Annotated in this window: 230 protein-coding genes, 1 tRNA gene, 4 pseudogenes, 5 riboswitches and 3 other annotated features (2 of these 243 cut by a window edge); of the genes and pseudogenes, 58 read left to right on the forward strand and 177 right to left on the reverse strand. The window is 45.4% G+C overall.

The genetic code is table 11. From position 1 onward, the window contains the following. Window positions 1-153: the 3' portion of a LysE/ArgO family amino acid transporter gene (locus tag K3F53_RS15245; RefSeq protein WP_057897797.1), read on the forward strand. 462 nt of this gene lie to the left of the window's left edge; only the last 153 of its 615 coding nucleotides appear in the window; its start codon lies off the left edge, out of view; its stop codon occupies window positions 151-153. On the opposite strand, the gene K3F53_RS15250 is transcribed toward K3F53_RS15245, so the two are convergent. From K3F53_RS15250 to K3F53_RS15270, 5 genes are all read right to left on the reverse strand, one after another. After that, window positions 143-1,525, reverse strand: coding sequence for a glycosyltransferase family 4 protein (locus K3F53_RS15250; protein WP_091260938.1), 1,383 nt, complete (start codon window positions 1,523-1,525; stop codon window positions 143-145). The genes K3F53_RS15245 and K3F53_RS15250 overlap by 11 nt on opposite strands. Before the next feature lie 135 nt (window positions 1,526-1,660). Further along, on the reverse strand, window positions 1,661-2,956 hold the full coding sequence (locus K3F53_RS15255; protein ID WP_057897795.1) for a nucleotide sugar dehydrogenase: 1,296 nt from the start codon (window positions 2,954-2,956) through the stop codon (window positions 1,661-1,663). 264 nt (window positions 2,957-3,220) lie between these two features. Further along, the gene (locus K3F53_RS15260) at window positions 3,221-3,628 is read right to left on the reverse strand and encodes a DUF350 domain-containing protein (RefSeq protein WP_057897794.1); all 408 of its coding nucleotides are present in this window, start codon (window positions 3,626-3,628) and stop codon (window positions 3,221-3,223) included. A gap of 100 nt (window positions 3,629-3,728) precedes the next feature. Further along, a complete protein-coding gene (locus tag K3F53_RS15265; protein ID WP_057897793.1) occupies window positions 3,729-6,089 on the reverse strand; it encodes an endonuclease MutS2 in 2,361 nt (786 codons plus the stop codon). Between the two features lie 102 nt (window positions 6,090-6,191). Beyond that, complete coding sequence (locus K3F53_RS15270) at window positions 6,192-7,499, reverse strand: amino acid permease (protein ID WP_057897792.1); 1,308 nt, start codon at window positions 7,497-7,499, stop codon at window positions 6,192-6,194. 129 nt (window positions 7,500-7,628) lie between these two features. Here K3F53_RS15270 and K3F53_RS15275 point away from each other — a divergent pair, with 129 nt between their 5' ends. Then, window positions 7,629-8,531 (forward strand): LysR family transcriptional regulator, encoded by a 903-nt coding sequence (locus K3F53_RS15275; protein WP_091260945.1) that lies wholly within the window; start codon window positions 7,629-7,631, stop codon window positions 8,529-8,531. Between the two features lie 115 nt (window positions 8,532-8,646). On the opposite strand, the gene K3F53_RS15280 is transcribed toward K3F53_RS15275, so the two are convergent. From K3F53_RS15280 to pheS, 4 genes are all read right to left on the reverse strand, one after another. Further along, window positions 8,647-9,216 (reverse strand): CvpA family protein, encoded by a 570-nt coding sequence (locus K3F53_RS15280; protein ID WP_057897790.1) that lies wholly within the window; start codon window positions 9,214-9,216, stop codon window positions 8,647-8,649. An 8-nt stretch (window positions 9,217-9,224) separates the two neighbouring features. Next, window positions 9,225-9,548 carry a cell division protein ZapA gene (gene zapA / locus K3F53_RS15285; RefSeq protein WP_057897789.1) on the reverse strand — a complete coding sequence of 108 codons (324 nt, stop codon included), beginning with the start codon at window positions 9,546-9,548 and terminating at the stop codon, window positions 9,225-9,227. Window positions 9,549-9,707: 159 nt separating this feature from the next. Further along, a complete protein-coding gene (pheT, locus tag K3F53_RS15290; protein WP_220559094.1) occupies window positions 9,708-12,134 on the reverse strand; it encodes a phenylalanine--tRNA ligase subunit beta in 2,427 nt (808 codons plus the stop codon). A 15-nt stretch (window positions 12,135-12,149) separates the two neighbouring features. Continuing rightward, window positions 12,150-13,184: a phenylalanine--tRNA ligase subunit alpha gene (gene pheS, locus K3F53_RS15295; protein WP_057897787.1), complete on the reverse strand. Its 1,035-nt coding sequence runs from the start codon at window positions 13,182-13,184 to the stop codon at window positions 12,150-12,152. A gap of 487 nt (window positions 13,185-13,671) precedes the next feature. Here pheS and K3F53_RS15300 point away from each other — a divergent pair, with 487 nt between their 5' ends. Then, window positions 13,672-14,388, forward strand: coding sequence for a DUF2225 domain-containing protein (locus K3F53_RS15300; protein ID WP_057897786.1), 717 nt, complete (start codon window positions 13,672-13,674; stop codon window positions 14,386-14,388). A 15-nt stretch (window positions 14,389-14,403) separates the two neighbouring features. Here the strand turns inward: K3F53_RS15300 and K3F53_RS15305 are convergent, their stop codons facing one another. Continuing rightward, complete coding sequence (locus K3F53_RS15305; RefSeq protein WP_057897785.1) at window positions 14,404-15,192, reverse strand: TrmH family RNA methyltransferase; 789 nt, start codon at window positions 15,190-15,192, stop codon at window positions 14,404-14,406. Window positions 15,193-15,209: 17 nt separating this feature from the next. Beyond that, window positions 15,210-15,866 (reverse strand): potassium channel family protein, encoded by a 657-nt coding sequence (locus K3F53_RS15310; RefSeq protein ID WP_057900233.1) that lies wholly within the window; start codon window positions 15,864-15,866, stop codon window positions 15,210-15,212. A gap of 135 nt (window positions 15,867-16,001) precedes the next feature. Here K3F53_RS15310 and sspI point away from each other — a divergent pair, with 135 nt between their 5' ends. Beyond that, the gene (gene sspI / locus K3F53_RS15315) at window positions 16,002-16,217 is read left to right on the forward strand and encodes a small acid-soluble spore protein SspI (RefSeq protein WP_057897784.1); all 216 of its coding nucleotides are present in this window, start codon (window positions 16,002-16,004) and stop codon (window positions 16,215-16,217) included. A gap of 131 nt (window positions 16,218-16,348) precedes the next feature. On the opposite strand, the gene K3F53_RS15320 is transcribed toward sspI, so the two are convergent. Further along, window positions 16,349-17,428 (reverse strand): M42 family metallopeptidase, encoded by a 1,080-nt coding sequence (locus K3F53_RS15320; RefSeq protein WP_408863254.1) that lies wholly within the window; start codon window positions 17,426-17,428, stop codon window positions 16,349-16,351. Between the two features lie 108 nt (window positions 17,429-17,536). Here K3F53_RS15320 and K3F53_RS15325 point away from each other — a divergent pair, with 108 nt between their 5' ends. The 4 genes from K3F53_RS15325 to K3F53_RS15340 all read left to right on the forward strand — a co-directional run bounded on the left by K3F53_RS15325 (window position 17,537) and on the right by K3F53_RS15340 (window position 19,943). Further along, entirely contained in the window at window positions 17,537-17,914 is a 378-nt protein-coding gene (locus K3F53_RS15325) for a DUF2512 family protein (RefSeq protein WP_057897782.1), read from the forward strand. A 161-nt stretch (window positions 17,915-18,075) separates the two neighbouring features. Then, window positions 18,076-18,282 carry a DUF378 domain-containing protein gene (locus tag K3F53_RS15330; protein ID WP_057897781.1) on the forward strand — a complete coding sequence of 69 codons (207 nt, stop codon included), beginning with the start codon at window positions 18,076-18,078 and terminating at the stop codon, window positions 18,280-18,282. Between the two features lie 175 nt (window positions 18,283-18,457). After that, a complete protein-coding gene (locus K3F53_RS15335; RefSeq protein WP_057897780.1) occupies window positions 18,458-19,051 on the forward strand; it encodes an RNA polymerase sigma factor in 594 nt (197 codons plus the stop codon). Further along, entirely contained in the window at window positions 19,008-19,943 is a 936-nt protein-coding gene (locus tag K3F53_RS15340; protein WP_057897779.1) for a DUF4367 domain-containing protein, read from the forward strand. Before K3F53_RS15335 ends, K3F53_RS15340 begins: the two co-directional genes overlap by 44 nt. A gap of 269 nt (window positions 19,944-20,212) precedes the next feature. On the opposite strand, the gene K3F53_RS15345 is transcribed toward K3F53_RS15340, so the two are convergent. Continuing rightward, on the reverse strand, window positions 20,213-21,982 hold the full coding sequence (locus K3F53_RS15345) for a B12-binding domain-containing radical SAM protein (RefSeq protein WP_091260951.1): 1,770 nt from the start codon (window positions 21,980-21,982) through the stop codon (window positions 20,213-20,215). A gap of 122 nt (window positions 21,983-22,104) precedes the next feature. Between K3F53_RS15345 and K3F53_RS15350 the strand changes: the two genes are divergently transcribed. Then, window positions 22,105-22,479, forward strand: a complete 375-nt coding sequence (locus K3F53_RS15350; protein ID WP_057897777.1) for a hypothetical protein — start codon at window positions 22,105-22,107, stop codon at window positions 22,477-22,479. Window positions 22,480-22,645: 166 nt separating this feature from the next. Here K3F53_RS15350 and leuB read toward each other — a convergent pair whose 3' ends face one another. From leuB to K3F53_RS15390, 8 genes are all read right to left on the reverse strand, one after another. Beyond that, window positions 22,646-23,740 carry a 3-isopropylmalate dehydrogenase gene (leuB, locus tag K3F53_RS15355; protein WP_057897776.1) on the reverse strand — a complete coding sequence of 365 codons (1,095 nt, stop codon included), beginning with the start codon at window positions 23,738-23,740 and terminating at the stop codon, window positions 22,646-22,648. An 18-nt stretch (window positions 23,741-23,758) separates the two neighbouring features. Beyond that, window positions 23,759-25,291 carry a 2-isopropylmalate synthase gene (locus tag K3F53_RS15360; RefSeq protein ID WP_057897775.1) on the reverse strand — a complete coding sequence of 511 codons (1,533 nt, stop codon included), beginning with the start codon at window positions 25,289-25,291 and terminating at the stop codon, window positions 23,759-23,761. 33 nt (window positions 25,292-25,324) lie between these two features. Beyond that, window positions 25,325-26,314, reverse strand: coding sequence for a ketol-acid reductoisomerase (gene ilvC, locus K3F53_RS15365; RefSeq protein WP_057897774.1), 990 nt, complete (start codon window positions 26,312-26,314; stop codon window positions 25,325-25,327). A gap of 61 nt (window positions 26,315-26,375) precedes the next feature. Continuing rightward, window positions 26,376-26,873: an acetolactate synthase small subunit gene (ilvN, locus tag K3F53_RS15370; protein ID WP_057897773.1), complete on the reverse strand. Its 498-nt coding sequence runs from the start codon at window positions 26,871-26,873 to the stop codon at window positions 26,376-26,378. Window position 26,874: 1 nt separating this feature from the next. Further along, the gene (gene ilvB / locus K3F53_RS15375) at window positions 26,875-28,602 is read right to left on the reverse strand and encodes a biosynthetic-type acetolactate synthase large subunit (RefSeq protein WP_408863348.1); all 1,728 of its coding nucleotides are present in this window, start codon (window positions 28,600-28,602) and stop codon (window positions 26,875-26,877) included. A 171-nt stretch (window positions 28,603-28,773) separates the two neighbouring features. Further along, window positions 28,774-29,025: a binding site (T-box leader), on the reverse strand. A gap of 127 nt (window positions 29,026-29,152) precedes the next feature. Further along, the gene (locus K3F53_RS15380; RefSeq protein ID WP_082705877.1) at window positions 29,153-30,478 is read right to left on the reverse strand and encodes a nucleobase:cation symporter-2 family protein; all 1,326 of its coding nucleotides are present in this window, start codon (window positions 30,476-30,478) and stop codon (window positions 29,153-29,155) included. Between the two features lie 58 nt (window positions 30,479-30,536). Further along, window positions 30,537-31,130, reverse strand: a complete 594-nt coding sequence (locus K3F53_RS15385; protein WP_057897771.1) for a xanthine phosphoribosyltransferase — start codon at window positions 31,128-31,130, stop codon at window positions 30,537-30,539. A gap of 127 nt (window positions 31,131-31,257) precedes the next feature. Next, window positions 31,258-31,359: riboswitch (purine riboswitch) on the reverse strand. Window positions 31,360-31,490: 131 nt separating this feature from the next. Then, a complete protein-coding gene (locus tag K3F53_RS15390; RefSeq protein ID WP_057897770.1) occupies window positions 31,491-32,999 on the reverse strand; it encodes a leucyl aminopeptidase in 1,509 nt (502 codons plus the stop codon). 152 nt (window positions 33,000-33,151) lie between these two features. Here K3F53_RS15390 and K3F53_RS15395 point away from each other — a divergent pair, with 152 nt between their 5' ends. After that, window positions 33,152-33,634: a divergent PAP2 family protein gene (locus K3F53_RS15395; RefSeq protein WP_057897769.1), complete on the forward strand. Its 483-nt coding sequence runs from the start codon at window positions 33,152-33,154 to the stop codon at window positions 33,632-33,634. 86 nt (window positions 33,635-33,720) lie between these two features. On the opposite strand, the gene K3F53_RS15400 is transcribed toward K3F53_RS15395, so the two are convergent. Then, the gene (locus tag K3F53_RS15400) at window positions 33,721-34,380 is read right to left on the reverse strand and encodes a 3D domain-containing protein (protein ID WP_091260728.1); all 660 of its coding nucleotides are present in this window, start codon (window positions 34,378-34,380) and stop codon (window positions 33,721-33,723) included. A gap of 377 nt (window positions 34,381-34,757) precedes the next feature. Here K3F53_RS15400 and K3F53_RS15405 point away from each other — a divergent pair, with 377 nt between their 5' ends. Next, the gene (locus K3F53_RS15405; RefSeq protein WP_057897768.1) at window positions 34,758-35,096 is read left to right on the forward strand and encodes a hypothetical protein; all 339 of its coding nucleotides are present in this window, start codon (window positions 34,758-34,760) and stop codon (window positions 35,094-35,096) included. Between the two features lie 202 nt (window positions 35,097-35,298). Here K3F53_RS15405 and K3F53_RS15410 read toward each other — a convergent pair whose 3' ends face one another. From K3F53_RS15410 to K3F53_RS15425, 4 genes are all read right to left on the reverse strand, one after another. Continuing rightward, complete coding sequence (locus K3F53_RS15410; RefSeq protein WP_057897767.1) at window positions 35,299-35,568, reverse strand: YuiB family protein; 270 nt, start codon at window positions 35,566-35,568, stop codon at window positions 35,299-35,301. Between the two features lie 92 nt (window positions 35,569-35,660). Beyond that, window positions 35,661-35,819 (reverse strand): YuiA family protein, encoded by a 159-nt coding sequence (locus tag K3F53_RS15415; protein ID WP_162264996.1) that lies wholly within the window; start codon window positions 35,817-35,819, stop codon window positions 35,661-35,663. Window positions 35,820-35,936: 117 nt separating this feature from the next. Beyond that, window positions 35,937-36,191: a hypothetical protein gene (locus K3F53_RS15420; protein ID WP_057897766.1), complete on the reverse strand. Its 255-nt coding sequence runs from the start codon at window positions 36,189-36,191 to the stop codon at window positions 35,937-35,939. 13 nt (window positions 36,192-36,204) lie between these two features. Beyond that, window positions 36,205-37,395 carry an NAD(P)/FAD-dependent oxidoreductase gene (locus K3F53_RS15425; protein WP_057900231.1) on the reverse strand — a complete coding sequence of 397 codons (1,191 nt, stop codon included), beginning with the start codon at window positions 37,393-37,395 and terminating at the stop codon, window positions 36,205-36,207. Window positions 37,396-37,738: 343 nt separating this feature from the next. Between K3F53_RS15425 and K3F53_RS15430 the strand changes: the two genes are divergently transcribed. The 3 genes from K3F53_RS15430 (at window position 37,739) to K3F53_RS15440 (ending at window position 39,366) form a co-directional block, all read left to right on the forward strand. Beyond that, entirely contained in the window at window positions 37,739-38,734 is a 996-nt protein-coding gene (locus K3F53_RS15430) for an NAD(P)/FAD-dependent oxidoreductase (RefSeq protein WP_057897765.1), read from the forward strand. 176 nt (window positions 38,735-38,910) lie between these two features. Beyond that, window positions 38,911-39,096, forward strand: coding sequence for a hypothetical protein (locus K3F53_RS15435; RefSeq protein ID WP_139184964.1), 186 nt, complete (start codon window positions 38,911-38,913; stop codon window positions 39,094-39,096). A gap of 18 nt (window positions 39,097-39,114) precedes the next feature. Beyond that, a complete protein-coding gene (locus tag K3F53_RS15440) occupies window positions 39,115-39,366 on the forward strand; it encodes a hypothetical protein (RefSeq protein WP_057897763.1) in 252 nt (83 codons plus the stop codon). Between the two features lie 123 nt (window positions 39,367-39,489). Here K3F53_RS15440 and K3F53_RS15445 read toward each other — a convergent pair. Then, window positions 39,490-40,101: pseudogene (locus K3F53_RS15445) on the reverse strand (superoxide dismutase); the annotation flags it as partial. A 613-nt stretch (window positions 40,102-40,714) separates the two neighbouring features. After that, the gene (locus tag K3F53_RS15450; protein ID WP_057897761.1) at window positions 40,715-41,068 is read right to left on the reverse strand and encodes a HesB/IscA family protein; all 354 of its coding nucleotides are present in this window, start codon (window positions 41,066-41,068) and stop codon (window positions 40,715-40,717) included. A 361-nt stretch (window positions 41,069-41,429) separates the two neighbouring features. Between K3F53_RS15450 and mqnE the strand changes: the two genes are divergently transcribed. Then, window positions 41,430-42,536 carry an aminofutalosine synthase MqnE gene (gene mqnE / locus K3F53_RS15455; protein ID WP_057897760.1) on the forward strand — a complete coding sequence of 369 codons (1,107 nt, stop codon included), beginning with the start codon at window positions 41,430-41,432 and terminating at the stop codon, window positions 42,534-42,536. Between the two features lie 88 nt (window positions 42,537-42,624). On the opposite strand, the gene K3F53_RS15460 is transcribed toward mqnE, so the two are convergent. The 5 genes from K3F53_RS15460 to cysK form a co-directional block, all read right to left on the reverse strand. Beyond that, complete coding sequence (locus tag K3F53_RS15460; RefSeq protein WP_057897759.1) at window positions 42,625-43,143, reverse strand: DoxX family membrane protein; 519 nt, start codon at window positions 43,141-43,143, stop codon at window positions 42,625-42,627. Between the two features lie 209 nt (window positions 43,144-43,352). Continuing rightward, on the reverse strand, window positions 43,353-43,616 hold the full coding sequence (locus K3F53_RS15465; RefSeq protein WP_057897758.1) for a YuzB family protein: 264 nt from the start codon (window positions 43,614-43,616) through the stop codon (window positions 43,353-43,355). 6 nt (window positions 43,617-43,622) lie between these two features. After that, the gene (locus tag K3F53_RS15470; RefSeq protein WP_057897757.1) at window positions 43,623-43,922 is read right to left on the reverse strand and encodes a YuzD family protein; all 300 of its coding nucleotides are present in this window, start codon (window positions 43,920-43,922) and stop codon (window positions 43,623-43,625) included. 10 nt (window positions 43,923-43,932) lie between these two features. Continuing rightward, window positions 43,933-45,066, reverse strand: coding sequence for a bifunctional cystathionine gamma-lyase/homocysteine desulfhydrase (locus K3F53_RS15475; protein WP_057897756.1), 1,134 nt, complete (start codon window positions 45,064-45,066; stop codon window positions 43,933-43,935). 3 nt (window positions 45,067-45,069) lie between these two features. Beyond that, window positions 45,070-45,993, reverse strand: a complete 924-nt coding sequence (cysK, locus tag K3F53_RS15480; RefSeq protein WP_057897755.1) for a cysteine synthase A — start codon at window positions 45,991-45,993, stop codon at window positions 45,070-45,072. Between the two features lie 176 nt (window positions 45,994-46,169). On the opposite strand from cysK, the gene K3F53_RS15485 reads away from it, so the two are divergent. Then, window positions 46,170-46,433: a NifU family protein gene (locus tag K3F53_RS15485; protein ID WP_302846666.1), complete on the forward strand. Its 264-nt coding sequence runs from the start codon at window positions 46,170-46,172 to the stop codon at window positions 46,431-46,433. 36 nt (window positions 46,434-46,469) lie between these two features. Here the strand turns inward: K3F53_RS15485 and K3F53_RS15490 are convergent, their stop codons facing one another. Further along, on the reverse strand, window positions 46,470-47,345 hold the full coding sequence (locus K3F53_RS15490) for a LysR family transcriptional regulator (protein ID WP_057897753.1): 876 nt from the start codon (window positions 47,343-47,345) through the stop codon (window positions 46,470-46,472). Window positions 47,346-47,460: 115 nt separating this feature from the next. Here K3F53_RS15490 and K3F53_RS15495 point away from each other — a divergent pair, with 115 nt between their 5' ends. Further along, complete coding sequence (locus K3F53_RS15495) at window positions 47,461-48,723, forward strand: MFS transporter (RefSeq protein WP_057897752.1); 1,263 nt, start codon at window positions 47,461-47,463, stop codon at window positions 48,721-48,723. Here the strand turns inward: K3F53_RS15495 and K3F53_RS15500 are convergent. Continuing rightward, window positions 48,672-49,193: an NUDIX domain-containing protein gene (locus K3F53_RS15500; RefSeq protein WP_057897751.1), complete on the reverse strand. Its 522-nt coding sequence runs from the start codon at window positions 49,191-49,193 to the stop codon at window positions 48,672-48,674. The genes K3F53_RS15495 and K3F53_RS15500 overlap by 52 nt on opposite strands. A gap of 65 nt (window positions 49,194-49,258) precedes the next feature. Between K3F53_RS15500 and K3F53_RS15505 the strand changes: the two genes are divergently transcribed. After that, on the forward strand, window positions 49,259-50,044 hold the full coding sequence (locus K3F53_RS15505) for an SDR family oxidoreductase (protein WP_057897750.1): 786 nt from the start codon (window positions 49,259-49,261) through the stop codon (window positions 50,042-50,044). Window positions 50,045-50,092: 48 nt separating this feature from the next. Then, a complete protein-coding gene (locus K3F53_RS15510; protein WP_057897749.1) occupies window positions 50,093-50,608 on the forward strand; it encodes a phosphatidylglycerophosphatase A family protein in 516 nt (171 codons plus the stop codon). Window positions 50,609-50,648: 40 nt separating this feature from the next. Here K3F53_RS15510 and K3F53_RS15515 read toward each other — a convergent pair whose 3' ends face one another. Beyond that, window positions 50,649-51,443 (reverse strand): TIGR01457 family HAD-type hydrolase, encoded by a 795-nt coding sequence (locus K3F53_RS15515; RefSeq protein ID WP_220559095.1) that lies wholly within the window; start codon window positions 51,441-51,443, stop codon window positions 50,649-50,651. A gap of 282 nt (window positions 51,444-51,725) precedes the next feature. Between K3F53_RS15515 and mtnK the strand changes: the two genes are divergently transcribed. After that, window positions 51,726-52,937: an S-methyl-5-thioribose kinase gene (gene mtnK, locus K3F53_RS15520; protein ID WP_057897747.1), complete on the forward strand. Its 1,212-nt coding sequence runs from the start codon at window positions 51,726-51,728 to the stop codon at window positions 52,935-52,937. A 296-nt stretch (window positions 52,938-53,233) separates the two neighbouring features. Next, complete coding sequence (yhfH, locus tag K3F53_RS15525) at window positions 53,234-53,365, forward strand: protein YhfH (RefSeq protein ID WP_082705875.1); 132 nt, start codon at window positions 53,234-53,236, stop codon at window positions 53,363-53,365. A gap of 82 nt (window positions 53,366-53,447) precedes the next feature. Here yhfH and K3F53_RS15530 read toward each other — a convergent pair whose 3' ends face one another. Further along, window positions 53,448-54,101, reverse strand: coding sequence for a helix-turn-helix transcriptional regulator (locus tag K3F53_RS15530; RefSeq protein ID WP_057897746.1), 654 nt, complete (start codon window positions 54,099-54,101; stop codon window positions 53,448-53,450). Between the two features lie 101 nt (window positions 54,102-54,202). Beyond that, a complete protein-coding gene (gene hepT / locus K3F53_RS15535; protein ID WP_057897745.1) occupies window positions 54,203-54,631 on the reverse strand; it encodes a type VII toxin-antitoxin system HepT family RNase toxin in 429 nt (142 codons plus the stop codon). A gap of 282 nt (window positions 54,632-54,913) precedes the next feature. On the opposite strand from hepT, the gene K3F53_RS15540 reads away from it, so the two are divergent. Both K3F53_RS15540 and K3F53_RS15545 read left to right on the forward strand, forming a co-directional pair. Then, window positions 54,914-55,189 (forward strand): DUF3055 domain-containing protein, encoded by a 276-nt coding sequence (locus K3F53_RS15540; protein ID WP_057897744.1) that lies wholly within the window; start codon window positions 54,914-54,916, stop codon window positions 55,187-55,189. Between the two features lie 74 nt (window positions 55,190-55,263). After that, complete coding sequence (locus K3F53_RS15545; RefSeq protein ID WP_236781960.1) at window positions 55,264-55,557, forward strand: hypothetical protein; 294 nt, start codon at window positions 55,264-55,266, stop codon at window positions 55,555-55,557. A gap of 108 nt (window positions 55,558-55,665) precedes the next feature. Here the strand turns inward: K3F53_RS15545 and K3F53_RS15550 are convergent, their stop codons facing one another. Next, complete coding sequence (locus K3F53_RS15550) at window positions 55,666-56,112, reverse strand: YutD family protein (protein WP_082705874.1); 447 nt, start codon at window positions 56,110-56,112, stop codon at window positions 55,666-55,668. Between the two features lie 142 nt (window positions 56,113-56,254). On the opposite strand from K3F53_RS15550, the gene K3F53_RS15555 reads away from it, so the two are divergent. Further along, on the forward strand, window positions 56,255-57,223 hold the full coding sequence (locus K3F53_RS15555; RefSeq protein ID WP_057897743.1) for a YhcN/YlaJ family sporulation lipoprotein: 969 nt from the start codon (window positions 56,255-56,257) through the stop codon (window positions 57,221-57,223). Window positions 57,224-57,277: 54 nt separating this feature from the next. Here K3F53_RS15555 and lipA read toward each other — a convergent pair whose 3' ends face one another. After that, window positions 57,278-58,144, reverse strand: coding sequence for a lipoyl synthase (gene lipA / locus K3F53_RS15560; RefSeq protein WP_057897742.1), 867 nt, complete (start codon window positions 58,142-58,144; stop codon window positions 57,278-57,280). A gap of 188 nt (window positions 58,145-58,332) precedes the next feature. On the opposite strand from lipA, the gene K3F53_RS15565 reads away from it, so the two are divergent. Beyond that, window positions 58,333-59,358, forward strand: a complete 1,026-nt coding sequence (locus K3F53_RS15565; protein WP_091260734.1) for a M23 family metallopeptidase — start codon at window positions 58,333-58,335, stop codon at window positions 59,356-59,358. 21 nt (window positions 59,359-59,379) lie between these two features. Beyond that, complete coding sequence (locus K3F53_RS15570; RefSeq protein ID WP_057897740.1) at window positions 59,380-59,856, forward strand: L,D-transpeptidase; 477 nt, start codon at window positions 59,380-59,382, stop codon at window positions 59,854-59,856. A gap of 49 nt (window positions 59,857-59,905) precedes the next feature. Here K3F53_RS15570 and K3F53_RS15575 read toward each other — a convergent pair whose 3' ends face one another. From K3F53_RS15575 to K3F53_RS15615, 9 genes are all read right to left on the reverse strand, one after another. After that, on the reverse strand, window positions 59,906-60,454 hold the full coding sequence (locus tag K3F53_RS15575; protein ID WP_220559096.1) for a class I SAM-dependent methyltransferase: 549 nt from the start codon (window positions 60,452-60,454) through the stop codon (window positions 59,906-59,908). A gap of 67 nt (window positions 60,455-60,521) precedes the next feature. Then, window positions 60,522-62,042: a carboxypeptidase M32 gene (locus K3F53_RS15580; RefSeq protein WP_220559097.1), complete on the reverse strand. Its 1,521-nt coding sequence runs from the start codon at window positions 62,040-62,042 to the stop codon at window positions 60,522-60,524. A gap of 87 nt (window positions 62,043-62,129) precedes the next feature. After that, entirely contained in the window at window positions 62,130-64,088 is a 1,959-nt protein-coding gene (locus K3F53_RS15585) for a methyl-accepting chemotaxis protein (RefSeq protein WP_091260739.1), read from the reverse strand. A 253-nt stretch (window positions 64,089-64,341) separates the two neighbouring features. Beyond that, window positions 64,342-65,655, reverse strand: a complete 1,314-nt coding sequence (locus tag K3F53_RS15590; RefSeq protein WP_057897736.1) for a phytoene desaturase family protein — start codon at window positions 65,653-65,655, stop codon at window positions 64,342-64,344. Window positions 65,656-65,881: 226 nt separating this feature from the next. After that, window positions 65,882-67,186, reverse strand: coding sequence for a pyrimidine-nucleoside phosphorylase (locus tag K3F53_RS15595; protein ID WP_057897735.1), 1,305 nt, complete (start codon window positions 67,184-67,186; stop codon window positions 65,882-65,884). Between the two features lie 25 nt (window positions 67,187-67,211). Beyond that, entirely contained in the window at window positions 67,212-68,441 is a 1,230-nt protein-coding gene (locus K3F53_RS15600) for a NupC/NupG family nucleoside CNT transporter (protein WP_057897734.1), read from the reverse strand. 398 nt (window positions 68,442-68,839) lie between these two features. Beyond that, on the reverse strand, window positions 68,840-69,583 hold the full coding sequence (yunB, locus tag K3F53_RS15605; protein ID WP_057897733.1) for a sporulation protein YunB: 744 nt from the start codon (window positions 69,581-69,583) through the stop codon (window positions 68,840-68,842). A 190-nt stretch (window positions 69,584-69,773) separates the two neighbouring features. Continuing rightward, the gene (locus K3F53_RS15610) at window positions 69,774-70,394 is read right to left on the reverse strand and encodes an S-layer homology domain-containing protein (RefSeq protein WP_057897732.1); all 621 of its coding nucleotides are present in this window, start codon (window positions 70,392-70,394) and stop codon (window positions 69,774-69,776) included. A 280-nt stretch (window positions 70,395-70,674) separates the two neighbouring features. Next, window positions 70,675-71,139 carry a C40 family peptidase gene (locus K3F53_RS15615; RefSeq protein ID WP_057897731.1) on the reverse strand — a complete coding sequence of 155 codons (465 nt, stop codon included), beginning with the start codon at window positions 71,137-71,139 and terminating at the stop codon, window positions 70,675-70,677. Window positions 71,140-71,146: 7 nt separating this feature from the next. Next, window positions 71,147-71,278: riboswitch (cyclic di-AMP (ydaO/yuaA leader) on the reverse strand. Between the two features lie 484 nt (window positions 71,279-71,762). Here K3F53_RS15615 and K3F53_RS15620 point away from each other — a divergent pair. Then, entirely contained in the window at window positions 71,763-72,956 is a 1,194-nt protein-coding gene (locus tag K3F53_RS15620; RefSeq protein ID WP_220559098.1) for an MFS transporter, read from the forward strand. A gap of 277 nt (window positions 72,957-73,233) precedes the next feature. Here the strand turns inward: K3F53_RS15620 and K3F53_RS15625 are convergent, their stop codons facing one another. The 10 genes and pseudogenes from K3F53_RS15625 to K3F53_RS15670 all read right to left on the reverse strand — a co-directional run bounded on the left by K3F53_RS15625 (window position 73,234) and on the right by K3F53_RS15670 (window position 81,433). Next, window positions 73,234-74,631, reverse strand: coding sequence for an FAD-dependent thymidylate synthase (locus K3F53_RS15625; RefSeq protein ID WP_220559099.1), 1,398 nt, complete (start codon window positions 74,629-74,631; stop codon window positions 73,234-73,236). A 24-nt stretch (window positions 74,632-74,655) separates the two neighbouring features. After that, on the reverse strand, window positions 74,656-75,747 hold the full coding sequence (locus tag K3F53_RS15630) for an HD-GYP domain-containing protein (RefSeq protein WP_057897728.1): 1,092 nt from the start codon (window positions 75,745-75,747) through the stop codon (window positions 74,656-74,658). 112 nt (window positions 75,748-75,859) lie between these two features. Next, window positions 75,860-76,162 carry a YunC family protein gene (locus K3F53_RS15635; RefSeq protein WP_057897727.1) on the reverse strand — a complete coding sequence of 101 codons (303 nt, stop codon included), beginning with the start codon at window positions 76,160-76,162 and terminating at the stop codon, window positions 75,860-75,862. Between the two features lie 73 nt (window positions 76,163-76,235). Continuing rightward, a complete protein-coding gene (locus K3F53_RS15640; RefSeq protein ID WP_057897726.1) occupies window positions 76,236-76,493 on the reverse strand; it encodes a DUF6154 family protein in 258 nt (85 codons plus the stop codon). A 156-nt stretch (window positions 76,494-76,649) separates the two neighbouring features. After that, window positions 76,650-78,092: a bifunctional metallophosphatase/5'-nucleotidase gene (locus K3F53_RS15645; RefSeq protein WP_057897725.1), complete on the reverse strand. Its 1,443-nt coding sequence runs from the start codon at window positions 78,090-78,092 to the stop codon at window positions 76,650-76,652. An 11-nt stretch (window positions 78,093-78,103) separates the two neighbouring features. Then, window positions 78,104-78,919 (reverse strand): sulfite exporter TauE/SafE family protein, encoded by an 816-nt coding sequence (locus K3F53_RS15650; RefSeq protein ID WP_057897724.1) that lies wholly within the window; start codon window positions 78,917-78,919, stop codon window positions 78,104-78,106. A gap of 385 nt (window positions 78,920-79,304) precedes the next feature. Further along, window positions 79,305-79,697: a hypothetical protein gene (locus K3F53_RS15655; protein ID WP_057897723.1), complete on the reverse strand. Its 393-nt coding sequence runs from the start codon at window positions 79,695-79,697 to the stop codon at window positions 79,305-79,307. A gap of 381 nt (window positions 79,698-80,078) precedes the next feature. After that, window positions 80,079-80,233 (reverse strand): annotated as a pseudogene (locus K3F53_RS15660) (small, acid-soluble spore protein, alpha/beta type). A gap of 318 nt (window positions 80,234-80,551) precedes the next feature. Then, window positions 80,552-80,848: a hypothetical protein gene (locus K3F53_RS15665; RefSeq protein ID WP_246615647.1), complete on the reverse strand. Its 297-nt coding sequence runs from the start codon at window positions 80,846-80,848 to the stop codon at window positions 80,552-80,554. 252 nt (window positions 80,849-81,100) lie between these two features. Continuing rightward, window positions 81,101-81,433, reverse strand: a complete 333-nt coding sequence (locus K3F53_RS15670) for a hypothetical protein (RefSeq protein WP_057897721.1) — start codon at window positions 81,431-81,433, stop codon at window positions 81,101-81,103. A 238-nt stretch (window positions 81,434-81,671) separates the two neighbouring features. Between K3F53_RS15670 and K3F53_RS15675 the strand changes: the two genes are divergently transcribed. Continuing rightward, a complete protein-coding gene (locus tag K3F53_RS15675; RefSeq protein WP_281423700.1) occupies window positions 81,672-82,136 on the forward strand; it encodes a LysR family transcriptional regulator substrate-binding protein in 465 nt (154 codons plus the stop codon). A 106-nt stretch (window positions 82,137-82,242) separates the two neighbouring features. Here K3F53_RS15675 and K3F53_RS15680 read toward each other — a convergent pair whose 3' ends face one another. The 4 genes from K3F53_RS15680 to mobL (K3F53_RS15695) form a co-directional block, all read right to left on the reverse strand. After that, window positions 82,243-83,439 (reverse strand): MFS transporter, encoded by a 1,197-nt coding sequence (locus K3F53_RS15680; protein WP_220559101.1) that lies wholly within the window; start codon window positions 83,437-83,439, stop codon window positions 82,243-82,245. Between the two features lie 14 nt (window positions 83,440-83,453). Beyond that, on the reverse strand, window positions 83,454-83,918 hold the full coding sequence (locus tag K3F53_RS15685; RefSeq protein ID WP_057897718.1) for a MarR family transcriptional regulator: 465 nt from the start codon (window positions 83,916-83,918) through the stop codon (window positions 83,454-83,456). Window positions 83,919-84,220: 302 nt separating this feature from the next. After that, window positions 84,221-84,622 (reverse strand): DUF7695 domain-containing protein, encoded by a 402-nt coding sequence (locus tag K3F53_RS19475; protein ID WP_246615648.1) that lies wholly within the window; start codon window positions 84,620-84,622, stop codon window positions 84,221-84,223. 11 nt (window positions 84,623-84,633) lie between these two features. Then, a complete protein-coding gene (gene mobL / locus K3F53_RS15695; RefSeq protein ID WP_220561057.1) occupies window positions 84,634-85,242 on the reverse strand; it encodes a relaxase MobL in 609 nt (202 codons plus the stop codon). 62 nt (window positions 85,243-85,304) lie between these two features. Here mobL (K3F53_RS15695) and K3F53_RS15700 point away from each other — a divergent pair, with 62 nt between their 5' ends. Next, window positions 85,305-86,609, forward strand: a complete 1,305-nt coding sequence (locus K3F53_RS15700; RefSeq protein ID WP_220561059.1) for an IS110 family RNA-guided transposase — start codon at window positions 85,305-85,307, stop codon at window positions 86,607-86,609. A gap of 446 nt (window positions 86,610-87,055) precedes the next feature. On the opposite strand, the gene mobL (K3F53_RS15705) is transcribed toward K3F53_RS15700, so the two are convergent. The 8 genes and pseudogenes from mobL (K3F53_RS15705) to K3F53_RS15740 all read right to left on the reverse strand — a co-directional run bounded on the left by mobL (K3F53_RS15705) (window position 87,056) and on the right by K3F53_RS15740 (window position 93,818). Next, window positions 87,056-87,448, reverse strand: coding sequence for a relaxase MobL (gene mobL, locus K3F53_RS15705; protein ID WP_322787669.1), 393 nt, complete (start codon window positions 87,446-87,448; stop codon window positions 87,056-87,058). 90 nt (window positions 87,449-87,538) lie between these two features. Beyond that, a pseudogene (locus K3F53_RS19480) lies at window positions 87,539-87,838 on the reverse strand (AAA family ATPase); the annotation flags it as partial. 70 nt (window positions 87,839-87,908) lie between these two features. Further along, window positions 87,909-89,309 carry a Fe-S cluster assembly protein SufB gene (sufB, locus tag K3F53_RS15715; protein WP_057897713.1) on the reverse strand — a complete coding sequence of 467 codons (1,401 nt, stop codon included), beginning with the start codon at window positions 89,307-89,309 and terminating at the stop codon, window positions 87,909-87,911. 38 nt (window positions 89,310-89,347) lie between these two features. Further along, a complete protein-coding gene (sufU, locus tag K3F53_RS15720; RefSeq protein ID WP_220559102.1) occupies window positions 89,348-89,788 on the reverse strand; it encodes a Fe-S cluster assembly sulfur transfer protein SufU in 441 nt (146 codons plus the stop codon). Next, complete coding sequence (locus K3F53_RS15725) at window positions 89,772-90,998, reverse strand: cysteine desulfurase (RefSeq protein WP_057897711.1); 1,227 nt, start codon at window positions 90,996-90,998, stop codon at window positions 89,772-89,774. Before K3F53_RS15725 ends, sufU begins: the two co-directional genes overlap by 17 nt. Then, window positions 90,995-92,284 (reverse strand): Fe-S cluster assembly protein SufD, encoded by a 1,290-nt coding sequence (gene sufD, locus K3F53_RS15730; protein ID WP_057897710.1) that lies wholly within the window; start codon window positions 92,282-92,284, stop codon window positions 90,995-90,997. The genes K3F53_RS15725 and sufD overlap by 4 nt, the downstream gene beginning before the upstream one ends. A gap of 19 nt (window positions 92,285-92,303) precedes the next feature. Beyond that, window positions 92,304-93,092 (reverse strand): Fe-S cluster assembly ATPase SufC, encoded by a 789-nt coding sequence (gene sufC, locus K3F53_RS15735; RefSeq protein WP_057897709.1) that lies wholly within the window; start codon window positions 93,090-93,092, stop codon window positions 92,304-92,306. A 273-nt stretch (window positions 93,093-93,365) separates the two neighbouring features. Then, on the reverse strand, window positions 93,366-93,818 hold the full coding sequence (locus K3F53_RS15740; protein ID WP_057897708.1) for a hypothetical protein: 453 nt from the start codon (window positions 93,816-93,818) through the stop codon (window positions 93,366-93,368). Window positions 93,819-94,031: 213 nt separating this feature from the next. Between K3F53_RS15740 and K3F53_RS15745 the strand changes: the two genes are divergently transcribed. Then, window positions 94,032-94,310, forward strand: a complete 279-nt coding sequence (locus tag K3F53_RS15745; protein WP_139184975.1) for a hypothetical protein — start codon at window positions 94,032-94,034, stop codon at window positions 94,308-94,310. A gap of 80 nt (window positions 94,311-94,390) precedes the next feature. Here K3F53_RS15745 and K3F53_RS15750 read toward each other — a convergent pair whose 3' ends face one another. The 4 genes from K3F53_RS15750 to K3F53_RS15765 form a co-directional block, all read right to left on the reverse strand. Beyond that, complete coding sequence (locus K3F53_RS15750; RefSeq protein ID WP_220559103.1) at window positions 94,391-95,683, reverse strand: anti-sigma factor domain-containing protein; 1,293 nt, start codon at window positions 95,681-95,683, stop codon at window positions 94,391-94,393. Continuing rightward, window positions 95,607-96,476 (reverse strand): RNA polymerase sigma-I factor, encoded by an 870-nt coding sequence (sigI, locus tag K3F53_RS15755; protein WP_057897706.1) that lies wholly within the window; start codon window positions 96,474-96,476, stop codon window positions 95,607-95,609. The genes K3F53_RS15750 and sigI overlap by 77 nt, the downstream gene beginning before the upstream one ends. A 179-nt stretch (window positions 96,477-96,655) precedes the next feature. Then, entirely contained in the window at window positions 96,656-97,081 is a 426-nt protein-coding gene (locus K3F53_RS15760; protein ID WP_057897705.1) for a hypothetical protein, read from the reverse strand. A 387-nt stretch (window positions 97,082-97,468) separates the two neighbouring features. Further along, window positions 97,469-97,711, reverse strand: coding sequence for a DUF2553 family protein (locus tag K3F53_RS15765; protein ID WP_057897704.1), 243 nt, complete (start codon window positions 97,709-97,711; stop codon window positions 97,469-97,471). Window positions 97,712-98,066: 355 nt separating this feature from the next. Between K3F53_RS15765 and K3F53_RS15770 the strand changes: the two are divergent. After that, window positions 98,067-98,672 (forward strand): annotated as a pseudogene (locus K3F53_RS15770) (MBL fold metallo-hydrolase); the annotation flags it as partial. 208 nt (window positions 98,673-98,880) lie between these two features. On the opposite strand, the gene gcvH reads toward K3F53_RS15770, so the two are convergent. The 16 genes from gcvH to K3F53_RS15850 all read right to left on the reverse strand — a co-directional run bounded on the left by gcvH (window position 98,881) and on the right by K3F53_RS15850 (window position 113,628). After that, a complete protein-coding gene (gene gcvH, locus K3F53_RS15775) occupies window positions 98,881-99,261 on the reverse strand; it encodes a glycine cleavage system protein GcvH (protein ID WP_220559104.1) in 381 nt (126 codons plus the stop codon). A 33-nt stretch (window positions 99,262-99,294) separates the two neighbouring features. Beyond that, window positions 99,295-99,750, reverse strand: a complete 456-nt coding sequence (locus K3F53_RS15780; RefSeq protein WP_057897702.1) for a redoxin domain-containing protein — start codon at window positions 99,748-99,750, stop codon at window positions 99,295-99,297. Between the two features lie 140 nt (window positions 99,751-99,890). Beyond that, the gene (locus tag K3F53_RS15785; RefSeq protein WP_057897701.1) at window positions 99,891-100,439 is read right to left on the reverse strand and encodes a peroxiredoxin; all 549 of its coding nucleotides are present in this window, start codon (window positions 100,437-100,439) and stop codon (window positions 99,891-99,893) included. Between the two features lie 192 nt (window positions 100,440-100,631). Then, window positions 100,632-101,825: an LL-diaminopimelate aminotransferase gene (locus tag K3F53_RS15790; RefSeq protein ID WP_057897700.1), complete on the reverse strand. Its 1,194-nt coding sequence runs from the start codon at window positions 101,823-101,825 to the stop codon at window positions 100,632-100,634. Window positions 101,826-101,836: 11 nt separating this feature from the next. After that, the gene (locus K3F53_RS15795; RefSeq protein ID WP_057897699.1) at window positions 101,837-102,196 is read right to left on the reverse strand and encodes an arsenate reductase family protein; all 360 of its coding nucleotides are present in this window, start codon (window positions 102,194-102,196) and stop codon (window positions 101,837-101,839) included. 72 nt (window positions 102,197-102,268) lie between these two features. Then, the gene (locus K3F53_RS15800; protein ID WP_220561063.1) at window positions 102,269-103,045 is read right to left on the reverse strand and encodes an ABC transporter ATP-binding protein; all 777 of its coding nucleotides are present in this window, start codon (window positions 103,043-103,045) and stop codon (window positions 102,269-102,271) included. A 27-nt stretch (window positions 103,046-103,072) separates the two neighbouring features. Then, on the reverse strand, window positions 103,073-104,056 hold the full coding sequence (locus K3F53_RS15805) for a FecCD family ABC transporter permease (RefSeq protein ID WP_246615720.1): 984 nt from the start codon (window positions 104,054-104,056) through the stop codon (window positions 103,073-103,075). Between the two features lie 90 nt (window positions 104,057-104,146). Next, the gene (locus K3F53_RS15810) at window positions 104,147-105,100 is read right to left on the reverse strand and encodes an ABC transporter substrate-binding protein (RefSeq protein ID WP_057897697.1); all 954 of its coding nucleotides are present in this window, start codon (window positions 105,098-105,100) and stop codon (window positions 104,147-104,149) included. Between the two features lie 112 nt (window positions 105,101-105,212). Beyond that, window positions 105,213-106,436: a sensor domain-containing diguanylate cyclase gene (locus K3F53_RS15815; RefSeq protein ID WP_220559105.1), complete on the reverse strand. Its 1,224-nt coding sequence runs from the start codon at window positions 106,434-106,436 to the stop codon at window positions 105,213-105,215. Between the two features lie 102 nt (window positions 106,437-106,538). After that, window positions 106,539-107,330, reverse strand: coding sequence for a DUF2797 domain-containing protein (locus K3F53_RS15820; protein ID WP_057897695.1), 792 nt, complete (start codon window positions 107,328-107,330; stop codon window positions 106,539-106,541). Window positions 107,331-107,349: 19 nt separating this feature from the next. Then, a complete protein-coding gene (locus K3F53_RS15825) occupies window positions 107,350-108,096 on the reverse strand; it encodes an amino acid ABC transporter ATP-binding protein (RefSeq protein ID WP_091260838.1) in 747 nt (248 codons plus the stop codon). A gap of 54 nt (window positions 108,097-108,150) precedes the next feature. Then, window positions 108,151-109,344, reverse strand: a complete 1,194-nt coding sequence (locus tag K3F53_RS15830; protein WP_236781958.1) for an MFS transporter — start codon at window positions 109,342-109,344, stop codon at window positions 108,151-108,153. Between the two features lie 113 nt (window positions 109,345-109,457). Continuing rightward, window positions 109,458-110,576 (reverse strand): GerAB/ArcD/ProY family transporter, encoded by a 1,119-nt coding sequence (locus K3F53_RS15835; protein WP_057897693.1) that lies wholly within the window; start codon window positions 110,574-110,576, stop codon window positions 109,458-109,460. Between the two features lie 15 nt (window positions 110,577-110,591). After that, the gene (locus K3F53_RS15840) at window positions 110,592-110,834 is read right to left on the reverse strand and encodes a hypothetical protein (RefSeq protein WP_057897692.1); all 243 of its coding nucleotides are present in this window, start codon (window positions 110,832-110,834) and stop codon (window positions 110,592-110,594) included. Beyond that, the gene (locus K3F53_RS15845; RefSeq protein WP_057897691.1) at window positions 110,831-112,030 is read right to left on the reverse strand and encodes a Ger(x)C family spore germination protein; all 1,200 of its coding nucleotides are present in this window, start codon (window positions 112,028-112,030) and stop codon (window positions 110,831-110,833) included. The genes K3F53_RS15840 and K3F53_RS15845 overlap by 4 nt, the downstream gene beginning before the upstream one ends. Then, window positions 112,027-113,628 (reverse strand): spore germination protein, encoded by a 1,602-nt coding sequence (locus K3F53_RS15850; RefSeq protein ID WP_220559106.1) that lies wholly within the window; start codon window positions 113,626-113,628, stop codon window positions 112,027-112,029. The genes K3F53_RS15845 and K3F53_RS15850 overlap by 4 nt, the downstream gene beginning before the upstream one ends. 143 nt (window positions 113,629-113,771) lie before the next feature. Next, window positions 113,772-113,996: a binding site (T-box leader), on the forward strand. Window positions 113,997-114,094: 98 nt separating this feature from the next. Between K3F53_RS15850 and proB the strand changes: the two genes are divergently transcribed. From proB to K3F53_RS15885, 7 genes are all read left to right on the forward strand, one after another. After that, on the forward strand, window positions 114,095-115,252 hold the full coding sequence (gene proB / locus K3F53_RS15855; protein ID WP_220559107.1) for a glutamate 5-kinase: 1,158 nt from the start codon (window positions 114,095-114,097) through the stop codon (window positions 115,250-115,252). Further along, the gene (locus tag K3F53_RS15860) at window positions 115,249-116,496 is read left to right on the forward strand and encodes a glutamate-5-semialdehyde dehydrogenase (RefSeq protein ID WP_091260845.1); all 1,248 of its coding nucleotides are present in this window, start codon (window positions 115,249-115,251) and stop codon (window positions 116,494-116,496) included. The genes proB and K3F53_RS15860 overlap by 4 nt, the downstream gene beginning before the upstream one ends. Window positions 116,497-116,509: 13 nt before the next feature. Further along, on the forward strand, window positions 116,510-117,346 hold the full coding sequence (gene proC, locus K3F53_RS15865; RefSeq protein WP_057897687.1) for a pyrroline-5-carboxylate reductase: 837 nt from the start codon (window positions 116,510-116,512) through the stop codon (window positions 117,344-117,346). A 35-nt stretch (window positions 117,347-117,381) separates the two neighbouring features. Then, a complete protein-coding gene (locus tag K3F53_RS15870) occupies window positions 117,382-118,194 on the forward strand; it encodes an isopentenyl transferase family protein (RefSeq protein ID WP_057897686.1) in 813 nt (270 codons plus the stop codon). Between the two features lie 110 nt (window positions 118,195-118,304). Further along, the gene (locus K3F53_RS15875) at window positions 118,305-118,553 is read left to right on the forward strand and encodes a hypothetical protein (RefSeq protein ID WP_246615651.1); all 249 of its coding nucleotides are present in this window, start codon (window positions 118,305-118,307) and stop codon (window positions 118,551-118,553) included. A 12-nt stretch (window positions 118,554-118,565) separates the two neighbouring features. Then, window positions 118,566-118,916 (forward strand): spore coat protein, encoded by a 351-nt coding sequence (locus K3F53_RS15880; RefSeq protein ID WP_091260846.1) that lies wholly within the window; start codon window positions 118,566-118,568, stop codon window positions 118,914-118,916. 172 nt (window positions 118,917-119,088) lie between these two features. Beyond that, window positions 119,089-119,427, forward strand: coding sequence for a YfhH family protein (locus K3F53_RS15885; protein ID WP_057897684.1), 339 nt, complete (start codon window positions 119,089-119,091; stop codon window positions 119,425-119,427). Here the strand turns inward: K3F53_RS15885 and K3F53_RS15890 are convergent. Further along, window positions 119,424-119,969 carry a GNAT family N-acetyltransferase gene (locus K3F53_RS15890; RefSeq protein ID WP_057897683.1) on the reverse strand — a complete coding sequence of 182 codons (546 nt, stop codon included), beginning with the start codon at window positions 119,967-119,969 and terminating at the stop codon, window positions 119,424-119,426. The two genes, K3F53_RS15885 and K3F53_RS15890, sit on opposite strands and share 4 nt — an antisense overlap. 126 nt (window positions 119,970-120,095) lie before the next feature. Between K3F53_RS15890 and K3F53_RS15895 the strand changes: the two genes are divergently transcribed. Next, on the forward strand, window positions 120,096-120,554 hold the full coding sequence (locus K3F53_RS15895) for a cupredoxin domain-containing protein (RefSeq protein WP_220559108.1): 459 nt from the start codon (window positions 120,096-120,098) through the stop codon (window positions 120,552-120,554). Between the two features lie 80 nt (window positions 120,555-120,634). Here K3F53_RS15895 and K3F53_RS15900 read toward each other — a convergent pair whose 3' ends face one another. The 5 genes from K3F53_RS15900 to K3F53_RS15920 all read right to left on the reverse strand — a co-directional run bounded on the left by K3F53_RS15900 (window position 120,635) and on the right by K3F53_RS15920 (window position 123,571). Further along, window positions 120,635-121,003: a hypothetical protein gene (locus K3F53_RS15900; RefSeq protein ID WP_057897681.1), complete on the reverse strand. Its 369-nt coding sequence runs from the start codon at window positions 121,001-121,003 to the stop codon at window positions 120,635-120,637. Between the two features lie 233 nt (window positions 121,004-121,236). Next, on the reverse strand, window positions 121,237-122,175 hold the full coding sequence (locus tag K3F53_RS15905) for a 4-hydroxy-3-methylbut-2-enyl diphosphate reductase (protein WP_057897680.1): 939 nt from the start codon (window positions 122,173-122,175) through the stop codon (window positions 121,237-121,239). A gap of 59 nt (window positions 122,176-122,234) precedes the next feature. Further along, window positions 122,235-122,507 carry a YciI family protein gene (locus tag K3F53_RS15910; RefSeq protein WP_057897679.1) on the reverse strand — a complete coding sequence of 91 codons (273 nt, stop codon included), beginning with the start codon at window positions 122,505-122,507 and terminating at the stop codon, window positions 122,235-122,237. Window positions 122,508-122,600: 93 nt separating this feature from the next. Then, the gene (locus tag K3F53_RS15915; protein WP_236781957.1) at window positions 122,601-122,768 is read right to left on the reverse strand and encodes a DUF2759 domain-containing protein; all 168 of its coding nucleotides are present in this window, start codon (window positions 122,766-122,768) and stop codon (window positions 122,601-122,603) included. A gap of 140 nt (window positions 122,769-122,908) precedes the next feature. Beyond that, a complete protein-coding gene (locus K3F53_RS15920) occupies window positions 122,909-123,571 on the reverse strand; it encodes a YigZ family protein (protein ID WP_057897678.1) in 663 nt (220 codons plus the stop codon). 151 nt (window positions 123,572-123,722) lie between these two features. Here K3F53_RS15920 and cls point away from each other — a divergent pair, with 151 nt between their 5' ends. After that, entirely contained in the window at window positions 123,723-125,249 is a 1,527-nt protein-coding gene (gene cls, locus K3F53_RS15925) for a cardiolipin synthase (RefSeq protein WP_082705864.1), read from the forward strand. Window positions 125,250-125,293: 44 nt separating this feature from the next. Here the strand turns inward: cls and K3F53_RS15930 are convergent, their stop codons facing one another. The 17 genes from K3F53_RS15930 to pruA all read right to left on the reverse strand — a co-directional run bounded on the left by K3F53_RS15930 (window position 125,294) and on the right by pruA (window position 141,694). Then, complete coding sequence (locus K3F53_RS15930; RefSeq protein ID WP_057897677.1) at window positions 125,294-125,605, reverse strand: helix-turn-helix domain-containing protein; 312 nt, start codon at window positions 125,603-125,605, stop codon at window positions 125,294-125,296. A gap of 209 nt (window positions 125,606-125,814) precedes the next feature. Beyond that, window positions 125,815-126,552 (reverse strand): DUF4230 domain-containing protein, encoded by a 738-nt coding sequence (locus K3F53_RS15935; RefSeq protein WP_220559109.1) that lies wholly within the window; start codon window positions 126,550-126,552, stop codon window positions 125,815-125,817. Window positions 126,553-126,872: 320 nt separating this feature from the next. After that, window positions 126,873-127,841, reverse strand: coding sequence for an adenosylcobinamide-phosphate synthase CbiB (gene cbiB, locus K3F53_RS15940; protein WP_408863349.1), 969 nt, complete (start codon window positions 127,839-127,841; stop codon window positions 126,873-126,875). Between the two features lie 2 nt (window positions 127,842-127,843). Beyond that, complete coding sequence (locus tag K3F53_RS15945) at window positions 127,844-128,551, reverse strand: adenosylcobinamide amidohydrolase (RefSeq protein WP_057897674.1); 708 nt, start codon at window positions 128,549-128,551, stop codon at window positions 127,844-127,846. Then, entirely contained in the window at window positions 128,548-129,417 is an 870-nt protein-coding gene (locus K3F53_RS15950; protein WP_057897673.1) for a GHMP family kinase ATP-binding protein, read from the reverse strand. The genes K3F53_RS15945 and K3F53_RS15950 overlap by 4 nt, the downstream gene beginning before the upstream one ends. Window positions 129,418-129,462: 45 nt before the next feature. Further along, on the reverse strand, window positions 129,463-130,050 hold the full coding sequence (locus K3F53_RS15955; protein ID WP_057897672.1) for a histidine phosphatase family protein: 588 nt from the start codon (window positions 130,048-130,050) through the stop codon (window positions 129,463-129,465). Then, window positions 130,047-130,790 (reverse strand): adenosylcobinamide-GDP ribazoletransferase, encoded by a 744-nt coding sequence (gene cobS, locus K3F53_RS15960; RefSeq protein WP_220559111.1) that lies wholly within the window; start codon window positions 130,788-130,790, stop codon window positions 130,047-130,049. Before cobS ends, K3F53_RS15955 begins: the two co-directional genes overlap by 4 nt. After that, window positions 130,787-131,335 carry a bifunctional adenosylcobinamide kinase/adenosylcobinamide-phosphate guanylyltransferase gene (gene cobU / locus K3F53_RS15965; RefSeq protein ID WP_220559112.1) on the reverse strand — a complete coding sequence of 183 codons (549 nt, stop codon included), beginning with the start codon at window positions 131,333-131,335 and terminating at the stop codon, window positions 130,787-130,789. The genes cobS and cobU overlap by 4 nt, the downstream gene beginning before the upstream one ends. Continuing rightward, a complete protein-coding gene (gene cobD / locus K3F53_RS15970; RefSeq protein WP_220561067.1) occupies window positions 131,332-132,438 on the reverse strand; it encodes a threonine-phosphate decarboxylase CobD in 1,107 nt (368 codons plus the stop codon). The genes cobU and cobD overlap by 4 nt, the downstream gene beginning before the upstream one ends. Then, complete coding sequence (gene cobO / locus K3F53_RS15975; RefSeq protein WP_057897668.1) at window positions 132,438-132,986, reverse strand: cob(I)yrinic acid a,c-diamide adenosyltransferase; 549 nt, start codon at window positions 132,984-132,986, stop codon at window positions 132,438-132,440. The genes cobD and cobO overlap by 1 nt, the downstream gene beginning before the upstream one ends. Continuing rightward, on the reverse strand, window positions 132,986-133,627 hold the full coding sequence (gene bluB / locus K3F53_RS15980; protein WP_057897667.1) for a 5,6-dimethylbenzimidazole synthase: 642 nt from the start codon (window positions 133,625-133,627) through the stop codon (window positions 132,986-132,988). Before bluB ends, cobO begins: the two co-directional genes overlap by 1 nt. 21 nt (window positions 133,628-133,648) lie before the next feature. Beyond that, window positions 133,649-134,296, reverse strand: a complete 648-nt coding sequence (locus tag K3F53_RS15985) for a precorrin-2 dehydrogenase/sirohydrochlorin ferrochelatase family protein (RefSeq protein ID WP_057897666.1) — start codon at window positions 134,294-134,296, stop codon at window positions 133,649-133,651. Window positions 134,297-134,318: 22 nt separating this feature from the next. After that, on the reverse strand, window positions 134,319-135,830 hold the full coding sequence (locus K3F53_RS15990; protein WP_220559113.1) for a cobyric acid synthase: 1,512 nt from the start codon (window positions 135,828-135,830) through the stop codon (window positions 134,319-134,321). A gap of 13 nt (window positions 135,831-135,843) precedes the next feature. After that, entirely contained in the window at window positions 135,844-137,325 is a 1,482-nt protein-coding gene (locus K3F53_RS15995) for an MDR family MFS transporter (RefSeq protein WP_057897664.1), read from the reverse strand. A gap of 164 nt (window positions 137,326-137,489) precedes the next feature. After that, entirely contained in the window at window positions 137,490-138,557 is a 1,068-nt protein-coding gene (cobT, locus tag K3F53_RS16000; protein ID WP_246615652.1) for a nicotinate-nucleotide--dimethylbenzimidazole phosphoribosyltransferase, read from the reverse strand. 147 nt (window positions 138,558-138,704) lie between these two features. Further along, window positions 138,705-138,879, reverse strand: a riboswitch (cobalamin riboswitch). Window positions 138,880-138,905: 26 nt separating this feature from the next. Further along, a complete protein-coding gene (locus K3F53_RS16005; RefSeq protein ID WP_057900223.1) occupies window positions 138,906-140,099 on the reverse strand; it encodes an ornithine--oxo-acid transaminase in 1,194 nt (397 codons plus the stop codon). Between the two features lie 44 nt (window positions 140,100-140,143). Continuing rightward, on the reverse strand, window positions 140,144-141,694 hold the full coding sequence (gene pruA / locus K3F53_RS16010) for an L-glutamate gamma-semialdehyde dehydrogenase (RefSeq protein WP_057897662.1): 1,551 nt from the start codon (window positions 141,692-141,694) through the stop codon (window positions 140,144-140,146). Between the two features lie 277 nt (window positions 141,695-141,971). Between pruA and K3F53_RS16015 the strand changes: the two genes are divergently transcribed. After that, window positions 141,972-142,451 carry a GAF domain-containing protein gene (locus K3F53_RS16015; protein WP_220559114.1) on the forward strand — a complete coding sequence of 160 codons (480 nt, stop codon included), beginning with the start codon at window positions 141,972-141,974 and terminating at the stop codon, window positions 142,449-142,451. A 37-nt stretch (window positions 142,452-142,488) separates the two neighbouring features. Here the strand turns inward: K3F53_RS16015 and K3F53_RS16020 are convergent, their stop codons facing one another. Further along, entirely contained in the window at window positions 142,489-142,761 is a 273-nt protein-coding gene (locus tag K3F53_RS16020) for a hypothetical protein (RefSeq protein ID WP_057897660.1), read from the reverse strand. Window positions 142,762-142,831: 70 nt separating this feature from the next. Continuing rightward, window positions 142,832-143,179 carry a carboxymuconolactone decarboxylase family protein gene (locus tag K3F53_RS16025; protein WP_057897659.1) on the reverse strand — a complete coding sequence of 116 codons (348 nt, stop codon included), beginning with the start codon at window positions 143,177-143,179 and terminating at the stop codon, window positions 142,832-142,834. A 371-nt stretch (window positions 143,180-143,550) separates the two neighbouring features. Between K3F53_RS16025 and nhaC the strand changes: the two genes are divergently transcribed. After that, the gene (gene nhaC, locus K3F53_RS16030) at window positions 143,551-144,981 is read left to right on the forward strand and encodes a Na+/H+ antiporter NhaC (RefSeq protein WP_057900222.1); all 1,431 of its coding nucleotides are present in this window, start codon (window positions 143,551-143,553) and stop codon (window positions 144,979-144,981) included. 119 nt (window positions 144,982-145,100) lie between these two features. Here the strand turns inward: nhaC and lldP are convergent, their stop codons facing one another. From lldP to K3F53_RS16055, 5 genes are all read right to left on the reverse strand, one after another. Next, window positions 145,101-146,762, reverse strand: coding sequence for an L-lactate permease (gene lldP, locus K3F53_RS16035; protein WP_057897658.1), 1,662 nt, complete (start codon window positions 146,760-146,762; stop codon window positions 145,101-145,103). A gap of 155 nt (window positions 146,763-146,917) precedes the next feature. Further along, window positions 146,918-147,610 (reverse strand): FadR/GntR family transcriptional regulator, encoded by a 693-nt coding sequence (locus K3F53_RS16040; RefSeq protein ID WP_057897657.1) that lies wholly within the window; start codon window positions 147,608-147,610, stop codon window positions 146,918-146,920. Window positions 147,611-147,785: 175 nt separating this feature from the next. Further along, window positions 147,786-149,222 (reverse strand): amino acid permease, encoded by a 1,437-nt coding sequence (locus K3F53_RS16045; RefSeq protein ID WP_220559115.1) that lies wholly within the window; start codon window positions 149,220-149,222, stop codon window positions 147,786-147,788. 466 nt (window positions 149,223-149,688) lie between these two features. Then, the gene (locus K3F53_RS16050) at window positions 149,689-150,165 is read right to left on the reverse strand and encodes a CcdC family protein (protein ID WP_236781954.1); all 477 of its coding nucleotides are present in this window, start codon (window positions 150,163-150,165) and stop codon (window positions 149,689-149,691) included. A 162-nt stretch (window positions 150,166-150,327) separates the two neighbouring features. Continuing rightward, window positions 150,328-150,519 carry a hypothetical protein gene (locus tag K3F53_RS16055; RefSeq protein WP_057897654.1) on the reverse strand — a complete coding sequence of 64 codons (192 nt, stop codon included), beginning with the start codon at window positions 150,517-150,519 and terminating at the stop codon, window positions 150,328-150,330. Window positions 150,520-150,669: 150 nt separating this feature from the next. Between K3F53_RS16055 and acnA (K3F53_RS16060) the strand changes: the two genes are divergently transcribed. Continuing rightward, window positions 150,670-153,411: an aconitate hydratase AcnA gene (gene acnA, locus K3F53_RS16060; protein WP_220559116.1), complete on the forward strand. Its 2,742-nt coding sequence runs from the start codon at window positions 150,670-150,672 to the stop codon at window positions 153,409-153,411. Window positions 153,412-153,457: 46 nt separating this feature from the next. Here acnA (K3F53_RS16060) and K3F53_RS19710 read toward each other — a convergent pair whose 3' ends face one another. The 3 genes from K3F53_RS19710 to K3F53_RS19715 all read right to left on the reverse strand — a co-directional run bounded on the left by K3F53_RS19710 (window position 153,458) and on the right by K3F53_RS19715 (window position 155,836). Further along, window positions 153,458-153,679, reverse strand: coding sequence for a Uma2 family endonuclease (locus K3F53_RS19710; protein WP_082706146.1), 222 nt, complete (start codon window positions 153,677-153,679; stop codon window positions 153,458-153,460). A 139-nt stretch (window positions 153,680-153,818) separates the two neighbouring features. Continuing rightward, on the reverse strand, window positions 153,819-154,928 hold the full coding sequence (gene mnmA, locus K3F53_RS16070) for a tRNA 2-thiouridine(34) synthase MnmA (protein ID WP_057897652.1): 1,110 nt from the start codon (window positions 154,926-154,928) through the stop codon (window positions 153,819-153,821). Between the two features lie 107 nt (window positions 154,929-155,035). Beyond that, window positions 155,036-155,836 carry an N-acetylmuramoyl-L-alanine amidase gene (locus K3F53_RS19715; RefSeq protein WP_091260797.1) on the reverse strand — a complete coding sequence of 267 codons (801 nt, stop codon included), beginning with the start codon at window positions 155,834-155,836 and terminating at the stop codon, window positions 155,036-155,038. Window positions 155,837-156,424: 588 nt separating this feature from the next. Between K3F53_RS19715 and ytvI the strand changes: the two genes are divergently transcribed. Continuing rightward, a complete protein-coding gene (ytvI, locus tag K3F53_RS16080; RefSeq protein ID WP_057897651.1) occupies window positions 156,425-157,459 on the forward strand; it encodes a sporulation integral membrane protein YtvI in 1,035 nt (344 codons plus the stop codon). Between the two features lie 46 nt (window positions 157,460-157,505). On the opposite strand, the gene K3F53_RS16085 is transcribed toward ytvI, so the two are convergent. From K3F53_RS16085 to K3F53_RS16095, 3 genes are all read right to left on the reverse strand, one after another. Further along, window positions 157,506-158,558 carry an ABC transporter substrate-binding protein gene (locus K3F53_RS16085; protein WP_057897650.1) on the reverse strand — a complete coding sequence of 351 codons (1,053 nt, stop codon included), beginning with the start codon at window positions 158,556-158,558 and terminating at the stop codon, window positions 157,506-157,508. A gap of 69 nt (window positions 158,559-158,627) precedes the next feature. Continuing rightward, window positions 158,628-159,992 (reverse strand): FAD-binding oxidoreductase, encoded by a 1,365-nt coding sequence (locus tag K3F53_RS16090; RefSeq protein ID WP_057897649.1) that lies wholly within the window; start codon window positions 159,990-159,992, stop codon window positions 158,628-158,630. A 23-nt stretch (window positions 159,993-160,015) separates the two neighbouring features. After that, a complete protein-coding gene (locus tag K3F53_RS16095) occupies window positions 160,016-160,792 on the reverse strand; it encodes an ABC transporter ATP-binding protein (RefSeq protein ID WP_220559117.1) in 777 nt (258 codons plus the stop codon). Window positions 160,793-161,171: 379 nt separating this feature from the next. Here K3F53_RS16095 and K3F53_RS16100 point away from each other — a divergent pair, with 379 nt between their 5' ends. Beyond that, complete coding sequence (locus K3F53_RS16100) at window positions 161,172-161,759, forward strand: DUF502 domain-containing protein (RefSeq protein ID WP_220559118.1); 588 nt, start codon at window positions 161,172-161,174, stop codon at window positions 161,757-161,759. A gap of 33 nt (window positions 161,760-161,792) precedes the next feature. Here the strand turns inward: K3F53_RS16100 and K3F53_RS16105 are convergent, their stop codons facing one another. Next, window positions 161,793-161,936, reverse strand: a complete 144-nt coding sequence (locus K3F53_RS16105) for a hypothetical protein (protein WP_175493617.1) — start codon at window positions 161,934-161,936, stop codon at window positions 161,793-161,795. Between the two features lie 216 nt (window positions 161,937-162,152). On the opposite strand from K3F53_RS16105, the gene K3F53_RS16110 reads away from it, so the two are divergent. Next, window positions 162,153-162,470 (forward strand): hypothetical protein, encoded by a 318-nt coding sequence (locus K3F53_RS16110; RefSeq protein WP_139184973.1) that lies wholly within the window; start codon window positions 162,153-162,155, stop codon window positions 162,468-162,470. A gap of 117 nt (window positions 162,471-162,587) precedes the next feature. Here the strand turns inward: K3F53_RS16110 and K3F53_RS16115 are convergent, their stop codons facing one another. Continuing rightward, entirely contained in the window at window positions 162,588-163,244 is a 657-nt protein-coding gene (locus K3F53_RS16115; protein WP_057897646.1) for a class I SAM-dependent methyltransferase, read from the reverse strand. Between the two features lie 423 nt (window positions 163,245-163,667). Here K3F53_RS16115 and K3F53_RS19720 point away from each other — a divergent pair, with 423 nt between their 5' ends. Further along, window positions 163,668-163,880, forward strand: a complete 213-nt coding sequence (locus K3F53_RS19720; RefSeq protein WP_408863351.1) for an alpha/beta-type small acid-soluble spore protein — start codon at window positions 163,668-163,670, stop codon at window positions 163,878-163,880. 197 nt (window positions 163,881-164,077) lie between these two features. Here the strand turns inward: K3F53_RS19720 and K3F53_RS16125 are convergent. The 11 genes from K3F53_RS16125 to K3F53_RS16175 form a co-directional block, all read right to left on the reverse strand. Continuing rightward, window positions 164,078-164,148, reverse strand: a tRNA-Thr gene (locus K3F53_RS16125). A 194-nt stretch (window positions 164,149-164,342) separates the two neighbouring features. Next, entirely contained in the window at window positions 164,343-165,476 is a 1,134-nt protein-coding gene (gene ald, locus K3F53_RS16130) for an alanine dehydrogenase (protein WP_220559119.1), read from the reverse strand. Between the two features lie 244 nt (window positions 165,477-165,720). Then, complete coding sequence (locus tag K3F53_RS16135; protein WP_057897643.1) at window positions 165,721-166,968, reverse strand: PucR family transcriptional regulator; 1,248 nt, start codon at window positions 166,966-166,968, stop codon at window positions 165,721-165,723. Window positions 166,969-167,196: 228 nt separating this feature from the next. Beyond that, entirely contained in the window at window positions 167,197-167,805 is a 609-nt protein-coding gene (locus K3F53_RS16140; RefSeq protein WP_057897642.1) for an SCO family protein, read from the reverse strand. A gap of 141 nt (window positions 167,806-167,946) precedes the next feature. Then, window positions 167,947-168,573 (reverse strand): hypothetical protein, encoded by a 627-nt coding sequence (locus K3F53_RS16145; protein ID WP_057897641.1) that lies wholly within the window; start codon window positions 168,571-168,573, stop codon window positions 167,947-167,949. Between the two features lie 36 nt (window positions 168,574-168,609). Then, complete coding sequence (gene cyoE, locus K3F53_RS16150; RefSeq protein ID WP_220559120.1) at window positions 168,610-169,545, reverse strand: heme o synthase; 936 nt, start codon at window positions 169,543-169,545, stop codon at window positions 168,610-168,612. A 38-nt stretch (window positions 169,546-169,583) separates the two neighbouring features. Continuing rightward, on the reverse strand, window positions 169,584-170,528 hold the full coding sequence (locus K3F53_RS16155; protein WP_057897639.1) for a COX15/CtaA family protein: 945 nt from the start codon (window positions 170,526-170,528) through the stop codon (window positions 169,584-169,586). An 18-nt stretch (window positions 170,529-170,546) separates the two neighbouring features. Next, window positions 170,547-172,187: a cytochrome c oxidase subunit I gene (gene ctaD / locus K3F53_RS16160; protein WP_057897638.1), complete on the reverse strand. Its 1,641-nt coding sequence runs from the start codon at window positions 172,185-172,187 to the stop codon at window positions 170,547-170,549. 15 nt (window positions 172,188-172,202) lie between these two features. Further along, complete coding sequence (gene coxB, locus K3F53_RS16165) at window positions 172,203-173,138, reverse strand: cytochrome c oxidase subunit II (protein ID WP_057897637.1); 936 nt, start codon at window positions 173,136-173,138, stop codon at window positions 172,203-172,205. A gap of 339 nt (window positions 173,139-173,477) precedes the next feature. Next, window positions 173,478-174,089, reverse strand: a complete 612-nt coding sequence (locus K3F53_RS16170; protein WP_057897636.1) for an NUDIX hydrolase — start codon at window positions 174,087-174,089, stop codon at window positions 173,478-173,480. A gap of 28 nt (window positions 174,090-174,117) precedes the next feature. Beyond that, entirely contained in the window at window positions 174,118-174,459 is a 342-nt protein-coding gene (locus K3F53_RS16175; protein ID WP_220559121.1) for a toprim domain-containing protein, read from the reverse strand. Between the two features lie 287 nt (window positions 174,460-174,746). On the opposite strand from K3F53_RS16175, the gene K3F53_RS16180 reads away from it, so the two are divergent. Beyond that, window positions 174,747-176,123: a dipeptidase gene (locus K3F53_RS16180; RefSeq protein WP_057897634.1), complete on the forward strand. Its 1,377-nt coding sequence runs from the start codon at window positions 174,747-174,749 to the stop codon at window positions 176,121-176,123. A 118-nt stretch (window positions 176,124-176,241) separates the two neighbouring features. Here K3F53_RS16180 and trpS read toward each other — a convergent pair whose 3' ends face one another. The 21 genes from trpS to K3F53_RS16285 form a co-directional block, all read right to left on the reverse strand. Continuing rightward, window positions 176,242-177,237 carry a tryptophan--tRNA ligase gene (trpS, locus tag K3F53_RS16185; protein ID WP_057897633.1) on the reverse strand — a complete coding sequence of 332 codons (996 nt, stop codon included), beginning with the start codon at window positions 177,235-177,237 and terminating at the stop codon, window positions 176,242-176,244. 52 nt (window positions 177,238-177,289) lie between these two features. Beyond that, window positions 177,290-177,542: a binding site (T-box leader), on the reverse strand. Between the two features lie 701 nt (window positions 177,543-178,243). Next, entirely contained in the window at window positions 178,244-178,471 is a 228-nt protein-coding gene (locus tag K3F53_RS16190) for a hypothetical protein (RefSeq protein ID WP_220559122.1), read from the reverse strand. A gap of 365 nt (window positions 178,472-178,836) precedes the next feature. Continuing rightward, the gene (locus K3F53_RS16195) at window positions 178,837-179,580 is read right to left on the reverse strand and encodes a nucleotidyltransferase domain-containing protein (protein ID WP_220559123.1); all 744 of its coding nucleotides are present in this window, start codon (window positions 179,578-179,580) and stop codon (window positions 178,837-178,839) included. Window positions 179,581-179,969: 389 nt separating this feature from the next. Continuing rightward, on the reverse strand, window positions 179,970-180,497 hold the full coding sequence (locus K3F53_RS16200; RefSeq protein ID WP_057897630.1) for a DUF5381 family protein: 528 nt from the start codon (window positions 180,495-180,497) through the stop codon (window positions 179,970-179,972). A gap of 41 nt (window positions 180,498-180,538) precedes the next feature. Next, window positions 180,539-181,339 carry a hypothetical protein gene (locus tag K3F53_RS16205; protein ID WP_057897629.1) on the reverse strand — a complete coding sequence of 267 codons (801 nt, stop codon included), beginning with the start codon at window positions 181,337-181,339 and terminating at the stop codon, window positions 180,539-180,541. Window positions 181,340-181,352: 13 nt separating this feature from the next. After that, a complete protein-coding gene (locus K3F53_RS16210) occupies window positions 181,353-182,573 on the reverse strand; it encodes a glycine zipper domain-containing protein (protein ID WP_057897628.1) in 1,221 nt (406 codons plus the stop codon). A gap of 31 nt (window positions 182,574-182,604) precedes the next feature. Then, window positions 182,605-182,883 carry a WXG100 family type VII secretion target gene (locus K3F53_RS16215; protein WP_057897627.1) on the reverse strand — a complete coding sequence of 93 codons (279 nt, stop codon included), beginning with the start codon at window positions 182,881-182,883 and terminating at the stop codon, window positions 182,605-182,607. A gap of 16 nt (window positions 182,884-182,899) precedes the next feature. Continuing rightward, window positions 182,900-184,888, reverse strand: a complete 1,989-nt coding sequence (locus tag K3F53_RS16220) for a hypothetical protein (RefSeq protein ID WP_057897626.1) — start codon at window positions 184,886-184,888, stop codon at window positions 182,900-182,902. Between the two features lie 26 nt (window positions 184,889-184,914). Next, window positions 184,915-187,572 carry a tetratricopeptide repeat protein gene (locus tag K3F53_RS16225; protein WP_220559124.1) on the reverse strand — a complete coding sequence of 886 codons (2,658 nt, stop codon included), beginning with the start codon at window positions 187,570-187,572 and terminating at the stop codon, window positions 184,915-184,917. Between the two features lie 103 nt (window positions 187,573-187,675). Next, window positions 187,676-187,948 (reverse strand): WXG100 family type VII secretion target, encoded by a 273-nt coding sequence (locus K3F53_RS16230; protein ID WP_057897624.1) that lies wholly within the window; start codon window positions 187,946-187,948, stop codon window positions 187,676-187,678. Between the two features lie 145 nt (window positions 187,949-188,093). Then, window positions 188,094-192,068 (reverse strand): type VII secretion protein EssC, encoded by a 3,975-nt coding sequence (essC, locus tag K3F53_RS16235; protein WP_057897623.1) that lies wholly within the window; start codon window positions 192,066-192,068, stop codon window positions 188,094-188,096. Window positions 192,069-192,094: 26 nt separating this feature from the next. Next, window positions 192,095-192,463 (reverse strand): ubiquitin family protein, encoded by a 369-nt coding sequence (locus K3F53_RS16240; RefSeq protein WP_057897622.1) that lies wholly within the window; start codon window positions 192,461-192,463, stop codon window positions 192,095-192,097. Window positions 192,464-192,480: 17 nt separating this feature from the next. Then, the gene (locus K3F53_RS16245) at window positions 192,481-193,281 is read right to left on the reverse strand and encodes a hypothetical protein (protein WP_057897621.1); all 801 of its coding nucleotides are present in this window, start codon (window positions 193,279-193,281) and stop codon (window positions 192,481-192,483) included. Between the two features lie 16 nt (window positions 193,282-193,297). After that, window positions 193,298-194,062, reverse strand: a complete 765-nt coding sequence (locus tag K3F53_RS16250) for a vWA domain-containing protein (protein ID WP_220559125.1) — start codon at window positions 194,060-194,062, stop codon at window positions 193,298-193,300. Between the two features lie 273 nt (window positions 194,063-194,335). After that, window positions 194,336-196,198, reverse strand: coding sequence for a bifunctional homocysteine S-methyltransferase/methylenetetrahydrofolate reductase (locus tag K3F53_RS16255; protein WP_220559126.1), 1,863 nt, complete (start codon window positions 196,196-196,198; stop codon window positions 194,336-194,338). A gap of 19 nt (window positions 196,199-196,217) precedes the next feature. Then, window positions 196,218-199,679 (reverse strand): methionine synthase, encoded by a 3,462-nt coding sequence (metH, locus tag K3F53_RS16260; protein ID WP_156424117.1) that lies wholly within the window; start codon window positions 199,677-199,679, stop codon window positions 196,218-196,220. 99 nt (window positions 199,680-199,778) lie between these two features. Beyond that, window positions 199,779-199,884, reverse strand: a riboswitch (SAM riboswitch). Between the two features lie 97 nt (window positions 199,885-199,981). Next, entirely contained in the window at window positions 199,982-201,064 is a 1,083-nt protein-coding gene (locus K3F53_RS16265) for a cyclic di-GMP phosphodiesterase (RefSeq protein ID WP_057897618.1), read from the reverse strand. Between the two features lie 357 nt (window positions 201,065-201,421). After that, entirely contained in the window at window positions 201,422-202,363 is a 942-nt protein-coding gene (locus K3F53_RS16270; protein ID WP_057897617.1) for an SPFH domain-containing protein, read from the reverse strand. 24 nt (window positions 202,364-202,387) lie between these two features. Then, window positions 202,388-202,840 carry an NfeD family protein gene (locus K3F53_RS16275; protein ID WP_057897616.1) on the reverse strand — a complete coding sequence of 151 codons (453 nt, stop codon included), beginning with the start codon at window positions 202,838-202,840 and terminating at the stop codon, window positions 202,388-202,390. Window positions 202,841-203,071: 231 nt separating this feature from the next. After that, window positions 203,072-203,386 (reverse strand): hypothetical protein, encoded by a 315-nt coding sequence (locus tag K3F53_RS16280; protein WP_057897615.1) that lies wholly within the window; start codon window positions 203,384-203,386, stop codon window positions 203,072-203,074. A 39-nt stretch (window positions 203,387-203,425) separates the two neighbouring features. Continuing rightward, on the reverse strand, window positions 203,426-204,175 hold the full coding sequence (locus K3F53_RS16285) for an IclR family transcriptional regulator (RefSeq protein ID WP_057897614.1): 750 nt from the start codon (window positions 204,173-204,175) through the stop codon (window positions 203,426-203,428). Window positions 204,176-204,397: 222 nt separating this feature from the next. On the opposite strand from K3F53_RS16285, the gene acnA (K3F53_RS16290) reads away from it, so the two are divergent. Then, entirely contained in the window at window positions 204,398-207,124 is a 2,727-nt protein-coding gene (gene acnA, locus K3F53_RS16290; protein ID WP_057897613.1) for an aconitate hydratase AcnA, read from the forward strand. A gap of 166 nt (window positions 207,125-207,290) precedes the next feature. Beyond that, the gene (locus K3F53_RS16295; RefSeq protein WP_175493626.1) at window positions 207,291-208,286 is read left to right on the forward strand and encodes a class I SAM-dependent methyltransferase; all 996 of its coding nucleotides are present in this window, start codon (window positions 207,291-207,293) and stop codon (window positions 208,284-208,286) included. Between the two features lie 104 nt (window positions 208,287-208,390). On the opposite strand, the gene K3F53_RS16300 is transcribed toward K3F53_RS16295, so the two are convergent. Then, the gene (locus tag K3F53_RS16300; RefSeq protein WP_057897612.1) at window positions 208,391-208,876 is read right to left on the reverse strand and encodes a hypothetical protein; all 486 of its coding nucleotides are present in this window, start codon (window positions 208,874-208,876) and stop codon (window positions 208,391-208,393) included. A gap of 95 nt (window positions 208,877-208,971) precedes the next feature. Here K3F53_RS16300 and K3F53_RS16305 point away from each other — a divergent pair, with 95 nt between their 5' ends. Beyond that, the gene (locus K3F53_RS16305; RefSeq protein WP_220559127.1) at window positions 208,972-209,952 is read left to right on the forward strand and encodes an NAD(P)H-quinone oxidoreductase; all 981 of its coding nucleotides are present in this window, start codon (window positions 208,972-208,974) and stop codon (window positions 209,950-209,952) included. Between the two features lie 84 nt (window positions 209,953-210,036). On the opposite strand, the gene K3F53_RS16310 is transcribed toward K3F53_RS16305, so the two are convergent. Beyond that, window positions 210,037-211,473: an NAD-dependent malic enzyme gene (locus K3F53_RS16310; RefSeq protein WP_057897610.1), complete on the reverse strand. Its 1,437-nt coding sequence runs from the start codon at window positions 211,471-211,473 to the stop codon at window positions 210,037-210,039. A 129-nt stretch (window positions 211,474-211,602) separates the two neighbouring features. Beyond that, complete coding sequence (locus K3F53_RS16315) at window positions 211,603-211,815, reverse strand: hypothetical protein (RefSeq protein WP_057897609.1); 213 nt, start codon at window positions 211,813-211,815, stop codon at window positions 211,603-211,605. 313 nt (window positions 211,816-212,128) lie between these two features. Between K3F53_RS16315 and dapD the strand changes: the two genes are divergently transcribed. The 4 genes from dapD (at window position 212,129) to K3F53_RS16335 (ending at window position 215,302) form a co-directional block, all read left to right on the forward strand. Continuing rightward, a complete protein-coding gene (dapD, locus tag K3F53_RS16320) occupies window positions 212,129-212,839 on the forward strand; it encodes a 2,3,4,5-tetrahydropyridine-2,6-dicarboxylate N-acetyltransferase (RefSeq protein ID WP_057900219.1) in 711 nt (236 codons plus the stop codon). Window positions 212,840-212,881: 42 nt separating this feature from the next. Continuing rightward, entirely contained in the window at window positions 212,882-214,006 is a 1,125-nt protein-coding gene (locus tag K3F53_RS16325; protein WP_091260875.1) for an N-acetyldiaminopimelate deacetylase, read from the forward strand. A 142-nt stretch (window positions 214,007-214,148) separates the two neighbouring features. Continuing rightward, complete coding sequence (locus K3F53_RS16330; RefSeq protein WP_057897607.1) at window positions 214,149-214,793, forward strand: nitroreductase family protein; 645 nt, start codon at window positions 214,149-214,151, stop codon at window positions 214,791-214,793. 98 nt (window positions 214,794-214,891) lie between these two features. Continuing rightward, complete coding sequence (locus K3F53_RS16335; RefSeq protein WP_057897606.1) at window positions 214,892-215,302, forward strand: thiol-disulfide oxidoreductase DCC family protein; 411 nt, start codon at window positions 214,892-214,894, stop codon at window positions 215,300-215,302. 60 nt (window positions 215,303-215,362) lie between these two features. Here the strand turns inward: K3F53_RS16335 and K3F53_RS16340 are convergent, their stop codons facing one another. The 8 genes from K3F53_RS16340 to modA form a co-directional block, all read right to left on the reverse strand. Further along, window positions 215,363-216,322 carry a sporulation protein gene (locus K3F53_RS16340; RefSeq protein ID WP_057897605.1) on the reverse strand — a complete coding sequence of 320 codons (960 nt, stop codon included), beginning with the start codon at window positions 216,320-216,322 and terminating at the stop codon, window positions 215,363-215,365. Between the two features lie 148 nt (window positions 216,323-216,470). Next, on the reverse strand, window positions 216,471-217,043 hold the full coding sequence (locus tag K3F53_RS16345) for a thermonuclease family protein (protein ID WP_057897604.1): 573 nt from the start codon (window positions 217,041-217,043) through the stop codon (window positions 216,471-216,473). Between the two features lie 146 nt (window positions 217,044-217,189). Beyond that, window positions 217,190-217,714, reverse strand: coding sequence for a C40 family peptidase (locus K3F53_RS16350; protein WP_057897603.1), 525 nt, complete (start codon window positions 217,712-217,714; stop codon window positions 217,190-217,192). A gap of 1 nt (window position 217,715) precedes the next feature. After that, window positions 217,716-217,854, reverse strand: a riboswitch (cyclic di-AMP (ydaO/yuaA leader). Between the two features lie 212 nt (window positions 217,855-218,066). Then, entirely contained in the window at window positions 218,067-218,258 is a 192-nt protein-coding gene (locus K3F53_RS16355) for a hypothetical protein (RefSeq protein WP_091260879.1), read from the reverse strand. 249 nt (window positions 218,259-218,507) lie between these two features. Beyond that, window positions 218,508-219,137 (reverse strand): YitT family protein, encoded by a 630-nt coding sequence (locus tag K3F53_RS16360; RefSeq protein WP_057897602.1) that lies wholly within the window; start codon window positions 219,135-219,137, stop codon window positions 218,508-218,510. A gap of 340 nt (window positions 219,138-219,477) precedes the next feature. Then, a complete protein-coding gene (locus K3F53_RS16365) occupies window positions 219,478-220,110 on the reverse strand; it encodes an ATP-binding cassette domain-containing protein (protein WP_057897601.1) in 633 nt (210 codons plus the stop codon). A 3-nt stretch (window positions 220,111-220,113) separates the two neighbouring features. Beyond that, window positions 220,114-220,809 carry a molybdate ABC transporter permease subunit gene (gene modB, locus K3F53_RS16370; protein ID WP_057897600.1) on the reverse strand — a complete coding sequence of 232 codons (696 nt, stop codon included), beginning with the start codon at window positions 220,807-220,809 and terminating at the stop codon, window positions 220,114-220,116. Window positions 220,810-220,825: 16 nt separating this feature from the next. Continuing rightward, entirely contained in the window at window positions 220,826-221,623 is a 798-nt protein-coding gene (gene modA, locus K3F53_RS16375) for a molybdate ABC transporter substrate-binding protein (RefSeq protein ID WP_220561069.1), read from the reverse strand. A 189-nt stretch (window positions 221,624-221,812) separates the two neighbouring features. Between modA and K3F53_RS16380 the strand changes: the two genes are divergently transcribed. Next, complete coding sequence (locus K3F53_RS16380; RefSeq protein ID WP_057897598.1) at window positions 221,813-222,772, forward strand: substrate-binding domain-containing protein; 960 nt, start codon at window positions 221,813-221,815, stop codon at window positions 222,770-222,772. Window positions 222,773-222,890: 118 nt separating this feature from the next. On the opposite strand, the gene K3F53_RS16385 is transcribed toward K3F53_RS16380, so the two are convergent. Further along, window positions 222,891-223,841: an ABC transporter substrate-binding protein gene (locus K3F53_RS16385; protein WP_057897597.1), complete on the reverse strand. Its 951-nt coding sequence runs from the start codon at window positions 223,839-223,841 to the stop codon at window positions 222,891-222,893. A gap of 123 nt (window positions 223,842-223,964) precedes the next feature. Here K3F53_RS16385 and K3F53_RS16390 point away from each other — a divergent pair, with 123 nt between their 5' ends. Beyond that, entirely contained in the window at window positions 223,965-224,972 is a 1,008-nt protein-coding gene (locus K3F53_RS16390) for a FecCD family ABC transporter permease (RefSeq protein WP_236781952.1), read from the forward strand. Beyond that, complete coding sequence (locus tag K3F53_RS16395) at window positions 224,969-226,003, forward strand: FecCD family ABC transporter permease (RefSeq protein WP_057897595.1); 1,035 nt, start codon at window positions 224,969-224,971, stop codon at window positions 226,001-226,003. The genes K3F53_RS16390 and K3F53_RS16395 overlap by 4 nt, the downstream gene beginning before the upstream one ends. A gap of 305 nt (window positions 226,004-226,308) precedes the next feature. Here K3F53_RS16395 and K3F53_RS16400 read toward each other — a convergent pair whose 3' ends face one another. The 4 genes from K3F53_RS16400 to K3F53_RS16415 form a co-directional block, all read right to left on the reverse strand. Beyond that, window positions 226,309-227,403 carry an RNA-guided endonuclease InsQ/TnpB family protein gene (locus K3F53_RS16400; protein WP_220559128.1) on the reverse strand — a complete coding sequence of 365 codons (1,095 nt, stop codon included), beginning with the start codon at window positions 227,401-227,403 and terminating at the stop codon, window positions 226,309-226,311. Beyond that, complete coding sequence (tnpA, locus tag K3F53_RS16405; protein WP_082705853.1) at window positions 227,403-227,819, reverse strand: IS200/IS605 family transposase; 417 nt, start codon at window positions 227,817-227,819, stop codon at window positions 227,403-227,405. Before tnpA ends, K3F53_RS16400 begins: the two co-directional genes overlap by 1 nt. Window positions 227,820-228,003: 184 nt before the next feature. Next, window positions 228,004-229,860, reverse strand: a complete 1,857-nt coding sequence (locus K3F53_RS16410) for an IucA/IucC family protein (protein ID WP_057897593.1) — start codon at window positions 229,858-229,860, stop codon at window positions 228,004-228,006. After that, window positions 229,857-230,686: the 3' end of an IucA/IucC family protein gene (locus tag K3F53_RS16415; RefSeq protein ID WP_057897592.1), read on the reverse strand. 1,000 nt of this gene lie beyond the right edge of the window; only the last 830 of its 1,830 coding nucleotides appear in the window; the start codon falls outside the window, past its right edge; it ends in the stop codon at window positions 229,857-229,859. Before K3F53_RS16415 ends, K3F53_RS16410 begins: the two co-directional genes overlap by 4 nt.

Consider the following 230,686-nt stretch of genomic DNA (forward strand, 5'->3'; position numbering starts at 1 on the left):
TCTTACCTCTGGTTTTTCAGCCTAGCCATCGCTGGCCGTATTCTCGGAACGTTTGATAAAACAGGGCGCTGGATGAAAGCGGTAAACCGCATATCCGCGTTGCTCATCTGGGGTGTTGCCTGCTATATGGCTATACAATTGCTTACCATTTAGCCGCAAGCAGCTCTTCCATCAGTTCGCCCAGCATCCGCGCTTGTACTTGACGGTTGTAAATCGCCAGATCCCCGTCTTCGGCGCGCCGCAGAATCTCGCCAGCCCGATCCGCCTGGCAACCAGGGTTTTCTTTCCATTGTTCATACATACGCAAAAACGCCTGCTTAATCTCATCTTTATTGAGCGGGTTTACCACTTCGCCTAAATGAAACTTGCGGATAATCTTCGTCGATTCGCCTTCGACGGACAGCGCCAAAATTGGGTGCCCGATGGCCATGTATTCGTATAGCTTGCCCGGAATGTATACACCGGAACCGGGAGCGGTATCCCCGATCAGCATGAGCACATCGGCCCCTTTCATCATTTCCAGCGCTTTTTTATGCGGAAGATTTCCTTGGATGTCCACGATGTCCTCCAGGCCGAGCCGCCGCACACAATCAATATTATCGCTGTACCCCGGATAATCGAACACCCCGGCAAAGCGCAGCACAATGCTGGCACGATCCACTTTCCCCTCCTGAATAAGTTCAGCAACCGCCTGCAATAAAAGGCGTGGATTCCGCTCTTTATAGAAGATGCCGGGGTATGCAAGCGTAAATTTCCCGTCTTCAGGCGGCGTAGCAATATCCAGGTAATCATTAGGATCGAATCCGTTATGAATAACCTCCATACGCTTGATTTCCTTACCAAACTTCTTCATAAAGTTCTCGGCGAATCCGTGTGTCACTGTCGTAATCGCATCCGCTTCTGCCATAACGCTACGCTCCATCCTTTCTTCCCATGCTTCGCGCCACGCCACCCCGGAACGATGCATGTTCTGTGTCCACGGATCGCGGAAATCAGCAATCCACACAACGCCTGTCTTTCGCTTCAAGCTGCGACCTACCAGATGATTTGTGTACGGCCCGGATGTGGAAAACATGATCGGAATATTATGTTTTTTGATCACTTCTTCCCCCAGCTTCACCGCAAACGGCATCCAGCCAATCATATCATCAGGAATCATTAACGTGTTTTTAATTTTTTTCAGCATCGGCACAACTTTCTGCCTTACCGCCTGCCTCAGTCCTTCGCCCGTTTTAACCGCCGCTGCTTCCTGACTCCTATCGCGTTTTGGAGATTCTTTCTGCGGCGGGCGCATCTTTTGCACCGGATTCCACTCTTGCGCTCGATGTATGATAACGTTCTCCGGAAGCTGACGCAAAAGGGAATCATCCCGTGTTGCATAGTATGTATCATCCACGGTCAGCACGTGTACTTCCCAGCCATCCTCGGCCAGGTATTTTGCCATTTTGAGGGCACGGGGCACTCCGCCGCCGCCAATGGGCGGAAAGAGATACGCCACCAGCAACATTTTTCTGCTCGCCTTCATTCCGAAACATCCTTTCATATAGGAAAAACTCGCGGGCGTTGCCGCTCGTCCTTTTTCCTCAAAAAAGTACGGGCGGGCACGCTCTGCGAGTTTTTTCAGTCAAAATAAAGGAAACCGTGTCTTATACCCCATTTCCTAAATACGAACTAGCACCGCTTTTTCCGCTACGCCGCGTGGCACGCGGTTCTTACTATCTAGAATCACCGGATTATCGTTCATCCACCCGATAAGTTGGTTCCAATCAATGTCGAGAAATTCCTTCTGCGCAGTAACATAAATGAGCGCATCCGCACCCTCTACCGCTTCCTTCAGGCTGGATGCTTTATAATCATACGTTGCTGGTACGGCTGGATCGTACGCCACCACATCCGCACCCGCTTCTTTAAGCAATTGAACGAGGTGGTGCGGCGGGCTAATCCGGTCATCATTCGAAAAATCTTTCATTGCAAGACCCAGCACGGTGATTTTACTTGCGGCCAGCGTTTTGCCTTGCTTGTTCAATTCGGCTTCCGCCATGTCCACCAGAACTTGCGGTACGCTGTCATTAATCTGGCGCGCCATTTCAAGCAGTTTAAGGTCAACCCCCAACTCTTTCGCCTTCGGCAATAGATAATATAAAGCATTCGGCAGGCAGTAGCCGCCGACGCCCGGGCCCGGTGTCAGCAGATTTACGCGGGTATGCGTATTGGCCACACGGATTAATTCAAACGTATCGATACCCGCTTTTTCCGCAAAACGGGCAAACTGCTGCACCATCGCAATATTAACATCACGTTGGACGTTTTCGATTACTTTGGACGTTTCCACAACCTTAATGTCAGAAATCGTAATTTCCGCTTCCGTCACAAACGCCAATACTTCGCGGGCGCGCTGCGTGCTCGCCTCATTCACGCCGCCTAGCGCAAGCGGCATATGGATAAATTCTTCGAATGCCCGCCCTTCCGCAATCCGCTCCGATGCATATGCGAGATAAAAATCCTCACCGGCTACAAGCCCGCTCTTTTCAAGCAACGGCTTGACAACTTCCTCCGTCGTACCCGGAATAACCGTACTGCGGAGAATAACTGTATCCCCTTTTTTCAACACTGCTGCCAGCGATTCGCACGCAGATATCAGGTAATGCATCTGCGGATCGCCATTTTTTACCGGGATACCAACAGTAATGATGTAGTTATTTACTCTAGCAGCCGCTTCTTCATAGCTGGTTGTCGCGATAAATCTTCCAGCCGCAAGCTGATCCTGAAGAATTTGCGCCAGCGATTTACCTTCGAAGTATTCCTGATGGTGGGATTTCCCTCTATTAATTTCTTGCACAAGCACTTCGCTTATATCAATACCTACTACATTCGCCCCTTTGCGGGCATAGCTTAATGACAACGGCAGGCCGATAAAACCTAGGCCGACAACCGCAATATCCAAAGATTTTCCCATGATAATCTCCTCCGACCTCTCGCTATCCAAACATAAACGTAATTATTTTATCACAAACATAAGAAAAGAGCGATCGTTACCTCTCGCCTTTACATCTTCGCTTTATTTATTATTGAAACACCGCAAAATATAGAATGCCGAAAAAAATAAAAAGTAACGCACATAAAGACAAAATCTTGGCCAATCTATCCAGCATCCCGATCCCTCCTACGGCATCGTGTTTGTGTCCACAGACACCCTGCCGTTATATATAGGCAAATTGTCTCATCGCATAATACTTGCACCGATAACATAGGATACGCCTATGGAAATTACCATAGACAATAAGCCAACGGCGCGATTATCAGCTGCAATTTCCTCATCAACTTTGAACATCGGCGTCAAAAACTCAAATACGAAATACGCAACAAGCAACAGCAACGAACCATATGAACTCCATAAAAGCGTATGGCCAATGCCTTCCTTATGCTCAATCGAATACCTAATAATGTTACAGATTCCAAAAATTTTTCCCCCCGTCGCCATAGCGACTGAAACATTGCCGCGTTTAATCTCGTCCCAATCTTTATATTTGGTGACCATCTCAAATACAGCCAAAAAAATAATAACTGCAAGCAAGGCGGCAGCGAAATAAGCGGCAGTCAACACGTAAGAATTAGAGAAAATAACCAACCCTTTCCCTCCTCCACTGTTAAAAGAATAGTGTCTATTCCTTATTATTTATATATCATACGAAAAAAAAAAGCGGCAGTTTCAGCCGCCGCTCTCTCCGCTATTTCAATTCCACAATCGTGGCGCCAAGCCCACCTTCGCCCTGCCCGCCCCAACGGAACGATTTCACAAGCCGATGGTTACGCAAATATTTCTGCACGCCGAGCCCCAGAGCGCCTGTTCCTTTGCCATGAATAATGGACACTTGATTCAATCCGCTGAGCACTGCCTCATCCAGATACTTGTCAATCCGGATAATGGCTTCTTCTACCGTATGGCCGCGCACATCAAGCTCCATGCGTACCGGTTCGCGCGCAGATGTAATGCGCGTAATCTGCTGGGTCGCTTGCGGCCTTGCCGATTTAAGCTTTTCCAAATTATCGGCTTTGACATTCATTTTAACAATACCAATTTGTACCTGGAACTCGTTGTCGCTCACCTTGCCAACAATCTCACCTTTCTGGTTGAACGACAGCACGCGCACTTCATCTCCCACTTCCAACGGCTGCTGATTAAGCGGCACATTCTTCGGCTTCTGCTTTTTCCTTTTGCGCAGCGTGGGCACCGCCTCTTCCAGTCGCTTGCGCGCTTCAATTAGCTTGTGCTCCTTAATATTGGCGTGCTCTTCTCTCGCGAGCCTCCGCAGGTCAAAAATAATCTGCTCTGCTTCTTTGCGCGCTTTCTCCACAGCGGCACGCGCCTCTTCTTCCGCCTGCCGGTATAACTGTTCCTTTTTCTCCTCCAAAATGGCTAACTCGCGGGCAAGCTCCTCGCGCGCAAGCTCCAATTCCGCGCGCAGATGTTCGACCGTGCGCCGTTCCGCCTCCGCTTTACGCTGATTTTCCTCCAGTGAAGCAATCATCGTATCAATTTCAGTTTCTTCCGTTTTCACGAAATCGCGCGCCTGCTGTAAGATTTTTTCCGGCAGGCCAAGCCGAGAGGCGATGGCAAACGCATTGGAACGGCCTGGGATGCCGACAAGCAAACGGTACGTTGGACGCAACGTTACTTCATCAAACTCCACGCTCGCGTTCACAATCTGCGGACGATCATAGGCATACGCTTTCAGTTCGCTGTAATGCGTCGTTGCCACGAGACGGGCGCCGCGCTGATGTACATAATCAATAATCGCCATCGCGAGCGCCGCGCCTTCCGTCGGGTCCGTTCCCGCGCCCAACTCATCGAACAACACGAGGCTGCGATTATTCACATGTTGAAGAATATGCGAAATATTGGTCATATGGCTCGAGAACGTACTTAAGCTTTGCTCAATGCTCTGCTCGTCCCCAATATCAGCATAAACCCCTTCAAAAATCGTCATCTCAGTGCCTTCTTCAGCCGGAATATGAAGTCCCGCCATCGCCATAAGCGAAAACAGGCCGACGGTCTTGAGCGAAACGGTCTTCCCCCCCGTATTCGGGCCGGTAACAACGATGGCTGTATAGCTCTTGCCCAGTTCAATGTCGATCGGAACAACCTGCTCGGCTGGAATAAGCGGATGACGACCTTTCTTAATGCGGAGATAACCTTTATCATTCATCACCGGCTGTATCGCCTTTAGCGCTTGTGCATATGAAGCCTTAGCGAAAATAAAGTCGGCTTCTGCCAAGCATTCCATATTATGCAGCAACACCTCGGCTACTTCCGCTACTTTCGCCGAAAGCGCGCTCAAAATCTTCTCCACTTCACGCGCTTCTTTTAGCTTTAACTCACGCAATTCATTGCTGATATTGACGACAACCTGCGGCTCAATAAACAGTGTCGCACCCGATGAAGATTGGTCGTGAACAATGCCGCCGAACACATGACGGTATTCCTGTTTAACTGGAATAACAAAACGGTCATTACGAATCGTAACGATCGGATCCTGCAACATTTTTTGCGTATTGCTGTTACGGATCATCTGCTCAAGACGCTCACGGATACGTTTTTCGGCGCCGCGAATTTGCCCCCGTATTTGCGAAAGAGCTGAACTCGCCGAATCAACAACTACACCGTTTTCATCGATCGCGCGGTTAATTTCATTTTCCAGGCCTGACAGCCGTTCGACCTGACTTACCAATTCTTTCAAAAGCGGAAGAGATTCTTCTTCTGTAATCGAGGCGATAAATGTTTTTAGGCGTCCGCCACCGTACAGCGTAGACGCGATGTCAAGCAATTCAGTCGTATTAAGCACTCCACCCATGCTCGCTCGTTTACACGCCGAGCGGATATCGCGAATACCGCCGAACGGCACACTTCCACGCAGCCGCAGAACAGTCGTCCCCTCACGTGTCGCTTGTTGGCGACGTTCCACCTCTTCTAGCTCCGCCACAGGAGTTAATTGCTCTATTTTTTCTCTTCCCAGCGAGGAAGAAGCGTAATCCGCAAGCTGCACAATAATTTTATCAAATTCAAGCGTTGACAACGTACGTGCTTCCAACAGAAAACCCCTCTCTACTATAAGTGTGAATAGGGGAGCCTCTTCTTTCTCTCATCCTCTATTCGCAATATGGTGGCTACTTTTCGCCCCTTTGCTATTATATCATTGGCTGCAAGAAGATTTCTCGCTATTACGCTTATCTTCCGGCTTTACTTGTATTTTTTTCTGAAAATGCCAGGACAACCAGCAAAAAACGGCGATTGTCAAAGGATAAAGCATGGACCAGCCCGTAAACGGAAAGACCGCCGCTGTTAGTAAAAAGGAAAGCCAACTAATGCCCATACCTAATCGGCTGTCCCGCAGCAAGCGGATACCGGCCGCGCAACCGCCTAAATAAGTCAGAATAAAGGTTGCGTTCGGCAATTGGATTAATGTCTTCAAAGATATGATTTCTGTGCTATATAATGTCAGCACAAGCGCAAAACATGCGGCTAGAAACAACAGTCCACCCACCGGAGTGCCCTGCCGCGCTGAAAGGCGACTAAACCATTCCGGCGCCATCCCTTCTTTCGCCAGCGCATAAGCGAGGCGGGAAGCCGCTCCTATATACGCGATAATCGTCGCTGTACAAATAAATATTCCTGTAATTCCCACTACAATAGCTCCGCTCGTTCCAAACAATCGTTCAATAATCAGCACCAGTGAAACAGAAGAAGCGAAGGCACCGTAGCTCCCGGTGCCAACGGTAGCGAACGCGGTAAAAAAATAAAGCAAGCCAACAATCACCGCAGCGACCGATACGCCTTTCACTGCTTCGCGCTGCGGATCCACAAACTCTTCCGATAAATGCGAGACCGCTTCCCAACCGATGAAACACCAAAATAAAAGCGCAGCCGCTTGCCCGACACTTGCCCAGCCATGCGGCATAAACGGCACAAAGTGAGCTTTCTCAATAGAAGGAACGGCACCCACGACAGCAGTCAACAGTACGGAAGCAATTGCCGCCACAACCGCCACCTGTACCATACCTGCCACTTTCATGCCAAGGAAATTGACCAGCAGCGCACACCCCAGCATGATAGCAGCAGTAGCAATCACCGCACCCCGGCTTAGCCCAAATGCCGCCGCCATATATCCGGCGCCTGTCAGAGCAGCTACCGGGGCGCCGATCGGCACCGCCATCAAGAAAAACCATCCGATGAGCGAACCGGTTTTCGGATGAAATGCGCGGCTGACAAAGTACGCGACCCCGCCCGCGTTCGGAAAACGGGCAGACAGCAAGCCCATCACCAGCGCCATCGGCAACACTAACACCGCCATGATTGCCCAGGCTAGCAAAGATGCCGGTCCAGCTATTTCTGCTGCAAGTCCCGGTACCAGTAAAACGCCAGAACCGAGAACCGCTCCGATATAAAGTGCCACCGCTTGCGGCAAGCCAATTGATTTTTTTAACTTTCCTGTCGTTTCCATTTCCTGTTATCTCCTTTTTTCATCATATATCTTGCTTTCTTTACCATCGTAACTGATAATAATATCATCGGTAAAACAGATGATTCCGATGAAAATCTATCAATAAAACCGATGAAAAAAGGAGGAACAATGGAACTCCGTAATCTACATACATTCAAGGTTGTCGCCGAGGTAAAAGGATTTACAAAGGCGGCGGAACTGTTGTCGTACGCGCAATCAAGCGTAACCGCCCAGATTCAATCGCTTGAAGAAGAACTGAAGACCCGTCTGTTCGATCGTCTCGGAAAAAAAGTCATACTAACCACCGCCGGAGAGAAACTTCTTTCCTACGCAACCCAAATCCTTGAACTGCATGACGCTGCCATACAAGCAATTACATCTGACTCCGTCCCGGCTGGAACACTGATCATCGGCGCACCGGAATCGCTCGCCGCTTTTCGGTTGCCGGCCATTATCCGCGAATACACAACCCTTTATCCACAGGTAAAAATTATTCTTAGACCCGGAGTCTGTTGGGAACTGCGGAGCCTAGCGCGCAACGGCGAGCTTGACGTGGTATTCTTGCTGGAGCCGGAAGCGCAGGAAGCCGATCTCTATATTGAGACGCTTGCAACCGAAAAAATGGTAATTATTGCACCGCCGGAACATCCATTGGCTACAGGTAAGAATATTAAAACACCGGAACTAAAAAACGAAACATTTCTGCATACGGAGCCCGGGTGCAGCTATCGCACACTATTTGAAGCACATCTTAACAGTTGTGGCGTGTTTCCCGGTTCTGACCTTGAGTTTTGGAGCATTGAAGCGATTAAGAACTGCGTTATGTCAGGACTCGGTCTCTCATTTCTCCCTTTGATTACAGTCGAAAAAGAAATCATGGAAGGAAAAATAGCTGCGCTCGACTGGGACGACAGCGCCTGCCGCGTAGCCACACAAATGGCGTATCATAAGAAAAAATGGCTGTCTCCCGCATTAAAAGAATTTCTATCGCTTGTAGGTCAGCATGCAAAACGCTGGCGGCAACAAACATAAATGAGCGAACTCAAAATCCGTATTGCCAAACCCCCTGTTTTTTCGTCTAAAAAATAATTCTAAAAAAAGCCGCTGCGAAATGATGTGCCGCAGCGGCTTCCCGTTCTTCTGTTCATTATAATAAATTGGAGGATCGACCCGTAGACAGTGGACTTTGTATCATTTCTTTTATCCATTGGAACAAATCAGAGGAATACGATGTAGCGTATGAAGCGAGCAAAGACCCGTTTATCGTTTCTTGCACAGCCTCTACAGGCAACAGAGAGGCGACGATAAGAAGCACAAACAAAATAAGCCCATTTTTAACAAGGCCGATCACCCCGCCTGCCAGGTTATTAACAACAGAAAGTCCCGGCAGCCGCGCCGCACTATCCAAAAAGCCACCCACAAACCGAACCGCAAGCCCTGTAGCAAGCGCAAGCAAAACAAAGGCCGCAACATTATAAATGGCCTGTTGAATAAATGGGAATCCGGCCACTTCAGAAAATGTACCGTTCACCTCCGCTTTAGCAAACGGAAACCACTCCGCGAGTCGTACTGCAACCGGACGATAACACAAAAATGCGACAAGAAACGAAGCAATCATGCTGACGATGCGTACCAGTTGTCCTACGAGTCCTTGTCTGTACCCTCGCCATCCGCTAAATAACAATACCACGATCAGGACAATATCAAGAATGTTCATGCTGAATCTTACTCCTCGTTCATTTCGTTCTTCTCTTCCCCGTCTCTGTTCTCCCCTTCCTCTTCTTCTGTCTCTTTCGCCGTTTTCTCCAAAAGTTTAATCAGTTCCTCATATTCCATGCGCAAGCGAAAATATTCATCCGCCATATTCAGCGCGGCGAGTACCGCCAGTTTATTCGTATCAAGCCGGGGATTCGCTTCCGAAATCTTCCGCATCTTGTCGTCCACATACCCGGCGATCATCCGCATATGGGAAGAGCTGCTATCTCCTTTCATCGTGTAGTATTGTCCGTATATTTCAACTACCACTCTTTCTTTGTTCTGTCCTGACACAATACGTCCTCCTCACGTCCTTTTCCATAACTATATTCTACACAATAACACAAATAAGGAAAGCTCGGAAAATGAAAAGGGCCACAAAAATGAGAACAAAAAAAGGAGGCAATCGCCTCATGCGTTCCTCCTTTTTATAAATATACAACCGTTCATTGTCTACCCGCGCAATTCGGCGCCGCACTCCTCCGCGAGCGCTCTGACCACTTTGTCATGCACAGCCTGTACTTCCTCATCCGTAAGCGTCTTTTCCGGATCGCGATACGTGCAGGACAGCGCCACGCTTTTCTTATTCACGCCCAGTTTGTCATCCACGTACACGTCGAAGATACGCACAGATTCCAGCCATTCCCCGGCTGTTTCCTCAATGATATTTTGCAGCGTGCCCGCGCTTACATTACGGTCCACAACAACCGCAATATCACGGCTAATAGCCGGGTATTTGGGCAGCGGCATCATGCCCTGGTGCATGGTTGCAAGCTCCATCAGCAAATCAGCATCCAGTTGGAAGACGTACGTTTCTCCTACATCGTACTTCTGCTCCGCTACCGGATGCACTTGGCCAAGATATCCCGCCGTTTTTCCCTGCAAAACAACATACGCTGTTCTGCCCGGATGCATGCCAGCCAAATCTTTCGCCGGACGATACTCGATTCCGGTAATGCCGAGACGATTGAAAAGAACATCTAGAATGCCTTTTACCAAATAAAAATCAACCGGTTCAGCTTTTTGCTGCCAGTGCGGCCCGACCCAGTTGCCAGTCAGCAAGCCGGCAAGCGCCAGCTTTTCTTCAGGCAGCTTTGTCAATGTTTCTTCATCAGTCAAAAACACTTTGCCAAGTTCAAACAACGCCAAATCACGCTGTTTACGGTTCATATTATACGCAGCTGTCTCCAGCAAATGCGGCAACAAATTCGTACGCAATACGCTTCGTTCTTCACTCATCGGTATCGCCAGCGGAATTGGCTTCGTTTCCCGATATACAGTCGCAAAGTCGAAAGCGATATCCGGATGGGTAAAAGAATATGTGTTAACTTCATCCAATCCCGCACCGTTAAGGACTTGGCGAATGGTTCGGCGCAGCATCTGCTCACGGGTAAGCAATCCTTGCGTATTGTCACCGTACGGCATCGTAGTCGGAATATGGTCGTATCCGTACAAACGGGCCACCTCTTCAATCAAATCCACTTCGCGCGTAATATCCTGACGGCGTGTCGGAACAGTCACAGTAATCACTTCGCCTTCCGTCTTATACGTGAACGCCAAACGTTCAAAAATCGACGTTACATCCTCCAGGGAGAGGCTGGTACCGAGCAAATCGTTTAGACGAGACAAACGCAATACGATTTTTTTGTCTTCTGGCGCCTCGATGATCTGATCAGACACGCCTCGTGCAACTTGACCGCCTGCCAGTTCCACCATCAAAGCGGCAGCACGATTCAGTGCATATTCCACGCCTTTCGGATCGACTTCTTTTTCGAAGCGCAGGCTCGCTTCGGAGCGAAGGCCAAGTTTACGCGCGGTTTTGCGAATGGAAGAGGCAGCAAAATGGGCGGACTCTAACAAAATTGTGTCCGTTTTGTCCGTCACCTCTGAGTTGGCGCCACCCATTACGCCCGCAATACCGAGCGGTTTAACACCGTCCGTAATCAGCAGCATTTCCTCATCCAGCGTACGTTCTACATCATCTAGCGTTACGATTCCTTCGCCTGGCTTAGCAAGACGAACCACGACGCGCCCGTTCTCCACTTTCGAGTAATCAAATGCATGCAACGGTTGCCCTGTTTCTAGCATAACGTAATTTGTAATGTCTACCACATTGTTAATGGGACGCACTCCAGCTGCCATCAGCCGATTCTGCATCCAGATCGGGGACGGGCCGAGCTTAACACCGGAAACCAAACGCGCCATGTAACGACGGCAATGATCCGGCGCTGTAATTTCTACTTCTACTTTGCCATCAATTGGCTCTCCTGTCTCAGCAACAGCTATGTCCGGAAGTTTTACCTTTCGGCCAAGAATAGCGGCCACTTCGTATGCTACGCCGATCATGCTTAAGCAATCCGAACGGTTCGGCGTCAGGCCAAGTTCCAGAACTACATCATCAAGACCAAGAACCGGTTCTATCGGTTGACCAACTTCCAAATCTTCCGGCAGCACAAGAATCCCTTCCTGGATTTCCTTCGGCATCAGCTTATCATTGATGCCAAGCTCTTTTGCTGAACAAATCATGCCATTTGATTCTACGCCACGCAGCTTCGCTTTTTTAATTTTGAAGTCTCCCGGCAGTTTGGCGCCCACCAAAGCGACAGGTACTTTCTGGCCGGCCGCCACGTTTTTGGCGCCGCAGACGATTTGCAATCGTTCGCCGTCCCCTACGTCCACCTGGCATACGTTCAGCTTATCTGCATCCGGGTGCTTTTCTTTTTCGGCCACGTAACCGACCACCACTTTGCTTACGCCCTTATTTACATATTCGACCGCTTCGACTTCGATGCCGCTGCGGGTTAACTTCTCTGCCAGCTCCTCCGGGGTAACGCCGGAGAGGTCAACATATTGCGCTAACCAATTATACGAAACCTTCATCGTTTTCCATCCTCCTTATACCCGGTTGAATTGCTTCAAGAAGCGTACATCGTTCGTGTAGAAATGACGAATATCGTCAATACCGTACTTTAAAAGCGCGATCCGATCGATTCCCATCCCGAAAGCAAAACCTGTGTATTTCTCGGAGTCGTATCCTGCCATTTCCAGCACGCGCGGATGCACCATGCCCGATCCTAAAATTTCAATCCAGCCCGTATGTTTACATGTCCGGCACCCTTTGCCGCCGCACATGCTACAAGATACATCAACTTCCGCGCTAGGTTCCGTAAACGGGAAAAAACTCGGACGCAGGCGAATTTGCGTATTTTCCCCAAACATCTGACGCGCAAAGCTGAGCAATACTCCTTTTAGATCACTCATGCGCACGTTTTCGCCCACCATTAATCCTTCTACCTGATTAAATACATGGGAGTGGGTCGCATCATCGTCATCACGACGATATACGCGGCCGGGACAAATAATCTTAACCGGAACCTTACCTTTCATTTTTTCCATTGTGCGAACCTGAACCGGCGAGGTATGAGTACGAAGTAATATTTCTTCCGTAATATAGAACGAATCCTGCATATCACGCGCTGGATGGTCTTTCGGTAAATTCAGAGTTTCAAAGTTATAGTAATCGGTTTCGACTTCCGGACCTTCGGCTACTGTAAAGCCCATGCCTAAAAAAATATCCTCGATTTGCTCTGTTACAAGCGTAAGTGGGTGGCGGTTGCCAATATGAACGGTACGCCCTGGCAGTGTTACGTCAATCGTTTCACTTGCCAGCTTCGCTTCCACTTCCGCCCGCTCGGCCGCCTCTCTTTTCTCTTCCAGCTTGCTTTCAATCGCTGCACGTACTTCATTGCCTAACTGTCCGATCACCGGTCGTTCTTCCGGGGATAATTTGCCCATACCACGCAAAATTTCGGTTAACAAACCTTTTTTGCCAAGATATTTTACCCGCAATTCCTGCACCTGCGCGGTTCGCTCGATTTGTTCCAGCTCTTTTAGCGCTTCAGCTTTCAAAGCTTCCAGTCTTTCGCGCACAATATATCCCTCCTTAAAATACACACTGTTTATACGAAAATAAAAAAACTCTCACCCGGTAAGGGGCGAGAGGTCGCGGTACCACCCTTGTTCAAGAACAGGCCAAATCCTGCTCTTATCTCATTGCGCTGATAACGGACAGCTTCCGGCATTCCCCCTACTTTACCATTCAGGGGCCGACTCGGGAGTGAATTCGGTGAATGGCCAATCTCAAGAATGCTTCCAGTCGCGGCATTCTCTCCCTGGGAGCGCCTCTTTCACGTACTTGTCTCCGTCATTGCCTTTCTCAATGATATTTGCTGTAAGAACTATTTTAGGACTGATTATATAGTATGTCCGGCAAATAAGCAAGGGTGCAAAAATTACACTCATGATTTTTTTCCTATCTTAATAGTGATTTTTGTCATATACTATATATATATCTTTTTTAAAAAAAGTATTTATGTATCAGTAAAAGATAGGAAATTTGGAGGGAAGGGAGAAGCACATGAACCGACTAGAAACAATCCTTTATGACAAAAAATTCTCGTGTGCCCACTGCGGACATAACTTTACCAGCAAGAAAACGCGTCTGCGCCGCAGCCATCCTTACAAGCGCGATCCCGACTTCTGCGAATACTATGAAGAGCAGTCGGAAAATCCTATTCTATATCATGTTGTTGTCTGTCCGCGCTGCGGCTACTCATTCAACGACCAGTTCCGCAAAAAAGTGCCACAACAAATCGCACAGCTTATCGAAGAAAAAATCACCGCTAACTGGACGCAGAAAGATTATACAGGCATTCGCACGATTCCGGAGGCGATCGTCACTTACAAACTTGCGATTTTCACAGCCAATGTCTGCAAAGAGCCACATTGTGTTATCGCTGGACTCTGTCTGCGTCTCGCCTGGCTATACCGTTATCTGAAGCATACAGAAAACGAACGCCGCTTCCTCAAGCTTGCCCTAAGCGAGTATGAGGCTTCCTATGAGCGGGGAGACTACGTGAGTACAAGCCTATCCGAAATCCGCTTAACATACCTGATTGGCGAACTACACCGTCAGCTCGACAATTACGCTAAAGCGCTTTACTATTTTTCCAAAGTTGTCGAACATCCGCTTCGGGCAAATGAACCGCAAACGGTACGCATGGCCCGTGATCAGTGGCAAAATATGCGGGAAAAGATGAAGCAGCAGGAAAAAAAAGTAAACAATAAAACGTAAAGAAAGGGGACGCTTCTATTGCCTACGTTGCCTCACTGCCTCATACATAAGAACCGAGCCTGCGATAGCAGCATTTAATGATTCAGCCTTTCCGTAAATCGGAATGATCACGTTCTGATCCGCCAATGCGAGCACCTCATCCGAAACCCCGCTTCCCTCGTTTCCTATAACTAAAATGGCCGCTCCCCTATAAGATACATCAGTGTACGGCTTCGCCTCCCGCAGGCTTGTTCCAATAATCCGCAATTCTGGCTGTTGCTGCTTTGCTCGTTCTATGAACTGCGGCAAAGACTCCCGCCATACTGGAAGATGGAACAGCGAACCCATCGTTGCACGGAGCGTTTTGCTATTATACAGATCGGCGCTTCCCTCTCCGAGAATAACGCCATTAAAACCGGCGGCGTCCGCCGTACGGATAAGCGTGCCGACATTTCCCGGATCCTGCAGCTTGTCCAACGCAAGCCACAATCCGCCATTCTGAAGCATATCAGGTTTGTTCTCCCTTATCTTCGCCACAGCTATAATACCCTGCGGCGTTTTTGTTTCCGCCACCTTTTCCAATACCGGACGCGTGACATAGGTAAGGGAAAGCTGTCTGGCGCGCTGAAAGATAGCAAGCCATTCCGGGATATCCAGCCCTTCTTCAAGCAATATCGCCTCCAGCTGCGCACCCGCAAGGCAAGCTTCCTCCACAAGATGCAAACCTTCCAGCAAAAAAAGGCCTGTTTTTTCCCTTTCTTTGCGCGTATGTAATTTCGCCCACTGCTTTATACGTGGGTTTTGTACCGATGAAATGACTTCCATTTATGAACTCCTATCCATTAGGACTCTTCCTCAAACTTTTTCAAATCGTCGTTATGTCCGATCACGATTAAAACATCGCCCTCTTTAATAGTGTCGGACGCGCTCGGGGCAATGTTAAACGAATTGCCGCTCTTGATTGCCATAACGTTCACACCGAACTTCGCGCGAATATCTAGCTCCTGCAAGCTTTTGCCGTCCATCTTTTCAGGGGCTGCCACTTCAGCGATACTATAATCTTCTGCCAGTTCCACAAAATCAAGTACGTTCGGCGAAACTAAGTTGTGAGCCAACCGTAACCCCATATCTCGTTCCGGGAATACGACGCGGTCTGCGCCTACTTTGTACAACACCTGTCCATGGCGCTCATTCTGAGCTTTAGCTACGATCATTTTAACGCCCATCTCTTTGAGAATAAGCGTGGTTAAAATACTCGCCTGAATGTCCGCTCCAATCGCCACTACAACAACATCAAAGTTGCGGATACCGACTTCACGCAGCGCCTGCTCGTCCGTTGAATCGGCCTGAACCGCATGCGTCGCAATATTAATGTGATCTTGAATGCGCTCCTCGTTTTCGTCAATGACCATGACGTCATATCCCATGTTGTAGAGCGCTTGGGCCACACTGGCGCCAAATCGCCCCATCCCAATTACCGCGTAAGATTGACCCGCCATAAATTCCACCCTTTCTCTAATTCGTCCTTTATTATAACATTCTCCTTCTATTGTTTTCGAGAGGGATGAAAATAAAACATTCCGGTGAAACTACAAAACGAATCTATTTTTATCTCGGTAGGGAGTGTGAATAACATGAATATTTCCGACCTTGATTTGCGTGCAGCGATTATGCATAATATGCATGGTTCTTCTAAGGAGGACGTGCGGCACACGATCGTGGACGCTATCAGCAGCCGTGAGGAAAAGACGCTGCCGGGATTGGGCGTTCTTTTTGAACTGGTATGGCAGCAAGCGAACGAGCAAGAAAAAGAAAAAATGATTGAAGCGATTTACCAACAGGTGCAATGAGAAAAAAGGGGTGTCCCAAGTGATGGGGCACCCTTTCGCGTTAACACATATACGCATAGAAAAGCAATAAGCAATCTATATATTGTATTCTGTTTGGGATTAATCCCCCTTTTGAAACCGCCTCGTTTTGCTTAATATTCCTGACGTTTAATTTTTTCAACAGTGTCTTGATCAAGTTTTTTGATGACTTCAACAATAAGTTTGACCGCATTATCGATATCATCGCGGTGCAGGATAGCAGCATGGCTGTGAATGTAGCGGGTAGCAATACCAATCACGACCGAAGGTACGCCTCTGCCGTTCAAATGCATGCGACCGGCATCTGTGCCACCGCGTGCCATGGCATCATATTGAAACGGGATATTGTGCTCTTCCGCTGTCTCTACAACCAGCTTGCGCAGGCTCGGGTGTCCGATCATAGAGGCATCGTATAGCAAAATCTGTGGCCCTTCACCAATTTTGGACATCGCTTCAGATTCTTTTACTCCTGGCGTATCTCCCGCAATGCCAACATCAACCGCAAACGCGATATCCGGATTTACTGCATAAACGGATGTTTGAGCGCCGCGTAAACCGACTTCTTCTTGAACTGTTCCCACGCCATATACTGTGTTCGGATGATCAACTCCTTGTAGCTGCTGTAGCGTCTGAATCGCCATAGCGATACCAACGCGGTTATCCCATGCTTTTGCCATCATTAACTTCGGATTTTTCATAACGGTGAACGGACAAATCGGAACGACCGTATCACCTGGACGGACGCCGAATTCTTCGGCTTCTTCTTTGCTGGAAGCGCCAATATCAATGAACATATCCTTGATTTCCACTGGTTTTTTGCGCGCTTCCGGCGGCAAAATATGGGGTGGAATCGAGCCAATAACACCTTCAATTATGCCGTTGCGCGTTTGCACAGCAACCCGCTGAGCCAGCATCACCTGTTCCCACCAGCCCCCGAGCGGTTGAAACTTCAGAAATCCTTTGTCCGTTATCATCGTAACCATAAAGCCGACTTCATCCAGGTGTCCGGCTACCATAATCTTTGGCCCCTTGTTTCCTTTACGCGCCAATAAACTTCCCAAGTTATCCGTTGTTACTTCATCCGCATACGTCTCTATATATTTGCGCATCACTTCGCGCACCGCGCGCTCATGACCCGGCACACCCGGTGTTTCAGTCAATTCTTTATACATCGCTAACATTTTGTCTTCCATAATCATTCCTCCATTCCTTCGTTTGCGCATACAATCCAAGCTTTCCCTTTCTTCATCCATATTATCGCACAATTTCAACACATACTAAAAGATAAAGGAGGAATGAAATTGGCAAAACGTGTGTTTTTTAACTTTTTGTATAAAGTTGTGTTATTTCCGGGCGTTCTTTATCTCTTGTCTGTCACTTTTCCTTCTCAGTTAATGTTCGAAAACATCAATCACTGGCTGGACGTTAGCCTGCTGCTGCTTGTCATTGGGCTGATAGCGGATGAAGTTGTGCTCGGCATATACGGTATCTACAAAGCAACACTGCAAGGTACTTTAGCGATAGCAGTTATCGTCTATCTATCCGGTTGGCTATTCCCGCAGAGCAAAATTACGCTACTCGGAGGCGTTATAGCTGGAATTTCCCTCGGAACGGTAGAGCTTATTATGCATAGGTATATCCGCGTCAACCAGAAAAAACATAAACGCAAAAACTCCTAACATCCAGCCTTCTTCTTTCGACAGAACACACAAAAATTTTTCTGCAAAAGAACGAATAATTTAACAAAATTCTGATAGTTATTTAATATACAGAGTTCTCATCTTTCAATTCCTACGCAGAAACGTTCACTGCCAAAAATCAAACGGAAAGAGGGATTGGTATGAACACTCTGTTAAAAATTGCTCTTGTTCTGGTGATTATTGGCGCGCTTAACTGGGGACTCGTAGGCTTTTTTCAATTCGACTTGATAGCTGCAATCTTCGGCGGACAGGGTACAATCATTTCCCGTATCATTTACTCCCTGATAGGACTAAGCGGACTATATACCATTACACTCTTGTTTACGTCTGAAAAAGCGAGGATGTAGATAAACCGCATTGAAATTTCCCCCGTATTTCAAAGGGGCTGTACCAAAAGTCATGAAAAATGACTAATTGGGACAGCCCCTTTGTTGCATTGCTGACGTACTAGTAATTATTTTGTTTCTACTGTCACATTTTAGCATATGTGATTCGTTATATAGGGTGAAGGGGGTGAGCGGTTTGGATGACAATACTCTACGTCAGATTATCGCTGACATATTGGAGGGGAATACCGAAAAGTTCGAGAAAATCATGCAATTATACCAAAAACCGATTTTTCTTTATTGTTATCATATGCTAGGCAATTATGCTGAAGCCGAGGACAGCGGACAAGAAGTATTTTTGAATGCATTTCGCTCTTTGAATAAGTACAACCCGGCTATACCGTTCGGCACTTGGTTGTATAAAATTGCCTATAATCAATGTATTGATGTGATTCGTAAGCGAAAACTTGCAAAATATCTCCCCTTTTTTTATCAGGATGAGAAGGAGAATAAACATGTAGATTTACAGATTGAAGCCAATTATTTTGATGAATACATACAACAGGCGATGTCAAAATTATCGGCAGAAGAGCGGAACTTGTTAATTTTACGTTGTGTTGAGGATAAAAGTTATGAAGAAATTAGCCTTATTCTTAATCAAAACAACGCTACTCTTCGAAAAAAATACGAGCGTTCAGCTGCAAAATTCCGTAAACACTATGCTCAAGTGAAGGGAGTGAAACCGTATGACATTGGACAAGGATCAGGATTTAAGAGAACTTTTTCATGACCTACAGCTTCCCGATGTTGACTTGACTGGAAAAGTGATGGAGAAGTTGTATGCTGAGCAGAAAAAAAAGGAGCGATTTTTTGTGAAATATAAAGTGAGTGTAATGGTAGTGGCAGGAATGCTTTTGACGGTATCTTCAGCTTTTGCTTTTAGCTATCAGACATTGACCAACAAGCAAGGTAAAGTTGTTTTTGAGGAGAAAACACTGGAAGAGGCAAACTATACCTCGCCTTCATTGGATGAACAACTCCGCGCGCTAAAAGCTAGAGATTTTGCGAACAAGGTGTTAAAAGCGGGGACAGCCGGTGTCTTTTATGTCGTCTCGAACATTCCAGATATGAAAACGTACACCTTAGACAAACCTCTAACCTTTACCGACGTGTCCGCACTCCGCACCAAAATGAAAGGGCAATCGGTCAAAATTTTTGACAGTTTGCCAGGAAAGCACAACTTCGAACATGCAACGGTCTTCTTTACCCCAATTACTGACGTGAATCCTCCTACCCCGAAAGAACAGACGGCTATAGCAGAAAAGCTGCGGAAACAGGCAGAGGAATCGAAACAAGAATATGCGATGCTGCCTGTGGAGATGTCGAAAGATCATTGGCGGATCCTTAGCACATATAAAAAAGGCGGGAGTGCTATACAAGTTGCAATGTCCAGAACAAGTGGAAAAGAGACTTTTCTCGTTCATAAAGAGTGGGGCTCAAAGCGGGAAAAATTTGTTGTAAAGGGAGTAGAAATGATATATACAGACTTCGGTACAGGACACAATATCCAATGGATTTATGACGTTCCAAACAGTACGCATACGATTCGATACCATATCGAAACAGGAAAACAAATAAACAAAAAAGACTTGATTAAAATCGCCGAATCGTATCTGGATTAATCGATTGATGCATACGAAAAGGACCGCTCTGCTATGAACTTAAAAAAGTTAGCTACCTGTCTCTGGAAGTCAGGTGGAACGAAGCGTAAGTTTCCTATTTTTTCTTTGTTTTTTCATCAAAAAGTACAAAAACTCCCTTAGCAGTGTAATTTGCAAGGGAGTTTGTCTTCAGTCTGAGACCTGCCGCTCTTTTTGGCAGGTCTTTTTTACGGTCGTTTCCATGTGGAAAAAGGCGGGCGGCAACGCCCGCGAGATTTTCATACTGTCATTTATTTAACAGATCCCATGTTTACTTCTCGCATCGGAACATAGTAAGTGTCGGGGCGCTCGCGCTCTTCCGGATTGTAATAAACGATTAGCAACGTTTCCTCTTCTTTGATTTCACCTGTTTGCAAATATGTGTTCATATTGAACGGTAAAATCTCCAGCATCGTATGTTTATGAAGCAATTTCTCGTCAAGCCCGCGCACCACAAACGCTTCTCCGGCAAGTTCTGGACGCTGGGCGAGCAACTTCATCAAGCGGGAATGTTCCGATTTCCCGACTTCGTATTTCCACCATGTTTTACGTGGTTTATACTTATAATTCATAAAGAAATCGTACTTCATCAAACCTTCGATTATCGGCAGTTTTTCTGTGCCGCGCTCACGCAAAAACATGTGCAAACGAGTGAATAAATCCTCAAGCTGATGCCCAATACGCGCCCAACCTTTTGATTCCCAAAAATTACCGAATTCTTGAAAGAAATCAAACGGCGAAGCAAACTCCCGTTCAATAAGATACAGTAACGTGCGATCCATGCGGTGCGCGTTCCAATATTTTTCTAATACATCTTCTACCCGTTTAATCCGGACAATGTCGGAAAACGGCAGAATACGGTTCTCCAAAATTTCATAAGGCGCATGATCCATATACTTGTATTCATACTTATCCGCATTTAACCGCATTCCCGTGCCGCGCAACATCTTCAAAAACCCAAGCTGCAATTCTTCCGGACGCAACGCAAACACATCATTGAACGTTTTACGGAATGACAGGTAATCTTCTTCCGGCAAACCTGCAATTAAATCAAGGTGCTGAGCAATTTTGCCACTTTCTCGAATCTTGGTCACGGTACGCGCTAACTTGGTGAAATTTTGCCGACGTTTTACAATTTCATTCGTTACGTCATTAGTCGATTGAACACCGATTTCAAAGCGAAAGATACCGGGCGGCGCCTGTTCGGCCAAATAATCGAGCACTTCCGGACGCATGATATCGGCGGTGATTTCAAACTGGAATACACAGCCGCCATGATTTTCAATTAAAAACTGAAAAATTTCCATCGCGTAGTCACGCTTGATGTTAAACGTCCGGTCAACAAATTTAATCAGCTTTGCGCCGTTTTTAATTAAATGCAGCAAATCTCGTTTTGTCCGCTCAATATCAAAATAGCGCACACCTACTTCAATGCTTGACAGGCAAAATTGGCAAGAAAACGGACATCCCCGGCTTGTTTCAAAATACGTGACACGGTTTTTAAGATTCGGAATGTCTTCTTCAAAATAAAACGGAGACGGAATCCGATTCAAATCGAGCTTTGGACGCGGCGGGTTGATAATAACTTCCTGACCTTTGCGGTATGCAAGCCCATATACGAAATGGTATTTTTGCTCTCCCTGAATTTCTGAAAGCAGGTGGTGGAACGTTTCTTCCCCCTCGCCAACAACAATAAAATCAACTTCCTGTAAGCGATTCATCCAATAGTCGACATCATACGATACTTCCGGTCCGCCAAGCACAATTTTTACATCTGGCATGATCTTTCTCAGCATAGAAATAACTTTAATCGTCTCTTCGATGTTCCAGATATAACAGGAAAAGCCAATTACATCCGGCTGGCGCTGGAATAAATCAGACACGATGTTCATTGCCGGGTCTTTGATCGTATATTCAACGAGCTCCACTTTAAAGTCGTTCTGACAAAATGCCTTCAAATAGCGAAGTGCCAACGAGGTATGGATATATTTCGCGTTCAATGTTGTTATAAGCACATTCATGAATAAGCTCCCTCATCATTCATAAATTTCTGTGTGATAGTATAGCATTTTTTTGCATCCTTTTTCTAATCAATCCGTATAAAAAAGTGAATGGATACTTTTGCAAGAAGAGAGGGACTTGCATGTTACGATTATTGTTGCTGCTAGCCATTATTGCGTTCATTGTCTGGTGGTTTCAATATATATTCAATCCAAAACGCAAACTGGAAAGTGCGCTGGAAAAAAAGCGGACATTTTTTCTGGATGACAGGAACAACGTACGCCGTAACTTCTTGTTAACATATAAAGGAGTTTTATTTGAAGGGGAAAAATATTTAGGAAATACGGAAGATAAGTTTACGGTAACAAAGATTTCTATCTGGTCCAGGCAGCCGGAGCGGCTGCACGGTTTGACGCGGAACGATTTTTTCGAGATCGCAGAGATTATCGCCGAAAGCTATCCGGATGCCGAAATCGAGTGGAAAACACCCATTAAAGAGTTTTTACATGATGAATAAACTTGCTTATTTTTGGCGTGTTGATTAATCAGTTTTAGGAAGACTATAATCACCATAAGGAGGACTTAACAAAAATGATCATTTTTGATCAAACATGGCTTATAAAGATAGCTGCAAAAAAGCGAGAGTATTAGCTGTAACGCTAACCTCTCGCTTTTTTATGCCTCTAAGCCTGCACGTATACTTCGTGCATAGCGGCGATAATTTTATCAGCCATTTCTTTCGTGCTGACGGCTTCTTCTTTACTCTTAGCGATATCGGCCGTGCGCACGCCGGAATTCAGCACCTTGTGCACGGCTTTCTCAACTGCATTCGCCGCCCGCTCCATACCAAACGAATATTTAAGCATCATTGCCGCAGAGAGAATCGTGGCAGTCGGGTTTGCTATTCCTTTTCCGGCGATATCAGGCGCCGAACCGTGCACCGGTTCATACAAGCCGAAGTTACCGTCCGCCAACGAAGCGGATGGCAGCATGCCGATAGAGCCTGTCAGCATGGACGCTTCATCGCTCAAAATATCACCGAACATATTTTCCGTCACAATCGTATCAAACTGCTTCGGCCAGCGGAGCAGTTCCATCGCGCAGGAATCGACGAGCTGATGGCGCAACTCAACATCCGGATAATCGTGCGCAACCCGATCCACCACTTTGCGCCACAGACGGGAAGATTCCAGTACATTCGCTTTATCTACAGACGTAAGCTTTTTACCCCGCAAGCGCGCCACTTCAAACGCACGGCGCACAATCCGTTCGATTTCATATTCGTGGTAGATCAATTCATCGGATGCTACTTCTCCATTCTCCGTTTTATAGCGCTTCTTCTCACCGAAATAGAGTCCGCCGGTCAATTCACGAATCACCATCAAATCAACGCCCCTGACCACTTCTTCTTTCAATGCCGACACTTCCACCATGCAGTCGAGCATGAAAGCCGGACGCAGATTCGCGTACAGGCCAAGCGCCTTGCGAATACCGAGCAGGCCTGTTTCCGGCCGGAGATGCGCCGGGTTGTTATCCCATTTTGGACCGCCTACCGCGCCAAGCAATACAGCGTCAGAACGGCGCGCTTTCTCCAGCGTCTCCTCCGGCAACGGCGTGCCATCTTCATCAATAGCACAACCGCCCAAGCGTGCGTATTCAAACGTAAACGTAACATCTTCCAGCTTTTCTACAGCTTTTAACACATGTATCGCTTGCTCGATAACTTCCGGCCCGATCCCATCGCCAGGCAACACAGTAATAGTAAACGTTTGGCTCATGCTTCGTTCCTTCCTCTCTTACATTACGACTTCCACGGCGTCACCGCGGCGTACAATCAATTTATTCAACGCGCGTAGATACGCTTTGGCGCTCGCTTCCAGCACATCTGTGCTTACACCGCGTCCCTGTACTGTGCAATCCCCCTGGGAAAGGCGTACGTACACTTCGCCAAGCGCATCTTTTCCTTGAGTAATGGATAAAATCTTGTAGTCTTCTAATACTACTTCTTCATTCGTTACGCGATCAATCGCCTTATAAATGGAATCGACGGAGCCGTTGCCGCACGCAGCTTCTTCAAGTACCCGCCCATCTGCGGTACGTACGCGCACACTAGCGGTCGGAACGGAATGGTTGCCGTACGAAAGTTGAATGTTTTCAAGAATATATGTTTCTGGAATATTGGTAATTTTTGCATCTACCAGCGCGATGATATCTTCATCACTGATATCTTTCTTTCGATCGCACAATTCTTTAAAGCGGAAAAATGCGTCATCCAGCTCTTTTTGCGTTAAATGATAACCCAGTTCCTGCAATTTATCTTTGAAAGCATGGCGGCCAGACAGCTTACCAAGCACAAGACGGTTGGATTTGACACCGACACGTTCCGGACGGATAATTTCATAAGTCGTTACTTCTTTCAATACACCGTCCTGGTGAATGCCAGACTCATGCGCAAACGCGTTGGCCCCCACTACCGCTTTGTTGCCCGGTACAATCATACCGGTTAAGCGGCTGACCAGTTTACTTGTGCGCGCGATTTCTTCCAGTTTCAAATTTGTGATCGCCTGATAGAAATCTTTGCGCGTATCAAGCGCCAGCGCCACCTCTTCCAACGCAACGTTCCCCGCGCGTTCACCGATCCCGTTAATCGTGCCTTCCACCTGGGTGGCTCCGGCCTGGATGGCAGCCAGTGTATTGGCAACCGCCATGCCAAGATCGTCATGGCAGTGACAGCTTAACTTCACGTTCTCAATACCGTGTACATTGTTTAATATCTGGGTAAAGATATTGGCATATTCCGCAGGCATCGTGTATCCTACCGTGTCCGGAAGATTGATAATTGTTGCACCTGCATCCACGACCGCCTGCACCACTTCAATCAGGAATGGAATCTCGGTACGAGAAGCGTCTTCGCAGGAAAACTCAACCATATCAAAATATTTCTTTCCATACTTTACCGCTGCCACCGCACGCTCAACAATCTGTTCCTTCGTCATGTTCAATTTATACTTGCGATGAATCGGAGACGTAGCAATAAATGTATGCAAGCATGCGGATTCGGCATCACGCAATGCCTCCCACGCTTTGTCAATATCTTTCTCCGACGCGCGGGACAAGCTAACAATCGTCGAGTTCTTCACCCGTTTGGCAATTTCACGAATAGCCTGTAAATCTCCTGGGGAGGCAGCGGCAAACCCTGCCTCAATCCGGCTTACCCCCAGGCGCTCCAGTTGCAAAGCAATTTCCAGTTTTTCTGCGGCGCTTAAGTTGACCCCTGGGGACTGTTCACCGTCCCGCAGGGTGGTATCAAAAACTTCGATTGTACGCATGCCCTATGGCCACCTCCACAATTTTTATTGAGCTTATTTCTTAATCCAAGCCATCATTTCGCGCAGCTGTTTGCCAACCTGCTCGATTTGATGCTCTTTCTCAATGCGGCGACGTGCGCTGAATGCGGCGCGGCCAGACTGGTTCTCCAGAATCCAGTTTTTCGCAAACGTACCGTTTTGAATTTCTTTCAATACTTTCTTCATTTCTTTCTTCGTTTCTTCCGTAATAATGCGCTGACCTACGCTGTAATCGCCGAACTCAGCTGTATCGCTGATTGAGTAGCGCATGTATTCCAGACCACCCTCGTACATAAGGTCAACGATAAGTTTGAGTTCATGCAAACACTCGAAGTATGCGATTTCCGGGGCATATCCTGCTTCCACGAGCGTTTCAAATCCCGCTTTTACAAGTTCGGCTGTACCTCCACAAAGCACCGCTTGCTCGCCGAACAGGTCTGTTTCTGTCTCTTCACGGAATGTTGTCTCTATAACCCCGGCACGCGTGCAGCCGATACCGCTCGCATACGCAAGACCAAGCTCTTTCGCTTTACCTGTACCGTCTTGATATACTGCCAGAAGTCCCGGAACGCCGAATCCTTCCATGTATACCCGGCGAACCATGTGGCCCGGGCTCTTCGGAGCTACCATTACTACATCCACACCGGCTGGAGCGACGATTTGCTGGAAGTGGATATTAAAGCCATGCGAGAAAAAGAGTGCGGCACCTTCTTTCAAATTTGGCTCAATTTGCTCTTTATATACTTTTGCCTGCATTTCGTCCGGCAGAAGAATCATAATCAAATCGGCGCGGGAAGCCGCTTCATCAACAGTGTAAACCTCAAAGCCATCGTTCTCCGCTTGTTCCCAAGAACGGCCTTTGCGAAGACCGATCATAACTTTCATGCCGCTGTCGCGCAGGTTTTGCGCTTGCGCGTGTCCCTGGCTTCCATATCCGATAATGGCAATCGTTTTGCCTTTCAAAATTTCTTGATTTGCGTCTTTTTCATAATACATCTTAATCATCGAATCTTCCTCCCAAATTATGTGTAATATTTTTATATATAAATAGATTGATAGCGATCCATTATGCTTTTGCCAAGATAGCTCCGCGGCTAATCGCAGTAATTCCGGTGCGGGACAACTCTTTAATTCCGTACGGTGTTAACAGATCAATTAACGCATCAACCTTTTCAGAACTACCCGTTACCTCAATCACAAGGGACGATACCCCCACATCGACAATATTTGCGCGAAACGGCTCAATAATACCATTAATCTCAGAACGCGTGGCCGCTGTCGTCCCCACTTTAATCAGCGCAAGCTCGCGAGCTACCATAGGGCCACTACTCAGATGCTGCACTTTTAAGACGTCAATTAATTTATGAAATTGCTTCATAATCTGTTCGATTGTTTTTTCATCACCGCGCGTTACGATAATCATGCGTGACAGGCCCGGTTCTTCCGATTGGCCAACCGTAATGCTGTCGATATTGAAGCCGCGCTGACCCATTAAACTGGCTACCCGGGTCAAAACCCCCGGCTGGTCGTTTACGAGAATTGAGATCGTATGTTTCTGTTCCATGTTACTCTTCATCTCCCAGCACCATTTGATCAAGTGTGTTTCCGGCTGCTACCATCGGATAGACGTTTTCTTCCGGCTCTACCACAAATTCCACAAGAACAGGCCCTTTTGTATTCATGGCTTCCTGCCACACCCGCTCCGCTTCTTCTTCCGTTGACGCTCGCAAGCCTTTAATGCCGTACGCGTCAGCCAACTTCACAAAATCAACGCTCGTGCTCAAATCAATCTGGCTGTAACGATGCTCATAGAACAGCTCCTGCCATTGACGTACCATGCCAAGGCATTTGTTATTGATGATGACAATTTTGATCGGCAAATTATGGTTTGCAACAACCGCCAGTTCTTGCTGGTTCATCTGAAAGCCACCGTCGCCGCTTACCGAAATAACCGTCTTATTCGGATGGGCGAACTGCGCACCGATGGCCGCCGGGAATCCGAATCCCATCGTGCCAAGTCCTCCAGAAGAGATAATCGAGCGCTGGCCGCTGAACTTGAAAAACTGAGCCACCCACATCTGATGCTGCCCAACGTCAGTCGTTACAATCGCGTCGCCGCCTGTGGATTCGTACATAATTTCGATGGCTCGTTGCGGTTTCAACATCCCTGTCGGACTTGGTTTATACGAGTACGGATGTTGCGCGTTCCAAGCATGAATCTGTTCCACCCAGGCATCGCTGTCGGCCCGCTCTACCTTCGGAAGAGCAGCAAGCAACACATTTTTCACGTCACCAACAATCGGGATATACGTTTCAACGTTTTTGCCGATTTCCGCCGGGTCAATGTCCACGTGAACAATTTTGGCATTAGGTGCGAATTCCTTCGTCCGTCCCATCGTAATCCGATCATCGAAACGCGCGCCTAGGTTAATCAATAAATCCGTGTTAAGCAATGCCATATTGGAAGCGTAAGAACCGTGCATCCCCGGCATGCCCGGACAGAGACGGTGCGTTCCTGGGAAGCCGGCCAGCCCCATAAAAGTTGGAATAACCGGAATATTAGCTTTTTCTGCGAATTCTAATAATTCTTTTTCCGCCCCAGCGGCAATGATACCTCCGCCAGCCAGAATCACCGGTTTTTTCGCTTCAGAAATGGCATGGAGCATGCGCTCGATCTGTAAACTGTTCGGTTTAACAGTAGGATTATAGGTGCGAAGCTTTACCGTTTCCGGATAATAGAACGGAGCCTTCGCATTGCTTACATCTTTTGGAATATCAATGAGTACAGGGCCCGGACGTCCAGTAGTCGCGATATGGAACGCTTCTTTCACAATGCGCGGCAAGTCTTTGACATCTCGAACAAAGTAGTTATGCTTCGTAATCGGAAGTGTAATGCCCGTGATGTTCGCCTCCTGAAACGCGTCTGTGCCGATAAGATGCTGGGCAACGTTTCCCGTAATGCAAACGAGCGGTACCGAGTCCATATACGCGGTGGCGATTCCCGTTACCAGATTGGTAGCTCCCGGACCGGAAGTAGCGATGACGACACCCGGCTTTCCGGTTGCACGCGCATAGCCATCAGCCGCGTGAATAGCTCCCTGCTCATGGCGCGTCAAAATATGTTTCAGGTGACTCGAATAGAGCGAATCGTAAATCGGAAGGACAGCGCCGCCCGGGTATCCAAAAACATACTTCACACCTTCCAACAGAAGACAGCGCAGTAACATATCGGAACCCGTCATTACTTCTCCCATTTCGATAGGCGGCAACGAAGCTTTTTGATTCTCAATCATCGCCGTATCTGTGCTCATGATAGTTCCTCCTTTAAGACTTTCTCTCTCCATTGTTAAAATAATCTAAAAATTTATGCTGGACAGAGTACAACTTTATGCCTCCGCCCGTCATACCAGAAAAAAGAGTAAAAAAGAAAACCCTTTCACCCCCCTGACTCTCCTTGAGCGTCAGTCTGGGGCGAAAGAGTTTCGCGGTACCACCCAAAATTCATTGCCGCCTCACGGTCGGCAACCTCGGCGAGTCAGCGTTCGTCCGCCGACTCTAACACGTAACGCGTGTTCCACGGCCCATCCCTACTGGAATCGCTTCGTTCAGGATAGCAACTCAGGGGTGAGATATATACAGCATTCTTATCCGGCTTCCACCATCCCGGACTCTCTAGGAAGAAGAGGCCATATACGTGTCCCCGTCAACGTTATTCTTCATTATTCTTTCAATTTTCAATCTGAAGAACTATTAATCATTTATGATATTACATGCAATTATAGACAGGGATGAAAAATGTGTCAAGCCAAAAATTTAAGAAACTTTATAAACTTTTTTAAACGACTAAACTGCTGATTCCATGGAATGTTCGGCTTTTAGAATTTTACCTTCCGTCTCCTGTCTGCCCATTCCGTTTAAAATAATATTCAACACGATAGCGGTAAGACTTCCCGTTACAATCCCACTTTCCATTACCAAGCGCACGCTTTCCGGAAGCTGGGAAAATATCGCTGGCGAAATAGATACCCCCAGGCCAAGGCCTACAGATGTGGCAATAATAAACATATTCTCGATCCGCTGGAAATTTACGCGCGACAACTGACGAACGCCAGAAGCCATTACCATCCCAAACATCGGAATCATGGCTCCTCCAAGAACAGGGTTAGGAATCACTGTCGTCAGCGCCGCTACTTTCGGTAGAAGACCAAGAATCATAATAATGATGCAGGCAGCGATCACTACGCTTCTCGCTTTTACTCCGGTCAAAGCAACCAGTCCTACGTTTTGTGAATAGGTTGTATACGGAAACGCTTGAAAGATACCGCCGATAACCTGAGTGATTCCTTCTGCCCGTAACCCGCGTTTAATGTCATTCCCGTCAATTTTCTTGTCGCATACTTCAGCAAGCGCAAAGAAAACGCCCGTCGATTCAATCATACTCACAATTCCTACCAGAACCATACTGATAATAGCGGATACATGGAAAGTAGGCATACCAAAACGGAAAGGTTCAACCATGTGGAACCAGTCGGCTTTTTTTACGGTTGAAAAATCTACAAGACCCATAAACGAAGCGACTGACGTACCGATCACTAACGAAAGCAATACGGAAATTGACTTTAAATATCCTGTGAAAAAGCGATTCATCAACACGATAGATAAAAGCGTGATACCCGCCAAAAACAGGTTGGTTAAGCTGGCGAACTCCGGTGTGTTCGGTTGTCCGACAATGTTGCCCATAGCTGCCCCAATCAGCGATGCTCCAATGATAATCACCACAGACCCCGTTACCACAGGCGGAAAAAATTTGATGATTTTATCCATAAACTGAGCCAGAATCATAACGATTACGCCAGCGGCGATAATGGCCCCGTATATAGCCGTAATTCCCTGCAATTTACCGATAGCGATCATCGGTCCTACTGCCTGAAAAGCACACCCCATCATAATAGGAAGCTTAATTCCAAAATATTTTCCGCCAACAACCTGGAACAGAGAAGCAATCCCACAAGCAAACAAATCAATAGAAATAAGATATGCGATTTGTTCGGGCGTCATACCAATCGCCGGTCCGACAATTAGCGGAACGACAACCGCTCCTGCATACATGGCTAGTACATGCTGAAAACCAAGCGTTCCTATCTCCCAAAGCCCTAACTTTTTCTCCAAGAGAATTCCTCCTAAAAATCGCAAGTATGAAAAAACCTTTAAACACTTGAACCGTTCCTCAGCTTTGATGCTTTACGCATTCCTCAGCAAACTGCACTTCCCCGCCTGCAAACGTGGCGATACGGGCCAGCGATTCGACACGGAATCCGCTCTCACGCAGACGCTTTCCGCCGTCCTGGAACGCTTTCTCAATCACAATGCCGATCCCTACAACTTCGCTGCCAGCCTGTTCTACGATGCGGGCAAGTCCCATGGCCGCCTCCCCGTTTGCAAGAAAATCGTCGATGATTAGAATTTTTTCACCTGCTCCAAGAAACTTTTTCAGCACGGTTACCTCGTTTGTTTCGTTCTTCGTAAAAGAATGAACTTGCGTCACATACGCTTCTTCATTCATTAACGCCGACTTTTTCTTGCGAGCGAATACCACCTTCACATTCAGCTTCAACGCTGCGGTCAGCGCGGCCGCAATCCCTGAAGATTCGATAGTAAGAACCTTGGTCACCCCTGTATCCGCGAACCGACGGGCGAATTCTTCCCCGATTGCCATCATAAGCTCCGGGTCAATCTGGTGGTTCAAAAATGAATCAACCTTAAGCACTTTGTCGTTCAGTACATGTCCCTCTTGACGGATTTTCTCTTTGAGCAACTCCATGTGTATCCTCCCTTGCGTCATGCGTAAAAAAAATCGGAGGTCTGTTTTCGCTCGCAGGGAGCGAAAACAGACCTCCGGATCCTAAAATTGCCTGATCACCTGATCAGACCACAATCCATCTCATAAGATCAGTCATGCTTTCACCCGTAGTCAGATTGTTTACGGCAATCTGGTAGAGACTTGCGAGCCATATTCCCGCGATTATACGAGCGTCGTTAATGTTCGTTTTTTGCTGACGGAGTCATTATACATAATCCGCATGAAAAAATAAAGTCCGGATTTACAAAAAATCCGAACTTTTTTTTAGATATTTATTGAATCATTCGCTTTCTTTTCTTATTTTACCGCAAAAATCAGAACTTACTGCGATTTTGCAGATTCCGCGCGGCGCAGCGCCAGGATCGCCAGTGTGCGCACCATAGCTCCTGTGCCGCCCGCAGGGGACAAGTCGCTTGCCTTATCCGCCCATGCAGTACCCGCAATATCAAGGTGCACCCATGGCGTATCTTCCGCAAATTCACCAACAAACAGCCCTGCCGTGATCGTACCAGCATTGCGTCCACCCGTATTCTTCAAATCAGCAATCTCGCTTTTGATTTGTTCTTTGTACGGCTTATAGCCAGGAAGTCTCCAGAGCCGTTCACCAGCTTCGCCAGCCGCTTCCATTACTTCTTCCATCAACGCTTCGTCATTCGTCAGTGCGGCCGTCGTACACGTGCCAAGCGCAATAAGAGCCGCTCCCGTTAGTGTAGCAAGATCAATCAAATAATCCGCACCCATTTTTCGTGCATAGCTCATACCATCGGCAAGAATGAGCCGACCTTCCGCATCCGTGTTGAGAATTTCCACCGTTTTACCGCTCATTGTCGTAATAACATCACCTGGCTTTAACGCGGAACCGCTGGGCATGTTCTCTGTCGTCGGAATCACAGCAGCGATATTGATGGCTGGTTTTAGCGTACCAATGGCTTCCATTGCACCAAGCACAGAAGCCGCTCCCCCCATGTCACCTTTCATTTCTTCCATGCCTTGTCCCGGCTTCAAGGAAATACCGCCGGAATCGAACGTGATTCCTTTGCCGACAAGTCCCAGCACATTCTCCCACTTTTCCGTTCCGCGATACTTAATGGCAATTAACTTCGGCGGTTCAACCGAACCTTGGCTTACGCCCAGCAACCCGCCCATGCCATATACCTCCATGTCGGCTTTATCGAGGATTTCCACTTCCATACCATGGCGCTCAGCGATTTCTTTTGCTTTTTCCGCAAGCACAGTGGGCGTCAAATAATTGCCGGGCATATTCACAAGATCGCGCGCCAGGTTCGTGCCGCGTGCCAGCGCTTCGGCAATATACGCCCCTTCCTTAGCATCGTCAATGTTCTCTTCCGGGCACAGCACAGTCATTTCTTCAAGGGAGGGCCTGTCTTCCGCTTCTTTGTGATAGCCAGGAAAACGGTAATTGGCAAGTAGTGCTCCCTCCACAATCGCATGTGTCGCGTCATATGCGCCAAGCATCTGTGCCTCACCATCCAGCACAAATACAATCCTGGTTACTTGTGCTTTCAGCGCCTCCTTTACGGCGCGCGCCGCAACTTCACGCAAATCTTCAAACGTCAATTCGTCTTTCTTTCCAAGACCGATGGTCATAATGCGGCGTATGCCCAGCTTTCCAAACGTATGTATGAACTGTACGCTTTTTTGCTTGCCGTTGATTTCCCCGTCCACAAACAATGCAGACAGCGCTCCTCCCATTTTTTCATCAGCTTCTTTTAAAGAGACAGGTAGCACGGTTTGACCTTCAAAAATCCCGACGATAGCACATTGAGCAGAAAAATCTTGCAACTTTCCACTTTTCACTTCTATTTTCATCGCTTTGCACCTCCAATGAAAATTTTATCAATAAATGTAGCAAAAGAAAACGAACGAACAAAGTCACCTGAAGAATTTTTCTCCATAGCAAATGATTTATTCCTCTATTCGTTATAAAATAATAAAAGAGCTTTGAGGAAAGGAAGAAGCCAATGTCCGATTTATTATCCAATTTTCCGCTTTGGTCCGCCCTGCTTGCCATTGGCATCGCGCAGGGAATCAAAGTGCCGATTACCTACTTTGCTATCCGCAAATGGGATTGGAAACTATTGTTTAGCACAGGGGGAATGCCCAGTTCCCATTCGGCGGCCGTCACCGCGCTCACAACCGCCGTAGGATTAATCGAAGGGTTCGGCTCTACATTATTTGCGATTTCTGTTATTTTTTCCATCATTATCATGTTCGATGCAGCTGGCGTGCGCCGACACGCAGGCACCCATGCCGCCGTTCTCAATATTCTGGTCGAGGATTTCAATCAGTTGATCGAGGAACTAAAAACCATGCGTGTGAAGCCCCGCCGCGAACGCGCAAAAAAATTAAAAGAGCTGCTGGGTCATCAACCAAGCGAAGTGCTGGTAGGAGGCTGGCTCGGTATTGTGCAATCTACCCTTTTGTATTACTTGCTTGACTTGTGAAGCGCGGCCTTCTAAGACCATGTATAACACGAAAGACAGGCCGCGCTTGGCCTGTCCTTTTTATGGTATAGGTAAAGATGTTTTTCTCATTGTTTTTTCGCTTCATTTTTGCTCATTTGATTGAGCCTCGCAAACACTTCCTCATCCACTTTGCCGTTTCCACGCTCGATTACATATACGTCCAGTTGCTTTTTCCCCCACTTTTTATATACATCTTCTTTGCTGTCAAAATACAGATCAATTTTGTTTCCTTTAATGGCGGAGCCAATATCCGCAACTACACCGTAGCCATAGCCCGGTATATAAAGGATCGTTCCGAGCGGAAATACGTTTAAATCAGCAGCAATCGTTGAGAATATGTCGCGCCGTGCTTTTACGCCGGAATATGTAATCCCATACGCAGGATGGCCAACATCCTTACCGGTCGATTCAGGGCCGGGAGAATATCCGGTTGCTACTACATTAACCTTCGGGTACTTTGAAAGCATAGCCAGCGTTTCGACCGTTTCCCCCCGATGCACGAACGGAAAACGTTCAACTTCCTGCGGCTTCTCTGCGCGTTTCTCCAAGGATGTGTTTTGCTTCAGCGGTGCTGCTTCTTGATGCGCCTTTGTTCCTTCCACGGCCGGAACAACAGGTTTCGGCTCTGTTTCTCCCAGCAAAATGTACAGGCCGAGAATGATACAAACAAGCGCGATGAAAAGGTAGGTTAGAGAGCCTTTCACGCTTTTAACGATAATATCCATGAATTACTAGCCTCCTCTTCTACTCATCATCTCCCGACCATCCCCGACTTATACATCCAGACAAGAACAAACAGAGCTTGAATTTTCCTGCTAAAATTCGGGAAAACCTTCGTTCTTCACATAAGAAAAACCGGGCATGCGCCCGGTCCTTTTTACTTCTTAACATCTTCAAGCCTATAAAAATGTCTAAATAGGTATGTAAATTTTTTTAACAAATACCGATATATAACATGTATATATTTTACAATAAACAAAAGAAAGGAGTTAAATAACTCTAATAAAGACGAAATCAGTGACTGGATGAAAAAATAATTAAAGAATTAACCAATACTTTAATCAAAAAAATAGAGGAAAATAAAAAGAAGAAGGAGGAATCCATGTCTATTAGTATTGGAGAAAATCGAGCAGCATTTGCTGCCTATACGAAGTTAACACTTGTTTCTCGCTTCCAGAACCAAATAAACGGCATTCAGCCTAACACTCAGTCCAAAACATCTATGGGATTCCCTGAGTTTATGGAGCGTCTACGAAAGAATGAAGTCGTTAACGAAAAATATGCTCGTACAATCCTTAATAAACAGCGAGAAGATAGTCTTATTAATAGTCGTTATAACGGGAATCCCCAATTCGAAAGCGAAAAATTATCCTTTATTGAGAAAGCCTATAATTTAGGTATTGTAGATGAATACGGTACTTTAATCAATACAAGGTTATAAAAATGATGCATTAAGAAAAAGCGAGTGCGAACGCGGCACTCGCTTTTTCCCTAGACCCTTCATGCGTTCCAGCTCCACGGCGCGTCCGCACCTTTCGGAACAGCCAGAAGCCTGCGGGTTAGAAGTACAAACGAGTACCAGGGAAACAGAACTTCTATGAAGGAGTCAAAGCTACAGGGGGGAGAAAGAGTTTCCCTTTCTCTCAGAACATGCGGTATCCTTTCATCCGCAGCGTTTTAATCGTCCAGCCGCTGGCAATAGCACCTACTAGTCCAGAAGTCAACATCACATAGTCTACCATATGCGGGGTGCGATCATTCATAATCAAATACACCAGCACGCCGATTGCAATGCCCGAATAAAGAAATGCTGGCATCCATGTAGTCTTTATCAGCATGTTTAAAATAAACCCTATTCCAAAAAGCAATACGATAAAAAGTGGTATCCCAATAATAAATTGTGCAATATTCATCCAATCTCACCCCTATCCTTGTTCCTGGATTTAAGTGTACTTGATTCGGACAAGGAGGGTCAATCTTCTGTCACGCTTCATTACATCTGATTTTATTTTGTCTTTGTTGCCACTCTGGCCTGAGGTTCTCTTGTTTCTCTCCATTTCCCTCCGCCACATGCTGGACAATCAATTGTACCGCCTGTAGCCAATTGAAAGTATCCGACTCCTTCACAATATATACAATGCTCCTGGCATACTTTTTTGCTCATGCATATTCCTCCAAACACATATTTTCTAAATATCTATATTTTCGGAATATTATAACCAAACTCTTCTCTTCTGTAAAGAAAAAAAGCCTTCATAACGAAGGCTTCCCAGTTCTCATCCTACAGCTGTTCTTCATCATTTTTGGCACGCGTCACAATCGGATCGAGATATTCTCGGTTACCGCGCTGACGTCCTTTTTCCTGAAGCCGCTCAATAGCGGGCTCAATCAGAATTTCCAGCTCGCGCTGAATCGTGTAAGCTAAGTCGTGCCGATTTTGCGATTCAAGGTATTTGCCCACTTCGAATAATTTTTCATAGCGCAAACGTTCTTCTTCCGTCAGCAACGCGCGCACCTGCACGCTTGCGTGTCTCACGGTCGCACACCTCTTACAGTTTCACTTTCTTTAGCACAAGCGATAATCCACCCAGAATGTAGAGAGAGCGGTTGTCAATAATTTTCTTCATTAGCGCAGCTGTGCTGCCATACAATTTCTTATCCCCTACAAGTCCGATAGCTTCGCCTTTACCAAGGGAAGCAACTGTACCTTTAATATGCGGCACGAATGGTTTCATTTGACCACCGCGTACAAGGGCCAGCAGGTTTTGTGCCAAGTTCTCCCCTTGCTGAATCGCGATTTGTGCAGTCGGTGGATACGGACGGTTCGTTTCTTCGTTAATAATTAAAGCTCCGTCTCCCACGATGAATACTTCGTCATGTCCCGGCGCACGGAGATACGGATCGACTTTTACGCGGCCACGCATCGTTTCGAACCCTGCTTTTTCAATGATGGAATTACCGCGTACACCACCTGTCCATACAACCGTACTTGACTTAATCTCTTCTCCGTCAGCAAGCACAACACCTTCCGGAGTACATTCTTTAATCGGTGTATTGATTTTGAATGTAACACCTTTACGAGACAGCACTTCCATCGCATAATTTACCAGTTCAGGATCAAAACCTGGAAGCACAGTCGGTGCCGCTTCAATGTTGTAAATTTTAACAAGCGACGGATCTACGTCGAATTCTTTGCACAGTTCAGGGACGCGGTCGGACAATTCACCAACGAACTCAATGCCTGTAAAACCCGCACCGCCGACGATGAATGTCAGCAATTCTGGACGTTTTTCCATTTTGTATTTCGCAAAACAATATTCAATATGTTCGCGAATCTGGCGCACGCTATTAATGCTGCGAATGCTGAACGCGTGCTCTTTTAACCCTTGGATGCCAAACGTTTCCGGTTCGCTTCCTAAGCCAATAACGAGATAATCATAAGCCAGTTCTTCCCCGGACTCGAGCAGAACTTTCTTTTCGTCCTTTTTAATCTCAGTCACGGTGCCTTTTTTGAATCGAACTTTACGAGTATCAAGCAAATCTTCGATGCCTATGCGGCATTGATCCGGATCTTTCGTTCCGGCTGCCGGCTCATGAAGCCATGTGGTAAAATAGTGATAGTCATGCTTATTCACCAGCAAAACGTCAGCTTCGTTGTAATTCATTTGCTTTTGCAGACGAACGGCCGTCATTAACCCGCCATATCCTGCGCCCAGAATTAAAATTTTTGGTGTGCTCATTTTTTTCACTTCCACTTTCCTTATTAGTAGTTATACTCCATAAAACATTGTGCTTTTTTTCACTATATTGCCCTATAAAAAAGGGCACATGCGTGTCATTCGCCATCTTAATTTTATTCACATTTTTATCATAAATCGGTTTTTACCTTTTTTCAAGTGAAAATATGCACAATAGGTGCTTGCTTACGTTTTTCATTTTAAAACGAATATTTACACTTAATCAACCATAAATTATTCGTATTTTTCACTTTGCGTCAGCATTCTTTTTCTTTTCATTATTTTCTGTCGCCGTTATAATAGAGAAGAATTTATATGGCTTCTAAAATTTCCGGAGGTGTAGAAAATGGGTCTCACAAGGGATGAAAAGGTATACGATATTACAGTGGTTGGCGGGGGGCCAGCAGGCTTGTTTACGGCTTTTTATGCAGGCATGCGGCAGTGCAGCTGCAAAATCATCGAAAGCATGCCTCAGTTAGGCGGGCAACTTTCCGCTCTATATCCCGAAAAATTCATCTATGACGTAGCCGGCTTCCCTAAAATCCGGGCTCAGGAATTAATTGATCGCTTGAAAGAGCAGGTAGCACATTTCGAAACAGAAGTTTGCCTTGAAGAAAAAGTAATCAATGTAGAGAAGAAAGAAAACATCTTTGAAATTACGACTGAAAAAGGTCTTCACTATTCGCGCACCGTAATTATTACCGCAGGCGTCGGCGCGTTCGAACCGCGCAAATTAGAACTTCCAAACGCAGATAAATTTGAAAAAGCGAACCTTCATTACTTTGTCGACGATTTAAATAAATTCGCCGGGCAAAACGTAATTGTGTTCGGCGGTGGAGACTCCGCCGTAGACTGGGCGCTCATGCTTGAGCCAATCGCCAAAAAAGTAACGATTGTCCACCGCCGTGATAAGTTCCGCGCCCACGAACACAGCGTGGAAAATCTAATGAAATCGAAAGTGAATGTCATGACCCCTTATGAGCCGTACGCGCTCGAAGGCGAAGACAAGATCGAAAAAGTTGTGCTCCGTAATAACCAAACAGAAGAGCTGATTACGGAAGAAGTGGACGCTGTTATCGTGAATTTCGGTTTCATCTCTTCGCTCGGCCCAATTAAAAATTGGGGACTGGAATTGGACAGAGGCTCCATCGTCGTTAACTCTAAAATGGAAACAAATATTCCCGGCATTTATGCGGCAGGGGATGTTACAACATACCCAGGTAAAATTAAACTGATTGCCGTGGGCTTCGGCGAAGCACCAACCGCGGTAAACAACGCAAAATCATACATGGATCCGGACGCGAAAGTACAGCCGATGCACAGTTCCAGCATGAAAATGTAATGTATCATTCATCATGACCATGAGAAAAACTCGCAGGCGTTGCCGCTTATCCTTTTCCCACACAGAAAAAGGAAATCTTTGGCACACACTTCGCGAGTTTTTCGTCTTATTGACTCCTTTTTCTATGCATAGATAGCCACACACCCGTAAAACTTAATCAAAAAAGGGATGTGAGCATGATGACGCGCAGTGCCATTTATACGGTTTATATGTTGCTGCTTATCGCTGTTACCATCGGAATTCCTTTTATGCTGTATTACGGAAGCAACGACCCCATAGCCGGGTTCATCGCCGCCATCCTTTCATTTGGCGTCTTAGCCAGTTACGCTATTTACGGTCACTTGCTCAACCGCAGAAACTAGCAAAAGGAGGAAGCCTCCATGTCTATGTGTCCAATTTGCAACGGAATGGAACACCCGCAATATTCCTGTCCTTCCTGTGACCATCAAATGGAGGACGCGGGTAAGCTTGAATCGTTCTACGGCCCATACAGCCCTTACCAAGAGTGGGGAGATGTGGCGATGACGAACGGCTACCTGGATCAAATGGCGGAAGAATGTATGCATATTTTTAGCTGTTCGCATTGCGGCTTACAAACCACAAAAGCGATCAAGGAAATTGCACCCCTCTGACACTTCTGGCCTCAGTACGTTGACAATCTCACCTTTTCTTTACACTTCCGTTAATTTTGTATCCAAGAGCTGCGGTCGTAAAGCATAAGCCCGGATATATCTTCCAGGCTTATGCTTCTTTCCCTATTTTTTTACCGCCTCTTTATATCGCTTGCTTACATCATCCCAATTTACAACATTCCACCAGGCTTTGATATATTCCGCTCGCTTATTGTTATACTTTAGATAGTATGCGTGCTCCCATACATCCAACACGAGCAGCGGAATCACGCCTTGCTGGGTTAAATTTTGATGTTTTTCCGCCTGCAAAATTTCGAGCCTTCCAGCCTCTGGGCTCCATACCAGCAGGGCCCAGCCGGAACCTTCCACCTTTTCTGCGGCTGCCGAAAAATGAGCCTTAAATTTTTCAAAACTACCGAATGTCTTATTTATCTCTTCCGCCAACTCCCCTTTTGGCACCCCACCCCCCTTTGGCTTCATATTGTTCCAAAAGATCGTATGAAGATAATGACCTGAGCCGTTGAATGCAGCTTCGCGCTCCCAATGTTTAATAAGCGCGTAGTCTCCTGTCTCACGCGCTTTCTGCATTTCTTTTTCCGCCTTGTTTAGCCCGTCCACATACGATTTATGGTGGATGTCATGGTGCAGCCGCATCGTTTTTTCGTCAATATACGGTTCCAGTGCATTGTATGCGTAGGGAAGCGGCGGCAGCTTATGTTCACCGATAGGCACCGTTTTTGTTGCCATTTGCTCAGACACCGGCACAGTCGACGATTGGGCATTTGTGGTCGCATACGCGATTCCGGTGAGAAGTACCGCCCCGGCGACTGTACCATATAAAATTTTTCGCATGATTGCTTTATCCCTCCAATCTTGCTTGTCCATTCTCTTCAATCTGCTTTTGTATATGCAGTCCTTGATATTTCGACAGCCATTCTACGATGCGAAAATAAAAGTCATTATAGTATGTCGATATATCAAGTAAGATATATATAGTATGGGTATGGCGTAAAAAGTTATACGCCAAAATTTCTATAAAATATAAATCACAACTTGATATATATATTGTTTCGTTATCCCTCTTTTCCTTTCCATTATATACAAAAATATCCACAAAGAAGACGTTTGCGAATTTATTATACAGAATATTTAGATAACTATACATATAATCATGGTAGTAAAAGTGCAGGAGGGAGAAAACACATAAGAAAAACGCCCCCAACATACCCGAAAATACGTCAAGAGGCGCCATATATATACGTCTTTTATTCTAATATAGAGGTAAGTACGTAACCTCCACGCCATAAATAAACGTGCATCGTCTGACTGGCTAACGTGCCGAAAAGCATTAACATTCGCTTGGGCTTCCCGCTTCGTCTCGCGTGCGGAACGAAGAACCGCAACCGCAGGAAGCAACCGCATTCGGGTTATCGATCGTGAACCCGCCGCCCATCATCGATTCTTTGTAGTCAATCGTCACACCATCCAAGAAACGAAGATTGTCTTTGTTCACAACAACTTTTACACCATGTGCTTCAAAGAATACATCGCCTTCCTGCTCTTCATCATCGAGACCCATACCATAAGAAAAACCGCTACAGCCACCGGGCCTTACACCGAGGCGCAGAAACAGTTTATCGTTATTTTCATCAGCAATCATTTCTTTAATTTTTCTGCCTGCATTTTCCGTAAGGTTAATCATTATGATCCCTCCTTATGGGTATCGTAGCGTATCGCATCATACCCTCTGTATTTACAGTATACTAGAAATTACCGCTTGGCTCAAGGATAGTAACATTATTATATAAAAATGTTTACTAACCTAAAATAAGTTCTCTGGAACCCTCTTATCTTGTTAAATTACCGAATCCGCTCTATAATGAAAGAATGGTTTTGGATTAACATGCTTATGAAGAACATCATTCACGCGGCCGATTCCACTTCGGCCCACATGACGCCTTTATCAATATGAATGAAGAAGATAGGCCGTATTCCAGTAAAACATGATACACTGTATTATGTTTCGCACGTGTTTGATTAGTTTTACCTGAGGGGGAAAAATTATGACTATACTTACAAAAAACTTCGTCCAGGATGAAGCACTGCTGCCGATTATGGAAAAAGTGGAAGCAGGAGAACGGCTGACGCTTGAAGACGGAATGACGTTGTATCGTTCCAACGATTTGCTGACCATCGGACAGATGGCCAATCAGGTAAATCTTCGCAAAAATGACAATAAAGTATATTTTATCGAAAACATGTACATCAACCCGACTAACGTTTGTGAAGCGCACTGTAAATTCTGTGCCTTTCGTCGGGATCCGGGCGAAGAAGGCGCCTACACAATGAACGAGGAAGAACTGCTTGCATACGTAGAAAAACGTTACACACCTACAATGCGCGAATTCCATATCGTCGGCGGACACAATCACACCGTACCGTTCGAGTATTATTTGGACACGGTTCGTACGCTGAAGAAACATTATCCGAACGTGACCATCAAAGCATACACGGCAGCGGAAATTGTATTTTTTGCAAAAATCTCAGGTCTAACAGAAGAAGAAGTGCTAAAAGAGCTCATGAAAGCCGGATTGGATACGATGCCAGGCGGCGGTGCAGAAATCCTCACAGAAGAATACCGACTAAAAATGAGTCCGGAAAAAGCAAGTACCGACGAATGGTTAAATGTGCACCGCATCGCGCACAACCTGGGACTAAAAACGCATGCTACCATGCTGTACGGTTCTATCGAGAAATTGGAGGAACGCCTTATTCATATGATTCGCGTGCGCGAACTACAGGATGAAACAAAAGGATTCATGGTATTCATCCCATTGGCCGTGCAACCGAAAAAAGCGACCGCTTCTATCAAGCGCCGCACGTCCGCATTTGACGATATGAAAACGATGGCTATCAGCCGCCTGATGCTGGACAATTTTCCGCATATTAAAGCTTATTTCATTAACATTGGAACCCAATTAACCCAGATGGCACTAAACTTCGGCTCTTCCGATGTTCACGGCACGCTTGTGGAGGAACGCATCAGCCATGCAGCTGGCGCATTGACACAAACAGGATTGACGCGCGATGAATTGATTTGGCTCGTTAAAGGCGCAGGCAAGCAGCCGGTTGAACGCGATACGTTTTACAATATTATTAAGGAGTATTAAGCATAAGAAAAACACCAGCAAATCTGAAATAGTTGCTGGTGTTTTTTTGGAACTCATTCTCTCTCCCGTATCAAACATTCTGCTATTATTAAAATTTATCTATTCTATCTTTATAAGACGCCAATTGTTGTTCTCTGCCCATCCATCTATCCAACAACGGCAATACGTAAGTATCTAAACCGTAGTGGCCTGCATTCCGCCCGGCTACCAGGATAAATGTAGTAAAAAGAACCATTTGCGGATTAATGCTAGTTGTGCCGCTGAACAAAAACGCAAAGTTCATAATGATTCCCATCAGTCCGGCGAAAGTAGTAAACAACCCAAGCAGTAAAGCAACACCTACAAGAAATTCCCCCCAGGGAATAAGGAAGTCGAACAGCCCAGAATTCGGTAAAGCAACCGATTTGATAAAACTTGCCCACCATCCTTGCACCGCAGGATGCTCACCCGTTGCTTTAGCAACAGCCCCCTTCAAAAAGCCTGCGCTCTGAAAGCCTCCGGTAATTTTCTCCCAGCCGCTCACCAGCCATGTATAACCTAACCATATGCGCAGTAACAGCATCGCGCCTGCCGCAACTCTACTTTCCCTAAGCCATTGGACTACCATAACTTTCTCTCTCCTTTTCGGTATGGCCTAATGTGTATATTTTTTCAATGTCTCTGTTTAGTTCATTTTTATTATACATAATTTACTATCTCTATGCACCTTTATTATGTAAAATTTCATATTTATGTCATAAAAAAGTATGACTTTCTTAACTAATAAAAAAGACTGAATATAACAAAAGTCCTTTTTGTCATATTCAGCCTTAGCAATTAAAATCCAAGTTTTTTCCAGGCTTCGTCTTCTTCCTGCAACTTCTTAATATGGTCTTTAATCGCCGCAAGCAATTCCTGTGCGTCTTTGCCTGCAATCAATTTTCCATTTACAAGCGCATACGGCTGGACAAAGCACTGGCCACAGTTACCGAGACAGCCATATTCCAACACATCCACTTCATTTTCCTCTTCCAGAACTTTTTTCACCGTCTCAGAACCAAGGGATAAATTGCTTACGCAAAACTCGACCATAGGTCTCATGATGAATCATCCTACCTTCATATTTTCAATGGCCTGTTGAATATCTTTTAACTTTGGATTCCCTTCACCTATGACTTTACCGTTCAATACAACGAGCGGATACCAAAATTCTTCAGCATGAATACGCGCGGCAAACTCCGCTTCCATCCCTTCCAGCGGCTGGTCGATATCGACATAACGCACTCTGACTTCGTTCCCGTATTTGCGTTCAAGGGCGGCCTGCAACCACTCAGCCGTATCTTTCGCCGAAGGCAAATTCACACAACTGGCACACAACTGCTCCGCTCCAAAAACAAGAATTTCCATAAGCTTCTCCTTACGCTAGGGCGTGTTCTAGATCTTCAATTAAGTCTTCCACATCTTCGATACCGACGGAAATGCGGATTAAGCCGTCCGTAATGCCAAGTTCAGCGCGACGCTCCGCTGGAATGGAAGCGTGCGTCATTTGTGCGGGTACAGAAATTAGACTTTCCACTGCACCAAGACTTTCTGCCAGCGTAAAGATTTTCACCCGAGACAATACCTGGTTGGCGCGTTCCAAACTGCCTACATCAAATGACATCATGCCGCCGAAGCCGCGCGCCTGCTTCACTGCGATATCATGGCCTGGATGATCTTTTAAACCCGGATAGTACACTTTTTTGATGTCTCCACGCTGAGTCAGCCATTCTGCAATGCGTCTTGCGTTCGCTTCATGTTCTTCCATACGCACGCCCAGCGTTTTCATGCCACGCAACAAAATATAAGAATCCTGAGGCCCAAGCACGGCACCGACAGAATTTTGTACAAAATGCAGACGTTCACCTAATTTTTCGTCTTTCACAACCGCAAGACCTGCGACAACGTCGCTATGTCCGCCAAGATATTTTGTCGCACTGTGGAATACAATATCCGCGCCAAGTGCAAGCGGATTCTGCCAATACGGTGTCATGAACGTGTTATCCACGATCAAAAGCAACCCGTTTTCTTTTGTGATTTCGGCTACCGCCGCGATATCGGTTACTTTCAGAAGCGGGTTGCTTGGCGATTCTAGCATGACCGCTCTCGTATTCGGCTTTATCGCCGCTTTCACGGCTTCCACATCGCTTGTATCCACAAATGTGGTCTCTACACCAAAGCGGTTAAACACTTTGCTTAGTACGCGATACGTTCCACCGTATACGTCATCTCCTACAATGAAATGATCGCCCGCGTCAAACAACATCACAATCGAAGAAAGTGTCGCCATGCCGGAAGCAAACGCGAAGCCGCGTACACCGCCTTCAATATCGGCAATATACTTCTCCACCGCATAGCGGGTTGGATTGCCTGTACGCGAATATTCATATCCTTTGTGTTTGCCGACACCTTCCTGTTTATACGTACTAACCTGGTAAATCGGAACGTTAACTGCCCCGGTTAAAGGATCGCCGTCTACGCCGCCGTGGATCAACTTTGTTTTCATTCTCATCGTCTACATCCCTCCCTGATAAATCTTCTGACTCAAATAACGCTCACTGCTGTCAGCAAAAATGGTAACAATGTTTGTTCCCGGTTTCGCCTGCTCCGCTTCTTTCAGGGCAGCATGCATTGCTGCTCCTGCCGAACTGCCCACGAGCATTCCCTCTTTTGCGGCCAATTCTTTAACCCGACGGAATGCATCTACATCGTCAACCGTGTGAATAGCATCAAAATAACTTGTGTCCATAAACTCCGGCAAAAATTCCATACCGATTCCTTCCGTCTTGTGCGGTCCCGGCTTGCCGCCGTTTAGAATCGAGCCTTCCGGTTCCACAATCACCGTCTTAATATCCGGATTTTTTTCTTTCAAATAACGGGCCGTTCCCATAAACGTACCACCGGAACCAGCTCCCGCCACAAAGACATTCACCTTGCCATCCATCTGGCGCCAAATTTCCGGCCCGGTTGTTTTATAGTGAGCTGCGGGATTAGCGGGATTGCCAAACTGTTGCGGACAGAAAGCGCCCGCAATTTCCTGCTCAAGCTGCTTCGCTTTTTCGATTGCACCCTTCATTCCTTTTTCTGTTGGTGTATTGATCACTTCTGCACCGAGAGCCCGCATCAGTTCCTGCTTCTCCAAAGAAAATTTTTCCGGCACAACAAAAATCACGCGGTAGCCTGTACCTACTGCGGCCAGCGCCAGACCAATCCCCGTATTGCCGGCCGTCGGCTCGATAATCGTGCCGCCTGGTTTCAGTGCGCCTCGCTCTTCCGCGTCACGGATTAATTCAACGCCAAGCCGGTCTTTTACGCTGCCACCGGGATTGAAGTACTCCAGCTTCGCGAATAGGCGCACACCTTCCGGCAAATCAAACGAAGTAATTTCCACAATCGGAGTGTTACCGATAAGTTCTTTTATATTACGGTAAACCTGCATAAGTTTCTTCCTTTCAAAGCAAAATGATGATGTCTTATAAGCTATCATATTATAACATATTTTATAGGTTCTCTATAACCAAGTAAACAACTATGCTTTATGAATTATAAACGGTGATCATACACATCTTGGGAAAAACCATAGATTTCTTAACAAAAGGGTAATATAATATTAATATGTTGGAAAGGAGTGATTGCTTCATGACGGATACAAGCAAATTCGAACAAGTTCAAGAAGTTTTAGATAAACTGCGTCCGTTCTTGCAGCGTGACGGCGGTGACTGCGAACTGGTTGATGTAACAGAAGACGGCGTAGTTCAGCTTCGTCTGCATGGCGCGTGCGGCAGCTGCCCAAGCTCAACCATCACGCTGAAAGCAGGCATCGAACGTGCGTTAATCGAAGAAGTGGAAGGGATTACAGAAGTGCAACAAGTATTCTAATCGTGTAGAAACCGGAAGCCAGGCGCTTCCGGTTTTTTACGCCTTAATTCGGCTCATAAGAAAAGACAAAAACGCCTGATTGGCCTTGGAAAGGTAAGCGTTTTTGTTCCAGGCAATGCCCAGGTTTAAAAATACAGGCGGATCTAGCGAGACCGGCACCAAATGCGGATCATCAACAATCACCATACGCAAGAATAAAGTAATGCCAAGCTGCTTTGCCACTAAAGACTTGATAAGCGGAATTTGGTTTGTCTCAAACGTTACATTAAGCGGCGAGCCGGACATCCGGCCAGCCCGAGCAATAATTTCTCGCTGAAAATACCCCTCCTTGAACAAAACGAGCGGTTCATGGGCCAATTCCTCATACGTTACGGAAAGCCTGCGAGCAAACGGATGGGAAGCGGGCACGCACGCGACCATCTCCTCCTTTAAGAACGGAAGCACTTCAAGCTCGTCCGCGCTCATATCTTCAAGTACCACCCCCATATCTATCTCACCTTGTGTGATCATTTGCTGGATTTTGACCGTTCCTTGTTCATATACCGTAATCTGCAAATCAGGATACTGTTTTTTAAAATCAATGATCAATCCCGGAAAATAATATGAACCGACCATTGACGGTAGACCGACGCGCACCTCTCCCTTTTTAAGGCCACGCATTTCTTCCATTTCTGCTTTTGCGCGCGTCATCTGCTCAAGAATAAGTTCAGCATGCTTTAAAAATGCCTCACCTTCCGCAGTCAGCGATACTTTACGTTCGGCACGGTTAAACAAAAGCAAACCAAGTTCTTCTTCCAACTTTTTTATGCTTTTGCTTATGGCAGGCTGAGCTACCAGCAATTCTTCCGCCGCTCTCGTAAAACTTCTATGCTTTGCTACCTCCACAAAAAATTCCAATTGCCGTATTTCCATGGTTCACTCCATAACTAAAAGTTATCAATATGATAAAAATAATATATTTTATTTATTTTTAATCGCATGCTACCATCATGTCAAGAAAACTTTTTGTGAAAGAAGATGATGAACGATGATCAAAGCGGGAACAAAACCATTCTGGCGGGCGTCAGCAGCGCTCAGCATCGCTTCTTTTCTCGTGTTCGCCAATATTTATTTTCCACAACCTCTTCTCCCGCTATTTACTAAGGAATTTCATATCTCTCCGCTCATGTCGAGCCTGTCGGTATCGCTGACGATCTTCGCGCTGGCTATCTCGTTATTGTTCTATGGCCCACTTTCCGACGCAATTGGCAGAAAAAATATTATGTTCGTTACCATGCTCTGCGTAACGATCATTACGCTGCTCACCGCGTTCATGCCAAACTTTAAAACACTGCTTTGGCTCCGTATACTCCAAGGCTTTTTCCTAGCGGGACTTCCGGCAATTGCCGTTGCCTACATCGGAGAAGAATTTGATCAAAAAGCGCTCGCCGTCGCCATCGGTATTTACATTAGCGGAAACACCGTGGGCGGCCTGTCCGGCCGCTTAATCAGCGGTTTTATCACCGACTGGGCCGGGTGGCAATGGGCGTTCATTGTTATGAGTATTATCAGCCTTATCTGCTTGCTTGCGTTCGGTTGGCTTCTGCCCCGTTCGCAGCATTTTCAACCGAAACCACTCGCCTGGAAAAACGCGCTGCATGATTTGGGCCACCATTTAAAAAACCGCATGTTGCGTTACGCATATCTTATCGGTGGCCTGCATTTCCTCATTTTTATGGGGGAATATACTTACATTACCTATCTGCTTAGCGGCGCTCCATATTATTTGCCCGCCTCCGTTCTCGGCATGTTGTTCCTAACCTATCTCGCGGGCACAGTCAGTTCCACACTATCCGGCAAAGCGGCGCGCATCATTCCACAATCGCTATGTATCGGAATCGGGATCACCTGCATGGCGCTCGGCATTGCACTCACACTTCTGCACAGCTTATGGATGATTGCATGCGGACTTCTTTTAAACAGTTTCGGATTTTTCTTTGCTCACTCGGCGTCCAGTTCCTGGGTAAGCCGCCATGCAACGTTTGCCAAAGCAAGCGCAGCCAGCCTGTATTTGCTAGCATACTATTTCGGTGGAAGCCTCGGCGGCTTCTATCTCGGCTTTTTCTATAGATGGTTAGGCTGGAGCGGTGTCGTGCTTGGTGCTATTCTGGTTCTGCTGCTTACCGGTTGGTACATGTGGCAAATGTATCGCATCGAACACCGGAAACAACTGAGGAAGCATATTGTTCGTAGGCTATTTTATTTTTGCTTCTCCAAATACGCCCGGCACAACGGAAAAATGTTATCCTGAATAAACGGGCTCATATCTTTTTGAAACGGCATCAGCGACAACGGAAACACGGAACGCTCCAACGTTTCGAAGCCTTCCGGAATTTCGCCCCATTCCTTTACCATGCCTGTGTAAATGTTTTTCACCGCCTTTTTCGCTCCCGGGCCGCTGTCGATTATGTATTGTCCAATCCAATGCAGACTCTCCGCTTCCACCCCAGTTTCCTCCAATAGCTCACGACGGGCGGCCTCTTCCGGCTTTTCCCCTGGCTCCACTTTTCCTCCCGGCATTTCCCAGCCGCGGCATTTATGGCGGGTCAATACAATTTCCTGTCTATCCTCACCAGCAAACGCCAAAACAAGCACATGCCCCGCATTCGGCACAAAGCACTCCTGTTCAAACGTAAGAGAAATAAACTGGCCGCTTCGATCATAAAAATAATACATCATCATCTCCACCACACTTTCCGGCTTTCTACCACTTTCTTTCATTAATAACCTTAATATACAATGAAATAGAGGCTAATAAAACATTCCAAGCAGGAAGGGATGGTTTTTTGAAACGCAATCGTACGGCCCTTATCACTGGAAGCGCTAAAGGTCTTGGTGTCCGCATCGCCCATGAACTCGCTGCGGAAGGCATGGATATCGCACTTAACTATCGCACAAGTGCAGAAGAGGCAAACAAGCTACGGGAAGAGCTCATACAACGATACGATGTCAATACGCTGTTAATTCAAGGAGACGTCAGCCGGTCCGAAGATGCTGAGCAAATGGTAAAAACAGTCATAGAAGCATGGAACCGCCTTGATATTCTCGTTCTCAACGCCGGCCCATACATAAAGGAACGCAAAAAACTCGCCGACTATAAAATCGGAGAATGGGACCAGATGATTCACGGAAACCTGTCAAGCGCATTTTATTTATGTCGAGCCGCCATTCCACATATGCGCCGCAACAGGTGGGGACGGATTATCACCATCGGATTTGAAAAAGCGCAAACCGCTCCGGGCTGGATGTACCGCTCGGCGTTCGCCGCGGCAAAAACCGGGCTCGTATCGCTGACGCGCACGATTGCACTTGAAGAAGCAGAGTACGGAATTACAGCCAATATGGTATGCCCGGGTGACATCGTGGGCGAAGCCAAAGAAAAATACATCACCGATGTGCGCGGTCTGAGCGATCCAGGCACGCCGGTCGGACGCCCCGGAACCGGCGAAGACATTGCACGGGCTATCACGTTTTTCTGCAGTGAATATTCCGATTTTATTACTGGAACTGTGCTGGAAGTTACTGGAGGTAAAGATGTGCTTAATAAATACAAATTGGAGCGGGAAAAGTAAATAAGCACCAGTTTTTCAACCAGCCCCCTTAATAAGGATGTGAAGCAAATGAGCAATATGGAACATGCCGTTCATGATAAAAAAGTGCGGGAAACTGCCTATCGTTTGCTAAAAGAGCGCGGAGTAACAATGGAGCATCTTGTAGAACTAGTTATGTTCTTGCAGAAAGACTACTTTTCAGACTTAACAACTGAAATGTGCGAATACAACATTAGGAAAGTGCTAGAAAAACGGGAAATCCAGAACGCGATTATCACCGGTATCCAGCTCGACATTCTTGCAGAAAAAGGACTGCTTATGGAACCGCTACAGGAAATGCTCGCCCATGATGAAGGGCTGTACGGCATCGACGAAATTCTGGCCCTTTCCATCGTGAATGTTTACGGAAGTATTGGATTTACCAATTATGGGTACGTAGACAAAGTGAAACCCGGCATTCTTAAAAAATTAAACAAAACAGAAAAAGAAAAAGGAGAGGTGCATACATTTCTGGACGATATTGTCGGGGCAATTGCCGCCGCAGCATCCAGTCGACTTGCACACAGCCGCTTCGGCACAAAATAAAAAAAACTTGCGAGGCATTTGCCTGCAAGCTTTTCTCAACTTATATTATTTTCCAGTCAGCCAGCGTATGCGCTGTATACGTTGGCTTCACTGCCGCATGCTCTACGTCTACCTCCTGACTGAACCCGCTGTATACAAGCAGCGTGTCGACACCACTTTTCGCTCCAGCGGCGATATCAGTCTCCAGATTATCACCTATAAGCAACGCTTCATCCGCGCGTAATCCCAGCTTTTCAAGCGCCAGCCGGATTATCGTCTCTTCCGGTTTGCCAACGTATATCGGCTCTGTCTGTGTCGCGTACGCAATGGATGCGGTTAACGCTCCATTACCAGGTACAAATTCTTCTTCCGTCGGGATCGCCCGGTCACAGTTGGTGGACAAAAAGCGGGCGCCGTTATAAATGGCCAACGTAGCCTGCTTCATTTTTTCATAAGTAAACTTCCGGTCGATGCCAACAACAACATATGAAGCAGGAGCTTTCTCTACGATTTCATAGCCTGCCTCCGCAAGCGCCGTCTTAAGTCCTGTCTCACCGATCGCCAGCACCGTAACGTTTTTTTCTGTTTCGGATTCGCGTGCCATTTGTCTGATGATTGCCGCCACCGCCATACTCGAAGTAAAAAAGTCCTCCGGAGAAGCTTCAACCCCCATGTTTTGCAAGCGCTCTGTCAACTGTTCCGGTGTTAGTGACGAATTATTCGTTACGTAAAGATAAGGAATCCGTTTTTCTTTTAATGTCCGGATAAAAGAAACAGCTTCAGGAATCACTGTACCGCCCCGATAAACCGTTCCATCCAAATCAAGCAAATAGCCCTTGTAATTTCGCCTGTTCATCCTGTCTCTCCCCACTTTCTCTTCCTTCGTCAAATGCTTTATCTTTTTATCGATCATATCACAAAACAGGAGCAGAAAAAGCGGGTACCAGATTGTTTATGCTTTTCATCGTTATGCTTCAAGAGAAAAAACAGTTGCACAAATGCTGGTTGAGGATATAATTATTGATATTCATTCATGTCTACTCACATCTGCACTTCCGAGCAGTTACTAGCTCGCGACTTTCGCCGCGAGTCATTGACAGCTGTAAAGGAGAAAATATTAAGGGGGGAATTGCTTGTCATGTCTGGCTATCGTACACTTACTGAACAAGAAGCTGTTGAATACGCGCGTAACATCCCGAATTTATTTCCAGAAGACGCCAGGCTCGTAAGCCGGGAAATCGGCGACGGCAACTTAAACTATGTGTTTCACATCAAAGATGAAAGACCTTCCGGCAAAAGCGTTATTTTCAAACAAGCGCTTCCGTATGTTCGGGTTATCGGTGATTCCTGGCCGCTCACGCTCGAACGAGCGCGCATCGAAAGCGAAGCGCTTATTTTGGAAGATCAGCTTTGCCCGAGTTCCGTGCCAAAAGTATACCATCATGATACCGAACTCGCCCTGATTGTAATGGAAGACCTTTCTGTCTATCAAATCATGCGGAAAGGATTGGTGGAAAAAAAGCGGTACCCGAACTTTCCGAAGCAAATCGGAACCTTCTTGGCACGTACGCTGTTCCTGACTTCTGACCTGGCGATGTCACCGCTTGAAAAAAAGCAAAAAGCGGCTTCTTTCACTAACCCCGAACTGTGTAATATCACAGAAAATTTCGTATTTACGTATCCGTTCCATGATCATCCTTCCAATGCCTACAATCCGCTGATTGCAAACGTGGTGCAACGCATTTGGAACAACAATGAGCTAAAGCTTGAAATTGCGAAATTAAAAGAAGGATTTATGACGCGCGGACAAGCTCTCTTGCACGGCGATTTGCATACCGGCAGCATTATGGTAACGGAAGAAGATACCAAGGTCATCGACCCAGAATTCGCCTACTACGGCCCAATGGGCTTCGATATCGGCGCGGTAATCGCTAACCTGCTGCTTAACTACGCGGCACATGAGGGTCATACACCGGACCTACAGGAACGTGAATCTTATCAAACGTATCTGCTGGAAACCATCATGGAGATCTGGAACGTATTTGAAAACGAATTCCGCGCGCTCTGGAATGAGAAAGCACAAGAACCATACGCGAAAGTTCCGGGCTATCAGGATAGCTACCTGCAAAATATACTGCAAGATACAGCGGGTTACGCGGGATGCAAGATGATGCGCCGCGTGATTGGACTTGCACATGTGTCCGATCTTGAGAGCATCACCGATCCAAAGCTGCGCGCCAAAGGAGAAACACTGGCGCTTACTATCGGTCAGGAACTCGTACTCCAACGCAAAACAATGACCAGCATCAAAGACATAGTAAACGTTGTAGTCGCTGCTACACAGAACTAAATGAAAAAGCGAGACGCAAGCCGCCTTCTGTATCGCTCTATCGAAAGGTACAGAAGGCGGCTTTGTTGTCTCGTATCTTTTTGCTTTGGTTGGTGTGGATCATTTCTCTACAAAAAATCAACCAAGCACAATAAAGAAGAGGCGTATCTATTAACAAACTGAGCAGCTTACATTCAAATGATTACAGAAAAAAATCACAAATAATTATATAACACGTATTGACAATGATTGTTCTGTTATAATACAATAAAACCAAGAATAAATTCAGAATAGAAAAATAAATGGAGGGATAAAAAATGACAAGAGATCTTGAATTTTACAAAAATTTACCGCAAAAACAGTGCCGTGAATGTGGTGAAGTAATTGAAGAGCAAGCAGAATCTTACATCTATGAGTGTGAGCGTTGTTTTAGTCATAAACATGAATAAAAAGGTGATTGAATGGAGCTAGAAGACGTGAAATACCCTGCTTATTCTTGTTTTCAGAAATAAGCAGGGTATTGTCGTTCTATTATGATTCAGCTTTGTCTTCTTTTTTGGAAATGATATACACACAATTATCTCCGCCAGTCGCTATACATTCTTCCTGCTTGACTTCGGCGTTTAGCACATTCTCAAATAACATTTTTTCGCAATTACACGCGTATGTGTACTCCTTGGCAACAGATGAAATCGGACAATTCGATTCGACAAAGATGTATTTTCCTGTTTTTTCGTCCTTTTTCAATTCCACCATGTATCCTTTTTCATCCTGCATTTTCGCCAATGCTTCCAGCTTCTTCTCAAAATCGCTGTCGGAAGGTACGATGTCACGGTACAAATTCTCCTGACGCTGCTGGCGGAGCTTAAATAAAGCCTCAACCATTCCCGCACCCTGAAGTTCCTTGATATCATTCAGGAATTCTAGCGCCAAATCCTGATAGTTCTTTGGGAACATGTTATCGGCTTCTTCTGACAGGGAGTATACGTTTGTCGGACGTCCCATCGCCTGGCGAAGCAGGCGCGACTCAATCAGGTTATCACGTTCCAACGTATTCAAATGACGGCGCACGGCCATTTCGGTAATGCCCAATTCCTGAGCCATATCCCCTACTGTCATCGATCCTTTAATTTTCAACATATGCAAAATCTGGTTGCGGGTAGAAGAGGATTTGTCTTTGTTCATATTCTTTCACCTTCCTCCCCTATATTGTACCCGATTTAATGAAACAAGTAAATTTCTATACAATATAATATAAAAACTATACTAATAATGCTATTAAACTATTACAATTCACGTGCCAAGTAATCGCGTACACGCGCCGGAAATTGCTGAAGCTGGGGGGAATGGGTACGCAAAAGGGTGTACACCTCTTGACGATCCACTGTCGTATAGTGAGTAATCAACTTCTTGCGCATATTAACCACCGATTTCAACGCAGCCGCCATCTCACTGTCAATCACCTTTTCATCTTCAAGAATGTCAACAATGTCTTCATAGCTACCGGGATCACGCATGATAAAACCATCGATCAAATAGTTTCCTACGTCAGCTATCGTCTCCAAGGCAACATGAAGCGCACGTTCCAACGCTAGGTTGGTCAGCATGTCCTCAGCGGCGCTTTCCTCATGCTTGAGCACAGGTATAACTTTTTCAAGAACCCGTTCCAAATAGGATAAATGCTCCTCGATTTTTTCCACGTTAACCTGGTACATATTTATGCTCCACTCCTCATTGTTTTTTCTTCTTGTTCTTTATCTTTGAGGTAATAATCGTAATTGCAAACGTAAGGACAAGCAGGGTAAAAATGACAACCCCCTGCATGATATTTTCCATTTCCATTCCTGTCACCTCTTGCTTCCTCAGCTCTCTTGTTACAGTATACCATGACTTAGGAAAGATACACATATGGGGTATGATAAAAAACAAATAGCAAAACAACAAAAGATATGTATATAATATCCAAGAAAGTTTTTATTAAGATGGGAGGCAAAAATATGTCACAACATGGAGATTGGACTTTTCTTTATGACCATAAGGAAGAGACTACGACACGATATGTAAGCTTTATCGGGGAAGAAGGGCGCTACGATATCGCAATTATTAAAACGAAAAACTTCTACGGCAAAAGCCTGGTATTAAATATTCTTACTCACCGGATGGCCATTCTCGGTCAAAAAGATCTAGACGAGCCAGGTTATCTGGAAGAAGCCTTCAATATGACAGAAGAGGAAGCCAACGAGCTGCGGGAATTTTTGCGTTTAAGCATCTAATTTTCCTAGAATAAATTATGAGACGTTGGCATGATACTACCTTTATCCTTTATTTTATGAAGGAGGGGGTTTTCTTGTCTGCCAAAGAACCACTATCTGAGAAAAAAGAAGAAATGTTTGAACCTCTAAAAACGGAAGCGAGCGTGATCCATACACATTACCCGGAGGAATTCCCGGAAGGATCTTATGGCACCGCCGCGTTCTCCCATCCTTTCCTCGGTAAAGAATCCTGGGACACCGGCGAAAAAGCTGAATCTGCGTTCACATACGAAAACCGTTCCTTCCACGAAGGCATTCCGCGCCAAGATCCGGGCGCGCACCCGACGCATGATAATCCGGGCGAGAATGAAGAGCCGATGCTCGAGTAAAAACAAATAAAAAAACTCACGGGCGTTTCCGCCCGTCCTTTTTTGCAACGGAGAAACGGCTAACAAAAAAGCGGAGCGCCGCATCGACGATCCGCTTGTTCCTTATTCTTATTGTACTGTCATTTTTTCCTTGCCTTCCTTTAGTTTGCGGCGAGAGCGCGCACGACGTCTTGCTTCGCGTCGCTTCCCTTCTTTGCCTTTGGTCGTTTTTCCTTCCAGCCTCTCTGCCGATTCTTCCCCTTCCGGATCATCAATTTCTTCCACTTCTGGCAGATGATCTGCTTGCTTTACTTTTTTCAGCAGAAAATACGCGCATCCAAAATTGCAATACTCCATAATATACTCGTCGAAAAAGCTAATTCGCGCGTCAAAGGGCGCTTTACGGTTTGTGTCTTCAAAAAAACCTTTCAACCGAAGCTGACCGTATCCCCAGTCGCCCACGATGTAGTCGAACTTACTTAAAATGTCACTATACCGTTCTCTGAACGCTTCCTGGTTGAACCCGTTTTTATTTTCCTCAATTAGCTCGTAGACCTGATCCTGGACCCGTATCACTTCAGTTGCCTCCTCTCGGGCCATCAGTAATATGCATGGTGGCGCGCGTCTCCTATTTTACCACAATTTTTGGCGTTGCACACAAAATTCCCACGAAAACTCCCCAATCCGGCGGGCAACCTACAGGATAGGAGGTGGTACAATGAAAAAAATCTTATCCGTACTTTCTGTAGTAGGTCTTGCTGTTTCGCTGGCCGCTTGCTCTCCGGCAGCGGATAATACGCGCACAAACCAATACCGCCCACTAAGCGTTGGCCCTAACAACCCGCCCGGTACGATCTACCGTTACCACAATGTAGGGGACGGCCGCTACGATACGTACCGTAACGGTATCATTAAAGATCAAACAAATTACCGCCCGGGTGTACTGCGCGATTCAAGGGACAGAATGCTTCGCACACAAGGCCTGAATGATATGGGAATTAATAACAATGGGCAGCGCGTATACAGTACGGGTAAATACGGTACGAATACCATTGTAGGTAACAATGCATATCCGTATTCCATTTACAGACCAGACACGAAAAACTATAACGTGGGAACCCGTAGCAACCAGCCGACCATCGGCTTCGTCCACCTCGGCGACAACCAAGCCGGTAATGGCCGTACGTATAACGGTATGGGCGTGCAAAATTACAACGCACCAAACGGTAATACCTTGTATCAGGGTATACAAGCTAACTATGATACAGCTACACCAAACGTATACGTTGACCGCCAAATGCTGGCTTCCGCCGTCGCCAAGGTCGCCAAACAAATACCCGGTGTAAAGCGAGCGACTGTGCTTACGACTGATAACCAAATTTTTGTGGGCTGCGATACATCCGGTCTAAGTCCATCTGCTGCGCAAACAATACTGGAAAAAGTACAAAAAGGTTGCGAAAACGTATCTCCACGTTATTATAAAGTGTACACAACGAACGATCAAAACACCATCGACAAAGTATACAAAAACGCGATGCAAATGGGCACAAAAACCGATCAGGAGTTCGAACAAATGATTGGTCATAAAGCCAATTCCATGCATAACCTCTCCACAAATACCGAAAGCAATAAATCCAGCAGCAGCAAATCTGGAAAACCAATGCGTACGCATCATATGAAGAAATAACGCAACATAAGCCCTTCCGCATCCTGCGGCAGGGCTTGTTACATTGCTTCCGATTCACAATGCTTTAGCAGCCGACTCTACCTGTTCGTGCGCATGGTATGAACTGCGTACCAATGGGCCGGACTCTACATGCTTGAAACCTCGCTTCATTCCTTCGTCTTTTAACTGTGCAAACTCGTCCGGATGATAAAACTTCTTCACTGGCAGATGTTTCGGCGTCGGCTGAAGATATTGTCCGATAGTCAATATATCTACATCCACACGTCGCAAATCGTCCATCGTTTTCAGAATTTCCTCCATTGTTTCCCCAACACCGATCATAATGCTTGACTTTGTTGGAATATCCGGTTGGAACTCTTTTGCCTTAGCCAGAAGTTCCAGCGTGCGGTTATATTTCGCTTTCGAGCGAACACGATCTGATAGACGTTCTACCGTTTCAATATTATGGTTTAAAATATCCGGTCTGGCATCCATAACAACTTTCAATGCATCCCAATTGCCAAGAAAGTCTGGAATCAACACTTCCACACTGCAGAGTGGCATACGTTTTCGGATCGCTTTAATCGTCTCAGCAAAAATAGACGCTCCGCCATCTTTCAAGTCATCGCGGGCTACAGACGTGACGACCACATGTCTCAACCCCATCTGTTCTGTCGCTTCCGCCACGCGTTCCGGCTCAGCCAAATCAAGCTCCGTCGGAAGCCCCGTTTTTACGGCGCAAAACCGACAAGCACGAGTACACAAATCACCAAGGATCATAAACGTTGCGGTCCGATTGGCCCAACATTCATATATATTCGGACAGCGCGCTTCTTCACAAACTGTATGCAACGTTTTGCCGCGCATCATTCGTTTGAGCTCTTTGAAGTTTTCACCCGTATTTAGTTTAATTTTTAGCCATTCTGGCTTTCGTTCTGACATGAAGCGCTCATCTCCATTCTCTTATCAAGTTCCTCTTCCCTATTGTAAAAAAGCCCAAGCACTAAAGCAATCCAAACCTGCTTCCAATGGGTTTTATTGTCATATTCTTCCCGTTCCTCCCGTTATAAAATCAGTGCCTTTGCACACACTAAGGCCAAGATATAAACACGTTATCACGGGAGGGCCATATGTGGTGTAAAAGAGCATTTCTACTTATTATCGTCTGCATCCTTTGCCTTATTCCTGCCCCCGTATGGGCTGCTTCTCACGGTTCTGCGGAGGCAGAAGCACGTGAAAGGCAACTGCTGTTTGAGCATATGCAAGCCATCACCGGCGTGCCTTGGTATTATCTGGCCGCCGTCGACCAATATGAGCGCAGTATTCACAAACATGTGAAAAAGAAGGGAAAAAATGTCTCACCTGAAGCAAAGCAGCGTAAACTCGGCATCGTTTTTTCTCCTGAAATCTGGAGCGGTTTTCTGAATCCAAATCCGGAGGATACATCTCCGTCGACCATCTCATTTTTCGGCGGTCTTGGCAAAGACGGAGACGGAGATGGCAAAGCAGACCGAAACAATGATCTTGATGTCGCATATACCATGGCCAGTTACCTAACGGAGTTCGGCTTCACAGAGGATGATATTCGCATCGCACTTTGGCAATATTACACACGCGACAAAAACGTCGAGATCATTTCCAATCTCGCCACTATCTACCAGTACTACAACACACTGCATCTGACCGGCAGCGCTTTTCCAGTGCCGCTTCATTATAATTACAGCTACCGTAGCACCTGGGGTGATCCGCGCGGTTGGGGCGGACGGCGCATCCACGAAGGAACCGATATTTTCGCTGGGTACGGTACCCCCGTACGCGCTACCAAGCACGGTATTATCGAAACAATGGGCTGGAATCCATACGGAGGCTGGCGCATAGGAATAAGGGATGTGGACGCCCTTTACCATTATTACGCCCATCTCAATGGCTTTAACAAAAAATTCAAAGTAGGTGATGTGGTCAAACCGGGAGACGTTATCGGTTATGTCGGCAGTTCAGGATACGGCAAGCCCGGTACATCCGGCAAGTTCCCGCCGCATTTGCATTACGGTGTCTACCGGGATAATGGCAAAACCGAATATTCTTACGATCCATATCCAATGCTAAAACGCTGGGAGAAGGAAGAATACAAAAACAAAAAGAAAAAGAAAAAATAAAGGGAAAAGGAGGAAGTGACGATGCGCAAATATTTTCCACTATGGTTCCTCTTTTCCCTATTATTTTACACAATCCTTATCTGTCCTGCTTCTGCCTTAGAAGATGAAGTGCATATCGAAATTAACAAAACAACCAACCGCCTGACCATTTTTCTGAACGATGTACCAGTGTATGTGTTTTCAGTCGCGACGGGCAAAAACAAAAATTTAACACCTGAAGGCGAATTCAAAATCGTGACAAAAGTAGAAAACCCGTGGTATCTGCCAAAGAACGTGCCTGGCGGCAGTCCACAAAACCCGTTGGGTACAAGATGGCTCGGGCTCAACATACAAAACACCGGCGGGTATAAATACGGGATTCATGGGACGAATAATCCTGCTAGCATCGGCCATCATGTCAGTCAAGGCTGCATCCGCATGCAAAATAAGGATGTCGAATGGCTGTACAGCAACATTCCAATCGGAACCCGAGTCATTATCAAAAGTAATACGCCCTAGCCAAACTCCGAAAAAAATCTGCCCTGCCAGTAAACGCAGGGCAGATTTTTTACTGTTTGCGGCAGAAATATACAAAGGCTGGGAGAAAATTTAATGGTACATATTGAATGGAAATATGATTAAACTTTCGTTTTAAATGCTTTCGCATCTGCAACGAAAACTGGAACATGATGAAATCGCCGCCTGGCTTTAGATGGCTGTGAACCATATCCAGCAACTGTTCGATTTGTTGAGCCGAAAACCAAGAAACAGGCAAGGCCGATACAATACAATCAAGGTGCTCTATGTTTCGTTCCTGCATTACTTCAGGAAGATTAAAGGCATCCGTGTATATCCGCAGATGTGGAAATTGCTCCTGTAAATGCCGATTCAGGTTTTCCTCGTTTTCAAATACGAGCAGCGATTCAATGGACGGACATTTTCCATCCAGCGCCTTTGTCAGCACCCCTGTACCCGCGCCTAGTTCTGCAACGATCCGCGGCTTCCTTTCATTAATATAGCTCGTAATATGTTTCACGAGGAACGGGGAACTCGGAATAATGCTGGCCACTTGGAGAGGGGAGCGCAGAAAGCTTTTAAGAAAAAGAACTTTATCCATATTCTTTCTTCATCCTTTGCCCCAAATTTATTTATATCATAATGTAACAAAACGAAAAAAAGTTGAATTATGCAAGCTCATAGACATCTGTATACTTTTTCTCCAAATAAGCGATTAAATAAGTGGCATTGATTCCTTCGCCGGTCGCTTCTCTGATTATTTTTGCCGGAAGCAACATTTTACCGTGGCGGTGCACTTTCTCCTTCATCCAGCGCGTAATGATGCCAAACTCACCCTGGCGCACTGCTTCCCTGTAATCTGGAATATCCCGGGAAAGCGCTGCTTCCAATTGTGCCGCGTAAATATTGCCCAGTGAATAGGTAGGAAAATATCCGAAATCTCCCCCTGACCAGTGTACATCCTGTAGCACGCCTTGTGCGTCATTAGGAGGCGTAATGCCTAGGTAGTCGCTCATTTTTTCCGCCCATGCTCCAGGCAAGTCAGCCACCCGTAAATCACCGGTAATCAGCGCCTTCTCCAGTTCATAACGCAGCATAATATGTAAATTGTATGTCAACTCGTCGGCTTCAATCCGTATAAGCGACGGTTGTACCTGATTGACCGCTCGGTATACCGCATTCACAGAAACGCCGGCGAATGGCCCCGGGAACATGGCGGCCGCTTCCGAATAAAAGCAACTCCAAAACGCTTCGCTGCGCCCTATTATATTTTCCCAAAAACGGGATTGCGATTCATGGATACCCATGGATGCACCTTCCCAAAGCAATGTCCCGGCCAATTCAGGCGCAATGTTCTGCTCGTATATCGCATGTCCGACCTCGTGGATAGAACTATACAACGCCATTTGCAAGTCATGCTCGTAGATCTTCGTCGTGATCCGCACATCCCCAAGATTAAGTCCGGTCGAGAATGGATGGGCGCTTTCATCGAGCCGTCCAGCAGTAAAATCGTAACCGATTTTTTGCAATACAAACTTGCTGAACTCACGCTGAGCCTGGGCCGGGTAATGCTTCCGCAAGAAGGAAGTATCCGAAGGCTTGCCGTTCGCCTGAATTCTTTCCAACAATTCCACCGATTTTTTTCGCAAATCAGCAAACAACGGATCGATCATTTCAACTGTAACTCCCGGTTCATAACGATCCAGAAGCGTATTGTACCGATGACCTTCATATCCCCAAATATCAATGAATTGGTTTAGATGATCAATGATCTGCTCCAGATACGGCTGAAACGCCACAAAATCGTTGTTTCGCTTTGCTTCTTCCCAGATAACCTGCGCCTTCGCCGTCAGCACCGTATACGCTTGAAACAAATCCGCCGGAATGCTTTTATTTTTGTCGTATTCCTTTTTTAGCTCTCGCACCATTGCCTGTGTTACCGGGTCCAATGCTTCATACGTATCTGTATCGGAAAGGTTATCCAGCATCTCGCCCATTTCCGGAGCAATGCCAAGTTTAAAAAGCTCTGTGGACAGCATCCCGATAACTTCCGCCCGTTGTTCTTTACCGCGCACAGGAGCGCACGTCATTACATCCCAACTCAATACTGCGACCGCTTCTTTATAGTCAGCCATCTTTCGCACATACGTGCGAAACTTGTTCGTCATCTCCGCCTTGTTCTGCGCCATAGTTGTCCATTCCTCCCTGCCTGTTTTCTACTTATCATTATAGTAGGAAAAAGCCGTCAATCATATGACTGACGGCGTAAAAAACGGCTACAAAATAAATTTGCGAACCAGTCCATGCAATTCATCCGCCATTTTCGCCAATGAAGTAGAAGAAGCAGAAATCTCCTGCATAAACGCCAGCTGTTCTTCTGTTGCCGCGAACACGGTCTGAATGTCACCAGAGTTTGCGTCAATAATGCGTGACATCATTTCTACCGTAGCCGCAACCTCTTTGGTGCCGTTCGCCACTTCTTCCACCGCCGCCAGTACTTTCTGAAATTCGGTGGCCGATTCCGCAACAGACTTCTGGATTTGCGCAAATAATTGGCCAGCTTCATCTACAACCCGCATTCCATGTTCTACTTCTTGAGTGCCGGTGGTCATCGATTGGACAGCAGCTGCTGTTTCCTGTTGGATGGAATGAATAAGGGATGCAATTTTGCCGGCTGATTCCGTGGACTGCTCAGCCAATTTACGCACTTCATCAGCTACCACCGCAAATCCGCGGCCATGCTCACCAGCACGCGCCGCTTCAATGGCGGCATTCAACGCAAGCAAATTCGTTTGGTTTGAAAGCGTTGTAATCACTTCTATAATTTTCCCAATTTCTTGTGAACGCTGACTAAGTCCCTGCACCATTCCGGCTAAGCCCCGTACTGTCGCATCGATGGACTGCATCTGGCCCACTACCTGCTGAATCACCTGATTTCCTTTTATTGACATATCGTTTGCCTGAAGCGCCACAGCATTTACCGCTTGCACACGAGAAGCCATTTCCCGGGCATTCACAGACATTTCGTTAATCGTTCGTGCAGTTTTCTCTATCCCTTCCACCTGACGTTCTGAGCCGGCGGCTACTTCTTGCATCACCGAAGTAATTTGTTCGGTCGCCTGATTTGTCTGATCAGCGCTTGCGTTTAGTTGTTGGGATGAAGCGGCGAGCTGTTCTGATTTCTCGTGCGCTTCGCGGATCATTGCGGACAACGAATCCGCCATATAATTGAAGCTTTCGCCTAATTCGCCGAATTCATCGTTTGTATGTACCTGAATCCGTTCACGCAAATCCCCTTCGCTAATCCGATGAGCGATTTCTTTTATACTTCTCAGCGGTACCATAATAGAACGAATAACAAAGTAGCTTCGTAAAATTCCGTATAGTAGTGCAGCAATCAACACAATAAGCATAACAACGAAAATTGGGCTCGCTTCACTCTTCGCTTCATCCACACTTATCACACCGGCAAGTTTCCAACCTGTTAATTGATTCGTCGTAAAAAAGACATGGCTTTCCTGACCTTCCACCTCGTATTCAAAATCCCCGGAATGTGAAGCAAAAATAGGTTCAACCCCAGCAAAGTCAGCCTTTTCACCCGCTTTGTGTACCGGATGAGAAACAACTTTTTTCGCCTGATCCAGAATAAATGCGTAACCCTCTCTACCAATTTTAATCTGTTTAATATTGTCAGATAACGCTTTCAAATTTACATCTAGACCCACTACACCTCCTCCCTGTTGCAATGCAACAGAAATAGTGACGACGATATCCTTTGTTCCTGTATCTACATACGGTTCTGTAATAAACACTTTCCCGGGACTGTTCATTGCTTGCTTATACCAAATGCTGGTGCGGGGATCATATCCATCTGGAAGATCAAAAGGTGTAACTAGCATTTGTCCGTTTTTTAAGCCTACAAACGTGTGCAACATCTCAGGATGGAGCGACTGAAATGTGTTAATATTCTGCAACATTTGCGCTTGGTTTTCTCCAGATGTTCTCTCAAGCGTGGCGGCCAGATACTCAGCCTCCTTTATCGCAGGCTCTATCGTTCGGGTAATAAATTTATCCATTAATTCTATATTTTCTTTTGCACTGCGTACAATTTGTTCATTTACTTTCCGTTCTGCTGTCTTATAAGCGGTTATGCCAAGGACAAGCGTTGGAAGAAGCAAAAGGACGGCAAAAGCATAGATTAATTTGTTTTTAATTGTTTTTCGCACTTTTTTCATCACACTCTCCCCTATCTTCTATTTGGTAAATTCGTTTCATAATTTTATTTTTATCTAGGAATTAAGTTATCGGATTTTTTGTCTATAAATTTAGTCTTTTATAAGTTTTTTCTAACAAAGAAAAAAAGCCGCCTAAATAAGGCGGCAAAGAAAAAGGGGGAGAATATAGGGAGACACTTATTCCTATAACTACTTTTTATTCTTCCCCTTTTTACCCAGTTATAAACCTACCCCATTACGCTTTTTCGTTTTTTCATACGTAAGAATATTTTTGCAAGATGAGTTTGCTCGATTCATACGCACTGTGAAACGACAGTTCTGACAATTGCCCTTTGCCTTCGCACCAATCGCCCGCAAAGAATACATTTCGGTAATCCGGCAAATAAAGCGGCATCGGTTTCTGGGTCATCGTCCACTTAATCTCCTGCGCAGCGGCGCGCTTGGATACGCGTGGCACCACCAGCTGTTCACGCCAGCCGGCGAAGTGTTTATCATAAAGCGCTTCGATTTTTTCGTGATATTCCTGAATTTTTTCTTTATCTTTCAGATCTTCTTCTGTTAGGTATGCAATAGCCTGTAGTAATTGGCCGCCTTCCGGCACACATGTTTCGTCATAGTGTGAAATGTCGGTGATAAACATTTTATTCTTCTTATCGTAAATGTACGTGTATGGCACATCGATCCGCTTTGCTAAACCGACATCGTACACATATACATAACTCGGCTCATAGCTTGAGTATTGCTTAATAAAATGTTCGATTTTTGTACCTACTACAATTTTCTCCAGCTCTTTCGGCGGAATGCAAAACAGGAACTCATGGCCTCTGAACATCCCTTGTGTTGTCTGTACAGCTATCACGCGATCATTCTCTGCCTCCACCGCTTCCGCCTTTGCCTTCGTAATAATGGTACCACCATTTTCTTCGATAACGCGAACAAACTCATTAATAAGCGCTTGCCAGCCGCCGCCAATGTATGCAACTGGCTTGTTGGTTGTAAACAGGCGCTGATAATAATTAAAGAATACATCGGACGGAATTCGTTCCGGTTCCCGGGTAAAGAAGTTAGAGGAAGCAAGAGTTAACATCATATCCTTGACGTCAGGACTAATTTCTTTTTCCTCCATCCACTTTGCAATGGAGAGGTGCGGATGTCCTTTCTCCATATGCAGCATCGTTTTGAAAATTTCAAACGTGAATTTGATTTTACCCATGCTGTTCAATACGCAAGTGCTGAACAAACCTTGAATATTGGCAGGCACATCCGTTAATCTGTCACCGATGTCATATTTCGCCTTGTTGGGCTGAAAATCTCTCCAGTCGATGTGAATAGCTAACTCTTTCTCAAATTTGCGGAGCACGGAAGTATCGCGGCCATAAATCGCATGTGCACCAAAGTTAAACGCGAAGCCTTTAATTTTTAGCGTGACGGCCCTTCCACCAAGGTTACCGCGTTCTAATACAACAACTTTCTTTCCCTTCTTGGACAAATAAGCTGCGGCCGATAAGCCGGCCAATCCACCGCCTACAATAACAGCATCATAGTAGGTTGTTTCATGTGCTTCCATGTTGTTAACATCTCCCACTGTATGAGTTGATTTTACCCTAGATTGGTGTTGTTTTTATATTACCACCCAAGTACGTCATTTTACCTTCTTCAGATTAATTAGACAATAGCCTTTATATTATCAAATATGCTTTCGATGAAATAAAAAGCTGGAAATGTAAACACCCCAAAACCCGGTGGGCCCACAAAGAAGTCCTACGGTCTTTCCGCAGGACTTTTCCATATTTTTATGCACGGATTTCGTCGTAAATGAGCGGAGGAGCACTAACTGCATCTGGTGTAATTCTGTACGCATCCTCAATCATTCTCTTTACGTCGGCTATGTCTTCGCGATTGCTGTGAATCGCCACAAGCGGTTCACCTTTCTGTACGGTGTCGCCAACCTTTTTCCGCAGCACGGCGCCAACCGCCAAATCAATAGCTGAATCTTTGGTTGTACGACCTGCGCCGAGCAACATTGCTGCTGTGCCGATCCGGTCCGCCTGAATGGAAGCGATATAACCCTCTGCCGGCGCTGCCACTTCGAATACATATTTTGCTGTCGGCAATCTGGATGGATCATCGATAACTGAAGCATCTCCACCTTGAGCAGACAAAAATGTTTTAAACTTTTCAAGTGCCTGACCGTTCGCGATCGCTTCTTTTAATCTCTCTCTCGCTTCTTCCGGGCTTTGCGCTTTTCCTCCAAGATATACCATATAGCTGCCCAGCGTCAGGCAAAGCTCTTCCAAATCTTTTGGTCCATGGCCACGCAACGTATCAATTGCCTCTTTTACTTCCAGGGCATTGCCCACCGCATAACCTAACGGCTGGCTCATATCCGAAATGATCGCCATCGTCTGACGACCCACACGATTCCCGATATCCACCATCGCCCGCGCAAGTTCGCGCGCCTGTTCTAGCTCTTTCATAAGCGCACCGCTACCCGTCTTTACATCAAGGACGATAGCATCAGCGCCAGACGCGATTTTTTTGCTCATAATAGAACTTGCGATAAGCGAGAGCGAATTTACCGTCGCGGTAACATCACGCAATGCGTATAATTTTTTGTCCGCAGGAGTTAAGTTGCCGCTCTGTCCCACAACAGCGACTTTATTTTTGTTGACAAGCTCATTAAACTGTTGATTATCAATTTCTACATGAAATCCCGGAACTGATTCCAGCTTATCAATGGTGCCGCCAGTATGACCAAGACCACGCCCGGACATTTTGGCCACCGGCACGCCAAGCGAAGCTACCAGCGGGGCAAGAACAAGCGTCGTTGTATCCCCTACGCCGCCGGTGCTATGCTTATCCACCTTGATCCCCTCGATCGCTGACAAATCAATCTGATCGCCCGATTCCACCATCGCCATTGTTAAATGCGCTCGCTCCTCTTGTGTCATATCACGGAAGAAAATCACCATCGCTAGGGCAGACATCTGGTAATCAGGAATGTCGCCTTTCGTATAACCTTGAATAATAAAATCAATTTCCGCTTTGCTTAATTCTTTTCCGTCCCGCTTCTTTTCGATTAAATCAACCATCCTCATACGACAGACCTCCCTTTACTTTTCTTTACACAAGCATACCAGCCATTGCCGCACTTAACAGTGAAGCGAGCATACCGGCCGCCACGGCCCGCAGCCCGAGACGCGCAATATCCTGCCTCCGGTTCGGCGCTAAGCTTCCGAGCCCGCCCAAAAGGATCGCCATGGAGGACAGATTGGCAAAGCCGCAGAGCGCAAAGCTGACAATCGCTACCGTTTTCGGTGTAAGATTCTTAATTTGCGGAGCGAAATCAGTATAGGCTACAAACTCGTTTAATACAAGCTTCTCACCAATAAAGCCTCCGGCCATGATCGCCTCAGACCATGGCACACCGACCGCAAATGCAAGAGGGGCAAAAATAAATCCGAGAATCTTCTGCAAAGATAATCCTTCGTAATGAAACCAGCCACCGATAATGCCCAATCCCCCGTTAATGAGAGCGATAAGCGCAATAAAAGCAAGCAGCATAGCTCCAATATTAAGCGCAAGGTGCAAACCGACGCTTGCGCCGCGCGCAGCAGCGTCAATAACGTTAACCGATTCCGAGTCCTCATCCATTTTGAACTCCAATTTGCTTCCCGGAGCGGTTTCCGGTATTTTCGTCTCCGGCACGAAAATTTTTGCAATCACAAGGCCGGCCGGTGCCGCCATAAAGCTGGCTGCCAGTAAATATTCCAATGGCACGCCAAGCAGCGAGTAGCCCACAAGCACAGAACCCGCCACCGAGGCCAGTCCACCGGTCATCACCGCAAACAATTCCGAATTGGTCATTGTCGCGATGTAGGGACGAACAACAAGCGGTGCCTCCGTCTGTCCGACAAAAATGTTTGCGGCAGCGGACATTGATTCCGCTTTACTCGTTCCAAGCAGCCACGACAACGCACCTCCGATAATTCGAATAATCAATTGCATAATGCCGAGATAATAAAGCACGGAAATCAGAGCGGAAAAAAAGATAACAACGGTTAATACCTGGAATGCAAATACGAAAGTAATTCCGGATTGGGGCGTATATAAACCGCCAAATAAGAATTTAACTCCTTCATTTGCGTAACCCGTAATTTCTGTAACGATCATCGTTAATTTTTCCAGCCACTTTTTCCCTGTTTCCCATTTCAGGACGATAAATGCAAATACTAGTTGAATCGCCAAACCACCCAGCACGGGCCTCAGTTTAATCGACTTTTTGTTATTAGAAAATAAGAATGCGATCCCGAGCACAACAAGAATCCCCAAGAGTCCCCATAACATGTTCACGCTATCCCACCTCTTCATTTATGTAATTTTATTGAATGAGCATTCATTCTTCTCAACATACTACATATGCTTTCTTTTGCCTAGTTTTCTATGCCAGCCTTGCCGCTTTCTCTTTATCCTTCCTTTTTATGCTGTCTGTTTATTCATCTTCTATTTCCACTCTTACAACCAGCTGTGAAATCGCTTACATCCTTCTTTTCTATTTTACAATATATCACAATACTTTGTTCGATAGAATTATCTTAATTACCCATTTTATTCCTAATCATAAAGACAAAAAAAAATCCACTGCCGTTCTTGCAGTGGAAAAATAAGGGGGAGAAAGAGAGAGAGAAAAATTTTTAAAGCTAATAATTATATTATTCCCAAAAATGATTTTGGCTAAACCTATGCATCCACTATTTCTGAATTTCTATGCTATTGGTTTGTACAGGAGGCACGATACTGGGTGGTTGTACGCCCGGAATTTCGCTTCCTGTCGGCCGTCCTTTGCCGTCATAGTAAAATTGGGGCACATTTCCGACGATAAGCGCGTTTGAAACTGGGATTTCCATTTTTACAATCGCCGGCTGCGTTGCAAAAGGAATCACAATTTTTACCTTTGTCTGGATAATAATAACAACTGTAATCAATACCATGTTAATGCCTGCTTCTTTCATTCTCGGTTCCAATTCGACATGCACGCTTCCGAATGGTACAAGCGTAAGTGGCAAGTCGGGGCCTAGTTGTGCCAACAAATTGCTCTTCAGCGCCTGACCTAGCGGAAGTGTCTGCGGCACCTCTTCTAAGTTTTTCAACGCATGGGTCACATTTTCCATCGTGTCCAACGCAATACGCGTATATTCATTATGGTTAAAAATGGCGGCCTGGATTTTTCCCTCTTTATCTTCCTTTAGCTGCACAAGTTCTTTAAAGTTAACATCTTTAATTATTTTTTGACCGATAGCATCATGAATCACTTTGGTCGCTAGTTGCTCCGTCCGGATGCGGGCGATTTCACGAATGGCCGGCTCTATATTTTTCTCTATATAGTAGAATGTTTGAAAAGTAAGACCCAAAAAAATCAGGAGGGAAATTAAAAACATATATTTCGAAGGGATCGGGGAACGAACGTTTCTTCCGCGCCATCTCTTCCTTCCCATGTTTCCACCCCCTTGCTGCAATATATGCCCAAAGCCGGCAGTCTAGGACTAAAAGACATTCTATCCAGCACCGCTTTTACCAAAGTGGAGCGAACAGAATAGCTTCTTTGTGGAAAGCGGGAGCAAACAAAAAGCCTGAAAGCACCGCTTTCAGGCCGGAAGAAGTATAACGCCACAAAATATACCAATATTACTTTAGTTTACCATAGAGATATGCGCGCGCTTGTTCAATCAACACAGCCGCTTCTGCGCGTGTAATATATTTAGCTCCACGGAAGGTGTTATCCGTATATCCTTTCATCACTTTCTTGTCTACCAGAGCAGAGACGCTGCCGACCGCCCACACCGGTATTTGATTAAAATCATCAAGCTTTTGCGCGGTGTCGACTTTTGTCACATCCAGTTCTAGCAGACGTGCCATCATAACTGCCGCCTCAAAACGTGTAATGGGCTTATTCGGTGCAAACTTGCCCTGATATCCGGTGACATAACCTGCTTGATAAGCGGAAGCAACTTGCTGATAGAACCATTGATACTTATGCACATCGCTAAAATCAACAATTGCATTTTCATTGAACTTGCCAAACGCCTTGTTGGCCATTGTTACAAATTCTGCGCGGGACACTTGTTTGCCTGGTCTAAACGTTCCGTCTTTATAACCGGACACAATCCCTTCTGCTACTAATTTATCCACTGCGGGTTTCGCCCAGTAAAAGTTGTCGAAGTCTTTGAAGTTGGCCGCGGAAGCTACAGAAACCACACTTAGTGACAAACCCATAGCCAACGCTAGCTTGGTAAATTTTCGTTTCATGATGAAAACCCACCTTTCCCTTACTATTTTCATATAAATAAAGCCTGCTTACGCCGCTTTATTTCTACCAGTAATTTTTTATGTTATCACCATCCAATCTAACGTATCCTGATGGCCTTCGGAAGTTAGCAAACCAGTAAATATATGGTTCCCACTTAATTATTTTCTTCGAGCTAAATAACGTGTTTATGGGGGGCATCCGTAAAAAATTAAAAAACCCCCAACCGTCCTTATGGCAGTTAGGAGTTAATAGCAAGATGTATGTAAATAAATACTCCGCTTATTTCAAGATGCGCTTCGCGCCTACATAACGTTTTCCCCAGTAATATTTATCATTAATATCATTAATAGCAACACCACGGCCGCTGGAAGAATGAATAAATTTCCCGTCTCCAATATACATACCCGCATGTGTTACAGGAGCACGACGGGACGTCTTGAAAAATACCAAATCACCCGTACGTAACTGAGAACGAGAAACCGGTGTTCCTCTCTGATACATAGCAGCTGCCGTACGCGGCAAAGAAATCTTTTCTCTTTTGAAGAGATAATTCAAAAATCCGGAACAGTCAAAACCACTTTTGGTGGTTCCCCCCCACTTATAAGGCGTTCCTATTAAACTTTTTGCTATCTCCACAAGAGAATTTTCGGCTGCGGAAGCTGTACGGGTACCTATAGGCGCAAACAAAGCGCTAAGAGCGATTGTCCCAGAAATCGCAAATATCATAATTTTCTTTTTTTTCATAGCCTAGTTTTACTCCCTTCATGCCTACGAGGTTAGTTGACGGGTTAAGAGGAGAAGGTCTCTTTCCGCTTGCACGGATCCACCCCAAAAATAAATTGTCCCCCGTTCCACGTTACTGTGGATTCGGCAAGTAAAATTTTCTATATAATAGGCCACCTCTTATAATTAAGGAAATCTTTTTCTTTCTATCTCTTTCCACTAACAACGTTTACAGTTTATCGAATTATATCGAAAAAGAGAAGAATTAGAAGAAAAAGTTCACAATTTAGACACATTTTGTTGAATTTTTTTGCAACCTATCGAAATATATCTGTATATTAAGCTGATGTTTACTCGATATGAAAGGAAACGGGGCAAGCAACACGCTGCCACGGTCTATCCGGTATGCCTATCATGTTTGCGCCGTCTCTAGCATAGCAAAATGCGAAGGCTTTCTCTTCATGTTTTCCCCTCCCTTTCCCTCTCGCTCCTGCTCTTTCGATTCACTTTACGCAAACAAAAACCCCTGCTTCCTCTTGGTTAGAAGACACGTTTTCTGACAAAACCATATATATAATGAAAGGACATTCTATCGAGATTATCGTAAAATTACGGTAAAGCATTCTCAAAAAGGAGATGAGCATATGAAAGCTCCCTCGCGAACTGACGTTTCTCCCGCCCTTTGGACCCGGGATTTTATATTGACAACCCTATCGAACCTATTTCTGTTTACCAGCTTTCAAATGTTAATCCCAACGCTTCCTGTATATGTGGAGCAAAGCGGCGGCAACGAATTCTCTATTGGGCTTGTTATCGGGATTTTTACCGTATTCGCTCTGCTTGCTCGCCCGTTCGCCGGAAAAGCACTTGACACGCTCGGCAGGAGAAAAGTAATGGCTATCGGTCTGCTTATTTTCATTCTTTCGGTGGCAGGTTACTACTGGACAACAACCGTATTTCTTATTTTAAGTCTGCGAGTCATTCATGGCATCGGATGGGGAATTGCTACCACCTCCTTCGGAACGGTCGTCTCTGACATTATTCCGGCGCAACGACGTGGAGAAGGCATGGGATACTATGGCCTTTCTTCTACGCTGGCGATGGCGCTTGCACCGCTGTTTGGCATCTGGCTTGTAGAAAAAACCGGCTTCGGAATGCTGTTTTTTGTTTCTACATTGCTTGCTGTGATAAGCTTTCTGCTTTCCCAGATCATTCGCTATCCAGATGTTTCTGTTTTCGTTCCTTCTCCGGAGCCAAAACATCGTAACCGACTCGATGAATGGTTAGAGGTAAAGGCGCTATTTCCTTCATTTCTTGCAATAATGCTCGGGCTTACATATGGCGGGATTGTTACCTTTATTACGCTGTTCGGCAAAGAAGCAGGAATTACAAACGTAGGATGGTTCTTTCTGACTCACGCTCTCATGGTTATGATCGTCCGTCCTGTGGCGGGCAAACTGTTTGATCGGCGTGGACACGTATGGATCCTGCTGCCAGGGGCATTCTTCACAGCTGTAGGATTGCTGTTTTTATCTTATTCCAATAATTTGTTGTCACTTATTCTTGCTTCTGTATTCTACGGCATCGGGTTTGGCGCTATTCAGCCGACCTTACAGGCGTGGACGATTAACAGGGTGGCACCCAACCGGCGTGGCGCCGCCAACGGCACGTTCTTCTCCGGATTTGATCTGGGAATCGGCGCGGGTGCTATGCTGCTCGGCACCATAGCAACGGCAACCAGCTACGCGGTCATGTATCGTATTTCGATTGTATTCATGGGACTGTATCTTATAACATATTCGCTTTATCTGGCTAAGAGTGCAAAAAAAAGCGCCTAGGTTCTCATGTTAAGCAACTTATCCATTCACCTCTTCTTCCCGGGCTTGATTGATTTTTTGCGCGATTTTTCCTTTTGTACTGCAACAAAGCCGTTAAAAAGTGGAAAAGAGCACACAACTATCTTGTGTCTTAAGCGACCAAGATGTTTTGTGTGCTCCGCTTAGAGAACAGCTTTGCGATCGAGTTTACTTTTTAAGCAATTAAGCAACAGAAAGAAGGGAAAGTTCGTGAATAGCGAACGGACAAAACATGTAGCCCAACGCCCTAAGCGCTTTTTTATTTCTTCAAATGCCGATCCATCTCAAATCCAGGCAAAGAATGTTCCATATCATGGAAAATGCGTTCAAGTTGAAAGGCCACGCTGCGAATTTCATCCTGTGCGTATTCTTCCTTACGCAGCGTCACGAAATGGGCCAGTCCGTACATGTTTGCATAAAACGGCAATCGGCGCGCGTTAGCGTTCAAGACAACATATGGCGCGATGCCAATTAAGCCGTTCTCCACCAATTCATTGTACAATCGGTGCGACTCTGCCCGCATAGTCAGCAATGTATTGATGATGCGCTCCGCTTCTGGCGTGCCGGATGCTTCCACTGCTTCTTGTGGAAGAATCAAGCCGTAACGCGTATCCGGAAGTTGAAGTGAAAAGTCGAACGCACGATGCCGGATAATCTGGTGATGACAGCCTTCGGAGCATGTCACCGCCACACGCTTACCAAATGCGCGCATGATGGCGGGAAGTTCGCTGAATCGGTTCATCTTTGCCAGATCGCCCAGCACCATATCATCCGAGCGTGTAAACGCAAGCGCTGCGGCGTCTTTCGTCACTTCCACAAACGGGCCGTTATACACCGGCAATGTTTCCGGTTCCTGCACACGACGCTGATAAAACTCTGCCATATAAGAGCAAAGATACGGCGTCGCTTCCGTATGGCTGATAAGCGAAGGCAGCACTTCGGTCGTATGCTTGCGAATTTTCTGCGCTATCTCCACCACTTCGCTGCTATACCCTTCATGTGATAGCATTTCCGCAATCGCGTCGGAAATGGCACGAGCATTGCCGGTGACAGCTACGTTTGATTTAGTGGCCAGAGGCAGCACATTGCGCGCATTTTCATACGCAAGCTTTTCTACAGCACTGTCTTTCATGCCAGGGTGTTTTGCTTTAATCAAGGCAAAGAAAAGCGGAACAAGCTCTTCATATTTCCGAAAGCATTCTTTGCCAAAGGTGATATAGTGTTCCTTTAATTCTGGATGCTGATCCAATTCCCGCGGAACAACGAAGTCCTGCGGCTTCTGGTAGCGAAGGCTAAATTCCGTAAAAGATAGCCATTTCGCCGCCTGCACCGTTTCTAGAATTTCTGTAAACCAGCGAGATACACCTTCAATGCAGAATTGGGCAAAAGCATGCTCTTTAATGCTGGAATGACCGTAATCAACCCCCCACTTCTTCATGAAACCACCAGCATGTGCCGCCGATTCTTTAAACATCGAAATCATGTCAACATCCGGCAAATGCAGCATATCTTCTTTAATTAAATCGTACAAATTATCACGGAAGCTGCGCGGACTGCGGCTTACTTTCGCAAAAACAGTGCCGACAACTTCGGTCGGCACATTCTTAATCGCGTATACGTTATCTTCCGTACTTGTGACATAGTTCTCTAACTTCATATTTTGTTTCACCTCATCCTATAGCTACAAAATTGTATCACATTGCACAATCATCAGCGTTGATTCCCTAGCAAGATCAATCTCGTAGTATGGCTCCGCGCTGCTTCCATCCGGATTTTTAAGAATTCGTACAACCGGACGCCCCGGCAAATCCCGGTTATAATCTACCACAACGCCTGTAGCTCCGTTGCTCAGCGTCACTGCAAGCCCAACTGGGTAAATCGCTACTGTTTTGTGGAATGCTTCAACAACCTTCTTCTCGAACTGGGTTCCAGAACCTGTGTAAATTATCTCCATAGCCTTATGAGGAAGCATCGCACTGCGGTAGACTCTGTTGGCTGTCAAAGCGTCAAACACATCACATACGGCCAACAAGCGGGCATATTTATGAATGTTGTCCCCTTTTAACCCGCGCGGATAGCCTGTTCCATCCATCCGCTCATGATGCTGGTACGCGCAATGCGCGCTCAATAGCGGAATTCCCTGCTGATGGCGCAAATATTCAAATCCATATTCCGCATGTTTTTTCACCTGAAAAAATTCCTGATCCGTAAGCTTACCCGGTTTATACAAAATTTCGCGCGGAACCATTAGCTTTCCGATATCATGCAGCATTGCTCCCATACCGAGTTCGAGTAATTCTTTATCATTATAACCTAATTCTAACCCAACAGCAGTAGCGTAAATGGTTACATTTAAAGAATGGGCATAAACATAATGATCCTGTATGTACATATGACTCAAAAGTCCCATCGCCCTATGGTTATGCTTCAAATCACTAAGAATCGCTTCAAATGCGGTACGAAATGCGGCAAGTGTGCCGGGGGACAGGCGCGCCTTCCACTTCTGTTCCGCATGAATAATCTCATTAAATCCGCGATAAATCATTTTCGCCGCTATTTGCCTCGTTTCAGCCGAAACCGCTTCGTTCCTTTCAACATCCGCAGTTGCTTCATCGTGTATGTATAATGCATAAATTCCTTTTTGTTCTAACCTTTGAATCATACTGCCTGTCAGTATCATGTCGGTATTGAGCAATATAGTTCCCTGATCTGTGCAAATCGGCTGCGCCAATCTCATGCCTGGCCGGCAATGACGAATCGAGATTAATCTCATACTTCTTAACTCCCTATTACTATCTAGTCTCTTTTTCTCATTATACCTATCCAAAGGTAGGAAATATATTGTATAAATGACCTAAAAAAAGCTTTCCTATAGGAAAGCTTTTTTACATCATTGCAAGTATCGCGTCTTTTCCTTTCATTCCCGGAACAATTCCCTGTTCAGCCGCCGCCGTAGTCACCGATTCAAGGGGCGCCTCTAACAATTGCTCAATAGTCCTCACGTCCAGCGCGCGGCCCGCAATAATTCCCCTGCTTGCCAGTCGTTCATTCAACAGGGCAATATCAAGTGCGCCACACATAATATATCCTTTTTCTGTCGTTATGATTAACAAATTCGTTTTCGGAAGCTGGACGGAGACCGCTGTGACCTGATGGCCATTCAACAGCAAAGGCCTCATCTCAATCATAACATTTTTTTCCTCCTTGTGCCTTTTCCTTTCCCTTAATACAATATGTCATCAGCCCAAGGAGAGTGACTCATTAATGATATCTTTGCTGTCTCAACGGTTCTGGACGAACGTCTCCTACACCTTCCTCGGCCATTTTCATTCGCAGCATTTCCATTAAATAAAGGCCAAGCATCTGATAAATTTCTGTTTCCTGCATCTCCTGAATCCACTGCAACAATTCTTCTTTGCTCTGCCCGTGAAGAAGACTCATTACAATAGCCGGAACGTCTTCTTCCTCTCCTACCAGTTTGTCGCGATAAAGGTTGTAGATATTATCGACTAACTTCATGAATGAAACTACCCCTTTCCTATCTGTCCGCCGGTACAGGCAGTTCTTTTTCTATATGCACATGACTTCGTACTTGATAAACTGATACACTTTTGCCGTTCATTGTCGTAGTATAAATATGGAAACATCAAACAAGATGTATATAGTATTCCCTGTTTACTCAGCATACCAATGCCTGTTCAACGATTTTTCCAGCGCTTCTTTCGTACGTAATTGCTTCTCCAGAACATCGCGCAAAAACTCAGGGAGATAAAATTTCGTTCCCAATCCTTTTTGGAAAGTAGGAAAAACAATCCCAAAAGTAAACATATCAATTGTTCCAACAGAATACAACTGTTTTTTCCGTAACGGGCGTCCTTGTACCTCTACTCGAACGATTCTTCGGCCTACCGGTGCCAAAGGATTGTAGTAAATATCGGCCCCATCCACACACAAACATCCAAGCACTTTGCCTCGGAATCCAAATCCCTGGATTTGTTTTTTTATAATTTCCTCATTTAGGGACTCTTCCAATATGTCCAGCAATTGCTCGCCTGTCAGTTTCATCCGGCAAGGATTAATCGGATGCGGACAAAGTGAAAGAATATCCTTACGGGTTATATTTCCCTTCTCAAGGGAAAACAAAAGTGTACCTGAATTGACAATTCCGATTTCTGCATCGACCCAAGAACGCAGTCCAGCCGCAAGCAAATTCCCCAGCGGTGATTCTTCTTCCCATGATACAGGAAGATCGTATTCTAAACGAGCAACGACCTCTCCCATAACCTGCTCAGCATGCCTTCTGTGCCTATCAACAATCCGTTCCACTTTCCCGTCCGGTTTGTATAGGTGAGTGGGTAAACAACGGGCCTCAAGTTTACAAATCGTTTTTTTTAGCTTGTCATATGTAATCGTGACATGTCCTATATTCTGCCCGAACTTACCTGTCTGGCAAACAAGCGTATGGTTTATCCGTTCCCCTTCTGCAAGGTACGTATGTGTGTGGGCGCCCAGAATAACATCGATTCCATCAATATTACGGGCCATTTCCACGTCCCATTGATAGCCGACATGAGACAGCACAATAATGATATCAACATAAGGCCGAATGCTAGCCACCTGTTCGGCGACGACACGCGTGGGATCAAGCGTGATAAATCCTAATAGCTTATACACTTCGGGAAAAGAAGCGGTAACTCCAATCCAGCCAACCGTAAAATCACCGTACTTTGTAATCGTATAGGATCGTAAAAAAGGTGGAGGCTGTTTCGTTTTTGCATCCAGCAGGTTAGCACAGATGACAGAAAAAGCCGCGTTCCGATACAATTCATTAAACTTCGGTCTCGGAAATGTAAGTCCTTCATTGTTGCCGATGGTAACAAAATCATACCTGGTCTCATTCAATACGTCCACATTGACCTGTCCCCAGGTGGCTTCTGTTTGTAGCCGCATCCTGTCCATGTGGTCGCCCAAATCTACCGTAACGACGGGGTACCCTTGCTTTTGTAGTTCAAGCCGGAGCTGTTTCAAGCCTGTTGCGATGCGTGCCATCTCTTCAAAATGGCTGTGCAAATCATTCGTGTGCAATATATGCAAGGTGTTTTTTTTGTTTAGCCCCATACACTTCCCCCTTACACCAGTCCTTGCCAAAGCATGCGAACAGCGATCAGCAACAATACAAAACGAAGAATACGCTCAAGCCATTTTCCAGAAAGCTTGCGCGACAAGCGGCTTCCGAGATTTCCGCCAAGCCAGGCGCCAGGTGCGGTGGCAATAACTGCGCTCCATACAATATGTCCAAGCGTAATATGCGTTACGCTACCTACAAGCGAAGAAAGCAAAATGACAAACATGGATGTCGCCGCAGCCACATGAGGCGGAAAACGGAACAGCACAAGTAAAAACGGCACAAGCAATGCTCCCCCACCAATGCCAAATACACTGGATAGAATGCCGACCAAAAAAGCGATACCGATAGCAAGAGGTTTAGAATATCCATATGTATATACATGACCACTTATATCCGTGTATGTTCTTGTTGTTTTCCAGTGCCCATTTTTGGGCCGCAGTTTCGAACGGTACGTTAAGATGAACAACATCAACAACATGAACAGTCCATAATATATGTTAAAAGATTCTTTATCAAAAAAAGCGGATAACCAGGCTCCAATAACAGCGCCAGGCGCGCTTCCGAAAAAAAACAAAAGAGCGCTTGAAAAATCAATCAGCTTCTGTTTAGCGTAGCTGATGCTGGAAGATAAAGCTGTAATAATAATTAGTATCAGCGAAGTGCCGATCGCTAGTTGCGGCGTAATCTCGGGTGCCCCCGGAACAAGTTCCGACAAATAAAACAATGCCGGTACAAGAATAATTCCTCCGCCAAGCCCAAGCAAACTTCCGAACGTACCCGCTACCACCCCGACTAGCGTCAAGACTAACCATCCCATTTCTCAATCCACTCCACTCTTCATTACCTTCTTCTACGTCTGTGCTTTTTATTATCATATCACATAAAAAACTCCCAAACGAATCGTTTGGGAGTTTTTCTTCACAACACTCACGCCGATTAACCGATCGAGCCTTCCATTTCGAATGGGATGCCACAAACCCGTATACTTCCGCTCCTGGAATCCCTTCTTTCAACGCATGAGCGGCTGCCTCCTGTCATCATAACGCATTCAGTTTCAATAATAAACTAACCGACACGCAGCCAGGCATCGCTGTTTCAAGGAACTATTTGCTCTAACATTTCATGTAATACACACGCTTCCCTTTTGTTACATATTAACATGTAGCAAGGATGGTAAAAAATATTTCTATTTCATTAAGAAATCACATTTTATAGAATCTATAACCAGGAAGTTTGGTATCCTTAGTATGGTAGACATAATCGGGGTTAACTTCAATGGTAAAACCTTCTCTCAAACTGCCTGTAATTGTTCCCTCAGTGATATATTTACCGATTGACCCTCCCGATTGTGGATATCCTGAAACTACAATCCAATCGCCACAATTTTTGCATTTAAAGAATGTACCTGTGAATATATAGTCTCCAGTATTCTCATCTTTAACAACTGCTGTTCCTTTGGCTGCCATTCTATGAATACCATCACCATATGGGCAATCTCCCTCCTCAGCATGAGCATGATAACCTTGCCCTAACAAAAACACAGAAAATATCACAGAAAAAACAAAGGTAGACAATAGAATTTTTTTCAATTTCATAATTATCACTTTCCTTCCTTTGAATTTTTAACATATAACTAATGGAAAGCTACGTAGCTATTCAATCTTAAATCAGGTACCTATCTATAAATTTAATATATTAAGAAAATAAGATCAAATATATTTTTACATATGATACAAAAAATGATCAATTTATAATAAATTGTAAATCTTTTATGTAAATACTATAAAAAAATCCACGTCACCCAAACAAACAGCAAGGTTCATAGCTATTTGCATGCTATTGTTTGTTTCCAGCTTCTTTTCTTTCAGATAAATAAAAAACCTCCCGGATTTTCCGAGAGGCTTATGACAAGTCCCCATACCTTGCGTATCACATACTATGCAATGTGGAGAGTTTTATTGTAGGTTTCTTCCATTTCATTGTTGCTCTGCCATTTGTACAAGACGCTTCGTAATCTCCCCACCTACAGAACCGTTTTGATGTGATGTTGTATCCGTCCCTAATACCACACCAAATTCAGCAGCGATTCATATTTCATTTGGTCTAGGGCGGCTCTTGCCTGTGGAGCCAGTAATTGTACGTGATGATTAAAAACGACGCATTAGCGCTGATGATTTCAATTTATCAAACACGATCATTAACGCTCAAACCACTCATAGAATATGACAATTACACATTTCATTCATCAAATAAAATCATAGAAAGTCAGTTCATTTAGGCACAAATTAGGCATAAGACTTCTTTGAAATCTAATTGTTTAAGTTAACGTTTTCTTATTTTAACTATCCAACTTAGTGTAGCCTATCCACCAATCTGTATTTTAAAAAAGAAAGAGGCTTTTAAAGAGACTCTTCCTTTTTCTAAGAACGTCGAAGGCATTTATATATTTTTAAACCATAGTCGGAAAAATATTCTTAAATGCAAAAAATACAATTAATGTAACTGCTACCTGTCCCATAATAAAAGTTGCATACATTGCTCTTTTTTTCTTATCACTATTTTTTTCTTTATTTTCAAAATACTTTGTTAATAAATATTCAGTTGCAAAACAAGTAAAGTTAGCTATAAATAAAAATAATAAAGTAATATATAAACTATTTTCGTAATTTTTAAAAGAAGTTGAAAATAGTATAATAGTTATCCCCAAAAACACATAAGAAAAAGAAAATTTTTTAAAGAAATTCACTATACCACTCCTTTATTAACAGAGTAAACTTGCTAAGTAATATACAGTAGCAATAATGAACGGGATACCAGCAGATAATCCGCCACTAATACCAAGTAAAGCATCTGTAGCTGCATAAGCTGCATAAGAGCCACTGTAAATTAATCCAATAGCACCTAATACATCACTACAAGAAATTGCTTTAGTTGATATTACATTTGGATCAGGATATTTTCAAGATTGTATATCTTCATATTGACCTTTCACTTCATTTTAAAAATCATTCATTACACCTTCGTCATTCTCATTAACCATTATATCATTATAGTTATCAATATTTTTCTGAAATTCATCAATATCCAATGGATAGTCCAATTCTTTAAGACCTTTATCTAACTTTTCAGGAGCAACTATTTCCATTAGTATATTACCGTTTTCATCTTCATCAGTTTTCAAGTAATCAATCGCGAGTACAGCCACTTGAAAATCTTTTTCATTCCATAATTCACCTACTTCTTTTGCGTGGACAGATACTTGTCCATTAATAGAAAGTGTGAAAACGAAAGCCATTAATAATAATCCAATTTTCTTAAAGTATTTTATCATGTTCTGGTTCTCTTTTTTTCGTATTGTCCCTTGTCAAAATAATTGAACAAACTAAAAATCAAATTCAAAACTTTTAAAATATCTTATAAGAAGCACTTCTTGAATAGAAGATAGCATACAATTTTTGGATAGTCTATATAAAATCTATAAAAAATTTAATTTTATTAAAAATTCTTAATATTAAATTTTAAATGTTAATTTTAAAGTTGTATCCATTCCCTAATTTATCTACCAATTTTTGCAGGAAGATAGGATGGATGCAATCCTAGTAGATACTGAATACAATGGAAAATACTTGAAAAAATTTGAATTATTTTCAGAAAGTTATTATGCAGTGTTTCCTTTGAATCACAGATTTAATAATCAAAAAACAGTGAGGCTTGAAGAACTATGTAAAGAGCCACTCATTATTCATCAAAGTCCTTGTGACACGAGGAAACATATTATTAAACAAATGGATTCCTTAGGTCAAAAACCAAACATTTTAAATGAATTAGATTTCAGTGACTTTATTCTCGGGTCTGTTTCATCTGGAATGGGGGTAACCATAGTACCTGAACTAATTGCCAACAATATCGGACATTTGAATTTATCAGCTTTACCAATCACTAATTTTGGGAGAAACAGAACTATATCACTACTTTCTAAAAATGAACGATTAGGTTTAAAGTTGCATCAAACCTTAACTAAAAATTACAATTAAGAACAAGAAAAGGGTTATATGGCTTTTTAACGGCACAGCATAACCCTCATATTATTATTTATTTGTGAGCGATTATAATTCATCCTACATATACAAATCCTATTGTCTATTCAGAACCTTCTTTAATTTTAACATTTTGGTTTTGATTAAGCACTAGTGAAAATGCTAAAAATAGGATTCCAAGAACAATGAATAAAGAAGTTGAATTTAGGAAATTAACTCCTACAATACCAGCCCCTATTGCCATGCCACAATATCGAACGAAATTAAATAAACCTAACGCTAATCCTCTTTCGTTTGTATATTGATTACTAATCATAGTTGAAAATAATGGTGATGAAAATCCTAATAAAACTCCATAAATAAATAAAACGATACTAAGTATAATGATATTTTTTTCAAGAATAATACCAAATAAAATAATAAGAATTGGCATTAGAAACAAAGTTACATGATATAATTTTTCTAAATCGAATTTTCTCTGTAACTTTTTAAATAGAACACTACCTAAGATCATACTTACCGTTAAAGGTAAATATAATAATCCAATAATCTGTAAAGAGACTTGATAATGGTCATGCAATAAAACAGGTAAATATGTCAGTATTGAAAAATAAATCAGGAAAGTCAAAAAACCAACTCCAATGACATTTATTCCTTTTTTATTTGACCACAAAATTTTATATCTTTGATACATATGACGTTCTTTTCTATCATCAACTGTTTGTTGACCATTCAGTGTTGGAAGTTGATACCCTAGAAAAATCAATAATATCATCGAAATAATGAATAAAAATAAGAATACACCCGAGTAACCATAGTATTGCCCGATGAAACCTCCTAATATTGGTGCAAGTGCTGGGGCTAACGTTAATAGGATTTGGTATGTTCCCATTGCATCCCCTCGTTCTTCCCCTTCAAATAAAATCGCAATCACATTCACTGCGATTAACGGGATCATCGCTGTACCAATCGCTTGAAACATTCGTGCGATAAAAAATACAACGAAATTTGTTGTGAATGCACAGAATAAAATAGAGATACTTGTTAATATGAGACTAAACACTAGTAGTTTCTTCTGGTTTTTTGTATCAATGAACGTTCCTAAAATTACTTGCATGATTGCAGTAATAAAAATAAAACCACTAACCGTTAAATTCACCCAAAAAATTGTAGTTTCGAAAGTGTCTCGGATGAGAGGTATCATGGGTGAATAAATGTTTTGGTTTAAGGAAGCAAAAAAAGCAGAGATACTTAATAAAAGAAGAATAATTTTATTTTTTCGTTGATTACTCTCACTCAATTTCCTCTCTCCTCCTACTTAAGAACTTCATCTTTCAAATGACTTGTAAGAGTATTTAAAAAGATAATAATTGTCTCAAGTTGTTCTTTCGTAAAAGAATTTAGAAGCGACAAGTATTGATCTTCAGCTTCTTTATGCAATCTATCATGAATTGAAGCCATTATTTCTCCTTTTTCAGTTAAAACATAAAAAATTTCCTTTTTGTTTCCCTCATTTTGTCTTTCATCAATAATACGATGCTCCAATAGTTTTTTGATTGCCTTAGTAACCGCTGGTTTAGATACATTAAGTTCCTTAGCTAAATTTGTATTATTCATTCCGTGTTCTTTAAGAAGTGCAACGATATGAAATTGCGTGAGTGTCCAAGAAACGCCAAACAATACATTTCTCTTATTGCTTGATTCAGCCTTTCTAATAGATTCCCTTGTAGTGATTAATTCTTGTAATGCTTTTAAAACTTTCTTTTTAGTACTTTCCATTTATACATCTCTCCTTTGTTAACTGGTTAACAATATCATAAAGGAGTTTTTTATTGATGTCAAGAAATCTAAAAAGGCTTCTGTATTATTCAGTTTTTATAATACAGATACTAATTTGACTATACCGAAGCATAAATCAGACAAAAAAAATTGTCACAAAAGTTGTTGTGACAAGGATGTAAGTCAATTATCGGATTTAACCTCCTACTTCTAGTTGATACACTATATAAAAAAACTATAAAGCTTCGTAAATACAAGTAAATTAGATACTGTAACAATTAAGCAAGAGAGCAAGGTATATTTTACTCGCTTTCTTGCTTGAGTTCTTTTTTCAACAAAACTAATTCTGATAAATGACCTTTTAACTTTTCTTCAAAAAAAATAGCTTTATACAAATCTCCGCCATTTTTGATTTTTGATATTCCTTCAATAACTTCTTCTATTACTTCCATAACACCTTGCAACTCAAATTCTCGTTCTGAATATACATCAAATACCGACAGACTTGTATCAATATAATCATCTATCGTTAAATTCTTTTCACCTTTACGATCTGCTCCCCAACCCATACGCTGATATTCCGTACCACCATCTACAAAAATTGCACCGCATTGACAACTTTTAAAATCATGCGTATATTTTGATGAAATCACATCGTCACATATTTTACAGCGAATTCGATTGACGATTACTTTAGCTACCATTTCTTTCCCTCCTACATCTCATGATTATATCCTTCTAACATTCTATCAAACTCTGCAATATGACGCTCATTTTGATAGTCATGATATGTCTTTCGCATTGTCTTGCTTAAAAGAAACATTGCTTGTCGTAGCTCACTCCCTTTTGTAAGTGGATTAAAATAATAATAATACTTTCCATTTCTGATTCCACTTGTTCTTTTTTTAGGACGCTCCACTTCTTTTTGATACTCTCTCATTTGTGTAAGCACTGCATTTCCCATACGCTCATAAAGTTCATCCAGCTTATTTTCTTTATAGGAAGAATCACTACCTTCGCCGTATAAACGCTTATTTACTGCTACTTGTTCGTCTAATAACGTTTCTAGTTCCTCCATCTCTTCCGCATGATATGTTTCCAAATACAGTGTAGAGAGTTGGTCAATATAAGGACGTGCCTTATTGACGGACTGGTAGCCATAAAACCATTCTTTCCTATCATTTGGCAATTTATCTATCGCTTTTAAAAATAAGTCTTGCATTTGTTTATGTTGACGTAAATCAAACACTTTTAATTCCTTTGCATTATCACGAATTAGTCCGTCAATCTTTTTAAAAGAAGCATTCCTGTAATGAATGAAAATGCGCTTGGATAAAAAAAGTACCTCCTGTTAACATACAGAGTGTCACCGGCCGTGACCTCGAAATAGCAGAGGAGGTACTCAATTATAGCCAAAACCAACGCATTTCTCAAATTACAGAATCGACCTTGATTGTAGGCGTAGATATCGCGAAGCACAAACACGTAGCACGCGCACAAAATGACCGTGGGCTTATGTACGGGAAAGCTTTTTCCTTTTTAAGCACGCGCCAGGGATTTGAAGCATTTTGTCACTGGATGAAAAGCTTGATGACAGAACACGAAAAAACAGAGGTCATTGTGGGAATGGAGCCAACGGGACATTATTGGATGACCTTAGCGGCTTTCTTACGAAGCCGCAGGATTCCGGTTGTGGTCGTCAATCCGATGCATGTGAAAAAGTCAAAAGAGCTGGATGATAATTCACCGACCAAGAACGATCCAAAAGATGCACGCGTGATTGCACAGCTCGTCAAAGATGGACGGTACTCTGCACCTTATTTCCCGACCGGTGTCTATGCCGAGCTACGGGAAGCTGTCAAAATACGAGACCACCTCTCAAACGAGCTTCAACGTATTCAAGCCAAGGTGCATAACTGGCTGGATCGCTATTTTCCAGAATTCTTAACGGTGTTTACAAGCTGGGAAGGCAAAGCGGCATTGGAGACGCTCAAACGTTTTCCACTGCCTCAAGATATCATCCAGATAGGCACATCCGGCATTTTGACCACATGGCAGGAAAGCATCGCAAGAGGCTTACGCCCGAGACGAGCCCACGAGCTTGTAGAACAGGCGAGACATTCTGTTGGCCTGCGTGAAGGCACAAAGATGGCAAGGCTCGAACTGCGAACATTGCTTACAACCTACGAAGTAACGCAACAACAGCTTGAACAAGTGATGAAGGAAATCGAAGATTTACTAAACGACATTCCCGGTGTACAGCACATTCTTACGATTCCGGGTATGGGAATCGCCACGGTTGCCGGCTTTTTCGCAGAGGTTGGCGACTTGTCCAGATACCAGCACCCTCGTCAACTTCAAAAGCTGGCTGGTCTGAACCTTAAAGAAAACCGCTCAGGAAAGCACCGAGGGAAAACCCGAATTACCAAACGAGGACGACCACAGCTTCGCGCACTTCTCTACAAAGTGATCCGACCCTTGGTCGCCAAAAACCAGGCATTCAAGGCGCTGCATGTGTATGATACGACCCGACAGCAGAATCCGCTCCGCAAGCAGCAGTCGTTGATTGCCCTGTGCTGTCGTCTGCTTCGGATTATGTTTGTGCTGGCACGTAAAGAAGTCGATTTTGACATGAACAAGATAATGAAAGCTACGCCTTTATGTAGTCAGATCTTGCCTCTCACTGCATAAATCTTTTAGTTGTTTCTTTTTGGCATACGTTCTTATTCAATACCTTGATTAAAAACGAAGCACGGAGAAGCCGGAATGATTTTTACCATGCGGGCACTGACCCTGAAAAGGAGCATCTCTGGCCTCCACCTCATGGACAGGTTGAACGAAGGAAAGTATGGACAGCAGATCCTGAGAGACATGGGAGGGTACACCACCATGAGTCTTGTGGAGATCCAATGTGCAACCATATTTTTCAAAAAGGCGATAGATCTCTGATAGGCTACGTCCTCCACTTCCAACATTTTTAAAAGTTTCAAATGTCTAACTGAGACTTCGTTTATAAAAATCAAGATATCATGAGAATACGTGAGTATTCGTAAGAAAAACTTTAATTCATAGAGGGAGGTGTACGATCTAAAATTTGATTCGCAACAGTTGAACGCATCGCTTTTAAACTGCTTTTTTTACGCTTTCCACGATATTGTAAAAGATGCAGTCCACACTGGAGAACGCATCTCCTCTTTTTCAATCATTGCAGCCATCGCTTTACGTACCACATCTTTCATTTTCACTTCATTTAACCAATGCGTTTTTGAATCATATAGCCCTTGTTCTTCTAACCAATCATTGTCAAAGCTAACTACATCTTGCCACATTGGAGAACCTTTTTGTTCGGCTTCACTATACAACTTCGCAATCTCTTTCTTACGATCCGTTGAAATATAATCATTGAATTCATCGAAAAGTTGTCCGTTCTTCTCTTCATCTCCCATGTAGTCCATGTAACGAAAATATACTCCTTCTTTTTTATTTTCCATTGATGATTTCTCTTTTATTTTTGCATCTTCACTGTTAATGACATACTATATTGTCCATAACTTGACGGCGTTTGTTGTCCGAGCTTTGACGGAAATCTTGTCCAAATCTTATTTGAAAGAAAGGGAGAATCATGACAATTCTCCCTCAACCACCCGTTTGACCATATGGTCATCTATGATGCGATGCCCGTTCTGTACTCCATAAAGTAAACAGTGCGTGCACAGCTTGTTAATCAGCCTTGCGGCTCCTCCAGAAAAACGATGTATTTCATCGATCGCTCCATCAGAGAATATTTGCTGACTAACTCCGGCATATTGAAGATGCTTTGTTACATACTCGCCTACCTGCACACGATCAAAGTGGCCCAGCCTGCATTGGATATCGATCCTCTGCCGAATTGCGGTAAAAGACTGTAAACGAAGGCGATCCACAAATCGACGAATCGTGGTTGTTTTGCCTGTACCACAATCACCTGTTAATACCGCAAACAAATAATGGTTACCCGATACTACCTTCCATTTCAAACTGGATAAGACGGTTCATTTCTACCGCATATTCCATCGGCAGCTCTTTTGTGAACGGTTCAATGAAGCCCATGATGATCATCTGGGTTGCTTCGTCTTCTTTCAAACCACGGCTCATCAGATAGAAGAGTTGCTCTTCGCTCACTTTGGAAACGGTCGCTTCATGCTCTAACGTAATATTATTATTTAAAATTTCGTTGTACGGAATCGTATCAGAAGTGGAAAGTTTATCGAGAATGATCGTGTCACACTTTACGTTTGATTTAGAACCTTCGGATTTGCGTCCAAAGCTTGCAAGACCACGGTATGTGACTTTACCTCCCTGCTTGCTGATACTCTTCGATACAATTGTCGAACTGCACTCTGGCGCCAAGTGAATCATCTTTGCGCCTGCATCCTGATGCTGCCCTTTACCCGCTACCGCAATAGAAATCACAACGCCTTTGGCACGCGGCCCTTTCATCACAACAGCCGGGTATTTCATTGTCAGCTTGCTTCCAATATTGCCATCAATCCACTCCATTGTTGCATCTTCTTCCGCAACCGCGCGCTTCGTAACGAGATTGTATACGTTATTGGACCAGTTCTGAATCGTTGTATAACGGCAACGTGCACCTTTCTTAACAATGATTTCAACGACTGCGCTATGCAACGAGTCGGTGCTGTAAATCGGTGCCGTACAGCCTTCCACATAGTGAACAAAGCTACCTTCATCCGCAATAATTAACGTACGCTCAAACTGACCCATGTTTTCGGAGTTAATGCGGAAGTACGCTTGCAGCGGTGTTTCACATTTTACGCCTTTTGGAACATAAATGAAGCTTCCGCCTGACCATACCGCGCTGTTCAGTGCCGCAAATTTATTGTCCGTCGGTGGAATCACCGTGCTAAAGTATTCTTTGACAATTTCCGGATATTCCCGCACAGCTGTATCCATATCACAGAAAATAACACCCATTTCTTCGAGCTCTTTCTGCATATTATGGTATACCACTTCAGATTCGTATTGTGCGGATACGCCAGCCAAAAATTTCTGTTCAGCTTCCGGGATACCAAGGCGATCGAATGTATTCTTGATTTCTTCCGGCACTTCGCTCCAGTCACGCCCTTTTTTCTCGGACGGCTTGACGTAATAGGTGATACTGTTAAAGTCGAGTTCCGTCAAATCTCCGCCCCACATCGGCATCGGCATACTTTCGAAGATTTCCAGAGCTTTCAAACGGAAATCCAGCATCCATTTCTCTTCACCTTTAATACGAGAAATCTCCTCAACGATTTCTCTTGTCAAACCTTTTTTTGCACGGAAAACTGAAATATCTTTATCATGAAACCCATATTTATATTCTGAGGACAGCTCAGGTGCTTTTTTACTCATTTCCATCTCCTCCTTGCTAAGACGTGTTACGCCTGCTTTTAATTTGGTTGCTCACGGAGTCCTTTTTCCATCGCTTTCCATGCAAGAGTCGCACACTTAATACGGGCTGGAAACTTGCTTACGCCTTGCAACGCTTCAATATCGCCTAAATCCGCGTCTTCGATCTCTTCTTCTGTAGCCTCACCTTTCATCATACGGAAGAAAAGGTCGGCCATTTTTAACGCTTCTTCGACTGTCAAACCTTTGATGGCTTCCGTCATCATCGAAGCGGAAGACATACTAATCGAACAACCTTCCCCGGTAAACCGGGCGTCAGTCACTTTTCCATCTTCTATTTTCATCTGCAATTGAATGCGGTCGCCGCAGGTCGGATTGTTCATATTAACCGTCAATGCACCATCTTCAAACTCACCACGGTTACGCGGTTTTTGGTAATGATCCATGATGACTCTACGGTACAAATCATCCAGAGAAGACATTGCCGAAATACTCCTTTGTTTTAATAAGTCCTTGTACCAATGCGTCTATATCCTCTTCCGTGTTGTAAAGGTAAAAGCTAGCACGCGCCGTGGACGAAACATTCAACCATTTCATAAGCGGCTGACAGCAATGGTGCCCCGCGCGAATCGCGATACCTTCCGCATCCAATACAGTAGCGATATCGTGCGGATGAGCCTCTTCCATCGTAAACGTAACAAGGCCGCTCCGCTGTTTCGGACCATAAATCTTCAACCCTTTAATTTCGCTTAACCGCTCCATCGCATAGTCCACCAGTTTTTTCTCGTGCTCACGAATTTCGTCTATTCCAATCGACTCAATGAAGTCAATCGCCGCGCCAAGACCAATGGCGCCTGCAATAATCGGTGTGCCGCCTTCGAATTTCCAAGGAAGTTCTTTCCATGTAGAATCATATAATTCTACAAAGTCGATCATTTCGCCGCCGTATTCTATCGGCTCCATTTTTTCTAAGAGATAACGCTTACCGTACAGAACACCAATGCCTGTCGCACCCGCCATCTTATGACCGGAGAAAGCAAAGAAGTCACAATCCAAATCCTGTACGTCAACTTTCAAGTGTGGTGCCGCCTGTGCGCCGTCTACTACCATAACCCCGCCGTAACGATGCACGATTTTAGCGACTTCTTTTATTGGATTAATAGAACCAAGCACATTGGACACATATCCCATCGCTACAAGCTTCGTCTTTGGCGTAATCGTTTGTTCTGCGGCCTCCACGGTAATGGAGCCATCTTCCGCCAATGGAATAAACTTCAAGGTCGCACCGGTCTTCTTAGCTATTTGCTGCCACGGGATAAAATTACTGTGATGCTCTGCTTGCGTAATCACAATTTCATCGCCTTCACCGATAAAATTGCGGGCGTATCCCTGAGCAACAAAGTTTAAAGATGTGGTGGTGCCGCGTGTGAAAATAACTTCTGCTGTTTCTTTAGCATTAATAAATTTGCGTACTTTCTCGCGCGCTCCTTCGTATTTGTCCGTTGCAAGCGTTCCGAGGGTATGAACGCCGCGGTGAACGTTGGAGTTGTATTCGCGGTAATAGCGGTCAATCGCCTCAATAACTTGAATTGGCTTCTGTGAAGTCGCTGCACTATCAAGGTACACAAGTCGATGGCCGTTTACCTTTTGGTTGAGGATTGGAAAGAGCTTGCGAATTTCTTTCGCGTTCATGATGACAGCTTCCCTTCAATCATTGCACTTAAGCGTTTTTGCATACCCTCGATTGGCAAATGATCCAGTACCGGAGCTAGGAACCCGTTAATAATTAAGCGTTCTGCTTCCTGGCGCTTCACCCCGCGCGACATCATATAATATACCTGAAGCGGGCTTACCGGCCCAACAGATGCAGCGTGTCCCGCCATGACATCATCTTCATCGATCAACAAAATCGGATTTGCGTCTCCGCGCGCACGTTCACCGACCATCAGGATATTTTCCGCCTGTTCACCGTTTGCCTTCTGTGCGCCTTTCTTTATTTCCGTAATGCCGTTGAAAATCGCTGTCGCTTCATCCAACATAACTCCACGCGCAAGAATATTGCTTTCCGTATGAGTACCGACATGCACTACGCGGGATACAAAGTTTTCTTTCTGACCGCCGCTCGCCATCGCCACGGATTTTATGTCTGTAGAAGAACCGTTGCCTTTCAAAATCGTTGTCGTGTTGGCCACGGTATTTCCGTGATTCATATCTCCCAGCAACCATTCGATCCGCGCATCGTTCGCCGTAATTCCGCGGCGGTGTGTATAATCTGTTACCTGCTCTGCCAAAGAACGCAGAGAAGCATACTGTACTTTTGCGCCACCTTCCGCGAAGATTTCCACCATGCCATTGACAACAACCGGGCGGGTATAGTTTGCCCCTATTACGTTTTCAACAACCGTAACCTTGCTATTTACGTCAGCCACGATCAATGTATGTGGTAAAAGGGCTACATCTTCATCCGTACCCCACACAATAAGCTGTAGCGGTTCGTTAACTTCCACATTTTTCGGCACGTATACAAAAAATCCGCCACCCCACAGCGCCTGATGCAGCGCGGTTACTTTGTGCCTCTCAATGCCGCTCTGGAATAAGTATTTTTTCACGAGCTCACCATGTTGACGAGCAGCTTGCTCCAGTGGCATGAACAACACGCCCTGCTCTTTTAACGCAGCGCTCAGCTCCACATATACGACGCTGGAGTGCTTCTGCACCATGACATTCCCGTTGTCTGGCGCCAGTGCGTCTTTTGCTTCCTGCGGCAATTCATCTAGCGAAGCAAGTGCCGCTTCTTCTTTATAAGGAACGAACTCATCCATATTCCATTTGTCAATTTTCGTTTTCTCTAGCTTGGGCAGAGGCAATTGCTGATAACCATTAATCCCTTCCTGGCGAAGCCGCGTCAGCCATTCTGGCTCGCCCTGAAAACGAGCAATCGCTTCCTGGTCGAATCGCACATTCGTTTGTACGCTCATTACTATGCTTCCTCCTAACCTACGCTTCTGCGCCTACTGTTTCGTCCTTAATGCCAAGCTCCTCTTTAATCCAATCATATCCTTTTTCTTCAAGCTTGAGAGCCAATTCCGGTCCACCGGACTTCACAATCCGTCCCTGCATCATTACGTGAACGAAATCCGGTTTAATGTAATTCAGCAAACGCTGGTAGTGCGTAATCATCAATACGCCCATTTCCGATCCACGCAGTTCATTCACACCGCGAGCAACAATTTTCAGCGCGTCAATATCAAGGCCGGAGTCGATTTCGTCAAGAATAGCAATGCTCGGCTTCAGCATCATCATCTGAAGGATCTCGTTACGCTTCTTCTCACCGCCAGAAAAGCCTTCATTTACATAACGATGGGAGAAGGACTGATCCATCTCTAAAATTTCCATTTGCTTTTCCATTTGACGAATGAATTTAATGAGCGAAATTTCTTTACCTTCTTCCTGGCGCGCATTTAAAGCGCTACGCAAGAAGTCAGCGTTTGTTACACCGCTGATTTCACTCGGATACTGCATCGCGAGGAACAGCCCTTTACGTGCACGCTCATCAACCTCCATCTCCAGCACGTCTTCGCCATTCAATGTAATGGAACCACCAGTAACTTCGTACTTGGGATGTCCCATAATCGCGGAAGCTAGCGTCGATTTACCCGTACCGTTCGGGCCCATAATCGCGTGCACTTCACCGCCCTTAATTTCCAGGTTTAAGCCCTTTAGAATCTGTTTATCTTCGATTGCAACAGATAGATCTTTTATTTGCAAATGCGGTGTTCCTGCCATGAATTTTTCCCTCCAATTAGCTCTTATCGACTTCAAACATGACGTAAAATAGTCGCGTATAATAAACGATTTGTCTTCAATCTTCTTATATAATATAGTATATCATAGTTGGAAATCAAGGAAAGACCTATATGCATACTTTTTAAACAAATTTGTTTAAAAAGTACCTTTATCTCTATTCCATTAGAGTATCCAATTTCCAAAGAATTTATTGGAAAAAAGAAAGCAACCCCACGATTTGCTGTATCGTTCTTTTTTCATTTTTTACAATTCTCAGGAGAAAAGGCCGGCTTTCCTAGCGCGTGAGGCAATAAATTCCGCTTTACGCGCGAATTGAAGTAACGGTTTTTCTCCAGCTCCTTTTATCGTTACATAAGCAGACTGCCCATTTCCCTCTTTTACCTGAATGGACACACTATGACGCTGATAATGCACCTTGATAATATCGCCTGCATGAATGCTAACAAACGGAAATCCTTGCGAAGCAAACCCTATAAAAATGCTTTTGCTGTACACAATGATATCCATTTCTGTGGCGTGCACGTTATCATTATGGATAACTTCCTTTACTTTTCCTCGCCAGATAGGTACATCAAAATATTCCGGACCAATGACAGCCAGATCACTTTTATTTTCCTTTTTGCCTATTAGCGCATAAAACGCTAGGATAAACAGCAAAAAAGAAATTGACATCGCGGCGCTAATATAGAATAGAATCTCTTTCATACCCATTTCTTCCCTTCATAAAAGAACCTAAGAGCCTTCGCCTACAAGTGATATATTTCCAATCTTATCACTTTTCTTGCTTTCCACCATACGCGAACATGATTTTGAAACTTTCCTTTTGCTCCCTATAGCCATCTCCTGAAAATCCAGTGTTATTCATCAAAATTTTTTGTATAATATTAGTAACTAAAATCGTGAAAACGGGGTGATATAATGGAGTTTTTCTGCCCTCCATGTCGGAAAGTTATCGATGATTCCCATCCCCTTTGCGATCAGGCACAAGCATGGTTTTACGAAGCGAGCGGCAAAAGATTGTGGCGCATTCGCCGGTTAAATGAATACGCGTATCAGTACGTGACAGATGAAGAATATAGTCGTCTATGCGCCGAGAGGCCAATCATTCTTTCTGAGGCACGAAGTTGGGAGGACTTTGATTGCAGTTCTTATACGGGAATCGATTCACGCGGCGAACGTACCTCTATTTTTGATTGAATGACTAAAATGCATAGCGTTAAAAAAGAACCGGTGCCATGCGACACCGGTTCTTTGCCCAAATTTTTTGTTGTTTAACGCTAATCATTTTCCTCCGCTTTTTTTCCGGACGACGGCTTCTTATTTTCTTCCGATTCGTTAATTGGAGGACGCGAAAAGTTTTGCTTGTTCTTTTGCTTTTCGCGTTCTTCTTTATATTTTTCGTTTCGTTCTTTTTCTTCCTCTTTAATTGCGCGTCCTCCCTGCTGATATTGCTGTTGTAGTTGACCGTATTCAGAATAGTAGCGTTCATCTTCTTTCGTCCGATTTGCTTCTCTTTTCGTTTGCTGTTCGGCTTTCCGCTTCGTTTCGGCCGCAATGATTTTTGGCACGCCTTTTGTCTTATCCCTTTTTTCTTCTTCAGTCAATATATGCTGGCGTTTTCCAGCAGACGATTCTTCTTCCCGCTGAACGACTGTCGTCTCATGTTTTTTCTTTTCTTCTTTGGTGGCGTTAGCTTTATGGTTCGTCGCCATCCGTTGTTTTACATTTGAAGCAACGGGTTTGGTTACTTGAGCTGGTCGCCGCGCTTCCGGTTTTGCCGCCATTTTTTCCTTCGAATACTGAATGATGTTTGGAATATTTTCAAAGCCTCCGATAGCGGAAGATACTTCGCTAATGCTCAACGTCTGAATTTCCTTTTCACTAATCTTTTTATTTACTCGCTTCATGGAATCATAGAGCGTGTATTTTCCCGGGGAAATACCCAGCTTTTGCGCCTGCTTGCGCATTTCTTTCGTACTTTCCATTAAAGTGATGGTAAGCTCTCCCGCGCTGTTGCTGACAAGATGCGGTATTTCTTTTTTCATAAGCTGCAATAATTCCCGCGAAGCCTCCGGATTTTTCAACCCTACAGGTACAATAAGCACATCGTGGTTATTTTTTAAAAACCCGTGTACGCGCGCGTCCGTGAGAATATCTTTCGTTACTTCCAATAAAGGACGCTTTTCCCATTTAATATTCTTCAATATGCTTTCCGCATCCTGATTAAGTGCTGTAACGCTCGTTACTACATAGTTTTTATCAATTTCAAGTTCAAAGCTTGGATTAATATCAATGGAAACGGCCGCGTAAGCAGAAGCAAAAACCATATTCCATAACGGCAGTGCAGTAATGAATAAAAGCAAACAAGCCGCCGCTACATATGTCCAGCCCTTCCAGCTGCGCTTGGCCCGTTGCGATGCTTTTTCTGCTTTGACCGTGCGTGTAAATTCCACCTCATCCCCTTCTGTAAGAGGTTTGTCCACAGGAGGGATTTTACAAAACTCCCCGTCGGACGTCATGACAATAAGATACTGATTCTGTATCTCCAGTACGATGCCCTTCCTTTTCACGCGCAAGCTTCTCCTTTCCCTCTGTATCATCCACCTGAATGTAGGAGCGCAAATATTGATAGTTCTCAATAAAAATGAGTGTAATCGCCACAATATAATTTCGATTTCTTTCTACCGTCTTGCGTGAGAAAGAAATAAACTGCAGAAGATATTTGACAGGAATTTTCTTTTTCTCCAAAAATGCTTCGCGCAGCTTCTTGTTATCCGCGATCATCCGGGCGATGTGAATCATATTTTTTCGGGCATCTGCATGCCTTGGAGTGTATTCAGGAAGCTCTTCCAGCTCAATGTCGAATTCACGCAAACGTTCGCGATAATGCAAAATTTCTTCTCGCCGCATCTCCGCGTCCTGCTTTGCTTGATGCTGTTCAATCGCCGCCTGCACATCCCAGACATTATACTCGGGTGATTCGGGGTCTGCTGTCTCATCTAACGAAACAAATAAAGCCCGTTGCTTGTTTTTACGAATAAAATCTATGACACGCCTGCGTATCACAAGATCAGCAAACGAGAGAAAGCTGCTTCCTTTATCGCTTGAATACTGTGATATCGCTTCGTTAAACGCTTCAAGTCCAACGCTGAATTCTTCATCATGGGTTTGGTGAATATATCGCTTGCACACTTTTGATACCGTCGTTCCGATAAAAGGACGGTACTGCTGAAGCAATTCATTGCGCAACGCATCTTCGCCCTGGTGTATTCTTTCAATCATTTGATGAAGGTGTTCAGTCTCTTGCACCTGCAACAACTTTTCTCTTCGGCGCCACTTTCCTAGGAAAAGTGTAAGTAACAAAGACATTCACCTCGCTTCATATGTATTCGCGCCTTCTTGCTATTTTCAGGGGGGACGCACCCGTATTTATAAACTTATGACATATATAAACAAAAGAAAAGCCGCCTGTTTCTCTATTACAGCAGAGATTCTCCGGCGACCGAACATAAAATACTCTTTTTTTCAATCTCTAGCTTGAGCTAAGGCAGCGTTTTGTTGCTTTGTGCTTCCCAACGGATCAGGCGTTTGCTTAGTTTATTTAAACGACGCTTCAATTCATTGCTCCATTCTTCATCATCCAATTGTTTGGCAACAGACATCAAATCAAGCGCATTATCAATCTGACTGCGAAGAATATAAGAGATGTTGCCGTCGTCGATCGAAACGCAATTCTCAAAAATTCTCTCTACATGCTCTCCGGTCACATATTCGCGAAAGTCGACTTCGGGAGCTAAATCGGCCTGGGCGTATTCAGACAATATATCATACTCTTCCTCGATCTCAGGGTGAACATCAATACGATTGCATACAGGGCAGTACAAAATCGGGACGTTATGAATTTGCGTCTTAACATGACGCAAACTACCAAGTGCTCCAATCATACTGGCTCCACAACAAAAGCTCATCCGGACTCCTCCTTTATCATCTATAGCAGCTACGCAACAACGTACAACTTCTATTGTAATGGTGTATATTTTGTTTTCCCATGCGTAAAATAATGGAACTTCCCTGAAAAAACTGCCTGCATTGCAATGGCTGAATTTTCTCACCTTTTTTCTATTATTCTACCACAAAACCCTCTAACCTTACATGAGAAAAACTTGTAGGCGTTATCGATCCTTCTCTCTCTCCCCATGCCACATGCTCTACATGAGACGGGCAACGTTTGGCACACGCCTTGCCAGTGTTTCCTCGTTTACAAATGAAAAGATTCCTCATAAAAAGTAGATATGTCTGAAAGACTATAAAAAAAGGGGAGCGGAAATTTCCGCTCCGAGCTTAAACGCTTTCGCTTAACACCATCCCATGTCACAATTATCAACATAGCTGGAAGGATGGACAGTGTCCGCCGAGTCAATGCGAAAAATTCTTTGCTGCTCTACCATGTATCCGGCATTCATCGTACAGGAGGCCGCGTCAAACGGAATGTGTCCGATTTCTCGGCCATTCAGTGTCAGGACAATGCAATCCTCCGTCACTTCGCCACGCACTTGCTTCGTAACATCAATACGATTTACATCTGGCTGCTGTGACATCACAATCCCTCCCGATTTACACAAGGATACTTATAGTATGCCTAAGGAAGATATTTTTTACTCGTTTCTCAAACATAAGAAAAACTTGTGGGCGTTAACCGCTCGTTCTCCGTTCCATACGCTCCACAAGTTTTCGCAATGAATGGTTTGCTTTTTCAAAGCCCTCTAATTTTATACAAAAACATCCTTCTTCTTGTGCTCCTTTTGTACAGTGACAATGTCGTTTAAAAATTGAACGATTCAAGTTATATATCCCTCTAGTTTCCATTTCATGTATAATAAACAGGAAATTTCGATATTCGTTTATTTAAAATTCGGACAGTGTAGTCAAACGAACTGAAGTAAAAGTAGCATGAATGAATTAACCTTAGTTGATACAGGCTATACCAATTTTTTGCCTTTAATTGAAAAGGAGATTTTAAAAATTGGATATGACATGAAGAATTTAAAGAATATCATTATTACACACTGTGATGATGATCACATCGGTTCTTTATACGATTTCAAGGAAAAATATCCTTCAGTTACTATTATAGCTAGTGAAGTGGAAGCGAAATTCATTAGTGGTGAAGCGAAATCTGAGAGATTAGTTCAAGCTGAGGAAATGCTAAATAATATGCCTGAGGAAGAAAAAGAGTTTGGAAATTGGTTTATACAGCAATTAAAAATTTTAAGACATGTTTCAGTTGATGAAACAGTCCATGATGGCCAATGGATTTTACATAATAAATGCAAAATTGTTGCAACACCAGGGCATACATCAGGCCATATTTCATTATATTTTCCTGAATTAAGCAGTGTCATTACAGGAGATGCAGCAGTTAGAGAGGGGAATGAATTAGTGATAGCGAATCCACATTTTTGTTTAGATATTGAGAAAGCAAATCAGTCTTTGAATCGTTTAAAAAACCTTAAGGCTAAAGATTATTATTGCTATCATGGTGGAAAATTAACATTATAATTGGGAAGCTATTATTCATTTTTCCACTTTCAAACTTAAACAACTTTATTCGTTCATTTTTGAAGCAATCATTCTTCCAAAACTTCACTTTTAAATAACTTTAAAAGCCTTCCGAACATTTGATGCTGGAAGGCTCCTGTATTTTAAAGATGAAGATGAAATGACTGTATTGTTTCTTTACACCTTTGACTTTCGACTCGGCAATTCTTTATTCCTTCACCATTTCTTCATAAGCCGCCGCATCCATCAGCTTATTCAACTCGCTTGTATTGGACATCTCAACAACAATCATCCACGCTTTTTCATACGGTGATTCATTCACGAGTTCCGGAGAATCTTCCAGTTCACCATTCACTTCTACCACTTTTCCGCTTACTGGCGCATACAGTTCAGATACAGTTTTTACGGACTCTACGCTGCCGAACGGCTCATCCTGTTTCACTTCATCGCCTACAGACGGAAGTTCGACAAACACGATATCTCCCAGTTCGGATTGCGCAAAATCAGTAATTCCTACGTACGCCTTATTTCCCTCGACGCGTACCCATTCATGCTCTTCGCTATACTTTAAATTCATCGGCAAATTCATCTCGATCGAATCCTCCCTGTTATTCTTTCCGGACTATTTCTCCGTTTCTTCTGGAGTGAGCACACGGTCCAAGCGCTTTTCAAGCATTTTTAGCCCTTTTTCGCCCGCCTGATAATGGCGCAACTTCAAATCTGCATCAAACAAATAGTACGCCGGCACATACTGATTTTTGTAGGCGTCAACCAGCTTATAGCTGTTATCAATCGCGACAGGATGTGTTAGCTGGTACTTCTTAATCGCTTCCTTCACAGGCTCAATTTCCATATCCTTTTCCGAACGTGGCATGTGGATACTAACGACGCGCAAGCCCTGTTCTGCGTAGCGATCACGCCATTCGTTCAATTGTGGTAATGCTTCCTTGCATGTATGGCAGCTAATCGACCAATAATGAACAAGCACTGGCGCTCCTTTCAGGTCTTCCTTTTTCACTTCGCCATTAACCCATTCGGTAATCCCTTCAAATTCAGGCATTTCCTCACGCAGTTTCATGCAACGCGCCTCCTTAATATAATAATTTCTTCCACTTCTACCCCCCGTCCGGTCAATATGCGCGAAACGGAGAAAATTGTAAAAAAAGGACCTAACACTTTTGCAAAAGTTAGGTCCTTTTCCGTACAAGCGAACAACGATTACTTCGCTTCCAAGTGAGCTTGACCCGGACGCCAGTTTGCAGGGCACAAACCACCAGATTGGAAAGCTTGCAGCACGCGGAGTGTTTCGTCTACGCTGCGTCCAACATCCAAGTTATGAATTGCGGAATACATCAATGTGCCTTCCGGATCGATGATGAATAGACCGCGCAACGCAACACCCTTCTCTTCAATAAGCACACCATAGTCACGGGATACTTTATGAGTAATATCGGAAGCGATCGGGAAGTTCAGTTTGCCCAGACCGTTTTCTTCACGCGGCGTGTTAATCCATGCACGGTGAGAGAACTTGCTGTCTGTGCTGACTGCCAGCAGTTCCGTATCCAGTTCTTTGAATTGCTCATATGCGTCGCTCATTGCAGTGATTTCCGTCGGGCATACAAAAGTAAAGTCCAGCGGATAGAAGAACATTACCAGCCATTTGCCTTTGTAGTCAGACAGCTTTGCAGTCCCGAAGTTCTCACCGTCACCCAGAGCTGTTTCCATTTCAAAATCTGGAGCTGGTAAACCTACTAAGCGTTCTGCCATATGTAACTACCTCCTAATATTTATTCTAATCCGGGCAAGCCCGGAATAGTAAATGTTACCTTATCTCTTTACATAATAGCAAGCCAAATGATAATAGTCAATACAAGATTGTAATTATTCTAATTAAGATAGTTCAACTTTTTTCAAAATGAGCCTTATGATGGTCAGCACACATCATATAACATACACCGTTTAGGAAGAAAGTATTCCTGATTTCTTAATACGCAGAATCACTTCCTTTAAAACGTCAACAGGTTTTACCAGCGCAATGCGAACATACCCTTCCCCTTCAGCACCGAACGCATTGCCAGGAATCACCACGACCCCCGCCTTTTCCAACAAGGCAAAAGCAAACGTCTCGGAAGTCCATCCGTCAGGAACACGCGCCCAGACAAACATGGTCGCCTGCGGCTTCGGTATTGTCCATCCGTTGTCCCGAAGTCCGTCCAGCAGCACATCACGCCGTTTCTTATAAATGGCAGCATTGTAGTTTTTTCCTGGATTTGCAATATCGTACTCCATCGCCGCTACTGCCGCTTCCTGTACGGCGAGAAACACCCCATAATCAATATTGGACTTAATGATGGCAAGCGGGCGAATAATATCCCTGTTACCTACAAGATAACCAACACGGCAACCAGCCATATTAAAGCTTTTGGACAGGGAGTTAAATTCGACTCCCACCTCTTTCGCTCCCGGCGTCATTAGGAAGCTCGGTGGACGGTATCCGTCAAACGCAAGCTCCGAATACGCCAAATCGTGCGCAACGATTAACTGGTTTTCCTTAGCAAACGAAACGACTTCTGCAAAAAATCCATCTTTTGCGATAGCGGTCACCGGATTGTTCGGATAATTGAGCACCATCAGTTTAGCGCGCTTTTTCACATCATCCGGAATTTTCGAAAAATCAGGTAGAAAATCGTTCTCTTCACGCAATGGCATCGGATAAATCTCGCCGCCCGCAAGCGCTACACTTGCAAAATAAATCGGATAGCCTGGGTCCGGAACCAATACGATATCTCCTGGGTCGACCCATGCCTGAGCCAAATGAGCCAGCCCATCCTGTGAGCCCATAAGCGATAGCACTTCATGTTCAGGGTCCAATTCTACGCTGAAACGATGCTGATACCAACGCACAACCGTTTTCCGAAATGCAGGTGAGCCCTCCGAAGTCGGATAACCATAATTCCCCACATTCTGTACCGCGTGGGTTAACGCTTCGATAACAAAGGGAGGTGGCGGCTGATCGGGACTGCCAATACCAAGGTCAATAACCCGAACACCGCGCGCCTCTACCTCTTTTTTGCGCCGGTTCATTTCCGTGAAGATAGCCGACGTCAGCCCCTGAAGACGGCGCGAAGGCCGAATAGTAAGCAACCTTTCCATACGCGCCTCCCTTATTTCCACGCTTGCTCCATTTCGTCTTCTTTAAATCCGACCGTCACTTTACCATTTCCAATGATAAGCGGACGCTTGATAAGCTTCCCATCAGAGGCGAGCAAATCCAGCATTTCTTCTTCTGACATATCCTTTAATCGGTCTTTTAGGCCCCGTTCACGATAAGATTGCCCGCTTGTATTAAAGAATTTCCTGAGATCGAGTCCGCTCTGCTGCCAATATGTACGAAGCTGCTCCTTGGTCGGTGGCTCATCCACAATCGGAATTTCGCGGTATGTGATCCCGTTTTCGTCCATCCATTTTTTCGCTTTACGGCATGTGCCACATTTATTATATAAGTAAGCTGTAACTTCCGTCATCCTGATCCTCCTTTTTCTATAGCATAGCATAAGAAAAACCATGTGCGGAAGGTGCTAGAAACAAATTGCAGGTCAACTGGATCTTTCCAGCAAAATCTGAGGAAGGTGCAAATTCGGGTGAGTAATAACCAATGGTTTCACGCCATATACACCTGCCAGCAAATTGGCTTCTATTATCTCTTCCACACCGCCATATTGCGTAATTTTTCCGTTCTCCATAAGCAGCAGGCAGTCACAGTACTGGGCGGCCAAATTTAAATCGTGCAGCACAAGCACCGCGGTGCCTCCCGTTTCTTGCCGCCATTCGCGTACCACATCCAAAATTCCAATCTGATAGCCAATATCAAGATACGTCGTCGGCTCATCCAAAAGCAAAACTTCTGGCTCTTGCGCCAGCGCGCAGGCAATAGCGGCGCGCTGGCGTTCTCCGCCGCTCAACTTTTCAAGCGGCTGATCAGCCAGCCCCGTAAGTCCTGTTCGCATGAGCGCACGCTGTATAGCTTCCGCATCTCGTGCTACATTGCTCCGGAACAAGCGATGATACGGGTATCTTCCCATCGCGACCGCTTCCCTGACGGTAATCGGCAGCGGGGCAAATCCTTCCTGGCTTACGACCGCCATTTTGCGTGCCAGCATCTTAGGAGAGTAGGCGGAGATCTCCCTGCCATCCACTGTTACCATTCCTGAAGAGGGGACAAGCAGGCGCGATATTACTTTTATCAACGTCGATTTGCCCGAGCCGTTCGGCCCGATAATGCCCAATATTTTACCTTTCTCAACACAGAAATGAATATCGTGCAAAATTTCGTGCTGTCCGATCCGCAGGCTTATATCGCACACTTCGATCATGTTCACCTATGCTTGCCTCCTTGTGCTTCATTCATGATACCACAAACCACGCCGTCGCTTACGCAACAAATACCCGAAGAAAGGCGCGCCCAAAAATGCGGTAATAACACCGATCGGAAGCTCTTGCGGCTCCATAATCGTCCGCGCCGCCGTATCGGCAATCGTTAATAAAATCGCGCCCGCAATCGCTGATACCGGCAAAAGCACCCGATGATCCGAACCAACGAGCGATCGCATAATGTGCGGCACTACCAATCCAACAAAACCAATAACGCCGGAAACCGCTACCGCCGCTCCTGCGGTAAGGGAGGCCGCAAGCAATACGATAAGACGTGTTCGCTCTACATTCATCCCCAAATGGTGCGCTTTTTGTTCACCGAGCGTCAGTAAATTCAACTCTCTCGCAAAAAGGAAAATTACGAGCGCCCCGCCTAGGACATACGGAACAATCACCATGCCAGAAGACCAATCGCTTAATGTCAAGCTTCCCATTAACCAGTACAAAATTGTTTGCATCTTTTCTCCAGACATCGACATAACTAGAGATAGACCTGCGCCAAGAAACGCCTGCACCACCACGCCCGCTAGCAGAAGTGTTTCCGGTTGGACTTTTCCACCGATATAAGCAAGACGATACACTACCAACAATGTACCCACACCGCAAATAAAGGCAATAAGCGGCAGTGTCCACCGGCCGGCAAACAAAAGCTCCTGCCCGAATAAAATAAAAGAAGCTGCTCCGAGCGAAGCGCCGGAAGACACTCCCAGCACATAAGGATCGGCAAGCGGATTGCGCAAAACACCTTGGTAAGCAACACCGGATACTGCAAGCGCCGCCCCGACCAAAACGCCCACCAAAATGCGGGGCATCCGAATATTCCATACGATAATCTCCGCCGAATTTGACCACTCTTTTGTAAATTCCGGCATAAACGGTACGTGCGAAAGAATAATTTTCCAAACCGTGCTGAAAGATAATCTAGCGCTGCCTAGCGAAACGCTGGCCACCATCACAACAAGAAGCACAAGAAGAAGGGGAAGCAGCCACAATCCTAGCTTCTTCCCCCAGCCCAATTGACCTTCTTTCAATTGCATCATTCCTTATTTATGAAATAGTTCCGGGTGCAAATATTGCGCAATCTCTTTTAGCCCTTGCGTAATACGTGGTGCCGGTCGATTTACTACGTCCGAATCAAGCGAATACACCTGGCCGTTTCGTACCGCTTTTACTTGCTGCCATTTCGGCCGTTGCTTGATTTTAACGGACGCGTCCTTGTTATAGTAACCGTATGTGTTTAGAATTACATCCGGGTTACGCTGTAGCACTTTCTCCTCCGATAGTTGCTTCCAGCCATCCAAATCAGCCGCAATATTGTTGCCCCCGGCCATCGTCACCATATCGTGCATAAATGTGCCTTTTCCTGCCGTAAATAAAGAAGGATCAACCTCAATCCAGACATTCGGGCGCTTGTCTACGGGAATGTTTTTTACTTTTTCCTGAACTTCCCGCACATCATCTTTCATGCGCTTAATGACCTCAGCTGCTTTCACCTCATTGCCGGTGACTTTTCCTATCATTTCAATGGAATCATAAATCTCGTCAAATGTTTTCGCCCCCATTACTACGACTGGAAGACCGGTTTTGCGAAGCGCCTCAATCGCTTCCCCATTTCCTGTATCTGCCAGGATAAGATCTGGCTCCAGCGATACGACTTTCTCAATGTTGACTTTCAGGTCTCCAACTTTTTCTTTTGTCTTTACTTCTTCCGGATAATTATCATAATTAGATACACCTACCACTTTATCGCCCGCGCCTACGGCATAAGCGATTTCGGTAGCGCTCGGCATAACGGACACAATCCGTTCCGGTTTCTTTTCTAGTTTGACTTCCGTCCCTGTTTTGTCTGTAATACTCAGTGGAAACGCTCCCGCCTGCGCTTGCTGTTTCTTCTGTCCGGCAGAATCATTGCCTGAACTGTCGGACGCATTGTTACCACATGCGGCCAGCACAACCAGCAACATAATAGCTATCATGATCGATACACATTTTTTCATCTGCTTCTCCGCACCCCTTTCTGTACATCTATCCCTATTTATTTGTTCCTTACCATAGGTGATTATAGGCGGTTGTATCCCTTTTTACAAGGTGGTCGATATTCTCTCCGGATTACCGCTCATATAGCGTAACCGCATTTCGCAGCTTCTTGGATACATATAATGCCTGATCGGCGTGTTTCTTCAATTCTTCCGCATTTTTGGCAGACACAGGGTATGTATCAATACCAATACTAAGCGAAGCAGGTATCTTCATCTTGTTAATAACAGGAGGATACAGCCGTAAATGCTGCTGCATGGCCTTCGCTTTTTTCCGCGCTGTTTCTCCGTCTGCGCCTAACGCCAGCACAATAAATTCATCTCCTGCATACCGATATGCTTCTTCGCGTGGACCAAGACAATAGTTGATGGATTCAGCTACACGATGCAACAGCAAATCCCCAGCATGGTGACCGTACGTATCATTTATTTCTTTCAAATTATCTGAATCAATCATTAGCAGGGAAAGCGGCTCACCGCGCAGATTCGCCTGACGAATTTTATCATGCAAATCAACCTGAAACGCGCGACGGTTTTTTAAGCCGGTAAGTTCATCCTTAATAGCAAGCTCCATCATTCGTTCATATAATTCTGTATTTTCAATCGCACTGGCCACCTGTGTACCAATAATACGCAAAAGCTCCTCATGTTCTTTTTTATAAGCGAACTCGCGATAGCTTTGCGCCGTAATGACCCCTTTCATCTTTCCTCGCAAAACCATCGGCACAAAAATGAGGGTTTTTGTATCCTGAGCGGGATTTCCCCAACAAATTTCCTCCTTTCTCTCCTGTTTTGCCCCTGCATGAATATGAATAGAACGGCCCGTTTTCAGCACTTCGGAAACAATCCCCTGACCGAACGGAATCGTCCAACTTTCATAGCGAATACCGTTATCGATAGCAAACGGAATGTAAATATTTTCTTCCCCCTTGCGGTAAAAAGCGATGAAGAATGCGTCCACATCCATTACGCGAGATACCAGCTCAAACGCTTTTTGATAAATTCTCTCTTTGTCAAACATCTGGGTAAATGTCTGTTGCAAATCATGTAGAATTTTTAGATGCTCTGACATCCAGCTTAAATTTTCAAGCTTTCCCTGTACCCTGGCCAACCGCTCAATCATCCTGTAGTGTAACTCTTTCACCTCTTCCGGCACATTCGCGTCTTCAACCTTTCCCTTCATTCTAGAAAAATCTGCATGAGTCACTGTTTCTTCCTGCAACCATTGTAAAAGTTCGGCGTAATCATCAAGCATCCGCACATGAAACAAAAGCGCACGCTGCTTTTCTTCTTCCATGGTTCTCTCCCCACTATCTCCTAGATTAAGCATGCTAGACAAACAAAGAAAGAAGCAGACGGCTTTTCTATCTGCCTCCTGCTCCTCCTTCTTATCTCAAGACTATCCGCTTATTTCCACCTGATATCCATAGTATTTACGTATATTTAACACACCATTCTCAAAAAGCAAATACTGTCCTTTCATTCCAATTAGCCGATCTTCGATTACAGGTTGCTTGTCTAGGTTATATGGTTTTACCTTCTGGACCTGTTCCAAAATTGGATATATAAAGTTCATCCATTCATCTTCTTCAATCATGTACTGTTTGTACTCTTCCGGAAAATATTCATATATTTTCTCGCGCAACCCAATCAGATCAACCGGCTCCACTTCACCTTTCAGCATTTTGCGCCAATCGGTTTTATCTGCCAGATACTGTGTAAGATATGCTTCCAATTCGCCTGCGATTTTCCGCGTAGGCACCTCAGCGATTGCGATCGCCTGCACCGCTCCCTGATCTACCCAACGTTTCTTTTCATTATTTTTTCTGGTCAATCCTACTTTAACGCCGCTGCTCACAGCCAGATAGACGTAATGGGGAACCATGCAGTGCGCCACTCCCCACTCAGAATCTCGGCACGTTCCCAAGTGGTAATGGCACTCATGCGGTTTTACGATACACAAATCATTTTCCGGCAACTTGACAAAGCAGGGATAGCAATATCCGTTATTGTACGTCTTCTTTATGCTTCGTCCGCAATGTACACACTTTATATTGTCCAGAAACTCAACACGGATGCTTCTGCCGATCCATCCGTTCATCAGCACTTTCGCTTCATTAAGCTTCAATATATACTGTACTGGATTTTCATATTTGTGAACAAATCCTTGCAAAAAACCTGTATGTTTCACAATATTTGTCTGTTCGATATTAATGTGCCTCCTCGGAAATATCGATGACTTTGCGCAGAAACGCACGCGTGCGTTCATTCTTCGGATTCGTAAATACGTCTTCCGGCTTGCCCTCTTCTATAATAACACCCTGATCCATAAAGATGACACGATCGCACACATCGCGTGCAAACCCCATTTCATGGGTAACCACTACCATCGTCATCCCTTCTTGGGCCAGCTCTTTCATAACCGCCAGCACCTCGCCTACCAATTCAGGGTCAAGTGCCGAAGTCGGCTCATCAAACAACATCACTTTTGGATTCATCGCCAGTGCCCTTGCAATCGCTACACGCTGCATTTGCCCCCCTGACAATTTCTCCGGATAAACCTCTGCTTTGTCACGCAGGCCGACTTTTTCAAGAAGATGCAACGCTTTTTCACGCGCTTTGTCAGGATTTTCTTTCAACACTTTCAACGGGGCAAGCATCACATTTTCCAGTACAGTTTTATGCGGAAACAGGTTAAAGCGTTGGAATACCATGCCCACTTCTATGCGCACCCGGTTCATATCAACTTTCGGATCGGACAAATCATGCCCGTTAACGATAATCTGGCCGCTCGTTAATTCTTCCAATCCGTTCAAGCAGCGCAAAAACGTACTTTTCCCCGAACCGGACGGGCCAATCACGCTGACGACTTCCTTCTCATTAATGACGCAGTCGACGCCTTTCAATACTTCCAATGAACCATAATATTTATGCAAATCTTTAACTTGAATAATCATGCTCCCGTCCCCTTTCCAACTGCCCTCCATCCTTTTTATTTTAAGAAAAAAAGGCTAATTTGTAAAACGGATTAACGATGTTTTTTCTTCCTGTTTGGTTCTCTGGAAAAAGAATCCTAAACCTATGAAAAGCAAAAACATACTACCAAGAAAATAAAACATGCTGCCCGGAGACACATATTGAATGCCGAGCCCGCCCAGATTCGGGCCAATAATGCTTCCTACGCTAAAATTAATGGAAGCGATGACGTTGGCTGCTGGCAGATACGCTTTCGGCACAAGGTCAGCCACATAAGCAAGGCCGAGGGAATAAAATGAACCGACCAGACCTCCTGCCGCAATAAACGCAAACAATATGCCCCATACATTATTGCCGAATAGCGGAACAGACAAAAAGGCCAGCCCACCTGCGAATCCGGCCAGCATAAGCACTTGCTTTCGCCCTTTGCGGTCGCTCCATAATCCGAGCGGAATCTGCAAAATCAAGCTTCCAATACCGAAAGCAGGCAAAAGCACTGACACCCAGCTTTCGCTGATCCCCATCCGCAGCCCATACACCGGAAAGTTGCTGTTCATGGACGATTCCATATACCCATAAAGAAGAGCCGGAAAAAGCGCGAACCAAGCGATTCGTATTGCCCCGATATAACGGCTTTTGGCAGGTGCATTCTTTTCTTCCCGTACCGGATATTCGTGCGGCATCTTGAGCAAAAGCAAAAGCGCAAGACCAAAACAGCCGCCGATCACAGCGAAAGGCACCCACACACCGAATGACATCAGATTGATGCCCAAAGGTCCGATACTAAATCCAATCGCATACGCCATTCCGTAAATAGAAATATTGCGCCCTCGTTTCTCAGCCGGGCTTGTAGATGTAATCCACAGCTGTGACGAATAATGCAGCGCACTGTCTCCCATTCCGACCAACATACGCAACGCAAACCAAAAGACAAGATTTTTCCAGAGGGGAAATAATAGCGTCGCCGCCATAACAAGCATAATTCCCAGTATGATGACCCTTTTATAGCCGAATTTACGCACTGGCTTTTCAATAACCAGCATGATAAGGAACATCCCGATATACAAGGCAACGGCATTCAAACCGTTCATGCCGGATGATACTCCTGATTTTTCCAAAAGAATCGTTAGGAGTGGAAGCAGTAACCCTTGGCTCAAGCCAGCAATGAGCACTACAAAGATTAAAAGCAAAAAACGGTATGATGACGAAGCGGTTCGCACTTTCTTCACTCCCCTTCCTAAAAATAATAATGCTTGTCGGCAAACGGCTCCATGCGCATTTGTACCAACAAGCTTACAATCCAACATCTATTGTACTGTACAAAAAGAAAAAAGGCGACGAATTAATTCGACGCCTTTCCTTCTTCCAAACTATCCACATGATTAGCAGGCCCCTGCTTTCGTCGACGCAACCAGCTAACGACAAGGAGCAATGCAGGCAAAAGCAACATAAAAATAGGGGCAGTCACCACGCGAATATCATTATGATACAAAGTAACATCATTTACATCATTAATAAAAATTTGTGATAGGCCAATAATCAGAAAACAGAGTGGCAACACAAGCGGATTGACACTTTTCGCTCCGGTAAGATGTGCCACTCCATGGACGAGCGTATAGAAAATAACGATAAATCTCATCAATATCATCATGATAAAGATTCCAAGGAGCAAAATATCAATCCGCTCGATAAACTCCCCAATCTTAACAAAGCGAATCGCTGTAATGTACGGATATGTGTTAGCCTGCGCTGTTCCCGGTCCAAGCACCCCAACGGTGATAATGATCTTATAGGCAATGTAGAGACCGCCCAGCACAAGCGCAATGACCGGAGAAAAAAATCGCTTATTCGATCTTTTCGTGTAAGGAAGAATACTCATGAAAAAAATAATCTCTCCAAGCGGAAGAACGTAATGCAGATACGATGCATACAAAATCTCGCCCGGTGGATGATCCAAAAACGGTAGCACATTCTCCAGCCTAAACTGACCGATCAGCAGCATATTGATAAAAACAAGCAAGATGAAATAAAAAGGAAACGCCATCTCTACGAATCGGCCAATTCCTTCTATTCCTTGGTATACCGCATACGCTGCTACGATAACCATGCTAATAATGTATACACCAACCGGCAATTCAGGAGTTAATGTCGATACGACGAATTCGGCGACACTTCGAGACAGAATGGAGCAAACTTCCACTGCAAAACAGATATACAACAAACTTACCAATTTTCCCGGCCATTTCCCGAGGATGTCTTCCGCGTATTCAAACAGTATCTTTCCAGGATGCCGCTTTTGCAGTTGTGCAAGCAAATAAAAGGTAAGGATGCTGGGCAAAATGGCAAACAAACTGGCAATTGCCCCATCCTGGCCCGCCATTATGGGGTTCTCCGAGCTTGTCATATAAATGACAATCAGGATAAACAATTGACTGGAAGAAATTCGACCTTTTTCATACATATTTTTCACCGCCTTTTACATCTCAATGCCAAAAATTGCAGGGAACACTCTGTGAGCAATCGGTCCAGTGATACTGTGTAAATAGCGGATAGGATAGCCAACGCCCCAGTTGAACATAAAGACTAACACAAAATAACTAGCTATAACGCTGAGCACCACAAAAACAAACAAATCTTTCCATTCTTTATCTTTGCTGAACTGCCTTACTTTAACCACGAAATATACGACAAACAAAAGACAAGCCAGAATCAAGATCATGACTGTTCACCTTTTTTTACCTGATTAATTAGCCCGGTACGGAACGTATTCCATGTAATGGATACATGAACAGGAATATTCGGATAAATAGTATCCCACTCCTTTCGATGCTCATGCCAGTACCGTTTATGCTGACGGTGAATCAAACTATTAAATTCAAAAATGTCGACCTTTTTCTCTTTCTGCATTTTATGAAGCAGAGTGCGAATGTCACGTTGTATTCTTTCTTCCAATCGTTTTTTCAGCTTGGCCACCGTCACCTCCTTGTTAAAATCGGGTGAAGCGCCCGACTCTAAAACGGTAGCATCCAAGCTTAATTGCACATCAATTTTGGGAACTCCATTTGTTATGCTGCTTTTTTTCCTGTCTTTTATCTTAATCTGTACCGCGGTACTTCGTCTGTTGCTCCCCGCTTCGTTTAGCGGAACAGAAAAGACTATTTCCGGCTCCTGCTGTATCGTTTTGTTAAGAAAATGAAGCGTCCGAACCTCCTCTCTGGATAAATCCGTTACCAGTGTTTGATTACGAATTACGGAAGCGCCGGTAATCGCTATAATTTGTTTTTCCTTATCTTTGGAAAGATACTTGTGAACACGACCGGTGACAAATCCTTCGTACGGACTCGCATAGCTGTTAATGAGTTCACGTAGCATCACAACTGCCGTTCGGCCCCATTCCGCCTGATTGTTAATAATTCCGACCAGTTCCTCTCCCATTGTACTCTCGCCATTTGGCTCTGCTGTTACGATATCCTCCGCCGTTCCATTGGCGACAAGAATCCAGCTGGAATAACGAATTTCCCGATTTCGCGCAAAGAAATCCACCACTTCTTTCAGTACTTTCTGTTTTACTAACGTCTCCCCTAATATGATGACCTTACTGTGAAACCAGACAAGCTTTCCGGATGTTTGAGCACGCAAGTTTTTTGAAGCTTCCATAATGGTGTCTCCTGTTGCTCTTGCCGTATATGCGCTCTCTGGCGAAATGGCGACATTTTTTTCCTTCGCCGGTTTAAGAGACTGGATAGACAGAATAAATTTTTTATGCTTCGGATCATAATCTACCCCCGTGATCATTACGACATTTAACTGGTTTAATTCCCGGACAGCAATGCCGCCCGCTACTGTGCCACATCCCTGAAGAAAGGGGACGAACAAAAGGAAAAAGAAAGCAAATGAAAGCAGTTTTTTCTTCATTCATGCGTTCCCCCTTCCTGCTCCGGAGGATTAGAAGCTACATCCATTCTCTTCAGGTCCTTTTTCTGCAAATAATTTGGCCGCGATTTTCGTAGTGAAAATGGCAAAACGAACAGTTCGCTTATCCATGACCTAGGATGCGCCGGGGCAACCGGGGACATATACGGTACGCCAAACGTACGCAGCGAACACATGTGAATACCGAGCGCGACAAGCGCAATCGAAATGCCGTATATCCCCAGGCTCGCTGCAACAATCATCATCGGGAAACGCAGCAGGCGGGTAACCATAGCCAGATTAAAAGCAGGAATAGTAAAAGAAGCAATCCCTGTAAAAGCTACGACAATGACCATTGCCTGTGAAATGATCCCCGCTTCTACGGCCGCCTGCCCTACAACAAGCGCGCCTACTATACTGACCGCCGAACCGACCGGACGCGGCAGGCGCACACCCGCTTCCCGCAGTATCTCGAACGAAATCTCCATAATTAACGCTTCAATTAACGCCGGAAACGGCACACCGACTCTAGCTGAAATAACCGTTAATAAAAGCGGGGTGGGGATAAGCTCCTGATGAAATGTAGTAATAGCAACATAAAGGGACGGGCCTAGTAGCGCGGTAAGAAACGTAATGATCCGCAATAGACGAACCGCGCTGGGAAAGTAAAAACGCTGATAGTAATCCTCGCTAGCCTGCAAGAAATCATAGAAAACAGCCGGTATCAGCAACACAAATGGCGTACCATCAACAATGACGGCTACCCGTCCTTCCGCCAGTCCCGATACTACTTTATCCGGTCGTTCAGTGGAAAGAATTTGTGGAAACGGCGAGTAGACACTATCCTGAATTAACTCTTCGAGCTCGGCGCTCTCCAGAAGAACATCCAGATCGATTTCTTTCAATCGTTTCCGCAACGTATTAAGGACATCTTCTTCTACAAGATCGCAAATATACATAAAGCAGACCACTGTTCGGCTACGATGGCCGATTTTAATCACTTCCGACTTCAAATCCGGCGTGCGTAACCGCTTGCGAATCAACCCTGTATTATCCTGTAGCTTCTCGGTAAAACCTTCGCGCGGGCCCCGCACCAGCTGTTCAGCCTCTGGTTCGGAAACAGAACGGGTTGGGAGGTTCGGCGTAACCACCGCGACCGCATACGGCATATAATCGACATGAACGACAGCACAGCCGGCGGTAATCATCTCAATCATCGTTTTTAAATTATCAACCGGCATCAATTTTTTTGCCGTAATCACCTGATCTTCCACATGACCGAGAAACGACTCCGGGCCCATTTCTAACAATGGCCGGATCACATGCTGGTCAAGAATCATTTCATTGACCAAGTCATCCAGAAAAAATACTGCCCCTTCCGGCATTCTTGCGTCATTTTTTGCGTTTGGAAATGTTAATAGATGCGTGACAAACACGTCCACATCTTTAAATATCGCTTGCAGCCGCGCGGCATTCACCGCTGTCATCGGATCAATGCCAATCTCTTCGAGCCTCTTCTGTTCTTTCACATCTTCTTTTGCCTGTCCCTGCGCAATTTCTTCTAACGTTTTTGCTTTTTTCGGCTTTTTAAATTTCCCCATTTTTGTCACCCGTTTCTTTGCAGAATCTTTAGGTAGGTTGTGTAGAAACAGGGAAAATATACAGTCTGCATTTTTTTTCATATCACTTGACAATTGTGTAAAGGGTCTGCGATAATAAATTTCAAATCCAATGGTATAAAGATACGAACGTGTTGATGGGGATTAGTAGGGCATACGCCTGCGTTCAGAGAGCAAATCATACCGCTGCAAGATTTGCCGTACGGCCTGCCTGAACCCACCCCGGAGCGCCAGGGATGAACCTGGCCAGGGTCCTCTCCCTGTTACCAAAGAGGTAAGCGGGCATGCGGCCAATGCCGCATCGCCAATAAAGGTGGTACCGCGGAAGCAATTTGCCTTTCGTCCTTTTGCAAAGGAACGAAAGGCATTTTTTTGTTAGATGGTCATGCAATGTCTGCGTGTTTTTCTTGTGATGAAGTATTTCTGAGAATAAAGGTGGAGTACAAGGATGGATGCCAAAAGAAAACATCGTGTTGTTGTGAAAATCGGAAGCAGCTCACTGACAAACCCGACAGGCGGATTGTCCCGTCAAAAGCTGGAAGAGCATGTCTCCGCACTAGCGGCGCTGCGCCGGGCGGGTCACGAGGTCATTCTCGTATCGTCCGGAGCTGTTGCGACCGGATTTACGCAGCTTGGGTATCCATCACGACCTGTTACGCTGGAAGGCAAACAGGCGGCTGCAGCGGTCGGCCAGGGACTATTAATCCAGGCATATAATGATTCATTGCGGACATACGGGCTTTCAGGGGCGCAAATTTTGCTTACGCGCGACGATTTTTCCAAACGTCATCGCTACCAAAACGCCCATAATGCATTGAACGAGTTACTGAAACGAGGGATTCTCCCGATTATTAATGAAAATGACTGCGTAGCCGTCGATGAGCTTACATTCGGGGACAATGATATGCTTTCCGCGCTTGTGGCCGGCTTTTTGCGAGCGGATGATTTAATCATTTTGACTGATACGGACGGATTGTATGACGCTGACCCGCGCACAAATCCGCAGGCGAAAAAATTTACGCTCATTGAAGAGATTACTTCCGAGATTGAGGCCATTGCCGGAGGAGCCGGCAGCCGCGTCGGCACCGGAGGCATGCGTTCGAAAATTAACGCTGCGAAATTTGCGCTTTCGCTAGGTATCCATGTTTTTATCGGTACAGGCAAAGGCGCAGGCAAACTGCTTGACATCTTGGCAGGAAAAGGGGAAGGCACATATTTTCGCAACGACATGAGAGCGCCTCTTAAAGCGCGTAAACAATGGATCGCTTTTCACGCAGAAAGCGATGGACGCATCGTAATTGATAAGGGAGCAGCCCGGGCGTTGCTCTACGAAGGAAAAAGCCTGCTACCTTCCGGAATTGTTAGGGTATGCGGGGATTTTTCAGCCGGCCAAGTCGTGGAAGTAACCGATTTATCCGGCCGCTTGCTCGGGAAAGGGGAAGTCAACTACTCTGCGGCACAACTTGAACAGGTAAAAGGTGAATCCACTGCTGTTTGTCGCGAACAACTGGGCGTTCTCCGCGTAGAAGCAGTACACCGGGATAACTGGGTGACGTTATATATCAATGAGAATAAAGAGGAACATAAGGAGGAGATTATGCAATGACACTGCTCGACAAGGCAAAACTGGCAAAACAGGCGGCAGCGCAAATGGTTACGCTGACCACCGAAGAAAAAAATCAGGCGTTGCTCGCAATGGCAGACGCGCTTGAAAACAACATGGCGCGCATTCTTGCAGCGAATGAAAAAGATATAGCGTCCGCCAAAGAAGCAGGCGTAACAGGCGCACTTATCGATCGCCTAATGTTGACGGAAATCCGCGTCCACGACATGGCAGAAGGACTGCGTCAAGTTGTCGAGTTGCCAGATCCTATCGGCGAAGTGATGGATTCGTGGGAAAGGCCGAATGGTTTGCGTATTACTAAAGTGCGCGTGCCGCTCGGTGTCATTGGCATGATTTATGAAGCACGTCCGAATGTAACCGTGGACGCAACCGGACTTTGCCTGAAATCCGGCAATGCGGTCATTCTGCGGGGCAGTTCTTCCGCACTTCATTCTAATCGGATACTCGTCACCATCCTGCGTGAAGCACTCCTGAGCACTCGCGTTCCGCAAGAGGCGGTACAATTGCTTGAAGAAGGCACACGCGAAGAAGTGAATCAGATGCTGAAAATGAACGATTATCTCGATGTTCTCATTCCGCGCGGTGGCGCGGGCCTTATCCGCTCGGTCGTAGAAAACGCCTCGGTTCCGGTGCTGGAAACAGGCGCAGGCAACTGTCATATATACGTTGACGAATCGGCAAAACCCGATATGACGCATGCCATCGTAATAAATGCAAAAACGCAGCGCCCGGCCGTATGCAACGCCGCCGAAACGCTGCTTGTTCACGAAGCTTGGGCCAAGAAACACCTCCCGGCTTTGTTGAGCGCACTAAAAGAGAAAAACGTCGAGCTCCGCGGCTGCGAACGCGTACGCGAATTGGCAAAGAATGTGGAGATCATTCCAGCAACGGAAGAAGATTGGCGCACGGAATATCTGGATTACACGATGGCAATCACCGTGGTTGAATCGGTCGACAGCGCCATTGAACATATTAACCGATACAGCACAAAGCACTCGGAAGCAATTATAACCGAATCGGAAGCAAGCGCGCGTAAGTTCCTCACTCGTGTGGATTCCGCCGCGGTTTACCATAATGCCTCCACCCGTTTTACAGATGGATTTGAGTTCGGCTTCGGGGCGGAAATCGGCATCAGCACACAGAAACTGCATGCACGCGGACCAATGGGCCTGCCGGCTCTTACTTCTTCCAAGTATGTCATCTATGGCACGGGACAAATTCGATAAAGGGGAGAATGCAATGTCTAGCCTTAAGGATAAAACCATTTGCTTTCTCGGCGCTGGATCTATGGCGGAAGCAATGATTTCAGGATTGGTAAACAAAAATCTCCTTCCTTCCAAGCAGATCTGTGCACTAAACCGCAGCAATAGCACCCGCATCCGGGAATTAGCGACGCGCTATGGAATTTCTATATTAAGAAAAGAAGAAGCGATTAGAACAGCGGATATTATCATCCTCGCTGTCAAACCGAAAGATATTGACGCAGCGATCGCAGAGATTCAATCATTCACCCGGCCGAAACAACTTTTTATTTCTGTACTGGCCGGCATCTCCACGGATTATATTTCGCACCTGCTTGGCCACCAAGCCCCGGTTATCCGAACAATGCCAAATACTTCAGCGGCGGTCGGTTTGTCCGCTACAGCGATCGCTTCCGGCGCGTTCGCTACGGAAAAGGATATGGAACTTGCCATGCAAATTTTTCAAGCGATCGGTATTGTAGAAACAGTAAAAGAAAAAGACCTGCACGCCGTAACCGGTCTTTCCGGAAGCGGTCCAGCTTATGTATACTATTTGGTAGAAGCAATGGAAGCGGCCGGACGTGAAATCGGCCTTGCACCGGAAGTAGCCCGCCGCCTGATTCTGCAGACGATCATCGGCGCAGCGCATATGCTCCGCGACCGCCAAGAAGAACCGGCACTGTTACGCAAACAAGTGACCAGTCCGAATGGTACGACCGCAGCAGGGATTGCCGTGCTCGAAGAACGCGGCTTCCAGGAAGCGATGCTTGCCTGCATCAAACGCGCGGCCGAACGATCAGCTGAAATGGGAAAACAATCAGTGTCTGCCTCCTAACAGTTGCTTCGAATTCGGCAAAGGAGACACGTAGTATGGATGTTTACGCATTGTACGGCCCAAGCGGAACAGGAAAAAGCTCAAGCGCCCTCGAGCTGGCGCATAAACATAAAATCAGTGCCATTATTGATGATGGCCTGCTTATTTATAAAGGGCGCAAAGTTGCAGGCACATCTGCCAAATACGAGCGCACAACGGTGCAGGCCGTCAAACGAGCGATTTTTTTCTATAAAGACCACGCGCAGGAAGTGCGAAAAGCGATCCATGAATACGAAATCGAGCGGATTCTCTTGCTCGGCACCTCACGCAAAATGGTAAACCGAATCGCGGACGCGCTTGAACTAGGGCCAATTTCCAAATATATCGCCATTGAAGATATCCGCTCTTCCAGCGAAATTAAGGCAGCGCTTTATACCCGGCGCACCGCCGGCAAACACGTCATCCCAATTCCTTACATTCAGGTGGAACAAGATTTCTTCCGCCGCCTGATCGCGCGCGGTAAAAAATTTTTTTCCGCCAAAAAAGAAGTAATAGGAGAAACGACAATCGTACAGCCGGATTTCGGTGGTGGACGCGTCCATGTCACGGAACATGTTTTGCGTAAGCTGATCACATTAAGTTGCCGCGATATGCAGGAAGTAACAAACATGACCAAAATTCATGTCATGCTAAACGATCTGCCTTTCGTCTCACTGGAAGTTCACCTAAACGTGCCGCGCGGAACTCCCTTAAGACAGGTGGCGCAGGAAATACACCACCGCATCTATGATGCTTACGTCCGGCATCTGAACCTCGAACTTGACACCATCAATATCACGATTGGCAAACTTACAATGCCCGACGCGTGAATGCGTCGGTTTTTTTTGTGCAAAATATGCATGTATAAATCCATATAATGAAAGGAGTTTATTCCGTGCAACAACAGCAACAAACACCCGGACAAATGCAGCAGGCAATAATGATGACACCGCCAGCAGTCATGACGACAAAAGACGTACTCTATGTCAAAGATCAAATGAGCTGGCTGCTTGTCGCTATGAAAAAGTGTAGTCACTATGCGCAAGAATGTGCCGATCCACAAATCAAGCAAATCATTGACCGCGCAGGCCAAATGCATCAACGCCATTACAATACGCTGCTTCAGCACTGCCAGAACAACAATAATAGCGCTATGGGCAATATACCGACCAATATGTCTGCACAATGATTAAGGAGGGATATTATGCAAAATAACCAAATCGCAAATCCGACCGCACCATTGCAAGGCGGCCAAATACAGCAAAGCCCGCAAATGACTGACCGCGACCGTCTAAACGATATCCTTGCAACTCAAAAATATCTGACCGACAATTTTAACATTGCGGTGCGCGAAGCAAGCCATGATGCACTGCACCGCGATATACTGACTTGCCTGACTGAAACGCACCAGTGCGCGCGTGATATTTTCAACCTGATGTTCCAGCAAGGTTGGTATAAGCTTGAAGCGGAAGAGCAACAGAAACTGGATCAGACATACCAACAGTTTAACGGTTATACCTCCCAATTCCCGTACACAGGACAAACTCAATGAGAAAAAGCTCGCGGGCTTATCCCCGCGAGCTTTTCTTTTCCAGATAAGCGGTTAACGATCCGAGTCTTACCTGCCAATACAGGTTTCAAACTTTTTATTAAGGGACTTGTGATATACTACTAATCAAGTATAAAAAACAGGTGAACCATAGGTAGAAAGAGGTTATAAACGCATGAAACGTTACAGCGAAATGACAAGAGAGGAATTGCAGGCGGAAATGCAGCGCCTGCGCGCGGAAAGTATGCGAAAATACCAGGCCGGATACATTTCTGAAGCATCGGTGCTCGAATCTAAATTTTTCATGGCCCGCTCTTATCTGCTTAACCCGGATCATTTTATGAGCGGACAGGAGTATGGGGTTATCGGATACGATGAACCGTTTTTTGTACGCTACTTAAACGGTGTAATGGCATGGGGGCATTTCCGCTCATCCACCGAAGAGCGTGCGTTCCCAATCGGCCGTCTCGAAGAATTAACACCGTTCTGCGGAAGCGGAAGCTGCGGTTGTTAATCCCGTCGCCATTCGTTTTTTAACAGGCTATAAATATAGTGATCAACATAACGGTTATACAGCCACTCTCCCTGGCGGATTCTGCCTTCTCTTATAAAGCCGAGCCGCTCCGGTATGGCGCGGCTCTTCCGATTTTCCACCGCACAACGAATTTCCACCCGATTTAATCCCAATTCGTCAAATGCGTATGTAATTAATCTTTTCACAGCAGCGGTCATAATGCCCTGACCTTCCATCCCTTCCGCAAGCCAGTACCCGATGCTTGTATGATGATTCATCCAATCAATGTGGTGCAGATTGATGACACCGATAATTCTGCCCTCGTATCGAATCATATAAGTCACACCATTTTTCATTTGCTGGAGTTGCCTGCTTGCCGCAATAAAAGCCTCTGTGTCAGACACGCTTTGATTTGCGTCTACCCAGCCGAGAAACCTTCGCAAATGTTCCCGATTGGCATCTACCAGCGCGTATAATTCGGCCGCGTCCTTATGTTCAATTTCCCTCAGTGTAATACGCTCATTCACCTTTAGTTCCATCATCCATCTACCTCCCCTTTATTTTAAAGCAAGTATATCCTATTTTTCCAATGGTTTCATGAAGGAAATGTTACCATTCTCCCCATACTATTGTTAGCTGTCCATCTTCCTTTATAAGGAGAAAATATTATGCATCGATATATGTTTCATATGATTTGCACACTTCTAACGCTGACGTTCATCATTCATGCATTTCTTTCCATCCCGAACGTAAAAACACAAAGCCGATCAACAATCGAACAAATGCTGACACCTGCCAATCTTCCCGCAACAACCGGTCATAAAAAGCATCCAGACGGTAAGATAAATCCGCGTGGGACGCAAACGATCATTATTAGTAAAAATGGCTTTGTACCTAACCGGATTGTATGTAAGCAAGGCGATACTGTTTCTTTTATCATCTATAACCTAGATGATAAAACGCATAATATTGTGTTGGCAAATTATCATATCTTCTCTCCTGATTTACGCAAAGGGGAGACAGCCAAAATCGAGTTTACTGCCGTCAAAAAAGGCACGTTTGCTTTCATCTCAAACGTGCCCGGTTATCCGGAAATAGGATATAGAGGCATACTGGAAGTCAAATGAAGAAACCTCGCAGAGCTGTTGATGAACGAAAATTTAGGATGGTTCACTTCAATAATAAAGTGAAAAGCGATATCTTCTCCTCAATCATTTACTATTGCAACTCTTTCCACAGCCCAGATACCGGTCGATCCCTGGCGCACAGGCTGGTACAATTCAATCAGAAACAGACAAGGCCCGTGCTGTGCCTGTACAAGTGCATAATTCAATCCTAAACTGTAATCCATATAATATCTCTGGAAACGAAAAACATCTGTGGGAGCAAACCCTAGCTTCTCAATTCCTATCTGGCGCGCCGTTTGTACCGGGTTCAAGCGCCAAGGGTTCTCTCCGTTATCGGCTAACTGTTGAATCATAAGAAGGTCTTCTGAAATTGATACCTGCCCTTGCTTCACTCCCATACACGGATCCTGCTGCTGTTGCCGCCTTCCAAACAAACGTATCTTTCTCATTCCTACATCACCTTTTTTGACCAGTGTATGCGGAAAAAGCGGCAGAGTGTGTATCACGCTCCATTTCCAAACCGGGTCCGGATTTTCACTTTACAACTAAAACAAGCCGCTGATGCACATCGGTTCCCGCTTCAATAAAGCTCTCTTCATCCGTTCCAATTCCTTTCCGCGAATTTCATAAAAAATAGAGAAGGCAAACCTACACAGGTTTGCCTCACAGATTTGCCTCTTCATTATCGTTTGTACGCCGGCAGGATTTTCTTCATATTAACCGTCCGCTTTTTCTCCCATGTTTCCGGCTTTGTTTCATCATACTGCTCCAAAAACGCGATGACTTCCTTGGTTAGCGGCGTCGGTGTAGAAGCACCTGACGTCACTGCTACCTTCTTCTTGCCTTTGAGCCATTCAAGGTTAAGTTCGCCCAAATCAGCGATACGGTATGCGGGCACACCCGCAATCTCTTCTGCTACCTGCGCCAGCCGATTCGAATTATTGCTGCGCGGATCACCAACAACAATAAGCAAATCAGCTTCACCCGCCTGTTCAGCTACCGCTTCCTGACGTACCTGTGTCGCCAAGCAAATCTCGTTATGAACTTCACAGTGCGGATACTTTTGAATGACTTTGTTCATGATATGCTTAATATCCCACTGACTCATCGTCGTCTGATTGGTAACAATTAACTTCTCAGACGGCACGTCAAGCTTGTCGATATCTTCTTCTCTCTCGATTAGATGAACACGGCCAGGCGCAACACCCAATGCTCCTTCCGGCTCTGGGTGTCCTTTCTTACCGATATAAATAACATGGTAACCTTGTGCGACTTTTTCCCGGATTAAATCGTGCGTCTTCGTCACATCCGGGCAGGTCGCGTCCACCACGGTTAACCCTTTTTCTCGGGCGCGCTCCTTCACTTGAGGCGATACACCGTGTGCGGTGAAAATTACCGTACCTTTATCTATTCTCTCAAGCATCTCCATCCGGTTTGGACCGTCCAAAGTGATGATGCCTTGCTCTTCAAACGCCTTCACCACATGGCTGTTATGCACGATCATGCCAAGAATATAAATCGGTCTTGGAAAATCAAAGTTTTGCGCCGTTTTCTGCGCCAGTACCATGGCATCCACGACGCCGTAGCAATAGCCGCGGGGCGAGATTTTGATAACTTCCATGTTGTGTTGCCTCCCCACTCTCGATTCAGGTAGCTTCCTATAATAGCTGCCGTCTTTTATTATAACTCAAGCGGCAGCGCCAGCGCACCCCATTCCCGCAATTCCAGCGAGCGAGCACCTTCGACGACAACCGGATCATTCTTCGCAAGTTCCATCGCTTCTTCGTATGTATCCGCAATATAAATCACCATGCCGCCCTTCCCATCAGTAAACGGGCCTGCGGCCATTATTTTCCCTTCATGGTACAATTTATTGATATACGCGAGGTGGGCCGGACGGTATTGAGCATTCTTTTCCTGATCGATAATGGGCAAAAATGCGACATATTTCATTTTGATTATCCCCTTTTCCTCATAAAATTCCATGCAAAAAAGGGGCGTCCGCTCGTCCAACCCCTTTTTCAAGCTTGTCTTTAAGCTTACATCTTAAGGCACCGCAAATCCAGTCGCCACAATTAAAACGTCGGCAAAAATGCAAACTGCCAACGCGATCGCCGTAAATACCATCCCAAACTTATTTTTCTGCTTCGTTACGTTCCGAAGACCCCACGCAACAAAAAATGTAAAGATGAACATAAGAATGTTCATCAACATGCCCCTCAACTCCTCCCATATAAAGCTGAAGTTATTATTCCCCAAACACTTTTTATTTTACCAAAGTTAAACAATGACTGGCAAATAAAGTTTTCGTATTTTCACTCAATTCTTCCGGAGAAAGCGGGCAAGAAGCGCCGCTATTCGTCGTCTTCTTCAGGTTCTGTTTCCTGATCGATTTCAATATACACAAGATCGCCTGGCTTCCATTCCGCCTGGCCGTTTGTAAGGTTTGTGATCAATTGTTTGAGCGGTTCTTCTTCCCCTTCCTCTTCACCTACCGTCACTATCACTTTATCAAGATACTGAATGCCGACGATTTGAAAACCGCGCGCATTCAATTCATTTTCCACTTTGCCAAGAAACGTATAATCAAATGAAAAGTGATGCTCACGCGTTAAAATACGCTCCACGACACCAGCCGCATGCACGCCAGCGCTTGCCGATTTACCATATGCGCGGATAAGTCCTCCAGCACCGAGCTTAATGCCGCCGAAGTATCGAGTCACAACAATAGCTGTATCCTTCAGCCCTTTTTTCTTAATCACTTCCAAAATCGGTTTGCCTGCCGTGCCGCTTGGTTCCCCATCATCATCCATTTTCTGATGCTGGTCATGCTCACCCACAATATATGCCGAGCAATTATGCGTAGCATCCCAGTGTTTTTTCTTGATTTCCTGAATAAAAGCAATCGCTTCTTCCTGCGTCTCTACCCGCCGTACGTAGCTAATAAAGCGGGAACGGTTTATCTCAATCTCAGTCTGGCCGCCTTCCGGCTTTACCGTTAAATACCGCTGCAACATCCAACTACAACTTCCTTTCCGGTTTATCCATTTTCTATCCGTAGGACGGTATATTTTTGGTAAAGAAGAATCGGGTCAAACATAGACCCATTTTGATTTTAGAGGATATAATAAGATAAATACATAATATCACAGATAAGGTTGGTGTACGATGACGTGGATTTTGTTTAGCGCCGTAATACCGGCACCTCTTCTGCTTGTCGCTGCCCCAGAAGAAGCGGGAGTTTCTTTCTGGCGGACGATTGAGCCTTATCTTACCTTTTTATTTTCATTGTCCGTATTCTTAATTGCATGCGTAATCGTGCTGGAAAACCGCAATCCTTCCCGCACCGTGGCTTGGCTTATTGTTTTGAACTTTCTTCCAGTTGTCGGTTTTATTTTTTATATTTTACTGGGCAGGAACGTACGCAAGCGCAAATTATTCCGTAATAAGTTCATTAGCAACGCGGAAGTCCTCAAAAAACTGGAAACCGTCCCAGCAGGTATGCTGGATGAAAACGATTTCTGGGACTATCCGCACCTTGCTTCCAAACGTCGGCTCCTTAATTTAATGATGAATGTCGCCGAATCACCATTTACATTAAATAACCGAAGCAAGATTCTTACCAATGGCGATGAGACGTTCCGCCAGATGATTCAGGATATGTCTGAGGCGAAAGACCATATTCATTTCCAATTTTATATTATCCGGCATGATACAACAGGTCAGCAATTCAAACAAGTACTTATAGACAAGGCGCGTGAAGGGGTCAAGGTAAGAGTCATTTATGACGGGGTCGGCAGCGTGCACTTGGATAAAAAATATATCGCCGAACTCAGGGAAGCAGGCGTGGAAGTCGTCACGTTCTTCCCGGTTATCCTGCCCTTTCTCAGCAACAAGCTCAACTACCGTAACCACCGTAAAATTATCGTGATCGACGGAAAAATTGGATTTGTAGGCGGCCTGAACATCGGGGACGAATATCTCGGTAAAGATACCCGTTTTGGCTTCTGGCGCGATTCTCACGTACGCCTTGAAGGAGAATCGGTGTATCTGCTACAAAACATCTTCCTGAAAGATTGGTTCTTTGTCACGAATGAAAATATTAACGACGACCGCTATTTTCCACCGCTTACGGAATCACCGGGCGAAGAGTTGATCCAGATCGCCGCGAGTGGCCCCGATTCAGACTGGGAGTCAATCTGGCAGATGTATTTTTCCATTATCGCAACAGCACAAGAAAAAATCTACATTACATCGCCCTATTTTATCCCGGACGATTCTATTAGTATGGCGCTTAAAACAGCAGCGTTAAGCGGTCTTGATGTTCGCATTCTCCTGCCGAGTCGACCGGATCATCATACGGTATTTTGGGCTTCACGCTCGTATTTCCAGGAACTTTTGGAAGCGGGAGTGCGTTTCTACTTGTACCAGCCCGGGTTTGTACATGCCAAAATCCTGCTCGTCGATGGCGTAGTCGCTTCCATCGGAACGGCAAATATGGATATTCGCAGTTTTCAGCATAATTTTGAAGTTAATGCTATCATTTATAATAGCAATTCCGTCTATAAGCTGGAGGAAGACTTCCTTAGAGATCTGGTGGACAGCAAAGAGCTTACGCTCGCAGAATACAACCAACGCCCCTGGCACCACCGTGTGCTTGAATCGGTGGCGCGGCTTCTGTCGCCACTTTTATAAACACGGAAAAGAGCGGGTGATTTGCCCGCTCTTTTTTGCGCTTTTTATCGTGCAAGCGAATAGTCGCCCATCTTATCCTGCTGTATATTTTCTATTGGCAAAATTTCGTACCGATTCTTATTCTGGTATTTATGAATTTTAATAAGCTTCTTTTCTTCTAAACTCTTAATTTTTCTTTCTACCGTGTTCTTGTTCATATTGCACATCGCGGCAATTTTACGGATGGACGGCATCCATTTGCCTTCACTTCGCTGTACGATTTGCAACAGGAACACATAAATCATAAACTCAAACGGATCAAGGCCCAACGAGAATAAATCATTTGGCGAATGAAACATCTCATTTATTATATCCATCGTTCCACCTCTCTTTACCCGCATTTGCTATCTTTATTATTTCTGATTTGTATTCGTGATTTCAAGTTTTTTAATATTTCTATATACATTTTCTTGCTTCTTCACTCTTCCCTCAAACCACAAAAGATAGCAATATATCAGGCTATATTTATATATAAAGTGCCAGAGAGACGTATTCTTCAACAATCTATGATTTATGAAACATACCTTTATTTAAACGCTACATTCACCTGATAGCCCACCGGCTTGTAAATCTGCTGCAACACGCGCACCGCTCTGTCTTCTGCCGTTCGCAGCACGCCGCTACCTACCGCCTCCTGACGAAGTTTATCCTGTGCCCGAATCAAGAATTCCCGCTGCTCTTCGGGCGTCATCTTTTCCCGGAAAATCCCTTCATCCGTAAATACTTTCACCTTATTGATGTCAATATTTGGAGCCTGTAGAAAATCCGCCCGCGGCAAAGTGATCGTAATCTGTTTGTTCGTCTCGTCAATTCTGATGTCGGACGGTGTAACCTTTTTCAAATCGATGCCAACCAATATCTTAGCCGGGACGTCAATGTGGAAAAAGCGCTTTGTACCCGGAAGTTCTATGTTATAAAACCGATAAACGTCCTCTCCTTCCAGGGTCGTCATCATCACCACTTCCGCCGTAGTTAAATATGATAGCTCCTGAATTTCCTGCACTACCGTTTGGCTAGTAACCCGCGAAGCGCCAAACATCCCGCTTCCCGCCCAAATGCCGCTTCCGATAATTATACAACCGAGAACAAAAAAAGCTACGATCTTCTTCCACTTATTCAGCCACTGCAACAAAGGGAACTTCAGACGGAAGCGCCCCTTTTGCTCAGGCTCTTTCTCCGCATATGGCAACCGATAGACAGTTGCCCCCCCACGCTCATTGACTGAATCGCGCGTCCGCTGTAAAATTTCGTCCTTGTTGTTCACCGCTTCTTCCTCCCAATATAGATACAACTTATGATAGAGTCTACACCAAACTCAATGCTTAACTTGAAAAGTAAAACAAGAGTATCCGCATCTTGATTCCCCCATGCGCACAATATAATCAATCTTGTCAAGGATATGTTTTAGTGTTGGGCTGAATGCCAAAAGCGATGTATATAAAACCTCTTCTATAAATAATTGGACGTCAAAACAACGAAAAAGTCGCTGAATAAAACAGGCGACTTTTTGTGTATGATCATAGTACGAATAAATTGTCATATGGTTTCTATAATACTATACATCGTCGAAAAAAGAAGGGGCTGCTATATACTATACAACAACGCGACGAACAGTATGCTACCCAGACAAGCAAGCAAAAAGAAAAACGCTGTCCAATGCATGATGGCGACCGTTTCTTTTATATCTTCCGGAGCAATCGGACGTTCAGGATCACCCATTTTCGCCCGATGCGAAGGAACACCCTGGTAATAGTTTGTTCCTCCGAGCTGAATGCCGAGCGCACCGGCAACACCCGCTTCCGTAAAACCGCTATTCAAACTCGGGTGGAGCCTCGCATCACGCAAAATGACGACCGCGCACTTCCGCCAGTTCAGGCGCAGCACCCAACTAACCAATATAAGCGTAAGAGCTGCGAGCCGGGCCGGGATATAATTGGCGATATCGTCGAAACGAGCCGACGCCCACCCGAGATTGTAGTATTTTTCGTTTTTATATCCAACCATCGAATCAAGTGTATTGGCCGCACGGTACGCCATGGCGAGCTGTGCTCCTCCAATAGCAGCGTAAAATAACGGGGACAAAATGGCGTCCACAATATTTTCAGCCACTGTTTCCACCGCTCCTCGCGAAATCTCCCGCTCGTTTAAGGAATGTGTGTCCCGTCCTACCACCATTGCAAGCGCCTTTCGCGCTTCCTTGATTTTATCTTCTTTCAGCAAGCGATAAATTCCCATTCCTGCTTCCGCCAGCCCTTTGGTGGCGATCGTCGTCGAAATCAACCATGCCTCCACCGCCCACGCCAGCCATGGATGAACCAAGCGTAGCAATTCAAGCAGCATCCAGATGAGCAAAAAGCTACCGCCGACAAGCACAACCGGAAACAAAACACCCGCCTGCTTCAACTGTTCTTCCCGTGGAAACAGACGACGGATATAATTTTCCAGCCAAACAATTACGCGGCCCATATATACGACCGGATGAGTCAACCAACGCGGATCGCCAACAATGCGGTCGATAATATAGGCGGCAAGCAGAACTAACGCACGCGCCAGCATCAAGGTTCCTCCTGTGTTGCAATCGCTTCGTATACAGCCTGATACACAAGCCGACCCACGGTATTACCTATCGTTGTCGCCGTACCGGCAAACTGATGCGGCGCCCCGTACCGTATATTCTGACTTACAGCAAACACGACCGAATCGGTCGTTGTTCCGGTCGCAATATTCCCTTGCTCATCGATTATACCCAAATCCTGCAAAGCGGCTGCTTTGGCTTCCGTAGCCGTAATAATGCTGTTTACCATGGCGGCAGACGTCAAATGCGCGTCCAACAGTAAAAAAATATTAATCGTGCCGCACTGATAGGCGGAAAACGTGCGGCGTGCTTTCCCCGCACGCGCACCGTTACTTGTTCCTGCCGTAGCACAGCAAATCATCCGGAAACGGTCTCCTTCTTCTTCCGTCACCGCGGCATGGGTCAACTTGGCTGCGGTCTGCAAGCCGATTGTCGATTCCGGGGGATACCCCCACGCCACCAATTGGTTCTGCGTCATCTGCGCCGGATCTTCACAGCGGTATGTAAGCGGTACTTTCCAGTTTACAAAATGGGTGGCCTTTGACAGCCCTCCCCCCCAGAGCGCACTGCTCAGCACAGTGAGCGGTTCAAAAGATCGCAAAAGAATATGATCTTCCTTATATTCAAGCGAAATATCAGTCCATATGGAAGATACGTACGATACGGAAGAACGAAACGGCTGGCTCATACCACAATCCCCTTCTGGCTTCTTGCGACGGAAAACGTATAAACGGTACGGGGCCAGCCTTTCATTTTCTTCTGCAACATATCTACCTTTCTTTCACACGAGGAAGAACTCGCATCCAGCAGAATTCCAGCAAGTGTTCCGCTGTGTGCCACCACTACGCCAAGGCCGCCCGCTTCACGGCAAAGCGCTTTCAATTCTTCAAAGTCCGGATGCGCGAGACGTTTTTGGTGCATTTCTGCGCTGCGCGTCGCCACATATCCGATAAGCTCGCTATCCCCCTCACGAAAAGCTTCCTGAAGTTTCTGCAAAAGCCTATCATATTCTTTTTCTTCCTGGCACGTATATACAGCCAAGCGCTTGTTAAACGATACAGTATCCACCTTCCCACCGCGGTCCACGCCAATAATCCGCAGCGGAGGAAGATATCCCAAGCTCGTAATCACCCGGCCATGATGATGTTGATAGGCAACCACTTCGTCGTACATAATCCCATCAGTCGGTTCAATTTGCACAAGTAATGAAGAAATATGCTGAGGCAAAAGACACAGCTTATATGCTTTGGATACCGCCCGACAAGCCGCTACCATATCAGCCGTACTTGTGGCGAATCCTTTGCTCTCAGGCAGCGTTTTCTCCAATAACAATGTTCCATGAAGCGAAATCTTGCATTCATTCATCAAGCGCCGCAAAACGCGATATACTTTGACTTTTTGCGGCGAAGTCATCAACTCACCTGAAGTAGCCGGATAAAATGTTGCGTTTACATAGCTTTCAATCGGCAAGGAAACGAGAAAAGGGACGCCTTCTCTCTGTCCCTGCAGCAACTCGCCAAATGTGTGACATGCTGTGCCTGTAATAGCTTTCATGATTTTCTCCTCTTTTCCCATCCGTCTATCTTTTCTGTTTTCTTTCTATAATGATCGTGCAATCCAGGTTTGTCCACACTTCTCAGCGATAAAAAATTCGCCGGGGCCGAGATTTTTCACAGACCAGAAACAAGCCGGGGTTTCCATGATCCAAGTGGCAAGAAACCAGCGAATCGGACCACCATGGCTTACCAGCACCGCGATTTCCCTCGGATGCATCCGCTCTTGTAAGGCTAACAGCCAGCGATCTACCCGTTTTCCGAGCTCCTGTAAACTTTCACCTTCAGGAGGTGTAATAGTATACGGATCATTATACCATTCTTTAGCCAATTGTTTATCCCTTTGCATAATCTCTTCGTACGTCTTCCGATCCCACTTTCCAAAATCTAATTCGCGCAATTCTTTAGCAACAAATGGATAGAGACCGTGAACGCGCGCGATAACCTCGGCCGTTTCCCGGCACCGCAGCAAATCGCTCGTATAAATAAAATCAATTCGTTCCCCGCTGAGCCTCTCGGCCACAACTTCCGCCTGCCTTCGTCCGCGCGCGGTCAGCGGAGCATCGTAATGGCCAAGATAACGACGCTCCCGATTTTCCTGCGTTTCGCCATGCCGTACCCAAATCCATCTCATGCGCAAAACCTCCCGGCGATGACAATGCATACGAGAGTCACCGCTTCCGCCCATTCCACCTGGGCTCCGTAGCAATCGCCCGTAAGACCTCCAAGCCTTCGCGCCACCATGCGCAAAAACAGCCAGTCACATACTGCCACAACAAAAGACACGAGCAATCCGGCTATGCCATACAACGCGAAAGCAAAACCGACAGCCAGTAGAAAACCAGCGGCGACCCGCCATTCGGTAAGCCCGCCGCGCAGGCCTGTACCCAATCCTTTTTCAGTTATGTACGGCCAGAACCAAATGGCGGCCGTAAGCCCAGTACGCGCCAACAACGGCGGAAGAATCAACCAGACAAGTAACCCCGAAGCGATAATCTCATAAAGCGCCGCCACCTTCACCATAAATAAAAGAATCGCGGCTGTCACTCCCATCGCACCGACGCGGCTGTCTTTCATAATAGCAAAAACCCTTTCTCTGTCACGGTAACTACCTAACCCGTCCGCCAAATCCATCCATCCGTCCAAATGCAAAGCGCCTGTGCTATAGACCCAGCCGGCCAATACGATGACAGCGGCCACCGGGACGGGCAATAGCCAGAAAGCAACAAACGCCGCTCCGCACAACAATATTCCCAAAAGCAAGCCAACCGCCGGATAAAACGCGACGCTACGCTGCCAATCTTTCATATCATCCGTCAGTCTCGGAACCGGAATGCGCGTCAAAAAAGCGACTGCATGAAAAAAAGCGTTCATATCCGCTCCCCCTTAATCTTGCACGGAATACCGGATATAACAGCGTATACCTCGTCCGCTTCCGCAGCAATCCGCTGATTGGCCCAACCCAGCATATCTTGAAACCACCGGCCTAACCGCGACATTGCCACACCTCCCAGACCGGCTTCACTCGAGACAACGATCATCGTTCCCTGGTATTGACGCACACCAGAAAGCCAGCGCTCAATCTTCCCTTTGATTTCTTCTGTCGCAGCCCCATCACGCCAGCGCCCCTCCGGAAACGTAAGCAGCAAATTGCTGAGCCATGTGGATACACAATCGAAAAGCACGACCTCATAACCGCTATACTCAGAAACAAAAGCATCGGCGTCATACGGACGTTCGGCCACTTCCCATGAAGCAGGTCGACGTTCACGGTGCAAGGCAATCCGCTGTTCCATTTCTTTGTCGGTGGCAACGCCTGTCGCAACGTATAGTACGGACACATCCTTCTCTTTAGCCAGCTGCTCCGCGAACGCACTTTTGCCAGAGCGAACGCCTCCGGTAACAAACACGATGCTCAAAATCCTCTCCCCCTTTTATCCAGAACTTCTGTAAGTGCCGCAAGCAACCGAGCATTGTCTTTGCGATCACGCACGGCAACTCGGAAATCATGCGGCGTCAGTCCCGGATACATCGCACAGCTGCGAATGAGGATGCCGCGCTGGCCCAACTTTTGCTGCAATACCTGCGCCGTCATCGTTTCAGGCAAACGAACCAACAGAAAATTTGCTTGCCCTGGCCACACATAAAAACCAAACCGCTTCGCAAGATTTTCGCTTAGATACTGGCGCTCTCTAGCAATAAGCGCGCGCGTTTCACTTTCATATGCGCCTGTCCGACAGCACGCTTCACCCGCAGCTAGCGCCAAACGGTTCACGCTCCAAGGAACTTGCTTCTCCCGCATCCGCTGAATAACCGCAGGATGGGCAACTGCAAATCCCAGGCGCAAACCAGGAATCGCGTAAAACTTGGTCAGCGACCGCAGCAAGATGACATGCGGATACGCCTGTAGTTCCGGGAGAAGCGTGGGTTGGGCCCCTTCAGGCAAGAAGTCAATAAACGCTTCATCGATCGCCAGATAGGTTCCACTTTCTTCTGCCCAGATCGCTAACTGATGCAGCTCTTCTTTTCCATACATCAGTCCTGTCGGATTGTTTGGATGCCCGATAAATAGCACATCCACCGCCTTCAGCAACGAACGTAAATCCTCCAGTGAAGGCAAAAAACCCTGTTCCTCCCTGCCAGTGCAACCGATAACCGAAGCGCCAAACCGGCGGGCCAACTGCTCATACTCAACAAACGAAGGATAAATCACACCGACCGTCTTCGGTGCAAGCGAAAGCAGCAGAAGCGCCATGCATTCGGCTGCCCCATTGCCTGCGAGCAACATTTCTTCCGTCACTTGATACTTTTCCGCAAGCGCTCGCATGAACAAGCGATGCGCCGGATCAGGATAATGAACAATATTTTGCATCTCACGCTCCACTGCTTCCAATACGACGGGCGGGGGGCCAAGCGGGTTAATATTGGCACTAAAGTCCAGCAACTTCTCCGGAGTTACTCCAAACAAAGCGGAGGCTGTCAGCAAATCGCCGCCGTGCCCAAACTGTTCAAGGTACGCCATCAAAACTCAATCCCCTGTACGGCCGGAATCCCTTCATCATAGTAATGCTTGATCGGCTTCATTTCAGTGACTAAATCGGCTTTGTCTAGCACTTCTGGTTTCGCGTTCCGGCCGGTAATCACCATGTGCATGCCGTACGGCCGCTTCTCCATAAGTTCCAGAACTTCTGCAAGCGGCAATACATCATCAATAGGAAACGTATGAATAGCGAGCGCGTTATTTAACTCGTCCAAGATCACGACATCATATTTGCCGTTCATCACTTTTTCTTTCGTGAACGCCCAGGCTGATTTTAACGCTTCCCGGTGTTCTTCAGGTGTCTTTAGCCACGTAAAGCCAACGCCTTTCTGATACATCTCAATACCGAGCTTGTCAAATATAATTTTCTCGCCATATGTTCGCTCCGGCGATTTGATAAACTGAATCACCAGTACCCGTTTGCCGCGTCCCGCCGCCCGAACCGCCAAGCCGAGCGCCGCTGTTGTCTTCCCTTTCCCATCTCCCGTATAAACAAGCACAAGTCCGCGTTTTTTATCCGGTTGAGCCATTACGTATTCCCCCATTGATTGTGATAGATTAACGTATCAAGATCTAGTCTTTTCTCCCATTTCTCTGTTTCCAAAATGGGAGCTTCCGGATACTGTTCTGTATAGCCCAGCGATAGAAGTGCCACCGGTTCTATGTGCGGTGGAATGCCAAGAATATCACGAACATCATTTTTTTTGTAGAAGCTTACCCAGCCCATTGCGATCCCTTCGGCGCATGAAGCAAGCCACATGTTCTGAATGGCACACGCCGTGGACATGATGTCCGTCTCCGGAATGGAATTGCGACCAAGTACATGGGAGCCACCTCGCGTCGGATCACACGTAACACAGATGGTAAGCGGCGCTTCCTGTAACCCCTCCACTTTCAGCTTAAGAAATTTCTCAGCCCGCTCCCCTTCATAATGAATAGCAAGGGCTTTCCGTTCTTTTTCCACCGCCCAAGCCAGACGCGCTTTCACTGTGGGAGACGTAATCAGGATATAATTCCACGGCTGCATAAAGCCAACGGACGGCCCGTGGTGCGCCGCCTCCAAAATTCGTCGCACCGCGTCTTCCGGTAAAGGATCCGGTAGAAACGAGCGAACGTCACGGCGTGTTTCGATCACTTTATATACGGCCTTTTTCTCCTGCTCTGTAAACATACTCTCTCCCCTTCCCTTTCTTCAAACCTTCCGACTTTCTATTGCCATAATTTCTTTAAATCTACGCCAGAGAGCAGCCGCATCTCCTTCCCTTGCATCGCGCAGGAATTGTTCATCCAAAAGCCGTTTGAACAATCGCTGACGCACGGACGGTTGCTCTACTTGTTGCAAAATAACCGCACGGCTCTCAGCAAGAAAATCGGTATACAGTTCATACGCTTCATCGTATGTTTCCGTCAACTCCCCAATGATTTTGGACGCGAGCCCTGGACTTGCCCCTTCTGTAGCTGCGGCCAGAAGTAAACGTCCACGCCTTAGCTGCGCCGGTACAGTAAACATGCTCAAATCAGGTCTGTCTGCGATCGTAATCAGCTGTCCCGGCCCCAGCGCCCTATATACAGCCAGATTAATCTCCGGCTGGTTTGTCGCGGCGAATACAAGGAATGCACCCGCAATATCAGAAGGCTCAAATGTTTTCGCACACCAGACAATGCGCCCGGATTCCGCCAGCTCTTTTAGGGTCCAAGTTACTGTAGGACTTACCACCGTTACGGCAGCGGCCGCCTCAAGCAGAGCCAGCACTTTGCGCTCCGCTACGTTGCCGCCGCCCACAATAACGCACGGTTTGTCCTTTAGTTTCAATAATACAGGATATGAACGGTCGGCCATCCGCCACACCTCCTTGTTCCACTTATTTGACCGGAAGCGAAAGATTCATGATTTCGTACAATTTTTTCATATCCAGATGTTGACGCACAAGCGCAGCCAGCGCCGCATAGCTCCCCTCCCTTCGCTCCGATTCGGTTTGCACTTCGGTGTCGACCAGCTTCATGCCTTTGCGCATCCGAATGTCGTTAAGCCATGCCCTTGTAAACGCGCGGTTGTGAAACACACCGTGTAAATATGTCCCCCACACCCTTTCGTCATCGCTAATCGCACCATCCATATGCCCGTCCGCAATTTGCAACAAAGGCCGTCCTCCCGCTTCCCTTTCTGTCCGACCGAGATGGATTTCATATCCTTCTACCGTCTGACCGGAGGCGAAAGATGCGCCTGCAACGTTTCCATGAACACGTACCGTTCGTTTTCCCGCGCGGAATGTCGTATGAATCGGCAAAAGCCCAAGCCCTTCGCTTTCCAGATGGTTCGACTCCACTCGGTCCGGATCAAACAGCTTTTTGCCAAGCATTTGATACCCGCCGCAAATTCCGACTACATGGGTTCCGCTTTGTGCTGCTTCGCAGATTAAATCAGCAAGTCCTGTTTGCTTAAGCCAGAGCAAGTCATCCGTCGTATTTTTTGTTCCTGGCAAAATCACAATGTCCGGGTGATTCCATTCCGCCGCTGAACCAATCAAACGCACTCTCACTCCCGGTTCATCATATAGCGGATCAAGATCTGTGAAATTAGAAATGCGCGGCAAACGGATAAATGCCACATCAAGCGATTCGCCGGTTTCATCCCGCTTTTTCAGCTTTAAATTCGACAGCGCAAGCGAATCTTCCGCTTCAATACCTGTATCGGCGTACGGAATCACGCCAAGCACCGGAATACCCGTATATTCCTCCAGCCAATCCAATCCAGGTTTCAATAGAGAGAATTTTCCGCGAAATTTATTGATGATAAACCCTTTTACCCGCGCCCGTTCCGATTCATCCAGTAGCGAAAGCGTGCCGACCAGCGAAGCGAACACACCGCCCCGATCGATATCCGCCACCAACAAAACCGGCGCATCGGCCAGTTCCGCTACTTTCATATTGGCAATATCTCGATCTTTCAAATTAATTTCCGCCGGGCTGCCTGCACCTTCGATAACAAGCACCTCATATTCCGCTGCAAGCCGGTCAAGCGATTCGCGCAGAATAGGCAGCGCCCTGGGCACATAATCTTCCCGATACGCAGCTGCGCCCATGTCCGCGTAGTGCTCGCCCCGCACGATCACTTCGGCAATCATGTCTTTCTTGGGCTTCAGAAGAATCGGATTCATGTCAGCCGTCGCTTCGATCCGGCACGCTTCCGCCTGCACGCCCTGCGCCCGTCCAATCTCTTTGCCATCGCGCGTAATGTAAGAATTTAAAGCCATATTTTGTGATTTAAAAGGCGCCACTTTCCAGCCGTCCTCATAAAAGATGCGGCAAAGCGCGGTGCATAACACGCTTTTGCCAACATCAGATGAAGTTCCCTGCAGCATGATCGCTTTCATCTACGATTCCTCCTTATGATTGCGTACGAACAGAGTCAGGTTCAGGATTTTTGCGCGGCAACCAGAACCCGACAAGCAAGGAAGCCACCGCTAATACACACAACACAACAAACACATGGTGCAGCCCATACGCCAACCCTTCCCGCATGATGTCAAGCATCTGCGCCGGAATCATCTGCACTGCTTCCGGATTAAACAATTGGTTCATATCCGTCCCGGCCGCTAACCCGTGCCCTTTCGTATAGCGATCCAGCGCCGCATTAAACAATGTGCCGAACACCGCGATGCCAAACGTTTGTCCGAGCGTGCGGACGAACGAATTGGAGGCAGTGGCCGCACCACGTAAACTCCAATTCACTGAAGATTGAACAACAACGGTAAACACGGTAACCGAAAGGCCAAATCCAAGTCCTGCAAAAAACATAATCGCGATAAGCGCAAACTGTGACGTATCCATCCCGACGGACGCAAGCCAGAGCGAAGCAAAGATAAGGATGGCAAGTCCCAGCAATGACGTATTGCGTGTACCGATACGAAGCATCAAACGTCCGCTCAAGATCGCACCCAGCGGCCAACCGATGGACATCGGAGTTAATGCCAATCCTGAACTGGTTGCTCCTTCTCCATATACACCTTGAATCCACATCGGTAAATAGGCGTTTATCGCAATCAACACGGCGCTAATAATGAAAGAGACCAGATTGGAAACGGAAATACTGCGGATGGTCAACAGTTGCAGCGGCAGCATCGGTTCCGGCGACCTGATCTCAATCCACACGAATACAGCCAGGAACAAGGCCGCGGTCATAAATAGAACAAAAATAACCGAAGACGTCCAGGCATACTGCTGCCCGCCGGTCAAGAATGCGTACAACAACGCTGACATCCCGATGGTAAACGTAACTGCGCCCGCATAGTCGATATGTTGTTTCTTTTTCTCGAACGATTCATGCAAATATAGCCACAACATAATAACAGCCACAATGCCAAACGGCACATTAATAAAGAAAATCCAGTGCCACGATAAAACATCAACGAAAAATCCGCCCACCAGCGGCCCAACAATGCCGGAAATTCCCCAAATTGAGCTAAACCATCCCTGAATTTTGGCTCGCTCTTCAAATGAATAAATATCACCGATAATCGTGAACGTCACCGGCAGTACCGCCCCGGCTCCAATCCCCTGAATAGCGCGGAATAAAATCAGTTGCTCCATCGACTGCGCCAATCCACATAGCATCGAACCAAGTAAAAAGAAGGCGGTACCAATCGTAAAAATAACTTTGCGCCCGAATAAATCTGCCAGCTTGCCGTAAATCGGAGTTGTAACGGACGTTGTCAGCAAATATACCGCAAACACCCAACTCGTAAGCGTAATCCCCCCTAAATCACTTACGATTCTAGGTATCGCAGTACTGACGATCGTCACTTCAATAGCGGCCAGAAATGTTGCAACCAACATTGCGATTGTTACATTTCTTCTGTTTGTTTTCATATGTTCTCTCCTTCACCTTTGCTTTTACCCCCGCTATTGAAGGCGAGGGATTCTGCCTAGGTAGTATAAAGCTTCCAGCATAAAAGTCAATCGTCCGACTTACTGATACGTTCATTCTCCTGGATAAAACCCCCGCTGTGGAGGACAGCGGGGGTTGTTGATTCTTATAAGCCTAAATCAGCAAACGTTGCCATTTCATTCAACATAGCAAGCGATGCTTCCAGCAATGGGAACAAAAGCACTGCACCTGAGCCTTCGCCTAAACGCATGCGCAAATATAACGCTGGAGTCAGTTCCAAATATTCAAGCGCCGCCCGATGGGCTGGTTCTTCTGATAGATGCGATGCGAATAGATACGGGAGCACAGCCGGGCATATTTCATACGCAATCAGTGCGGCTGCGCCCGCGATCACCCCATCGACAAGAACAGCCATTCGATTGGCTGCAGCCCCTAAAGTCAATCCCACCAATCCGGCAATTTCCAGCCCGCCGACCCGCGCCAGCACATCAATCGGCTCCAGTTTGGCACGCCAATTCTTTTCAATTCCATTTATATGAAGTGCCCGCTCAATAATAGCCTCCTTGACCTTCCGCTTCTCTTCATCAATGCCTGTCCCTTTGCCTGTCAGCTCAGTTACAGAACGGCCGGTTACGGCAGCTGTCAAAGCAGTGCTCGGGGTTGTATTTCCGATTCCCATATCGCCTAAGGCCACCGCCTGATACCCCTCTCTGGCCAGTTCCACAGCGATCCGGATGCCGACTTCAATGGCGGCTACGGCTTCCTCCCGGCTCATTGCTGCCCCCTGCGCCATGTTGTTCGTGCCTGCCCTTACTTTTTCTGCTCTCACGCCCGGAGATGTTTTCGCCTTGCTTCCAACATCGACGACGATCACCTCCGCTCCCATCCGGCGCGAGAACACATTAATCGCAGCACCTCCCCGCGCAAAGTTATCCATCATCAATCCGGTTACCTCCGGCGGAAACGCGCTCACTCCTTCTTCGACCACACCATGATCGCCGCACATGACTACCACCGCTTTTTTACGCAACGTCGGCGCTTCTGTCCGTTGAATGCCAGCCAAGCGGATCACCATTTCCTCCAAGACTCCCAAACTTCCTGGCGGTTTGGTTAAGTTATCCACTTTTTTTTGCACCGCTCCCATCATCTTTTCATCCGGCTGGACGATACGACTCAATATGTCCGCGAGCGTAATCTTGGTTGTTTGTTTCACCTTCTCATCCCCATCCTTTTCTCTACCGTTTCAAGAAAATGGTAAGGACGCAGGAAAACAAAGCGCTGGTCACCATGATGAATAAAAAAGCCCAGGTCAAAGAAGACCTGGACTTGCCACATCCGGTTCAATGCTACCTGTTCCTCGAGTAGTCCGCTGCAATAGGCAGGTCTCCTGGCTCCCGGATCAATACCATGTGCCAACAGCCTTCCCAGACGAATCGCCCAGTGACTGTCAGCGGCTCCCCGGCTACAGTGGCGGGCCCGCGTGTTTTCTTCCCTATTCTCCCCGAAAATGGGGCACCTATTGCGTCCTATACACATTTACAAACAGCATACACCGGTTTGTTTATTTTTTCAATACTTGATAGATTCTCGCGATTGCCCAATCCAAATCCTCTTTAGAAATAATGAGCGGAGGCGCAAAGCGAATCGTTGTTTCATGCGTTTCTTTACACAGCAGACCAAGATCTTTCAACGCTTCGCAATATGGACGGGCTTTCTCTGTCAGCTCTACGCCAATAAACAGACCACGGCCGCGTACTTCTTTGATGATTGGATTTTCAATTTGCAATAATTTCTCTTTAAAGTATTCGCCCATTTCCAGCGAACGCTGCACAAGGTTTTCTTCTTCCAATACTTCAAGCGCTGCGATGGCCACGGCGCAGCCCAGCGGATTTCCGCCAAACGTGGAGCCGTGAGAACCCGGTTCGAAGACGCCGAGAATTTCTTTATCCGCAGCCACAGCAGAAATCGGGAACACACCGCCGCCAAGCGCTTTCCCCATAATATACATGTCCGGCTTTACATCTTCCCATTCGCAAGCGAACAGTTTACCTGTACGACCAAATCCGGTTTGAATTTCGTCTGCTACAAAAAGTACGTTATTTTGCTTACAAATTTCACGTGCTTGCTTTAGGAAACCTTCTGGCGGCATCACGATACCCGCTTCGCCTTGAATCGGCTCCGTAAGGAATGCGGCCGTATTAGGCGTAATCGCTTGTTTTAATGCCTCGATGTCACCGTACGGAATGATTTTGAAGCCTGGCGTAAACGGCCCGAATCCACGCTTATAGCTTTCATCGGAAGAGAAAGACGTAATGGTCGTCGTACGACCATGGAAGTTGCCTTCACATACAATAATTTCCGCCTTGTTTTCCGGGATTTTCTTTACATCGTATGCCCAGCGGCGCACTGCTTTAATTGCTGTTTCTACCGCTTCCGCGCCTGTATTCATCGGCAGAATCATGTCTTTTCCGGTCAGCTTGGAAAGCTTTTCGTAGAACTCGCCCAGTTTGTCATTATGAAATGCACGGGAAGTAAGCGTAACTTTATCCGCCTGTTCCTTGAGCGCCTGAATAATTTTCGGATGACGATGGCCTTGGTTGAGCGCCGAATAAGCGCTCAACATATCCATATATTTGTTGCCTTCCGGATCTTCTACCCATACGCCTTCCGCTTTAGAAATAACGATCGGTAGCGGATGATAGTTATTAGCACCGTATTTCTCGGTTTTTTCGATAATGCTTTGTGTTTTGCTCATAGAAGTCGCACCGTTCATGGTTATTCTCCCCTCTATAATAAAAATTACAATACTTCAGAAATAAGCTTCGGCTGCGTGAACTGCAACAGGTAGTCCGGGCCGCCCGCCTTGGAATCCGTACCGGACATATTGAAGCCACCGAACGGATGCACGCCAACGATCGCGCCTGTGCATTTACGGTTAATGTACAGGTTGCCCACATGGAACTCAGCACGCGCCCGCGCCATATGTTCACGGTTGCGGGTGAACACCGAACCCGTCAGACCGTATTCCGTATTGTTCGCCACTTCCAGCGCATGGTCGAAGTCGCGCACTTTTGTGAACGCCACAAACGGGCCGAAAATTTCTTCCTGCATGATCCGCGCGTTCGGAGCCACATCCGCGAAGATGGTCGGCTCGATGAAGTACCCTTCATCCCCCGCCGGCTTGCCGCCCAGCACCAGCCGGCCTTCTTGCTTGCCAATTTCCACGTATTCCATCACTTTGTTGAACGCTTTCTCATCGATCACCGGGCCCGTGTAATTGGATGCATCGCGGACATCGCCCACCTTCAGACCTTTCGTGATTTCCACCACACGGTTTAACACGGTCTCATATACATCCTCATGCACAATCGCACGCGAGCATGCGGAACACTTCTGGCCAGAAAAACCAAATGCAGACGCCACAATGTTTTGTGCCGCCAGCTCCAGGTCGGCGTCTTTGTCGACGATGATGGCGTCTTTTCCGCCCATTTCGGCAACAAGGCGCTTCATCCAGATTTGACCCGGCTTCACTTTAGACGAACGTTCATGAATGCGCAGGCCCACCGCGCGAGAACCCGTAAAGCTAATGAAGCGTGTTTTCGGGTGGTCAACCAGGTAATCACCAATCACTTCCGGACGGCCTGGCAGGAAGTTGACCACGCCCGCCGGAAGACCGGCTTCCACCAGCAGTTCATAAAACTTATAAGCAATCACAGGCGTTTGGCTGGCCGGCTTCAGGATCACGGTATTTCCTGTTACAATCGCGGACGTTGTCATTCCTACCACAATCGCCAGCGCAAAGTTCCACGGCGGAATAATAAAGCCAACGCCAAGCGGAATGTAGTCCAGATGGTTGTCTTCGCCCGGAAGATGGACGAGCGTCTGACGGCCACGGTCTTGCAGTTCGATCATTTGTCGGCCATAGTATTCCATAAAATCGATCGCTTCCGCTGTATCAGCGTCCGCCTCCGCGCGGCTTTTGCCGGCTTCGAGCATCAACCAGGCGGAGAATTCATGCTTTCTGCGGCGCAGGATGGCTGCGGCTTTGAAAAGATACCCCGCACGTTCTTCGGCCGGAACGCGAGACCATGTTTTGAACGTTTCCCATGCTGCGTTCATCGCTTTATCGGCCAGCGCCTGATCGGCAGCGGCTACGCGGCCAATTACCTCATGTTTGGCGGACGGGTTTATCGATACGATTTTGTCTTCGGTCATGATTTCCTCGCCGCCGATCACGAGCGGATAGTCGCGGCCAAGCTCAGCCGATACTTTCTCCAGCGCTTTGTTAATCGCTTTCATATTCTGTTCATCAGCGAAATTGGTAAACGGTTCAGGACGATATGGAATCATCGGAACAACCTCCTGTTAACATTCATTTTCTATATCATTAATTACGTATTTATGCAATTTACATGCCAAATTCATGAAAGCGTAGTTCCACTCATTTTGTAATAAAATCCTATCAGCCATTATTAAAAATATTTTGCAGCAAAATAAATTAGCACTATATACGCAAAATATTTTTGCGATTTTATTTATCTTCATCAATTTGAATTTGTCAAAAAACTACCTGTCATGTATCATGAAAAAACAAAACCATCATAAATGTAAAGAAAGGGCGAAAGAGATGTTTAAAGCAGGAAAGTATGAAGCATCCCGCGAACAAAATTACGAGCTAGTCGGCAAGCAACTTAAAGCGCTCATCGAAAATGAACCCAACCGTATCGCTAATCTGGCGAACGCGGCCGCCCTATTGAATCAGTTTCTCAAGCGTATTAACTGGGTCGGTTTTTATTTATATGAGGAAAATGAACTTGTGTTAGGGCCTTTTCAAGGGCTGCCGGCCTGCGTACGCATCCCGCTCGGCAAAGGCGTATGCGGCACAGCCGCCAGCGAACGCCAAACGCTATGCGTAGAAGACGTAAATAAATTTCCGGGTCACATCGCTTGCGACGCCGCCTCCCAGTCTGAAATTGTTGTACCAATGATCAAGGACGGCCAATTAATCGGCGTTCTCGATATCGACAGTCCGGAGAAAAACCGCTTTGACGAAATCGATCAACGAGGACTCGAAGCGTTTGTTCGAATTCTTTGCGAACATCTGTAATAAAAATAGCCGCCGGATGTAACCCGGACGGCTGTTTTTATTTTTCCTCTCTCTCGGCAATACACCGTTTCATCCATTCGATATTTTGTTGAAGAGATGCTATACGCTCGTCCTTTGTCCTTTCTTCTTCGCCATCCGGAGTCTTCGCTTTATCCGCTTCGTACAATCCCGGCATTTCCGCGCCCCGACCCAAGCGACGCTGCGCTTCATACGATTCAGCAATTTGTGGAGTATCAAGCGGATCCCACGCTTTTACATCCCCCAGCGTTCCTTCTTTCTTTATTTCTTCCCCTTTATTATCCTGAGCCATATGCCGTGCCTCCTTCATCGCTTCTCTGATTATCCTTTACCATCTATCTCCAGATCATAAAAAAGTTTTCTTACTGCATTTGATCTTTAAACACCGCGAGCGCACGTCGCACAAGAGAAAGCTGGGAAAACGCCGCCCCTCCCCTTAGCGCAGCGGTTACCTGAAGCGCCTCGTAAATTTCCTGTTCCGTCGCGCCTTTATGCAGTGCCTCCATTGTATGATACAAAATACAATATTCATCTTGAGAAGCTAGGCTAACCCCTAGCGCAATCAATTGCTTCTCCTTCTGTGAAAGGCTTCCTTCCGCAAACGACACCCCTGTGAATTCATTATAAGCTTGCGTAAACTCCGGGCTCATCTGCTGAAAAACGCCAACGCTTTCCTTATAATCACGAATCGCCTGCAAGCACTGATTCATTTCGCTTCACTCCATCCGTCTGTTTTTCATCAAACACCCCATAGTATGCTCCAATTAGATTTTTCTTATTGCGAATATGCATACAACCAACTTTCCTTTCCATTTAATAACAAAAAGCAAAATTTTCAACAAATTCATATGATATTTTTTGCAATTGCAAAATTAATTAGCACTATCTATATATCTGACTTGATGGTTTACGATTTATTTTGCGGTAAGAAAAAAGGAAGCGGAGATAAGAAAAAAGAAGATGACAAAACAAAAAGAAAAATATAAAAGGGCATCTATAATATGGCACTAATTTTGCAACAATAGAATAAATAAACAACAAAATGAAAAGTTAAACAAAGGGGGGCTTCAATTTGAACAATATTCAACAACGGGACATTCCATTCGGACTAGCTATTATTCCTCTGCTCGTTATGATTGGCTCTATGGCTGTAACCATTATCAAGTTTGAAGGCAGTCCTCATATTCCGCTTATTTTGGGTGCTGTTGTATCCGCTTTTATCGCATGGCGTCTTGGACATAAATGGGAAGAAATTGAAAGCGGTATCTATCACGGTATTCGTCTTGCACTTCCTGCAATCGTTATTATCATAATGGTAGGTGTCATTATCGGCGCATGGATTGGCGGTGGCGTGGTGGCAACTATGGTATATTACGGACTAAAATTAATTACACCGTCCTTCTTCCTTGTGTCTATTACACTCATTACGGCGATCGTTTCTTTAGCTATCGGAAGTTCCTGGTCTACGATGGGAACGATCGGGGTTGCAGGCATGGGAATTGGTATTAGCATGGGGATTCCGGCCCCAATGGTGGCGGGTGCTATTATCTCAGGCTCTTATTTCGGCGATAAAATGTCGCCACTGTCGGATACTACGAACCTCGCATCCGGTATTTCCGGTTCCAACTTGTTCGAACATATTCGCCATATGCTCTATTCGACGATTCCTGGCTTACTTATCGCACTTATCGCTTACTGGTTTCTAGGGCGCCAGTTTGCTTCCACTTCTATGAACAGTCAGGAAATTATAAGCATCATGTCTGAACTACAAAACCAGTTCGTCATTAGCCCATGGCTGCTTTTCATCCCACTGGTCGTTATTCTGCTCGTCGCCCGCAGAGTCCCGGCGCTTCCAGCCCTTATCGTCGGCATCATTCTCGGTTTCTTTGCCCACATTTTCGTGCAGGGTGGTAGCGTTAACGAAGCGGTTAACACACTGTATAAAGGATTTACCATTAAGTCTGAAAATAAATTAATCAACGAACTGTTCAACCGCGGCGGCATCGAAGCGATGATGTACACCGTATCACTTACGATCGTGGCCATGATGTTTGGTGGCGTACTCGAAAAAACAGGCATGCTAAAATCAATTGTCGACAAAATTCTACTTATCGCGAAAACAGGAAAACAATTGGTCGTAACCACCGTTCTTTCTTCTTTCTTCACGAACATAGTAGCGGCAGAACAGTATATTTCGCTTGTCGTGCCAGGCCGTATGTATGCGAAAGTATACCGTGAGAAAAAGCTGCATCCGAAAAACCTGTCGCGCGCGCTCGAAGACGGTGGTACGCTGACATCACCCTTTGTACCATGGAATACATGTGGAGTATTTATCCTTTCCACATTAGGCGTTCACTCGTTCGCTTACGCTCCATATGCAATTATTAACTATGTAGTTCCGATTATTTCTATAATTTTTGCAATAACTGGCTTTACCATCGTAAAATTAACCGACACCGAAGCCAAAAAAATGGAGCGGTTTGAACAGGAAGAACAGGTCGAAAACGTGTAAACAAAACATAAAAAACGGGTTAGACTGGGAGGGAGCCCCGGTCTAACCCTAGACTATTGACAAATGCATTTCCTTCGTCCCCTCTATATATGCGCATCAAAAGAAGACATACCTGATGATTACGGAAGCATCCAGGTCAGATAGTAGGCTTGGACATAAGTAATCACTCCTATAATCACGACAAACAACAAACTATGTTTAACCGTAAAGCGGAACAAATCAGACTCTTTCCCAACTAATCCTACCGCGGCGCATGCGACCGCGATCGACTGCGGTGAAATCATCTTTCCTGTTACACCGCCCGTTGTATTCGCCGCCACCAAAAGCGTCTCATTCACGCCGATTTGCTGTGCGGTTACATTCTGCAAACTACAGAATAACGCATTACTGGACGTGTCAGAACCAGTAAGGAATACTCCAAGCCAGCCAAGAAATGGCGAAAAGAACGGGAACACGCTGCCCGTGGTCGCCAATACGAGGGCAAGCGTGGAAGAGAGCCCGGAATAATTGGCAACAAATGCAAATGCTAGCACCATACCAATAGAGAAAATCGGCTTTTTTAACTCGGACAGTGTTTCTTTAAACGTGGCCCATCCTTCGCTCGGCTTCATCCTCAGCACAAACATTGTAATCAGGGCTGCAAATAAAATGGATGTGCCGGTTGCCGACAAAATATCGAATTTGAACACCGCTTCATATGGTACCGACTTCGTTACAATCGGTTCAGCCTTAATGACCAACTTATCTAAATAAGGTACGTTTATTTTGAATACTAAAGCTTCCAACGGGCCGCCTTTGCCGAATAAATCTTTAAACGGTTTTAAACTCCAGACGGTTACCATAATCGTCAAAATAATGAACGGGGACCACGCTTTAAATATTTGACCGGATGTGTACCCCTTTTCAACACTCGTCGCCGCAAATTCGTCAGCAGCTATGCCTGCTTTATCAAAACGAAAAACACGTTTGGGCTGCCATACTTTTAAAAACAGCGAAAGCGATACAAGGCTCACCAGAGCGGAAGTGATGTCCGGAAGTTCCGGACCGATAAAATTTGCCGTGAAATATTGAGTAATTGCAAATGAACCTCCCGCCACAAGTATGGCTGGCCACGTTTCACGCACACCACGCAAACCATCCATAATGATAACGATCCAAAACGGAACAATAACAGATAAGAACGGTAACTGCCGGCCCGCTACCTGACCGATTTGAAAAGCGTCAATACTCGTCACCTGGCCGGCAACTGTAATCGGAATCCCCATCGCGCCAAACGCTACTGGCGCCGTATTGGCAATCAAGCATAATCCTGCGGCATACAAGGGATTAAACCCAAGCCCAACGAGCAACGCAGCGGTAATTGCTACAGGCGCTCCAAATCCAGCCGCCCCTTCCAAAAATGCGCCGAACGAAAACCCGACAAGCAACATTTGTAAGCGCTGGTCTTTCGTAATTGAAAGAACCGATGCCCGAATGATATCAAATTGTCCGGTCTTTACGGTTAATTTGTACAAAAAGACAGCGGTTACAATTATCCATGCGATAGGCCATAACCCGTAAGCAAAACCATATCCTGCGGCAGCCAACGCCATAGAAACTGGCATCTTGTAAACCACAATTGCAATAACAAGGGAAATCAGCACGGTAAGCACGCCCACAGTATGTCCCTTCATGCGGAAGACAGACAATGCAAGGAAGAAAAATACGATCGGAATAACTGCCACGACCGCTGACAATCCGAGACTTCCCAGCGGCGCATACACTTGTGTCCATGTCTGCATTCGTTACACCTCTTCTACCCTTAATTTTGTTTTTATATGGTCAGCCTTGGCGGCTTGTACCTATTTATATATCTTTCTATATTAATCAGGTGATCTGATAGGTAAGGGTGAAAAATACATCATATCATCTGACTTTATTCTTTAGAAGAAAAGAGCTATTCCAGCATCTTTTCCTCCACTCCTCGCAGATGATACAGCATCACTTCGGCCGCCTCAGCACTGTTTTGCGCCCGTATCGCTTCATAAATTCTTGCGTGTTCCTTGTATAGCTTTTCTGGAACACCGTTGGTGCGATACAATTCCAAACGACTTGCGTACAGCGAACGCTCTATCGCCTCAGAAATCGACATCATGATAGTAGAAAGCGTCTGATTGTGCGAGGCCTGAACTACCGCATAGTGAAACTTCCAATCCGCAGCATCTCCGAGTATTCCCTGCGCGAGCGCCTGCTCCATCTCAGCTAGCGCTTCCTCGATTCGCTTAAGATCTTCCTTCGTCCGACGTTCCGCTGCCAGCCGCGCAGTACCGCTCTCGATGATTTTACGCACTTCTAAAAGTTCAATAATTTCCTGCTTTGTCGCCGGTCTCAGCGCTTCAAACGCAGAGATAACTTCTTCGGGATCATGACGGGTAACGAATGTTCCTTCACCCTGCTTCATTGTAATTAAGCCAAGGGTCTTGAGCGAACTCAGGGCTTCTCTTACTGTGGATTGCCCAACACCGAGCGTTTCCCCCAGCTCCCTGAGCGATGGGAGTTTGGCCCCCGGTTCATACTTACCAGAGATAATTTGTTCTTTAAGATAGTCAGCAACCTCTTCATACGTTTTACGTACTTTAAATTTTGACAACGCTTACAAGCCACACCCTTTCCCATCAGGTCATCTGATATGTGATAACAATCAAATCGTACTATACTTTTCAGTCTTTTGTCAATATTCGATTTAGAACATAAAAAGGAAGCAGGGGCAAATTCGTTTCTGCTTCCTAATTCTTAGTATTGATTATCAAAAATGCTTCCAATGTTTACATGGAAACCACATCTTTATCTTCATACACTTTCATATCCACATCATTTTTCTGCAGTTTTTTCTTTACGCATAGATTGTAATAAAGATAGCAAAGGAGCATAAAAGGAATACCGCAATATAACGCCATACGCTGTTCAGGAATAAAAATAAGACTAAGCAGCGCAATCGCATTAAGAGAAAACGCCAAGATAGGAACTATCGGATAAAGTGGCGTTCGAAATTTCAGATCGCGAATATCCCCGCCAGCTTGAAGAAAACGCTTTCTGAAGATGAACTGTGAAGCAGCGATTGCCATCCAAGCCAGAATGGCCGTCATTCCGGAAATAGAAAGAAGCCAGTTATACACAGTTCCTTCCGCGAATACGCTTGTCAAAAGCGACAAGCCCGCAACCCCTAAGCTTATGATCAGCGCGTTCAACGGAATTCCTTTAGCTGTCACTCTTGCTAACGCCGGACTTGCCATACCGTTCCGCGACAAAGCCCAAAGCATCCGCGTCGTCGTATACAATCCAGAATTCGCTACAGACAACAAGGCTGTTAAAACGACAAAATTCATCAGATCAGCCGCATACGGAATTCCGATCTTGTCAAAAACAACCACGAATGGACTTTCAACAACGCCCGCCTCTTTCCATGGAATAATCCCCGCAAGTACAACGATTGCCGCTACGAAGAAAACAATCGTACGCCATACCGTATTTCTAATCGCTTTTGGAATCGTTTTATCTGGACTTTCACTTTCGCCGGAGGCAATCCCGATTAATTCTGTTCCCTGAAACGAGAAGTTGACAGTTACCATGGTTAACAATACAGCTAATACCCCGTGCGGAAACAGTCCACCGTCACTAAAGAAGTTGCTAAACATAGGAGCCGTTTCGCTTCCTTTCATATCAATCAAACCAAACATAGCGGCTCCACCAAGAATGATAAACATGAGAATCGCTACCACTTTAATACCGGCAAACCAAAATTCCGTTTCCGCAAAACTCCGTGCAGAAAACGCATTCAATAAAAACAACATCGTACCAAATACTACACACCAGACCCATACTGAAACATCCGGAAACCACCTTTTCATCAAAATGCCTGAGGACGTAAGCTCAAGTCCAACTGTTGTCGCCCAGCCCAGCCAATACATCCATCCGATCGTGAACCCGGTTCCAGGCCCAATAAAACGAGTAGCATAATCCTGGAACGAACCCGCTACAGGCATTGCTACCGCAAGTTCTCCTAAACATAACATAACCAAATACATAACAAAACCGCCAACCAGATAAGCCAACACGGCTCCCCCCGGTCCTGCCTGGTTAAGGGTAAAACCTGAGCCGAGAAACAATCCCGTTCCGATAACGCCGCCAAGGGCTATCATAAATAAATGTCTGCTTTTCATTGAACGCTGTAATTGATTGTTTTCGTGATTAAAGCTCGCCATACTGCTCCTCGCTTTCTTTGTTGCTTACCTTTTATATGGCCCATATAAAAAGCAAAAGACATACCACTTTTTTTCGCCCTTTCTCTATCTAAACAGAAAATGACTTAAAAACAAATCCAACTGAATAACTATTCACAATAAAAATTAAGAAAAAATATTTTCGGAAAATACAAAATTATATTATACTTATTACTTCTTTGCTTTTTCAAAATGAAGCTCACAAATGATACCGATGGAATTTTTATGTTATTCACAAATTATTCATTTTCTATTTTTATCCAAATGTTTTTTCTCTGAAAATGGGTATGAACCGTGCGCAAAAATATTTTTCATTTTGTGCAAAATATTTTCAAAGTCGAAAAATTATTTTGCATGTCCATGTCGATTTATCAAGTCAACTGTGATGGTTAATCAACACCCTTGCTTTTCTCCAACATAAAAAACCGCTTACGAATCAAGCGGCTTTTTATGTTAAGATACTATCTTCATCCAATGTCCGTTGTAACCTCAAATATTCAAAGCACATTGCGATACGCCACGGAACAATCATACCGAATGCTAGAATGAAGAATAGGCCGGCTGTTTCCGTTACACTTATATACATACCAACATATGACTTCAGCGCCAGCCGCAGCGCAACCAACCCGAAAAGAATAAAAATAAACGCTTTGGAACGCTTCAGATAAATGTCATTACCAACTACCTCAAATCGTGATGTCATAATTAACGGGTATGACAACAGCGTTCCCACGAAAAACGCAAGCAACGCATAGCTTATATGCACATGCATGGGCGGATACAAAAACATTGTGAAACCTGTGCTCATAAAAAAGGGCGGTAAAATGATTTTCCTAAGCGAAGCCGGCTTTTTCGACACTCTCATACGAATCATAAACACCACCGTTGCCATAAGCAATCCTATAGCTGTACTTATAATCGTCATACTCACAGGTATCATCCCTTTCCAAGTAATTCCTCACCCACTGCATAGTATATTGCTTACCTTTTTTTATTATACAAAACTAATTAGGTAAATTAAATGTTATATTTACCTAATCATAAAGCAAGCTGCAACCTTCCAGATTGCAGCTTTTCTTCCTGCCTTCTATTCATAGCTCTGTTCGTTCTGTTCAGATTGGTCAACATCGACCAAATTATTGCGCTGAACTGGCGTTTCGAACGTCAATGTTTCATCCACGACTCCGCCACCTTCATCCATCATACGATCCATACCTTCAGCTACGTCCTCCAGAAACGACATGTCCTTTTTCTCGCGCGGATCGATATGTTGCTTCATTTTACATCCTCCTCAAAGAAGTTTATCCTACAGTTTTTAGGATAGAAAAATCGATCCTGTTTATACATCTCCTTGTCCCTCATATCTCAAAGTGAATGGCGCATACTAAAAGAAGCGTAAAAATCTGGATAAAAAAGGAGGACGCTGCTTATGACTACCAGCCAGACGCTGCGCGAAATGTGCCGCGCACGCCTTGACAGCGGCCAGTACTATTATCGTTTACAAACGCTTGAAGAAAAAGGAATAGGAAATGTTTCAGCGCTGCCATTTTCCATCAAAGTTCTGCTGGAATCAGCGCTCCGCACAATGGACAACAGGGCCATTACAGAAGAACACATAAGACGTATCGCCAATTGGAATCCTGCGCCCAAACCGGAAGAAATGTTTGAAATTCCTTTTATACCAGCGCGCGTCATTCTACAAGACTTCACAGGCGTTCCTGCTGTAGTGGACTTAGCTTCCATGAGAGATGCGGTCTCCCGTCTAGGGCTTGCTCCGGAAAAAATCAATCCGCTCATCCCTGTTGACCTCGTAATTGACCACTCTGTGCAAGTGGATCAGGCAGGCTCCAATACTGCGCTCAATTTCAATATGCAAAAAGAATTCGAGCGCAACCATGAGCGCTACAAATTCCTGCGCTGGGCTACCCAAGCATTTACGAACTTCCGGGCTGTCCCCCCGTCTGTCGGCATCGTTCATCAGGTAAATCTGGAATATCTAGCTTCCGTTGTCACGCAGAAAGAAAAGGAAAACGGCGTGGAAGCATTCCCGGACTCACTGGTGGGAACCGACTCACACACCACAATGATTAACGGGCTTGGGGTTCTTGGCTGGGGTGTCGGAGGCATCGAAGCAGAAGCGGCAATGCTCGGCCAACCGCTTTACTTCCTTCTGCCTCAGGTTGTCGGCTTCGAGCTAACAGGAAAACTGCCGGAAGGAGCAACCGCTACCGACCTAGCGCTTACCGTAACCAACATCCTCCGCAAAAAAGGAGTTGTCGGTAAATTCGTCGAGTTTTTTGGTAGCGGCTTAAGCTCCATGACGCTGGAAGACAGGGCAACGATCGCTAACATGGCTCCAGAATACGGAGCTACGGTGGGTTACTTCCCGATCGACGAGCAGACGCTGCAATATCTGCGCACAACCGGACGTTCCGAGGAACAAATCACTTTAGTGGAGAACTATACGAAAGCCCAGGGACTATTTCGGACAAATAACATGCAAAACCCAACCTATTCAGAAGTGATCTCGCTCGATTTAAGCACTGTAGTGCCTACGCTGGCCGGGCCAAAACGCCCGCAAGATCGTATTGATCTAACGAATATGAAAGAAGAATTTCACAAAGTGCTACGCCAGCCTATTAAAGAAGGCGGTTTCGGCCTGTCCAACGAAAAAATCGAACAAGAAGTCATGGTTACGTATCCGGATGGTACCAAAGCTCCGCTCCGAACCGGTTCCGTTGTTATCGCAGCCATTACGAGCTGTACCAACACGTCCAATCCTTCCGTGATGATCGGCGCTGGACTTCTAGCAAAGAAAGCGGTGGAAAAAGGATTGCGCCGCAATCCGAATGTCAAAGCCAGCCTCGCTCCTGGTTCGCGTGTCGTAACCCAGTATCTCGACGATGCTGGGCTCACTCCATATCTTGACCAGCTTGGCTTCAATACGGTCGGCTACGGATGCACCACCTGCATCGGCAACAGTGGTCCGCTCATTCCAGAGGTGGCCAAAGCCATTGCCGAAAACGACATGACTGTTACATCCGTACTTAGCGGAAACCGGAATTTTGAAGGCCGGATTCATCCGCTCGTTAAAGCAAACTATCTGGCCTCACCTCCGCTTGTCGTCGCCTATGCGTTGGCCGGCACATTCGACATTGATTTATATAACGATCCGATTGGACATAACGACAGCGGGGAGCCTGTATACTTGCGCGATATTTGGCCAAGTGAAGAAGAAGTACGACAAATTATGTCTTCCATTATCACGCCGGAGATGTACCGTGAAAAATATAACAACGTGCATGCGTTCAACAAGCAATGGAACGAAATCCCCGTCTCTACCGATCAGATTTATAACTGGGACAAAGACTCTACGTACATCCAGTCACCGCCTTTCTTTACAGACTTCTCGCTTGAAGTCCCCGATATTAAACCGATTGCGGGCGCTCGCCTGCTGGCGCTGCTTGGAGACTCAGTGACAACCGACCATATTTCTCCAGCCGGTGCCATCAAGCCAGATAGCCCGGCAGGACAATACCTGCAAGAAAAAGGCGTGGAAGTACGTGATTTCAACTCGTACGGCTCACGGCGCGGAAATCATGAGGTAATGATGCGGGGAACGTTCGCCAACATCCGCATCCGCAACCAGCTCGCTCCGGGAACCGAAGGCGGAGTTACTACGTACTTCCCGACAGGTGAAGTGATGTCCATTTATGACGCAGCGATGAAATACCAAGCCGATGGCACGCCGCTTATAATTATCGCAGGCCAAGAATACGGAACAGGAAGTTCACGAGACTGGGCTGCCAAAGGTACGCTGTTGCTCGGCGTGAAAGCTGTCATCGCTGAAAGCTTTGAGCGGATTCACCGCACCAACCTCGTTTGTATGGGCGTACTACCGCTTCAATTCCCGGAAGGTAAGGGAGCAAGCGAATTGGGCATTACCGGAGAAGAAACGTTTGCGATTCCGAACCTGAATAATAACATCAAACCAAGACAGACAATTGAAATACAAGCGACCCGCCCGGACGGCAGCACATTTACGTTTAGCTGTATGATGCGTCTTGATACGGAAGTGGAAATTGATTATTATAAGCATCATGGTATTCTCCAGATGGTGTTGCGCAAGCTGATTGGCGGCACGGAAGACACTGTGCCTTCCCCATCTTGAGGATCGCTTATTAACATCGTCCTAACAAAAACAATTTCCAAATCTACTAGCTAAAAAAACGAGTGCGAACGCTGCACTCGTTTTTCTCTGCTGACTTATCACGTAAATAGTTCCCAAACTCCACAAGCAACTCACGTGATATCCACTGATGTTTTGTCAAAGGTGCTAGACTCATCGCATAAGGTACACCATCAATTAACTCCCACTTTTTATCATCCGACCAATTCAAATAATCATGATAGGTGTATTTATGTTCTAGATCATGCATCGGCAAACTTATATTCGCTCACCTGCCACTACTTTTCTTTTATTGTAACATATTGGAATTTACTGTGAAAAATCTTCGAGTCAAACGCAAAGAAGCTGTACGGCATTTCGCGCTGTACAGCTTCTTTTTTCTACCTATGTTATACTTCGTTATTTCTAATCACTTTATCGATCGTCGCGCCGCCCAGGCAAGTATCCCCATCATAGAAGACAACCGCCTGTCCCGGCGTAATCGCACGCTGCGGCTCATCAAAAATAACTTCACAGCAATTGTTCGGCTTCAGGTGCACAGTTACGCCTTGATCTGGCTGACGATAGCGGAATTTCGCCGTGCAGCGGAACGTTTCCGGCTTCTGGCGGTCACTCACCCAGTGAACGTCTGTCGCTTCCAGACCGTCGCTGTACAGCATTTCGTGGTCGCCGCCCTGTGCTACGTACAAAATATTGTTCTTTACGTCCTTATCCACGACAAACCAGGGTTCCCCCGTTCCAGAGCCTCCACCGATGCCTAACCCCTGACGTTGGCCAAGCGTATAATACATCAGCCCGTCGTGATAGCCTTTCAGCTCACCGTCCACGGAACGAATTTCACCCGGATTTGCTGGAAGATAGGAACTAAGGAACTCTTTAAAATTACGCTCGCCGATAAAGCAAATACCTGTGCTGTCCTTCTTCTTCGCCGTCACCAGTCCCGCTTTTAGAGCAATTTCACGTACTTCCGTTTTATGCATAGCCCCAAGCGGAAACATCGTTTTCGACAACTGAGCCTGTCCAAGCTGATTCAGAAAATAGGTCTGGTCTTTCTTCGGATCCACACCGCGCAGCAAACGGTACTCCCCGTCATGATAGTCCACACGTGCATAGTGGCCGGTCGCCACATAATCCGCACCTAAGTCCATCGCGTGCTCAAGAAATGCTTTGAATTTAATTTCTTTGTTGCACATTACGTCCGGGTTCGGCGTACGGCCTTTTTTGTACTCATCTAGAAAATACGTGAAAACCTTATCCCAGTATTCTTTCTCAAAATTTACAGTGTAGTACGGAATACCGATTTGCCCGCAAACCCGGCGCACGTCTTCATAGTCCTCTTCTGCTGTGCAATAACCGAATTCATCGGTATCGTCCCAGTTTTTCATGAAGATGCCAATGACATCATATCCCTGCTGTTTAAGCAGCAAGGCGGCGACAGAAGAATCTACGCCACCTGACATCCCCACAACAACCCTGGTGTTTTCAGGTGATTTGTTCATCTATGATCAACTTCCTTATCATTTTGATTCATAAGCAAAAAGATCGTTTGCTCCAGTGTCTATTATGATAACAAATTCACCTTTCCAAAAACAACACAAAGAAAAAGTTACCTACCCAGTTGCTTCAATACATATTCTATCGCATGATTCAACGCGACCGCCGCTTCAAGCCTCGTCATTTTATCAAATGGACGAAAATTTCCCTGGCCATCTCCACGCATAATGCCGCGTTCAAACAGCTTATCGACGCTGGCCGCAGCCCACTCCATGCCAGGCGTAATGTCTTTATAGTACTTGCTGATCACCTGCGGTTGATTAGGGGACGGATTGTCAACGAGCGGTGATGAGAAAATCCCCATTGCCTTGGCCGCGCCGCGCGCAATCGCTTCCGCTATGCTGTCAATAAAAGTTCGGTTCCTTAATAACGTCGCGTCTTCATCCCGGTCGATAAACCCACATTCCAGAAGAATCGCCGGCATATTGGTAAGACGCAACACGGCAAAATTGGCCGTTTTCTTTCCTCTGTCTGGCAGACCTGCTTTTTCAAACGCTTCCGCCACTTCACGGTGCATGATATTTTGGCGCCTTCCTGCTTCTTCGTCAGCCATCCCCGTCATCACATAGCTTTCAAACCCGGAACCGCCACCCGCATTAATATGAATCGAAACAAAATAGGCTGCCTGTGCGTTATTAGCAAACTCGGCCCGCGCGTTTAGATCAGCGTGTTTATCCGTGCTAAACGTTCTGTCTCCGGCTCTGGTAAGCCGCACATCGGCTCCGTACTGGCGAAGAAAATAAGATGCGCGCTGTGCGATAGCCAGCGTTACATCTTTTTCTTGCAACCCGTTTCCAACTGCCCCTGGATCCAGTCCTCCATGCCCCGGATCAATCACAATCACTTTGGCCATATAATTCCCCTTTCTTTACTGTCTTCGCTCCTTATCGCCTCACCTTTTATGGTTCAAGGAACGAACTATACCATTTTTTAAAAGCTAAAATCCTTCTCCATATATAGTATGTGGATAAACTATAAACGAAATAGGTATATAAACAACCTTTTACTTAAACAACGGGCTATGGAGACCCTCTATTTCCAATTCAAAAGAAAGCTTCATGCAAAAATGTCTTCCTATTTCTTTATCCTATCCTGTAAAGGCTTTCAGGGAATAGCAATTATAACAGCATTCCAACTTTTTGCCTTCACTGTTTTTAGGATCTAAAAACGATACGCGTACTTTACGCCCTTTAAACAATTGGATAGAATTGCTACAATTATTATGGAATTCCGTATACTTAGCACGGTTTCGCTTCCCGCTCTCGGCAACATAAGATTTGACGCCTCTGCTCTTTTTTGAGAAAGTTGATGACAGCAAGTCTCTGTTTGAGGGACAAACTGTTAACAATACGGAACTTTCCAATGCCAGACTAAGCATGATTGAAGATAAAGGAGCCGAAAATTGCAAGCCTAAAAAATTACATGAAGTGGAGTAGAAAAGATGGCGACCATTCGCAAAACTTTTTTCTGGATTTTGATTCTTGCTATCGCAGTGTTTCTGATTCCTTACGCGCTACCATTCATCCTCGCGCTATTCACCGCGATTTTTCTAGAACCAATTGTTAAGTTTTTTATGCGTTCGCTAAACGCAAATCGACTGATTGCCGTTACACTGACGTTTCTGTTGTTTTTTGCGATATTCGGACTGGGTGGATACCGTCTGGGCTCCATCCTTGTGGTACAAACCGTAGAATTGGCGGGGAAACTTCCTGAGCTCTCCTCTAAAGTGATGGAATTTCTGGAGCATTATATGTGGAAATGGGAAGCATATGCTATCTCCCTTCCGTTTGATACCACTAATACCATTCAGGATGTGATACAGGCGCTAAAAACGTCGGCGACAAATGCCGCAACTGCCATCACAAAAGTGGTGCTGAGCGGCGTGGCTGCCATTCCCGGCTTTTTCATCGTGGCCATTATTTATCTCGTGGCACTGTTTTTAATCAGTCTTGACCTTCCTCGCCTGCACCGCAATTTCTTGAATTTATTTACCGACTCGGCACGAGAAAAAGTCGAGCTGGTGATGAACCAGTTATTCCGCGCAACGGTCGGCTTTTTGCGCGCACAGGTCATTTTAAGCCTGCTCACATACATACTCGCGCTTATCGGATTAATGATTCTGGGCGTAAAATACGCGCTCCTGCTTTCGCTTATTATTGTCATCGTGGATCTTTTGCCGATCCTCGGTACCGGTTCTTTCTTAGTACCATGGGCGATATACAGCTTTGCAGTCGGCAATTCGCGCCTTGCCATCGGCCTGGTTATTCTGTTCGTGGCCATTACGATCATCCGCCGGATCATCGAGCCAAAAGTTCTGGGTTCAAGTCTAGGTATCAGCGCCTTGGCGGCGCTTATCAGCCTATACGTCGGATTCCAACTGCTTGGCTTCATCGGGCTCATCCTCGGCCCCGCCCTCATCATTGTCTTTGAATCGCTGCGCAAAGCCGGGTTCCTTAAGTTTAAAATCGATTTTTAAAAAGCAAAAGCGCCTGCCGGACACAGGCGCCTTTGCTTTCTTTTTATTACTTCTCCGTTTTTTCAAAATAAACAGGATTATACTTCTCGATAATCGGCTTGATTTTTTCAAGATCGATACCTTCGTTGGCCGCCGCTTCTTTATTGATGCCAAGCTTCAATTCTTTCGGGAAACCGACAGGCAAATCGCCCGCTTTGGCTTCACCTTTCAATACTTTCACCGCCATCAAACCCGTTTGGTAACCAAGGTCTTTATAATCGGCGCCGAAGCCGGCAAATCCGCCATTGCGCACGGAATCCATTTCACCGGTAAATAGCGGAATTTTATGCTTCTCGGCTACCTGGACAATCGTTTTTAACGCGGCGACCGCCGTATTGTCTTTCGGCACATAAATAACGTCCGCTTTGCCAACCAGCGATTCTGCCGCCTGTTTTACTTCCGTCGTATTGCTCGCATTTACTTCCACAGCCTGCATTCCATTTTTCGTTAGCGCTTTTTTTGCATTCTCCACGTTTACAACGGAGTTAGCCTCGCCAGAATTATAAATAATGCCTACTTTTTTAGCATCCGGCTTCAGTTCCTTAATAAGTTGGATAAGTTTATGAATCGTCTCGGGATGCGTATCGGAATAGCCAGTTATGTTTTTGCCCGGCTTCTCCAAACTATCCACCAATTTGGCGCTTAGCGGATCAGTAATGGCCGTGAAAAATACCGGGATGTCCGTGCCCTGCGTCGCTTTGACCATTGCCTGTGCGCTCGGTGTAGAAATCGCCAGAATAGCATCTTTTTTATCGGCCGCAAACTTCTGCGCAATGGAGGCTACGGTGCTCGGATCGCCCTGCGCGGATTGATAATCAATGTCCGCATCCGCAAACCCGTTTTCTTTCAATGCTTTAATGAATCCTTCCCGCGCCGCATCCAGCGCCGGATGCTCAATCACCTGGGTAATCCCAATTTTGACCTTTTCTTTTGCCGGGCTGGCTGTCTCTCCACCGGATTCAGACTGCTGCTTATCCGACGACGCCGGTGCGCCACACGCGGCCAATGCGAAACATACAAGTAGCATCCATACTCCCAGCGCGTGTACTCTCTGTTTCATACCTAGGCTCCCCCTTTTTGATTTTTTTATATTTTTAGATAATTTATTATACACTAACTCTGTATTACTTTAAAATACGAAAATCTTGCCTGGATTTAAAATGTTATTCGGGTCAAGTGCACGCTTTACCGCATACATAACATCCAGCGCATTTCCGTGCTCCATTCGCTGATATTTCGCCTTGCCAAGTCCTACGCCGTGCTCGCCTGTGCAGGTACCACCGCGACTTAGTGCATAGCGCACAATCTCGGCGTTAACCGCTTCCGCCTGCTGCATTTCCTCTGGTTGATCCGGATCTATCATTAGCAAGGAATGAAAATTTCCGTCGCCTACATGGCCGACAATACCGCCTACCATCCCTGTTTTCTCCAGCAACCCGCGCGCGTGTTCAATCGCGCCCGCCAGTTCGGATAGGGGCAGACATACATCCGTTGTTATCGCCTTTTTACCCGGATATCCATGAAGAAACGCATATGCGAGATGATGACGCGCTTCCCAGAGCGCTGCCTGCCTGAGCGAATCCGTCTCAAACACAAAGCCCCCGCACCCATTTTCCTCCGCCAATTCTCTTGCAAACGCCAGATCGTGTTTCAATCCAGCCTCATTACCATGAAATTCAAAGAAAAGCGTCGCGCATTCCGGATAGTCGGTTCCTTTGTACATGTTCACCTGCCGCACCGATTGTCCGTCCACTAACTCCATACGCGCCACAGGAATCGCCGCTCCCATGATGGCGCACGCTGTCCTCACCGCGTCGCCGACGGTTGGAAAACTGGCCCTCGCCGTCACCGACATTTCCGGAATACCATATAGACGAAGCGTAATCTCTGTGAATACGCCCAATGTTCCTTCAGAACCAACAAACAGCCCATTCAAATGGTAACCGGAAGACGATTTAGCAGCCATGCTACCGGTACGTATCATTGTGCCATCAGCCAGCACTACTTCCATATCGCGCACTTGATCTCTCATAATACCGTATCGTACCGCTGTTGTTCCGCTTGCGTTGGTAGCGGCCATGCCGCCGATCGTCGCATCCGCCCCCGGGTCAACAGAAAAGAACAGCCCGTATTTCTTCAGTTCCTTATTTAACTGCATCCTAGTTACCCCCGGTTGTACGCGAACGAGAAAATCTTGTGGCCGTACTTCAACAATCTTATTCATCATTTGAAAACTAAGCGAAATCCCACCCTGCTGTGGAATAACCTGCCCTTCTAATCCCGAACCGATCCCGAACGGCACGACCGGTACCCGGTTCTCATTGGCCCATTTCAAAATGCGGCTTACTTCTTCTGTCGTCTTCGGAAAAATCACCGCGTCAGGCAACTTGGGCGTATGATAGGATTCATCCTTGCTATGCTGCGCGAGCATCGTCGGATTGGCAGTGACTCTCTCCGGCTCTACTATCTCTTTTAACGCTTCTACAATATTCACTTCATTCTCTCCTTTTTTCTAGTTTACGCCATCTGCATCCAGGCTCTCTCGTTGCGCCATGTCACATCAACTTTCGTGCCAAAGAAACGGGATAAGTTTTCAGACGTCATCAAACTTTCGGTTCTGCCCGCTCCATATACTTGTCCTTCTTTCAATAACAGCACATGCTGGAACACCGGAACAATTTCTTCGATATGATGAGAAACATAAATCATCGTTGGTCCCCCCGGTCGGCTGCCCATTTCCTGTACCCGATCCAATAATTGCTCACGCGCAAAAATATCCAGTCCCGTGGCAGGTTCATCAAGAATCAACAGATCCGGAGATGCCATCAGCGCCCGCGCGATTAACACGCGCTGCTTCTCCCCTTGAGATAAACTCTCGTACACGCGTTTCTCCATACCACGGCACCCCATCTGTTCGAGCAAATGATACGCCTTCTCATAGTCTTCTTCTTGTGGCTTTTCATATAAAAGCCCCATAGAAGCTACTTTACCACTCAATACGATATTTTCTACCGTTTCGTTTTTATATAACTTTTCCTGCATAGAAGAGCTGACCCAGCCAATCAACTGACGAAGTTTACGCAAATCGTATTCACCAAACTTTTTGCCGAGCACGCGAATCTCGCCTTTAGTCGGCCACATGTAGCCGTTGATAATGTTCAGCAAAGAAGTCTTTCCGGAACCGTTTAATCCCATGATGACCCAATGCTCTCCAGGTTTTACCGACCATGTAATATCTCTCAATATGTATTTATTTTCCCGCTTCCAACTCACATTTTTAATCTCGATAACCATTTCTTGTCTCCTTTCTGTATACATCACTTTTGCTTTTTTGGATCTTCTTTTGTGTCACTTATCATCATCTCATCATCTATTATAACTAAACAATAGCCCCAAATGGTGAGAATTGTCGGAATTCAAATGCACATTTTATTTCACGGTAAAACATGATATGCTAAGGCAAAAATAGAAAAAAAAGGGGGGGGAGACGTGTGTCTGACCAACCAGACCAACCAGCACGGCTGAAGTGTTCTGTCTGCGGATTTTCACTGCAATGGTGGCTCGGCAAGTGGAAATGTATAAATTGCGGACAATGGAATGGCTGTTGAGGAAACCCAGCCAGCAAGCCCGCAGGTCTGTGGAAAGAAGAATCATAAAAAGGAGCGTACCCCATATGAAACAAATCATCAAATGGTTCTTAAATGGACTGCTTATCGTGGCGCCAATCGGCGTGACGCTTTATCTTCTAGTTTATCTTTTCAAATTGGTAGACAGCCTGGGGAAGCGGATTCTGCTTTCCATGAATTTGCCTTCGATTACCGGATTAGGAATTACTATTACGCTTGTCCTTATTGTGCTTATCGGATGTTTAAGCCAGCTCTGGTTAAGCCGTAAGCTACTTGCATGGACAGAACGATTGATCACGCGTTTTCCAGGGCTGAAGACAATATACAGCATGGTTAAAGATACAATAGAATCTCTCATCGGGGAAAAACGTTCTTTTTCGCAGGTTGTGCTCATCACACACGAAGACGGCGGAAAGCGAATCGGATTCCTTACCGCCGAAAACGTAACTGCTTTTCATTTACATACATCTTATGTGGCGGTATATGTGCCGCACGCCCTCCAAATAAGCGGCGAACTCCGACTCTACCCGCGCGATCGAATCGAATGTATAGATACTTCGGTGGAAGAAGCCATGCGCTTCTGCCTAACTGCCGGCGTCACTGCAAAAAAAGAGGGAGGAAAGCTTCGCGATTAAACCCGCGCACCTTTTCTTCCTTTTTCTTTTTGGTCAGTGTGTTTCAATACTCTGCTCTGCCGTAGGGCCTTTTCGTTCTTTGTCCGTGCTGCTGAAGCTGTTGACCGCCAGATTGACAGCGATAAACAAGATAATAACAAGCCAGAACCACCAACGTCTCCAAAAAGGCTTCACCACCGAATGTCACCTCTCACGAAAAATTCAATCATCTATAGCCTAACAAATTTTTTAGAAAAAACAAAATAGAAGTAAACTCCTGTTCAATGATAAAAAATGTAAGACTCTTCACCTATCCTCCTTTTCAAGAAAACACTACGTAAAACCGTTTTATGTTACTGCGAAAAAAGGTAATGTAAAAATAAAAACACATATTATAAAAGGGGGAAAAATGTTATGTCTCGTGTGGATCGTATAGAAAGAAAAGTATCCGCAAGAACATCTATCAGCCTTAGCTTGTTTTTTTGCTCTTTGGTTTTATCACTTGTCTCATTTTTTTCTTCTTTTACCTCATATATTAAGCTGCTGGTGATTTTGCAATGGCTCACCACGCTCACCGGACTAACGCTGGCCGCGACAACGGTCAGACCCGCCAAAAAACATCTGGCGCATAATTCGTTTTTCCTACAACTATCAATTACGACCATTATGCTTGGGTGCTTCGACCTTCTCTGGATTAGCTTTATGTCTTATATCCTGTCTATTCTGAGATGAGAAGAAAAAACTCGCGGGCAAACACCTCGCGAGCTTTTCCTCTCCACTAAAACAAATTCCCCTTAACAGGAGGAAATTTCAGTCTATTAACAAATATACCTCTTCCTCAGCAGAGGGTTATTTTTTTCCTATCATCAACCAAACATATCGGTTCAACTGCCGAGCAGAAAAACGTAAACCTACATCTTCAAAAGCTTCCTTTACCGTGGATAACAACGGATAATATTCTGTTTGCAAATCATTCAATAACGTAAGCGCTCCTTGACTTCTTACTCGTTCATGAATAGCGTCTCTAGCCTCTTCATCCGCATATGCCGTATCCGCAAATACAATCATACCTTTCTCTGTCAAGCGATCGGCTAGTTCTTGGATCGCCCGCGCTTTTTGAGCATCCGTCAAATGATGGAACGCATATGTACTGACAATACCATCTACCTTTCCGATCTCTTCCGGAATGGAAAGAAAATGGCCGTCAGCAACGGTAAAATGCGGCAGCTTTCGCGCTGCAATCCTTCGCATATCCGGCGAAGGATCTACTCCATACACATCCCACTCTTTTTCGAGAAGATGTGCCGTTAAATTCCCTGTTCCGACTCCGATTTCCAGTACGCGACTTCCAGCCGGAAGGTTAAGTTCCTCGACCACTGTCCGCAAAATCTGCTCATATCCTTGAAAGACCTCAGCATATTCATCCTTTTTTTCAAATACCGTTTTGTCATACTGATCTGCCCATTGTTCAAACACATGGTTGAACTGTACTTCACACTCTTTCATCGCTTCCGACTCCCTTTTTTAATTTACTATATGCTTCATTAAGCAAAAAGTCAATTATTCCAATTAATTTAATCTATTTAATTCATCATTTTTAAATAAGGAAGAGCCTGTTTAGCTAAAACTTCCCTATTTCTTTTCCCTTTCCTTAACACATGCCCTCTTAGCCGATATCCCTATCTTTCTGTTCCCACATACCCATTCATGTATGTTCTCCCAGTACCGCTGTAATTTAAAACGTATATATCGCTTTAAATCAATAAAGCAACATATATTTTCCTTCTGAAGTGCAAGCAGGAAAAATTACCGATGTGCTAATCGCATAATATCACTTCGATGCGGAATTTTAAGACTAGGAATCACCAAAATTAACCTCAGGAGGCGATACATATGCAAAAAACTCAAGTAGCACCGGAAGCTCCTTTCATCACAAGAGCCCAAAAAAGCGACAATACGAATCAGCCGGTTGCTCCGCAAGCCAGAGCGGCGCTGGAACAGATGAAGCATGAAATCGTCGCCAAGCTTGGTATCACGCTTGGACCAGATGCTACTGCCCGCCAAAATGGCTACGTCGGTGGAGAAATTACCAAGCGTCTTGTGCGGATAGCGGAGCAACAGCTTAGCAAGGGCATCCATTAAACGTTCACATAAGTGAAAGTTACGCGATTCTTTGCTTGGAGCCGGATCTCATCTCTTCGCTAAAATAAAGAAGCGTTCTCACTTTGTTGGAGTAACATACGAAGGCACACTATTGGCACACAAGCACAAAAAAAGACTGTCCTTTTGGACAGTCTTTATCTTTTGCAACCCCAGTAACATCGAGGGTTTCAAATTGATGCCCCCACGCGGAATCGAACCACGAACTGACCATTACGAGTGGCCTGTTATACCGTTTAACTATAGGGGCAAATTCACTTTCTTCTATGCATGCAACCTTTATTGGCTGAGCATATCAACAAAGCTTTATTAAATTATCAACACAAATCATTTTATAAAAAAGGCATCCAGCAGTCAAGCATTTTTTATCAAAATTAGCAGTAAAGGAAGCAAACAGAAAAAGGGCAACCACCCGGTTGCCTTTTTCATGTTTGCTTTTTTTGATTAAACGGCTACGGTTCCGTTGTTCAGTACTTCATTTACATCCACATACGTATAACCAAGCGCTTCAGCTACCGCTTTGTATGTTACTTTGCCGTCCACCACATTAATGCCGCGAGCAAGGGCGCAGTTTTCCAATGCCGCTTTCACATATCCTTTATCCGCGATTTGCAGCGCATACGGTACCGTTACGTTAGTCAGCGCCATCGTGGAAGTTCGTGCTACAGCACCAGGCATATTCGCTACTGCGTAATGTACCACTCCATGCTTTACATATGTCGGATCGCTGTGTGTTGTCACACGATCGATGGTTTCGATAGACCCACCTTGGTCGATCGCTACGTCAACGATTACAGATCCCGGTTCCATCGCTTTCACCATGTCTTCCGTTACCAGACGCGGAGCGCGTGCGCCCGGAATAAGAACCGCGCCAATAAGCAAGTCCGCTTCTTTTACCGCTTTTGCAATATTATAACGGTTGGACATTAGCGTCTGCACACGCCCCTGGAAAATTTCATCCAGATAACGCAGACGATCCGCATTAATGTCTAGCAATGTTACTTTCGCACCCATACCAAGGGCAATTTTCGCCGCATTCGTGCCTACAGTACCGCCGCCAACAATCGTTACGCGTCCGGCCTCCACACCTGGTACACCTGCCAGCAGTACGCCTTTGCCACCGTGGGATTTCTCTAGGAATTGCGCCCCAATTTGCACAGCCATACGTCCGGCCACTTCGCTCATCGGCGTCAGCAAAGGCAGCGCGCCATTATCCAGTTGAATGGTTTCGTATGCAATTGCCGTTACTTTCTTTTCAACCAGCGCCTTGGTCAGCTCCGGCTCCGGGGCAAGGTGTAAATAAGTGAAAAGTACAAGGCCTTCGCGGAAATACGGATACTCTTCCGGCAGCGGCTCCTTTACTTTCATAACCATGTCAGCGGCCCACGCTTCTTTAGCGGTCGCAACAATTTTCGCACCTTCTTTTACATATTCCTCGTCTGTGAAACCGCTACCAAGACCGGCATTCTTTTCAATTAGCACTTCATGTCCCGCGTGCACAAACGCTGCCACCCCGGCAGGAGTAATAGCTACCCTGTTCTCGTTATTTTTTATCTCTTTTGGTACGCCAATAATCATGTTGATAAACCTCCTCTTTATTGGTAAAAAAACGGCTACCTATGCTTTTAGGCTATGTGTTCGTGCATGTTTATCTGTTTCTTTCATTTTATGCTTTTTTTATGAATTTTTCTTTGTCTTAAAGCTTAAAATCATTCGTTTTTATTTGTGGATTTCCACAAATGATTTTTCATTAACGTGAATCCCCTTATTTATAGACTATCCAGCTATCAAAAAAGAATCCCTCAAAATTGAAGGATTCTTTTTAGGGATTATACTTTCTAAGCTTTACATCAAGAAATAGCATAATATGATCGTTTGGATCGTCTAAGTCAATGCCACCCACCTCACCAATCCGTTTCAGCCGGTATCCGAGCGTGTTAGGATGAATGTGCAATTGGTTAGCCGTCTGATTTACTTTCCCTGAATTATCAAGAAACGCTTCCAATGTCTCCAGAAGATTGCTCTGATTTTCCTGATCGTATTTAAGCAGACGCTCCAGCTTCGGGTTTCGGTACTTCATCTCCCGGTTCCACTGCTTTAGCTTGGGAAACAAACGGTATATACCGAGTTCATGATATCCTTCCACCGCCTCTAACTCGTCGGGTAAGGCTTTTTTTATCTGCATCACTTCAAGCGCCTGCTGATAGCTAATCCATATTTCTCCCGGGTCTTTCACCGGCTCGCCATAAGCTGCGATCATATTTTCGCCACCGAAACGGCGCGTTAATCTTTTTCGCAGTTGATGAATAAATGCTTTGCTTGCGTTTTCCGCCTGATCCTGCTCCCATTCGTCCAATCCGGCCAATACAATTAACTGGCGGCCATCAAATGTCCATAGCGGCAAATAACGGAATGAAAAAAAATCCCTCAGATTAGCAAGCAAATATGCCAGTTCTTTTTGCACATCGCTCCATACTTCATCCGAACAACGCGCTTCCCATACGAGCACAACAAGAACAGAAGGAAGAGTAAGCCGAAGCTGGGCCGCCATTTTTTCGATATCGACCGCTTCGCCGCTATTCGCGCCACGCGAAAGCAGTTGCCAGAAAAATTGGTTTCGTTTCTCTTCCTGCTTGGCGTGTCGATCCTTCCTATGCAACAGGCGGGGCAAAGCGAGACGAGCCGCCCTCTTCAGCACAGCAAAGTCTTTTTCTTCAAGCGGACGTACCGCTTCCTGCACCCAGATATACCCGAATACTTCATGACCGCGCCGGATAGAAATAGCTACTCGGTTATCAAGCCCCACTTCCCGGACGGCTGGCACACGTACCGGCTCATCACTATGCATTAACGCCTGAATAATGCCGTCTTTCCAAAAACGAATCAGCACTTCTTCCGGCACTTTACGTTTCATAATGGTTTGAATGCGCACCGGATCTATGGCGCCTCCGTGCGTACTGTATGCGACCACATGATGATTCATGTCTTCGATCGTAATCGGATTGCCAACACGTTCCGTAATCATATCGGCCAGTTCCATTAAATCCGAAAATTCTTCAAACGGCTCCATCCTTTTCCCCCTTCTCCCTATTTATCATCATAAAACATATGTGTACATAAGAAAACACACAGGCATGCTGCTTGTCCTTTTTCTGCTCAGAAGAAAGTACATATCGCTTTATTATGGTAAAGAAATGTATGATCCTTAATATTTTCTGCAACCGTCAAATGCCCCGTTCCGTTTTTCTGAAGAAATGCGCAAAAAAACCTCCTATCGCCTGATAAGAGGTTTTTGCTTTTAATCCTCAAGCAAATTGTTAATATCTTTGACAATCTGTTCGTTATCCATACTGCTACCCATTTTGTAAATGGCACGAATGTTCTTATTGCCATCAAGCAGAAACAATTCATTGGAATGTACAAAGATGCCATTGCCCTGATCTTCGGCGAATATTTTAAAACCATCAAGCACCCGTTTAGTCTGCTCCGGCGTTCCACGCAGAAACAACCAGCCGTCAGGCTTAATGTTCCGTATCGCCGTATACTGTTGCAAAACTTGTTCTGTATCCCGCTTCGGATCGAACGTAATTGTCATCAACAATACTTTATCCTGGAGGACTCCCTGTTCCTTCAGCTTTTGCTGCACCCGAATTAAATTAAAGTTCGTTGCCTGACACACATCCGGACAATGAGTATAGTGGAAAGAAACAAGGCGCACTTTGCCATCGGAATCACGCAATGAGACCCGATTTCCATACATGTCTGACATGGTGAAGGAAGGCGCCCGGTCAAGAACCGGGAGTTTGTTTGAACCCCACCATATTTGATAGACAATAATGAGAAGAATCGTCACAACGAGCGCCCCTGTCAGCACGATAAACCAATGGCGCCTCAAAGCTGAAGACATGGCTCCTCAACTCCTTCTCCCCTATCTTACTCTCTGGTCGTCAATTTCGAGAGGTACATGAAGCCAAAGAATAAGGCGATCGGAAACAACATATATCCTAACGCGTACAAAATCATGCCCATGTGAATCCCCCTCCCGTCATTACTTGCCAAACTGTGATAGCTTGATACCGCACCACTCGGCAAACTGGCCAATCTCGATTAAATCACACTGGATGAAAACGAAAAGTCCCATAATTACCGTATACATCCAGACAGCTGTCGCACCCGGAATAAAACGGTTCAAAGACTTTTCCTGGTTCCGCATCTTGAAGTAAAACGCACGGAGATAGAGCACGATGCAGATAAGAACAAGGATTTCCATTATCGATTGCACAATCAAATGCGCCGTCCAAGCTGCCGGACCAAGCGCCCGGTAGCTCTGGATGAGGGACCAGTCAATTACGCAGTAGCCGATCGCTGCAATTGTCGCAAGAGCATAAAGGATAAACGCTACCCCATCCTTGCGATTTTTGTAGCTAATACCTGCAACAAGCGTCAACACTCCCAATGCCAACAGCAGAAGAACGTTATAATTAACAAGATCCTGTACGCCTGTCGGCAACGTAATATTAAAAACGTCCGGCGACCACCCTCGAAGGTATACATTCGATACAATAAATACGGCGAACATGAACGTAAAGGAAATCAACCCGAGCCATATACCTAACAGGCCATTATCTTTTATGCCCTTTTTTGGTATCTGCTCTTCCTGAGAATGCACAGCCATGCTCATACCTCCTTCACCCCGCTTAGTAAAGTGGAATTACACGCGGTCAATCAAAATAAATACCGTAAACATTACCAAATACACCAGCGAGTAAATAAACGATTTACGAGCGAATTTAATATCATCCTTTGTAAAAAATCCCATCATATTTACGATAACATAGCCGATGCCAAGCACAGTCATACCAATCAGATAAACCATACCGACCTCGCCCAGCGCATAAAGCATAACGGAGACGAGCACAAGAAAAGCTGTATAACGAAGAATATAGCGTTTTGTCACCGCGAACCCGTGGACAGCCGGCAGCATTTGAAATCCTGCAATGCGATATTCATCGGCACGGCGCATCGCCAAGGCTAAGAAGTGCGGACACTGCCAGATAAATAGAATTCCGAACAACATCCAGGCTGTCAGGTCAATCATACCGGAGATCGCCGCATAGCCCATCATCGGAGGCATCGCTCCGGACACGCTGCCTATGAGCGTATTTAATGTCGTTGTGCGCTTTGTCCACATCGTGTACACCACAACATAGAAAAATAGGCCCACAAGACCGAGCACAGCGGTCAACGTATTAACCAGCAACAGAACAATTGAACCGAGAATGCCGAAAATAATGCCCATCATAAGAACGGATTGCGGATTCAAACGCCCATCCGGCAGCGCCCTCTTTTTCGTGCGCTCCATAAACTGGTCAAGATCGCGGTCAATAAAATTATTTAAACATGTTCCAGACATAATGATAAGCGCCGAGCCTAGCATGGCCATTAGCATTGTACCTAAAGGCAGAGGGCCATCAGCAGCAAGCCAAACCCCCACAAAAAAAGTCATTAAATTTGAAACGACAATGCCGGGCTTCGTCACCGATACATAATCGCGCCATTCACCTTTTACTCCAGACGTAACGCTTGATTCGATGGAGCGATTCGCCGGATTTTCACATACGTCTTTTTCAGAAATAGGGGTACCCATTTCAAAACCTCCCTGAATATAGTCACGTTAGCCAATAACTAGGACAAATTTTTTACTGCCACGTTACCGCGAACAACACTTTCTTTTTGATTGTCGCGATCAAGCAGATCGACGCCCAATTTGGCCTGAACCATCATAAATACGCATGAAGCCATCATCAATACACCAAGTGCCAGATGAATGACATCGGAGATAACCGCTAATTTCATCGCCATCGTCAAATATCCAGCGGCTACCTGCAACACAAGTAATGCGGCCAGAACCAGCGCCTGTCCGGTCAAGGCTTTCCGCAAACGCGCATGAAAGAACAACCAGACGGTTATGATAACTACAAGCGCTGTAGCAAATACATGCACATACATAAGAGCAGCGGCAATTTGCGGTGTGGAGATCACCTCATTAAGCAGCGTGACTTCGCCTTTTACCCAGACGGCTCCAGCGTCGCTGTGCTTAATAAACGCGCCCAGCACAAACTCGGCGTACACGGCAATCGTTGCTATCAGGGTTGGTTTGAACAGGGATTGAATTTGCTTGTTCTGATGAAATGCGCCCTGCTTTCTGCGATGATGTGCCAGCGTCACACCTGTAAGAGCGACAAACGTCGCGAACAGGAGCGTGGCGACGCTCGTATCCATCGTCGTGAAGCCGGGCGGCAGTTTTTCTAAGACATTAATGCCGCCCAACACAGCAGCCATCATCAGCAGCACGAAAGAAAGAATGACCAGTTTCATCGCAATGGGGCTTTCCTTCCGTTTGCGCCACCCTGCGTACAAATTTGCAAGCACTAAGAGCCCCACACCAGTGGATAGCATGCGATGCGTATATTCTATGATGATTTTCCCCTCTAACGGCGGGATAATGTGTCCGTTGCACAACGGCCAGTCGGAACACGCCAGCCCGGCGTCGAATCCTACAACAAGAGCTCCAGCAATTAGCAGCAGGAAGATGGCGATTGTCGTTACGAAAGGTAAGCGATATCCCATTGTTACATCCCTCTTCTCCTACGCTCCAAACGATTTCTTGGACGTATATTTTTCCTCCACTTCACCAAATTCATACGGCGCAGCGGTTACATAAGGCATTTCAATAAAGTTGTGTTCCGGTGGCGGCGAAGATACCGTCCACTCGAGTGTTTGTGCCCCCCACGGATTGGCGGGAGCTTTTGCTCCAATTCTAAGAGATACAATAATTGTAACCACCATCATAATTGCTGCTATACCAATAAGATACGAACCGAATGTCGCTATTTGGTTGGCCACCTGCATTCCGGCTGCCGGGTCATACTGGAAAACACGACGCGGCATACCCATCATGCCGATATAGTGCATCGGGAAAAATGTCAGGTTTGTGCCGATAAAATAGAGCCAGAATACAGTTTTACCAAGCTTCTCGTTGTACATACGGCCGGTTATCTTCGGGAACCAGTAGAAGATACCGCCGAGCACCGCCATCATACTTCCTCCAAACAATACGTAATGGAAATGAGCCACAACAAAATATGAGTCGTGCATGTGTATATCAATCGGTACCGCTGCGAGGTAAATACCGCTCAGTCCGCCGATAGTGAACAGTCCCATGAAGCCAAGGGTCACAAATAGCATCGGCGTAGTGAATACGTTCGATCCCCGCCACAATGTTGCAAGCCAGTTGAAAATTTTAATTGCTGACGGAACCGCGATAATCATCGAAGTTACCATGAATGGCACCCCGGTTGCCAGCGGCATGCCGGCTACAAACATGTGGTGCGCCCAAACCAAAAAGCCGAGGAATCCGATCGCAATGGAAGAGTAGGCGATCGCATGATAACCGAAAATCGGCTTGCGCGCAAATACTGGAATAATCTCCGATACGATTCCCATCGCCGGAAGTACCATAATGTACACGGCCGGATGGGAGTAGAACCAGAATAGGTGCTGATACAGCATCGGATCACCTCCGGCCGCCGCATCGTAGAAATGCGTGCCGAAATGGCGGTCAAACAACAGCGTCGTGATAGCCCCAGCAAGCGCAGGCGTACCAAACAGCTGAATAAATGCCGTAACGAGCGAAGACCATACATACAAAGGCAGACGGTTAAATGTCATGCCCGGTGCCCGCATATTAAACACTGTAACAATAATGTTTATCGCACCAAGAATAGAGGAAAGCCCTAAAATATGGACACCCGTTACCCAGATATCAAGCCCCAGTCCTGGAGATTCGATACTATATGGCGGATACGCGGTCCAACCGATATCTGGCATTCCGAAATAAAAACTGCTGAGGAAAACCACGCCACCTAGCACATAGAGCCAGAAGGCCAGGTTGTTCATCCGCGGAAACGCCATATCGTGCGCACCTACCATAATCGGTATCAGGTAGTTACCAAACGCAGCTGTAAGCATCGGAATCATAAACAAAAAAATCATGATAGAGCCGTGCATGGTGAACATCTGGTTGAATGTATCAGCCTGCGGCACCACATCCGGCATCCCGGGCGTCAATAGCTCTGTCCGGATAACGAGAGCGGCTGCTCCCCCGAGGAAGAAGAAAAGTAAGCCCACAACGCCGTACATAATTCCGATTTTCTTATGGTCAACAGTAAGCAACCAATCTCTGACAAACGACGGTTTTCTCGCTGCGGCAGTGGCAGTAGCACCCATACGATTCACTCCTCCCTATTTCAAGGTTTTAATGTATTCAGCAATTGCCTTCGCTTCTTCTTCTGTTACCTGCTGCGACGGCATTGGTGCAGAATAACCTTGCGGAGTTTTCGCTGCAGGGTTCATAATAGATTCGATGATATATTTCTCATCATATTTTACCGTGCTTCCGTCAGACAGCTTTATGTCTTTACCAAACATACCGCCCCATCCCGGGCCGACAAGCTTCGTTTGGTCAACAGCATGACAGCTTAAACAGCCTTTCTGCTCAGCCAGCGCTTTGCCTTCGCCGCCCGAGCCGCCTGCGGAGCCACCGCCGGCTTTACCGCCGGATTGCACAAACTTATTAAATTCATCGGCACTTACCACATGAAGTTTTGCAAGCATCATTGAGTGCATTGTTCCGCAATACTCGGCGCATACGATAGGGTATTCGCCTTTTTCCGTTGGACCAGACCAGAACTGAGTTTGGCGTCCAGGTACCGCGTCCTGCTTTATCCGCATCGCCGGAATCCAAAAGCTGTGCAAAATATCTCCGGATGTAATCTTGAATAGGACGTTTTTATCTTCCGGAATGACGAGATTGTTTGTCGTCTTGAACCCTTCCGGGTACTCAAAGTCCCATCTCCATTTGTAACCGGTGACATTAATGGTGTATACATCTTTCGGTGGAGTCTGAATTGCGTAAGTCATCTTAGAACTAAACACGCCAATAGCAACAAGAATCAACGCTGGAACCAAAGTCCAAATGATTTCCATTTTCGTGTTCCCGTGCAACGCAACTCCCTGTTTGTCCGGTCGTTTCCTTCGGTAACGAACAAGGAAGATGAACAAAAGCATTTCAACCAGGACAAAGATGAAGACGGCAATAGATGTGATAAACCAGAACAAGGAATCTACCTGCTTTGCCATGTCATTAATGGCCGGGGGAAACAACCAACTGAAGTCCACACAATACACTCCTTTCTTTACTATCATTTGCCCTTCATACAAATGAAATTTTTAGTATCAGAAAAGGCGTTCACATGGTAAATACCATCTAAATCGTATCAAGTTTTGACCCGTTTGTATAGTGTTTTGAGAATATGCGGAGCTCGGTAAATTTATGTATGAAAGCAGGGAAAAACCTTGATAGAAGTGAAAAAAGTAAAGACGTGGTTTTGTCTTTACTTTTACCCAAATTTCATATATTTGACACATTTTTCAGCAGTTTGATAATTTTATTTTACGACAACGACGAATGAGTTCCAAACCGTCAATATTCTTGCGTTTTGGGTCTGATCACCGCTACTATTTCACAATGGTAATAAACTCATAAAGAATTCTTGCCGTCAGCCCCCATATGATTCTCCCGTCATATTGATAAAAAAATTCAGGCAGACGACTGCTGCGCCATTTGTAGTTTTTACCCTGGGGAATAAGTTCAAAAGGAAAATTTTCCTCCGGTTTTACCGCCAGGTGAATATAGTGTACATCCGGTTCTTTTTCCAAGAAGAAATCAAGTGGAACATAGAATATTTCTTCTACTTCATTCTTATTCGGCGAAATTTTCCGATAGTCATGAATTTTACCGATAAATGAATAAATGGACGAAGAATACGGGGGAATGAGAATACCAAGCGTCTCAATAACCTGGATATCTTCTCGCACAAGCCCCAGCTCTTCGCATGTCTCCCGAACAGCGGCATCTTGTTCGCTTACATCGCCATCCTCAATTTTTCCGCCCGGAAAGCAAATCTCCCCGGGCTGGCGTTTTAGCGTTCGGGCGCGAACTTCGAATAGTACGTGCAGCTTTCCATCTTTTTCGACCAGCGGAATCATCACCGCCGCGCGCATCAGCGGAGCGAAACCAAATAGATTAAATGAACGCTGGCTTATCCGGCTCTGAATTTGTTCGATCATCCGCGTTTCCACCACTCCTTCCGTACTTTCATAAGATAACAGTTTTGTTGATTTCTATATGGGCGTCCCGTAATATTTTCGCAAGGTACTCGTATGGGGTACGCGCAATTTCAGTATAGCTTCTGCGAGTGTATAAATGATACGCATTCGGAAACTCGTTCCTGAGCTGGGAGCGCAATTTCCTTCCGGAAGAGTCTTCGTCTACAAAAATGTAGATGTCGGCATCGCCCGCCTGGTGATAGATATCCTCCAATTTCTTGCTGCTTAACGTGCCGTGTGTACAAATAATTTCCACAGGTTCTGCGATGATTTTCTCCAGACGTTTCTTATCCGTCTTCCCTTCCACGATAATAACCTTATTTACGATCAATGCTCATCACCTCGCAGCGATTATGCCGGCTTATTTTGTTTTTCACTCTATACCTTTATTATATGGCTATTTCGTCCGTTAGTAAAAACGAAAGCTTTCTCCACCCATTTCGGAAATTCCTTCCATTTATCACGTGAATATGGTTCTCTTCTTCTCCTTTGTCTATAGATTCTGTGTTTCGCGAAACCTCATGCTTTGAAAAATTGCTCCCTGTGTACTAAGCTAAAGATACAGATCTTTGCCAGAGTTACAGACTGTATTCTATACACAGAAAGGATGAATAAAAAATGAATCAGTCATACCGCACTTATCTGGAAAAAAACAGGGATGCACATCTGAGCGAATTAAGGGAATTCTTAAGCATACCAAGCATTAGCGCGCTGTCGGCCCACAAATCTGATATCAAACGAACCGCCGAATGGCTTGTTAATGCATTGCAGGCGGCGGGGCTTGAAAACGTGCAAATAATTTCGACCGAAGGCAATCCGATCGTATATGCCGACTGGATGCATGCCGAAAACGATGTCACCGCACTTATTTACGGCCATTATGATGTACAGCCAGTTGATCCGCTTGAATTATGGCAGACACCGCCATTCGAACCGGACATCCGGGACGGAAAGATTTACGCACGGGGAGCTACCGATGATAAAGGTCAGGTATTTATGCACATTAAAGCAGTGGAAGCGCTGCTAAAAACGGAAGGAAAGCTACCGGTCAATGTTAAATTCTGCATTGAAGGAGAGGAAGAAGTCGGCAGCCCAAATTTGGAACCGTTTGTGGAAAAACATAAGGACATGCTTGCGGCGGATGTACTTGTCATCTCCGATACCCCTATGCTGGAGAAAGGCAAACCGGCGATTTGCTACGGATTGCGCGGCTTATGCGCCATGCAAATTGATGTAAAAGGCGCGAATGGTGACCTGCACTCCGGTATATATGGTGGCGGTATAGCCAATCCGCTTCACGCACTGTCCGAAATTCTCGCTTCGTTCCATGATAAAAACGGCAAAGTTGCTATCGAAGGATTCTATGATAAAGTAAAACCTCTAACGAAAGAAGAGAGACAGGCGTTTCGCGATTTGAAGTACGATGAGGAAGCGCTCAAAAAGGAACTGGGCGTAAACGAGCTATATGGTGAGGAGGGATTCAATTTTCTTGAGCGAACATGGGCGCGCCCAACGCTCGAGATCAACGGTATGTATGGCGGCTTTCAGGGCGAAGGTATTAAAACGGTGCTCCCGTCCGAGGCACACGCCAAAATCTCCTGCCGACTGGTGGCGGATCAAGATCCAGCAGAAATCCAAGACTTAATTGAACGGCACGTACATAAACATACGCCGCCGGGCGTGCAAGTTTCGCTCACCCGAATGGATAGCGGCCGTCCGTTCCAGATGCCATATAATCATCCTGTTATTCAGGCGGCAATGCGCGCCTATGAAAAAGCGTACAACGCCACACCCGCTCTAACCCGAATGGGCGGTTCCATCCCAATTGTTGAAGGGTTCAGCCGACTTCTCAACATTCCGGTTGTACTGATGGGCTTCGGATTGCCCGGTGAGAATTTCCATGCACCAAACGAACACTTCCATCTGGAGAATTTCGACAAGGGCATGATCACCATCTGCGAATACTGGGGCGAGCTTTCGCAAATAAAACAATAAGAAAAAAGGGGCTGGCTCATGATTTTTGAGCCAGCCTCTTTCGGTAATATGATTTAGAGGAAGTATATATCGCTTTTCCACTTTATAGCAACATATCTTTTCTGAATCTTTATGATCATTATTTTGCCCGCACGCGCGACAAGCCCATGGCTTCTTCCACCTTGTTAAGCGTCTCGTCGGCTACGCGCTTCGCTTTTTCCGCGCCTTCATCCAGCACGCGATCCAATTCCGGGGAGTCGATTAACTCCGCATAGCGGGCCTGAATCGGCCGCAGCGTTTCAACTACGACTTCGGCAAGATCCGTTTTGAATGCTCCATACCCCTTGCCTTTATATAACGCTTCGATTTCCTCCATCGTCTTGCCAGAACATGCCGAATAAATCGTCATCAAGTTGGAAATGGCCGGTTTATTGGCTTTATCAAAATGCACGCTATTATCGGAGTCGGTTTGCGCCCGTTTAATTTTCTTAACAATGGCACTTTCATCGTCCAGCATCGAAATAAATGCGTTTTGATTCGGGTCGGATTTACTCATTTTTCTGGTCGCATCCTGCAACGACATAATTCTAGCCCCAAATTCCGGAACCCGAATGTCAGGGATTTTAAATAATTCACCGTAACGCTGATTAAAACGTTCGGCCAAATCTCTGGTGAGTTCGATATGCTGTTTCTGATCCTCGCCGACAGGGACGAAATCCGTGCGATAAAGCAAAATGTCGGCAGCCATCAGCGGCGGGTACGCCAGCAATCCTCCGGGGATCGCTTCACCGCGGTCACGCGCTTTATCTTTATATTGTGTCATCCGTTCTAATTCACCCACATATGCGGTACACTGCATAATCCATCCCAGCTTCGCATGGGCAGGCACTTCCGACTGGATAAATAGCGTTACTTTCTCCGGCTCCAATCCGACGGCAAGATATAGCGCGGCAAGAGTCCGAATGTTTTTCCGTAATTGTTCAGGGTCCTGCGGCACGGTAATTGCATGCTGGTTAACGATACAAAAATAACAATTGTAGTCATGCTGAAGTTCAACGAATTGGCGCATGGCGCCAAGGTAATTTCCGAGCGTAATGACGCCGCTCGGCTGAATCCCGGAAAAGATGGTTTGCATCTTTACCACTCCTTTACAACATTTTATAAATAAAAAAGGCCCATCCGTCCGCTAAAGGGACGAATAGACCGTGGTGCCACCCTTATTATTTCGACATTTGTCGAAATCACTCATACCCGTACGACAGTTCAAGCTGTGATACGGTGTCCATTGTATCGTACGGACATACGCCAAAGCCTACTTGAGCCGTTCGTTCGGTTTGGTGCTCGGAAGTCCATTCAGCATTCGTCCGGCGCTGATTCACACCACCCATCAGCTCTCTGCAACCCTTCGATATGCCTACTCTTCTTCCTCATCGCATTTGCATATTAATTTTCTTCATTATTTTACACTTCACTGAACTATATGTAAAGACTCCGTATCCGTTTAATCCGTGCCTGTTCCAATCAATCTGTACATGCGTATATAAATAAATCATATTTGAAGTCACATTTTTGCGTGAGTGGTTTCAATTCCTCATAGGTAAGCTATAAACCCATTTTACATGAAAACATACATAGGGAAAACCCTTGCGGCATAACACTTTTTTCAGCTTTCACAACAAAGCACAAAAACACGCTATATTATATGTCATTATTTACATAATATCGCCAACCTCAATGTTTCTGCGTATTTAAACCAAAACAAAATGTCGTCGATCCCCTACCATTTTTGCAAGATTAGAGGTCGACGACATAGACGATGACAGTGATTCATTTGAACACTCTCACCACTTAAAAGCTTACGATTTTTGAAGCGGGGAATAAATCCAAAATAGGCGTTTAGTTTTGTCGTGAGCGTGAGAGAATACATTTTGTTCCACTAATTATTACGACGAATAACGGAAGAAAAAAATAAGTATAACCATTAAAAAACCAATTGTTTATAAATGGACCAAGTGGGGTAATTCTGCTAACCCTTGTATTAGGATAATACGGATTTCCTAACTCAACTCGTTTTTCCTAAACATAGCAATACTCACCAATCATTGCACAGACAAGAGCAAACAGAGAAAACAAAGTGTAAATTACGATCTCATTTTTACTATTTTTACTAAAAAATAGTAAAAAGTAGTATACAGTAGAATGGAGAAGTAAACATACAAGGGAACTGTAGGTATCATAAATAGCAAGGCAGGATTACCATTTCCACCAGTCATATGCGGTTCAAATGTAGAAATATTAATTATATAAAAGAATCCACCTATTATAATTCCCATAATAAGTAAAATCATGATTTGTTTTTTCTTCATCAAAAACAACTCCTCCTACATCCTGTCTTCCTTCCAACGATCAAATCGATAAACTCCTCCACCTCCGCTTTGCTTAGAGGTGAGGCTTCTAAAAATTTTAAAAGTCAAACAATTCTCTCAGTAGAGCGATATATTTTTCTTATTTTTTTCGTGATAGACTAAGTTAATAAGCTCATCACTTAAAGTGCATATCGTCTGGATTTTATGTGAGGGTAGAGGGACAAAACCGATTTTACGTAAATCTTGTTGCAAAGATTCGGGCAGTTCATAAAAATAGTCTTCAAACCAATCGTTTTCGGACGTTTCTGCATATAGACAAAACGCTTCCCCATAACATTGCCATAACAAACTCATATATTCTTTTGACTCTAACAAACGGGCTGCTTTTTTTCGTATAATAGGTCTTGAATAGGAGAGAGCCCGAACTCAAACGAAAATCCCTGTTTTCGCAAATAACTCCGAAAACGCTTTAAAATAGCGGGAATCTCTGACCATTGTCCATTCAAAGTAAAAGGACAAGCAGTTTTAAATGCCGCAAAATGGCGCTCTAATTTTTGAATAGAAGGAATGAGATCATTGGTTGAGAGTGAGCCTTGCGTCAAAAATAAATATAAAAAAGCTGCTTCTGTCCATGCTCCCAGCGCGGCATGCGTAGCAGAATACATATTGCCTTGATTCATACAGTGTAGAGCCCAATTTTTTCTTTCCTCTACAATGCCCAAAACTTGTTCGCTTATTCGTTTTGTCCCTTTTGCGGAAGAAAAATACTGTATCGCCCAATTCTTAATTTTTTTAAACTCCCCATCACTATCGTAAATAATGCAAATTTCTTGTAAAAACCTGTAATCCCACGGATTGTCTATGATATTTTTTTGTTTCGGGAATTCGCTGCAATGTTCAATTTCTAATTGGATAATTTCATCTTTGTACATAACATTTTTTGCGTCGGTCAACGAAATATCATCCGTATAAATAACAAGGTCCAAATCGCTGTATTGATCCGCTTCCCCTCTGCCCGTTGAGCCGCCTACACTAGCATACACCACATTGAATGGTACTTCGCTTACAAATTCTTGCGCCAAACGAATGAGTTGCTGACTTCGGCTGGTCAATTTTATTCCTCCTCATATAAAAGATAGCTACATAAAGTCTTTTTAGTTTATGACTTATATACATCGTCTTTGATGTTTCGACATTTGGATGGTGGGAGAAGGATAGGAAGAGGAGAGAGAGGAAGCGTTGATGGGCCCTGCCCACAGTCCAGAAGAAAGGGAATGGCAAACATCTGCCCTTATTCTTTTACACAGGGGGCTTCTCCTTTCTTTTCTCTGGATGTTCTTTCCTCTTCCTTCCAACTACACAAGGATGTCCATGTATCAAGTGTGATTTATATAGAGTAAAATTCGCAGATATGTCCCCCATCAATAACAAAAAAGTCTATCCCGCTATTATTTTAAGGGGATAGACCTACATTTTCTATTTTATTGTCCGAAAAAATTTTTTATTGAGCTTTATTTTTACGCCAGAAATGCTTTTCCCACTTGCTTTTGCATTGCGGAGTCGCAAAAGGAAGGATGTATTGCTCCACCAATTCCTTTATGGCCCTCTCTGAGATTAGGTTATAGTAGCAAAAGTAATATCGCTTATTATGGATCGTTTGAACCGCCAAATCGGGAAATATGATCCCGCCGAGCCGTCCTTGATTCCAGCCGAATGAGACTTCATTGATTTCCGATATCGGCACCTTCTTCTTACGGTCCATCAGGTATCCATCGCGGACTTCGATCAGAACCGGATTTTTTCTCCTTATAATCATCAGAATCCTCAAAAGTATACCGCCAAAGAGAAGAAAGGCCATAATCCCGATAATGAGCCCGATCAGTCCTTTAATAATGCCAAGCTCAGGAAGAAAATAAAAGATAAGGAGACTTACAGCAACCATAATTCCCGGCAAGACGGTCATGCAACCGGCATCCATATTGGTGTACACAACCTGAACCCCATGGTCTGTCTTCTTTAAATATTTCATAATAGAAAACTCCTCTGCTACGTGTAAATTCCTAGATGTCACTATACCGACTTCAATGCTGCGGTAACGGCATGGCTTGTTTTTTTCATGAGGACGGCCAAACTGGACAGATTACACTTCCTGACTTCATACCGCCCTTTCTCCGGTCTGGTTATGATCCAAGTATCCCTCTCTCCGTTCACCACGAAGATAATATCCAACAATACCGGCTCTCGATTCTTGTCATACTCCAAAAACAGAATATTGTCCATCATCCCTTTATTCTTTACCATATCACTCGCAAATGCCTGGATGTTTTCAGTGTCTCCCCCCATGGTTCGGACATAATCGGCTACACGATCCGAATTTTCATCGATGAGTGTTAGCATCGATTCGAATTCCGATTGGTTTAATGGCAGCACAACCCCTTCATCCTTCCCTTGGATTGATACCCCCAAATAGCTGCCGATGGTGGCATAGGATTCTTCCGGAGAAATCGTACGAAAAACATGCACCTGTCCTTCATAGCGGAGCGAATGCTCGTACGTTCCTTCCTCAGAGAAATGTACAGACATTGTATCCTGATATCCATCATCCAAGAACTTGGAAGCTTTCAATGTAAACGATGAACCGTTTAAGCAGGAAATAATACGGGCAATTTCCTTTTTCAGGGTAAAGCGCCGCTGTTCATATATAAGGTAATCTTTGGACAGGAGAGAGCGGCAGGCAGCCTGAAAGATAAGGTTCATCTGTTCATCCGACAAATCCTGGAAATAGACTTGCTTCAGTCCCAATCCCTGTTCAAACAGTCCCTCACTGTAAAAGCAATAGATAAGTTCTTCAACGCTCAATGTTACTGTCATGTGCTATCCCTCCTTATGTGAAAGAGAATTTTTTAGAGAAGAATTCTCCCGCATTTTTCAGCAATTGGTCGGCTGTATCCTTTACTTCCTTGAATCCCGCCTTGATGCCTTCTTCCGCTTTCTTCATTCCTTTTCCGACCGCTCTCAGGCCGTCCCCGACCTTTTCAATGCCGGCATGTATCTCATCTTTTAAATGGAGCGCCGCTTCGTCTACCCAGGCCGGTGTATGCTTCGCGATTTTATCGCCGACTATACTGCCGATAAATCCGCCGGCAGCGGCGCCGACAACAGTTCCCACACCCGGTAGGATCATAGAACCAATCGCGCCTCCAATAACACCACCGACCCCTGCGGTAGCCGTTTTTACTCCCGTATTATATACGGCCCGACCCACTGCTTTTGCGTTCTCACGTTTTAATACCGCTTCGTTGTTTCCATATTCTTTGTAATTATTCAGGATGTTCATGCCCAATCCGATTGATTCCTCAACCCCTGACGCTATGAAGGCGGTCACAAAGTTGGTTTTCAAAAACCCTTTGCTTGCTTTGAGCAAATCGCCGGCATGGCTTTTCACCGCACCGAATGCACCTTTGAACGTATCGGCATTTCTGGCTGCCTCCCGTAATCTAGCCAAACCGCTATCGAACGAAGCAACATGGCCTGGGAAGAAACCCACTCCGGCCCTGTACATAACTTGTCTGAGTGGCTTATCCATATATCGCACAAGGTATTTCGGCCCAAGCAGATATCTGGCCACCGTGCGCAACTTCGAGTTATCGATAGCCCTCGTCAAGTGTGCATACCTAGAAAGATAGCGAACCCGCCATGCCCCATTTGCGAACTCAAACCTCGTCAGACCGGTTAGAGCAAAAGCAACGCCAAAGAGCGAATGCCCGGCCGCTTGTAACACCCCATTCCAATAGCCGTGCAATTCAAACAAGTTTCCAATGACATTATCCTCCTCCTCGAGGCGGTCAACGGTGGAGCGAATGTAAATCTCGTTCTCAGAGAGCTGATTTATCAGACGCTCGCCTGACCCTTTCGTAAAATCATTTGCGACTACGCCTGTTATGCAATTTATATAGCGCGGGTCCCCGTACGATATATCGGACAATAACTGTTGCATCTGTTCGTTCAATTCATTGGTGAGATTCTCCAGGACAGAAATTTCCCGGACAAAATCGTCTGCCATCGTGCGCCCTTTATTTATATCCATTGAAATCTCGTTTGCCATTGCACTGCTCCTTTCTTTTGCAAACTACAGATTATCCCTTTTGTTGCTGTTTCGCCAATTCCTTTTTGAGCTCTTCAATCCGGACTGCGGCCTTTTCCAATTCATCACTTGTGATTTGCAAGTCCCGTACATAACGCTGAAATGCCTGGATCGTCTCCTGGTAATCAGAATTAAATCGTTCCCTTCGCTTGCCTTTCCACTCCGCTCCGTTCCACTCGACTGTACCTTTTATTCTTCCTTGAATTTCCATAACCTGATTAGCGGCCTGACGATAACGATTGGCTAATGCCAATACTCGGTGAGAGTCCATTGTTATCCTCCAATCTTCATGTTTTTTGGTTGCTTTCATCTAGCATGCTTTTCGCGCGTTCCTTTATCTCAACATCGACTCCAGGTGTCTGTGCCAGTGTTCTAAAATAACGGGCGGCTTGTTTAGGATTCTCATTTCGTATCGCGTTGGCCTGCTCAAACAGCGTGCGACTTTTTTCTTTTAATAGAGGTTCTACCAATTTCTGCAAATTTGAATGTTGCCAGGCAGAACTTAAATCTTGAACAGCCTGTTCAAGATTTGACTGATTCATCGCTTTTCTATAGTCGTCGATCGCTTTTTGCAGGAAAGTCGCTTGCTGTGCATACTCATAAGGTACGCCGTTTGCGCTGGTAATACTTCTATATATCGCCAGCTGAGTATCCAGATCTTTTTCTTTTGCTTCTTTTAACATCTGTTCGACCGCCCGCTTTATCACCCTGTCGTTCAAATCACTTTTATCGTATAAACGTTTGGATTCACTAGCATAATACAGAGCTTCTGCATACTTTTCAGCGCTTAACAAACCTTCTGCTTTTTTCGCATATGCGAAGGCTTTTTTTCGATTGGTAGCGGTATGAGCAATCGTCTTATCAATACTCGCTCTTGTACTTAAAATTTCATAAGCCTGCTCTTCCGCATCTGGCTCAAATTCCTCCGCGGCTTCGAGCAATTTCTCCGCTAATCTGTGCAATTCTTCCCTCGCTTCCGGAGCATGATTACCGTTTTCAACAGCTTCAGCAGCCAGAATGACAGCCTTACTTATATCCGTTTGTGAAACTTCCTTCACCTGCAATAGCAAATCCTTTTTTTGTGTGCGTAATTCCTCGGCAACATCTGGCGCATACTGACTTGCAATCTGATATTTGTTCAGTGCCTCCACCACGCTGCTAGAATTTCGGGCATCTTGATCAGCGGACTTCATTAAATTACGGTCAGCATTCCCATATTCACTCGGGTTCAGCGACTTATTCGCCTGTTCATTGTACTTACCAATAAAATAAACAATATGTTTGGCATCCTTAGAATGGCGTTCCTTATCAGCTGCATATGCATTGATTTCCTCATCCACATACTTCATGAACATATTTTTTTGGATTTCTTCTTGCAAGCTCTGAATTTCCGGCTGATTTATCTTTAGTGAATGAATGAGCTGTAAATTTGCCTGCCCCTGGTAAGAAAGTGAGGGACTTGCATAGGCCTCCCCTTTAAGACGATCCGCTGATTCTACAAGCCATTTCATGATGGTATTATAGCGTTTATCATCCGTTCTAACATTTTGTCCATAATAAACAACATTGTAGGAATCATTCATTATGACATAGTCATAAATGCTATTATATAAAGAGCCAGGTACTAACACAGGGCCACTATCAATAGCGTCGTCTTTACTATTATTGTCTGTCTTCTGATCGCCTACATTTTCCGACCGATTTTGCTCATTGTTTAAATCCCCGTCTGTTGTTTCTTCCTCACCTGATAGCAAGTCATCAACTGGTAAAAGGGGAATATCTTCAATGAGTAACGGCGGCTCTGGCAAAATGATATCACTCTGATCCACTGCCAGGCCTGCAATCGGAGCTCCCTTATTAGAGCTATCTACTAGATAAACCGCATCGTCATAAACTTCCCAATCCACATCATTTTTTAGGGAAAAAGCAAGCAAAGCTTCCTCCTTTTCCAACGATGAGCGAATCTTTTTCCCAGACTCTTCCGCACTGTGCTTGACAGGTACTTCTATCCGTTTGCCCCTATTTTCCTTAAACTGGTTAATAGCTGTATTCTTCACCTGATTGTCGTCAGTATTGAGACGAATCGCTTCCCCTGGCTTTTTTTCCTTACTTTTCGTGTTTGCATGTTCAGCCCGCTTGCCGCTTACAGGTGCGTCATGCTGACTCCACTGATAAGTAGCGACTCCGCCAGCAGCGACCAGCAAACTAAGTGAAACAGGCAGGACGACCTGCCGAGCTTTTGCACTATTTTTGTCTTGCTGATTTTCAGGTGCCAACTGTACTCCCCCTCACTTCATCCTACTTATATCAACTTTTTGGCTTTCATCTCTTTCATACGCTCTTTTGCAATCGCTGCTTCCGACGGATTTTGGTTCAATTGCACCACTTTTTGCAGCATAGTCAACGCTTCTTTATACTTCTTCTCCTTCAATTTAAACAGGCCATAAACGAAATAGGCATGCCCGCTATTCGGGTACTCTTTTAACACTTGCTTGTAGATACTTTCGGCCTTAACCTTTTGATTAAGCTTGTCATATAAAATGCCTATGTTGAGGAGAATCTCCTCATTCCGGATGCCCAAATCTATAATCTGGTTATAAGAGATTAACGATTGCTGAAAAAGATTGATATATCTCCGATTTCCTTTAGCCTCATAGTAAAGCCCATAATCATAATATGCCTGTCCTAATCGGTTTAAATAGTCAATGTTAGTAAAATCCTCTTTTAATAATTCATTCATTAAAGAAATAGCTTCTTCATACGTCCTTGCCTTCGTTGTGTCATCGACCTGGTTCGTTTTATTTTTTTTAATATAGAGATCGACTAGGTTTTTGATGTACCGCTCATTGCCTTTATGTAAAGCCACAGCATTCTTAAACTCTTCGATTGCTTCGCTATCTTTCCCCTGCAATTCAAAGAGCTCTCCCTTCAAATTAGCAATAAAAGCTTTAGAAACTAAATCACCAGCTTTCAGCTGATGTACCATATTGTTCGCCTTTGCATACTGATTGGTGCGGGCGTAAGAGACAACCAGATCGCGGATTACATCTTGCTCATAAATGCTTTTCTCCCCTTTTCTTGCTTTCTCAAAATATGGAATAGCATTCGAGAAGTCATTCAGCAAAAAATAGGCGCGACCTATTAAATAGTGAGCTTCTTGATTTTTTTCGGACAGCTTCTTCTCATAGAATAAATCTTCCAAATACCGGATCGCCTGTTCATGATAACCTCTGCTGATATAAATCGTTGCCATTTTGGTATATAAATCTTCGGTTGGCTTCTGATCCATCGCTTTTCGGATGAATCCTTCCGCTTCAATATAGTTCTGTCTGGTAAAAGCTTCCGTTCCCTTCTGGATCAGTTCCCGCCATTTCTTTTCTGCTGTATAGTTATAAAGCCAGATGAGCAGGCCACCAATTAGGAAGGCACAGCTAAGAGATAACAACAGCTTCCATCTTTTCACCGAGAACTGCCACACACGTTCCATAAGGAAAGGCCCTTGTTTTTTTGTTTTACCGGAAAAATTCGGAACACAGGCCGGGGCTTCTGGCTTTTTTTGTTTTTCATCAAGTATTTTTTGCAAGGCGGCTTCAGTGGTTATCACTTGCTGCCTGGCCCGGATTTTCTCTCTCAGTTCTTCTACGATAATTTCTAACTCTTCTTTTGTAGCAAAATCAATGGAAGGAAGCTGGGCTCCTCTTGCATAGAACAATAGCGCCTTCTCCCATTCTTCCAGCTTCTCCATCTGGTTGGCCGCTTCAAGATAATCCGCCAGATCCCACCTCTGTGGTTCCATGTTTACTTTTCCCTCAGAGAGCAGCAATTTAATTTCTTCCACGACCGCTTTCTTCTCAGGGAAGTGCGAAACAATATAACGATACTCTCTTTGAGCGGCAACTTTGTTGCCAAGTCCTTCAAACGTTGAAGCAATGTCTAACAGGGACTCTACGCTCAAGAGAGAGGAGGTAGGCTGTTTTTTTGCCTGAAAAAATGCCTGCTTTCGATTGATAACCACTTCTTTTATCGACCGGGGAAAAACAGAAAACCATTCAGCAAACGAAGGACATTCCTTTAAGTTTCGGCTTTCCCACGCCCGTGTAAAAAGCTCCGCCGCCGCTTCTCCAAGCGTGTCTTGAACAACTCCCTTTATTTTCCGGTAACGTTCCGATTTTTTTTGCATTTCTTCAGCTGCAAAATAGCTCATATCATCGGCTTTTTCTATCCGGATGCTGTCATGATGCCACGCTATCATTTCTGCCAGCAGCACAGCGCCTGCAAAGCGGTCGGCATTCGCCGTCCACACTCCATCCCGCACATAATCCGCAGCATAACCAGGCGATCCTCCCGGCAGAACAGGCGGCTTCCTTACATCAGGCGCATATAGCTCTTCAATATCTACCAGTTCAATATCAGCAAAAGAATGATCTACTTTCTCTTTGCTCAAGTAGGGAATAAGAACGTTGCTTGATGAAAGATCACAGTGAGCAAGACCTGCTTCTTCCATCTCCTTCATGATATAAGCAAACGTGCACGCGATTTGTAAGCATTCTTCACGAGTAAGAGCCCTTTCCTCCAGTAGGATATCTGCCCAGGTTGGTCCTTCGATCCAAGGCATAAGAACAGAGTACTGCAAATCTTCATATTGACTGACGAGCTTCTCATGACTCTGCTGTTCAATAACGGAGCGCAAGCAAGCGGAAAGACCATATCCTCCTGCATATTTTTGGAATTTTTTCGCCAACTCTATCTGACGCTCACTTTTGAATCGTTCCCTAAACACTTTAAAAGCCACATAGCGGTGGAGAGTTCTCGCCTGTTCATCAACCAGTTGATAAACAGTCCCCTGTCTCCCCTCTTGCCCGTATGGGATATCAATCCCCTCTACCGCTGGATGTTTGGAGAAGGTATATTTTCTGCCAAACAAACGAATCGTTTCTCCAACTTCCGGCTGAAAATTCATACTTATGAACCCCTGTTCTAAAACTTTCACAATGTACAAAAGACCAGTCAGCTGTTATGACTAGTCTTTTTTCTACTCTTTTATACTTCATACTAAAATATGATTATTGAGCATCTGCCTGACGGAAACGCGTAGCAATAGCACGAAGTTCCTGATCAATAGAATCAAGAAGTTGAACGTAAGCTTCCATATGACGGCGAGATTGTTCGAACTGATCGAAGAAACGCTTCTTCGTTGCACCATCCCACTTGCCTTCTAAAGATTGAAGTGCTTGATAGAGCTGGTTGGTTTGCTGGCGGCTTGCATCTGATCCGTTTCTAAACTGCTGGGCAATTCCTTCTAACTCTTCCGGCGTAACAAGAATTCTCATTGACATTGGCTTACACTTCCTTTCTTTTCTTTGGACAAAGTCAATATATTACAAATTTTCCGTATCGTACAGTCCTGTAATCATTATCATTCCCAGGAACTACTATATTTGTATAATGAAAAGTTAATCGCTACTTTCTCACCATGTATTTTTATCTATTATTTACCTTTTCATAAGGCCTAGCAATTTTTACTTTCATATGTTTCCCCTTAATCACAAAGCCGTCACCGGCCGGCAGCTCTTTATCTGTTTCCGCATGAGGAAGCCTCATATTAAAAAAGTATAAATCACTGTTTAAAGTTGAACCCAGCAAAAATCCAACAAACTTCTTCTTAATGTTAATAAACCATGCTTCATGCAAATAGCTGTTCATGCTTGCCAGTAATCCAGCCATGATAAAATGAATATTTTTTTGCCGTGCTTCTTTTGTCAGCTTTTCAAGATCGTTCTTTATTTCAAAATCCATGTTCATTTGCTGCATGAAGTTTTCTACATCGTCAATAATAATGACGATCGGATTGTACATGCCCTCTTCCTCATTATTTCCCCAGCCAAAGATTGAACTTGTTTGCTTTCTTTCCTCGGTAATAGCTACTACTTCTTGCAGGAGCTTTTTCGCTTCTAGGAGGTTTGTGGCGTATCCTTTGACCTGAGGCAAATGAGCAAGGTTCATAATTCCTGTACGCTTCGGCTCTAATTCAATAAAGAAGATATCAATTTCATCAGCAGCGTATTGGTGCTCCATAGACAATATCAAAGTCTGTAAAAGGGACGTTTTACCCGATTCTACACGCCCTGTTACCAGAACATGATCGACTTCCTCCAGACGAATGGATTGCAGAGCCAGCTCTTCAGTATCAATCCCGTATGGAAGCTCCCTCGTTGCCTGCGGCGGAAATTGATCCATCAGTTGTTCTAATCTGATTTCCTTCGGTAACATCGCAATTTCTTTCGCTGGTTTCCCCTTCCATTCCTCCTGCATTTTGCTGGCCCAGTGCCGGAGGAAGGCAGTCCTTTCCCATTCATTCGATCCATCGTATGGCAGCATACACTGAAACACATACGGCGGGTTATGCCCTTTTACAAAACCGCGTCCCTCCGGAAGGTTTGACACAGTAAAGCCGGGTCTTCCTACTGCAAAGTAGTAATCGGTCTGATCCGCAAGTTCGAAGGAAACGGCCGAAGCAAAAGTATTGCGGTATCGATCATACATATCACTTGTCTGGTGGGCTGTCGCCATCACAATAATGCCGTATGCTGCCCCCTCCCGCAACAGTACCTCAAGCTGTTCATTTTCATTTATAAAATTTGTCCGAAACTGCTGGTATCCGTCAATAATCAGCATAAGGGCCGGTAAACGTTGATTAGTAACGGTACGGTAATTTTGGAGCGAGCTTACCCCTTCATTGGAAAACAACTCTTTACGCAATGCCAGTTCTTTTAGCAAAAAGCGGAAGAGCCTCCGCATCTTTTCTGTCTCTTCTTCATGCACCACTCCGCCTACATGAGGGAATCTGGCCAACTCTTTCATCTGACGGCTAAAATCAATAATATATACATGCAAATCAGCAGGTGCAAGATCGAAAAACAATGAAAGCAGCGTAGACTGAATAAACGTGGTCTTCCCGGAGCCTGGCATACCATAAGCAATAAGATGCCCTTCGCTCAAATCGAGCCGCAGAGGATACTGGGCTTGATTGCTTATATCATCAACGATTCCTACTGTCGGCTGGAGCCATTTCTCCACGCTGCTCCAGTCTGCCGGTGTCCAGTTATCAATGTCAATCATCTGCGAAATTGGCAACTGTTCAGGAAGAGGCTCCAGCCATGGTCCTGGAAGCGGATGAATCGCATGCTTTTGCGCTTCTTCTTTTATATAATCAATGAGCACTTGGATTTCCTTGCGCTTATTGTTCTCATCCGCTTTTACGGCTTTTTTCCGCACTATGGAGCCGTCTAGCTTAACCTCCGCAATTTCAATGTGCTCTGCCTCTGTTTCTTCTTTAGGACAATAATCCGCGCCGCTCCAGGCAGATTGGAAGTATTCGAGCACTTCATTGTTACCAACTTGGAAATAGGCCCGTCCAGGGACATTGATGGTAGAAGCATTTGGGATTTGAATCATTTCACGACTATCGCTGTCATCCTGAACACGCAGGCAAATGCGAAAACGGGAGTTACTCCATATTTTTTCATCCACAACTCCCGCCGGCTTTTGTGTGGCCAGCAGCAAATGAACTCCCAGCGTACGACCAATCGCCGCTATGCTGATTAATTCATCCATAAATTCGGGCTGATCCTTTTTTAATTGTGCAAATTCATCAATAATGATAAAAAGATGCGGCAGCGGCTCTTTAAAACGCCATTCCGAGCGGAAATATTCATCAATATGCTGTATGTTGCCCGCCATGTTAAATATCTTCTGCCTTCTTTCCAGCTCTGCCCGCAAAGAGACTTTGGCACGATTAATCAGATTCGGGTTCTCCAGATTAGTAATGGTCGCCACTACATGCGGTAGGCCCTGAAAAGTATTTGACATTCCTCCACCCTTATAGTCAATAAGCATAAAAACCAGTTCATGCGGATGATAGGTAACCGCCAGCGACAAAATAATAGATTGAATCACTTCACTCTTACCGGATCCAGTAGTACCAGCCATCAATCCGTGCGGCCCATGGCCGTTTCTTTCGATTTTGTCATGAATGTTTAACTCAACGACCTTTCCCCCTTCACGTACGCCTATCGGAACAGGAAGCGTAAGCGGGTAGCGGTTTTGTTCCCATCTGGAGATCACATCCAGTTCTTCTACCCGATTCACCCCATACATCTCAAGAAAGGTAAGAACCCGGGGAATGACTCCAGCAGTTGACTGCTTTACCCGCAGCGGAGCGAGAGCACGGGCCATCTCCTTCGCTTCCGGTAAAGTAAACCGATCGAGTGCAACTTTTTCCTGACCAGTAAACGATCGAGTCTGATCATCGGCTGAAAAAGTTTCATAAAGACGAGCGATACCGTCCTTTACCTCGATAATAACTTCACATTCCATCGGCAGGCTTTCTTTCCTGGATGACATAAGAAATGCGCAGGCTCCCACCGTATCGCCTTCCTTGAGAATTAAGGGCAATAGGGCATCATTCTCAAACAGGGAAAGGCTGGGCAAAAAGAATACATATTCAGGAACATCATACTCTTTGTTCTTTTCTCCCCCTTTTTTGAGTTTTCGAAAGTTTAATGTGCTATAAAGTTTTTCGGACAACGCCCGCGCCATATGTTGTCCTTCCGCTATATACCGGGATTCACGTTCGTTGTCCCATATATGCGGAAGCCATCTCATCCAGTTCCATTCCTCTTTTTCCTGCTCAGAGTAAACGCAGACAAGCTTGACTTCTTCAGGAGAATGGTGAGTAACAAGCTGCAGGGTCAGCACGCGTGCCAGTTCTAAAATATCCTTTCGCTCCCCTACCAAACCAACCACTCTTTTTTCCCGCAGCGAAATCGAAACAGGTACGTTCGTCAGCTCACTATAATCGGCGCCCAGCTTCTGCGCCTTTGCAATTAAAGGATGGATGTCATAACCATCCTGTGTCGGAAGCTGAATCGTAATGACGAAAGGACGCATGCCGAGTCCAATTCGCAAATGAAGAAAATCCTCCGAATCTGTCGCACGCTCCCACAATGAGCTTTGCCGTTCGTAAATTCTACGGACGCATTCTTCCGGATTCGGATCTTTTTCTCGTAAAAATTTAGTTTGCTGCTCACGAATTTTTTCTATCTCTTTTCTATGATTCTCTAACTGTGCGAGATATTCTTCATGAAGTTGCACTACCTCTTCGCGATGCTTTTTCTTTCTTCTAAAGTACAAAATGATAGTGGCAATGTAAGAACCTAACATCGGGATGCTCATGGCCAGCATGAAGATGGCATAGGCAGCACTGTTATACATCGTTTTAGACAGATAATACATAATCCCTACCGTGGCAATGGTTAGGAAAATAGGAATAATCATCGTTTCAAAAGAAAACCTCGGCTCCATCGGCTCCGACTTTGGCCGATGAACCATAATTTTTCCTGTCGGTAGCGCAAGCTTTACCCGCGGTGATCGTGTAAAGTATGGTGATTTCCTCATATCTTCTCCTCTTCTGTTTCCCTTCTTTACTCAATAATCTTCCATACGTAATCAAGCTGCTCTACTTCATCAGCTTCGGTAGTTGTTTCCTGATTGCTAGGATACATCTTTTCGTATGCACTCTCCGTTGGTAGGGTGGAAGCTGGCTCTTTGCTGAAACGCAAAAACGCGCCGTCCCAAATCCCGGCGCGTTCCAGCGATTGCTGTTTTTCGAGCCGGAACCAATGCTTTTGGTCAAACGAATATTCCAGATCATGTATTCCTTGTGTCCAATCATATTCATATCCGAGCCATTCATTTAAGGCGATAACCAGCTTCTCGCTCTCCACCTGATTTGGCAGGCGTAAATCGCTCTCCTGATGATGATGAATAAAGGTAACAATAATTTCTTCCACGTTTTTCACTCCTTTTTCTACCAGGCAACATCCAAAAAGGAAATATCGTCACTTGTAGGGGAAGAAAAACTTTGGCACATCATCTCCTGAAGACGGTCAGTAGATGGAAGAACATCAAGAGAATCGAGTACAAAAAAGCCGTCAGAGTACAGCGTCAAACGATCTAATGGCCGGTTTACTTCTCTTGATGTCATGACATTCACCCCACCATGAATCAACCCGTTCTTCGTTGACCAGCGCTGCTGTGTATTCACGGAAAAGCCAGAACAATGGGTGATTTCCGTCCATCCGTCCCACAGTCGGATACGCAAATCACCCGACCAGGCCAAAAAGACATGGGCTTGATTGGACCATTCCTCCAAAATATCGACTCTGCCGCAGACAAACATCGTTTCACTTCCATTTCTCCTTTTTTCTTCCAGCACATCTCTCAGTAGCGGAGAAAGCGGACGAGGCAGCTCATGCTTTTCTACAACTTCTGTCGCTTCGTTAATTAACTGCTCCAAATATCTATCCAGCGCTGCTGTCATATCGTTTTTTTGCTGAATCTCTTCTTTTGGGATTCCACAAAGCCACTCTATTAGCTTGGTGGCTAAAAACTGTGCTGCTATATTTCCGCAAAAGGATAAGCTTACCCCGTCACAAAGCACAAAAGTAAACTTTTTGTTCTCTACACGAAAAACCAAATAATCCTGGCCCAGGTCATTAGCCTCCTGTGTCTCGCCGGCACGAGCATAACCATAACGAAACGAAAATGGCTCCTGATAAATATGGGTAATGGGTGTTTCCAGCTTTTGATCACTTGTAAATGAAAACATGTGACACCTCTCTTTATTACCGAACCGGGGTCGCAGCGGACATTTGAAAGCCCAGCGACACAAGGTCAGCATTCGTACCCGGAAGCAGCATTAATGCCCCAGACTCAATTCTATATCCTGTTTCCATCATCATCTCCCGATAACTTTCAGGCAGCGGGCTGGAAAGCCTTTTCAGCTTCTCTCCATACTCATCATCGAGCAGGGTATCCGGCATGATTCCTGCCCACTTTTTTGAATTTTCAATAGGGGTTTTCAGGATTTCATCGGAAATGAAAATGTTTTCGACTAATACATTTCCGTCCGGGATTTTGATATCCATAATTCGCTTTACAATCGGCTCAGGGTCTTCCCCGGTAAAAGCGCCATCCGTCATGTGACAGATAAGGGGAGCCGGACAGTCCCTGAGGTTCGGCAATTCCTGATGAAGCATCTTCTCAGCTACAGCAAACGCTTTGGCTGTGTTCGTCAACCGCTGGGTCTGTACGTTTTCCAGCGGTCTCATTCGTGCCACTTCATCAATCCCTTTCACTCCTCCCAAAACGTCAAACACGTTATCACTATACGCGAGAATTGATAGCTTATAACGCGGACTAAGCCGACTCCCCTTTGTGGAACGAAAAACCATTTGTCGGATTGCAGCGTTCAACGCTGTCGTTACAACATCCATCCTCCTCTTTTTTTCTCCCCCGGCATCCATCAACAGATTCATCGATGCACTAATATCCAGCAGGTAAATAATATATGCCGGGGTTTGTTGTGTTGCTTGAATTTGATGGCTCATTCTACGCAACTCCTATTAATCTGAATCTATCGCCAAAAACGCTATACATGTTTTAGTAAATCTTGTATATTGTGCTTTCTCCATTTTAAGTAAGAACTTATAAGAAGTGTAGGGACTGGATGTCCATTCCTATACTCGTTTTGACCTATTATTAAGAATGAATTCAGCTTGATACCGTCTCAATATCATCATCATAAACCAAAATAAAAAGCCGGCCATCCTGAACATACAGGAAACCGGCTTTTCAAAACGGTTGTTAAAGTAATGCACAAATTACTTCTGCAACACAACCCGTGATCTGTCCCGTATATACCGGGTTAACTCCACTGTCATCTCATAGTAGAAAAACGGTGTAATCAGATAAATGCCTTTAAAGTACTCCATTGCGATATCTACCAGCTCACGGGCGATCGCTACCCCTTCACGGCGCGCTTCTTCCCCCGGTTCATACCGGCGCATGCGGGTGCGCGCCTCGTCTGATAGCCTAATACCCGGTACTTCGTTATGCAAAAATTCGGCATTGCGCGAACTGGTCAGCGGCATAATACCGATAAAAATCGGGATATCGAGATGCCTGGTTCCTTCATAAATCCGCTCAATGCTCTCCCGGTCATACAACGGCTGGGTCATAATAAAATCCGCGCCCGCTTCCACTTTCTTTTCCAGCCGGCGCAGCGCGGCGTCAAACTGGCGCACATGCGGATTAAATGCAGCACCGACCACGAAATTCGCCCGCTGCTTCAACGGCTTCCCTGAGAAAGAATATCCCTCGTTCAACTGTTTAATCATCCGAATTAAATCAAATGATGAAACATCGAACACGGAGCTTGCTCCCGGCAGATCGCCGAAACGGGCCGGATCTCCTGTAACAACAAGCACCTGGTTAATACCGAGCGCATGCAAACCCATTAGATGCGATTGCTGGCCGATCAGGTTGCGGTCGCGACAGGCAATGTGCAACAGTGGCTCAGCGCCGAATTTCGCCTTCATAATCGAACCAAGAGCCATATTGCTCATCCGCGTCGTCGCCAGCGAATTGTCAGCGAGCGTAATCGCGTCCGCCCCAGCGTCCTGCAATGCCGCCGTGCCCCGTAAAAACTTTTCTGTATCTAAATCGCGTGGCGGGTCTAACTCAACAATCACCGTATGCCGATGCGCCACCGTTTCCACAATTCCCTGTTTCCGGGTCGGAGGAGCGATGCGAATCAGCGGCTCCGCTTCTTCTTGCGTGTCTACAACAGGATTCACGCGCGGCAACGGCTCTCGTTCCGCCAGCACCTGCGCCATTACCCGGATATGTTCCGGTGTTGTTCCACAACAGCCCCCAATCAAGCGTGCGCCCTGAGCACGGAAACGAAGCGCGTTTTCCCCGAAATATTGTGGCACAGACGCGTATGAATACTGGCCATCTGACATAGCCAACCGCCCGGCGTTCGGAAAGACGGACAGCGGCGTGTCCTCCGGAACCACTGCATTTTCAATCGAACGTAAGATTTCCGCCGGTCCAAGCCGGCAGTTTAACCCGACAACATCCGCGCCCGCTTTTTTCAACTCGGCAAACGCCCGAGTTAGCGTGTGACCATCTCGCGTCCGTCCGACCTCAATCGTGGCCAGTTGAGCCACGATCGGCACATCGGTTAACGGACGAATCACATCCAGCGCCAGCAGCAATTCATCCAGATCAAGAAATGTTTCCAGCAAAATCGCATCCACACCGCCCATTAAAAGCGCCGCTGCCTGCTCCTCAAATTGTTCGCGATAATTTTGCATACGCACATCTCGCACACGTCCTGCGTTAATAGAGCCGATACCCCCGACCACATACGCGTCATCTTTAACCGCTTCTCGCGCCACCTGCACTGCCACCCGATTGATCCGTGTCACTTTGTCCTGCAAACCATGGCGCGCCAGCGCGTCCCGGTGCGCTCCGTATGTGTTAGTTTGAATAAATCGTGCGCCCGCCTCATAATACGAGCGGTGAACCGCGCGAATAAGCTCTGGATTGGATAAATTCAATTCCTCATAACACACGCCAATCGGAATGCCCAATTGGTACAGCCAGGTCGCCATCGCGCCGTCCCCGATAAGCAAATGATCCTTAAGGTATGTTTTCAAGCTTTCTTTTGGCATGGTCATCCTCTCCCCTTTCCTTTGTTTATTCATCAGCATTAAAATAACGGGCTTCCGGGTGAGAGAACACCATGGCCGAGACGGAAGCTTCCGGTTCCATCATGCAACCGTCCGTCAATTGAACACCGATGTCTTCCGGACGTAACAAATCAAACAGCAACTTTTGATCTTCCAAATCCGGGCATGCCGGATAGCCAAAGGAAACGCGGAGCCCCTGATAACGGGCACCGAAACGCTCCTGCATCGTCATATTAGCCGGGTCCGGAAAGCCCCACACGTCGCGCAAAATATGATGCAAACGTTCCGCGAACGCTTCCGCCAGCTCCAGCGCCAGTGCCTGTAAAACATGAGAGCGGAGATAATCGCCTTTCTCTTTCCACTCTTCCGCCTTCTCGCGAATCCCTTCGCCGGCGGTGACTACAAGAAATGCCACATAATCCATGACGCCGCTCTCTGTCGGTTTAACGAAATCAGCCAAACAAAGGTACGGTGCCTTTTTCTGCCGTGGGAATCGGAATGTTTTCAGCACGTTGCTGGAATCATTCGGGTCGTAAATATGGATTTCTTCGCCTTTCGACTGCGCCGGGAAAAAACGGTATACGCCCTGCGCTTTTATGAGCCCGGTTTTTTTCGCTTCCGCCAATAATTCGTCGACAATTTGTTTTACTTCCACTGTCTTCGGGTCACCTTCCGCCAGCAGCTTCTCCACATTGCCGCGGACGCCAAGATGCTTACCAAGCAACATGCGCAAGTTTACGTACGGTTGCAGGTGCGTAAGTGGATAGTCGCGCAATACGTGGCGCTCGAAATCCGGCGGAATAAATACCGGCGCATTCACGCTGACATCCGAACGCTTGGGCGCGCTGATGTCCACCATGACTTCTTTCACTTCCGTCGTCGCAGCCACCTGCTCCTGTCCTTTCGCCTTGGCCGCTTTTTCCAGAACAGCATACTCCTTTGGATTCATGAGCTTATTGGCCAGTTCCAATCCGTTCATCGCGTCTTTAGAATACAGCACAAGACCATCGTACTCAGGCGCAATCCGAGTCTCGGTGAACTTCCGCGTCAGCGCCGCGCCACCGACAAGAATCGGAACATTGATACCGGCTGTTTTTAGGTCTTGCGCGGTTGTCACCATCTGTTGCGCTGACTTCACCAGCAGTCCGGACAGTCCGATAATATCAGGCATCTCCTGACGGCAGGCTTCAATCAGCCGTTCCGGCGGCACTTTAATTCCCAGATTGACGATTTTATAGCCATTGTTGCCGAGAATAATTTCGACCAGGTTTTTTCCAATGTCATGCACATCACCTTTTACTGTTGCGAGCAACACCGTTCCCTTGGTGGACGTCTCTGTTTTTTCCATAAACGGCTCCAAATACGCCACCGCCGCCTTCATTACTTCCGCGCTCTGCAACACTTCGGCGACAATAAGCTGGTTATCATTGAACAAGCGCCCTACTTCATCCATGCCGTTCATCAGCGGCCCATTAATAATATCCAGTGGGGCATACTTTTTCAGCGCCTCTTCCAAATCCGGAATCAATCCTTCTTTCGTTCCTTCCACTACATAACGTGCCAGTCGTTCTTCCAGCGTCAGGTTAGACTTTTCCTCGTTCTTTTCCACTTTTTTCGCGCGGTAAAAATCCGTAAACTTCGCCAGCGACTCATCTGTTGTCTCGAACAGTAACGCTTCCGCCAGCTCACGCTCTTCTTCCGGAATGGAAGCGAAGCGCTGCAATTTCTCCGTGTTGACGATAGCATAATCAAGTCCCGCTTTCGTGCAGTGATATAAATACACGGCGTTCAGTACTTCCCGACCCGCGGGCGGCAAGCCGAATGACACATTGCTTACGCCCAGAATGGTCTGGCATTCCGGATATTTTTCTTTAATCAGGCGAATACCTTCAATCGTCTCGCGCGCAGAACCGATGTATGCTTCATCGCCCGTGCCAACTGGAAACACGAGCGGATCGAAAATTAAATCCCGCGGGTTCAGGCCATATTTATTTACCAGTAGATGATACGAACGCTCGGCTACTTCCAGCTTGCGGTCACGCGACACTGCCATTCCTTTCTCATCGATCGTGCCAACGACCACCGCTCCGCCAAACTTCTTCAATAAAGGCGCTACTTCAGCGAAACGTTCTTCACCGTCTTCCAGATTGATAGAGTTAATAATTGCTTTTCCCTGGGAATACTTCAGCGCCAAAGCGACAACTTTAGGGTCTGTGGAATCGATCATGAGCGGAACCTTAACTTTACGTACAACAAATTTCAAAAAAGCCTCCATATCGGCCGCTTCATCGCGATCCGGATCGGCCAGACAGATATCAATAACATGCGCGCCCCGCTTTACCTGTGCACGAGCAATTTCTGAAGCTTCTTCATACTTCCCTTCTTTGATCAAATCGCGAAATTTCTTCGAGCCGATTACATTCGTCCGTTCTCCCACAAAAAGCGGGCGATTGTCCTGTTCCAGATATACAGGTTCAATGCCGGAAACCGCGTGCGTGCTTAGTCCCTGCGGTCTGCGCGGTTGATAATCTTTGAGCGCTTCCGCGATGGCACGAATATGATCAGGCGTCGTGCCACAACAGCCACCCGCCACGTTAATCCAACCTTGCTCGGCGAATCCGGCCAATTTGGTCGCCAACGCCTGCGGGGACTCGTGGTAATGCCCGTTCTCGTCCGGAAGGCCAGCATTTGGATAACAGCTGACCGCGCAATTCGCCATGGCGGATAACGTTCGAATATGATCACGCATAAATTCCGGGCCTGTCGCGCAATTCAATCCAATAGACACGGGTTGCAAATGCTCTAAAGAAATATAAAAAGCCTCAATATTCTGACCAGCAAGCGTAGTACCCATCGGCTCAATTGTGCCTGAAATCATAATAGGGAGCTTACGTCCCGCCGCTTCGAACGCCCGCTGTACGCCAATACCGCCCGCTTTTACATTCAACGTATCTTGAACCGTCTCCAGCAGTAGCACATCCACCCCGCCTTCAATCAAAGCCAGCGCCTGCTCATAGTATGCTTCCACCAATTCTTCAAAGGTTACACCGCCGGTAACGGATAAGGTTTTAGTGGTCGGCCCGATCGAGCCGGCGGCATAACGAGGCCATTCCAGCGTAGAGTATTTATCTGCCGCCTCCCGTGCCAGCCGAGCTGCTGCCAGGTTAATTTCCCGGGCACAGTGCTGTAAATCGTACTCCGCAAGCACAATGGATGTGGCGCCAAATGTGTTGGTCTCAATGATGTCCGCTCCTGCTTCCAAATAAGTTTCGTGAATGTTACGAATCACGTCCGGGCGCGTTAGGTTCAGTATTTCATTGCATCCTTCATACTGCTCACCGCCAAAGTCTTCCGGCCCGAGCCCCGCCTGTTGCAGCATCGTGCCCATCGCTCCATCAATAATCAAAATTTTTTTCTGAAGTTGATTTTCAAGTGCCGGTTTCGTTTTTACTGCTGTCACTCCGCTCATCATCATCGTCCCCTTTTCTGACACAAATTCGCTCACGTACAAAATAAAAAAGACCTCCTGAAAGAAGGGAGGTCTCTGCATCTTCATCAAAACGCGAAATCCTTATCTTTCAGGAAACGAATCCTGCTGGAATTGGCACCGTGTATATAATATACCGGTTGCCGGGCGTCATTGGGCCAGTCCCTCAGCCTACTCTGGATAAGAATCGTTTTTATTTTCACTTTTCTAACTAACTTTTAACTAATTATTAATCAATATCTGAAAAGAGTCAATAGAAATTTTTATACATCTCGTGATTTCTTTCATAACGTACGTGTAATCACAATATTAGTATGGGTTTTTAGATCAATTTCATACGGAGCCTTTACTACCGTACCATCACGTTCTTGCACAATCCGAACGATTGGTCTATGCACAGCATTCGGATGAACATGAGATACGACCCCAATTTGTCCTGTATTCAATACGACGGTAGACGCTATAGGATAGGCGGCAATATGTTTTACGAACAATTTCACCAATTCTAGGTCAAACAGGGTATTTCCGGAAGCAAACAAGTATTCCAGCGCTTCATTAGGTGTATAATGCTGACGATGTGAGCGATGGGAAGTAAGCGCATCATACACATCGGCTATACCGACAATTTGCGCGTATTCATGAATTTGATCTTTCTCCAGTTTGCGCGGATAACCGGACCCGTTATACCGTTCATGATGTTGCAGCGCACAATGAGCGGAAAGAAGGGACATATCGTACTGGTAACGCAAAATATTAAATCCGTCTTCTGTATGGTTTTCAATATACGCCCGCTCTTCCTCAGTTAGCATCGTCTTCTTATTCCACAGATCCTTCGGTAACATAATCATACCTATGTCGAACAGCAACGCTCCCACGCCAAGATCCATGAGCTGCTCCCGATTGTACCCTTTGGCCAACCCAATAATTCCAGCCAGTACCGCCACATTGACCGAATGATGAAACAGGTAACCACCCAGCGAATGAAGATTTACAAGATTTACCATAATATCCTTTCTTCCGCTTAAATCTCCTAGTATGTTGCCAAAAACATTCCGGAATACCTTGCCCATATCTGGCATCGCTATCCGTCCTGTTACCTTTGGTTGATCCATAAGCCCTGTCATCATTTTGTATACAGTCTCCACCGCTTTTTTGCGCGTCGTATCACTGAGCACATCCTCCGGTACAATATCGTCCGTATGCTCATCTTCAATATATACCGTATCTATGCCTAGCGCTTTTAACCGGTCAATGTAACGTTGGCTTAATTCAAGTCCGGCGGCCAACAACACCTGTCCTGCTTCCGATAAAATTGTCTTTGCAATTTTATCCCCCGGTTTTACAGAACGAATATGCACTTTTTTCACGAACAAACCCTACTTTCTTAATTTTCATAGGTATTTATGCTTATTTTTGTTCTGATTAAATTTTATCACAGGAAAATGGTTTTAAGATAATAGATTTATGAAAACGCATAAATTTTTTTGAGCTTGATGATATTCGTTCTATACGCTCTTCCTGGAAGAAAGCAACGACGAGCAAGCCGCAAATTCTTCCTACAAACAGCAAAAAAAAGAAGGAAAAAGCATTCGTTTTTTCCTGCTTTTTCCTTCACCCGATTGTTTATCATCTTTTTCTACTTTCTCTTAATATCTCACTACATTGACTGACGCTTATGTCTATTGCTTTCATGTCAGAGTTATAACTCATAGCTATGTGGGTTTCTATTTATCCACCCTCATATTACTCTGTGATGATTGCAGTAAATCTTTAACCGCTCCTACACTTCCCATAAGGCCGGTAGCCTCATATGGAATAAACACTTTATTGTCGCTTTCAGCCAATTTTTCTAAGGCTTCAATATAGCGTAGCGCAATCACGCTATCGTCGGCCTTCACTTCTTTCAAAGCAGAGAACACTTCATAAATTTGCTTTTTCTGGGCTGCAGCAACCAATTCAATCGCTTTCGCTTCCCCTTCTGCACGGCGAATGCGGGATTCCATTTCCCCTTCTGCTTCAAGGATTTGTTTTTGCTTATTTCCTTCCGCGTTCTTGATGGCGGATTCGCGATCCCCTTCCGCTTTCAGGATTTTTGCCCGTTTCTCACGTTCTGCTGTCATTTCTTGCTTCATCGCTTCTTCAATATCGTGAGGAGGAATAATTTCTTTCATTTCTACGCGCTCGACTTTTACTCCCCAGTTATTCGTTGCTTCATCCATTTTGATTTGCAGCGCTGCATTAATTTTATCCCGGGAGTTTAGCGTCTCATCAAGGTTCATATTTCCGATCTCATTACGCAGCGCAGTCACTGCAAGGTTAGCAATTCCTTCTTTTAATCCGTTAATTTCATATGTTGCTGCTTTCGCATCAGTAATTCGGTAATAAATGAGTGTATCAATCTTCATTGTTACATTATCTTTTGTAATTACCGGTTGCGGCATGGAGTTAATGATTTGTGTTCTCATATCCCAACGGGCTACTACACGATCTAAAATCGGCACGATAAAATACAGGCCGGATCCCAATTCCCGCTGAAATTTACCAAGACGCTCAACAATACGCACTTCTGACTGACGAACAAGTTGAACGGATGAAAAAGCAAGGGAAACGACAACACCAATAATAATGATAGCAAACAATACCGGAAACAAATTCTCTACTATCATTTTTCTCCCTCTCCTTCCTTTTATTTATTGTTTATCTACAAACAAAGTAACTCCTTGAACCTCATAAATAACGACCGTTTCCCCTTCAGTAAACGTTTGGTTTCCGACGCTGGCCGCTGTCCATGATTGTCCTCCATACTTAACGATTCCTTTTTCAGTTGGAGAAATTGTCTTTGTAACGATCGCCTTATTTCCGATCATCGCATCCACATTAGTACGAATAACATCGTCATTCACTCCAAACCTGTCTATAAGAACTTCCCTTCCTAATATAATGCCAATGATAGAAGCGATGAGCATAACGGTCACTTGTATCACTAAGTTCGGGGTAAAAATGGCGACGATCCCTGCTAGACCTGCCCCTAATGCAAAGAAAAGGGCCACAAATCCTGATAAAGTAAATTCAGCAATAAGGAGTCCAAATGCAAGAAGAAACCACATCATCCATACTGATAATTGACTTACCAGCCACTCCATTTCCCACCCTCCTTCCAGCTCCGTTACTTACATGTACGTAATTTTTTTACAAAAGTTTCATTAATTCAAAAAATAAGGACCTGGAATGTTGCCGTTCGCATTTCGTACACCGATCCAGCTACCCAAAAGCAACGAAATCAAATGAATATTCAAAACCTGCGCTGTTATACCATAGCTACACGTAAGAAAAAAAACTGAATATTGACCTTTGATAATCCGCGCAATAATATTCTATTGTTCATCAAATTCAGCAAGATTGACATCATAAGCCAATGTCTTTTGCTGTGACGAATATGTAATGGTCACGGCTGTGTTTTTTACATCTGCCGAGCACAGCGTGACAAGCACTTCTCCTTTCTCTTCATTTGCCTCACGATATCGATCAAGCAGCCAGCTCAGTGCCGCTTCCGTCAGCGGTAGGCCGGCCAATTCTCCATTCGCCGTCGGTACATGCAATAACTTCTTGTTATCCACAAAACCGCGCGTCGTATCCAGCAGCACTTCCACCTGCAATGGAGTCAGGTTCAACCGATACGTCTGTTCCATGTTTGCCTCCTCGTTTCTGTTTGAGTGTGCTTTCCGTTTTCATTTTAGCATAGACCCCATTCGTTTGGCCGCCACCATAACATAGGGCAAATTTTCCATCATCCGCTCAAGCGTCAGGCGATTCGAAGGTCCTGATACAGATAGTGCCGCTACCAGTTCACCTCTTCTGTTAAACAACGGCACCGCCACCGCTGCCGCTCCTTTCTCCCGTTCCTCATAGCTTGTGGCATATCCTCTCTTCCTGATCTCCTCCAATTGCTCCATATAAGCTTTTTTATCAATCGAAGAAGGCCAGGATGGATCCGCCAGAACTTTCTGTTGAACTTCAGGGGAAGAATAGGCAACCAACACTTTGCTAGAAGCGCCGACCGAAAGTGGCAAATGTGCCCCAATAGGAGCCACCCGACGGATCGTTTCGTTGCTTTCTACCGCCTGCACGCGGATTCGTTCATTCTCGTTGCGAACATATAGGCTGATCGTCTCACCAACCTGATCACGCAACCTAATCATTTCAGGCAACAAAATCTTGGCCGGATCATCTTCCTGCGGCAAATTAGCCGACAGCTGCCAGATGCGGAATCCCAGTTGATATTTTTCCGTATCAAGGTTACGCGTCAAAAACCCTTTATTCTCCAATGAACCTAATAGGCGGTATACCGTACTTTTGTTAAGTTCGACTTTGCGGGCAATTTCCGTAAGCGTCAGTTCTTTTTCATCAATAAAACAAAGCAATATATCAAGGGCGCGGTCAGCCGCCCGCACCGTCATCTTATTTTCGGAAGCATCCATCCTGTTCACCTTCCTGCTAAAGTTTCATTTGACGAAACCGTGTTGCAATATATGACATTATACCTTATTGCCCGCTCCCTCGTAAACTATGAGCCCGTTTCAAAAAAAAATCGAAAAATATAGTGTACGTTTACGAAAAAAAGAAGTATAATGTTATCGGAAACAGAAACTCAGTTTCATTCAGTGAAACACAAGACAAATCTTATGAAGGAGGTTATTAACTTGGCAAAGAAAGATGCTTACTCTGTGCGTTCGACTTTGCAAGTAGGCAACAAGAAATACGCCTACTATTCCCTTAAAGCGTTAGAAGACCAAGGGCTTGGTCCGATTTCAAAACTTCCTTTTTCTATAAAGGTTCTTCTTGAAGCGGCTGTCCGCCAATTCGACGGCGTAGCCATTACGGAAGAACACGTAAAAAAACTGGCAACTTGGACAGAAGAGCGCGACCCAAATCAGGAAGTTCCGTTCACTCCTGCGCGTATTGTTTTGCAGGACTTCACCGGCGTACCGGCAGTGGTTGACCTCGCTGCAATGCGTCTGGCAATGAAAGAAATGGGTGGCGATCCTGAACGCATTAATCCGCTCGTTCCGGTTGATCTCGTTATCGACCACTCCGTAATGGTAGACGACTTCGGAAACCCGGAAGCGCTGGAAAACAACATGAAACTTGAATTCGAACGCAACGCTGAGCGTTACCGCTTCTTGCGCTGGGCACAAACCGCATTCAACAACTTCCGTGCGGTTCCTCCGGCAACCGGTATCGTTCACCAAGTAAACCTTGAATATCTTGCGTCTGTAGCTGCTACAAAAGAAGTGGACGGCGAAGTAGAAGTCTTCCCGGATTCTCTCGTAGGTACAGACTCCCATACAACCATGATCAATGGTCTCGGCGTAGTAGGCTGGGGCGTCGGTGGTATCGAAGCAGAAGCGGGCATGCTTGGTCAGCCGCTGTACTTCGTAACACCTGAAGTTGTCGGTTTCAAGCTGACAGGAAGCCTAGCTGAAGGCGCAACAGCTACCGACCTGGCGCTGACTATTGTTAACATTCTGCGCAAAAAAGGAGTAGTCGGCAAATTTGTTGAGTTCTACGGCCCTGGCTTAAGCAACATCAGCCTGGCAGACCGGGCAACCGTTGCGAACATGGCCCCTGAGTACGGCGCAACAATGGGCTTCTTCCCAGTGGATGAAGAAACGCTCAATTTCCTGCGTTCCACTGGCCGCAGCGAAGAGCAAGTCGCGCTGGTTGAAGCGTATTACAAAGAGCAAGGGCTTTTCCGTACGGATGACACTCCGGATCCGGTATTCTCTGAAACGCTTGAACTCGACCTCGGCTCTATCGTCCCGACCCTTGCCGGCCCGAAACGTCCACAAGACCGCATTGAACTGACAGCAATGAAAGAAGCGTTCAACAATGCGCTGCGTACACCAATTGACAAAGGCGGCTTCGGTCTGGACGACAAACAAATCGAAAAGAAAGTTACGATTACACATAAAAACGGCAAAACTTCTGAACTCAGTACAGGCGCGGTTGTGATTGCGGCTATTACAAGCTGTACGAACACATCCAACCCGAGCGTAATGCTGGGTGCAGGTCTTGTAGCAAAGAAAGCTGTTGAGAAAGGGCTTGTAAAACCTGAATACGTAAAAACAAGCTTAACACCTGGTTCCCGTGTTGTTACGAAGTATCTTGAAAAAGCAGGGCTCCTGCCATACCTTGAAAAAGTTGGTTTCTACATCGCAGGTTACGGTTGTGCAACCTGTATCGGTAACAGCGGCCCGCTGCCGGAAGAAGTTAGCAACGCCATCGCGGAAAATGACCTAACAGTAGCCGCTGTGCTTTCCGGTAACCGTAACTTCGAAGGCCGGGTGCATGCCCAAGTAAAAGCGAACTACCTCGCTTCTCCGCCGCTTGTTGTGGCATACGCGCTCGCAGGTACGGTTGACATCGATTTGTCTGCTGAACCGATCGGAACGGGCAAAGACGGTCAGCCGGTATATCTGAAGGATATTTGGCCGACAAATGACGAAATCAAGGAAGCGATTCATTCCGCTGTTCAACCGGAAATGTTTGAAGAAGAATACAGCAACGTATTTAAAGCAAATCCGCGTTGGAACGAAATCGAATATCCGGAAGGACAACTGTATGAGTGGGATGAAAACTCCACGTACATCGCGCATCCGCCGTTCTTCTCCGGCTTGAGTTCCGAAGCGGGCGAAATCAAAGAAATCGTGGGCGCACGAGCGCTTGCCTTCCTTGGCGACTCCGTAACGACGGACCATATCTCGCCTGCCGGTAACATCGCTCCAACAAGCCCGGCTGGTATCTATCTGTCTGAACGCGGCGTAGAGCGCAAAGATTTCAACTCTTACGGTTCCCGTCGCGGTAACCATGAAGTAATGATGCGCGGTACATTCGCAAACATCCGTATCCGCAACAAAATGGCACCGGGCACCGAAGGCGGCGTAACAACGTACCTGCCGACCGGTGAAGTTATGCCGATCTACGATGCCGCTATGAAATATAAGGAATCCGGCACTCCGCTGGTTGTTATCGCGGGCAAAGAGTACGGTACCGGAAGCTCCCGTGACTGGGCTGCCAAAGGAACATTCTTGCTTGGCGTAAAAGCGGTAATCGCGGAAAGCTTCGAGCGTATACACCGCAGCAACCTGGTAGGCATGGGCGTACTGCCGCTGCAATTCGCGGAAGGCACAAACGCGGAAACACTAGGTATCACAGGTACGGAAACATTCGATATTACTGATCTGAATGATAACATTAAACCGGGTCAGATCATTAAAGTAACAGCAACCCGCCAAGACGGCTCAACATTCGAGTTTGATGTACGCGTACGTCTGGACAGTGCGGTTGACATCGAATACTACCGCAACGGTGGTATCCTGCAAACCGTTCTGCGTCAAATCGCAAAAGAAGCAAAAGCTGAAGTATAATTCCGTCCATCTACAAAAGAGGAGGGTTCTTCCCCTCTTCTTTTTTTTTATGGAAAACCCATCAGTTCAAAAAAATTGTATAAAAAATATGTTACTGGATATATATTGTGATTAAAATCATTTATATAATCCTTTTATCAATTCTGATGAAAAAAGGAGGGAAAATATGCTTACAGTCTCAGACTTCTATCGTATAACAGAGCAGCAGTTACTCTACAATCAAAACAAGAGTCTTTTTTACACGTTAACAAATGGCAGAACGGGATTGAACGCTTCCGAAGAAACGACCAGGTTATTCAAAAGAAACCTGAAAGAAGTCGCGCAATTTATAAGAGCGACAAAGTCAGAGGGTACATATCAACAATTGCTAGAGGATATTGCAGACAAAGTTATCAGATTATTTATACAAGCGAATCAATATTTGGATTTTAATCATGAAGATCACCGTAAGCTTCAAAAAATCTATGGGGATTTATTTGAACAAATTTATGTTATAGGTAATCAAAAAGAGCAAATGTCTAATAAAGAAGTGGAGTGTTTGTTTCATTTACATTACCAAAATTTGAAAATTTTCTTATTAGAATCGAACGGGACTGAAATCTTTAAAAAGTATAAAGAAAGTCCCTATTTGTTCACAATAAAATGCGCTGAATATACTCCTGAGTTCCAAATGAAATTATTAAACATTCATTTAGATACAATTAAGCAACCCGTCTTAGATATCGGTTGCGGTTCACAAGCAAATTTAGTCCGTTTCCTCAGAAAGAACGGGATTGAAGCGTTTGGAATAGATAGAAATGTACATACAATGAATTACTTATATAAAGCGAACTGGCTTGAATACACTTTTACACCAAATACTTGGGGGACTGTTATTTCTCATATGGCTTTTTCAAACCAGTTTATGCATCATCATTTAAGAGTCCACGGAAAGTTTGAATTATACGCAAAAAAGTATATGGAAATTCTAGAATCGCTAAAAATTGAAGGAAGTTTTATTTACGCGCCAGGTCTTCCGTTTATGGAAGAATTATTAGTATCATTAAACAAAGCATACGTTGTAGCGACTCAAGAAATAGACACCCAAAATTTGTCGAATAACAAAACATCATTTTCTAATGTAAACAGAAAACATGTTACTAAAGTCATTCGAGTAACATGAGGCAACGGATGCACCATGAAAATTTGGGATGCCAGAAGTAGCCGTTTGATTGCAGCTTGATGACGATGTGGGGTTCCCCCTTTATGATAGGCAACCCCATCTTTTTACTTTTTATCTTTATTCTCAAGCATATCATCAATTTGTTTGAACAGCTTTGCAATCGCTTGATCATCGAAATTTTTCTTTGCTTTAAATGTCTCAAGCATCCCGTAAATCTCTTTGCCAAGCGAATCGTCGTTCGGATCCGCCGGGAGATCGGTCGGATCAAACCATACGTACGGATCTACATTGCTGCCGCGGAGATATTTTTGCTTCCATTCTGTAGGATACGTATAATCCTGCTCTCCGAAAACAATCGCCAGCACATCGTCCGTGCTTACGGGCAACAAATGATCGAATACATCTTCAACTCCGCCCTCCATGATGTTCAAATGACGCTGCGTATAACGGACATAATGTTCTCCCGTCGTACGATCCTTCACCAAAACATATGTTTCGTATTCCTCTTTCCTAAGCTCCTGTACATTTTCCAGTCGCTCTTCAAGTTCTTCCGACATAATGACTTTCTTAGCGCGCAAAGACGTGCTCATCTTTCCCTGTCCTTTCCTTTATCTTCTTTAATACGATATCATAAAATAGTGGTTAGCTTCTAGTTTGAACGATATGTACATAAGGAGGAAGTCACATGAAAGCAGTGCTTGTTGAAGAAAAAACGCGGCGTCTTTATATCGGGGAAGCTGAAGATCCTGTTCCGAAAGAAGACGAACTGCTCGTCAGCGTATATGCCACCGCACTGAACCGTGCCGATCTCGTACAAAAACGTGGTCTCTATCCCCCGCCTCCAGGTACAACGGACATCCTGGGACTGGAAATGGCCGGAGTTGTTGAAAAAGTGGGAAAACATGTAACTGGCTGGAAGCCGGGAGATCGTGTGTGTTCGCTTTTGCCTGGCGGCGGTTATGCGGAAAAAGTGGTCATTCCCGCCGAAATGGCCATCCGTATTCCGGATTCTTTCTCTTTTGAAGAGGCGGCCGCCATTCCGGAAGTATTTTTAACCGCCTATCTTAACTTATTCTGGCTGGGTGGCCTTAAGGCGGGGCATACCGTGCTGATTCACGCGGGTGCAAGTGGCGTTGGCACAGCCGCCATCCAGCTTGTACGGGAAGCAGGAGCAATTTCTATTGTCACTGCTGGGACAGAAACAAAGCGAACAACATGCCTGGAGCTAGGGGCCAGTCTCGCGCTCGATTATAAAGCCGGCCCTTTCGCACCAGCAGTGAAAGAAGCGACAAATGGCAAAGGCGTCAATATTATTCTTGACTTTATCGGTGCGCCGTACTGGGAACAAAACCTTTCCTCTCTCGCCATAGACGGGCGCCTCATTATCATTGGTATCATGGGCGGTAGCAAAGTGCCAACACTCGATCTCGGACAACTCCTGCGCCGGCGCCTGCAAGTCATCGGAACCGCGCTCCGCTCCCGTTCAGTCGCGGATAAAATCGCGCTCACAAAAGAATTCACATCGTTCGCTATGCCGCGCTTCCAAGACGGCCGCTTAAAACCGATCATCGATTCTGTCTGGGATTGGGAGCAGGCGCAAGAAGCGCACGAGTATATGGAAAGCAACAAAAACACCGGAAAAATCGTTTTACAAATCAAAAAGTAGTGGAATACCACATACAAGGTACAAACAAAAGCGCTTCGGTTATTGTGCCGAAACGCTTTTGCCTGCTGTCGTTGTCGACCTCGATTATACTGTTTCTTTCGTGCGCTTGTCCCGTGGAATTTTGCGGGCGACACCTGTCTTAATGGCCGCATCCACTACGGCATCCCGCACTTTCTTTACAACTTTTTCATTAAATACGCTTGGGATAATGTATTGCTCGTTCAATTCTTCATCGCTGATAATCGATGCAATAGCGTGCGCCGCCGCGACTTTCATCTCTTCGTTAATGTCTGTCGCGCGGCAATCAAAAGCACCACGGAAAACGCCCGGGAAGCAAAGCACGTTGTTAATTTGGTTCGGATAATCAGAACGCCCGGTCGCAAGTACACGTACGACGCCTGCTGCTTCTTCCGGATCAATCTCCGGCTGCGGGTTGGCCATAGCAAACACAATCGGATCTTTTGCCATTGTCTGTACCATCTCTTTGGTAAGAATGTTACCACGCGATACCCCAATAAATACATCCGCACCTACGAGCGCATCCGCCAATTGTCCCTGCATATTATCAGGATTTGTCATTTGCGCGATCTCTTCCCACACAGGGTTCTCATAAGAAACGGAGCGGGACAAAATACCATCGCGGTCTACGCCAATAACCTGCTTGGCGCCAGCGTTGAGCAAAATCTTCGTGCACGCTACACCTGCTGCTCCCATGCCTGTTACAACAATTTTTACGTTTTCAATATCTTTGCCAACGATTTTCAGCGCGTTTAATAGGCCGGCCAGAATGACAACCGCCGTACCATGCTGGTCATCATGAAATACCGGAATATCCAGGCGCTCGCGCAGCGCTTTTTCGATTTCAAAGCAACGCGGCGCGGAGATATCTTCCAGATTAATTCCGCCAAATGCTGGTGCCATGCGGGCGATCGTTTCGATAATTTCATTCGTGTCTTTCGTATCAAGGCAAATCGGGAATCCATCCACGTTTGCCAATTGTTTAAACAGCATCGCTTTTCCTTCCATTACCGGCATCGCCGCATAAGGGCCAATGTCACCAAGACCGAGAACGGCGGTACCGTCGCTTACAATCGCTACCGTATTGCGCTTAATGGTCAGCTTGTACGCTTTATACGGATCTTCTGCAATCGCTTCACACACGTTCGCCACACCCGGCGTATATACGCGGGACAGATCTTCCCGGTTTTGAATGGGGATCTTCGGTTTTATTTCGATTTTACCACCGATATGGCTCAAAAACGTCCGATCCGATACGCTTACAATTTTCACGCCAGGCAACATCTCGATACTTTTGATGACTTCGCTCACCTGAGCTCTGCTTTTCGTATTAATTGTATAGTCACGCACCGTATCTTCATTGGACGAGTGAACAACGTCCATTGCCACAATGTCGCCGTTCGCTTTGCTTACCGCTGTCGCAATATCCACGAAGTTTACCTTGCGCGCATCCATTTCCAGGCGCAAAATAATACTCGTTCCTAAAGATGTAAATGGCTTCATAGTCTCCTCCTTTTCCCGCCAATGCTGAAAAATGACGAGATTGTGAACAATAATACAACAGTTTATTTTAACCTTAAATCTCGGAAAAAGAAAAGACCGGAAGCATTTTTGCAAAATTCGTACCGTACTTTATCTTATGTCTCCACGGTTATAAATCGGATTCATACCCGCTTCCTCCGCTCCGTTTGCCAGTGAATGCAAACTATTTATAATGGAAGTAAGCCGGACAAGATGCTGCTGTACTTGCTCCGGTGACTGTGTCTTTTCTTTTAGGCTTGTCGCACATTCGATCAACTGATCGGCAAGCCTATGCGCCAGCGTAATATCAAATGGCTGATACATACTTTTCACCTCACGTTACGGTTCTCTCTTTTAGTATGAAGGAAAAAAACAAAAGCATACCCTTTCCTTAAGCGGAAAAGCTAACAATAGTGCTGTTACTTCTCGCTTGGCTGCGACAAAAACGGTACAATATATAGCACAATAGCGGGGCAATCCTACGTGATGTAATCATAAAAGGCGATCCATCCAGATGCAGAACTTTTCGTCTTTAGTCGTTTAACTTCTTAAACCAAGATGGTATAATGCAATGAGAAACAAACAGCTCATTGCATTTTTATTCTTTGAAACAGGCAAGAAGGGAGAGAAAGCATTCATGAAAGAAATGAACGCTCAGCAAATTATCGAATTTATCCAAAAAAGTGAAAAGAAAACTCCGGTTAAAGTACATATTAAAGGTAATATTGATGGAATCGACTTCGGGGCAAATACTAAATCTTTCATTACAGGCAATGTAGGCGTACTGTTCGGTGACTGGAAAGACATCCAGCCGGCACTTGAAGCTAACAAAGACAAAATCGAGGACTACGTAGTGGAAAACGACCGCCGCAATTCCGCCATTCCTCTACTTGATATGAAAAACATCCAAGCGCGCATTGAACCGGGCGCGATTATTCGTGATCAAGTAGAAATCGGCAACAACGCCGTAATCATGATGGGCGCCATGATTAACATCGGCGCGGTTATCGGCGAAGGAACAATGATTGACATGAACGCTGTTGTCGGCGGCCGCGGCACCATCGGAAAGAATTGCCATATCGGTGCCGGCGCAGTCATCGCAGGTGTGATCGAGCCGCCATCCGCAACACCAGTTGTTATTGAAGATGATGTCGTTGTCGGTGCGAATGCTGTAATTCTTGAAGGTGTACGTGTCGGAAAAGGCGCAGTTGTTGCGGCTGGCGCAGTCGTCATTGAAGACGTGCCGCCATACACGGTGGTAGGCGGCACACCGGCGCGCGTCATCAAACAGATTGATGAAAAAACAAAGGCAAAAACAGAGATCAAACAAGAACTTCGCCAGCTGTAATGTACCCATGAGGTAGCAGTAGGAGGTGAGAGGAACATCACCATGAACGCGCAGCCCTTCATTGCGATTCGCCGTGAACTTCACAAGATCCCGGAACCGGGATTTGCGGAGTTTAAAACCCAACGCTTTTTGCTAGACTATTTGGCCACACTTCCACAGGAACGAATGGAAATTAAAACATGGCGCACTGGCATTCTCATCAAGGTAAAAGGGGCAAATCCTACTAAACGACTTGGATACAGGGCCGATATGGACGGGTTGCCCATCCCAGAAGAAACATCCTATGCATTCAAGTCTACACATCCGGGCTATATGCACGCCTGCGGCCACGATATGCACATGGCTATTGCGCTTGGTGTACTGACATACTTTGTGGAAAATCAGGTGAAAGACGATTTAATTTTTATTTTTCAACCTGCGGAAGAAGGCCCGGGAGGCGCGCAGCCGATGCTCGCAAGCGAAGAATTCAATGAATGGCGCCCGGATGCTATTTTTGCCCTGCACATCGCGCCAGAATATCCGGTGGGTACGATAGCGCTAAAACCGGGCATCCTGTTCGCCAATACATCCGAGCTGTTCATCGATTTATACGGCAAGGGCGGTCATGCGGCGTTCCCGCATACAGCCAACGATATGGTCATTGCGGCGGCCCATCTGGCAACCCAACTGCAAAGCATCGTCTCCCGCAATATTGATCCGCTCGACTCCGCAGTTGTTACAATCGGAAAAATCGAAGGTGGCACAAAACAAAACATTATCGCTGAGAAAGCCCGCCTTGAAGGAACGATCCGCACCCTTTCAATGGAATCAATGCAAAAAGTAAAGTCGCGCATCGAAGCGCTCGTCCGCGGTACAGAAGCTGGCTTTGAATGCCAAGCTGCGATTGACTATGGAGCGAACTACTGCCAGGTATACAATGATGAAACGCTGACCCACGAGTTTATGAACTGGGTAAAAGATACGGGTGTCGCCGCCCTTATCGAATGTAAAACTGCGATGACCGGTGAGGACTTCGGCTACTTCCTCGCCGAAATTCCAGGTTTTCTCTTCTGGCTCGGTGTCGATACGCCATACGGACTGCACCACGCGAAAATCGAGCCGAATGAAAGTGCGATTGAAGTCGCCATTCGCGTGCTTACACAATATCTTTCGTGGAAAGCTTCGTAAAAGTCATCAAATCCAATAAAAATAGAGCGGCACTTTTTGTCCGCTCTATTTTCGCGTTAATATTTATTATCAGGTGTCAATACTTTATGATATAATAATACTGCTTGTTTGAGATAAGAAAAAAAGCGGGTGAAACCAAACAATGGAATACAATGAATTTAAAGAGATTGTGCTGGGACGGCGAAGCGTCCGGAAGTTTACAGAACAGCCCGTTAGCGCGGAGCAAGTGAAAGAACTGATTGACTGCGCCAGATACGCGCCAAGCGATACCAACTCACAAACATGGGAATTTATCGCGATTTTAGATAAACAAAAGATTCAAGAAATTTCCGATATGACATGGGAAGAATTGCATAAAATTGCGAATGAAGCACAAAAACGAGGGCTGCAGAAGGAAGGTCGCTTGCTGACAAGATCGTTCGGGCCATACGCCACCGCATTTACCGGTGCGCCTGCGCTCATTGTTTGCTTGGCTACGCCTTATACTTCCAAGTTCCGAGACAAAATTTTTGAGCCGCTTGGAATGATCTCATCCTCCGTATGGGAAGAAGAAGGAATTAAAAGCAGTTGCCTTGCGGCGCAGAATCTCATGCTTGCCGCTCACGCGATGGGAATGGCAACTTGCCCAATGACAGGCCCTGTATTGCTAGCTCAAGAGCGGTTGCGTGACTATTTACAAATCGGGTCAGAAAAACAAATTAACATGGTTATCGCGCTTGGATATCCGGCCGAAACTCCGGCGAAATTGCCGCGCAAACCAGTGGAAGAGATTTTACATATTATATGAACAAGCAACGGCAGAAAAGCCGCTTCGCGGCTTCCTGTCGTTTTTCTGTTTTTAGTGTTCGCCCTTGCTCTATACAATAAAACAGGAGGCTTTTTCTCATGGGCGTTTCTTCCCATAATACCATTCTGCTTTTTGACGGAGTATGCAATCTCTGCAATCAGGCGGTAAAGTTTATCATTCCACGCGATCCGCAGAGAAACTTTCGTTTCGCTTCCTTACAATCGAATACAGGCCAGCGCTTACTGCAACAATACGGTCTGCCTAGCGATACACTCAACAGTGTCATACTGCTAGACAATGGCAAAGCATATACCAAATCATCCGCAGCGCTCCGTGTGGCACGTAAACTAGGCGGAATTTGGTCCCTGTTGTATGTATTCATCATGGTTCCCCGTCCGCTTCGAGATATAATATATAATTGGGTTGCTCGCAATCGCTATCGCTGGTTTGGAAAGCTAGAAACATGTATGCTACCGCCCCCGGACATAGGCGAGCGCTTTCTGAAATAAAAGTTAAAGCATGAGAAGAAGCCCCGAATTTGTTCCGGGGCTTCCGTTTTCCATGTATGATTATTCGTCTCCACCGTCAAACATATCACCGAAGAAGTCACCGAAACCGCCTCCGTCGTCCCCGCCGTCAAACGCGCTTTCGATTGCGTCTCCCCCTCCTACACCGTCCATCACTTCATCCATAATCTCAGACAAAATCATACCGCCAAGCAAACCGGCAGCAAAGCCGCCCATCGCCCCGGCAAAGCCACCATGACGGTGGTGATGATGGTCATGTTCCATCATTGAGCGTTGATGGAGATACGCGTGCGGATTGTCTACCATTTCTTCCATCACACCGCGCAAATAGTCTGCCACACTTGCAGGATCAGCAAGCAGCTCGTTGGAAAGCGCAACTTCGTGTTTGATTTCCACCTCATGTCCAAAGGAAGGCAGATCCAATTCAAGCAACAGGCGGATTTGCTCCTCTTCGATAGCAGCGATAAACTCTACTTCTTTTACCCTGTCCCGCAAAAATGTGGTCGGGAAAAACTCAAACTCCTGTGCGTAGCCGTTGAACTTGCGGGAATCATGTTTTTCGCGAAAGCCTAACTGCTCAAAAGCAGCAATAATGTTTTGGAAGCGCTGCGGCGGATTAACGCGAATGTAGTCGCGGTCCTGATTGTCTACCCCCGCTGCAATATCGAGATTGGTCACAAAATAATATGCTACCGTATGGCTTGAAATCAGCAGATCTTTCGGCAATTCATACCGAAACGGAAACACCTTTCTTTCTTCCGCCCCAATATTAAAATTGCAGGCAAACGGAATGGTAGCGATAGCCTGCCTGTATTCGTTTTGCTTCGTGCGAATGGCCATCATAAACTGAACGTCGATTTTTTTTATGTATTGTTCGACGGCACCACCCTGAATCACAAGCTCTCCTTCGACTGTATCGCCAAGTATAAACTCGCTATTGCGAAGTACCAGATCTACTCTGGCCGACCCGAATCCCAGCTTCGCCATCATCTTTTTGAACATCTCAACGACTCCCTTCCTTACCGAATGATTCTAACTATCCTGAGATTTTATGCAAAAAATACCTGGCTATAATTGTTATCCGTTATACAGCATAACCTTATTCTTCTATCCGTGTATGCTATACGTGGCAACATTATAAAAGTTTCAGCTATTTTTCCACTTTGCGATCCGGAAATGCTTCCTTAATGTTCTTCCATACGCCGCGCTCCGCTTCCCGCGCTTCCGTTTGCCATTCGCGGATCTGGTCGACGTATTTTACATTCGGCGGAAACGTCGCCAGGCGCGCCAGACCACTTCTAACAAGCGTACCATTGAAAAATTCCCCTTTACCGTCTTTCACATCAAGATATACATAACGCAGCCACCGTCCGTACCGATCCGTGGACTGGACATCTTTTTCAAGCCAAACTTCCTTGCCTTCTAGACGCCTCGTCGTATATTGCTTTGCTTCTTCTCCGAGATATCCTTTCGGCCGGTTTGGTGCTTTCGATTCCGGCGTATCAACAAGAATCAACCGTATCTTCCGTTCTTTTCCCTTCACATTTACCACAAATGTGTCCCCATCCACGACTCTAACCACTTTTGCCTTCTGCAGTTGCTGCTCGTTAACATTTACGACTGCCTTTGTTTCTTGAAAACTGTCCTGGGAACCTGTGCTACAGGCAGCAAGTATCCATACGCAAATAAACCATATGATAGACAAGCTCGCCTTTCTTCCCATGTCTCATCCACTCCACTTCATTTTTGTTCTAGATATGTTTTCCAGATAGAAAAAACTCGCGGACAAATGCTTCGCAAGTTTTTCCTAATCATCAAGATAAAAACCAGCCTATCGACATAGACTGGTTTTTATCTTAGTCATATTTTCTATTTTACAACACGACGGGCAGTTACATAATACTTTTTATACCAAGAACTGTTCAAACTGCTGATCGTAACATTATATTTCGTGTTGGCCATATGCAGAATTTTTCCACTCCCGATATATATACCAACATGAGTAATATCCCATTTGTTTTTCTTAGTGCTAAAAAATACTAAATCTCCTTTTTTTAGCTGGTTTTTTGGAACGTATGAGCCAAGCTTTACCTGTTTGTCATCATCCAGCGTATTTATGTTAATTCCGTTCTTTTTGAATATATAATAAATAAAACCGGAACAATCCATATATTTTCCAGGCACATAGGCATGTCTGTACTTTGCTTTGCCAATCAGGCCTTTGCCAGTATTGATAATATTGTCAATCACACGACTTTCGTTACTGATATTCAAAGTACTTCCGTATTTTGCAGAAATATCTGCAGCTTCTGCCTGCATGGGTGCAGCCATTCCCCCAAGCAAAATTCCTGCTGTTAATAGACTTGCTGTTACTGCTTTGAAATTTTTTTTCATGATTCCCTCTCTTATCTGCCGACGAGGTTAGCTGACGGGTTCGGTCGAAAGACGCCCGACCGCGCATGCGCGGTTTCACCCCAAATCATTGGTTCCCCCGTTCCAACGTGTATCAAAATTGGATTAGGCATATGTTTTGTTTCATGTATACCATAACGTACATAGAATACGATTTCATTATAATAAATGTGGATATGAAGCCTCTTTTTGTAATTAATTTCATATACTTACATCATATATAGACGGTCAGATAAGCCTTTCAATAGGCGAACTCAAACCAATAAAAAAACAAATAGACGGCCCGATTCTGAGCCGTCTGTTCGCTTTCTTTATTTGATTTTATGTTGAGTGACTACAGAAGGAGAGTCTGTAATGGTGTTTCTAACTGCCTATCCAGTATAATTGCAATAATAAGAATAACAAAAAAAATACTGGCTAATTTCATGTAGTTTTTCGGATCTCTGTTTCGCATAACGGAAACAATTGCTAACGTCCCAAATAAAATGAGTCCCGCAAACCCTATAAGTTCCATTAACGCCCACATAAAAATGAAGCCTCCTTTATATGTTCAACCACTTCATCCTGAGAAGCTCCGCATATTCATTAAGATAAGAGTAACATAAGTTCCTGAAAAGACAAAAAGAAAGAAGCATCAAGTATATCATGGCAAAAACAAAAGAAGGTTATCCAGTCTAAAACAGTAGGAACAACCCTATTGTGTATATCTTACTGCTAAATGTCAGCCATACGAAAAACCCCTGCACAGGGGTTTTTCGCTAACCAAATTATCCATTCAAATCATCTGCTCAGACAATTGCTGCTCTCCCTCTTTTTCTTCCCCAAAATGCACAGTCCAGGTAATCACTTTTCCGGCAACAATAACCGCCAGAATCGTATAAAAAAGTTTATCTAAAGGCAAAAAGAATGAAGATAAACCTAATACGATTAAGTCTAAAATGAGAAACACGGTTCCTATCGATATACCGGTACCTTTACTGATAAAAAGACAGAGCAAATCCTCTCCACCCGTTGTTCCGCCATAGCGCAGGACAAGTCCGGCACCATAACCGGTGATAATCCCCGAAAGAACGGAAGCCAGCACCATCATATGGCTAAAATCAAAAATCAACGGTGAATACAATTCGCACAACTCATAAAATAAGGAAAAAGCAAACGTGCCTAAAGCCGTCTTTAAGATAAACTGCGGACTTTTTTTGAAAAGAATCAGGATGAAAAACGGGAGATCAAATAGAAGTATTGTGATTGCAGGTGAAAAGTCAAATACGTACTTAAGCAGAAGAGAAAGACCGACAAAACCACCTTCTAATAAATTGTTTTGGAAATTAATGTGGTAATAGCCAAAAGCCAAAATAAACGTTCCTAACAAAATCATCAAAACCGAGCGAATACTTTGTTTCCTCATATAAGAAGCCTCTTTCCGTAGTAGTGTAATAACAACTAACTACGGCAGAGGTTCTATACGATTGTTTTGTTCGCATAATCTCCCATCCGTAGTTAGTTGTTTTGACCTATGTTCATAACAACCTGACTACGGCGCTAAATATATGAGAGATCAAACCGCTTCCATATCTGCCTGGCAGGCAACATGGTTTCGAACCCTTTCTTTATAAATTTATTTTGATAATTTGATTATATCATATTTATACAAATCATGGCTAATAAAAATAACCAGGTTCTGTTACCAAGATACAAATCATAAAAAGTGTTAAAAAGAGCTGTACCATCTATTCGGTACAGCTTTTTTATCGTATTTTCCCTTGCTTAAGGAATAACACCCGATTTCCAAGCTTCTTCGCCTCTTCTTCATCGTGTGTAACAAGCAGCACGGGAATCCTCCACATACGATGTAATTCCAGAAGCTCATTCTGACATTGCAAACGCGTGTCCTTATCCAGCGCGGAAAAAGGTTCATCCAGAAGCAACAACTCTGGCTCTGTCGCCAGCGCCCGTGCCAGCGCTGTCCGTTGTTTTTCTCCACCGGAAATTTGATGAGGATATTTGGGCAAAAGATGTGAAATCTTAAGGACATCCAACAATTTCTCGATTAAAGCGCGCTTCTTATGATCACGTTTATTTCTTACTCCATACAAAATATTTTTCTCCACGGTCATATGCGGAAAAAGGGCATAATCCTGGAACAAATACCCGATCCGTCGCGCTCTTGTAGGTAACGGCTTGGCCTTTCTGTCAAAAAACACCAAACCATTGAGCTGAATCAGCCCGGCATCAGGCTGAACAATTCCAGCGATGCTATTTAAAATCGTGGTTTTTCCAGAGCCGGAAGGACCGAATAAAATAATAATTTCATCTTCAGCTTCAAATTGAACATCCAGAAGAAAGTGCGGTAACTTTTTGCATATCTCAACGCTTAACATCTTTCATTCACCCTCTTTGCTTTCGGCGAAACGGCGCAGATTCCTGCGGCTCCACCAATTGAGCCACATCATCGTACTAAATCCGAGCGCCACAATCACGATCACCCAATACGTAGCTTTCTCTATTTGCCCTGCTTCTACCGCAAAATAGATCGCCAGCGGAATGGTGTCCGTTTTTCCCGGAATATATCCGGCAAGCATGAGCGTCGCTCCAAATTCTCCAAGCCCGCGAGCAAAAGCAAGCACCAATCCTGCCAATATTCCGGGCCATGCCAGAGGAAACGAAACCGTCCAAAACACTCGCCATTCCGATGCCCCCATCGTGCGCGCGGCTTGTTCCAGTTTTTTATCCAAAGATTGAAAAGCGGCGGCAGAAGACTGATACATCAAAGGGAAAGAAACGACCACAGAAGCAATCACCGCCCCGATCCATGTAAACACAATTTGTACATCGAACCATTCCAACAGCCAGCGACCTACCCATCCGTTCTTTCCAAATAAGATAAGAAGCCCGAATCCGACAACGGTGGGCGGCAGGACAAGCGGTAACAGGAATAGTGATTCGATCACACTTTTTCCTGGAAAATTCTTACGAGCAAGCACAAACGCAATCAATACTCCGGTTATAAAGACGATAAGCGTAGATATCCCGGCCACTTTTAAAGACAAAAACAGCGGCCCCATTGTCATGTCAGCCATAAAGTATCAACCTTGTTTATTTAAATCCATATTTTCCTAATATTTCTTTGCCTTTTTTACTCGCCAGATATTTCAAAAATGCCTTAGCCTGGTCAGCATGTTGCGTGTTCGCCGTTACCGCGCCAGGATAGACAATCGGCTTGTGCCATTCCGATTTGGCGATAGCCAGCACTTTCACTTTTTTGGAAATTCTAGCATCGCTTGCATACACCACTCCAACATCTGCATTACCCGATTCTACATACGTAAGCACTTGACGTACATCTTTTCCTAATACAAGCTTGTCCTGTAACTTGTTCCACAATCCAATATTTTCCAATGTTTCTTTTGTATATCTTCCCGCCGGAACACTCTCTGGCTCCCCAACAGCCAGTTGTTTTATGTGTTCAGGTGACAATTTGTCAAATGAATCAATATGTAAAGAACTGTCCTTTGGTGCCACTAACACAAGCTCATTTGCGGCAAAATCGACACGCGTATCTGCTGCAATCAAGTTTTTATCCTGTAATGTATCCATATCTTTTTTGCTGGCGGATAAAAAAGCATCGATCGGGGCTCCCTGTTCAATTTGCTTGGCAAGCCTGCCTGAGCTTCCAAACGTATATGTTACAATAGTATTGGGATTTTCCTTCTCAAAAGCGGCTTTTATTTCCTTTAGGGCATCTGTCAAACTCGCCGCCGCAGAAATAGTAAGTTCAACTTTTTCAGCAGGTGCGGACAACTCTTCGCTCTTGGAAGATGAGCCACTGTTCGTGCACCCTGCTAAAACAAACAATAATAATACTAACAACAACGATAAAACCCGCTTCAATATACGCCTCTCCTTTATTTTATTTTTATATAAATCACGTTTGATCTATCGACATTCTCTCGTGATTGAAGGAGAGAGAAAATAAGTCGAAATATCAAAAGCGATATATCCAATTATATCTAATTATAAATAAATATAAATAGTTATAAATAATAGGGTTGAATTTAAGTTACAAAATTGGATGGTGGAAACATGAGTAATATCTCTTATACAACCGAAGAAATCGCTAATATCCTAAAAGTATCCAAATTAACTGTATACGATCTGATTAAAAAGGGGGAAATTCGGGCCTATCGCGTCGGAAGGCAAATGCGTGTCGATGCTCAAGATCTGGAAACCTATAAAGCAAAGGCAAAAGGCGAAATCTATCCCCCGCCCCATTCGTCCCAACCGACTTCTTCTCTCGTTTCCGAAAAAAATACTGCTTTGCACTCTCCATCGCCTAGTCGCCCGATCATCATTAGCGGTCAGGATTTAAGCCTTGATATACTCGTAAAGCATTTAGAAAAACGTTCTTCCCTGTATCGTCCCTTGCGTTCGTACACAGGTAGCCTGAACGGTCTTATTTCCATGTATAAGGGAGAGGCGGATATTGTCAGCACCCACCTGTGGGACGGAGATACGGGAGAGTATAATATTCCGTACATCAAAAAACTTCTGGTCGGCCACCGCTTTCTCGTAGTAAACCTCGTGTCACGTTGGGCTGGATTTTACGTAAAAAAGGGGAATCCGAAACAAATTCAAACCTGGGAAGATTTAACCAGGCCGACAATAAAAATTGTCAACCGTGAAAAAGGGTCAGGTATTCGCGTGCTGCTTGACGAACAATTGCGGCTCCGTCAAATCATCGGCCAGAACATTAAGGGGTATACAGTGGAAGAATCTAGCCATTTAGGGGTTGCAGGAGCTATCGCCAACGGCGACGCCGACGTGGGAATCGGCAGTGAAAAAGCGGCTTCTATTGTAGGGGTGGACTTCGTTCCGCTAATTAAAGAACGTTATGACCTTGTCATTTTAAAAACTCCAGAAAACGAACCGTTCATCGAAATACTATGTGATACTTTACATTCTCCTTCGTTTAAAAATGACATGAAAGCAATCGGAGGGTATGAGCTATCGGAAACAGGAAAAATCATATACGAAACAATATAAATACACAGTTATGAAATAAAGGAGAGAGAAAAGCAGCGTATCTTTTTTCGGACTGAACTCTTTTCTTCTCTCCTATCCAAAGATATTTCATTAAACACTTAATAGAGCTTGTTTATAACTACTTCGCAAGATTAGCAAACAAATCATCTACCACGCGGTTAGCTGCCTGATAGCCCAGACCACTTAACCATGTCTCATCGGACACCCGGTATACTTTATTTTCTTTTACTGCTTTGAATTGTTTCCATGTAGGATTGGACATAATTTTGCTTGTTAAAAGATTTTCTTCGTCACGTGTAAACCAGAAGATAGCATCCCCCTCCATGTCCGCAACGCGTTCTTCGTTAAGCTTTACGCTGAATTCATTTTTATCCTGTGCGGCAGGGCGCGGAAGACCGGCATCTTGAATAATGCTGCCGCTAAAATTATCTCTTAAATAAACAGTGACATTATCTTTGCGTGGGCGCAAAATAGAGACATGAGTTTTTGTGAGACGATCACCCATCTTTACTTTGAACTCTTCAATACGGTTATTGTAATCATTCAACAATTTTTCTGCCTCTTTCGTTTTACCTAACGCTTCCGCCTGCAACTTAAGATTTTCTTTCCATGTAGCCCCCAATGTCTCAACAAACACAGTTGGAGCAATTTGACTTAGCTTCTCATAAATCGCTTCGTGCGTATCTTTTGAACCTAGAATCAAATCAGGTTGCAAAGCAGCGATCGTCTCCAAGTTCGGCTGATTAATGGTTCCCACCTTTTCGATTCCTTCTACTCCTTTGAGATACGACGGGAACGGATGATCCGCGAACACCGTAGCCGCCCCCACAGGCTTTACTCCCAATGCCAACACATTGTCCAACGCGCCATTATCAAGCGTAACGACCCGTTCTGGTTTCTTCGTCAATTTGGTTTCTCCCATAGCATGCTTAATCACCTGCTCAGAAGAGCCGGAAGATTCAGCTTTTTCTGGAGCTGATGCTGTCTGACCGCCGCATGCCGTCATCAATAGTACAATGGCTATCAGCCAAATACATAAAAAATAATATGAACGCTTTTTCCTTGCCATTTACAGGTTCCTCCCTTAAAATAAGAATTGTCAAATTTATAATTGATATAAATTATCATTTTCAGTTAAAGGGTATACTATTTTGTCTTTTTCTGTCAATCCAAATTTTACATGGAGGGTATTGTGAGCTTGTTTGCCCGTATATTTCCCGGTTTTCGGTTTACCTTTTTTCTTCTTCTGCTGCTTGTTTGCTTTTTCGCAAGCATCGTATACGGAACAAAGCCGATTTCCTATCCGACTATTTATTCGTCCTTTGTTGCCTTCAACAATGACTCCGAAGATCATGTAATTATTCAAGCTGTGCGCTTACCCCGCGCGCTCATCGCTCTGGCGGTCGGCGCCTGTCTGGGCGTAAGCGGAGCGATCATGCAAGCATTAACAAGAAATCCGCTGGCTTCTCCCGAACTGCTAGGCATGAATCACGGCGCAGCGTTGGGAGTGGTGAGCAGCCTTCTTTTTTTTCCTGCTTCTTCAACACTAAACCATATTTGGTTTGCTTTTCTAGGGGCAGGCCTTGCAGCATGCCTGGTCTATATCTTCAGCACCATCGGCAAAAATGGTATGACACCGGTAAAGCTTACACTTGCTGGCGCATCTTTAACCACTCTGCTTGTCTCGATCACACAGGCTCTTTTAATTTTAAGCGAGCGCTCCTTTGACGAGATGCGTTTCTGGCTGGCAGGTTCGGTGTCCGGGCGCAGTATCGAGCTATTTTTAGATATTCTTCCTTTTATGCTTTTCGGGCTTATTATTGCTTTATTTATCGCAAAAAAAATCGAAGTGCTCGTTTTTGGCGAAGAGATCGCTACCGGCCTGGGCCAGAGAACGGCATGGGTTAAAGTCACAGCTATGTTTGCTGTCGTGTTGCTGGCTGGCAGCGCTGTTTCCATCGCGGGCCCGATTAGCTTTATCGGCTTGGCGGTTCCTCACCTAGCGCGTTCGTTGGCAGGGGCGAATTTCCGCTGGATTTTCATCTATTCGGCAGTATTGGGCGCGACATTGCTGCTGCTGGCTGACACCGCCGCGCGATTCGTTATTTATCCGCAGGATCTCCCTGTCGGAATTATGACAGCTATACTCGGAGCACCCTTTTTTATTTATATCGTCCGAAAAAAGGATTGGAAGCTATGAACCGTACGACAAATTTTCATTTTTTAAGAACCGCATTCTTCCCCATAATAAGCAGTCGGTATTTGCTTGTTTTGCTCGTTCTGCTTCTATGCAACCTGGTGGTTGCTTGGATTACGATTGGGATCGGCGAGTTCCGTATCCCGTTTGCGGATGTGATAAAAACGCTGGCAGGATACGGCGAAAAAAAATATGAATTTGTCATCTACACACTGCGCCTGCCCCGTACGCTGGTTGCTTTTCTTGTGGGAATAGGACTTGCTGTTTCTGGAACCATTCTTCAGGCATTAACCCGGAATCCGCTGGCTTCTCCCAGCGTGATCGGACTTAATGCTGGAGCTGGCCTAGGAGCGTCCATTATGATTATCCTCTTTCCTGCTGTGTCTATCTTTTTCGTCCCATTCGCTGCCTTTGCCGGCGCTTTCATTGCCGGAGCGCTTGTCTACCTTCTCGCTTGGAAAAATGGAGACTCACCGCTGCGTCTTGTACTTATCGGGATCGGAATTGCCGCCATCGCCCAAGCATTTATCTTGCTGATCCAGACCCACGGCAAGATTCAATTGGTAACGAAAGCAACCATCTGGCTGGTCGGCAGCGTGTACGCGCGGGGATGGGAACATGTTTGGTCCTTATTCCCTTGGATTTTCCTTCTCTTCTGTGTGACGTTTGGCCTCGCGCGCCACTTGGATATCCTTCAGCTCGGCGACGACATTGCCCGTGGGGTGGGAAGCAGAGTGGAGTGGCAGCGGGGATGGCTATTGCTTATAAGCATTGCTCTTGCAGGGGCATCTGTTGCCGCTGCCGGTGTTATTAGCTTCGTTGGGCTTATGGCGCCCCATATTTCCCGTCGTCTCGTTGGCTCATCACATAGGGTTCTCCTAATTACAGCAGCGTTAGTTGGCGGACTGCTCGTTATGCTATCCGATTTGATCGGCAAAACTCTGTTCGCGCCGATTGAAATTCCTTGCGGGATTGTCACTGCCATCATCGGCGTCCCCTACTTAATATACTTGTTGATTCGGGAGCAAAAATAGCATTCTGCTCTAGATATTGGAAAATGTTCCTCTTCTTCCTAGGCTTTCGTTCATTTTCTACAAAGAAGCATGATCTGTCTGCATCGCTTCGACAAAAGCAGCGGCCGCAAAACATCTGGCAACTCAAAGATAGAGATGATTGCGGCCGCTTTCTTGCTTTTGCCTTCAGCGCTACGTAGAAGAAAATCAAAAGGCATATGTTTATCCTACGTGAACCTCTCTCCAATAAATTGGAGAGCTTCTCGCTTCATCGAGCCGACTATTGTCGCACTCTCCACGAAGGCTAGTTCCTAGCCTAGCGTGTCTTACGACACGTTTTGTAGTTGTTGTACTGCCCGTTTGAGAATGTTTTTGGCGGCATTTACATCACGGTCACATTCAAATCCACAAGAAGGGCAATGATGTGTCCGTACAGCCAATGTTTTCTTTACGATTTCATCACAGCTTGAGCATTGTTGACTTGTGTTTCGTGGATCAACCAGAACAACACGCTTACCAGCACTTTCAGCCTTGTAAGTGGTGAACTGTACAAGTTGATTCCACCCTGCGTCTGCAATACTCTTTGCAAGATGATGATTTTTCACCATGTTTGTGATTTTCAAGTCTTCAAAGGCGATCAAATCATAGCGATTGACCAATTGACGCGAAATCTGATGAGCATTATTTCTGCGCTGATTCGCAATGTACTCATGCTTCTTGGCGAGGAGTACCACAGCCTTTTTACGGCGGTTTGACCCTTTCTTTCGCCTTGATACGATACGCTGTAACTTTTTGAGTTGTCGCTCGCTTTTACGCAAATACTTGGGGACATGATAAAAATCACCATCCGATGTGATCGCCAGATGCTGTAAGCCCAAATCTACACCGATCTTTTTCCCTGTTGATTGCGTTTTTGTTTCCATTTCACAGGACAAACAAACATAATATCGTCCATTTTTAGCGATGACTGTGCACGTTTTGATTATACCTTGCACTTGACGATGTAGTTTGATTCGAACGGTTCCAACTTTGGACAGCGTGATGTACTTTCCTTCGAGTGAAAATCCTGATTGCGGATACGTGAAACTGTGATAGCGATTCATCCCTTTGAAGCGAGGAAATCCTGCTTTTTCGCCACGCTTCAACCGTCTGAAAAAGGCTTGATACGCTTTATCCAGACGTTCGACTACGTTTTGTAAGACTTGCGAATGAACATCCTTATACTCTTCACACACCTTTTTCAGCGCAGGTAACTCTTTCTTTTGGGAATAGAACGTCAGGGATACACCACACTTTTTATACGCCGTAATTCGCTGTTCAAGCAAGGCGTTATAGAGCCATCGGCAATACATGAGCGTTTCGTTTATTCTTTCTCGCTGTTCTTTGGTTGGCTCAATACGAAACTTATACGTTCGTAGCATTACGAATCTCCTTTTTTCTGATTTTCGATATAATTGCGAATTACATCTTCTGAGATCGAACCAATGGTTTCGATGTAAAAGCTACTGTTCCAAAGATGACCGCCCCATAATCTTTTTTTCAGTTGTGGAAATTTCAAAAACAGTTTACGGGCAGAAATTCCTTTCAGCATTTTCACAATATACGAGGGGGGGATCTTTGGATGAGCAGAAGCAAAAACGTGAATGTGGTCTTGTTCGCCGACTTCCATCATGACGACTTCAAACTCTTTTTCCTGTGCGATTTCTTGAAAAAGGTCTTTCAAGTAGCCTTCTATCTCGGAAGTGAGTACTTTTCTTCGGTATTTTACAGACCAAACGATGTGATAATTAACATTGTAGACACAGGTTCGAGCATGTTTTATGGTAGATTTTTTCATACATATAGTATAGCACAAAAAGCTGTTTAACATGTATTATATTGAGCGTTTTCAATTACATATAGTCAGTGAAAATAACAAAAAATTTGCCCTTGTAATCCCCGCAAGGGGGATTCGGGCAAAGCGGACTCTCATCTCTCCTCTAAAGAGGCAGAGGATTCCCGTCCGCAATCCTAAATCCTGATTAATCAACATCTTTACGGTACAAAGGGTTCCTGGCCTGCTGAATGCGCAATTCCGTATCAGGAAAGAGCCTTCTCTTAGTTAACTGCTCGACTCCAATCGTTGGGGCAAAAAAATTAAAGAGGGAAAAACGTTCTTTATGCTCCAAAAAACGTCGTTGATATGTTTCAATGATTCCGCGCACAAGCAACCAGAATTTCGTTTCATTGAATGCAAAATACTCCTCCATAAACAAAGCAAGTTCACCTATATTAATGAAGAAAAAGGCATCATGAACAAAATCACGCACAGTCTCCGGATCGTCCGTCTCAATGAAAGAGTTCCGGTTCACTCTGGCATGATATTCAGGGGGATGCAATAAAGCCGGGCACGTTTTTGCATCGACTACATGCGTCCTCGAAAAACGAATACCGTCATGAAAGTCTTTCAGAACCACGCGAGTCGGCATTCCCTGTTTGTGTAAGAGCACCATGTTTTGTGCATGAGACTCAAGAGCAATCCCATGAACATAAAGAAAATGAATAATTGGCAGAATGCTTGTAGTAAGCAATCGCGTTAACCATTGCTCTGCTCCGTATCTGTCTATCCATGAAGAAATGAATGGCCGATTGTCCAGATCAACAGAACACAACGCGTTAAACGGAATCGCTTCTTCATCACTATCCATAAAGTTCTGTAAACTTTCGCGCCAAATACAACTGAGAACCCCGTACGTTTTCTCCTGGAGATAATCCGCGAGCGGCACCGGATCATAGGAGATACCCATTACTTCGCCAAGCAGCACAAGACGCAATTCATCTTGTAAAAAGGGATCATTCTTTACGATATGCTTTAGCCAATCAGAAATAACAGGAGCGTTCTCTACTGTATGCGGAGCAAGAACACGACTTGTCGACGTATTGATAATACTTAATGAAAGTTTAAGATATGCCTTCTGCCGTGAAGTACAATTGGCTAAAGTACGAATGGACTGCTGCGGAATATATTCCTCTTTCGAGCATCCGAGAAGAAGAATATCATTTCGTCGTATATCTTCAAGAAAAACGGACACAATGATGGTTTTCCACTGCCACGGATGAACAGGCAAAAATAAATACTCTCTCGGATCATTGCCGGTTGCCTTTACCTTTTCAGTAAAAGCATAAACTTGTTCCTCCCCAAGCTCATCATCTAAAAAACGCTTATATTGCAGATGCTTGGCGATGGAGAACCGAGCCTTCCCTCTTCGTACAGCTAGCCAAAGAGGGCGAAACGGCTTTTGAAATTCAGGGCCATACATGTAGTTGTCAACATAATTAAATCCAATCCTTGATTTATAACTTGGATGATACGGATGGCCATCCATTATGTTTCCTTCCAGCTCATCATAAGAACGTTCCCGAAGCATAACCTGAGCCTGAGAACGATAGTATTGCGCTAACGTATCCTTTAACAATGTTTGTTCCAGCTCATGAATAAAATTTGCAAGCCTCGTTTCATCGGCGCCGATTTGTCCAGAAACCTCAAGAAGAAACTGGGTAATTGATTCGGCTTCTCTCTCTTCTCCATGCGCCTGACGAAGAATCGGTTGATTGCTCAAGCGTATACGGCCAAAAGTAGAATGTTGCTTTCCACGGCACAAATAAACAGTCGGTTCCCCTGTTTGACTTATCCCTCTCAAATAATAAATCTGCTCTTTTGTATCTTCTACAACCTCGGGCTGGATAATCCCTTCAAAGAATAAGGATTCTACTAACTGGCGAAAAATTCGCCGGCGCACATTTACATATTGCGGTGATGAGAGCGCCTCTTGCACCACAAGCGCCTGCTCTTCCAGCAAAACATCTACATCAAATGTTTCATTCTTTGTCTCGATCATGCTTTCACCTCCTTACGAATTTCTGTTAGCTTTGTTTGAAACATATAAAGAGGATTTTTTACGGCATGTACTCGAACCCCTGTATCGTCAAATAGACGACGTTTCGTCAACTGTTCTACTTCAATCGTTTTCGTAAACAAATCAAACAGGTAAAATCGTTCTCGCAAATGTGAAAAACGCTGTTGATACCCCGCGATGACGTCAGCTACCATCTCCCAAAAATCTTGTTCCGATAAACGATAGTGCTTTTTTAAAAACAAAGCAAACTCAGACAAATTAATGAAAAAGAAGGCATCATGCAGAAAATCTTTAATTTCTGACGGATCCTCTTTCTCGATAAAAGAATTACGATTGATTCGCGGATGGTTTGCAGATGGATACTCGATTTGTGGATAACCAATTGATGTAGACATAACAGCAGGCGAGTAGCGAATGCCATCATGAAAATCTTTGAGCGCAATTCTCTCAGGTATACCCTCCCGCATAATTAAAATCATATTTTGAGCATGTGATTCCATCGCTACACCATGTGCATATAAGAGATGAATAAGAGGTAAAACCGATATCTCAAACATCCGCTTTAGCCACTTACGAAGCCCTGCCTGTTGAATCCAGGAGTCGATGAACGGCCGCTTGTCCGCATTCAAATGGCAGAGAGCGTTGAATGGAATTGCAGTTTCACCTGGCTCCAAGTATTTATATAAACTTTCGCGCCAGATCGCCCCCAGGACGCCATAAACCTTTTGCTCCATGACATCGACAAGCCCTTGATGATGATAAGAAACGCCCATCACTTCTTTGAGCAAAACCAGTCGCAATTCCTCAC

The sequence above is a fragment of the Aneurinibacillus thermoaerophilus genome, assembly GCF_019603355.1.
GTDB classification, from domain to species: Bacteria; Bacillota; Bacilli; order Aneurinibacillales; family Aneurinibacillaceae; genus Aneurinibacillus; species Aneurinibacillus thermoaerophilus.

Coding starts and splice junctions, on each gene's coding strand:
- K3F53_RS15415 (WP_162264996.1), bottom strand. CDS start 35,819: ATGAGCAAAAAAGTATGCCAGGAGCATTGTATATATTGTGAAGGAGTC.
- K3F53_RS15875 (WP_246615651.1), top strand. CDS start 118,305: ATGATGACACCGCCAGCAGTCATGACGACAAAAGACGTACTCTATGTC.
- K3F53_RS16205 (WP_057897629.1), bottom strand. CDS start 181,339: ATGACAGTAACATTGAGCGTTGAAGAACTTATCTATTGCTTTTACAGT.
- K3F53_RS15800 (WP_220561063.1), bottom strand. CDS start 103,045: ATGATCGAAGTGTGCGATATAAGCCTGCGGATCGGACAGCACGAAATT.
- K3F53_RS16230 (WP_057897624.1), bottom strand. CDS start 187,948: ATGTCAATGAGAATTCTTGTTACGCCGGAAGAGTTAGAAGGAATTGCC.
- K3F53_RS15635 (WP_057897727.1), bottom strand. CDS start 76,162: ATGATTGAGATGAGGCCTTTGCTGTTGAATGGCCATCAGGTCACAGCG.
- cysK (WP_057897755.1), bottom strand. CDS start 45,993: ATGCAGGTTTACCGTAATATAAAAGAACTTATCGGTAACACTCCGATT.
- K3F53_RS15890 (WP_057897683.1), bottom strand. CDS start 119,969: ATGATGGAACTAAAGGTGAATGAGCGTATTACACTGAGGGAAATTGAA.
- K3F53_RS15900 (WP_057897681.1), bottom strand. CDS start 121,003: ATGAGAAAGATACGTTTGTTTGGAAGGCGGCAACAGCAGCAGGATCCG.
- cls (WP_082705864.1), top strand. CDS start 123,723: ATGACGTGGATTTTGTTTAGCGCCGTAATACCGGCACCTCTTCTGCTT.
- K3F53_RS15460 (WP_057897759.1), bottom strand. CDS start 43,143: ATGGTAGTCCAATGGCTTAGGGAAAGTAGAGTTGCGGCAGGCGCGATG.
- K3F53_RS15515 (WP_220559095.1), bottom strand. CDS start 51,443: ATGAACAGGCGAAATTACAAGGGCTATTTGCTTGATTTGGATGGAACG.
- K3F53_RS15885 (WP_057897684.1), top strand. CDS start 119,089: ATGAAACGTTACAGCGAAATGACAAGAGAGGAATTGCAGGCGGAAATG.
- K3F53_RS15280 (WP_057897790.1), bottom strand. CDS start 9,216: ATGAACATTCTTGATATTGTCCTGATCGTGGTATTGTTATTTAGCGGA.
- sufD (WP_057897710.1), bottom strand. CDS start 92,284: ATGAGCGTACAAACGAATGTGCGATTCGACCAGGAAGCGATTGCTCGT.
- K3F53_RS15895 (WP_220559108.1), top strand. CDS start 120,096: ATGCATCGATATATGTTTCATATGATTTGCACACTTCTAACGCTGACG.
- lldP (WP_057897658.1), bottom strand. CDS start 146,762: ATGCAGACATGGACACAAGTGTATGCGCCGCTGGGAAGTCTCGGATTG.
- K3F53_RS15955 (WP_057897672.1), bottom strand. CDS start 130,050: ATGAGATGGATTTGGGTACGGCATGGCGAAACGCAGGAAAATCGGGAG.
- K3F53_RS16155 (WP_057897639.1), bottom strand. CDS start 170,528: ATGGGATATCGCTTACCTTTCGTAACGACAATCGCCATCTTCCTGCTG.
- K3F53_RS15640 (WP_057897726.1), bottom strand. CDS start 76,493: ATGAAGTTAGTCGATAATATCTACAACCTTTATCGCGACAAACTGGTA.
- K3F53_RS16365 (WP_057897601.1), bottom strand. CDS start 220,110: ATGTTAAGCGTTGAGATATGCAAAAAGTTACCGCACTTTCTTCTGGAT.
- K3F53_RS16350 (WP_057897603.1), bottom strand. CDS start 217,714: ATGAAAAAAAATTTCAAAGCAGTAACAGCAAGTCTATTAACAGCAGGA.
- K3F53_RS15840 (WP_057897692.1), bottom strand. CDS start 110,834: ATGATCTTGATTCTGGCTTGTCTTTTGTTTGTCGTATATTTCGTGGTT.
- K3F53_RS16200 (WP_057897630.1), bottom strand. CDS start 180,497: ATGAAATATTTAAAGAAGACAGACCATGGGGTTCAGGTTGTGTACACC.
- K3F53_RS16135 (WP_057897643.1), bottom strand. CDS start 166,968: ATGGAGCCGTTTGAAGAATTTTCGGATTTAATGGAACTGGCCGATATG.
- mqnE (WP_057897760.1), top strand. CDS start 41,430: ATGACTATACTTACAAAAAACTTCGTCCAGGATGAAGCACTGCTGCCG.
- K3F53_RS15275 (WP_091260945.1), top strand. CDS start 7,629: ATGGAACTCCGTAATCTACATACATTCAAGGTTGTCGCCGAGGTAAAA.
- K3F53_RS16050 (WP_236781954.1), bottom strand. CDS start 150,165: ATGACGATTATAAGTACAGCTATAGGATTGCTTATGGCAACGGTGGTG.
- K3F53_RS15990 (WP_220559113.1), bottom strand. CDS start 135,830: ATGAAAGCGATCATGCTGCAGGGAACTTCATCTGATGTTGGCAAAAGC.
- K3F53_RS15320 (WP_408863254.1), bottom strand. CDS start 17,428: ATGGAAGACAAAATGTTAGCGATGTATAAAGAATTGACTGAAACACCG.
- K3F53_RS15250 (WP_091260938.1), bottom strand. CDS start 1,525: ATGAAGGCGAGCAGAAAAATGTTGCTGGTGGCGTATCTCTTTCCGCCC.
- K3F53_RS15595 (WP_057897735.1), bottom strand. CDS start 67,186: ATGAGGATGGTTGATTTAATCGAAAAGAAGCGGGACGGAAAAGAATTA.
- K3F53_RS15685 (WP_057897718.1), bottom strand. CDS start 83,918: ATGGAAAGTACTAAAAAGAAAGTTTTAAAAGCATTACAAGAATTAATC.
- K3F53_RS15745 (WP_139184975.1), top strand. CDS start 94,032: ATGGAGTTTTTCTGCCCTCCATGTCGGAAAGTTATCGATGATTCCCAT.
- K3F53_RS15920 (WP_057897678.1), bottom strand. CDS start 123,571: ATGTTGCAGCGGTATTTAACGGTAAAGCCGGAAGGCGGCCAGACTGAG.
- ctaD (WP_057897638.1), bottom strand. CDS start 172,187: ATGGGTGCTACTGCCACTGCCGCAGCGAGAAAACCGTCGTTTGTCAGA.
- K3F53_RS16270 (WP_057897617.1), bottom strand. CDS start 202,363: ATGATAGTAGAGAATTTGTTTCCGGTATTGTTTGCTATCATTATTATT.
- K3F53_RS15555 (WP_057897743.1), top strand. CDS start 56,255: ATGAAAAAAATCTTATCCGTACTTTCTGTAGTAGGTCTTGCTGTTTCG.
- sufU (WP_220559102.1), bottom strand. CDS start 89,788: ATGTCTTCTCTGGATGATTTGTACCGTAGAGTCATCATGGATCATTAC.
- tnpA (WP_082705853.1), bottom strand. CDS start 227,819: ATGAAAAAATCTACCATAAAACATGCTCGAACCTGTGTCTACAATGTT.
- K3F53_RS15650 (WP_057897724.1), bottom strand. CDS start 78,919: ATGGGATGGTTAGTCTTGACGCTAGTCGGGGTGGTAGCGGGTACGTTC.
- K3F53_RS16055 (WP_057897654.1), bottom strand. CDS start 150,519: ATGAAGCAACATATCGATCCGCGCGAGAAAAAGGACATGTCGTTTCTG.
- cobS (WP_220559111.1), bottom strand. CDS start 130,790: ATGAACGCTTTTTTTCATGCAGTCGCTTTTTTGACGCGCATTCCGGTT.
- K3F53_RS15390 (WP_057897770.1), bottom strand. CDS start 32,999: ATGAAAATAGAAGTGAAAAGTGGAAAGTTGCAAGATTTTTCTGCTCAA.
- K3F53_RS15845 (WP_057897691.1), bottom strand. CDS start 112,030: ATGAAGAAAAAACTGCTTTCATTTGCTTTCTTTTTCCTTTTGTTCGTC.
- K3F53_RS15270 (WP_057897792.1), bottom strand. CDS start 7,499: ATGGAAACGACAGGAAAGTTAAAAAAATCAATTGGCTTGCCGCAAGCG.
- K3F53_RS16015 (WP_220559114.1), top strand. CDS start 141,972: ATGTTTAAAGCAGGAAAGTATGAAGCATCCCGCGAACAAAATTACGAG.
- K3F53_RS15805 (WP_246615720.1), bottom strand. CDS start 104,056: ATGGTGGCCAGCGTTTCGCTAGGCAGCGCTAGATTATCTTTCAGCACG.
- K3F53_RS15385 (WP_057897771.1), bottom strand. CDS start 31,130: ATGGAGTTGCTCAAAGAGAAAATCCGTCAAGAGGGACATGTACTGAAC.
- K3F53_RS16250 (WP_220559125.1), bottom strand. CDS start 194,062: ATGAGCCATCAAATTCAAGCAACACAACAAACCCCGGCATATATTATT.
- K3F53_RS15395 (WP_057897769.1), top strand. CDS start 33,152: ATGTCCGATTTATTATCCAATTTTCCGCTTTGGTCCGCCCTGCTTGCC.
- K3F53_RS16345 (WP_057897604.1), bottom strand. CDS start 217,043: ATGGGAAGAAAGGCGAGCTTGTCTATCATATGGTTTATTTGCGTATGG.
- K3F53_RS15305 (WP_057897785.1), bottom strand. CDS start 15,192: ATGGAAGTCATTTCATCGGTACAAAACCCACGTATAAAGCAGTGGGCG.
- gcvH (WP_220559104.1), bottom strand. CDS start 99,261: ATGAATTTGCCGATGAATTTAAAGTATAGCGAAGAGCATGAATGGGTA.
- K3F53_RS15510 (WP_057897749.1), top strand. CDS start 50,093: ATGAGCAATATGGAACATGCCGTTCATGATAAAAAAGTGCGGGAAACT.
- K3F53_RS15465 (WP_057897758.1), bottom strand. CDS start 43,616: ATGAGACCTATGGTCGAGTTTTGCGTAAGCAATTTATCCCTTGGTTCT.
- pruA (WP_057897662.1), bottom strand. CDS start 141,694: ATGATTCCATATCGTCCTGAACCGTTTACCAATTTCGCTGATGAACAG.
- K3F53_RS15615 (WP_057897731.1), bottom strand. CDS start 71,139: ATGAAAAAAAAGAAAATTATGATATTTGCGATTTCTGGGACAATCGCT.
- K3F53_RS16140 (WP_057897642.1), bottom strand. CDS start 167,805: ATGTCTTCAGCTTTGAGGCGCCATTGGTTTATCGTGCTGACAGGGGCG.
- K3F53_RS19710 (WP_082706146.1), bottom strand. CDS start 153,679: ATGCATGATCTAGAACATAAATACACCTATCATGATTATTTGAATTGG.
- K3F53_RS16170 (WP_057897636.1), bottom strand. CDS start 174,089: ATGATCGAACAAATTCAGAGCCGGATAAGCCAGCGTTCATTTAATCTA.
- K3F53_RS15300 (WP_057897786.1), top strand. CDS start 13,672: ATGAACCGACTAGAAACAATCCTTTATGACAAAAAATTCTCGTGTGCC.
- yhfH (WP_082705875.1), top strand. CDS start 53,234: ATGACAAGAGATCTTGAATTTTACAAAAATTTACCGCAAAAACAGTGC.
- K3F53_RS15645 (WP_057897725.1), bottom strand. CDS start 78,092: ATGGGGCTAAACAAAAAAAACACCTTGCATATATTGCACACGAATGAT.
- cobD (WP_220561067.1), bottom strand. CDS start 132,438: ATGGCGTACCTTGAACAGTTTGGGCACGGCGGCGATTTGCTGACAGCC.
- K3F53_RS16315 (WP_057897609.1), bottom strand. CDS start 211,815: ATGTATCAGCCATTTGATATTACGCTGGCGCATAGGCTTGCCGATCAG.
- K3F53_RS16330 (WP_057897607.1), top strand. CDS start 214,149: ATGGAATACAATGAATTTAAAGAGATTGTGCTGGGACGGCGAAGCGTC.
- K3F53_RS15585 (WP_091260739.1), bottom strand. CDS start 64,088: ATGAAAAAAGTGCGAAAAACAATTAAAAACAAATTAATCTATGCTTTT.
- trpS (WP_057897633.1), bottom strand. CDS start 177,237: ATGCAAACCATCTTTTCCGGGATTCAGCCGAGCGGCGTCATTACGCTC.
- modB (WP_057897600.1), bottom strand. CDS start 220,809: ATGGCTGACATGACAATGGGGCCGCTGTTTTTGTCTTTAAAAGTGGCC.
- K3F53_RS15430 (WP_057897765.1), top strand. CDS start 37,739: ATGGGTCTCACAAGGGATGAAAAGGTATACGATATTACAGTGGTTGGC.
- K3F53_RS16310 (WP_057897610.1), bottom strand. CDS start 211,473: ATGAAGCCATTTACATCTTTAGGAACGAGTATTATTTTGCGCCTGGAA.
- mtnK (WP_057897747.1), top strand. CDS start 51,726: ATGTCTGGCTATCGTACACTTACTGAACAAGAAGCTGTTGAATACGCG.
- K3F53_RS16380 (WP_057897598.1), top strand. CDS start 221,813: ATGAGTAATATCTCTTATACAACCGAAGAAATCGCTAATATCCTAAAA.
- K3F53_RS16335 (WP_057897606.1), top strand. CDS start 214,892: ATGGGCGTTTCTTCCCATAATACCATTCTGCTTTTTGACGGAGTATGC.
- ald (WP_220559119.1), bottom strand. CDS start 165,476: ATGATTATTGGCGTACCAAAAGAGATAAAAAATAACGAGAACAGGGTA.
- K3F53_RS16210 (WP_057897628.1), bottom strand. CDS start 182,573: ATGGCAAACGAGATTTCAATGGATATAAATAAAGGGCGCACGATGGCA.
- K3F53_RS16285 (WP_057897614.1), bottom strand. CDS start 204,175: ATGGATGCTTCCGAAAATAAGATGACGGTGCGGGCGGCTGACCGCGCC.
- K3F53_RS15655 (WP_057897723.1), bottom strand. CDS start 79,697: ATGAAATTGAAAAAAATTCTATTGTCTACCTTTGTTTTTTCTGTGATA.
- K3F53_RS16025 (WP_057897659.1), bottom strand. CDS start 143,179: ATGAATCAGTGCTTGCAGGCGATTCGTGATTATAAGGAAAGCGTTGGC.
- K3F53_RS15470 (WP_057897757.1), bottom strand. CDS start 43,922: ATGGAAATTCTTGTTTTTGGAGCGGAGCAGTTGTGTGCCAGTTGTGTG.
- K3F53_RS15485 (WP_302846666.1), top strand. CDS start 46,170: ATGTTGGAAAGGAGTGATTGCTTCATGACGGATACAAGCAAATTCGAA.
- K3F53_RS15850 (WP_220559106.1), bottom strand. CDS start 113,628: ATGGGGAAATTTAAAAAGCCGAAAAAAGCAAAAACGTTAGAAGAAATT.
- K3F53_RS15670 (WP_057897721.1), bottom strand. CDS start 81,433: ATGATAAAATACTTTAAGAAAATTGGATTATTATTAATGGCTTTCGTT.
- K3F53_RS15620 (WP_220559098.1), top strand. CDS start 71,763: ATGAAAGCTCCCTCGCGAACTGACGTTTCTCCCGCCCTTTGGACCCGG.
- essC (WP_057897623.1), bottom strand. CDS start 192,068: ATGAGGAAATCACCATACTTTACACGATCACCGCGGGTAAAGCTTGCG.
- K3F53_RS15870 (WP_057897686.1), top strand. CDS start 117,382: ATGGATGTTTACGCATTGTACGGCCCAAGCGGAACAGGAAAAAGCTCA.
- K3F53_RS16145 (WP_057897641.1), bottom strand. CDS start 168,573: ATGGCTGTGCATTCTCAGGAAGAGCAGATACCAAAAAAGGGCATAAAA.
- K3F53_RS15475 (WP_057897756.1), bottom strand. CDS start 45,066: ATGAGAATGAAAACAAAGTTGATCCACGGCGGCGTAGACGGCGATCCT.
- K3F53_RS16300 (WP_057897612.1), bottom strand. CDS start 208,876: ATGAGCACGTCTTTGCGCGCTAAGAAAGTCATTATGTCGGAAGAACTT.
- K3F53_RS15995 (WP_057897664.1), bottom strand. CDS start 137,325: ATGAAAACAAACAGAAGAAATGTAACAATCGCAATGTTGGTTGCAACA.
- K3F53_RS15610 (WP_057897732.1), bottom strand. CDS start 70,394: ATGAAACGAAAATTTACCAAGCTAGCGTTGGCTATGGGTTTGTCACTA.
- K3F53_RS15760 (WP_057897705.1), bottom strand. CDS start 97,081: ATGAGCTTTTGTTGTGGAGCCAGTATGATTGGAGCACTTGGTAGTTTG.
- K3F53_RS15590 (WP_057897736.1), bottom strand. CDS start 65,655: ATGGAAGCACATGAAACAACCTACTATGATGCTGTTATTGTAGGCGGT.
- K3F53_RS19715 (WP_091260797.1), bottom strand. CDS start 155,836: ATGGCCAAAGTGATTGTGATTGATCCGGGGCATGGAGGACTGGATCCA.
- K3F53_RS15835 (WP_057897693.1), bottom strand. CDS start 110,576: ATGTATGAAAAAGGTCGAATTTCTTCCAGTCAATTGTTTATCCTGATT.
- K3F53_RS16305 (WP_220559127.1), top strand. CDS start 208,972: ATGAAAGCAGTGCTTGTTGAAGAAAAAACGCGGCGTCTTTATATCGGG.
- cyoE (WP_220559120.1), bottom strand. CDS start 169,545: ATGGGTACCCCTATTTCTGAAAAAGACGTATGTGAAAATCCGGCGAAT.
- K3F53_RS15790 (WP_057897700.1), bottom strand. CDS start 101,825: ATGGAAAGGTTGCTTACTATTCGGCCTTCGCGCCGTCTTCAGGGGCTG.
- K3F53_RS16275 (WP_057897616.1), bottom strand. CDS start 202,840: ATGGAGTGGCTGGTAAGTCAATTATCAGTATGGATGATGTGGTTTCTT.
- K3F53_RS16245 (WP_057897621.1), bottom strand. CDS start 193,281: ATGTTTTCATTTACAAGTGATCAAAAGCTGGAAACACCCATTACCCAT.
- sspI (WP_057897784.1), top strand. CDS start 16,002: ATGAATATTTCCGACCTTGATTTGCGTGCAGCGATTATGCATAATATG.
- K3F53_RS15425 (WP_057900231.1), bottom strand. CDS start 37,395: ATGAGCACACCAAAAATTTTAATTCTGGGCGCAGGATATGGCGGGTTA.
- K3F53_RS15450 (WP_057897761.1), bottom strand. CDS start 41,068: ATGATTAACCTTACGGAAAATGCAGGCAGAAAAATTAAAGAAATGATT.
- K3F53_RS16005 (WP_057900223.1), bottom strand. CDS start 140,099: ATGAGCAAAACACAAAGCATTATCGAAAAAACCGAGAAATACGGTGCT.
- K3F53_RS15930 (WP_057897677.1), bottom strand. CDS start 125,605: ATGGATATAATAAATGAGATGTTTCATTCGCCAAATGATTTATTCTCG.
- bluB (WP_057897667.1), bottom strand. CDS start 133,627: ATGTTTACAGAGCAGGAGAAAAAGGCCGTATATAAAGTGATCGAAACA.
- K3F53_RS15570 (WP_057897740.1), top strand. CDS start 59,380: ATGCGCAAATATTTTCCACTATGGTTCCTCTTTTCCCTATTATTTTAC.
- K3F53_RS16395 (WP_057897595.1), top strand. CDS start 224,969: ATGAACCGTACGACAAATTTTCATTTTTTAAGAACCGCATTCTTCCCC.
- sufB (WP_057897713.1), bottom strand. CDS start 89,309: ATGAGTAAAAAAGCACCTGAGCTGTCCTCAGAATATAAATATGGGTTT.
- K3F53_RS15795 (WP_057897699.1), bottom strand. CDS start 102,196: ATGACGGAAGTTACAGCTTACTTATATAATAAATGTGGCACATGCCGT.
- K3F53_RS15580 (WP_220559097.1), bottom strand. CDS start 62,042: ATGGCGCAGAACAAGGCGGAGATGACGAACAAGTTTCGCACGTATGTG.
- K3F53_RS15400 (WP_091260728.1), bottom strand. CDS start 34,380: ATGGATATTATCGTTAAAAGCGTGAAAGGCTCTCTAACCTACCTTTTC.
- K3F53_RS15985 (WP_057897666.1), bottom strand. CDS start 134,296: ATGGCCGACCGTTCATATCCTGTATTATTGAAACTAAAGGACAAACCG.
- proB (WP_220559107.1), top strand. CDS start 114,095: ATGGATGCCAAAAGAAAACATCGTGTTGTTGTGAAAATCGGAAGCAGC.
- K3F53_RS16385 (WP_057897597.1), bottom strand. CDS start 223,841: ATGGCAAGGAAAAAGCGTTCATATTATTTTTTATGTATTTGGCTGATA.
- leuB (WP_057897776.1), bottom strand. CDS start 23,740: ATGAGCCAAACGTTTACTATTACTGTGTTGCCTGGCGATGGGATCGGG.
- K3F53_RS15785 (WP_057897701.1), bottom strand. CDS start 100,439: ATGGCAGAACGCTTAGTAGGTTTACCAGCTCCAGATTTTGAAATGGAA.
- ytvI (WP_057897651.1), top strand. CDS start 156,425: ATGGCGACCATTCGCAAAACTTTTTTCTGGATTTTGATTCTTGCTATC.
- K3F53_RS16110 (WP_139184973.1), top strand. CDS start 162,153: ATGTCTCGTGTGGATCGTATAGAAAGAAAAGTATCCGCAAGAACATCT.
- K3F53_RS15540 (WP_057897744.1), top strand. CDS start 54,914: ATGTCACAACATGGAGATTGGACTTTTCTTTATGACCATAAGGAAGAG.
- K3F53_RS16280 (WP_057897615.1), bottom strand. CDS start 203,386: ATGGAACAGACGTATCGGTTGAACCTGACTCCATTGCAGGTGGAAGTG.
- K3F53_RS15780 (WP_057897702.1), bottom strand. CDS start 99,750: ATGAAACTGCGTGAGGAAATGCCTGAATTTGAAGGGATTACCGAATGG.
- K3F53_RS16225 (WP_220559124.1), bottom strand. CDS start 187,572: ATGAATTTTCAGCCGGAAGTTGGAGAAACGATTCGTTTGTTTGGCAGA.
- K3F53_RS15725 (WP_057897711.1), bottom strand. CDS start 90,998: ATGAACGCGAAAGAAATTCGCAAGCTCTTTCCAATCCTCAACCAAAAG.
- cobO (WP_057897668.1), bottom strand. CDS start 132,986: ATGGCTCAACCGGATAAAAAACGCGGACTTGTGCTTGTTTATACGGGA.
- K3F53_RS16180 (WP_057897634.1), top strand. CDS start 174,747: ATGAATCAGTCATACCGCACTTATCTGGAAAAAAACAGGGATGCACAT.
- K3F53_RS16085 (WP_057897650.1), bottom strand. CDS start 158,558: ATGAAACAGAGAGTACACGCGCTGGGAGTATGGATGCTACTTGTATGT.
- K3F53_RS16115 (WP_057897646.1), bottom strand. CDS start 163,244: ATGAAAGAGTGTGAAGTACAGTTCAACCATGTGTTTGAACAATGGGCA.
- K3F53_RS15565 (WP_091260734.1), top strand. CDS start 58,333: ATGTGGTGTAAAAGAGCATTTCTACTTATTATCGTCTGCATCCTTTGC.
- K3F53_RS15410 (WP_057897767.1), bottom strand. CDS start 35,568: ATGAATATTGCACAATTTATTATTGGGATACCACTTTTTATCGTATTG.
- K3F53_RS16020 (WP_057897660.1), bottom strand. CDS start 142,761: ATGGCTCAGGATAATAAAGGGGAAGAAATAAAGAAAGAAGGAACGCTG.
- K3F53_RS15905 (WP_057897680.1), bottom strand. CDS start 122,175: ATGGAAGTTATCAAAATCTCGCCCCGCGGCTATTGCTACGGCGTCGTG.
- K3F53_RS16340 (WP_057897605.1), bottom strand. CDS start 216,322: ATGTTCAAAAAGATGATGGCGAAGCTGGGATTCGGGTCGGCCAGAGTA.
- K3F53_RS15330 (WP_057897781.1), top strand. CDS start 18,076: ATGAACACTCTGTTAAAAATTGCTCTTGTTCTGGTGATTATTGGCGCG.
- lipA (WP_057897742.1), bottom strand. CDS start 58,144: ATGTCAGAACGAAAGCCAGAATGGCTAAAAATTAAACTAAATACGGGT.
- K3F53_RS15860 (WP_091260845.1), top strand. CDS start 115,249: ATGACACTGCTCGACAAGGCAAAACTGGCAAAACAGGCGGCAGCGCAA.
- K3F53_RS16215 (WP_057897627.1), bottom strand. CDS start 182,883: ATGGACTCTCACCGAGTATTGGCATTAGCCAATCGTTATCGTCAGGCC.
- K3F53_RS16355 (WP_091260879.1), bottom strand. CDS start 218,258: ATGTGGGCGTTAATGGAACTTATAGGGTTTGCGGGACTCATTTTATTT.
- proC (WP_057897687.1), top strand. CDS start 116,510: ATGTCTAGCCTTAAGGATAAAACCATTTGCTTTCTCGGCGCTGGATCT.
- K3F53_RS16100 (WP_220559118.1), top strand. CDS start 161,172: ATGAAACAAATCATCAAATGGTTCTTAAATGGACTGCTTATCGTGGCG.
- K3F53_RS15765 (WP_057897704.1), bottom strand. CDS start 97,711: ATGTCACAGCAGCCAGATGTAAATCGTATTGATGTTACGAAGCAAGTG.
- K3F53_RS15495 (WP_057897752.1), top strand. CDS start 47,461: ATGATCAAAGCGGGAACAAAACCATTCTGGCGGGCGTCAGCAGCGCTC.
- K3F53_RS16410 (WP_057897593.1), bottom strand. CDS start 229,860: ATGATCGAGACAAAGAATGAAACATTTGATGTAGATGTTTTGCTGGAA.
- ilvN (WP_057897773.1), bottom strand. CDS start 26,873: ATGGAACAGAAACATACGATCTCAATTCTCGTAAACGACCAGCCGGGG.
- K3F53_RS15350 (WP_057897777.1), top strand. CDS start 22,105: ATGTTACGATTATTGTTGCTGCTAGCCATTATTGCGTTCATTGTCTGG.
- K3F53_RS15630 (WP_057897728.1), bottom strand. CDS start 75,747: ATGAGATTAATCTCGATTCGTCATTGCCGGCCAGGCATGAGATTGGCG.
- K3F53_RS15815 (WP_220559105.1), bottom strand. CDS start 106,436: ATGGAAGAAGAAAAGCAGCGTGCGCTTTTGTTTCATGTGCGGATGCTT.
- K3F53_RS15440 (WP_057897763.1), top strand. CDS start 39,115: ATGTCTATGTGTCCAATTTGCAACGGAATGGAACACCCGCAATATTCC.
- K3F53_RS15360 (WP_057897775.1), bottom strand. CDS start 25,291: ATGCGTACAATCGAAGTTTTTGATACCACCCTGCGGGACGGTGAACAG.
- acnA (WP_220559116.1), top strand. CDS start 150,670: ATGACTACCAGCCAGACGCTGCGCGAAATGTGCCGCGCACGCCTTGAC.
- mnmA (WP_057897652.1), bottom strand. CDS start 154,928: ATGAACAAATCACCTGAAAACACCAGGGTTGTTGTGGGGATGTCAGGT.
- pheT (WP_220559094.1), bottom strand. CDS start 12,134: ATGAAGGTTTCGTATAATTGGTTAGCGCAATATGTTGACCTCTCCGGC.
- sufC (WP_057897709.1), bottom strand. CDS start 93,092: ATGGCAGGAACACCGCATTTGCAAATAAAAGATCTATCTGTTGCAATC.
- K3F53_RS16045 (WP_220559115.1), bottom strand. CDS start 149,222: ATGGCGAGCTTTAATCACGAAAACAATCAATTACAGCGTTCAATGAAA.
- K3F53_RS15950 (WP_057897673.1), bottom strand. CDS start 129,417: ATGAAAGCTATTACAGGCACAGCATGTCACACATTTGGCGAGTTGCTG.
- K3F53_RS15255 (WP_057897795.1), bottom strand. CDS start 2,956: ATGGGAAAATCTTTGGATATTGCGGTTGTCGGCCTAGGTTTTATCGGC.
- K3F53_RS15310 (WP_057900233.1), bottom strand. CDS start 15,866: ATGGCGGGTCAATCTTACGCGGTAATTGGGATGGGGCGATTTGGCGCC.
- K3F53_RS19475 (WP_246615648.1), bottom strand. CDS start 84,622: ATGGTAGCTAAAGTAATCGTCAATCGAATTCGCTGTAAAATATGTGAC.
- K3F53_RS15740 (WP_057897708.1), bottom strand. CDS start 93,818: ATGAAAGAGATTCTATTCTATATTAGCGCCGCGATGTCAATTTCTTTT.
- K3F53_RS16095 (WP_220559117.1), bottom strand. CDS start 160,792: ATGGTTATCGAGATTAAAAATGTGAGTTGGAAGCGGGAAAATAAATAC.
- K3F53_RS15810 (WP_057897697.1), bottom strand. CDS start 105,100: ATGAAAAAATGTGTATCGATCATGATAGCTATTATGTTGCTGGTTGTG.
- K3F53_RS15490 (WP_057897753.1), bottom strand. CDS start 47,345: ATGGAAATACGGCAATTGGAATTTTTTGTGGAGGTAGCAAAGCATAGA.
- dapD (WP_057900219.1), top strand. CDS start 212,129: ATGAAAGAAATGAACGCTCAGCAAATTATCGAATTTATCCAAAAAAGT.
- K3F53_RS15405 (WP_057897768.1), top strand. CDS start 34,758: ATGTCTATTAGTATTGGAGAAAATCGAGCAGCATTTGCTGCCTATACG.
- metH (WP_156424117.1), bottom strand. CDS start 199,679: ATGAGCGGAGTGACAGCAGTAAAAACGAAACCGGCACTTGAAAATCAA.
- K3F53_RS15825 (WP_091260838.1), bottom strand. CDS start 108,096: ATGATTATTCAAGTTAAAGATTTGCATAAATATTATGGTTCATTGGAA.
- ilvC (WP_057897774.1), bottom strand. CDS start 26,314: ATGATTAAGATGTATTATGAAAAAGACGCAAATCAAGAAATTTTGAAA.
- yunB (WP_057897733.1), bottom strand. CDS start 69,583: ATGGGAAGGAAGAGATGGCGCGGAAGAAACGTTCGTTCCCCGATCCCT.
- K3F53_RS15500 (WP_057897751.1), bottom strand. CDS start 49,193: ATGAAAGAAAGTGGTAGAAAGCCGGAAAGTGTGGTGGAGATGATGATG.
- K3F53_RS15530 (WP_057897746.1), bottom strand. CDS start 54,101: ATGAACAAAGACAAATCCTCTTCTACCCGCAACCAGATTTTGCATATG.
- hepT (WP_057897745.1), bottom strand. CDS start 54,631: ATGTACCAGGTTAACGTGGAAAAAATCGAGGAGCATTTATCCTATTTG.
- K3F53_RS16360 (WP_057897602.1), bottom strand. CDS start 219,137: ATGAGGAAACAAAGTATTCGCTCGGTTTTGATGATTTTGTTAGGAACG.
- K3F53_RS16400 (WP_220559128.1), bottom strand. CDS start 227,403: ATGCTACGAACGTATAAGTTTCGTATTGAGCCAACCAAAGAACAGCGA.
- ilvB (WP_408863348.1), bottom strand. CDS start 28,602: ATGATTGAGAATCAAAAAGCTTCGTTGCCGCCTATCGAAATGGGAGAA.
- K3F53_RS15575 (WP_220559096.1), bottom strand. CDS start 60,454: ATGGATAAAGTTCTTTTTCTTAAAAGCTTTCTGCGCTCCCCTCTCCAA.
- K3F53_RS15915 (WP_236781957.1), bottom strand. CDS start 122,768: ATGTTGATGAACATTCTTATGTTCATCTTTACATTTTTTGTTGCGTGG.
- K3F53_RS15345 (WP_091260951.1), bottom strand. CDS start 21,982: ATGAATGTGCTTATAACAACATTGAACGCGAAATATATCCATACCTCG.
- K3F53_RS16295 (WP_175493626.1), top strand. CDS start 207,291: ATGCTTACAGTCTCAGACTTCTATCGTATAACAGAGCAGCAGTTACTC.
- K3F53_RS16255 (WP_220559126.1), bottom strand. CDS start 196,198: ATGACCATGCCAAAAGAAAGCTTGAAAACATACCTTAAGGATCATTTG.
- K3F53_RS15340 (WP_057897779.1), top strand. CDS start 19,008: ATGACATTGGACAAGGATCAGGATTTAAGAGAACTTTTTCATGACCTA.
- K3F53_RS15910 (WP_057897679.1), bottom strand. CDS start 122,507: ATGAAATATGTCGCATTTTTGCCCATTATCGATCAGGAAAAGAATGCT.
- K3F53_RS15435 (WP_139184964.1), top strand. CDS start 38,911: ATGATGACGCGCAGTGCCATTTATACGGTTTATATGTTGCTGCTTATC.
- K3F53_RS16325 (WP_091260875.1), top strand. CDS start 212,882: ATGAACGCGCAGCCCTTCATTGCGATTCGCCGTGAACTTCACAAGATC.
- K3F53_RS15945 (WP_057897674.1), bottom strand. CDS start 128,551: ATGAGCCAGCCGTTTCGTTCTTCCGTATCGTACGTATCTTCCATATGG.
- K3F53_RS15625 (WP_220559099.1), bottom strand. CDS start 74,631: ATGAAGTTAGAGAACTATGTCACAAGTACGGAAGATAACGTATACGCG.